Annotated in this window: 214 protein-coding genes and 1 pseudogene (1 of these 215 only partly in view); 143 read left to right on the plus strand and 72 right to left on the minus strand. The window is 65.0% G+C overall.

The features are described from left to right. Positions 1-162: 162 nt before the first annotated feature. The 3 genes from UB43_RS17565 to znuA all read right to left on the minus strand — a co-directional run bounded on the left by UB43_RS17565 (position 163) and on the right by znuA (position 4,398). Positions 163-849: an NrdJb gene (locus UB43_RS17565; protein WP_045213417.1), complete on the minus strand. Its 687-nt coding sequence runs from the start codon at positions 847-849 to the stop codon at positions 163-165. A gap of 17 nt (positions 850-866) precedes the next feature. Next, complete coding sequence (locus tag UB43_RS17570) at positions 867-3,014, minus strand: adenosylcobalamin-dependent ribonucleoside-diphosphate reductase (RefSeq protein WP_045213420.1); 2,148 nt, start codon at positions 3,012-3,014, stop codon at positions 867-869. A gap of 445 nt (positions 3,015-3,459) precedes the next feature. Continuing rightward, positions 3,460-4,398, minus strand: a complete 939-nt coding sequence (znuA, locus tag UB43_RS17575) for a zinc ABC transporter substrate-binding protein ZnuA (RefSeq protein WP_045214187.1) — start codon at positions 4,396-4,398, stop codon at positions 3,460-3,462. A gap of 70 nt (positions 4,399-4,468) precedes the next feature. On the opposite strand from znuA, the gene zur reads away from it, so the two are divergent. The 14 genes from zur to cls all read left to right on the plus strand — a co-directional run bounded on the left by zur (position 4,469) and on the right by cls (position 16,782). After that, the gene (gene zur / locus UB43_RS17580; protein ID WP_015474971.1) at positions 4,469-4,975 is read left to right on the plus strand and encodes a zinc uptake transcriptional repressor Zur; all 507 of its coding nucleotides are present in this window, start codon (positions 4,469-4,471) and stop codon (positions 4,973-4,975) included. Next, positions 4,975-5,775: a zinc ABC transporter ATP-binding protein ZnuC gene (znuC, locus tag UB43_RS17585; protein ID WP_045213423.1), complete on the plus strand. Its 801-nt coding sequence runs from the start codon at positions 4,975-4,977 to the stop codon at positions 5,773-5,775. Before zur ends, znuC begins: the two co-directional genes overlap by 1 nt. After that, on the plus strand, positions 5,768-6,556 hold the full coding sequence (gene znuB, locus UB43_RS17590) for a zinc ABC transporter permease subunit ZnuB (protein ID WP_017521234.1): 789 nt from the start codon (positions 5,768-5,770) through the stop codon (positions 6,554-6,556). The genes znuC and znuB overlap by 8 nt, the downstream gene beginning before the upstream one ends. Positions 6,557-6,593: 37 nt before the next feature. Next, positions 6,594-6,980 (plus strand): hypothetical protein, encoded by a 387-nt coding sequence (locus tag UB43_RS17595; RefSeq protein WP_045213425.1) that lies wholly within the window; start codon positions 6,594-6,596, stop codon positions 6,978-6,980. Between the two features lie 193 nt (positions 6,981-7,173). Further along, positions 7,174-8,184: a methionine ABC transporter ATP-binding protein gene (locus UB43_RS17600; protein WP_045213427.1), complete on the plus strand. Its 1,011-nt coding sequence runs from the start codon at positions 7,174-7,176 to the stop codon at positions 8,182-8,184. Further along, entirely contained in the window at positions 8,181-8,846 is a 666-nt protein-coding gene (locus UB43_RS17605) for a methionine ABC transporter permease (protein WP_024766991.1), read from the plus strand. Before UB43_RS17600 ends, UB43_RS17605 begins: the two co-directional genes overlap by 4 nt. A gap of 41 nt (positions 8,847-8,887) precedes the next feature. Then, positions 8,888-9,670 carry a MetQ/NlpA family ABC transporter substrate-binding protein gene (locus UB43_RS17610; protein ID WP_045213428.1) on the plus strand — a complete coding sequence of 261 codons (783 nt, stop codon included), beginning with the start codon at positions 8,888-8,890 and terminating at the stop codon, positions 9,668-9,670. A 422-nt stretch (positions 9,671-10,092) separates the two neighbouring features. Beyond that, positions 10,093-10,908 carry an energy transducer TonB gene (locus UB43_RS17615; protein WP_045213430.1) on the plus strand — a complete coding sequence of 272 codons (816 nt, stop codon included), beginning with the start codon at positions 10,093-10,095 and terminating at the stop codon, positions 10,906-10,908. Positions 10,909-10,957: 49 nt separating this feature from the next. Next, complete coding sequence (locus UB43_RS17620) at positions 10,958-11,674, plus strand: MotA/TolQ/ExbB proton channel family protein (RefSeq protein ID WP_045213432.1); 717 nt, start codon at positions 10,958-10,960, stop codon at positions 11,672-11,674. A gap of 1 nt (position 11,675) precedes the next feature. Continuing rightward, positions 11,676-12,077: a biopolymer transporter ExbD gene (locus tag UB43_RS17625; protein WP_024766994.1), complete on the plus strand. Its 402-nt coding sequence runs from the start codon at positions 11,676-11,678 to the stop codon at positions 12,075-12,077. 385 nt (positions 12,078-12,462) lie between these two features. Beyond that, a complete protein-coding gene (locus tag UB43_RS17630) occupies positions 12,463-13,116 on the plus strand; it encodes a gamma-glutamylcyclotransferase (RefSeq protein WP_024766995.1) in 654 nt (217 codons plus the stop codon). A gap of 118 nt (positions 13,117-13,234) precedes the next feature. Next, positions 13,235-13,816: an alpha/beta hydrolase gene (locus UB43_RS17635; RefSeq protein WP_045213435.1), complete on the plus strand. Its 582-nt coding sequence runs from the start codon at positions 13,235-13,237 to the stop codon at positions 13,814-13,816. A gap of 92 nt (positions 13,817-13,908) precedes the next feature. Beyond that, on the plus strand, positions 13,909-15,306 hold the full coding sequence (locus UB43_RS17640) for an amidase (RefSeq protein ID WP_045213438.1): 1,398 nt from the start codon (positions 13,909-13,911) through the stop codon (positions 15,304-15,306). Positions 15,307-15,348: 42 nt separating this feature from the next. After that, entirely contained in the window at positions 15,349-16,782 is a 1,434-nt protein-coding gene (cls, locus tag UB43_RS17645) for a cardiolipin synthase (protein ID WP_045213441.1), read from the plus strand. 179 nt (positions 16,783-16,961) lie between these two features. Here the strand turns inward: cls and ahpF are convergent, their stop codons facing one another. Beyond that, positions 16,962-18,527, minus strand: a complete 1,566-nt coding sequence (gene ahpF / locus UB43_RS17650) for an alkyl hydroperoxide reductase subunit F (RefSeq protein WP_045213443.1) — start codon at positions 18,525-18,527, stop codon at positions 16,962-16,964. Positions 18,528-18,724: 197 nt separating this feature from the next. Beyond that, on the minus strand, positions 18,725-19,288 hold the full coding sequence (ahpC, locus tag UB43_RS17655; protein ID WP_037016170.1) for an alkyl hydroperoxide reductase subunit C: 564 nt from the start codon (positions 19,286-19,288) through the stop codon (positions 18,725-18,727). A gap of 468 nt (positions 19,289-19,756) precedes the next feature. On the opposite strand from ahpC, the gene xdhA reads away from it, so the two are divergent. The 4 genes from xdhA (at position 19,757) to UB43_RS17675 (ending at position 26,407) form a co-directional block, all read left to right on the plus strand. Further along, positions 19,757-21,181, plus strand: a complete 1,425-nt coding sequence (xdhA, locus tag UB43_RS17660) for a xanthine dehydrogenase small subunit (protein WP_045213445.1) — start codon at positions 19,757-19,759, stop codon at positions 21,179-21,181. After that, positions 21,174-23,513 carry a xanthine dehydrogenase molybdopterin binding subunit gene (gene xdhB, locus UB43_RS17665; RefSeq protein ID WP_045213447.1) on the plus strand — a complete coding sequence of 780 codons (2,340 nt, stop codon included), beginning with the start codon at positions 21,174-21,176 and terminating at the stop codon, positions 23,511-23,513. Before xdhA ends, xdhB begins: the two co-directional genes overlap by 8 nt. Further along, positions 23,510-24,370, plus strand: a complete 861-nt coding sequence (gene xdhC / locus UB43_RS17670; RefSeq protein WP_045213449.1) for a xanthine dehydrogenase accessory protein XdhC — start codon at positions 23,510-23,512, stop codon at positions 24,368-24,370. The genes xdhB and xdhC overlap by 4 nt, the downstream gene beginning before the upstream one ends. A gap of 108 nt (positions 24,371-24,478) precedes the next feature. After that, the gene (locus UB43_RS17675; RefSeq protein ID WP_045213451.1) at positions 24,479-26,407 is read left to right on the plus strand and encodes a methyl-accepting chemotaxis protein; all 1,929 of its coding nucleotides are present in this window, start codon (positions 24,479-24,481) and stop codon (positions 26,405-26,407) included. A gap of 471 nt (positions 26,408-26,878) precedes the next feature. On the opposite strand, the gene UB43_RS17680 is transcribed toward UB43_RS17675, so the two are convergent. The 4 genes from UB43_RS17680 to UB43_RS17695 all read right to left on the minus strand — a co-directional run bounded on the left by UB43_RS17680 (position 26,879) and on the right by UB43_RS17695 (position 29,815). Next, positions 26,879-27,469: a YigZ family protein gene (locus tag UB43_RS17680; RefSeq protein WP_045214189.1), complete on the minus strand. Its 591-nt coding sequence runs from the start codon at positions 27,467-27,469 to the stop codon at positions 26,879-26,881. After that, on the minus strand, positions 27,466-28,137 hold the full coding sequence (locus UB43_RS17685) for a TetR/AcrR family transcriptional regulator (protein ID WP_045213453.1): 672 nt from the start codon (positions 28,135-28,137) through the stop codon (positions 27,466-27,468). The genes UB43_RS17680 and UB43_RS17685 overlap by 4 nt, the downstream gene beginning before the upstream one ends. A 161-nt stretch (positions 28,138-28,298) precedes the next feature. Continuing rightward, on the minus strand, positions 28,299-28,784 hold the full coding sequence (locus tag UB43_RS28845; protein WP_052969562.1) for a hypothetical protein: 486 nt from the start codon (positions 28,782-28,784) through the stop codon (positions 28,299-28,301). Between the two features lie 194 nt (positions 28,785-28,978). Next, on the minus strand, positions 28,979-29,815 hold the full coding sequence (locus tag UB43_RS17695; protein WP_045213454.1) for an outer membrane protein OmpK: 837 nt from the start codon (positions 29,813-29,815) through the stop codon (positions 28,979-28,981). Positions 29,816-30,387: 572 nt separating this feature from the next. Between UB43_RS17695 and UB43_RS17700 the strand changes: the two genes are divergently transcribed. From UB43_RS17700 to UB43_RS17800, 21 genes are all read left to right on the plus strand, one after another. Beyond that, complete coding sequence (locus UB43_RS17700) at positions 30,388-31,185, plus strand: helix-turn-helix transcriptional regulator (protein WP_138519915.1); 798 nt, start codon at positions 30,388-30,390, stop codon at positions 31,183-31,185. A gap of 354 nt (positions 31,186-31,539) precedes the next feature. Further along, a complete protein-coding gene (locus tag UB43_RS17705; RefSeq protein ID WP_045213459.1) occupies positions 31,540-32,847 on the plus strand; it encodes an MFS transporter in 1,308 nt (435 codons plus the stop codon). Positions 32,848-32,990: 143 nt separating this feature from the next. Next, positions 32,991-33,614: an ATP-binding cassette domain-containing protein gene (locus UB43_RS17710; RefSeq protein ID WP_045213462.1), complete on the plus strand. Its 624-nt coding sequence runs from the start codon at positions 32,991-32,993 to the stop codon at positions 33,612-33,614. After that, the gene (gene fetB / locus UB43_RS17715; RefSeq protein ID WP_045213464.1) at positions 33,611-34,411 is read left to right on the plus strand and encodes an iron export ABC transporter permease subunit FetB; all 801 of its coding nucleotides are present in this window, start codon (positions 33,611-33,613) and stop codon (positions 34,409-34,411) included. Before UB43_RS17710 ends, fetB begins: the two co-directional genes overlap by 4 nt. 48 nt (positions 34,412-34,459) lie before the next feature. Continuing rightward, a complete protein-coding gene (locus tag UB43_RS17720; RefSeq protein ID WP_045213466.1) occupies positions 34,460-35,143 on the plus strand; it encodes an SDR family oxidoreductase in 684 nt (227 codons plus the stop codon). A gap of 151 nt (positions 35,144-35,294) precedes the next feature. Continuing rightward, the gene (locus UB43_RS17725; protein WP_045213468.1) at positions 35,295-36,653 is read left to right on the plus strand and encodes an 8-oxoguanine deaminase; all 1,359 of its coding nucleotides are present in this window, start codon (positions 35,295-35,297) and stop codon (positions 36,651-36,653) included. Positions 36,654-37,534: 881 nt separating this feature from the next. Then, a complete protein-coding gene (locus UB43_RS30355; RefSeq protein WP_256205184.1) occupies positions 37,535-38,287 on the plus strand; it encodes a methyl-accepting chemotaxis protein in 753 nt (250 codons plus the stop codon). A gap of 170 nt (positions 38,288-38,457) precedes the next feature. Continuing rightward, positions 38,458-38,823: a response regulator gene (locus UB43_RS17735; RefSeq protein WP_045213473.1), complete on the plus strand. Its 366-nt coding sequence runs from the start codon at positions 38,458-38,460 to the stop codon at positions 38,821-38,823. A gap of 11 nt (positions 38,824-38,834) precedes the next feature. Beyond that, positions 38,835-40,739, plus strand: a complete 1,905-nt coding sequence (locus tag UB43_RS17740; protein ID WP_045213475.1) for a chemotaxis protein CheA — start codon at positions 38,835-38,837, stop codon at positions 40,737-40,739. Next, on the plus strand, positions 40,726-41,211 hold the full coding sequence (locus tag UB43_RS17745; protein ID WP_037012409.1) for a chemotaxis protein CheW: 486 nt from the start codon (positions 40,726-40,728) through the stop codon (positions 41,209-41,211). The genes UB43_RS17740 and UB43_RS17745 overlap by 14 nt, the downstream gene beginning before the upstream one ends. A gap of 21 nt (positions 41,212-41,232) precedes the next feature. Then, a complete protein-coding gene (locus tag UB43_RS17750; RefSeq protein ID WP_045213478.1) occupies positions 41,233-43,257 on the plus strand; it encodes a methyl-accepting chemotaxis protein in 2,025 nt (674 codons plus the stop codon). Between the two features lie 225 nt (positions 43,258-43,482). Next, positions 43,483-44,325: a CheR family methyltransferase gene (locus UB43_RS17755; RefSeq protein ID WP_045214192.1), complete on the plus strand. Its 843-nt coding sequence runs from the start codon at positions 43,483-43,485 to the stop codon at positions 44,323-44,325. Next, on the plus strand, positions 44,325-44,918 hold the full coding sequence (gene cheD, locus UB43_RS17760) for a chemoreceptor glutamine deamidase CheD (protein ID WP_045213480.1): 594 nt from the start codon (positions 44,325-44,327) through the stop codon (positions 44,916-44,918). The genes UB43_RS17755 and cheD overlap by 1 nt, the downstream gene beginning before the upstream one ends. Positions 44,919-44,933: 15 nt before the next feature. After that, positions 44,934-45,989, plus strand: coding sequence for a chemotaxis response regulator protein-glutamate methylesterase (locus UB43_RS17765; protein WP_045213481.1), 1,056 nt, complete (start codon positions 44,934-44,936; stop codon positions 45,987-45,989). 190 nt (positions 45,990-46,179) lie between these two features. After that, complete coding sequence (gene siaA, locus UB43_RS17770) at positions 46,180-48,168, plus strand: biofilm regulation protein phosphatase SiaA (protein ID WP_045213483.1); 1,989 nt, start codon at positions 46,180-46,182, stop codon at positions 48,166-48,168. 10 nt (positions 48,169-48,178) lie between these two features. Then, on the plus strand, positions 48,179-48,721 hold the full coding sequence (siaB, locus tag UB43_RS17775; RefSeq protein ID WP_045213485.1) for a biofilm regulation protein kinase SiaB: 543 nt from the start codon (positions 48,179-48,181) through the stop codon (positions 48,719-48,721). Positions 48,722-48,746: 25 nt separating this feature from the next. Beyond that, positions 48,747-49,127 (plus strand): biofilm regulation phosphoprotein SiaC, encoded by a 381-nt coding sequence (siaC, locus tag UB43_RS17780; protein WP_045213487.1) that lies wholly within the window; start codon positions 48,747-48,749, stop codon positions 49,125-49,127. A gap of 5 nt (positions 49,128-49,132) precedes the next feature. Then, a complete protein-coding gene (siaD, locus tag UB43_RS17785) occupies positions 49,133-49,921 on the plus strand; it encodes a biofilm regulation diguanylate cyclase SiaD (protein ID WP_045213489.1) in 789 nt (262 codons plus the stop codon). A gap of 89 nt (positions 49,922-50,010) precedes the next feature. Continuing rightward, a complete protein-coding gene (locus UB43_RS17790) occupies positions 50,011-50,817 on the plus strand; it encodes an NYN domain-containing protein (RefSeq protein WP_045213491.1) in 807 nt (268 codons plus the stop codon). Positions 50,818-50,904: 87 nt separating this feature from the next. Further along, a complete protein-coding gene (locus UB43_RS17795; RefSeq protein WP_045213493.1) occupies positions 50,905-51,219 on the plus strand; it encodes a DUF2845 domain-containing protein in 315 nt (104 codons plus the stop codon). Positions 51,220-51,333: 114 nt separating this feature from the next. Beyond that, positions 51,334-51,759 (plus strand): GNAT family N-acetyltransferase, encoded by a 426-nt coding sequence (locus UB43_RS17800; protein ID WP_045213495.1) that lies wholly within the window; start codon positions 51,334-51,336, stop codon positions 51,757-51,759. Between the two features lie 198 nt (positions 51,760-51,957). On the opposite strand, the gene UB43_RS17805 is transcribed toward UB43_RS17800, so the two are convergent. The 3 genes from UB43_RS17805 to UB43_RS17815 all read right to left on the minus strand — a co-directional run bounded on the left by UB43_RS17805 (position 51,958) and on the right by UB43_RS17815 (position 55,283). Next, on the minus strand, positions 51,958-53,454 hold the full coding sequence (locus tag UB43_RS17805) for a CoA-acylating methylmalonate-semialdehyde dehydrogenase (protein ID WP_045213498.1): 1,497 nt from the start codon (positions 53,452-53,454) through the stop codon (positions 51,958-51,960). Positions 53,455-53,627: 173 nt separating this feature from the next. Next, entirely contained in the window at positions 53,628-53,936 is a 309-nt protein-coding gene (locus tag UB43_RS17810; RefSeq protein WP_045213501.1) for a cupin domain-containing protein, read from the minus strand. Continuing rightward, the gene (locus UB43_RS17815) at positions 53,937-55,283 is read right to left on the minus strand and encodes an aspartate aminotransferase family protein (RefSeq protein ID WP_045213504.1); all 1,347 of its coding nucleotides are present in this window, start codon (positions 55,281-55,283) and stop codon (positions 53,937-53,939) included. Between the two features lie 137 nt (positions 55,284-55,420). On the opposite strand from UB43_RS17815, the gene UB43_RS17820 reads away from it, so the two are divergent. The 5 genes from UB43_RS17820 to argE all read left to right on the plus strand — a co-directional run bounded on the left by UB43_RS17820 (position 55,421) and on the right by argE (position 60,505). Next, entirely contained in the window at positions 55,421-56,341 is a 921-nt protein-coding gene (locus UB43_RS17820) for a LysR family transcriptional regulator (RefSeq protein WP_024763735.1), read from the plus strand. Between the two features lie 304 nt (positions 56,342-56,645). Continuing rightward, the gene (locus UB43_RS17825) at positions 56,646-57,974 is read left to right on the plus strand and encodes an NAD(P)/FAD-dependent oxidoreductase (protein WP_045213507.1); all 1,329 of its coding nucleotides are present in this window, start codon (positions 56,646-56,648) and stop codon (positions 57,972-57,974) included. 3 nt (positions 57,975-57,977) lie between these two features. Beyond that, a complete protein-coding gene (locus UB43_RS17830; protein WP_015474916.1) occupies positions 57,978-58,388 on the plus strand; it encodes a RidA family protein in 411 nt (136 codons plus the stop codon). Positions 58,389-58,580: 192 nt separating this feature from the next. After that, a complete protein-coding gene (locus tag UB43_RS17835) occupies positions 58,581-59,255 on the plus strand; it encodes a DUF1028 domain-containing protein (protein ID WP_045213510.1) in 675 nt (224 codons plus the stop codon). Between the two features lie 98 nt (positions 59,256-59,353). Then, entirely contained in the window at positions 59,354-60,505 is a 1,152-nt protein-coding gene (gene argE, locus UB43_RS17840) for an acetylornithine deacetylase (protein ID WP_045213511.1), read from the plus strand. A gap of 224 nt (positions 60,506-60,729) precedes the next feature. Here the strand turns inward: argE and UB43_RS17845 are convergent, their stop codons facing one another. The 3 genes from UB43_RS17845 to UB43_RS17855 form a co-directional block, all read right to left on the minus strand. Further along, positions 60,730-61,374 (minus strand): HAD family hydrolase, encoded by a 645-nt coding sequence (locus UB43_RS17845; protein ID WP_045213513.1) that lies wholly within the window; start codon positions 61,372-61,374, stop codon positions 60,730-60,732. Positions 61,375-61,460: 86 nt separating this feature from the next. After that, positions 61,461-62,600, minus strand: a complete 1,140-nt coding sequence (locus tag UB43_RS17850) for a hypothetical protein (protein WP_045213516.1) — start codon at positions 62,598-62,600, stop codon at positions 61,461-61,463. Between the two features lie 248 nt (positions 62,601-62,848). Then, entirely contained in the window at positions 62,849-63,391 is a 543-nt protein-coding gene (locus UB43_RS17855) for a gamma carbonic anhydrase family protein (RefSeq protein WP_037011704.1), read from the minus strand. Between the two features lie 76 nt (positions 63,392-63,467). On the opposite strand from UB43_RS17855, the gene prlC reads away from it, so the two are divergent. The 6 genes from prlC to UB43_RS17885 all read left to right on the plus strand — a co-directional run bounded on the left by prlC (position 63,468) and on the right by UB43_RS17885 (position 71,655). Beyond that, positions 63,468-65,513 carry an oligopeptidase A gene (gene prlC / locus UB43_RS17860; RefSeq protein WP_156160438.1) on the plus strand — a complete coding sequence of 682 codons (2,046 nt, stop codon included), beginning with the start codon at positions 63,468-63,470 and terminating at the stop codon, positions 65,511-65,513. Further along, the gene (locus tag UB43_RS17865; protein WP_024763727.1) at positions 65,513-65,782 is read left to right on the plus strand and encodes a YheV family putative zinc ribbon protein; all 270 of its coding nucleotides are present in this window, start codon (positions 65,513-65,515) and stop codon (positions 65,780-65,782) included. The genes prlC and UB43_RS17865 overlap by 1 nt, the downstream gene beginning before the upstream one ends. A gap of 257 nt (positions 65,783-66,039) precedes the next feature. Continuing rightward, entirely contained in the window at positions 66,040-67,644 is a 1,605-nt protein-coding gene (locus UB43_RS17870) for an inorganic phosphate transporter (protein ID WP_045213522.1), read from the plus strand. Between the two features lie 227 nt (positions 67,645-67,871). Then, the gene (locus tag UB43_RS17875) at positions 67,872-68,930 is read left to right on the plus strand and encodes a PA0069 family radical SAM protein (RefSeq protein ID WP_045213525.1); all 1,059 of its coding nucleotides are present in this window, start codon (positions 67,872-67,874) and stop codon (positions 68,928-68,930) included. 279 nt (positions 68,931-69,209) lie between these two features. Further along, positions 69,210-69,926 (plus strand): carbonic anhydrase, encoded by a 717-nt coding sequence (locus tag UB43_RS17880; protein ID WP_045213528.1) that lies wholly within the window; start codon positions 69,210-69,212, stop codon positions 69,924-69,926. 193 nt (positions 69,927-70,119) lie between these two features. Continuing rightward, positions 70,120-71,655, plus strand: a complete 1,536-nt coding sequence (locus tag UB43_RS17885) for a SulP family inorganic anion transporter (RefSeq protein WP_045213531.1) — start codon at positions 70,120-70,122, stop codon at positions 71,653-71,655. A gap of 3 nt (positions 71,656-71,658) precedes the next feature. Here UB43_RS17885 and UB43_RS17890 read toward each other — a convergent pair whose 3' ends face one another. Then, entirely contained in the window at positions 71,659-72,303 is a 645-nt protein-coding gene (locus UB43_RS17890) for a hypothetical protein (protein WP_045213534.1), read from the minus strand. 417 nt (positions 72,304-72,720) lie between these two features. Here UB43_RS17890 and coxB point away from each other — a divergent pair, with 417 nt between their 5' ends. The 4 genes from coxB (at position 72,721) to UB43_RS17910 (ending at position 77,023) form a co-directional block, all read left to right on the plus strand. Beyond that, complete coding sequence (gene coxB / locus UB43_RS17895) at positions 72,721-73,845, plus strand: cytochrome c oxidase subunit II (RefSeq protein WP_082085861.1); 1,125 nt, start codon at positions 72,721-72,723, stop codon at positions 73,843-73,845. 10 nt (positions 73,846-73,855) lie between these two features. After that, positions 73,856-75,451, plus strand: a complete 1,596-nt coding sequence (gene ctaD / locus UB43_RS17900; RefSeq protein WP_017517728.1) for a cytochrome c oxidase subunit I — start codon at positions 73,856-73,858, stop codon at positions 75,449-75,451. 104 nt (positions 75,452-75,555) lie between these two features. Beyond that, entirely contained in the window at positions 75,556-76,113 is a 558-nt protein-coding gene (locus tag UB43_RS17905) for a cytochrome c oxidase assembly protein (protein ID WP_045213537.1), read from the plus strand. 22 nt (positions 76,114-76,135) lie between these two features. Then, positions 76,136-77,023, plus strand: coding sequence for a cytochrome c oxidase subunit 3 (locus UB43_RS17910; RefSeq protein WP_045213540.1), 888 nt, complete (start codon positions 76,136-76,138; stop codon positions 77,021-77,023). Between the two features lie 130 nt (positions 77,024-77,153). Here the strand turns inward: UB43_RS17910 and UB43_RS17915 are convergent, their stop codons facing one another. Further along, positions 77,154-77,363: a twin transmembrane helix small protein gene (locus UB43_RS17915; RefSeq protein WP_037011706.1), complete on the minus strand. Its 210-nt coding sequence runs from the start codon at positions 77,361-77,363 to the stop codon at positions 77,154-77,156. A gap of 44 nt (positions 77,364-77,407) precedes the next feature. On the opposite strand from UB43_RS17915, the gene UB43_RS17920 reads away from it, so the two are divergent. The 16 genes from UB43_RS17920 to UB43_RS17990 all read left to right on the plus strand — a co-directional run bounded on the left by UB43_RS17920 (position 77,408) and on the right by UB43_RS17990 (position 90,954). Further along, positions 77,408-78,172 (plus strand): SURF1 family protein, encoded by a 765-nt coding sequence (locus UB43_RS17920; RefSeq protein ID WP_045213543.1) that lies wholly within the window; start codon positions 77,408-77,410, stop codon positions 78,170-78,172. Continuing rightward, complete coding sequence (locus tag UB43_RS17925) at positions 78,150-78,713, plus strand: hypothetical protein (protein WP_045213546.1); 564 nt, start codon at positions 78,150-78,152, stop codon at positions 78,711-78,713. Before UB43_RS17920 ends, UB43_RS17925 begins: the two co-directional genes overlap by 23 nt. Positions 78,714-78,756: 43 nt before the next feature. Continuing rightward, a complete protein-coding gene (locus tag UB43_RS17930) occupies positions 78,757-79,830 on the plus strand; it encodes a heme A synthase (protein ID WP_045213549.1) in 1,074 nt (357 codons plus the stop codon). Positions 79,831-79,905: 75 nt separating this feature from the next. Continuing rightward, positions 79,906-80,808, plus strand: coding sequence for a heme o synthase (gene cyoE / locus UB43_RS17935; protein ID WP_045213552.1), 903 nt, complete (start codon positions 79,906-79,908; stop codon positions 80,806-80,808). Between the two features lie 83 nt (positions 80,809-80,891). Then, complete coding sequence (locus UB43_RS17940; RefSeq protein WP_045213554.1) at positions 80,892-81,527, plus strand: SCO family protein; 636 nt, start codon at positions 80,892-80,894, stop codon at positions 81,525-81,527. A 615-nt stretch (positions 81,528-82,142) separates the two neighbouring features. Further along, a complete protein-coding gene (locus tag UB43_RS17945; RefSeq protein WP_045213556.1) occupies positions 82,143-83,261 on the plus strand; it encodes a Re/Si-specific NAD(P)(+) transhydrogenase subunit alpha in 1,119 nt (372 codons plus the stop codon). Positions 83,262-83,322: 61 nt separating this feature from the next. Next, positions 83,323-83,637: an NAD(P) transhydrogenase subunit alpha gene (locus UB43_RS17950; RefSeq protein ID WP_015474896.1), complete on the plus strand. Its 315-nt coding sequence runs from the start codon at positions 83,323-83,325 to the stop codon at positions 83,635-83,637. A gap of 1 nt (position 83,638) precedes the next feature. Then, a complete protein-coding gene (locus UB43_RS17955) occupies positions 83,639-85,075 on the plus strand; it encodes an NAD(P)(+) transhydrogenase (Re/Si-specific) subunit beta (RefSeq protein ID WP_045213558.1) in 1,437 nt (478 codons plus the stop codon). 186 nt (positions 85,076-85,261) lie between these two features. Next, positions 85,262-86,758 (plus strand): acetyl-CoA hydrolase/transferase family protein, encoded by a 1,497-nt coding sequence (locus tag UB43_RS17960; protein WP_045213561.1) that lies wholly within the window; start codon positions 85,262-85,264, stop codon positions 86,756-86,758. A 32-nt stretch (positions 86,759-86,790) separates the two neighbouring features. Beyond that, the gene (locus tag UB43_RS29945; RefSeq protein ID WP_218187700.1) at positions 86,791-87,084 is read left to right on the plus strand and encodes a hypothetical protein; all 294 of its coding nucleotides are present in this window, start codon (positions 86,791-86,793) and stop codon (positions 87,082-87,084) included. 31 nt (positions 87,085-87,115) lie between these two features. Further along, positions 87,116-87,322: a DUF1127 domain-containing protein gene (locus tag UB43_RS17965; RefSeq protein WP_015474893.1), complete on the plus strand. Its 207-nt coding sequence runs from the start codon at positions 87,116-87,118 to the stop codon at positions 87,320-87,322. A gap of 281 nt (positions 87,323-87,603) precedes the next feature. After that, positions 87,604-87,804, plus strand: a complete 201-nt coding sequence (locus tag UB43_RS17970) for a DUF1127 domain-containing protein (RefSeq protein WP_045213563.1) — start codon at positions 87,604-87,606, stop codon at positions 87,802-87,804. Positions 87,805-87,897: 93 nt separating this feature from the next. Continuing rightward, positions 87,898-88,218: a DUF2388 domain-containing protein gene (locus UB43_RS17975; RefSeq protein ID WP_045213565.1), complete on the plus strand. Its 321-nt coding sequence runs from the start codon at positions 87,898-87,900 to the stop codon at positions 88,216-88,218. 114 nt (positions 88,219-88,332) lie between these two features. Beyond that, positions 88,333-88,626 (plus strand): DUF2388 domain-containing protein, encoded by a 294-nt coding sequence (locus tag UB43_RS17980; RefSeq protein ID WP_045213567.1) that lies wholly within the window; start codon positions 88,333-88,335, stop codon positions 88,624-88,626. Positions 88,627-88,663: 37 nt separating this feature from the next. Further along, on the plus strand, positions 88,664-88,999 hold the full coding sequence (locus tag UB43_RS17985) for a DUF2388 domain-containing protein (RefSeq protein WP_045213568.1): 336 nt from the start codon (positions 88,664-88,666) through the stop codon (positions 88,997-88,999). Continuing rightward, a complete protein-coding gene (locus tag UB43_RS17990; RefSeq protein WP_045213570.1) occupies positions 88,996-90,954 on the plus strand; it encodes a DUF4105 domain-containing protein in 1,959 nt (652 codons plus the stop codon). The genes UB43_RS17985 and UB43_RS17990 overlap by 4 nt, the downstream gene beginning before the upstream one ends. A gap of 104 nt (positions 90,955-91,058) precedes the next feature. Here UB43_RS17990 and UB43_RS17995 read toward each other — a convergent pair whose 3' ends face one another. The 4 genes from UB43_RS17995 to UB43_RS18010 all read right to left on the minus strand — a co-directional run bounded on the left by UB43_RS17995 (position 91,059) and on the right by UB43_RS18010 (position 94,905). Then, positions 91,059-91,460, minus strand: a complete 402-nt coding sequence (locus UB43_RS17995) for a GFA family protein (protein ID WP_045213573.1) — start codon at positions 91,458-91,460, stop codon at positions 91,059-91,061. A gap of 21 nt (positions 91,461-91,481) precedes the next feature. Next, positions 91,482-92,462, minus strand: coding sequence for a LysR family transcriptional regulator (locus UB43_RS18000; protein ID WP_082085862.1), 981 nt, complete (start codon positions 92,460-92,462; stop codon positions 91,482-91,484). A gap of 75 nt (positions 92,463-92,537) precedes the next feature. Next, positions 92,538-93,494 carry an agmatinase gene (gene speB / locus UB43_RS18005; protein WP_045213576.1) on the minus strand — a complete coding sequence of 319 codons (957 nt, stop codon included), beginning with the start codon at positions 93,492-93,494 and terminating at the stop codon, positions 92,538-92,540. Positions 93,495-93,519: 25 nt separating this feature from the next. Continuing rightward, positions 93,520-94,905: a sodium:solute symporter gene (locus UB43_RS18010; RefSeq protein WP_045213578.1), complete on the minus strand. Its 1,386-nt coding sequence runs from the start codon at positions 94,903-94,905 to the stop codon at positions 93,520-93,522. Between the two features lie 252 nt (positions 94,906-95,157). Between UB43_RS18010 and UB43_RS18015 the strand changes: the two genes are divergently transcribed. Both UB43_RS18015 and UB43_RS18020 read left to right on the plus strand, forming a co-directional pair. Continuing rightward, complete coding sequence (locus UB43_RS18015; RefSeq protein ID WP_045213580.1) at positions 95,158-95,385, plus strand: CopG family ribbon-helix-helix protein; 228 nt, start codon at positions 95,158-95,160, stop codon at positions 95,383-95,385. Beyond that, on the plus strand, positions 95,382-95,663 hold the full coding sequence (locus tag UB43_RS18020) for a type II toxin-antitoxin system RelE/ParE family toxin (RefSeq protein WP_045213583.1): 282 nt from the start codon (positions 95,382-95,384) through the stop codon (positions 95,661-95,663). The genes UB43_RS18015 and UB43_RS18020 overlap by 4 nt, the downstream gene beginning before the upstream one ends. A gap of 241 nt (positions 95,664-95,904) precedes the next feature. Here the strand turns inward: UB43_RS18020 and UB43_RS18025 are convergent, their stop codons facing one another. Then, entirely contained in the window at positions 95,905-96,192 is a 288-nt protein-coding gene (locus UB43_RS18025; protein WP_045213585.1) for a DUF2218 domain-containing protein, read from the minus strand. A gap of 97 nt (positions 96,193-96,289) precedes the next feature. On the opposite strand from UB43_RS18025, the gene UB43_RS18030 reads away from it, so the two are divergent. Both UB43_RS18030 and UB43_RS18035 read left to right on the plus strand, forming a co-directional pair. Beyond that, on the plus strand, positions 96,290-97,207 hold the full coding sequence (locus UB43_RS18030; protein WP_045213586.1) for a LysR family transcriptional regulator: 918 nt from the start codon (positions 96,290-96,292) through the stop codon (positions 97,205-97,207). Positions 97,208-97,263: 56 nt separating this feature from the next. After that, a complete protein-coding gene (locus UB43_RS18035) occupies positions 97,264-97,719 on the plus strand; it encodes a GNAT family N-acetyltransferase (RefSeq protein ID WP_045213588.1) in 456 nt (151 codons plus the stop codon). A 1-nt stretch (position 97,720) separates the two neighbouring features. On the opposite strand, the gene UB43_RS18040 is transcribed toward UB43_RS18035, so the two are convergent. Next, positions 97,721-98,671: an alpha/beta fold hydrolase gene (locus tag UB43_RS18040; RefSeq protein ID WP_045213590.1), complete on the minus strand. Its 951-nt coding sequence runs from the start codon at positions 98,669-98,671 to the stop codon at positions 97,721-97,723. Between the two features lie 179 nt (positions 98,672-98,850). Between UB43_RS18040 and UB43_RS18045 the strand changes: the two genes are divergently transcribed. The 4 genes from UB43_RS18045 (at position 98,851) to UB43_RS18060 (ending at position 103,706) form a co-directional block, all read left to right on the plus strand. Beyond that, positions 98,851-99,135 carry a hypothetical protein gene (locus tag UB43_RS18045; protein WP_045213592.1) on the plus strand — a complete coding sequence of 95 codons (285 nt, stop codon included), beginning with the start codon at positions 98,851-98,853 and terminating at the stop codon, positions 99,133-99,135. A 135-nt stretch (positions 99,136-99,270) separates the two neighbouring features. Continuing rightward, on the plus strand, positions 99,271-101,364 hold the full coding sequence (locus tag UB43_RS18050) for a 3-hydroxyacyl-CoA dehydrogenase NAD-binding domain-containing protein (protein ID WP_045213594.1): 2,094 nt from the start codon (positions 99,271-99,273) through the stop codon (positions 101,362-101,364). Between the two features lie 10 nt (positions 101,365-101,374). After that, positions 101,375-102,565, plus strand: coding sequence for an acyl-CoA dehydrogenase family protein (locus UB43_RS18055; protein WP_045213597.1), 1,191 nt, complete (start codon positions 101,375-101,377; stop codon positions 102,563-102,565). A 10-nt stretch (positions 102,566-102,575) separates the two neighbouring features. Continuing rightward, on the plus strand, positions 102,576-103,706 hold the full coding sequence (locus UB43_RS18060; RefSeq protein WP_045213599.1) for an acyl-CoA dehydrogenase family protein: 1,131 nt from the start codon (positions 102,576-102,578) through the stop codon (positions 103,704-103,706). Positions 103,707-104,188: 482 nt separating this feature from the next. Here the strand turns inward: UB43_RS18060 and UB43_RS18065 are convergent, their stop codons facing one another. Further along, complete coding sequence (locus tag UB43_RS18065; protein ID WP_045213601.1) at positions 104,189-104,974, minus strand: IclR family transcriptional regulator; 786 nt, start codon at positions 104,972-104,974, stop codon at positions 104,189-104,191. 210 nt (positions 104,975-105,184) lie between these two features. Here UB43_RS18065 and UB43_RS18070 point away from each other — a divergent pair, with 210 nt between their 5' ends. Both UB43_RS18070 and UB43_RS18075 read left to right on the plus strand, forming a co-directional pair. Then, positions 105,185-106,816, plus strand: a complete 1,632-nt coding sequence (locus UB43_RS18070; RefSeq protein WP_045213603.1) for an AMP-binding protein — start codon at positions 105,185-105,187, stop codon at positions 106,814-106,816. Positions 106,817-106,863: 47 nt separating this feature from the next. Continuing rightward, positions 106,864-108,387, plus strand: a complete 1,524-nt coding sequence (locus UB43_RS18075) for a 3-hydroxyacyl-CoA dehydrogenase (RefSeq protein WP_045214196.1) — start codon at positions 106,864-106,866, stop codon at positions 108,385-108,387. 25 nt (positions 108,388-108,412) lie between these two features. Here the strand turns inward: UB43_RS18075 and UB43_RS18080 are convergent, their stop codons facing one another. Then, entirely contained in the window at positions 108,413-109,504 is a 1,092-nt protein-coding gene (locus UB43_RS18080) for an aminopeptidase (RefSeq protein WP_045213605.1), read from the minus strand. Between the two features lie 64 nt (positions 109,505-109,568). Between UB43_RS18080 and UB43_RS18085 the strand changes: the two genes are divergently transcribed. From UB43_RS18085 to UB43_RS18095, 3 genes are all read left to right on the plus strand, one after another. Further along, complete coding sequence (locus UB43_RS18085) at positions 109,569-109,985, plus strand: lipoprotein (protein WP_045213607.1); 417 nt, start codon at positions 109,569-109,571, stop codon at positions 109,983-109,985. 43 nt (positions 109,986-110,028) lie between these two features. Beyond that, on the plus strand, positions 110,029-110,469 hold the full coding sequence (locus UB43_RS18090; RefSeq protein WP_045213609.1) for a lipoprotein: 441 nt from the start codon (positions 110,029-110,031) through the stop codon (positions 110,467-110,469). 109 nt (positions 110,470-110,578) lie between these two features. Beyond that, positions 110,579-110,941 carry a hypothetical protein gene (locus UB43_RS18095; protein ID WP_045213612.1) on the plus strand — a complete coding sequence of 121 codons (363 nt, stop codon included), beginning with the start codon at positions 110,579-110,581 and terminating at the stop codon, positions 110,939-110,941. Between the two features lie 38 nt (positions 110,942-110,979). On the opposite strand, the gene UB43_RS18100 is transcribed toward UB43_RS18095, so the two are convergent. From UB43_RS18100 to UB43_RS18120, 5 genes are all read right to left on the minus strand, one after another. Beyond that, a complete protein-coding gene (locus UB43_RS18100; protein WP_045213615.1) occupies positions 110,980-111,216 on the minus strand; it encodes a DUF1161 domain-containing protein in 237 nt (78 codons plus the stop codon). Between the two features lie 91 nt (positions 111,217-111,307). Then, a complete protein-coding gene (locus tag UB43_RS18105; RefSeq protein ID WP_045213617.1) occupies positions 111,308-111,730 on the minus strand; it encodes an OsmC family protein in 423 nt (140 codons plus the stop codon). A 215-nt stretch (positions 111,731-111,945) separates the two neighbouring features. Next, positions 111,946-112,167: a DUF1161 domain-containing protein gene (locus tag UB43_RS18110; protein ID WP_045213619.1), complete on the minus strand. Its 222-nt coding sequence runs from the start codon at positions 112,165-112,167 to the stop codon at positions 111,946-111,948. Between the two features lie 162 nt (positions 112,168-112,329). Next, positions 112,330-112,545, minus strand: a complete 216-nt coding sequence (locus UB43_RS18115) for a dodecin (protein WP_017518905.1) — start codon at positions 112,543-112,545, stop codon at positions 112,330-112,332. 101 nt (positions 112,546-112,646) lie between these two features. Beyond that, on the minus strand, positions 112,647-113,543 hold the full coding sequence (locus UB43_RS18120; protein WP_045213621.1) for a LysR family transcriptional regulator: 897 nt from the start codon (positions 113,541-113,543) through the stop codon (positions 112,647-112,649). A 299-nt stretch (positions 113,544-113,842) separates the two neighbouring features. Between UB43_RS18120 and trpB the strand changes: the two genes are divergently transcribed. Further along, complete coding sequence (gene trpB, locus UB43_RS18125; protein WP_045213624.1) at positions 113,843-115,051, plus strand: tryptophan synthase subunit beta; 1,209 nt, start codon at positions 113,843-113,845, stop codon at positions 115,049-115,051. Beyond that, positions 115,048-115,854 (plus strand): tryptophan synthase subunit alpha, encoded by an 807-nt coding sequence (trpA, locus tag UB43_RS18130; protein WP_045213627.1) that lies wholly within the window; start codon positions 115,048-115,050, stop codon positions 115,852-115,854. Before trpB ends, trpA begins: the two co-directional genes overlap by 4 nt. A 145-nt stretch (positions 115,855-115,999) precedes the next feature. Here the strand turns inward: trpA and UB43_RS18135 are convergent, their stop codons facing one another. After that, on the minus strand, positions 116,000-117,508 hold the full coding sequence (locus UB43_RS18135; protein WP_045213629.1) for a YdgA family protein: 1,509 nt from the start codon (positions 117,506-117,508) through the stop codon (positions 116,000-116,002). Positions 117,509-117,698: 190 nt separating this feature from the next. Between UB43_RS18135 and UB43_RS18140 the strand changes: the two genes are divergently transcribed. Then, a complete protein-coding gene (locus tag UB43_RS18140; RefSeq protein ID WP_045213632.1) occupies positions 117,699-118,085 on the plus strand; it encodes a VOC family protein in 387 nt (128 codons plus the stop codon). Positions 118,086-118,204: 119 nt separating this feature from the next. Here UB43_RS18140 and UB43_RS18145 read toward each other — a convergent pair whose 3' ends face one another. Continuing rightward, complete coding sequence (locus tag UB43_RS18145) at positions 118,205-119,146, minus strand: AraC family transcriptional regulator (protein WP_045213635.1); 942 nt, start codon at positions 119,144-119,146, stop codon at positions 118,205-118,207. A gap of 311 nt (positions 119,147-119,457) precedes the next feature. Here UB43_RS18145 and UB43_RS18150 point away from each other — a divergent pair, with 311 nt between their 5' ends. Continuing rightward, positions 119,458-119,775, plus strand: coding sequence for a putative quinol monooxygenase (locus UB43_RS18150; protein WP_045213636.1), 318 nt, complete (start codon positions 119,458-119,460; stop codon positions 119,773-119,775). 14 nt (positions 119,776-119,789) lie between these two features. On the opposite strand, the gene UB43_RS18155 is transcribed toward UB43_RS18150, so the two are convergent. The 5 genes from UB43_RS18155 to UB43_RS18175 form a co-directional block, all read right to left on the minus strand. Further along, positions 119,790-122,174, minus strand: a complete 2,385-nt coding sequence (locus tag UB43_RS18155) for a TonB-dependent receptor (RefSeq protein ID WP_045213639.1) — start codon at positions 122,172-122,174, stop codon at positions 119,790-119,792. 353 nt (positions 122,175-122,527) lie between these two features. Further along, entirely contained in the window at positions 122,528-123,466 is a 939-nt protein-coding gene (locus tag UB43_RS18160) for a FecR family protein (protein WP_045213641.1), read from the minus strand. Then, on the minus strand, positions 123,463-123,984 hold the full coding sequence (locus UB43_RS18165; RefSeq protein ID WP_045213643.1) for a sigma-70 family RNA polymerase sigma factor: 522 nt from the start codon (positions 123,982-123,984) through the stop codon (positions 123,463-123,465). Before UB43_RS18165 ends, UB43_RS18160 begins: the two co-directional genes overlap by 4 nt. Before the next feature lie 103 nt (positions 123,985-124,087). After that, a complete protein-coding gene (locus UB43_RS18170) occupies positions 124,088-124,420 on the minus strand; it encodes a DOPA 4,5-dioxygenase family protein (protein WP_045213646.1) in 333 nt (110 codons plus the stop codon). Continuing rightward, entirely contained in the window at positions 124,417-125,313 is an 897-nt protein-coding gene (locus UB43_RS18175; RefSeq protein WP_045213648.1) for a LysR family transcriptional regulator, read from the minus strand. The genes UB43_RS18170 and UB43_RS18175 overlap by 4 nt, the downstream gene beginning before the upstream one ends. Positions 125,314-125,442: 129 nt before the next feature. On the opposite strand from UB43_RS18175, the gene betC reads away from it, so the two are divergent. From betC to UB43_RS18190, 3 genes are read left to right on the plus strand one after another with little or no spacing between them, the layout of a single operon-like run. After that, positions 125,443-126,957: a choline-sulfatase gene (gene betC, locus UB43_RS18180; protein ID WP_045213651.1), complete on the plus strand. Its 1,515-nt coding sequence runs from the start codon at positions 125,443-125,445 to the stop codon at positions 126,955-126,957. 33 nt (positions 126,958-126,990) lie between these two features. After that, entirely contained in the window at positions 126,991-127,926 is a 936-nt protein-coding gene (locus UB43_RS18185; protein WP_045213654.1) for a choline ABC transporter substrate-binding protein, read from the plus strand. Between the two features lie 7 nt (positions 127,927-127,933). Then, on the plus strand, positions 127,934-129,493 hold the full coding sequence (locus UB43_RS18190; RefSeq protein WP_045213656.1) for a SulP family inorganic anion transporter: 1,560 nt from the start codon (positions 127,934-127,936) through the stop codon (positions 129,491-129,493). Positions 129,494-129,615: 122 nt separating this feature from the next. Here UB43_RS18190 and aroE read toward each other — a convergent pair whose 3' ends face one another. Both aroE and hemF read right to left on the minus strand, forming a co-directional pair. Then, positions 129,616-130,437: a shikimate dehydrogenase gene (gene aroE, locus UB43_RS18195; protein WP_045213658.1), complete on the minus strand. Its 822-nt coding sequence runs from the start codon at positions 130,435-130,437 to the stop codon at positions 129,616-129,618. Positions 130,438-130,596: 159 nt separating this feature from the next. After that, a complete protein-coding gene (gene hemF / locus UB43_RS18200; protein WP_045213659.1) occupies positions 130,597-131,511 on the minus strand; it encodes an oxygen-dependent coproporphyrinogen oxidase in 915 nt (304 codons plus the stop codon). Positions 131,512-131,693: 182 nt separating this feature from the next. Here hemF and UB43_RS18205 point away from each other — a divergent pair, with 182 nt between their 5' ends. Continuing rightward, a complete protein-coding gene (locus UB43_RS18205) occupies positions 131,694-132,671 on the plus strand; it encodes an NADPH:quinone reductase (protein ID WP_045213661.1) in 978 nt (325 codons plus the stop codon). Positions 132,672-132,788: 117 nt separating this feature from the next. Here UB43_RS18205 and UB43_RS18210 read toward each other — a convergent pair whose 3' ends face one another. The 3 genes from UB43_RS18210 to UB43_RS18220 all read right to left on the minus strand — a co-directional run bounded on the left by UB43_RS18210 (position 132,789) and on the right by UB43_RS18220 (position 135,645). Continuing rightward, positions 132,789-133,346 (minus strand): L-threonylcarbamoyladenylate synthase, encoded by a 558-nt coding sequence (locus UB43_RS18210; protein ID WP_045213663.1) that lies wholly within the window; start codon positions 133,344-133,346, stop codon positions 132,789-132,791. Between the two features lie 41 nt (positions 133,347-133,387). Beyond that, entirely contained in the window at positions 133,388-134,488 is a 1,101-nt protein-coding gene (dprA, locus tag UB43_RS18215; RefSeq protein WP_045213666.1) for a DNA-processing protein DprA, read from the minus strand. A gap of 131 nt (positions 134,489-134,619) precedes the next feature. Beyond that, positions 134,620-135,645 carry a LysM peptidoglycan-binding domain-containing protein gene (locus tag UB43_RS18220; protein ID WP_045213668.1) on the minus strand — a complete coding sequence of 342 codons (1,026 nt, stop codon included), beginning with the start codon at positions 135,643-135,645 and terminating at the stop codon, positions 134,620-134,622. A gap of 138 nt (positions 135,646-135,783) precedes the next feature. Between UB43_RS18220 and def the strand changes: the two genes are divergently transcribed. The 6 genes from def (at position 135,784) to UB43_RS18250 (ending at position 141,973) form a co-directional block, all read left to right on the plus strand. Continuing rightward, a complete protein-coding gene (gene def, locus UB43_RS18225) occupies positions 135,784-136,290 on the plus strand; it encodes a peptide deformylase (RefSeq protein WP_045213670.1) in 507 nt (168 codons plus the stop codon). Between the two features lie 53 nt (positions 136,291-136,343). Next, the gene (fmt, locus tag UB43_RS18230; RefSeq protein ID WP_045213672.1) at positions 136,344-137,303 is read left to right on the plus strand and encodes a methionyl-tRNA formyltransferase; all 960 of its coding nucleotides are present in this window, start codon (positions 136,344-136,346) and stop codon (positions 137,301-137,303) included. Beyond that, positions 137,300-138,610, plus strand: a complete 1,311-nt coding sequence (gene rsmB / locus UB43_RS18235; RefSeq protein ID WP_045213675.1) for a 16S rRNA (cytosine(967)-C(5))-methyltransferase RsmB — start codon at positions 137,300-137,302, stop codon at positions 138,608-138,610. Before fmt ends, rsmB begins: the two co-directional genes overlap by 4 nt. Before the next feature lie 45 nt (positions 138,611-138,655). Continuing rightward, on the plus strand, positions 138,656-140,029 hold the full coding sequence (gene trkA / locus UB43_RS18240) for a Trk system potassium transporter TrkA (RefSeq protein WP_045213678.1): 1,374 nt from the start codon (positions 138,656-138,658) through the stop codon (positions 140,027-140,029). A gap of 127 nt (positions 140,030-140,156) precedes the next feature. After that, positions 140,157-141,608 (plus strand): TrkH family potassium uptake protein, encoded by a 1,452-nt coding sequence (locus UB43_RS18245; protein ID WP_045213679.1) that lies wholly within the window; start codon positions 140,157-140,159, stop codon positions 141,606-141,608. 47 nt (positions 141,609-141,655) lie between these two features. Next, a complete protein-coding gene (locus UB43_RS18250) occupies positions 141,656-141,973 on the plus strand; it encodes a tetratricopeptide repeat protein (RefSeq protein WP_045213681.1) in 318 nt (105 codons plus the stop codon). 234 nt (positions 141,974-142,207) lie between these two features. Here UB43_RS18250 and UB43_RS18255 read toward each other — a convergent pair whose 3' ends face one another. The 9 genes from UB43_RS18255 to UB43_RS18295 form a co-directional block, all read right to left on the minus strand. After that, on the minus strand, positions 142,208-143,587 hold the full coding sequence (locus UB43_RS18255; protein WP_045213683.1) for an aminotransferase: 1,380 nt from the start codon (positions 143,585-143,587) through the stop codon (positions 142,208-142,210). Between the two features lie 16 nt (positions 143,588-143,603). Further along, the gene (locus tag UB43_RS18260; protein WP_045213685.1) at positions 143,604-145,061 is read right to left on the minus strand and encodes an NAD-dependent succinate-semialdehyde dehydrogenase; all 1,458 of its coding nucleotides are present in this window, start codon (positions 145,059-145,061) and stop codon (positions 143,604-143,606) included. Positions 145,062-145,195: 134 nt separating this feature from the next. Further along, positions 145,196-145,843: a 7-cyano-7-deazaguanine/7-aminomethyl-7-deazaguanine transporter gene (locus UB43_RS18265; protein ID WP_045213688.1), complete on the minus strand. Its 648-nt coding sequence runs from the start codon at positions 145,841-145,843 to the stop codon at positions 145,196-145,198. Between the two features lie 319 nt (positions 145,844-146,162). Next, on the minus strand, positions 146,163-146,651 hold the full coding sequence (locus tag UB43_RS18270) for an Lrp/AsnC family transcriptional regulator (protein WP_045213691.1): 489 nt from the start codon (positions 146,649-146,651) through the stop codon (positions 146,163-146,165). Between the two features lie 25 nt (positions 146,652-146,676). Then, positions 146,677-147,693: a N(2)-acetyl-L-2,4-diaminobutanoate deacetylase DoeB gene (doeB, locus tag UB43_RS18275; RefSeq protein ID WP_045213693.1), complete on the minus strand. Its 1,017-nt coding sequence runs from the start codon at positions 147,691-147,693 to the stop codon at positions 146,677-146,679. Between the two features lie 4 nt (positions 147,694-147,697). After that, the gene (doeA, locus tag UB43_RS18280) at positions 147,698-148,888 is read right to left on the minus strand and encodes an ectoine hydrolase DoeA (protein ID WP_045213696.1); all 1,191 of its coding nucleotides are present in this window, start codon (positions 148,886-148,888) and stop codon (positions 147,698-147,700) included. A 123-nt stretch (positions 148,889-149,011) separates the two neighbouring features. Continuing rightward, complete coding sequence (locus tag UB43_RS18285; protein WP_045213698.1) at positions 149,012-150,004, minus strand: cyclodeaminase; 993 nt, start codon at positions 150,002-150,004, stop codon at positions 149,012-149,014. After that, positions 149,997-150,971 carry a hydroxyectoine utilization dehydratase EutB gene (gene eutB, locus UB43_RS18290; protein ID WP_045213700.1) on the minus strand — a complete coding sequence of 325 codons (975 nt, stop codon included), beginning with the start codon at positions 150,969-150,971 and terminating at the stop codon, positions 149,997-149,999. Before eutB ends, UB43_RS18285 begins: the two co-directional genes overlap by 8 nt. Positions 150,972-151,300: 329 nt before the next feature. Beyond that, positions 151,301-152,695, minus strand: a complete 1,395-nt coding sequence (locus tag UB43_RS18295) for a PLP-dependent aminotransferase family protein (RefSeq protein WP_045213702.1) — start codon at positions 152,693-152,695, stop codon at positions 151,301-151,303. A gap of 407 nt (positions 152,696-153,102) precedes the next feature. Here UB43_RS18295 and ehuB point away from each other — a divergent pair, with 407 nt between their 5' ends. The 4 genes from ehuB (at position 153,103) to ehuA (ending at position 156,228) form a co-directional block, all read left to right on the plus strand. After that, a complete protein-coding gene (ehuB, locus tag UB43_RS18300) occupies positions 153,103-153,957 on the plus strand; it encodes an ectoine/hydroxyectoine ABC transporter substrate-binding protein EhuB (protein WP_045213708.1) in 855 nt (284 codons plus the stop codon). 77 nt (positions 153,958-154,034) lie between these two features. Next, a complete protein-coding gene (gene ehuC / locus UB43_RS18305; protein WP_045213710.1) occupies positions 154,035-154,691 on the plus strand; it encodes an ectoine/hydroxyectoine ABC transporter permease subunit EhuC in 657 nt (218 codons plus the stop codon). After that, a complete protein-coding gene (ehuD, locus tag UB43_RS18310; RefSeq protein WP_024765019.1) occupies positions 154,691-155,347 on the plus strand; it encodes an ectoine/hydroxyectoine ABC transporter permease subunit EhuD in 657 nt (218 codons plus the stop codon). Before ehuC ends, ehuD begins: the two co-directional genes overlap by 1 nt. Before the next feature lie 56 nt (positions 155,348-155,403). Continuing rightward, positions 155,404-156,228 (plus strand): ectoine/hydroxyectoine ABC transporter ATP-binding protein EhuA, encoded by an 825-nt coding sequence (ehuA, locus tag UB43_RS18315; RefSeq protein ID WP_045213714.1) that lies wholly within the window; start codon positions 155,404-155,406, stop codon positions 156,226-156,228. 133 nt (positions 156,229-156,361) lie between these two features. Here the strand turns inward: ehuA and UB43_RS18320 are convergent, their stop codons facing one another. From UB43_RS18320 to UB43_RS18330, 3 genes are all read right to left on the minus strand, one after another. Further along, a complete protein-coding gene (locus UB43_RS18320) occupies positions 156,362-156,628 on the minus strand; it encodes a PilZ domain-containing protein (protein WP_045213716.1) in 267 nt (88 codons plus the stop codon). A gap of 58 nt (positions 156,629-156,686) precedes the next feature. Further along, positions 156,687-158,000, minus strand: a complete 1,314-nt coding sequence (locus tag UB43_RS18325; RefSeq protein ID WP_045213718.1) for an Nramp family divalent metal transporter — start codon at positions 157,998-158,000, stop codon at positions 156,687-156,689. A gap of 198 nt (positions 158,001-158,198) precedes the next feature. Continuing rightward, on the minus strand, positions 158,199-159,086 hold the full coding sequence (locus UB43_RS18330) for a lysophospholipid acyltransferase (protein ID WP_045214198.1): 888 nt from the start codon (positions 159,084-159,086) through the stop codon (positions 158,199-158,201). Positions 159,087-159,243: 157 nt separating this feature from the next. Here UB43_RS18330 and UB43_RS18335 point away from each other — a divergent pair, with 157 nt between their 5' ends. Then, entirely contained in the window at positions 159,244-161,235 is a 1,992-nt protein-coding gene (locus UB43_RS18335) for a VIT and VWA domain-containing protein (RefSeq protein ID WP_045213720.1), read from the plus strand. Further along, positions 161,232-162,590 carry an exosortase Q gene (xrtQ, locus tag UB43_RS28850; protein ID WP_052969563.1) on the plus strand — a complete coding sequence of 453 codons (1,359 nt, stop codon included), beginning with the start codon at positions 161,232-161,234 and terminating at the stop codon, positions 162,588-162,590. The genes UB43_RS18335 and xrtQ overlap by 4 nt, the downstream gene beginning before the upstream one ends. Here xrtQ and UB43_RS18350 read toward each other — a convergent pair. After that, positions 162,587-163,141 carry a DNA-3-methyladenine glycosylase I gene (locus tag UB43_RS18350; protein WP_045213722.1) on the minus strand — a complete coding sequence of 185 codons (555 nt, stop codon included), beginning with the start codon at positions 163,139-163,141 and terminating at the stop codon, positions 162,587-162,589. The genes xrtQ and UB43_RS18350 overlap by 4 nt on opposite strands. Before the next feature lie 189 nt (positions 163,142-163,330). On the opposite strand from UB43_RS18350, the gene glyQ reads away from it, so the two are divergent. The 4 genes from glyQ to UB43_RS18370 all read left to right on the plus strand — a co-directional run bounded on the left by glyQ (position 163,331) and on the right by UB43_RS18370 (position 167,733). Further along, the gene (gene glyQ / locus UB43_RS18355) at positions 163,331-164,278 is read left to right on the plus strand and encodes a glycine--tRNA ligase subunit alpha (protein WP_015474809.1); all 948 of its coding nucleotides are present in this window, start codon (positions 163,331-163,333) and stop codon (positions 164,276-164,278) included. Next, the gene (gene glyS / locus UB43_RS18360) at positions 164,278-166,332 is read left to right on the plus strand and encodes a glycine--tRNA ligase subunit beta (protein WP_045213726.1); all 2,055 of its coding nucleotides are present in this window, start codon (positions 164,278-164,280) and stop codon (positions 166,330-166,332) included. Before glyQ ends, glyS begins: the two co-directional genes overlap by 1 nt. 83 nt (positions 166,333-166,415) lie before the next feature. Further along, entirely contained in the window at positions 166,416-166,946 is a 531-nt protein-coding gene (gene gmhB, locus UB43_RS18365; RefSeq protein ID WP_045213728.1) for a D-glycero-beta-D-manno-heptose 1,7-bisphosphate 7-phosphatase, read from the plus strand. Positions 166,947-166,959: 13 nt separating this feature from the next. Beyond that, the gene (locus UB43_RS18370; protein WP_045213730.1) at positions 166,960-167,733 is read left to right on the plus strand and encodes a 1-acyl-sn-glycerol-3-phosphate acyltransferase; all 774 of its coding nucleotides are present in this window, start codon (positions 166,960-166,962) and stop codon (positions 167,731-167,733) included. Between the two features lie 305 nt (positions 167,734-168,038). Here UB43_RS18370 and UB43_RS18375 read toward each other — a convergent pair whose 3' ends face one another. Beyond that, positions 168,039-169,139, minus strand: a complete 1,101-nt coding sequence (locus UB43_RS18375; protein WP_045213732.1) for a sel1 repeat family protein — start codon at positions 169,137-169,139, stop codon at positions 168,039-168,041. Positions 169,140-169,840: 701 nt separating this feature from the next. Between UB43_RS18375 and UB43_RS29210 the strand changes: the two genes are divergently transcribed. From UB43_RS29210 to UB43_RS18385, 3 genes are read left to right on the plus strand one after another with little or no spacing between them, the layout of a single operon-like run. After that, positions 169,841-171,406 carry a recombinase family protein gene (locus UB43_RS29210; RefSeq protein WP_156160440.1) on the plus strand — a complete coding sequence of 522 codons (1,566 nt, stop codon included), beginning with the start codon at positions 169,841-169,843 and terminating at the stop codon, positions 171,404-171,406. Beyond that, positions 171,403-172,317 (plus strand): ParB/RepB/Spo0J family partition protein, encoded by a 915-nt coding sequence (locus UB43_RS18380; RefSeq protein WP_045213734.1) that lies wholly within the window; start codon positions 171,403-171,405, stop codon positions 172,315-172,317. Before UB43_RS29210 ends, UB43_RS18380 begins: the two co-directional genes overlap by 4 nt. Then, positions 172,317-173,219, plus strand: coding sequence for a plasmid partitioning protein RepB C-terminal domain-containing protein (locus UB43_RS18385; protein ID WP_045213737.1), 903 nt, complete (start codon positions 172,317-172,319; stop codon positions 173,217-173,219). Before UB43_RS18380 ends, UB43_RS18385 begins: the two co-directional genes overlap by 1 nt. Here UB43_RS18385 and UB43_RS29580 read toward each other — a convergent pair. Next, a complete protein-coding gene (locus tag UB43_RS29580) occupies positions 173,173-174,093 on the minus strand; it encodes a hypothetical protein (protein ID WP_156160441.1) in 921 nt (306 codons plus the stop codon). The genes UB43_RS18385 and UB43_RS29580 overlap by 47 nt on opposite strands. 142 nt (positions 174,094-174,235) lie before the next feature. Here UB43_RS29580 and UB43_RS29585 point away from each other — a divergent pair, with 142 nt between their 5' ends. Then, positions 174,236-175,297, plus strand: a complete 1,062-nt coding sequence (locus UB43_RS29585) for a hypothetical protein (protein WP_156160442.1) — start codon at positions 174,236-174,238, stop codon at positions 175,295-175,297. Here UB43_RS29585 and UB43_RS29830 read toward each other — a convergent pair. The 5 genes from UB43_RS29830 to UB43_RS29835 form a co-directional block, all read right to left on the minus strand. Then, complete coding sequence (locus UB43_RS29830; protein WP_177329804.1) at positions 175,249-175,599, minus strand: hypothetical protein; 351 nt, start codon at positions 175,597-175,599, stop codon at positions 175,249-175,251. The genes UB43_RS29585 and UB43_RS29830 overlap by 49 nt on opposite strands. 151 nt (positions 175,600-175,750) lie before the next feature. After that, positions 175,751-176,407, minus strand: coding sequence for a hypothetical protein (locus UB43_RS28860; protein ID WP_052969565.1), 657 nt, complete (start codon positions 176,405-176,407; stop codon positions 175,751-175,753). A gap of 331 nt (positions 176,408-176,738) precedes the next feature. Next, positions 176,739-177,140 (minus strand): hypothetical protein, encoded by a 402-nt coding sequence (locus UB43_RS18395; RefSeq protein WP_045214205.1) that lies wholly within the window; start codon positions 177,138-177,140, stop codon positions 176,739-176,741. A gap of 385 nt (positions 177,141-177,525) precedes the next feature. Further along, positions 177,526-177,693, minus strand: a complete 168-nt coding sequence (locus UB43_RS29590) for a hypothetical protein (protein WP_156160444.1) — start codon at positions 177,691-177,693, stop codon at positions 177,526-177,528. A gap of 55 nt (positions 177,694-177,748) precedes the next feature. Further along, the gene (locus tag UB43_RS29835; protein ID WP_177329805.1) at positions 177,749-177,895 is read right to left on the minus strand and encodes a hypothetical protein; all 147 of its coding nucleotides are present in this window, start codon (positions 177,893-177,895) and stop codon (positions 177,749-177,751) included. A gap of 101 nt (positions 177,896-177,996) precedes the next feature. Between UB43_RS29835 and UB43_RS18400 the strand changes: the two genes are divergently transcribed. The 3 genes from UB43_RS18400 (at position 177,997) to UB43_RS18410 (ending at position 179,822) form a co-directional block, all read left to right on the plus strand. Next, positions 177,997-178,305 (plus strand): DUF6804 family protein, encoded by a 309-nt coding sequence (locus tag UB43_RS18400; RefSeq protein ID WP_052969566.1) that lies wholly within the window; start codon positions 177,997-177,999, stop codon positions 178,303-178,305. Positions 178,306-178,416: 111 nt separating this feature from the next. Continuing rightward, the gene (locus UB43_RS18405) at positions 178,417-179,427 is read left to right on the plus strand and encodes a J domain-containing protein (RefSeq protein ID WP_045213740.1); all 1,011 of its coding nucleotides are present in this window, start codon (positions 178,417-178,419) and stop codon (positions 179,425-179,427) included. Positions 179,428-179,591: 164 nt separating this feature from the next. Beyond that, positions 179,592-179,822, plus strand: coding sequence for a hypothetical protein (locus UB43_RS18410; protein WP_045213743.1), 231 nt, complete (start codon positions 179,592-179,594; stop codon positions 179,820-179,822). 138 nt (positions 179,823-179,960) lie between these two features. On the opposite strand, the gene UB43_RS18415 is transcribed toward UB43_RS18410, so the two are convergent. From UB43_RS18415 to dnaA, 6 genes and pseudogenes are all read right to left on the minus strand, one after another. Continuing rightward, positions 179,961-181,019, minus strand: coding sequence for a DUF262 domain-containing protein (locus tag UB43_RS18415; RefSeq protein WP_256205174.1), 1,059 nt, complete (start codon positions 181,017-181,019; stop codon positions 179,961-179,963). A gap of 34 nt (positions 181,020-181,053) precedes the next feature. Continuing rightward, positions 181,054-185,937 carry a type ISP restriction/modification enzyme gene (locus UB43_RS18420; protein ID WP_045213746.1) on the minus strand — a complete coding sequence of 1,628 codons (4,884 nt, stop codon included), beginning with the start codon at positions 185,935-185,937 and terminating at the stop codon, positions 181,054-181,056. A 197-nt stretch (positions 185,938-186,134) separates the two neighbouring features. After that, positions 186,135-188,552 carry a DNA topoisomerase (ATP-hydrolyzing) subunit B gene (gene gyrB, locus UB43_RS18425; protein ID WP_045213748.1) on the minus strand — a complete coding sequence of 806 codons (2,418 nt, stop codon included), beginning with the start codon at positions 188,550-188,552 and terminating at the stop codon, positions 186,135-186,137. Positions 188,553-188,555: 3 nt separating this feature from the next. After that, positions 188,556-189,658 (minus strand): annotated as a pseudogene (recF, locus tag UB43_RS18430) (DNA replication/repair protein RecF). Between the two features lie 9 nt (positions 189,659-189,667). Further along, positions 189,668-190,774 (minus strand): DNA polymerase III subunit beta, encoded by a 1,107-nt coding sequence (gene dnaN, locus UB43_RS18435; protein ID WP_017518853.1) that lies wholly within the window; start codon positions 190,772-190,774, stop codon positions 189,668-189,670. Positions 190,775-190,803: 29 nt separating this feature from the next. Beyond that, positions 190,804-192,333 carry a chromosomal replication initiator protein DnaA gene (dnaA, locus tag UB43_RS18440; RefSeq protein ID WP_045213753.1) on the minus strand — a complete coding sequence of 510 codons (1,530 nt, stop codon included), beginning with the start codon at positions 192,331-192,333 and terminating at the stop codon, positions 190,804-190,806. 520 nt (positions 192,334-192,853) lie between these two features. Here dnaA and rpmH point away from each other — a divergent pair. From rpmH to UB43_RS18540, 21 genes are all read left to right on the plus strand, one after another. Beyond that, positions 192,854-192,988, plus strand: a complete 135-nt coding sequence (rpmH, locus tag UB43_RS18445; RefSeq protein WP_003100258.1) for a 50S ribosomal protein L34 — start codon at positions 192,854-192,856, stop codon at positions 192,986-192,988. 14 nt (positions 192,989-193,002) lie between these two features. Next, the gene (gene rnpA, locus UB43_RS18450) at positions 193,003-193,410 is read left to right on the plus strand and encodes a ribonuclease P protein component (RefSeq protein ID WP_045213756.1); all 408 of its coding nucleotides are present in this window, start codon (positions 193,003-193,005) and stop codon (positions 193,408-193,410) included. After that, positions 193,403-193,651: a membrane protein insertion efficiency factor YidD gene (gene yidD / locus UB43_RS29220; protein ID WP_015479779.1), complete on the plus strand. Its 249-nt coding sequence runs from the start codon at positions 193,403-193,405 to the stop codon at positions 193,649-193,651. The genes rnpA and yidD overlap by 8 nt, the downstream gene beginning before the upstream one ends. A 2-nt stretch (positions 193,652-193,653) precedes the next feature. Beyond that, entirely contained in the window at positions 193,654-195,402 is a 1,749-nt protein-coding gene (gene yidC / locus UB43_RS18455) for a membrane protein insertase YidC (RefSeq protein WP_045213758.1), read from the plus strand. Between the two features lie 107 nt (positions 195,403-195,509). Beyond that, positions 195,510-196,877, plus strand: coding sequence for a tRNA uridine-5-carboxymethylaminomethyl(34) synthesis GTPase MnmE (gene mnmE, locus UB43_RS18460; RefSeq protein WP_045213761.1), 1,368 nt, complete (start codon positions 195,510-195,512; stop codon positions 196,875-196,877). A 549-nt stretch (positions 196,878-197,426) separates the two neighbouring features. Continuing rightward, positions 197,427-199,319, plus strand: a complete 1,893-nt coding sequence (gene mnmG / locus UB43_RS18465) for a tRNA uridine-5-carboxymethylaminomethyl(34) synthesis enzyme MnmG (protein WP_045213763.1) — start codon at positions 197,427-197,429, stop codon at positions 199,317-199,319. Next, on the plus strand, positions 199,319-199,969 hold the full coding sequence (rsmG, locus tag UB43_RS18470) for a 16S rRNA (guanine(527)-N(7))-methyltransferase RsmG (RefSeq protein ID WP_045213766.1): 651 nt from the start codon (positions 199,319-199,321) through the stop codon (positions 199,967-199,969). The genes mnmG and rsmG overlap by 1 nt, the downstream gene beginning before the upstream one ends. 18 nt (positions 199,970-199,987) lie before the next feature. Continuing rightward, positions 199,988-200,776 carry a ParA family protein gene (locus tag UB43_RS18475; protein WP_024765005.1) on the plus strand — a complete coding sequence of 263 codons (789 nt, stop codon included), beginning with the start codon at positions 199,988-199,990 and terminating at the stop codon, positions 200,774-200,776. A gap of 17 nt (positions 200,777-200,793) precedes the next feature. Then, positions 200,794-201,666, plus strand: coding sequence for a ParB/RepB/Spo0J family partition protein (locus UB43_RS18480; RefSeq protein ID WP_024765004.1), 873 nt, complete (start codon positions 200,794-200,796; stop codon positions 201,664-201,666). Positions 201,667-201,817: 151 nt separating this feature from the next. Further along, positions 201,818-202,225 (plus strand): F0F1 ATP synthase subunit I, encoded by a 408-nt coding sequence (locus tag UB43_RS18485; RefSeq protein WP_037010316.1) that lies wholly within the window; start codon positions 201,818-201,820, stop codon positions 202,223-202,225. A gap of 16 nt (positions 202,226-202,241) precedes the next feature. Beyond that, on the plus strand, positions 202,242-203,111 hold the full coding sequence (atpB, locus tag UB43_RS18490) for a F0F1 ATP synthase subunit A (protein ID WP_017518843.1): 870 nt from the start codon (positions 202,242-202,244) through the stop codon (positions 203,109-203,111). A 109-nt stretch (positions 203,112-203,220) separates the two neighbouring features. Further along, on the plus strand, positions 203,221-203,478 hold the full coding sequence (gene atpE / locus UB43_RS18495) for a F0F1 ATP synthase subunit C (RefSeq protein ID WP_043256731.1): 258 nt from the start codon (positions 203,221-203,223) through the stop codon (positions 203,476-203,478). Positions 203,479-203,530: 52 nt separating this feature from the next. Next, entirely contained in the window at positions 203,531-204,001 is a 471-nt protein-coding gene (locus UB43_RS18500) for a F0F1 ATP synthase subunit B (protein ID WP_017518842.1), read from the plus strand. A 12-nt stretch (positions 204,002-204,013) separates the two neighbouring features. Beyond that, the gene (locus UB43_RS18505; protein ID WP_045213782.1) at positions 204,014-204,550 is read left to right on the plus strand and encodes a F0F1 ATP synthase subunit delta; all 537 of its coding nucleotides are present in this window, start codon (positions 204,014-204,016) and stop codon (positions 204,548-204,550) included. A gap of 18 nt (positions 204,551-204,568) precedes the next feature. After that, the gene (gene atpA, locus UB43_RS18510; RefSeq protein ID WP_045213785.1) at positions 204,569-206,113 is read left to right on the plus strand and encodes a F0F1 ATP synthase subunit alpha; all 1,545 of its coding nucleotides are present in this window, start codon (positions 204,569-204,571) and stop codon (positions 206,111-206,113) included. A gap of 52 nt (positions 206,114-206,165) precedes the next feature. Beyond that, the gene (atpG, locus tag UB43_RS18515) at positions 206,166-207,026 is read left to right on the plus strand and encodes a F0F1 ATP synthase subunit gamma (protein ID WP_017518839.1); all 861 of its coding nucleotides are present in this window, start codon (positions 206,166-206,168) and stop codon (positions 207,024-207,026) included. A gap of 30 nt (positions 207,027-207,056) precedes the next feature. After that, positions 207,057-208,433, plus strand: a complete 1,377-nt coding sequence (gene atpD, locus UB43_RS18520; RefSeq protein WP_045213787.1) for a F0F1 ATP synthase subunit beta — start codon at positions 207,057-207,059, stop codon at positions 208,431-208,433. A gap of 40 nt (positions 208,434-208,473) precedes the next feature. Further along, positions 208,474-208,899, plus strand: a complete 426-nt coding sequence (locus UB43_RS18525; protein WP_045213789.1) for a F0F1 ATP synthase subunit epsilon — start codon at positions 208,474-208,476, stop codon at positions 208,897-208,899. A gap of 112 nt (positions 208,900-209,011) precedes the next feature. Then, positions 209,012-210,379, plus strand: a complete 1,368-nt coding sequence (gene glmU, locus UB43_RS18530) for a bifunctional UDP-N-acetylglucosamine diphosphorylase/glucosamine-1-phosphate N-acetyltransferase GlmU (protein WP_045213791.1) — start codon at positions 209,012-209,014, stop codon at positions 210,377-210,379. Positions 210,380-210,498: 119 nt separating this feature from the next. Next, positions 210,499-211,086: a MarC family protein gene (locus UB43_RS18535; RefSeq protein ID WP_017518835.1), complete on the plus strand. Its 588-nt coding sequence runs from the start codon at positions 210,499-210,501 to the stop codon at positions 211,084-211,086. 22 nt (positions 211,087-211,108) lie between these two features. Further along, positions 211,109-211,891 (plus strand): N-acetylmuramoyl-L-alanine amidase, encoded by a 783-nt coding sequence (locus tag UB43_RS18540; protein WP_045213793.1) that lies wholly within the window; start codon positions 211,109-211,111, stop codon positions 211,889-211,891. Here the strand turns inward: UB43_RS18540 and UB43_RS18545 are convergent. Both UB43_RS18545 and algB read right to left on the minus strand, forming a co-directional pair. Then, positions 211,888-213,675 carry a KinB sensor domain-containing domain gene (locus tag UB43_RS18545; protein ID WP_045214210.1) on the minus strand — a complete coding sequence of 596 codons (1,788 nt, stop codon included), beginning with the start codon at positions 213,673-213,675 and terminating at the stop codon, positions 211,888-211,890. The two genes, UB43_RS18540 and UB43_RS18545, sit on opposite strands and share 4 nt — an antisense overlap. A 2-nt stretch (positions 213,676-213,677) precedes the next feature. Beyond that, a complete protein-coding gene (gene algB, locus UB43_RS18550) occupies positions 213,678-215,024 on the minus strand; it encodes a sigma-54-dependent response regulator transcription factor AlgB (RefSeq protein WP_045213796.1) in 1,347 nt (448 codons plus the stop codon). 229 nt (positions 215,025-215,253) lie between these two features. On the opposite strand from algB, the gene UB43_RS18555 reads away from it, so the two are divergent. The 5 genes from UB43_RS18555 (at position 215,254) to UB43_RS18575 (ending at position 218,012) form a co-directional block, all read left to right on the plus strand. After that, complete coding sequence (locus UB43_RS18555) at positions 215,254-216,108, plus strand: BON domain-containing protein (protein ID WP_045213800.1); 855 nt, start codon at positions 215,254-215,256, stop codon at positions 216,106-216,108. Between the two features lie 33 nt (positions 216,109-216,141). Then, positions 216,142-216,576 (plus strand): PA2169 family four-helix-bundle protein, encoded by a 435-nt coding sequence (locus tag UB43_RS18560; RefSeq protein WP_045213802.1) that lies wholly within the window; start codon positions 216,142-216,144, stop codon positions 216,574-216,576. Positions 216,577-216,855: 279 nt separating this feature from the next. Next, a complete protein-coding gene (locus UB43_RS18565; protein ID WP_045213804.1) occupies positions 216,856-217,173 on the plus strand; it encodes a hypothetical protein in 318 nt (105 codons plus the stop codon). A gap of 168 nt (positions 217,174-217,341) precedes the next feature. After that, complete coding sequence (locus tag UB43_RS29230) at positions 217,342-217,503, plus strand: DUF1328 domain-containing protein (protein ID WP_017518828.1); 162 nt, start codon at positions 217,342-217,344, stop codon at positions 217,501-217,503. A gap of 38 nt (positions 217,504-217,541) precedes the next feature. Next, on the plus strand, positions 217,542-218,012 hold the full coding sequence (locus UB43_RS18575) for an inhibitor of vertebrate lysozyme family protein (RefSeq protein WP_045213805.1): 471 nt from the start codon (positions 217,542-217,544) through the stop codon (positions 218,010-218,012). 237 nt (positions 218,013-218,249) lie between these two features. Here UB43_RS18575 and UB43_RS18580 read toward each other — a convergent pair whose 3' ends face one another. Continuing rightward, complete coding sequence (locus UB43_RS18580; protein WP_045213807.1) at positions 218,250-218,909, minus strand: DUF3313 domain-containing protein; 660 nt, start codon at positions 218,907-218,909, stop codon at positions 218,250-218,252. A 685-nt stretch (positions 218,910-219,594) separates the two neighbouring features. Between UB43_RS18580 and gltP the strand changes: the two genes are divergently transcribed. Beyond that, positions 219,595-220,944 (plus strand): glutamate/aspartate:proton symporter GltP, encoded by a 1,350-nt coding sequence (gltP, locus tag UB43_RS18585; protein ID WP_045213810.1) that lies wholly within the window; start codon positions 219,595-219,597, stop codon positions 220,942-220,944. Between the two features lie 108 nt (positions 220,945-221,052). Then, positions 221,053-222,282, plus strand: coding sequence for a nucleoside recognition domain-containing protein (locus tag UB43_RS18590; protein ID WP_045213812.1), 1,230 nt, complete (start codon positions 221,053-221,055; stop codon positions 222,280-222,282). Here UB43_RS18590 and UB43_RS18595 read toward each other — a convergent pair. After that, positions 222,264-222,902 carry a S1C family serine protease gene (locus UB43_RS18595; RefSeq protein WP_256205185.1) on the minus strand — a complete coding sequence of 213 codons (639 nt, stop codon included), beginning with the start codon at positions 222,900-222,902 and terminating at the stop codon, positions 222,264-222,266. The genes UB43_RS18590 and UB43_RS18595 overlap by 19 nt on opposite strands. Positions 222,903-223,347: 445 nt before the next feature. On the opposite strand from UB43_RS18595, the gene UB43_RS18600 reads away from it, so the two are divergent. Further along, a protein-coding gene (locus UB43_RS18600) for an MFS transporter (protein ID WP_045213816.1) crosses the window boundary here: on the plus strand, positions 223,348-223,687 show its 5' portion. Its footprint extends 950 nt past the window's final position; the window shows 340 of its 1,290 coding nt (coding positions 1-340); the start codon lies at positions 223,348-223,350; the stop codon falls past the right edge of the window.

A 223,687-nucleotide genomic window follows, 5' to 3' on the forward strand; every position in this document is an offset into this window, starting at 1 on the left:
GCATGGCCCGCTCCTACCGGGAGAGTCGGTGTGAAGCGGGTGGCGAGAAGATCGAATAGGGGGCTGGCATCCCTGCCGTTGTTCCTCTGCTCAAGGTCAACCCCGGCCCGGCCATCCATGGCCGGGCGTTCGCCCGTCAAAACGCCTGCGTTTTGAGCGGGCTCACCCACACTTCGAATGCCCGCAGTTCAGGCAGGTGGCACAGCCATCCAACTGCACCACGGCCATGGTGTTGCACTTGCCGCACAGTTGGGCGCCGGCGGGGAAGCCTTCGCCGGGTTCGGCCTTGTTGGTCCCCTGGGCGGCTTCGTAGGCGGCACGCTTTTCCGCGAGGTACAGGCGCTGTTCCTCGTCCATTTGCGCGCCTTCCATCAGGCCGATGGCGACCATGTGGCGTTCGATCACCGCGCCGATCTCGGCGACGATCGACGGCATATAGATGCCACCGCGCTTGAGATAGCCGCCGCGCGGGTCGAACACCGCCTTCATCTCTTCCACCAGGAAGGTGCAGTCGCCGCCCTTGCGGAACACCGCGGACATGATCCGGGTGAGCGCGACGATCCACTGGAAGTGGTCCATGTTCTTCGAGTTGATGAAGATCTCGAAGGGCCGGCGCTGCTCGTACGGAGTATCCGGGTTGAGCACCACGTCGTTGATGGTCACGTACAGCGCGTGCTCGAACAGCGGCGACTTGATCTTGTAGGTGGCGCCGACCAGCAACTCCGGCCGTTGCAGGGTTTCATCCATCTTCACCACGGCGGCGGCCGCGGCGGCTTCCACGCGGGCCTTTTCCTCGGCCACGTCCACCACCTGGAAGCCTTTGATCTTCTGGTTGATCTTGACGCTCATAGCATTCTCCAGGGGCATCAGTACTTGCCGTAATAGCCTTCTTTCAGGGCGTCGAAGAGGTTCGCGGCGGTATGTATCTCGCCGTCGTACTCCACTTCCTCGTTGCCCTTGAGCTCCACCACGCTGCCGTCTTCCAACTCGAAGCGGTACACCGTCTTCTCCAGGTCCGACTCCTTCACCAGCACGCCCTGGAAGGCCGCCGGGTTGAAGCGGAAGGTGGTGCAGCCCTTCAGGCCCTGGCGCCAGGCGTAGAGGTAGATGTCCTTGAAATCCTCGAACGGGTAGTCGGTGGGGACGTTGGCGGTCTTGGAGATCGACGAGTCGATCCACTTCTGCGCGGCGGCCTGGATGTCCACGTGTTGCTGCGGAGTAATGTCATCGGCGGTGATGAAGTAGTCCGGCAGGCGGTGCTTCTCTTCCTCGGCGCCGGGGACCGCATGCTTGTCGACCTGATCGCGGTACGCCAGCAATTCGTAGCTGAAGACCGAGATCTTCTCCTTGGTCTTGCGCCCGGGGCGGATCAGGTTGCGCGAATAGTGGTGGGCGAAGCTCGGCTCGATGCCGTTGGAGGCATTGTTGGCCAGGCTCAGGCTGATGGTGCCGGTGGGCGCGATGGAGCTGTGGTGGGTGAAGCGCGCGCCGTGCTCGGCCAGCTCCTCGATCAGTTGCGGCGCATGCTCGGCGACGCGCTGCATGTAGCGCGAGTACCGGGCGTGCAGGACGCGGCCCGCCACCTTGTCGCCGACCTTGAGGCCATCGGCTTTCATTTCCGGGCGCTTGCGCAGCATTTCGGCGGTGACTTCGTACTCCTTCACCAGCGCCGGTGCCGGGCCTTTCTCGCGGGACAGTTCCAGCGCCACTTCCCAGCCGACCAGGGCCATCTCGCGCGCCACTTCCTCGGTGAACACGCAGGCTTCCGGGCTGCCGTAGCGCAGCTTGAGCAGGGTCAGCGCCGAGCCCAGGCCGAGGAAGCCCATGCCGTGGCGACGCTTGCCGAGGATTTCCGCGCGTTGCTGTTCCAGCGGCAGGCCGTTGATCTCCACCACGTTGTCGAGCATGCGGGTGAACACCCGGACCACTTCGCGGTAGCGCTCCCAGTCGAAGCGCGCGTTGTCGCCGAAGGCGTCGACCACGAAGGTGGTCAGGTTCACCGAGCCCAGCAGGCACGAACCGTAGGGCGGCAGCGGCTGCTCGCCGCACGGGTTGGTGGCGCGGATCGCCTCGCACCACCAGTTGTTGTTCATCTCGTTGACGCGGTCGATGAGGATGAAGCCGGGTTCGGCGTAGTCGTAGGTGGACACCATGATCATGTCCCACAGGTGCCGCGCCTTGACCCGCCCGTAGACCTTGCAGGCCACGCGGCCGTCATCGCCCACCAGGTAGTCGTCTTGCAGCGGCCAGTCGCGCCAGACCACTTCCTCAGCATCGTTCAGGTCGACTTCGTTGCGCTCCTTCTGGTGGATCGGGAACACCAGCGGCCAGTCCTCGTCGTCCTCCACGGCGTTCATGAAACCGTCAGTGATCAGCAGGCTGAGGTTGAACTGGCGCAGGCGGCCGTCTTCACGCTTGGCGCGGATGAACTCGCGCACGTCCGGATGACTGACGTCGAAGGTGCCCATCTGCGCGCCGCGCCGCCCGCCGGCGGAGCTGACGGTGAAGCACATCTTGTCGTAGATATCCATGAACGACAGCGGCCCGCTGGTGTGCGCGCCGGCGCCGGAGACGTAGGCGCCGCGCGGGCGCAGGGTGCTGAACTCGTAGCCGATGCCGCAGCCGGCCTTGAGCGTCAGCCCGGCCTCGTGGACCTTCTCCAGGATGTCGTCCATGGAGTCGCGGATGATCCCCGAGACGGTGCAGTTGATGGTCGAGGTGGCCGGCTTGTGCCCCTGGGCACCGGCGTTGGAGATGATCCGCCCGGCCGGGATGGCGCCGTTGCGCAGGGCCCAGAGGAAGCGCTCGTACCAGTGCTCACGCAGTGCCTTGTTGGTCTCGACGTCGGCGAGGGCGCGGGCGACGCGCTGCCAGGTTTCGTCGACGCTGCCGTCGATGGGGTCACCGCTCTTGTGCTTGAGACGGTACTTGCTGTCCCAGATGTCCTGCGAGGCAGGCTGCAGGGCGAGAACTCCTGGGTTGGCGCCGCGTTGGCGCGCATCGGTCTTGGCCATCCGGGAAATAACCTCCTGTCGGTTGGGTGGCAGGGCGCAAAGGAGCGCGAGTAGACCCAATATGTAGACACAGAAGACTGATCGGCATCAATATCTTGTGCCTGGCTCGCACCATTACACACGATAGACGGTTGACCGGAAGGCGCTGAAAAACAAGCACGAAGGCGACGATTGGCGGGCGTAAGCCGCAAATCAGGTAGGGAGGTTTCATGCAGGAATGGTGCGACGATCAGGCGCGGCGATGGGCTTTCGTAGGAGGGGACTTCGTCCCCGATGTTGTCCGGCGCGAGGCGAACCTATCGCGGACGAAGTCCGCTCCTACGCTCAGGTCGGGTTCAGGGGCGCATAAAGCGGAACGCTTTCTGCGCCATCCGAAGCCCAGCGGCGGATAACGCCCGAGGCGTTATTCGCCCTACGATCAGGGAAGCTACGGCAGTAGCCCGGATCAGAGCTTCTCCAGGCACCCGGCAAACTCATCCGCCAGGTTGCCCAGCAGATGCTCATAACCCTGGGCATCGACCTTCACGCCAACGCCCAGGTCATCCAGCTCGGCCAGGCGCACCGGCAAGCCCTGGCTCAGGGTGTCGGCCAGGCGCGGGCGGATTGGCGGCTCGCTGAAGATGCAGGACGGCCCGGCCTTCTGCAGCTGAGCACGCATCATGGCGACATGGCGGGCGCCTGGCTGCACGTCGGCGGACACGGCAAAGACGCCGGTGTGCCGCAGGCCATAGGCCTCCTCGAAGTAGTCGAATGCCTCGTGGAAGACGAAGAACGGCTTGCCCTTGAGCGGATCGATACGTTGCTGCAGGCGGGTATTGAGCTGGTCCATGCGCTCGTCGAAGGCTTTCAGGTTGGCCTGGTAGCGGCTGGCGTTGGCCGGGTCGGCGATGGCCAGGTCCTCGGCCATGCGCGCGGCGATCACCTGTGCGTTGGCCGGTAAAAGCCACAAATGTGCGTCGATCATGCCGGGACGGTGATCGTGGTCGTGGCCCAGGTCGTCGTGGTCATCGTCATGGTCCGGATGATTCGACTCGCTGAAGTCGGCGAACTTGCGCAGGTGCATGCCGGCCTGGTCCTGCAGCGCCACGCTCGGGCCCTTGCGGCTGTCCAGCACCTTGGGCAGGAAGTTCTCCAGGTCCGGGCCGACCCAGTAGAACAGCTGTGCATCGCGCACGCGGCGGATGTCCGAGGGGCGCAGCGAATAGCTGTGCGGCGAGGCGCCCGGCGGTAGCAGCACGTCCGGCGTGCCCTCGCCATCCTGGATGGCGGCGGCGATCAGTTGCAGCGGCTTGATGCTGGTCAGCACACTGACCTCGGCACGCACGGGGAGGCTGAGCAGCAGCGCGCAGGCGGCGGTCAGCAGGGCGACGGGACGGAAGGACACGGCGGCACTCACACAGGGGAGACATGAAAGAGTAATATAATAACGTCTCTGAACCCGAGCGTCGCCGCGCATGTACAAGATCGCCCCCAAGACTCCCCTCGCCTGCCGCCCGCACGACCACGCCAACTGCGTGGCCAGCGCCCTGGCCGACGCCGACGCGCTGTGCGCGCGCCAGGGCGTGCGCCTGACCGAGCTGCGTCGGCGCGTGCTGGAGCTGGTCTGGGCGAGCCACAAGCCGCTGGGCGCCTACGACATCCTCGCCGTGCTGAGTGAGGAAGACGGCCGCAAGGCGGCGCCGCCGACGGTTTACCGCGCCCTGGATTTCCTCCTGGAAAACGGCCTGGTACACCGCATCGCCTCGCTCAACGCCTTCATCGGCTGCGCCCACCCCGAACACGCCCACGAAGGCCAGTTCCTGATCTGCCGCGCCTGCCACACCGCCATCGAGCTGGAACAACCGGCCATCAGCGAAGCCATTGTCGCCGGCGCCAAAGGCGTCGGCTTCGCCGTGGAGAGCCAGACCGTCGAGATCGTCGGCCTCTGCGGCGCCTGCGCCCCCGGCCAGCGGGAGGCGTGATGAGCGACGCCCTGATCCGCCTGCAAGGCGTCGGCGTCAGCTATGGCGGCCAGGCGGTACTGCAGAACGTCGACCTGACCATCGCTCCCGGCGAGATCGTCACCCTGATCGGCCCCAACGGCGCCGGCAAGACGACCCTGGTGCGCAGCGTGCTCGGCCTGCTCAAGCCCGACAGCGGCAGCGTCTGGCGCCAGCCGAAGCTGTCCATCGGCTATATGCCGCAGAAGCTCCACGTCGACCCGACCCTGCCGCTCACCGTCTTCCGCTTCCTGCGCCTGGTGCCCGGCGTGCAGCGCACCCACGCGCTCGACGCGCTGAAGGAAGTGGGTGCCGCCCACGTGATCGACAAGCCGCTGCAGAGCGTCTCCGGTGGCGAGCTGCAGCGCGTGCTGCTGGCCCGCGCCCTGCTGCGCAAGCCGGAACTGCTGGTGCTCGACGAACCCGTGCAGGGCGTCGACGTTGCCGGCCAGGCCGAGCTGTACCGCCTGATCGGCCGCCTGCGCGACCGCCTCGGTTGCGGCGTGCTGATGGTCTCCCACGACCTGCACCTGGTGATGAGCGCCACCGACAAGGTGGTCTGCCTGAACCGCCACGTCTGCTGCTCCGGGCACCCGGAACAGGTCAGCGGCGACCCGGCCTTCGTCGAGCTGTTCGGCCAGGATGCCCGCAGCCTGGCGGTCTATCACCACCACCACGACCATTCCCACGACCTGCACGGCGAGGTGGTGAAACCCGCCTTCCCCGCCGGCACCCGCTTCACTCCGGTCCACCAGCACGGCCCCGACTGCAACCATGGCTGATTTCCTGCTCAACGCCCTCCTCGCCGGGCTGGCCCTGGCGGTGGTCGCCGGGCCCCTGGGTTCGTTCGTCGTCTGGCGACGCATGGCCTATTTCGGCGACACCCTGTCCCACGCCGCCCTGCTCGGCGTCGCCCTCGGCTTCCTGCTGGACGTCAGCCCGACCCTGGCGGTGACCGTCGGCTGCGTGCTGCTCGCCGTGCTGCTGGTCACCCTGCAGCAGCGCCAGCCGCTGGCCGCCGACACCCTGCTGGGCATCCTCGCCCACAGCACGCTGTCGCTGGGCCTGGTGACGCTGAGCTTCATGAAGGAAGTGCGCGTCGACCTGATGGCCTACCTGTTCGGCGACCTGCTCGCCGTCAGCCAGACCGACCTGCTGTGGATCGTCGCCGGCAGCGCCCTGGTGCTGGGGCTGATCTGCTGGCTGTGGCGGCCGCTGCTGGCGATCACCGTGCACGAGGAACTGGCGCGAGTCGAAGGCCTGCCGGTCACCGCCATTCGCCTGGCGCTGATGCTGTTGATCGCCATCGTCATCGCCGTGGCCATGAAGATCGTCGGCGTGCTGCTGATCACCTCCTTGCTGATCATCCCTGCCGCCGCCGCCCAGCGGCATGCGCGCAGCCCTGAACAAATGGCCTTCGGCGCGAGTCTGATCGGCCTGGTGGCGGTGTGCGCCGGGCTCTCGCTGTCCTGGTTCAAGGACACCCCCGCCGGTCCCTCCATCGTGGTCAGCGCGGCAGCCCTGTTCCTGCTGAGTTTTGTCCTGCCGCGCCGGACGGTGTAGAATTTGGCGATTTTTTGATCAAAAGAGACCCTGACGCATGAAGTCGTTCGTCATCCGCCTGTTCGCGCTGATGGCCATGGCGCTGGCCCTCGCGGCCTGCCAGAGCACCGCGAGCAATCCGCCCAGCAGCAGTGGCTTCGAGACCGAGCTGGCCGCCGGCCGTCTGGAATCCGCGCAGCTCGCGCTGGGTTCCGAACAGGAAGACGCCACCCAGCTCGCCGAGCGCCGCAAGCGCCTGGCCGACGCGTACCTCGAGCGCAGCCGCGAAGCCCTGGCCAAGGGCGACGTCAACGGCGCCACCACCGCCCTGACCCGTGCCCGCTCGCTGATGCCCCGCGCCCCCGGCGTCGCCGCCGACGTCAGCGGCCTGCAGAAGCCCGCCGCTCCCGTGGCGCCGGCTGCCCAGCCGACCTGCACACCGTAAACCCACAGGCGCCCGTCCGCGGCGCCCGTTATTTCCTTTTGTTCCGTGCTTAGCTGAACAAAGATTAATCAGCCATAAAAAAGCAGGTTAAAATGCGCGGTTTTGGCTGACCGCCTACGCTCGTCTCCTACGCCTGTTCATCCGACGGCTCCGGCAGCGAGCGGCGCCTCCCCGTACCCACAAGGTTCGCTAAGTGATCGAATTCCACGACGTCCACAAGACCTATCGCGTCGCCGGACGCGATATCCCGGCCCTGCAGCCGACCCGCCTGTCCATCGAGGGCGGCCAGGTCTTCGGCCTGATCGGCCATTCCGGCGCCGGCAAAAGCACCCTGCTGCGCCTGATCAACCGCCTGGAAGAGCCCAGCGGCGGGCGCATCGTCATCGACGGCGAAGACATCACCGCCCTCGACGCCGACGGCCTGCGCCGCTTCCGCCAGCGCGTCGGGATGATCTTCCAGCACTTCAACCTGCTGGCCTCCAAGACCGTTGCCGACAACATCGCCATGCCGATGAGGCTCGCCGGCACCTTCAGCACCGCCGAAATCACCGCGCGGGTGGACGAACTGCTCGAGCGCGTCGGCCTCCAGGACCACGCCCGCAAGTACCCGGCGCAGCTCTCCGGTGGCCAGAAGCAGCGCGTCGGCATCGCCCGCGCCCTGGCCTGCCGGCCGACCATCCTGCTCTGCGACGAGGCCACCAGCGCCCTCGACCCACAGACCACCGGCCAGGTCCTGCAACTGCTGGCGGAGATCAACCGCGAGCTGAAGCTGACCATCGTCCTGATCACCCACGAGATGGACGTGATCCGTCGCGTCTGCGACCAGGTGGCGGTGATGGATGCCGGGCGCATCGTCGAACAGGGCGAGGTCGCCGACGTGTTCCTCCATCCGCAACACGACACCACCCGCCGCTTCGTCTTCGAGGCCGAGCGCGTCGACGAGGACGAGCAGCACGATGACTTCGCCCACGTGCCGGGCCGCATCCTGCGCCTGACCTTCCGCGGCGAGGCGACCTACGCGCCACTGCTGGGCACCGTCGCGCGCCAGACCGGGGTCGACTACAGCATCCTCGCGGGGCGCATCGACCGCATCAAGGACCAGCCCTACGGCCAGCTCACCCTGTCCCTGGTGGGCGGTGACATCGAGGCCGCGATGACGCAACTGAATGCCGCCGACGTTCACGTGGAGGTGCTGCGCGCATGAGCGACTTCTTTGTGAATATCGACTGGTCCGAGATTCTCCAGGCCAGCCTCGACACCTTCTGGATGCTCGGCGGTTCGCTGCTGTTCACCGTCATCCTCGGCCTGCCGCTGGGCGTGCTGCTGTTCCTCACCGGGCCCAAGCAGATGTTCGCCAACCGCGGCATCTATGGCGTGCTGGCGTTCATCGTCAACGTGCTGCGCTCGCTGCCGTTCATCATCCTGCTGATCGTGCTGATCCCGCTCACGGTGATCCTGGTCGGCACCTCGCTGGGCGTCGCCGGGGCCATCCCGCCGCTGGTGGTGGGTGCCACGCCGTTCTTCGCGCGCCTGGTGGAAACCGCGTTGCGCGAGGTGGACAAGGGCATCATCGAAGCCACCCAGGCCATGGGCGCCAGCACCCGCCAGATCATCTGGAACGCCCTGCTGCCCGAGGCCCGTCCGGGCATCATCGCCGCCATCACGGTCACCGCCATCACCCTGGTGTCCTATACCGCGATGGCCGGCGTGGTCGGCGCCGGCGGCCTCGGCGACCTGGCGATCCGCTACGGCTACCAACGCTTCCAGGACGACGTGATGCTGCTCACCGTGGTGATGCTGGTGGTACTCGTCCAGATCCTGCAGACCGTCGGCGACAAGCTGGTGGTCCACTACTCGCGCAAATAACCACAAGGCCCGCCGGATGCGGGCCGACCAAGGAGCCAACCATGAAGAAGCTGTTCGCCGCGTTCGCTGCCGCCGCAGTCATCGCCACCCCGCTGGCCCAGGCCGCCGAGAGCCTGACCGTCGCCGCCACCCCGGTGCCGCACGCCGAGATCCTCAACTTCGTCAAACCCATCCTGGCCAAGGAAGGGGTTGAACTGAAGGTGAAGGAATTCACCGACTACGTGCAGCCCAACACCCAGGTCGCCGAGAAGCGCCTGGACGCCAACTTCTTCCAGCACCAGCCGTACCTGGATGAGTTCAACAAGACCAAGGGCACCAGCCTGGTCGCCGTCACCGGCGTGCACATCGAGCCGCTGGGCGCTTACTCCACCAAGTTCAAGAAGCTCGAAGAGCTGCCCTCGGGCGCTACCGTGGTGATCCCCAACGACGCCACCAACGGCGGCCGCGCCCTGCTGCTGCTGGACAAGGCCGGCGTGATCAAGCTCAAGGACAACAAGTCCATCACCGCGACCCCGAAAGACATCGTCGAGAACCCGAAGAACATCAAGGTGCGTGAGCTGGAAGCGGCCACCCTGCCGCGCGTGCTGACCCAGGTCGACCTCGCCCTGATCAACACCAACTACGCCCTGGAAGCCAAGCTGAACCCCACCAAGGACGCGCTGGCCATCGAAGGCGCCGACTCGCCCTACGTCAACATCCTGGTTGCCCGCCCGGACAACAAGGACAGCGCCGCCATGCAGAAGCTGGCCGCCGCCCTGCACAGCCCCGAGGTGAAGCAGTTCATCCTCGAGAAGTACAAGGGTGCCGTCGTTCCGGCGTTCTGATCGCCGCGAAGCTGACGCTCAAGAAAGCCCGGTCGAATGACCGGGCTTTTTCGTTTCCGGCTTTTGGTTTTTGGTTTTTGGTAGGAGCGAGCTTGCTCGCGAACCCGCCCAGCTCCAGGGCGGCCTGAAAATCCCGTTCGCGAGCAAGCTCGCTCCTACAGGCGACTGTCTATTTCGGCGCTCCTGGACAAATTTTCGCCAACCTTTCCTGCATATTTTCCATGCCGCAAAGGCATCGGTTTTTTTCGATTTCGCTCAAAGGCACGAATGGCGCGGCCTGCAGCGACCCAGCAAAATCGCATAGTCCCGAAAGTTATTTCAATAACGAAAATAATCACTTCAAGAGCTAAGACGCTCCGCCAATCATGCAGGTCCGTTCCAAGCGCGACTTAGAGCCGCGCAGACCTGCAAGGAGATCGTTCATGGCTCAACCCCAGCATGCCCTCGCGCCGGATACCTTCCTGCGCCACGTGCCCGGCGGCGACCTGGTCGATCTCGGCCGCCCGCTGCGCCACGCGCTGGAGCTGGGCCGCCACGTGCCGGCGAAAGCCCGCGCGCTGAGCCGCCGCGAAGCCGTCCTGCTCGGTCTGTTCGCCCTGACACTGCATGGCGCGGTGGTCTACTGGCTGAGCCAGCAGCCCACCCCGCAGCTGCCGGAAGTGCCGCCGCAGGTGCCGCCGATGACCATCGAATTCACCGCGCCGACGCCGCCGGTGGTCGAGCCGCCGCCGCCCGAACCGATTCCAGAGCCGGTCGTGCAGGAGCCGCCGCCCCCCGTGGTGGACGAGAATGCGGTGAAACCGCCGCCGCCCAAGCCGATCCCCAAACCCAAGCCCAAACCGGTGGCCAAGCCCAAGCCTGTGCCCAAGCCGGTGGAGCAGCCCACGCCGCCCAAGGCCGAAACCCCGCCGCCGCAACCGGCACCACCCGCTCCGCCAGCGCCGGCTCCGGCCCCGCTGACGCCGCCCTCGGCCAACGCCGGTTACCTGAAGAACCCGGCGCCGGAATACCCGCCCCTGGCTCAGCGCCGTGGCTGGGAAGGCACCGTGCTGCTGCGAGTGCACGTACTTGCCAGCGGCAGCCCGAGCGAGATCCAGGTGCAGAAGAGCAGCGGCCGCGACGCCCTGGACGACGCCGCGGTGCGCGCAGTGAAACGCTGGAGCTTCGTCCCCGCCAAGCGCGGCGACGTGGCCCAGGACGGCTGGGTCAGCGTACCCATCGATTTCAAATTGCATTGATTCAACTTGCCCAGATCAGCCGCACGAGAAACGCGGAAGGAGAACACCCATGAGTCTGCCCCTGAACCCCCTGGAATCCGTCGAAGGCGCAGTCATCTGGCTGCTGGTCGGCTTCTCTGTCGTCACCTGGGCCCTGGCCCTGGTGAAAGGCGTCCAGTTCACTCGCCAGAAGTCCCAGGACAAGCGCTTCCAGAAGCAGTTCTGGAGCGCCACCAGCCTCGAATCGGCCGGTGACCAGGCCGCCGGCAAGCCCGGCGCCGGCGCCCGTGTCGCCCAGGCCGGTTTCGCCGCCATCCAGGTCCAGGACAACGGCCAGCCGGACCTGGCCCAGTCGATCAACCACCAGGACCGCCTCGAGCGCGCCCTGCGCCAGCAGATCCAGCGCGAGCGCCGCTCCCTGGAATCGGGCCTGGCCGTGCTCGCCTCGATCGGCTCCACCTCGCCCTTCATCGGCCTGTTCGGCACCGTGTGGGGCATCATGGAAGCCCTCAAGGGCATCAGCGCAGCCGGTTCGGCCAGCCTGGAAACCGTCGCCGGCCCCATCGGCAGCGCGCTGATCGCCACCGGCGTGGGGATCGCCGTCGCCGTGCCCGCGGTGCTGGTCTACAACTACTTCCTCCGCCGCCTGAAGCTCACCGCGGCCGATCTCGACGACTTCGCCCACGACTTCTACAGCCTCGCGCAGAAGAGCGCCTTCCGCGTCGTCAGCCTGCCCACCGCCGCCCGCAAATCGGCTGCCGGCGCCAGCGTGAAGGAGGCGAGCTGACATGGCCTTCTCGACCCAGGACAGCGACGAGGTTCTCTCCGAGATCAACGTCACCCCGCTGGTGGACGTGATGCTGGTGCTGCTGGTGGTGTTCATCGTCACCGCACCGCTGCTGACCAACGCCATCCCGATCAACCTGCCCAAGACCGAAGCAGTCGCCCCGCCGGAGCAGAAGGACCCGCTGGTGGTGAGCATCGACGGCGCCGGCAAGTGGTTCATCAACAAGGACGAGATCCAGCCGGACCTGCTGCAAAGCAATCTGGCGGCGGCCAAGGCCAAGGACGCCGAAGTCCGCGTGCAGCTGCAGGCCGACGAAACCGTGAACTACGGCCAGGTGGCCAAGGCCATGGCCTCCATCGAGAAGGCCGGCATCACCAAACTGGCGGTCATCACCGCGCGCTGAGGCACCTGTAAGACGCCTGAAACAGAGCGGGTGTAGAAAGGGACCTCCACAACGTACCGAGCTTCAAGGCCGCTCTCCCAATACTCAGGCAGGGGTGAGCGGCCTTTTTTTATCCGCACGTTTTTATCAGCACACTGAGCGCTTCCCACGCCGACATTTCCTGATCGCGTGGGAGCGGACTCTGTCCGCGATCGATTCCCGGCGGCTCGGAGCCAGCCGGTGGCACATCGCGGACAGAGTCCGCTCCTACGCCCGGTCGGCACACCGCGTAGCCGCCGTTCGTCGTCATCCCCGCCCCGGCAATAAACCTATGCCTTTCAGGCCCTTCCGTGGCCGCCGCTCTTCCACTAAGTTGATGACAGTTCGGAGACCTGAGGGGTACCGCATGACATCGTCTCCCGCTTCGGAAGGCCCGTTCTATCCGCCGACACTGGGGGTGCCGGAACGCTTCACGCCACAGCAGCTGCGCGCCTCGCTCGACATCACCATGAGCGAACATGGCGCCGGCCCCGTGTGGCTGTTCGCCTACGGCTCGCTGATCTGGCGCCCGGAGTTCCCGGTGGCCGAAGCGCGCCGCGCGCGGGTGCACGGCTACCACCGCGGGCTCTACCTGTGGTCCCTGACCCACCGCGGCACCCCGGAAGCGCCCGGCCTGGTCCTCGGCCTGGATCGCGGAGGCTCCTGCTCCGGCTTCGCCTTCCGCCTGCCGGAGGACCACCTCGACGCCAACCTCTACGCGCTCTGGGAGCGGGAGATGCCCTACGCCTCCTACCGCCCGGAATGGCTCAACTGCCGCCTGGACGACGGCACCCGCGTGCGCGCCCTGGGTTTCGTTCTCGAACGCCACCTGCCCAGCTACGCCGGCTCCCTGCCCGACAACATCGTCGAGCATGTCCTGGCCAGCGCCCAGGGCCACTTCGGCACCACCCGCGACTACGTCGAGCAGACTGCCCGTGCATTGCGCGAATACGCCATGCCCGACCTCAACCTGGAAGGCATCCTGGCCCGCTGCTGCCCGTTGCGTCGGGCGCAGGAATAACCGCTTATAGCCATTCGTTTAGCTTAAATACTGCATAAGCAAAGAATTTCTTATTCCTTAACGAATATTAAAACCCTCCCTAGAATGCCTTCTCATGACGATTCGAGAGGGCCGCTCCATGCGCAACGACCGCATCCGCTACCTGATCGTGCCGGGCTGGCACGGATCCGACGACGCCCATTGGCAGAGCCACTGGCAGCGCGCCCTGCCGAACGCCGCGCGGGTGCAGCAGCAGGACTGGATCACCCCGCAGCGTGCCGACTGGGTCGCCGAACTCGACCGCGAAATCCGCCGCGAGCCCGGCCGCGTGGTGCTGATCGCCCACAGCCTGGGCTGCGTCACCGTCGCCGCCTGGGCGGCCCGCGCCGATCGCCGTGCGCTGGCCCAGGTATCCGGCGCCCTGCTGGTCGCGCCGGCGGATGTGGAGCGGGAAACCTGCCACGACGCGCTGCGCAACTTTGCCCCCATCGCCGCCCAGACGCTGCCGTTCCCGACGGTGCTGGTGGGCTCGGACAACGACGCCGCCTGCAGCCCGCAGCGCGCCATGGCGCTGGGTCGTACCTGGGGCGCCGAAACCGTGATCCTGCCCTCCGCCGGGCACATCAACGTGAAATCCGGCCACGGCGCCTGGGAAGCGGGCTACCGTCATCTGTATCGCCTGCAGTACCTGATCGACCAGCAGTCGCGTCAGCGCGCCTGAGCCACGCAAGCGGGTGCGGCATGAGCGCCGCACCCATCCCCTCGGCGCGCGGATTCGGTTAGGGTGAGGCACAGCCCCCGCCGGAGACCGCCATGCCACCGCTGCACGATCTGTCCGCCGTCGAACTGCTCGCCCTGTACCGCTCGCACCAGCTTTCCCCGGTCGAGTACCTCGACCACCTGATCGCCCATATCGAACGCTGGGAACCGCAGCTCTGCGCCCTCTATGCCTTCGACCCGCAGCGCGCGATCGAGCAGGCGCGGCGCTCCGAGGCGCGCTGGATACGCTGCGCACCCTGCGGCGAGCTGGACGGCGTGCCGGTGACCATCAAGGAACTGATCGCCACCACCGGCGACCCGATTCCCCAGGGCAGCGCCGCCACCCTCCTGCAACCGGCGACCGGCAACGCTCCGCCCGCCGCGCGGATGAACGAGGCCGGCGCCATCCTGCTGGGCAAGACCACGGTGCCGGACTTCGGCATGCTGTCCTCCGGGCTTTCCAGCTTCCACAAGCTGGCCCGCAACCCCTGGGACCTGCGCATGAACCCGGGCGGCTCCAGCGCCGGTGCGGCAAGCGCCGCAGCGGCCGGCTACGGACCGCTGCACATCGGCACCGACATCGGCGGCTCGGTGCGCCTGCCGGCGGGCTGGTGCGGGCTGGTCGGCTTCAAGCCGAGCCTGGGGCGCATCCCCATCGATCCGTACTTCACAGGGCGCTGCGCCGGCCCCATGACCCGCACGCTGGACGATGCGGCGCTGATGATGAAGCACCTGGCGCGCCCCGACTGGCGCGACGCCACGGCTCTGCCGCCCGCCGAGCTCGACTGGCACATCGACTACGCCGAAGTGCGCGGCCTGCGCATTGGCCTGCAACTCGACCCCGGCTGCGGCCTGCAACCCGAGCCCGAGGTATGTGCCGCGGTGGAAGCCGCCGCAAGACAATTCGCCGATGCCGGCGCGGAAATCATCGAGGTTCGGCCGATCCTCGACCGCGACCTGCTCGGAGGCCTGGACAGGTTCTGGCGCGCACGCCTGTGGGCCGAGCTGGAGAACCTGCCGGCGGAACGTCAGGCCAAGGTGCTGCCCTACATCTTCCACTGGGCCGAGGGCGGCGCGGCGGTGAGCGGTGCCGAAGCAGTGCGCGGCTTCAACCAGACTTTCGAGATGCGCCGCCGCGCCGCCGCGCAGTTCCACGAGATCGACTTCCTGCTCTCGCCGACCAACCAGGTCGCGGCTTTCCCGGCCGAATGGGCCTCGCCGACCAACGACCCGGCGCAGCCCTTCGAGCACATCGGTTTCACCGTGCCGTGGAACATGTCCGAGCAACCGGCACTCTCAATCAACTGCGGCTTCACCGCCGAAGGCATGCCCATCGGCCTGCAGATCGTCGGCCCGCGCTTCGCCGACGTCGAGGTGCTGCGCCTGGGCAAGGCCTACGAACACTGGCGCGGCCCCATCCACCGTTGGCCGCAGCCGCCGGCAGCCAGCTAAGCTCAGCCCAATCGCCGACCACAAGGAACCGATCGCGCGCCCATGCATTACTCCGCTTACATCGCCCACTTCCTGGTGGTGGTCCAGCTGCTCGGGATCATCGCTGCGGTCCATGCCGTGCTCAGCGTGCGCACTGCGCAAGGCGCCATTGCCTGGGCGACCTCGCTGGTGTTCATGCCGCTGCTGACCCTGGTGCCCTACCTGGTCTTCGGCCGCAGCCGCTTCGACGCCTACATCGGCGCGCGCCGGCAAGCCAACGAGGAAATGCACGTGGCCGCCGCCGAGCTGGACTGGCGCCCCTGGGTGGAAGAGGCGCTCGCCGCCCGCCAGTACGACGGCTACAAGGCGCTCAAGGCGATGGTCGGGCTGGCGCGCATGCCGACGCTGGCGAACAACGAGGTGCGCCTGCTGGTGAACGGCAAGGCCTCCTTCGACGCGATGTTCGAGGCCATTTCCAGCGCGCAGAAAGTCATCCTGGTGCAGTTCTTCATCATCCGCGACGACGCCCTCGGCCAACGCCTGGCGCAGCTGCTGCTGGAGCGCGCGGCGAATGGCGTCGACGTGTTCCTGCTGTACGACGGCATCGGCAGCCATGCGCTGTCGCGCCGCTATATCGACAAGCTGCGCCAGGGCGGCGTGCAGGTGCATGCGTTCAGCACCGGCAGCGGGATGATCAATCGCTTCCAGGTGAACTTCCGCAACCACCGCAAGATCGTGGTCGTCGATGGTGTGCGCGGCTTCGTCGGCGGGCACAACGTCGGCGTCGAATACCTGGGCGAGAAGCCGCCGCTGGCGCCCTGGCGCGACACTCACATCGAACTGCGCGGGCCGGCGGTGGCGTGCCTGCAGGAATGTTTCGCCGAGGACTGGTTCTGGGCCACCCATACCCTGCCGACGCTGATCCTGCCCGATGGCTACGACGATGCCGGGATGCTCTGCCAAGTGGTCCCCAGCGGCCCGGCGGACACCCAGGAAACCTGCTCGCTGTTCTTCGTCGAATCGATCAACGCGGCGGTGGATAGGGTGTGGATCACCACGCCCTACTTCGTCCCGGACGAAGCCGTCGCCGCCGCCCTGCGCCTGGCGGTGCTGCGCGGCGTGGACGTGCGCATCCTGTTGCCGTCGCGCCCGGACCACAAGACGGTGTACGCCGCCTCCAGCCTCTACGCCCTGGATGCCGTGCGCGCCGGCGTGCGGGTGTTCCGCTACCAGCCGGGGTTCCTGCACCAGAAGGTGGTGCTGATCGACCACGACAGTGCGGCGGTGGGCAGCGCCAACCTGGACAACCGCTCGTTCCGCCTGAATTTCGAGATCATGGTGATCACCGTCGACGAAGGCTTCGCCCGCGACGTGGAAGCCATGCTGGAAGAAGACTTCGCCCAGTCGGTGGAAATGACCCTGGACGACCGCAAGCGCGTGCACCGGCTGCAGCAGTTGGGGATGCGCGTGGCGCGGCTGGTGTCGCCGATTCTCTGAAGGCTCTGGTGCGGACCATGTTCGCGAGCAAGCTCGCTCCTACAGGCTCATGGTGGGCTCGCACTTCGTAGGACCGAGGGGGACGCCTAGTCCTTGCTCGCGAATGCTTTTGCCGCACAAAGGAAAACGCCCGGTTCACTCTCGTGAACCGGGCGTTTTCTTTCTCTAGCGCGAGGTCATCAGGCTGGCGCGGAGGAGCGGATCAGGTGGTCGAAGGCGGAGAGCGACGCCTTGGCGCCTTCGCCGACCGCGATCACGATCTGCTTGTACGGTACGGTGGTCACGTCGCCGGCGGCGAAGATGCCCGGCAGCGAGGTTTCACCACGGGCATCGACGATGATCTCGCCGCGCGGGGTCAGCTCGATGGTGCCCTTGAGCCATTCGCTGTTGGGCAGCAGGCCGATCTGCACGAAGATGCCTTCCAGCTCGATGGACTTGAACTCTTCCGAGTTGCGGTCCTTGTAGACCAGGCCGGTGACCTTCTGGCCATCGCCTTTCACTTCGCTGGTCAGCGCGCTGGTGATCACGTCCACGTTCGGCAGGCTGAACAGCTTGCGTTGCAGCACGGCGTCGGCGCGCAGCTTGCTGTCGAACTCCAGCAGGGTCACGTGGGACACGATGCCGGCCAGGTCGATGGCCGCTTCGACGCCGGAGTTGCCGCCGCCGATCACCGCCACGCGCTTGCCCTTGAACAGCGGGCCGTCGCAGTGCGGGCAGAAGCACACGCCCTTGGCCTTGTACTCTTTCTCGCCCGGCACGCCCATTTCACGCCAGCGGGCGCCGGTGGCCAGGATCACGGACTTGGCCTTCAGGCTGCCGCCGCCCTCGAACTGCACTTCGTGCAGGCCGCCGGCGCTCTTGGCCGGAATCAGCGCGCTGGCGCGCTGCAGGTTCATGATGTCGACGTCGTAGTGCTTGACGTGTTCTTCCAGCTGGCGAGCCAGTTTCGGGCCTTCGGTCTCGGTCACCGAGATGAAGTTCTCGATGGCCATGGTGTCCAGCACCTGGCCGCCGAAACGCTCGGCGGCAACGCCGGTGCGGATGCCCTTGCGGGCGGCGTAGATCGCCGCCGCGGCGCCAGCCGGGCCACCGCCGACGACCAGTACGTCGAACGCTTCCTTGGCCGACAGCTTCTCGGCTTCGCGGGCGGCGGCGCCGGTGTCGATCTTGGCGAGGATTTCTTCCACGCCCATGCGGCCCTGGCTGAACACTTCGCCGTTCAGGTAGATGCTCGGCACCGACATGATCTGGCGCTGCTCGACTTCATCCTGGAACAGCGCGCCGTCGATGGCGACGTGGCGGATGTTCGGGTTGAGCACGGCCATCAGGTTCAGCGCCTGCACCACGTCCGGGCAGTTCTGGCAGGACAGCGAGAAGTAGGTTTCGAACTCGAACTTGCCCTGCACGCCCTTGACCTGCTCGATCACATCGGCCTCGAGCTTGGACGGGTGGCCGCCGACCTGCAGCAGCGCCAGCACCAGGGAAGTGAATTCGTGGCCCATGGGGATACCGGCGAAAGTCAGGCCGATGTTCGCCCCCGGGCGGTTCAGCGAGAACGACGGCTTGCGGGCGTCGCTGCCATCTTCTCGCAGGGTGATCTTGTCGGTCAGGCCGACGATATCGTGCAGCAGTTCGCTCAGTTCGCGGGATTTGTCGCTGTCATCGAGGGAAGCGACGATCTCGAACGGCTGCTGAACCTTTTCCAGGTAGGCCTTCAACTGGGTTTTAAGAGTGGCGTCCAACATGATCCAGATCCTCGGAATTTGAGCAAAGGGGTTCCCCGGCGAGCCCTTGGGCCCACCCTGCGCACGCTTTTGGCTTTAGGCAGGGAGGATGCCGGTAGGCATCCTCGGGGTACTGCAAAACGGTGGGGGAAGCGCAGTGGGCGGGCGCCCGGTGGTTGCGCGGCAGGAGCTGCCGCGCAACCGCTTCCCGGCCGTTCTTAGATCTTGCCGACCAGGTCCAGGGACGGAGCCAGGGTCTTCTCGCCTTCTTTCCACTTGGCCGGGCAGACTTCGCCCGGGTGAGCGGCGGTGTACTGGGCAGCTTTCAGCTTGCGCAGGGTTTCGCCGACGTCACGAGCGATCTCGTTGGAGTGGATTTCGACGGTCTTGATCACGCCTTCCGGGTTGATCACGAAGGTGCCGCGCAGGGCCAGGCCTTCTTCCGGGATGTGCACGCCGAAAGCGTTGGTCAGCTGGTGGGTCGGGTCGCCGATCAGCGGGAACTGAGCCTTGCCAACAGCCGGGGAGGTTTCGTGCCACACCTTGTGGGAGAAGTGGGTGTCGGTGGTCACGATGTAAACCTCGGTACCAGCGTCACGGAACGCAGCGTAGTTGTTGGCGGCGTCTTCGATCTCGGTCGGGCAGTTGAAGGTGAAGGCTGCCGGCATGAAGATCAGAACCGACCACTTGCCCTTCAGGGACTGCTCGGTGACTTCGATGAACTTGCCATTGTGGAAAGCGTTGACCTTGAACGGTTGGACTTGGGTGTTGATCAGGTTCATTAGGCAATTCCTCGTAGAGAGTTGTCGTTTAATCGAGTGGGTCGATCGTTAGAAATTCGACAGGTAGAAGATTATCGTCTGATGACAGAAAAGGCCCATTGATTTAGGGCATTAGGAATATTGAGTCTTTCTATGGAGGCAGCTATAAAAGGAAGAAGTTTCCTATCAAGCGAAACGCGGCATCCTACCTCTGAATACCCGCTTCAAGGGCTCTGCCTGGCGGCTTCGAGCCCTCCCCCCTGAGTCCGGCGGCTGGCGCCGGTCTTCACACCTTGGCGCGAAAGCCGCCCGAGGGCAACGGCAAACGCGACGTACGGTGCCCCACCCTGCCTTGCCGGCCCCTGCTTTTTTGCCCTGCCCGTCCACGCGCCTATGCTTGTTTGCGTGGGCCGCTAACGCAGGGTTCTCGCCCGTTCCGGTCAGCCTTCGCGAAGCGGCACGCCGCACGCATGACGACGAGGACTCCCGATGATCCAGTTCCTGCTCGGCGAAGAAGCAGTCCAGGCCGACGGATTCGCGCCCGAGACCAGCCTGCTCGACTACCTGCGCATTTACCGCGCCCGCACCGGCACCAAGGAGGGCTGCGCCACGGGCGATTGCGGCGCCTGCACCGTGGTGCTCGTCGAGCCCGAGGGCGATGCCCTGCGCTACCGTGCGGTGAACGCCTGCATCACGCTGCTGGGGGCGGTCCATGGACGCCAGGTGCTGACCGTTGAGCACCTGGGCGAACCCGGCGCGCTGCACCCGGTCCAGCAGGCCATGGTCGATTGCCACGGCTCGCAATGCGGCTTCTGCACACCCGGCATCGTCATGTCGCTGTTCGCCTGGCGCCATTCGTCGCCGCCACACAACCGCGAGACGGCGCTGACGGCCCTCTCGGGCAACCTGTGCCGCTGCACCGGCTACCGTCCGATCCTCGATGCCGCCGCGCAGATCGCCGGGCAGCCGTGCCTGGACAGCTTCGAGCAGAACACCGCCCTGACCGTCGCCCGCCTGCGGGAGATATCCGCAGCCGCCACGCTGGGCGAAGGCGAGGCGCAGGCCTGGTTGCCCGGTTCGCTGGACGAGTTGGACGACCTGCTTCAGCGCCACCCGCAGGCGCGGCTGATCGCCGGCGGCACCGACCTGGCGCTGGAAGCGACGCAGAACCTCAAAGCCTTCCCGGCGCTGATCCACCTCGACCGCGTCGACGAGCTGCAACGCCTGGAAGTCCATGCCAACCAGCTGCTGATCGGCGCTGCGCGTCCCTATGCCGATTGCCTCGCTGCACTGGACGAACTCCCCGGCGTGAGCGCCCTGCTGGAGCGCCTCGGCTCCCTGCAGATCCGCCAGCGCGGCACCCTGGGCGGCAACATTGCCAACGCCTCGCCCATCGGCGACATGCCGCCGGTGTTGCTGGCCCTGGATGCGAGGTTGCGCCTGCGCAAGGCGGGAGCCCTGCGCGAGGTGCCCGTCGATGGATTCTTCACCGGCTACCGCAAGACCGTCCTGCAGCCCGGCGAGTACATCGAAGCGGTGCTGATCCCGCGCCTGGGCAACCACCAGCGGTTCCGCGTCGACAAGGTGTCCAAACGCCGCGACGACGACATTTCCGCCGTGTGCATGGCGCTGCGACTGGACCTCGACGACAACGCCATCGTCACCGACGTACGCCTGGCCTGCGGCGGCATGGCGGCCACGCCGTTGCGCGGCCTGCGGACTGAAGCGGCGCTGCGCGGCAAGCCATTCGACGCGGCGGCCATCGCTGCGGCGCAGGCCGCGATCCCGGAGGATTTCCAGCCCATCGACGACCTGCGCGCCAGCGCCGCCTATCGCCTGAAGGTGGCGCAGAACCTGCTGCAGCGCGCACTACTGGAATGGTCCGACAATGCCGCGGAGGTGCACCATGCGTAGCCTGCCACCGCTGGCCAGCAATGGCGTCGCGGTCGCCATCCACAGCGCGGGTAAGCCTCGCGAACACGACAGCGCAGCACTGCACGTCAGCGGCGCCGCGCGTTACGTGGACGACCTGAAGGAGCCGCGCGACCTGCTCCACGCCGCCGTCGGCGTCACGGAAATCGCCTGCGGCGCCGTTGTCTCGCTCGACCTCGACGCGGTGCGAAGCGCACCCGGCGTAGTGGCCGTGCTGACCCTGGACGACGTGCCCGGCCACACCGACATCGGCCCGGTATTTCCCGGCGATCCGTTGCTGGCCGGCGAGCGGGTGAAGTACCACGGGCAGGCGCTGTTCGCCGTCGCGGCGCAGAGCCTGATCCAGGCACGCCGGGCGGTACGCCTGGCGAAGGTGGAGTACGCGCAGGAAGACCCGCTGATCGATCCGCTCAAGGCCAAGGCCGAAGAACGCTTCGTACGCCCGCCGCACCACATGCATCGCGGCGACGCCGACGCCGAGCTGGCAAGCGCCCCGCACGTGCTGGAAGCCCGCCAGTTCATCGGCGGCCAGGAGCATTTCTACCTCGAAGGCCAGGCCTCGCTCGCCCTGCCCGGCGACGACGGCGGCATGCTGGTGCACACCTCCAGCCAGCACCCCAGCGAAGTGCAGAAACTGGTGGCCGAGGTACTGGCGATCCCGCTGGCCAAGGTCACCGTGGAAGTGCGCCGCATGGGCGGCGGTTTCGGCGGCAAGGAAACCCAGGCCGCGCCCTTCGCCTGCTTCGCCGCGCTGCTGGCGAACAAGACGGGCCGCGCGGTGAAGCTACGCCTGCCACGCGCCGACGACATGCGCCTGACCGGCAAGCGCCACCCCTTCCACAACCGCTACCGCATCGGCTTCGACGATGAAGGCCGGCTGCTCGCCGCGCAACTGGAAGTGGTGGGCGACTGCGGCCATTCGCCGGACCTCTCCGACGCCATCGTCGACCGCGCGATGTTCCACGCCGACAACGCCTACTTCCTCCCCGACGTGGCCATTTCCGGCTACCGCAGCTTCACCAACATCGTCTCGCACACCGCCTTCCGCGGCTTCGGCGGGCCGCAGGGGATGATGATCATCGAGCGCGCCATGGACGACATCGCCCGCGCGGTGGGCAAGGACCCGCTCGCCGTGCGCAAACTCAACCTCTACGGCGGAATGGGGCGCGAGCTGACGCCCTACCACCAGAAAGTCGAGCACAACCTGCTGGGCGAGCTGATCGCGCGCCTGGAGACGAGCAGCGACTACGCCGCGCGCCGCTCGGCGATCCACGACTTCAACGCGCGGAGCCCGGTGCTGAAGAAAGGCCTCGCACTGACACCGGTGAAGTTCGGCATTTCCTTCACTGCGCAGCACCTGAACCAGGCGGGCGCGCTGGTCCACCTCTACACCGACGGCAGCATCCAGCTGAACCACGGCGGCACCGAGATGGGCCAGGGCCTGAACACCAAGGTCGCGCAGATCGTCGCCGAGGAATTCCAGGTGCCGCTGGAGCGCGTGGTGATCACCGCGACGCGCACCGACAAGGTGCCCAACACCTCGCCCACCGCTGCCTCCAGCGGCACCGACCTGAATGGCATGGCTGCCCGCGATGCGGCGCGGACGCTGAAGAAGCGGCTGGTCGATTTTCTCGCCGAACGCGACGGGGTGAAGCCGCAGGAGGTCCGTTTCGAGCACGGCGGCATAACGGTGGGAGCCCGGCACCTGGACTTCGTCGAGGTCATCCAGGCTGCCTACTTCGCGCGCATCCAGCTTTCCGCCACGGGTTTCTACCGCACGCCGAAAATCTTCTACGACCGCGAAAAGGGCCAGGGCCATCCGTTCTTCTACTTCGCCTACGGCGCGGCGGTGTCCGAAGTGGAAGTGGACACGCTGACCGGCGAATACCGCGTGCGGCGGGTCGACATCCTCCACGATGTCGGCCGCAGCGTGAACCCGGCCATCGACATCGGCCAGATCGAGGGCGGCTTCATCCAGGGCATGGGCTGGCTGACCACCGAGGAGTTGCGCTGGGATGACGCGGGCAAGCTGCTCACGGTGGGCCCTGCGACCTACAAGATCCCAGCGGTGAGCGACACGCCGGAGGACTTTCGCGTGGCGCTGTTCGAGCGCCCCAACGAGGAGGACAGCGTGTACCTGTCCAAGGCCGTGGGCGAACCGCCGTTCATGCTGGCGATCTCGGTGTGGTCGGCGCTGCGCGACGCCATCGCCAGCCTCGCGGACTATCGGCGGAGCCCCGACCTGGATACGCCGGCGACGCCGGAGCGGGTACTCTGGGCCTGTGAGGCGATGCGCCAGGAGAACCAAGCATGACCCGCAACTGGATGGATGCCATTGCAAGCCTGCGCGACAGTGCCGAGGCTTACGTGCTGATCACCGTAATCGGCGTGCAGGGCTCCACGCCTCGCGAATCCGGCAGCAAGATGCTGGTCACCGCCGGGGAAACCTTCGACACCATCGGCGGCGGTCACCTGGAGTTCGCCGCCATCGAACACGCGCGCCAGTTGCTGCTGGCCGGCCAGGACAGCCAGGCGCTGGAACACTTCCCGCTTGGCGCGCGGCTGGGCCAGTGCTGCGGCGGGCGCGCCAGCCTGCTGTTCGAATGCTTCGCTGCACGCGGACCTCAGGTCGTGCTGTTCGGTGCCGGACACGTCGGCCGCGCCCTCGCGCCATTGCTGGCAGGTTTGCCGTTGCGCCTGGAATGGGTGGACAGCCGCGCGGCGCAGTTTCCCCAGTCCGTCCCCGAAGGCGTGCGCATGCGTTTGCTGGAGGAGCCGGAAGACGCCGTGCACGAGGCGCCGCCGGGCAGCTACTTCCTGGTCATGACCCACAACCATCCGCTGGATTACGCCATCGCCGAGGCCGTGCTCAAGCGCGGCGACGCCGGCTTCCTCGGCATGATCGGCTCGCGCACCAAGGCGCGGCGCTTCCAGATGAGGCTGGAGCAGCACGGTTATCCACAGCAGGTGATCGAGCAGATGCATTGCCCCATCGGCCTCTCCGAAGTGCCCGGCAAGCGCCCGCTGGAAGTGGCCATCTCGGTCGCCGCCCAGGTCATCGCCCGCTATCACCAGGACGCTCCCGCCCGGCGGACGCGTGAAGGCGTGGAATGGGCCGCGCTATGTAGCGAAGGTGCGTGCAGCGACACGCCAGCGGGCGCAAAAACCTGACCAGTGGGACAATAGTTTTTCCCGCTGCCGCCGATACACTCAACGACCCCGTCTCTTCGCCCGCCGCCCGGCGGGCGTTTCGTTGTGCGTTCGGAGGAAAACAAGAAAATGCGCCTGCGAAGTATCCAGACCCAACTCATCCTCAGCATGGGCGCCGCCCTGCTCATCAGCCTGCTCATCGTCCTCGGCCTGTATGCCGTGCTGGTCAACCGCCTGAGCGAGCGCTACCTGCTCGAACAGGCGCTGCCGGCGAGCATCCAGGCGATTGCCAACGACTTCGAGAAGCGCCTCACCGGCCCCATCACCGCAGCGGCCGGCATCGCCGACAACACCCTGGTGCAGGACTGGCTGGCCGCCGGCGAAAGCCCGGAGAAACTGGCCGAATTCACCCGCTACCTGGGCGGCATCCGTGCCTCGCAGAAGGCCTTTTCCGCGCTGATCACCTCCAACGCCAGCGGCGCCTACTACAGCGACAAGGGCAAGGAACGCACGCTGAGCCGCAGCGAGCCGAAGGACAGCTGGTACTTCCAGTTCGTCGACAGCGGCAAGCCGCGCATGTGGAACATCGACACCGACGGCAGCACCGGCGAACTGGCGCTGTTCATCGACCAGCGCGTGGAGCAGGGCGGCAAGCTGCTCGGCATTGCCGGGCTGGGCCTGGAAATGCGCGAGCTGTCGACGCTGATCCGCGACTTCCGCTTCGGCCAGTCCGGGCGTGTGTACCTGGTGAAGAACGACGGCCAGGTGCAGATCCACCCCGACGCCTCGCTGCCCAAGGGGCGCAACCTTGGCGACCTGATCGGTGCCAGCGCCGCCAGCGCGCTGCTCGGCCAGCAAGGCTTCCACAGCGCCCGCTTCGAGCGCGACGGCGAGGACTACCTGGCCGCCAGCCTGCCGCTGCATGACCTGGGCTGGACCCTGGTGAGCGAGGTGCCGGAAGCGGAAATCTATGCCGACGCCCGCGAGGCGCTGGCCTTCTCCGGCCTCGCCGGAGCGATGGTCGCGCTGCTCTGCCTGGCGCTGGTGGTGCTGATGGCGCGCAGCCTGGCTCGGCCAATCCGCCAGGTCACCAGTGCACTACTGGAAATCGGCGGTGGCGGCGGCGACCTCACCCGCCGCCTGGACGACAGCCGTGCGGATGAACTGGGCGACCTGGCCCGCGGCTTCAACCGCTTCCTCGAAGGCCAGCGGGCGCTGATAGGCGCCGTGCTGGGCACCAGCCAGCAACTGCTGCGTACCGTTGGCGAAGTGGCGCAGGTGGTGGACAACACCGCCGACCGTGCCGGCCGCCAGCAGGAAATGACCGACATGGTCGCCACGGCGGTGAACGAGATGGGCAGCACGGTGCAGGAAATCGCCCGCAACGCCGAGCAGGCGGCCAGTGCCTCGCAACAGGCGCGTGAGGAAGCCGGCGCAGCGCGGCGCGTGGTAGGCGGCTCGCTGCAGGTCGGCCAGCGCATGTCCGGGGAGATCGGCGAAGCGGCCGGTGCAGTAGCCGAACTGGCCGGGCAGGTGGCGAGCATCGACCAGGTGCTGGCGGTGATCCGCGGCGTCTCCGAGCAGACCAACCTGCTCGCCCTCAACGCCGCCATCGAAGCGGCGCGCGCGGGCGAACTGGGCCGTGGCTTCGCCGTGGTGGCCGATGAGGTACGCACGCTGGCCAGCCGCACCCAGGGCTCCACCGACGAAATCCTCACCATCATCCAGCGCCTGAAGGGCGGCGCGGAGGCCGCGGTTCGCTCGATGCAGTCCGGCCAGCAGGCCACCGGCCAGAGCCTGGCCGCCAGCGAACAGGCCGGCGCGTCCCTGGGCGCCATCGCCGATCAGGTGGAGCGCATCAGCGACATCAACCACCAGGTCGCCACGGCCACCGAGGAGCAGTCGGCGGTGACCGAGGAGATCAACCGCAACGTGCAGGGCATTGCCGACCTCGCCCACGCCACCACCCGCGAAGTGCAGCACGGCCGCGAGCAGTGCCGCGAGTTGCGCACCCTGGCGGACGACCTGGCGCGGCAGATGGCGCAGTTCCGACTTTGAGGGCTCTGGCGCCGGCCTCGCGCCGGCGCCTTTTCCCCAGAGTTACCCACAGATTTTCCAAGCGAAGCGGCAGGCTTTTCGCTATGGCTGGCGGGTGATGACGACCGATCAGCGCACGAGGTGTCTCGCCAACGAGACACCTTGCCCACAAGTTGCCCACAGATTGTCCAGAGACTTGCCCCCAGCCCGCCGGACGCCACCCGCGAACCCGTCGAAAAGCCCGGGCCCAGGCGCTGCAAGCCCTGCATCAATCCAATGAATAATTCACCGAGCGGTCAGAAGTGGCCTCTGACGCTGTTCCGGGGAAATTTCACCCACACCTTTTCCACAGCTTGTTCATATTTTGCTCAACAGGCCGGACAGCAATTGATCAAAAAATGAGCGAAGCGCTGAAGGCTGCGGAGTACGCGGGCAGGAGAGCTCCTGCCACAGGTTATCCACAGGCGGTTCCACGGTGTTTGGGGAGAAGAATCAGGCGTCCAGCAACTGCGCCTGGACACGACCCCGACTGAGGTCGCCGAGCATCTTCTGCAGTGGCTCGACCTGGGTGGTCGGCAGGTTCACTGTCATGTGCACGCCTTCCGCGCCAAAGCTTTCGTCTTCGACGCTGGCGCCGAGCGCCAGCACCCGCGCCTTGAACAACGCGTGCTCGGCGAAGTTGCAGTCGAATGCCAGCCGGCTGCTGGGCACCAGTTCGATGCGCTCGGCGTCCTGCAGGCACTTCGCCGCGCAGCCGCCATAGGCGCGGGCCAGGCCACCGGTGCCGAGCTTGATGCCGCCGAACCAGCGGCTGACCACGACGACCACACGGTCCATGTCCTGCCCTTCGATGGCCACCAGCATGGGCCGGCCGGCGGTGCCGCCGGGCTCTCCGTCGTCACTGAAGCGGTACTGGTTGCCCAGTTTCCAGGCCCAGCAGTTGTGCCCGGCGCTGGCGTCCCGGTGCGCGGCGAGGAAGGCCTGGGCCTCGGCCTCGCTGGCGATGGGTGCGGCGACGCACTGGAAGCGGCTCTTGCGGATGTCTTCTTCGTACCGGGAGAGGCCGGCGAGGGTGAAACTCATGCCGAGGCCGGCGGCGGCGTCAGCCCGCAACCCTTGAGGATGATGCGGATCAGGTTGTCGCTGGCATCGCTGAAGTCCTGCTTGGACAGGCGTTTGCGGCCGGTGACGAAGCCGATCTGGGTGGCGAAGTCGGCGTAGTGCTGGGTGCTGCTCCAGATCAGGAAGATCAGGTTCACCGGGTCCACGGCGTCCATCCTGCCGGCATCGATCCAGGCCTGGAACACGGCGGCGCGGCCGGCGAACCAGGTGCGGTAGTCCTGGCTGAAGTGCTCGGACAGGCATTCGCCACCGCTGATGATCTCCATGGCGAATACCCGCGAGGCCTGCGGGTAGCGGCGGGAGAACTCCATCTTGGCTCGGATGTAGGTCGCCAGCGCGACGGCCGGGTCGTCATCCACGGTAAGGTGGTTGAAGGTGCTGTCCCACAGTTCGAGGATGTTGCTCAGCACCGCCACGTACAGCCCCAGCTTGTTGCTGAAGTAGTAGTGCAGGTTGGCCTTGGGCAGGCCGACGCGCTGGGCGATGGTGTTCATGCTGGTGCCCTTGAAGCCGTGGCGGGCGAACTCCTCCTCGGCGGCGGCGAGGATGGCTTCCTCGTTCTTCTGGCGAATGCGGCCGGCGGGCTTTTCGCCGTTGGGCGCGGTATGGGCGGGTACCTGGAGGGTCATGCGGGATGTCCGTGCATTGAGCGGGGGCGCTGCATGGATAACCCAGGCGGGTGGCGGGATTCAAGGGCGAGGCGTGAAAAAGGGCAGGAACCGGGCTCGCCAGGCGATCCGGCTCCCGCCCCTACCGCGGCAGCCCCCGGGAGCGGGCCGGGGGCATGGCATCACTTGGTGGTGCCGGTGGTGCCGCTGGTGCCAGAGCTGTGGTGGCCGCCGCCACCGCCGTGGTTGCCGATGGCAGCGCCAATTGCAACGACCGCGGCACCGATGCCGACGGCTTCACCGACGGTCAGTTGGCCGTACAACGGAGTGGCCAGGCCCATGCCGGAGCAGGTCGGTGGCAGCGGAACGACGGCGCCGGCGCGGTCTTTGTCCGAGCCATTGGCAGCTTGCGCCTGATCCTTCTGGTCCTTCGTGGCGCCGCCCCACAGGGGCGCGCAATCGTTGGCAGCGACCACTGCCTTCTGTTCCTCTTTCGGCTCCTCTTTCACCGCTGCCGGCTGGGAACGGGTGATGACATCCTGGTAGAAGCCTTCCGCGTGGGTCTTGTCGTGCACTTCGGTCGCGGGAATGCCGGGGTGCCCGAGGGGCGCCGCCAGCACCGGGGTAGCCAGGCTCGCGGCCATGGCCACGATCAACAGTTTCTTCATTGCTCACATCTCCTTCAGGTGAAGCTAAAGAGATGTAACGCTAAAGGCTGGAGACAGTTCGACCAACAGGCTGCGAGCCGGATGGCCTGTCGGCAACTTCCGAAAGATTTGGGGATATTGGTGCAGGCTCACGAAACTGCCGGACAACGCCTGAAAAGACCGACCCCGCCAGGCGGCGGGGTCGGAGGGGAACACTAGAAGTGGTACTTGACCAGCGCGCTGACGGTGTTCTGGTCGGTGGTGAAGTACTGCGAATCCTTGATGCCGTACTTGTCGGACCAGTAGTCGTACTCGATACCCACGTACAGGTGCTTCGCCTCGTAGCCCAGGGACTTGCCCAGGTCGTACTTCAGCTGCGGGTTGAAGTGCAGGTTGGCGTGGTAGTCCGACTGGTTGCGGTGGCTGGAGCTGGCGTCCTTGTTGTTCACGACCCAGTCCATGAAGCCGTCGAACAGGATGTCGGAGTTGCCGACCGGGAAGGTGATGGCCCACGCCGGAGTGATCTGCCAGGCACCGGACGGCACACGGTTACCGTCGGGCTTGCGGTAGTAGAAGTTCAGCTGGAAGTAATCGAAGCCCGGCAGCGCCAGGTCGAAGCCCGGACCGACCAGGTAGGACTCGACATCGCCTTCGCCGAACTCGTAGGTGGTTGCCAGCAGCACATCCTTGACCGGACCGAAGGACAGGTCGGCACCGGTGATCTTGCCGAACGACAGACGCGGGCTGAACTCGCCGTAGTAGGTGTTCTTGCCGTTGGTGCCGCTTTCCTTGCCGTTGTAGTTGATCTGGTCGACGAAGAACCAGATGTCGCCCCAGGTCCAGGCGCTCGCGCTCTCGAAGGTGAAGGTCTGCTGGATCGGCGGATCGACCTTGAAGTTCTTGCCCCACAGGTAGGACAGGCTTTCGTTGTGCCAGATCAGCGGGCCATCGTTGCTGGCCGGGGCCGGCTCCAGGTCTTCACCGCCAGCCATGGCCTGCCCGGCCGCGAGCAGCCCGCCGGCGAGCAGCAGGGATGCGAGAGTGCGAGTCATGCTTTGCTCCTAATTCAGTGCAGTCGTGTTGCATTTTTAATTGTCGGTGGAACCTGTCCATCCGGTCAGGCCTGGCGAGGAAAAGCAAGATTGGCGCCAATCCTGACCATATGTTCCACTTTTATGACGAATCCCTCGGGATCCGCTCCTTTGGCAGAGAAGACGCAGGTGCACGGGCCGGGCCATTTCCTGACTCACAGGACAACTTCGCCTGTTTCGAGGGCACCGGCCCCAACAGGAAGCACTGCATTGGCGATCGCCGACCAGAAGATTGGATACATGACAAACCTGTGTTGAAACGAATCAACACAAATTGTGTATACAACTATCTTGTGGGAAATCTACACAACAGCCGTCGGAACACACCACGCGTTTTTCCGGGCGCGGATGATGCCAGACAAGGGCGCTCACCACACCTGCCAGAACGCCTCGGGCCGCCCGGCGGTCGAGCTGTCGGGTGCCTTCCCCAGGGCTCGAACGCCGCCGTTCGGGTCGACAACGGCGCTGATCCGGCTTGAGGTGGGCGGGGCGGCCTGCCAGACTTCGATCCTCCAGCGATATTTTCCAAAGCTATACCGATGAAAGGACAAGCTCCCGAACTGCAACGCCTGATCCCGGTGCTCGACCGCCTGCCGCGGCCGGTCTATGCGCGCGCCGAGCGTCTGCGCGCGGGTTCCTGGACCAGCAAGCACCATCACGCCTGGGTGCAGCTGTCCTACGCCATCACCGGGGTGCTGGGTGTACACACGGCCGAAGGCAGCTTCTTTGCGCCACCGCAGCGGGCCATCTGGATTCCGGCGTTCCTCGACCATGAAGTGGTGACCTCGACCCAGGCGGAAATGCGCAGCCTGTACATCCGCGACGACGCCTGCCGGTGGGCGCCAGACCGTTGCCGGGTGCTGGAGGTGACACCACTGGCACGCGAGCTGATCAAGAGCTTCTGCGAGCTGCCGGTGGATTATCCACAGGGCGACAGCGCCGAATCACGACTGGTGGAAGTGCTGCTGGACCAGTTGCGCGACCTGCCGGAAGTCGCCTTCTCCCTGCCGATGCCGCAGGAGGGCCGGCTGCTGCAGTTGTGCCAGACGCTGATCGACCATCCCACCGACAGCCACACCCTGGGCGACTGGGCGCAGCGCATTGGCACCTCGGAGAAGACCCTGTCGCGGCTGTTCCAGCGCGAGACCGGGATGACCTTCCGCCTGTGGCGCCAGCGCCAGCGACTGCTTGCTTCCCTCGGTTCGCTCGAGGCGGGCGACAGCGTGACGGCGGCGGCGCTGGATTGCGGGTATGACTCCACCTCGGCGTATATCGCGTCGTTCAAGGGGTTGTTCGGGTTTACGCCGGGCGATTTGTTCCGCCAGAGGTAGGGTCTGTGCCGGCTGCTAGCAATCGCGGACGGAGTCCGCTCCCACGCGAGGTCAGGCTTTGGGTGGGAGCGGACTCCGTCCGCGATTGGCTGAATCCCCCACCGAAACCACGCCGAAGCGCCTTGCTACCGGCGCCACCTATCGGCGGATTTCCGCTCAAGCCCCTCTTCAATCGGCGCCGCTTCGCCTGTCCGCATCATCCAGAAAACGGCTAGACCTCTAGTGCCACACGGCTTTCGCGCATTGGCACGCTGCCTGCTATCGCCCTCGACACTGCGCCGCCCTCGCGGCGCGCCGGCGTGACGTAACCCGTAGTCCGCACGCCTGACGACAACAACGACAAGAGGAATACCCATGGATAGCGCAAGCGCCGTCTCCGCTTCTGCCGCACCCCGCACGACTTCCCAGCGCATCAAGTCGATCTTCAGTGGCTCGGTCGGCAACCTGGTCGAGTGGTACGACTGGTACGTCTACGCCGCCTTCTCGCTGTACTTCGCCAAGGCGTTCTTCCCCCAGGGCGACATGACCGCCCAGTTGCTGAACACCGCCGCGATCTTCGCCGTGGGCTTCCTGATGCGCCCGATCGGCGGCTGGTTGATGGGTATCTATGCCGACCGCAAGGGCCGAAAAGCCGCCCTGCTGGCCTCGGTCCTGCTGATGTGCTTCGGCTCGCTGATCATCGCCCTGACCCCCAGCTATGAAACCATCGGCGTCGGCGCGCCGATCCTGCTGGTGCTCGCGCGCCTGCTGCAGGGCCTGTCGGTCGGCGGTGAATACGGCACTTCCGCGACCTACCTGAGCGAGATGGCCAACAAGGAGCAGCGCGGCTTCTTCTCCAGCTTCCAGTACGTCACCCTGATCTCCGGCCAGCTCATCGCCCTGGCGGTGCTGATCGTGCTGCAGCAGACCCTGACCGTCGAGCAGCTGGAAAGCTGGGGCTGGCGTATTCCGTTCTTCATCGGCGCGCTGTGCGCGGTGGTGGCCATGTTCCTGCGTCGCGGCATGGAAGAGACCGAGTCCTTCAGCACCAAGAAGGACGAGCCCAAGGAAAGCCTGATCCGCACCCTGTTCCGCCATCCCAAGGAAGTGCTGACCGTGGTCGGCCTGACCATGGGCGGCACCCTGGCCTTCTACACCTACACCACGTACATGCAGAAGTACCTGGTGAACACCGTGGGCATGAGCAAGAACGACTCGACCATGATCTCGGCGGCCACGCTGTTCCTGTTCATGCTGCTGCAGCCCATCGTCGGCGCGCTGTCGGACAAGATCGGCCGTCGCCCGATCCTGATCGCCTTCGGCGTGCTGGGCACCGTGTTCACCTACCCGATCCTCAGCACCCTGCACACCATCGACACCTGGTGGGGCGCGTTCTTCCTGATCATGGCCGCGCTGGTCATCGTCAGCGGCTACACCTCGATCAACGCCGTGGTGAAGGCCGAGCTGTTCCCCACCGAGATCCGCGCCCTGGGCGTGGGCCTGCCGTACGCCCTGACCGTGTCCATCTTCGGCGGCACCGCCGAGTACGTGGCGCTGTGGTTCAAGAGCGTCGGCATGGAGAGCGGCTTCTACTGGTATGTCACCGCGTGCATCGCCTGCTCGCTGCTGGTCTACGTGACCATGAAGGACACCCAGAAGCACTCGAAGATCACCACCGACTGATTGGGCTTCCTGCCCAGGCCCCGGCGCACACTCTCCGGGGCTTTTTATCCACAAGGCCCGGCGCATGCCGGGCCTTGTCGTTTCTGCGGTGACGCGCGACGCTGCGCTATCCTCGCCAGCGTCACGGTCGCGTAGCCAATCCCATGAGCCCTTCCCCCTTTCCCGCCGGCACGTTGAGCGCGCGCGCCCTGCGCGGCGCCCACAGCGGGCCGTTCGATCTCGACCTGGAACCCGGCCACTGCACGGTGCTCAGCGGCCCTTCGGGGGTCGGCAAGAGCCTGCTGCTGCGCCTGCTCGCCGACCTCGACCCGAACCAGGGCGCGGTCAGCCTCGGCGGGGTCAACCGCGAGAGCCAGCCGGCCCATGTCTGGCGACGCTGGGTGACCTACGTGCCGGCCGAATCCGGCTGGTGGGAAGACGACGTCGCCGCGCACTTCACCGACCTCGACGGCGCCCGCCGGCTGCTCCCGCAGCTCAATCTCGACCCGGCGCGGCTGCAGGTGCAGGTCGCGCACCTGTCCACCGGCGAACGGCAGCGCCTGGCCCTGCTGCGCGCTCTGGTGCAACGCCCGCATTTCCTGCTGCTGGACGAACCCACCGCCGCGCTGGACCCGGACAATCGCGAGCAGGTCGAACGCCTGCTGCTGGCGGCCAAGGCGCAGGGCATGGGCCTGCTGGTGGTGACCCACGATGCCGACCAGGCGCAGCGCCTCGGCGAGCGGCAGCTGCACCTGGACCACCACGGACTGACGGAACTGCGCCCATGACGCCGCTGCAATTGAGCGTGCCGGAGCTGGCCCTGGCGGGGCTGCTGATCATCGCGGCGGCGGCACTGTCCTGGGCGCTGCGCCTGGGCCTGCAACGCACGCTGCTGATCTCCACCGCGCGCCTGGTGGTGCAACTGGTGCTGGTGGGATTCTTCCTGCGCCAGGTGTTTGCACTGTCTTCGCCCTGGCTGACGGCGCTGGTAATCGCCGTGATGCTGGGCGCGGCGACCTACGAGGTCGGCTCGCGGCAGCGCCGCCGACTGACCGGCCTCTGGCACCTGGGCATCGGCGGCAGCGCGGTCGGCATCGCCACCCTGGGCATCGCCCTGTTCGCCCTGGCCGGCAGCCTGCGGCCAACCCCGTGGTACGACGCGCGCCACGCCATTCCGCTGGTGGGCATCATCCTCGGCACGGCGATGAACGCCGCCAGCCTGGCGCTGAACCAGGTGTTCGCCAACGTCACCCGCGAGCGCGCCTCCATCGAGGCGCGCCTGGCCCTGGGTGCCGACCGCCACACTGCACTCAGCGGGCCGATCCGCCGCGCGCTCTACACCGGGTTGATTCCCACGCTGAACCAGATGGCCGCCGCCGGCATCATCACCCTGCCGGGCATCATGACCGGCCAGATCCTCGCCGGCATGGACCCACTGGATGCCGCGCGCTACCAGATCCTGCTGATGTTCCTGCTCGCCGGCGCCGGATTCATCGCCGCACTGGGCGCGGTGTACCTGTCGCTGTGGCGGCTGACCGACCCGCGCGAGCGCCTGCGCCTGGATCGCCTGCGTGCCGACGATTGAGCGGCGCTGGCGTATGCTGGGCACCTTTCCCCGCCACAGGAGCCTGCCATGACCACCCCGAAATCCGCCCTGATCATCGGCGCCTCGCGCGGCCTCGGCCTGGGCCTGGTGCGCGAGTTGCTGGACCGTGGCTGGGACGTCACCGCCACCGTGCGCGACGCCGCCCACCCCGGCGAGCTGGCCGCACTGCCGGTGCGCGTCGAGTCGCTGCTGCTGGACGACGTGCACTCCCAGGACCGCCTCGCCGAAGCCCTGGCCGGCACACGCTTCGATCTCATCTACATCAACGCCGGCATCTACGGCCCGCCGCACCAGTCGGCCATCGACGCCAATCTCGCCGATGTCGGCCAGCTGTTCATGGTCAACGCCATCGCCCCGCTGCGCCTGGCCGAGCGCCTGCTGCCGCGCCTGGACTCCGAGCGTGGCGTGCTGGCCTTCATGACCTCCGAACTGGGCAGCGTGGCTGGCAACGTCTCCGGCGGCATGGCGTTGTACCGCGCGAGCAAGGCGGCGCTGAATTCGCTGACCCGCAGCTTCGTCGTCGAGCTGGGCGATACCGGCATCACCGTGCTCAACCTGCATCCGGGCTGGGTGCGCACCGACATGGGCGGCGAATCCGCGCCGCTGGACGTGCAGACCAGCGTGAAAGGCCTGGCCGACCAGGTCGAAGGCCATGCCGGCCGTGGCGGCCAGTTCTACCTGGACTACCAGGGAACGACGATCGACTGGTGACGAGTCGCGCCGTGGGCGTTACCATGCGCCCACGCCTGACTCCAGAGTCAGCGAACCTGGATCAGCAGACAGGGTGAACACTGAGCTGGCTTCCCATGAACCCATGGAGCCGGCTCGAACGAACGGCTCCGTCCGTTTGGAGAATTCATCCATGTCCTCCCCGCGTATCTGGCTGCGCAACCCGCAGGCCATCTTCACCGCTAATGATCAGGACGCCCGTGGCGGCATCGTCGTCCAGGACGGCCGCATCGTCGAACTGGTCGCTGCCGGCCAGCAGCCTTCGGCCCCCGTCCAGCAGACCTTCGACGCCAGCCAGCACGTGCTGACGCCCGGCCTGATCAACACCCACCACCACTTCTACCAGACCCTCACCCGCGCCTGGGCGCCCGTGGTGAACCAACCGCTGTTCCCCTGGCTGAAGACCCTCTACCCGGTATGGGCGCGCCTGACCCCCGAGCAACTGGGCGTGGCCACCAAGGTCGCCCTGGCCGAACTGCTGCTCTCGGGCTGCACCACCGCCGCCGACCACCACTACCTGTTCCCCGACGGCCTCGAGCAGGCCATCGACGTGCAGGCCGGCGTGGTCCGGGAACTGGGCATGCGCGCCATGCTCACCCGTGGCTCCATGAGCCTGGGCGAAGCCGATGGCGGCCTGCCGCCGCAGCAGACCGTGCAGAGCGCCGAAGCCATCCTCGACGACAGCCAGCGCCTGATCCGCGAGTACCACCAGCGCGGCGAAGGCGCCCAGGTGCAGATCGCCCTGGCGCCCTGCTCGCCCTTCTCGGTCACCCCGGAAATCATGCGCGCCAGCGCCGAACTGGCCGAGCGCGAGGACGTGCACCTGCACACCCACCTCGCCGAAACCCTCGACGAGGAAGACTTCTGCCTGCAGCGCTTCGGCCAGCGCACCGTGGATTACCTGGACAGCGTCGGCTGGCTCGGCCCGCGCACCTGGCTGGCCCACGGCATTCACTTCAACGACGAGGAAATCCAGCGCCTGGGCGCCGCCGGCACGGGCGTCTGCCATTGCCCCAGCTCGAACATGCGCCTGGCCTCGGGCATCTGCCCGACGGTGGCGCTGGAAGCCGCCGGCGCGCCGGTGGGCATCGGCGTGGACGGCTCGGCCTCCAACGACGCCTCCAACATGATCCTCGAAGCCCGCCAGGCCCTGTACATCCAGCGCCTGCGCTACGGCGCCGAGCAGATCACCCCGGAACGCGCGCTGGGCTGGGCCACCAAAGGCTCGGCCAAGCTGATCGGCCGCAGTGACATCGGCGAACTGGCCGTGGGCAAGCAGGCCGACCTGGCGCTGTTCAAGCTCGACGAGCTGCGCTTCTCCGGCAGCCACGACCCGCTCTCCGCGCTGCTGCTGTGCGGCGCCGACAAGGCTGACCGGATCATGATCGGCGGCATCTGGCGCGTGGTGGACGGGGAAGTCGAAGGCCTCGACCTCAAGCGCCTGATCGCCGACCACACCCAGGCGGCGCGCAAGCTGCTCGGTACGCTGTAAACCTCAGCCGTCGTAGGAGCGGACTGCGTCCGCGATGGACAACCGACAGGCTTGGAGCCGTCGGGGATCGATCGCGGACAAAGTCCGCCCACACCCATCTGCGCTCCTGCACCCGGCACGGACTCCCGCCTTCTCTCCTGCTCGCCATAATCGTGGCTCCGGATGCCATTCCAGCGGGCACGTTTTGCCATCGAAAAATCGCTACAGCCCGCGCCACGCAAGGGCTGCGCACTACCGCCCGTCGCCATCCCGACAGCCGCGATAAGCGGTCATTCACTGAAAACCCCTCTAGATCAAGGGTCTACCCCTTGCGACGGGAATATGCCGTCAGTTTGACATCACCCATTGGCACTCTAGTTTTAAATCGCCGGGCCGAATTCCTGCTCAAGACGTTGTCAGCAGCCGTTTGGCCCGGTTACCGGCGCCCGGCAATGGAGTGCACTTCAATGCGCGATTCACAGTTGGACCCTCTGGCGGTTCAGGAAGCCGGCCAGGATTGGCCGCGGCGCCTCATCATCCAGACCCTGCCCTGGGCGGTGGTCGCCGTGCTCTGCGCGGTCGGCGTGCCGTTCTGGTGGATGCTGCCGATCGGCTGGGTCTCCAGCCTGGTGCTGAGCAGCCTGCTGTGCGGCACCGGCAAGGCCGCCGCCGAAACACAGGCAGTCACCCTGCAAAGCGACGCGTTGCCTCAGTGGCGCCCGCTGCAGGAAGCGGTGGAAGGCCACCTGGCCCAGCTCAACGGCCATACCCACCAGATCGACAGCCTCCTGCACCAGGCGATCCGCCAGCTGACCGACAGCTTCCACGCCCTCGCCGATCGCATCGACACCCAGCGCGGCCTGTCCCACTCGCTGATCGAACGCTACGACGGGCGCGGCCACATGGACGGCGACATCGACTTCCAGCGCTTCATCCACGCCACCCAGGAAACCCTCGGGCTGTTCGTCGAAGCCACCCTGGAAACCAGCCGCACCTCGCAGCAACTGGTCGAGCGCATGGACCGCGTGACCCACAAGATTGCCGAGATCCTGCAGTCCACCCAGGACATGGACGCCATCGCCAAGCAGACCAACCTGCTGGCCTTGAACGCCGCCATCGAGGCCGCCCGCGCCGGCGAAAGCGGCCGCGGATTCGCCGTGGTGGCCGACGAGGTGCGCGCGCTGTCCACCCGCTCCACGCACTTCTCCCAGGCCATCCGCGAGCACGTCGACGTGGTCTACCGCGAGATCAAGGACGCCGAAGGCGCGATCAGCCAGCTGGCCGACAAGGACATGACCTTCGCCCTGGATTCGCGCAAGAAGATCCAGCACATGCTCGACGAGCTCGACACCATGAACCAGCACACCGTGAAGGTGGTGCAGGAGCTGGACCGCATCTCCCTGGAAGTGGGCGACGGCGTCAACGCCGCGGTCACCGCCCTGCAGTTCCAGGACATGAGCAGCCAGCTGCTCGGCCAGATCGGCAAGCACAACGCCCGCCTCGGCGCACTCGCCGTCGGCCTCGGTGCGCTGGATGGCCGCGAACCCGGCGAATGGAGCGAACGCCTGCGCGGCGAAGTCGCCGAACTCGGTCGCCCCCTGAGCAATCCGGTCGCCCAGACCAGCCTCAGCGCTGGCGAGGTGGAACTGTTCTGAACTGAAGGCAAAGCAGGAGCCCCGACATGCTGCAGTCCGTCTTCGAATACCTCGCCAACCTCGCCCTCATCGGCTGAGCCCCACACACCATTTCCGCGCGCCGGGATGGCGCGAGCACTTGCGCGCCTGGCAACCAGCAAAAGCATTGCAATCCGAGGAGAACCAACGCAATGGGAAAGCAGATTCTGATCGTCGATGACTCGGCCTCGATCCGGCAGATGCTGAGCTTCACGCTCAAGTCCGCCGGCTACGAGGTGGACGAGGCCGTGGACGGCAAGGACGGCCTGGGCAAGGCCCAGCGCAAGACCTACAACCTGGTCTTCACCGACCAGAACATGCCGAACATGGACGGCCTGACGCTGATTCGCAGCCTGCGCGACATGGCCGGCTACCGCGGCACGCCGATCCTCATGCTGACCACCGAATCCAGCGACGCCATGAAGCAGCAGGGCAAGAGCGCCGGCGCCACCGGCTGGCTGGTCAAGCCGTTCGACCCGCCGAAGCTGCTGGAAGTGACCCGCAAGGTCCTGCCCTAGGGGAACCCTGAATGGCTACCGGTATGGAGCAATTCCTCCAGGTGTTCTTCGAGGAAACCGACGAACACCTGGCGACCCTCGAACTCCTGCTGATCGGGCTCGACCTCGACCAGCCGGACGCCGAGACGCTCAATGGCATTTTCCGCGCGGCGCACTCGATCAAGGGCTCCAGCGGCATGTTCGGCTTCGACGACCTGACCGCCGTGACCCACGAGCTGGAGACGCTGCTCGACCGCATCCGTTGCGGGCAGACTGCGCTGCACGTGGACATGATCGGCGCGTTCCTCGAAGCCCGCGACGTATTGCAGCGCCTGCTCGACGCACACCGCAGCCAGGTACCCGATCCGGACGTGCCGGTTGCGGCCACCGTGGAGCGCCTGCGCGCCTGGCTGGCAGCACCGGCCGCCGCAACTGCCGATGCCCCCTCCGGCCTGTTCGAAGACGCTCCTGCCGCGACAGAGACCAGCGCCAGCGATGAGGACTTCGGCTTCTTCGACGATGCGCCCGGCATGCCCGGCGCCAGCGCAACCGGCGCCGCCAGCGACGATGATTTCGGTTTCTTCGACGACGCCCCCGGCGCGCCGGACGCCAGGCCCGTCGAGCCCTACGGCCTCTTCGACAAGGCGCCGGGCGCACCGGCCACATCCGCTCCGGTCGCCGCCAGCGAAGCACCGAAAGCCGCGCCGACCGTGGCGAAGGCAACCGCCGCGCCGCGCGCCGACAGCGAATCCAGCTCCATCCGCGTCAGCGTCGAGAAGATCGACAGCCTGATCAACCTGGTGGGCGAATTGGTGATCACCCAGGCCATGCTCAGCCAGCTCAGCGAGGACCTCGATCCCGCGCACTTCGAGCGCCTGCAGCAGGCCCTGGCGCAACTGGAACACAACACCCGCGACCTGCAGGAATCGGTGATGTCGATCCGCATGCTGCCGATCAGCTTCATCTTCAGCCGCTTCCCGCGCCTGGTGCACGACACCTCCGCGCGCCTGGGCAAGCAGGTCGAGCTGATCCTCCAGGGCGAGCACACCGAGCTGGACAAGAGCGTCATCGAAAAGCTCAGCGACCCGCTCACCCACATCGTGCGCAACAGCATCGACCACGGCATCGAGACGCCCGCCGAACGCCTGGCCGCCGGCAAGCCGGCGCAGGGCTCGGTGAAACTCGCCGCCAGCCACCAGGGCGGCAGCGTGGTGGTGGAAATCTCCGATGACGGCCGCGGCCTGTCGCGCGAGCGCATCCTCGCCAAGGCCCGTGAGAAAGGCCTGCCAGTGCACGACGGGATGACCGACGCGGAAGTCTGGCAACTGATCTTCATGCCCGGTTTTTCCACCGCCGAAGCGGTTACCGAACTCTCCGGCCGCGGGGTCGGCATGGACGTGGTGCGACGCAACATCCAGGCCATGGGCGGGCGGATCGACATCGATTCGGCACCGGGCATGGGCACCCGCATGAGCATCCGCCTGCCGCTGACCCTGGCCATCCTCGACGGCCTGATCGTCGCCGTGGAGCAGGTCAACTACGTGGTGCCACTGACCTACATCGTCGAGTCGCTACAGGCCCGCGCCGACGACGTGCGCGGCCTCGCCGGCGAGGAATCGACGGTGATCCGAGTACGCGGCGAATACCTGCCGCTGTTCTCCCTCAACCAGTTGCTGCGCATCGGCGCCGAGCCCATGCCGCCGGAGCAGGGCATCGTGGTGATCCTCGAATCCGAGGGCCGCAGCTTCGCCCTGCAGGTGGACGAGCTGGTGGGCCAGCAGCAAGTGGTGATCAAGAGCCTGGAACAGAACTTCCGCCGGATCGACGGGATCGCCGGCGCCACCATCATGGGCGACGGCAGCGTCGCCCTGATCCTCGATGTCGATGCCCTGCCGCGTCTGGCAGCACAAGGAGAATCCACCCATGAGCGCAGCTGAAGCCAGCGCGGCAAGCAGCCCGGTGCAGGAGTACCTGACCTTCACCCTGGGCCGCGAGGAATACGCCATCGACATCCTGCGCGTGCAGGAAATCCGTGGCTACGACCAGGTCACGGCGATCGCCAATGCCCCCGCCTTCATCAAGGGCGTGATCAACCTGCGCGGCGCCATCGTTCCCATCGTCGACCTGCGGATCAAGTTCAACCTGGCCGACATCAGCTACGACCAGTTCACCGTGGTGATCATCCTCAACGTCGGCCGGCGCATCGTCGGCGCGGTGGTGGATTCGGTCTCCGACGTGATCGCCCTGGCCGGCGAGGAGATCAAGCCGCGCCCCGAATTCGCCGCCAGCTTCGACACCGAGTACCTGCTGGGCCTGGCCACCGCCGGTGAGCGGATGCTCATCCTGGTGGACATCGAAAAACTCATGACCAGCCGTGAAATGGCGCTGGTCGACGAAACCGCCGCCTGATCGCGACCGAGGACAAACAACATGGGTCTGTTCAACGCACACGCCGTGGCGCAGCAACGCGCCGACCGCATCACCGCCATCCTCCACAGCCTGGTCGACGGCAACCTCGACGTCGCCATCGGCGAAGCCCCCGCGCCCGGCTACGAGCGCCTGTACGACGGGCTGCGCAACGTCCAGCGCAGCCTGCGCGAGCAGCGCGCGGAACTGGCCCAGGCCGAAGCACTGGAAGCCGGCCTGGTGGAGATGACGCGCCAGCACGAGCTGGGCTGGATCGACGAGGTGATCCCGGTGGACAAGTTCGCCGGCCGCCCGGCGCGCATCGCCAAGGGCATCAACGACCTGGTCGCCGCGCACATCGCGGTGAAGATGAGGGTCGTCGCCACCGTCACCGCCTACGGCAAGGGTGACTACTCGGTGGACATGGACCGCCTGCCGGGCAAGAAGGCCATCATCACCGAGGCCATCGACGGCGTGCGCGACAGCCTCAAGGCCAACGCCGACGCCGCCGAGTACAACGCGCGGATCAAGAGCGCGCTGGATAACGTCTCGGCCAACGTGATGATCGCCAACAACGACCTCGAGATCATCTACATGAACCGCACGGTGACCGAGATGCTCGGCAACGCCGAGGCCGACATCCGCAAGCAGCTGCCGAACTTCAACGCCAGCCGCCTGATGGGCGCCAACATCGACATGTTCCACAAGAACCCGGCGCACCAGCGCGGCATGCTCGCGCACCTCACCGCGCGGCATAAGGCCGAACTGAACCTGGGTGGCCGCCGCTTCGCCCTGGACGTGGTGCCGGTGTTCAATGATGCCGGCGAACGCCTGGGCTCGGCGGTGCAGTGGACCGACCGCACCGAGGAATTCCGCGCCGAGCAGGAAGTCTCGCAACTGGTGGACGCCGCCGTCGCCGGCGACTTCAGCAAGCGCATCGAGGCCTCGAACAAAGAGGGCTTCTTCCTGAAGATCGCCACCGGCCTGAACAACCTGGTGGATACCGCCGACAAGGGCCTGCGCGACGTCACCCGCGTGCTCGGTGCCCTGGCCCAGGGCGACCTGACCCAGCGCATCGACGCCGATTACCAGGGCACCTTCGGCGAGCTCAAGGACTACGCCAACGAGACCGCGCAGAGCCTGTCGCGCATGCTCGGGCAGATTCGCGAAGCGGCCGACACCATCCACACCGCCGCCAGCGAGATCGCCAGCGGCAACGCCGAGCTCTCCACCCGCACCGAGCAGCAGGCTTCCAGCCTGGAAGAAACCGCCTCGAGCATGGAAGAGCTGACCAGCACCGTGAAGCTCAACGCCGAGAACGCGCGCCAGGCCAACTCGCTGGCGGTGAATGCGTCCGAAGTCGCCACCGAAGGCGGCAGCGTGGTGCAGAAGGTGGTGGGCACCATGTCGGCCATCAACGACTCGGCGCGCAAGATCGCCGACATCATTGGCGTGATCGACGGCATCGCCTTCCAGACCAACATCCTCGCGCTCAATGCCGCGGTGGAAGCGGCGCGCGCCGGCGAGCAGGGCCGTGGCTTCGCCGTGGTGGCCGGTGAAGTACGCACCCTGGCGCAGCGCTCCGCCGCCGCCGCCAAGGAGATCAAGACGCTGATCAACGACTCGGTGGACAAGGTCGAGAGCGGCAACACCCTGGTCGCCCAGGCCGGCCAGACCATGAGTGACATCGTGGTGGCGATCAAGCGCGTCACCGACATCATGGCGGAGATCGCCGCCGCCTCCGCCGAGCAGAGCAGCGGCATCGAGGAAGTGAACGGCGCCGTGTCGCAGATGGACGAGATGACCCAGCAGAACGCTGCCCTGGTGGAAGAGGCCGCGGCGTCGGCCGAAGCCCTGCAGGAGCAGGCCGGCATGCTCAACCAGCAGGTCGGGGTGTTCAAGCTCGAGTCCATCGCGGCCACCGTGGTGCCGCTGGCCTCTGCCCGCCCGGCCCGCGCCGAGCCGGCTGCGCACACCTCGCGCGCCGCCCGCGGCGTGGCCAAGGCAGTGCGCGCCAAGGGCAAGGAAGACGACTGGGAAGAGTTCTGATCGGGCGGGGCTGAAGGATGGCGGCAGCCGGAGCAATGGGAGGGTCGGCCGCCGCGGGCGGGCCAGGGATGGCCGGGCGATACCCACCGCACACTGTGTTCCTGTAGGAGCGGGCCATGCCCGCGACAGCCCGGCGCGAGGCGGATCGCGGGCATGGCCCGCTCCTACAACAACCTGAAGACCTCGCTGCTATCCACGCACTCCGCTGACCGTCGAGACCCGCCAATGCCCATCCACCTGCCCGCCCCCGAGCACGAATTCCACTACACCCGCCGGGACTTCCAGCAGGTGCGCGAGCGCTTGTACCAGCACGCCGGCATCAGCCTCTCGGAAAACAAGCAGCAGCTGGTCTACAGCCGTCTCTCGCGGCGCCTGCGCAGCCTGCGGCTGGGCAGCTTCGCCGAGTACTTCGCCTATCTGGAGGCCCACGAGGAAGAGTGGCAGCAGTTCGTCAATGCGCTGACCACCAACCTCACCGCCTTCTTCCGCGAGAAGCACCATTTCGACCACCTCGGCCGCTTCGCCGTCGAGCAGTTGCAGGACCACCAGCCGCTGCGCTTCTGGTCCACCGCCTCCAGCACCGGCGAGGAGCCCTATTCCATGGCCATGACCCTGGTGGACGCCCTGGGCAGCTTCAGCCCGCCCCTGGAGCTGATCGCCTCGGACATCGACACCGGTGTGCTCGGTCATGCGCGCCAGGGCATCTACCCGCTGGAGCGCATCGAGGCGCTGAGCCCGGCACAGAAAAGACGCTTCTTCCTCCGCGGCACCGGCGGCAACGCCGGCAAGGCGCGGGTGGTGCGCGAACTGCGGCAGATGATCGACTACCGGCAGATCAACCTGCTGGACCGCGACTGGGGTATTCCCGGCAACCTGGACGCGATCTTCTGCCGCAACGTGATGATCTATTTCGACAAGCCGACCCAGACCCGCCTGCTCGAACGCATGGTGCGCCTGCTGCGGCCGGGCGGGCTGTTCTTCGCCGGGCACTCGGAAAACTTCGTCCACGCCAGCCACCTGGTCCGCTCGGTAGGGCGCACGACCTACCAGGCGGTGGGGAGCCATTGATGGGCGCCGCCCTCGACCAACCCAATCGCTACTACGACCCGCGCTTCGGCATGGAAGCGGTGAAGCTGCTGCCCGGCGAGTGCTACGTCACTGCCGAGCCGCTGATGCTGGTCACCGTGCTCGGCTCCTGCGTCTCGGTCTGCCTGCGCGACCGCAGCAGCGGGCTGGGCGGCATGAACCACTTCATGCTGCCCGGCGACACCGGCGTGCAGGGCCTGATGTCCAATTCCGGGCGCTATGGTGTGCACGCCATGGACCTGCTGATCAACGGCCTGATGCGCCGCGGCGGCCAGCGGCGGCATTTCGAAGCCAAGGTATTCGGCGGCGGCTCGGTGCTGAAGAACCTCAGCGCCGACGTCGGCCAGCGCAACGTCGAGTTCGTCCTGCAGTACCTGGAGGACGAGGGCATCCCGCTGGCCGCCCAGGACCTGCTCGACGTGCACCCGCGCAAGGTCTACTTCTTTCCCGGCAGCGGCCGGGTGCTGGTGCGCAAGTTGCGTACCCTGGCCAACGACACAGTGCTGCAGCGCGAGCGGCAGTACTGCCAGCAACTGTCCCGCCGGGAGCGCGGCGGGAGCATCGACCTGTTCTGAACGGAGGGACGCCCGATGGCCGTCAAGGTCCTGATCGTCGACGACTCGGCGCTGATTCGCAGCCTGCTCAAGGACATCATCCAGAACGACCCGGAGCTGCAGCTGGTGGGTGCCGCGCCCGACGCCTTCGTCGCCCGCGACCTGATCAAGCAGCACGCGCCGGACGTCATCACCCTCGACGTGGAAATGCCGCGAATGGACGGCCTGACCTTCCTCGACAAGCTGATGAAGGGCCGGCCGACGCCGGTGCTGATGATCTCCTCGCTGACCGAGAAAGGCTCCGAAGCCACCCTGCGCGCCCTGGAGCTGGGCGCCATCGACTTCATCGCCAAGCCGCGCCTGGGCATCGCCGAGGGCATGCAGGCCTACGCCGAGGAAATCTGCGCCAAGCTCAAGGCCGCCGCCCGCGCCCGCCTGCCCCGCGCGCGACCTGCTGCTGCGGCCGACGCACCGGCCACGAGCGGCGCGCCGCTCTTGAGCACCGAAAAGATCTTCGCCATTGGCGCCTCCACCGGCGGCACCGAGGCGATCAAGGAAGTCCTGCTCGGCCTGCCGCCGGACTGCCCCGGCACCGTCGTGACCCTGCACATGCCGCCGGGCTTCACCAAGTCCTACGCCGACCGACTGGACCGGCAGACGCGCCTGTCGGTGCGCGAAGCCCGCGACGGCGACCGCATCCTCCCCGGCCACGTGCTGCTCGCCCCTGGCGACTACCACATGGAAGTGCAGCGCAGCGGCGCCAACTATGTCGTGCGCCTGCACCGCGAAGCGGCGGTGAATGGCCACAGGCCGGCGGTGGACGTGATGTTCAACTCCCTCGCCCGCTGCGCCGGGCGCAACCTCATCGCCGCATTGCTCACCGGCATGGGCAAGGATGGGGCCCGGGGCTTGCAGGCAATCCGCCAGGCCGGCGGCCACACCGTCGCCCAGGACGAGGCCACCTGTGTGGTCTACGGCATGCCCCGCGAGGCGGTGGAACTGGGCGCGGCCAAGGAAGTCCTGCCGCTGGAACGCATAGCCGGCTCGCTCCTACAGCAGGCACGCCAGAGCGGAAGTGGGAACCGCGTCTAGTTCTGTGGGAATCATCCCGCACCGTCGAGCGGCTTTTCACACAGGGTCTAGACTAAGGCCAATTGACCGGCGCCAATAATATGGCGATTCGATATCAATTTGGTTTGATTGTGCCCGTATACAAAATGCACAATTGAGCTTTCGCCAAAAGACCGGCACACGGCGGGCGACACGGGGAATCAAGATAGCCATGGCGGCAAGATGGGGGTTGCGCGGCAAATCGGTGGTGGCATTGCTCATCGCCTGTCTCCTGGCGCTGGTACCGGCGGTCATGCTGGGCTGGAAAGCCATGGAGGACATCCGCACGCATTTCGGCCTCGCCTTCGCGAGAAACTTCACGCTGCTCAACCAGCAGAAGATCATCGCGCCGGTGATCCGCGAGCTGGCGCTCTCGCGGCGCCTGGCCGAGTCCGTGGTGACGCAGGACTGGCTGCTCGCCGAGAACGACCCGGCGCGCCGTGCACTGTTCTTCCGCGAAGCCGAAGGCTTCCGCGCGGACCAGCACAACTACTCCTACTTCGTCGTGGTGGACTCCTCGCGCCACTACTACTTCAACGACTCCAGCTCGCCGCTCTCCAATTCCCCGCGCTACACCCTGAGCCGGGACGACCCCAAGGATTCCTGGTACTTCGACACCCTCGCGCGCGACGAGCTGTACAACATCAACGTCGACTACAACGAGAAGCTCAAGGTCACCAAGGTCTGGTTCAACATGGTGGTGCGCGCCGGCAACGAGAAAGTCGGCCTGGCCGGCGGCGGCCTCGACCTCACCGAGTTCCTCGACCAGTTCATCTCGCGCCGCGAGGCCGGGGTGACGCCGATGATCGTCGACCCCGAGGGCGCCATCCAGGCGCACCCGGACACCCGCCTGATCGCCTACAACTCCGGTTCCAGCGGCCAGGCCAAGCACCACGTCTATGACCTGCTGGGCAATGACCAGGAGCGCACCGCGCTGCGCCAGACCCTGCGCCAGGCCGAGACCAACCCCGGCGAAGTGGAAACCATGTGGGGCACCATCGACGGCAAGGAACAGCTGATCGCCACCGCCTACATCCCGCAGCTGCGCTGGCACGTGCTCAGCGCCATCGACCTGCACGCCGCGCAAGTGCTCGACAGCCGCTGGATCTGGCCGCTGGTGGGCACCCTCGCCGGGCTGCTGGCGATCCTGCTGATCGGCTTCGCCTACACCGTCGACCTGCTGGTGCTGCGCCCGCTGCGCGGCCTCAAGCAGTCGGCCAAGGCGATCGCCGCCGGGCAGTACGACAGCCCGCTGCCGCGCACCCGCCCGGACGAGATCGGCGAGCTGTCCAGCGCCTTCGCCAGCATGGCCGATCAGGTCCGCCGGCACACCGAGGAGCTGGAAGACAAGGTCCAGCAGCGCACCCAGGCGCTCGAAGCGGCCAACCGCGAGATGGCCGCCGCGCAGAAGAAGATCGGCGACTCCATCGACTACGCCAGCCTGATCCAGCGTGCCATCCTCCCCGATCGCCAGCTGCAGGCGTCCCTGGGCGAGCACCATTTCGTCCTGTGGAAACCGCGCGACGTGGTCGGCGGCGACTTCTACATCTACCGCGAAGGCCCGCGGGACAGCCTGATCGGCGTCGTCGACTGCGCCGGCCACGGGGTGCCCGGCGCGCTGATGACCATGCTCGCCCTGGCCGCCATCGACCACGCCATCGACAGCGTGAAGAGCCACGACCCGGCGGCCATCCTGCGCGAGACCGACCACGTGATGCGCGGCATGCTCGGCCAGGAAGAGTTCACCCACTCACTGGCCACCAACATGGACGCAGGCCTGGTGCGCGTCGACCACCAGCGCAAGCTGCTGCACTTCTCCGGAGCGAAGATTTCCCTGTTCGCCAGCGACGGCAACGACGTGCGCGAATACAAGGGCGCACGCCGCGCCATCGGCGACAAGCGCCAGGGCGACTACCAGGACGTGGAAATCCCGATGGAAACCGGCTGGACCTATTACCTGTGCACCGACGGCTTCCTCGACCAGGCCGGCGGCGAGCACGGCTTCGGCTTCGGCAACAGCCGCTTCGCCGACCTGCTGCGCAACCACGCGCGCCGACCGTTGGCCGAGCAGGCCGATGTGTTCGCCGCTACCCTCGCCCACTACCAGGGTGAGCAGCCGCAGCGCGACGACATCACCATTCTCTCTTTCCGCTTCGACTAGGGGTTAATCCATGGAATCGCTAGATCTGTTGGCCATGCGCGAGAGCTTTACCCGGCAACGCATACTGCTCTGCTTCAACGGGCCCATCTCGCGCAGCCTGATCGAGGAAATCGGCCACGCGCTGCGCAACTACCTGCAAGCCGAGCAGGCGCATCCCAGCGAAGCGATGGACGTGTTCGCCGTCTACATCGAGATGACCCAGAACATCCGCCACTACGCCACCCAGCGCGGCTACAACGAGCAGGAAGCCTCGGCCACCGTGGCGATTGCCCGCGATGACGAAGGCCACTACGTGGTCTCCGCCGGCAACCTGGTGGAGCTCGCCGACGGCCAGGGCCTGGTGCGCAGCATCGAAGCCATCGCCGGGCTCGACAAGGCCCAGCTCAAGGCGGCGTACAAGGAGCAGCTGCGCCGCCCGCGCGACGCCGAAGCCTCCACCGGCGCGGGTCTCGGCCTGCTGGACATCGCCCGCAAGTCCAGCGCGCCGCTCAAGACCTCCCTCACCGAACAACCCGACGGCCGCGCCTTCTTCAGCCTGCGCGCCGTGATCTGAACCGCGAAATTCAGGAAGACCCGACATGAGCGATCTCAACGTCACCGGAACCCAATCCACCCCACAGATCCACGGCGACTGGCAGGCCGGCATCCTCGCGATGCAGGGCGACTCCTACCCGGAAAACTCCTTTGAACTATTCGGCCAGGTCATCGAGTGGGTCGAGCGCTTCCTCACCGAGGAGCAGCGCCCGCTGGAGCTCGACCTGCGCCTGCTGTACCTCAACACGAGCTCGATCAAGGCCATGATGGACATCTTCGACCTGCTCGAAGAAGCCCACGGCCAGGGCCGTGCCACCCGCGTGGCGTGGCACTACGACCGACGCAACGAGCGCGTCGCCGAACTGGCCGAGGAATTCCGCGAGGACTGTACCTTCCCGTTCGTCATCCAAGCCTACGACGAGTAAGTGCCATGACTAGCGAGCGCGAGCTGGACCTGCTGATCGAAGAGCTGCTGGCCGACCCCCAGTACGAAGGGCACCCCCTGCGCGAGGCCCTGTACCAGAAGCACCAGCAATCCCTCGACCAGCTCGCGCGCCTGGAACGCATCGCGCGGATTTCCGACGGCTTCCAGTCCATGGCCCGGCAGCAGAACAGCACGCTGTCCGAGCGCTACCACAAGCAGCTGCGCCAGCTGGAAAAGGTCGCGCGCATCTCCGACCGCTACCAGGACATGATGCGCGACCTCAACATCGCGCTGAAGGAAGCCTCGACCCACGACACCCTCACCGGCATCGCCAACCGCCGCCTGCTGATGGAGCGCCTGCGCGAAGAAAGCGAACGTGCCCAGCGCCACGGCGAGTCCTACGTGCTGGCCATGCTCGACGTCGACCGCTTCAAGCAGGTCAACGACACCTGGGGCCACGAAGTGGGCGACCGCGTGCTGGTGGAAATCGGCCGCGCCATGGAATCCGCCCTGCGCCAGTACGACCTCTGCGGCCGCTGGGGTGGCGAGGAATTCCTGCTGATCCTGCCCGACACCCGCCTGGCCGACGCCGCCGCCATCATCGAGCGCGTGCGCAACGACATCCGCTGCCTGGCCGTGCGCGTGGGCACCAATGCCCTGTCCGTCACCGCCAGCTTCGGCGTCGCCGAGCATCATCCGGGCGAGAGCTACTCCCAGACCCTGAGCCGCGCCGACGCCGCCCTGCTGGACGCCAAGCGCAGCGGGCGCGACAAGTGCGAGTTCGCCACGGCCTGAACCCGCACCGGCGCGCTGGCGCGGCCACGCAAGTGGCATATGCCGGCCAATCCGATTAAGGTCCCTGGACCACCTGGAAAGGACGCAGCATGGCCACCAAGACCTCCACTCCGCGCCAGCAGACGCACCTCGCCGTCCTGATCGACGCCGACAACGCCCCCGCCGCCATCGTCGAGGGGTTGTTCGAGGAAATCGCCAAGTACGGCGTCGCCAGCGTCAAGCGCATCTACGGCGACTGGACCAAGCCCAACCTGGGCAAGTGGAAGCAGGTGCTGCTGGACCACTCCATCCAGCCGATGCAGCAGTTCGCCTACACCAGCGGCAAGAACGCCACCGACAGCGCGTTGATCATCGACGCCATGGACCTGCTCTACACCCGCCGCTTCGACGGCTTCTGCCTGGTCTCCAGCGACAGCGACTTCACCCGCCTGGCCGCACGCCTGCGCGAGGAAGGGCTGACCGTCTACGGCTTCGGCGAGGAGAAGACGCCCAAGCCGTTCGTCTCCGCCTGCGACAAGTTCATCTACACCGAAATCCTCCGCGCCACGCCCGAAGCCCCCGTCGAGCCGGTGCCCGTCACCGACAGGACCGCCGCCCCGAGCGCCAACGACACGCCCAAGCCTGAGGCCAAGCGCAAATCGCAGAAGGTCCCGCTGGACTTCATCGCCAAGGTGCTCGACGACATCGACGGCGATGATGACGACTGGGTCCAGCTGGGCGCCCTCGGCCAGAACATCAGCAAACTGCAGCCTGCGTTCGATCCGCGCCTGTATGGCTTCAAGAAACTCAGCGACCTGATCAAGGGCCACCCCAGGCGCTTCGAGTTGCAGGCGCGCGGCACCAGTGGCACCGGTGGAAAAGACCTGTACGTGCGCAACGTGAGTACGGCGCGCTGAGAGCGACGCGCGACACTGCTCCTGCTCAACGAACCCTCCGCGCCGGATGATTAAAGTCGGGTGTGAGCATTACTGCGGAATCGACTCATGCGCTACCTGCTGATCCCCTTGCTGGCGCTGTTCGCGGCGAGCGCGGCCCATGCTGGCACCCTGCGTTGCGGCACCAGCCTGATCAACGAAGGCGACCCGATGGATGAGGTGCTCGCCAAATGCGGGCAACCGGCCAAGCGTGTCGTCACGCCGCCCACAAAGCCGCGTCGGGGAGCGGACGGGAAGTTCATCCCCGGGCGGCCGCAACTGGAAACCTGGATGTACGGCCCCAGCAATGGCGCCTATCGCTACCTGTTCTTCCGCGACACGCAGCTCCAACTGATCAATACCACGCGCAAGGAGCTGCTCTGAGCGGCGTGTCCTGCACACACTGTTCGTGCCTGCACGCCCGCCGCTACCAAAGGCGCCTACCCATCGCGGCGGCATCTCCCTAGACTGGTCGCCTTCGCCAATCCGGAGGGCACCATGCAAACCACCTTCAACTTCACCCTCGGCATCGACCCGCAGGCGCGCGACGTCGTGGTCAAGGGCCTGCTCGCCTACAACCTCGGGCAGATGGGCCGCAGCAACACCTACGACGACTTCGAGCTCTACGCCCGCGATGCGGAAGGCGAAGTGGTCGGCGGCATGTTCGGCCAATCCGGCATGGGCTGGCTCTACATCGACTACCTCTGGCTGCAGGACGACCAGCGCGGCAGCGGCCTGGGCAGCCAGCTCATCGCCCTGGCCGAAGACGAAGCCCGCCGTCGCGGCTGCGTCGGCCTGTTCCTCTACACCTACAGCTTCCAGGCCCCCGGCTTCTACGAGAAACAGGGCTTCGAGCGCATGGGCGTGCTCGAAGACTGCCCGCCGGGGCATCAGCGCATCTACCTGAAGAAGCACCTGGGCTGATTGCCGCCCCAGTTCCCTGCAGGAGCGAACTTGTGACCCACAGGGATGTGGGAAATGCCGAAATCCGTCGGGAACGGATTCGGCCTCGCGAACCCGCCCGGCGCAGCGCGCGACGGGCCAATCGCGGACAGCGCCGCTCCTCCACCCATAAAAAAGGCCGGTCATTCGACCGGCCTTTTTCTTACCGCTTATTCACCATCAGCCATTGCTGGGGAAGGCGAACTGCGCCGCTTCGTGCGACTTGCGCTGCGGCCAGCGCTGGGTGATGGCCTTGCGCTTGGTGTAGAAGCGCACGCCGTCCGGGCCGTAGGCGTGCAGGTCGCCGAACAGCGAACGCTTCCAGCCGCCGAAGCTGTGGTAGGCCACCGGTACCGGCAGGGGTACGTTGACGCCGACCATGCCGACTTCGATCTCGTCGCAGAACAGGCGCGCCGCTTCACCGTCGCGGGTGAAGATGCAGGTGCCGTTGCCGTATTCGTGGTCGTTGATCAGCTGCATGGCTTCTTCCAGGCTGTTCACGCGCACGATGCACAGCACCGGGCCGAAGATTTCTTCCTGGTAGATGGTCATGTCCGGGGTCACCTTGTCGAACAGGGTGCCGCCGACGAAGAAGCCGTTCTCGTGACCGGCAACCTTGTAGTTGCGGCCGTCGACCAGCAGTTGGGCGCCCTGCTCGACACCGGCGTCGATGTAGCCGGTGACTTTCTGCTGGGCAGCGCCGGTGACCAGCGGGCCCATGTCCAGGCCGCAGGAAGTGCCAGCGCCGATCTTCAGGGCCTTGATCTGCGGAACGATCTTCTCGACCAGCGCGTCGCCGATCTGGTCGCCCACGCAAACGGCAACGGAGATGGCCATGCAGCGCTCGCCGCAGGAGCCGTAGGCCGCACCCATCAGGGCGCTGACGGCGTTGTCCAGGTCACAGTCGGGCATCAGCACGGCGTGGTTCTTGGCGCCGCCCAGGGCCTGGACGCGCTTGCCGCGCTTGGTGCCTTCGGAATAGATGTACTCGGCGATCGGGGTCGAGCCGACGAAGCTCAGGGCTTTGACTTCCGGGGCCTCGATCAGCGCGTCCACGGCGATCTTGTCGCCGTGCACCACGTTCAGCACGCCCTTGGGCAGGCCGGCTTCTTCGAACAGTTCGGCGATCAGCAGGGTGGAGCTCGGGTCACGCTCGGACGGCTTGAGGATGAAGGTGTTGCCGCAGGCGATGGCCAGCGGGTACATCCACAGCGGCACCATGGCCGGGAAGTTGAACGGGGTGATGCCGGCGACCACGCCGATCGGCTGGAAGTCGCTCCAGGCGTCGATGTTCGGGCCGACGTTGCGGCTGTACTCGCCCTTGAGGATTTCCGGGGCGGCGCTGGCGTACTCGACGTTCTCGATGCCGCGCTTGAGTTCACCGGCGGCGTCTTCCAGGGTCTTGCCGTGTTCTTCGCTGATCAGCTGGCTGATGCGCGCTTCGTTGGCTTCGAGCAGTTGCTTGAAGCGGAACAGCACCTGGGCGCGCTTGGCCGGCGGGGTGTTGCGCCAGGCCGGGAAGGCGGCCTTGGCGGCGTCGATGGCCTGCTGCACGGTTTCGCGGCTGGCCAGCGGAACCTTGCGGATGGCTTCGCCGGTGGACGGGTTGAAGACGTCGGCGGTGCGGCCGGTGTCGGCGATCATCTCGCCGCCGATCAGGTGCTTGACGGTGGTCATGGGAAGTCTCTTCTCGCTGAAAGTATTGGGGCGAGGCTCGCGAGGAGCCCCTCTCCCTAGCCCTCTCCCTGAAGGGAGAGGGGATTGTTCGGTATGAAGCGTGGGCGGCAAGGCACGCCGGCAGTCACTCTAAGGTGACTCGGCGCGGCATGCCTTCTCGCGTGCCCGCGCGCTCAGTGGCTGTGCGGCTGCCCGTCCTTGAGCTCGATCTCGATGAAGGCCACTTCGTGATCGCAAGGGTTGATCACGTTGTGCTCGGTACCGATCTGGCGGGTGTAGCTCGCCCCCAGGACCAGCGGCGCACGGCGCTCGCCCTCGGGGGTTTCCAGCAGCAGCTCGCCGTTGGTCACCGGGACCACGACGTATTCCATGCCATGGCGGTGCCAGCCGGTCTCGGCACCGGGGGCGAAGCGCCACTCGGTGACCAGGACCTTGTCGTTGTCGATCTGTACCGTCGGGACGGCCTTGGGACGCTCGCTCACTTACGCCACCCCGTTGAGGGCGTCGCCGACGGCGCTGAACAGGCGGTCCAGGTCCTCGGGCTTGGCGTTGAAGGTCGGGCCGAACTGCAGGGTGTCACCGCCGAAGCGCACGTAGAAGCCTTCTTTCCACAGCTTCATGCTGGCTTCGAACGGACGCACGATGGCGTCGCCGTCACGGGCGCCGATCTGGATGGCGCCGGCCAGGCCGCAGTTGCGGATGTCGACGACGTTCTTCGCGCCCTTCAGGCCGTGCAGGGCCTTCTCGAAGTGCGGAGCCAGTTCCAGGGACTGCTGGATCAGGTTTTCCTTTTCCAGCAGGTCCAGCGCGGCGAGACCGGCGGCGCAGGCGACCGGGTGCGCGGAGTAGGTGTAGCCATGGCCGAACTCGACGGCGTATTCCGGCAGGTTCTGGCCCATGAAGGTGTCGTAGATTTCGCTGCTGGCGATCACCGCGCCCATGGGGATGGCGCCGTTGGTGACCTGCTTGGCGACGTTCATGATGTCCGGCTTCACGCCGAAGAACTCGGCGCCGGTGGCCTTGCCCATGCGGCCGAAGGCGGTGATCACTTCGTCGAAGATCAGCAGGATGTTGTGCTGGTCGCAGATTTCGCGCAGGCGTTGCAGGTAGCCCTTCGGCGGAACCAGGACGCCGGCGGAACCGGACATCGGCTCGACGATGACGGCGGCGATGTTCGACGCGTCATGCAGTTCGATCAGCTTCAGCAGTTCGTTGGCCAGCTCGACGCCGCCGGTTTCGGCCATGCCCTTGGTGAAGGCCATGCCCGGCTGCAGGGTGTGCGGCAGGTGGTCGACGTCCATCAGCTGGCCGAACATCTTGCGGTTGCCGCCGATGCCGCCCAGGGCGGTGCCGGCGACGTTCACGCCGTGGTAGCCACGGGCGCGGCCGATCAGCTTGGTCTTCTGCGCCTGGCCTTTCAGGCGCCAGTAGGCGCGGGCCATCTTGATCGAGGTGTCGGCGCACTCGGAGCCCGAGCCGGTGAAGAACACGTGGTCGAGGCCGGCCGGGGTCAGCTGGGTGATCTTCTCGGCCAGCTTGAAGGACAGCGGGTGGCCGTACTGGAACGCCGGGGAGTAGTCGAGGGTGGTCAGCTGCTTGGCGACCGCGTCGGCGATTTCCTTGCGCGAGTGACCGGCGCCGCAGGTCCACAGGCCCGACAGGCTGTCGTAGATCTTGCGGCCCTGGTCGTCCACCAGCCAGCTGCCTTCGGCGGCGACGATGATGCGCGGATCCTTGTGGAAGTTGCGGTTGGCGCTGAAGGGCATCCAGTGGGCCTTCAGGTTCAGTTCGCTGGCCACCGACGGGGTGACGTTCACTTGCTGGTTCATGCAGCTTGTCCTCGAAGACAGTCTTGTTGGGCGCGCAGGCCGCGGTGGGCCTGGTGCGATGGTCTTAGATTGGGCCTGACTTAACGTGAGTTAAAGCTTATTCTTCTTACGTTCAGTTTCGGATTGGTAAAACTAAAATGGCGAAACAACGGGCACCTTCCCTGGGCCAGGTCAGCGACTTCGAGATCCGCCTGCTGCGCATCTTCAAAACCATAGTCGAGTGCGGCAGCTTCTCGGCCGCCGAGAGCACGCTGGGCATCAGCCGCTCGGCGATCAGCCTGCACATGGGCGACCTGGAAAAGCGCTTAGGGATGCGCCTGTGCCAGCGCGGCCGGGCGGGCTTCGCGCTGACCGACGAGGGCCGCGAGGTGTACCGCGCGACGCAGTCGCTGCTGGCGGCGCTGGAGGGCTTCCGCGCCGAGGTCAACGAGTTGCACCAGCACCTGCGCGGCGAGCTGAACATCGGCATCATCAACAACCTGGTGACCCTGCCGCAGATGCGCATCACCCACGCCCTGCGCGCGCTGAAGGCCAGCGGGCCGGGCGTGCGGATCAACATCGGCATGACCACGCCCAACGAGATCGAACTGGGCGTTCTCGACGGACGGTTGCATGTCGGCGTGGTACCGCTCATCAGTCCGCTGTCGGGGCTGGAGTATTCCTCTTTATACGAGGAGCGCTCGCTGCTGTTCTGCAGCCAGGAGCACCCACTGTTCGAGCGCGACGATGCGGGCATCACCGTGCAGGAAATCCACGCCTGCGACGCGGTGGCGCCGAGCTACCGCATCCCGGCCGAGGCGCAGGAGCGGCACCAGGAACTCTCCGGCAGCGCCACGGCCTCGGACCGCGAGGGCATGGCCTTCCTGATCCTTACCGGCAGCTACATCGGCTACCTGCCCGACCACTATGCCGCCGACTGGGTCGCCCAGGGCCGCCTGCGCGCGCTGCGGCCGGAGCGCTTCCACTACGACATCCCGCTCACCGTGGTGACCCGCAAGGGCCGCCGGCCGAACCTGGTGCTGGAGCGGTTCCTCGAGGCGGTGGCGCAGAGTCGTTGAACGCAGCTCCTTGTAGGAGCGCGCCATGAGCGCGATCGCGGGCATGGCCCGCTCCTACAGGTGGGCACCTGGCTAATGCAAGGCATATTCTGCCTATCCAATTTGTCGCCCCAGCCACCAAAAATCCTATACCCCCTCCCCTGTAGCCCGCGGGCCGCGGGGTTTGCGTGGGTGCAGCTTTTCCCTAGCCTGCGACTACAAAAAACATAATTTCGCTATTCACAGCCTCTGAACAGAATGCGGCCAACACCTCCTCCCTAGCCGCAACAAGAACAAACGTGATCAGAGTCTGAGGAAGCAAGCCATGACCGACCTGAATCCAGGCGCCTTCGGCAAGAAGTCGCTTGATAACCTGGAAATCGACACGCTGGTCGTTGGCGCCGGACAAGCCGGCGTCGCCATGAGCGAGCACCTGACCCAACAGGGCGTGCCGCACATCGTGCTGGAAAAGAGCCGCATCGCCGAAGCCTGGCGCACCGGCCGTTGGGATTCGCTGGTAGCGAACGGCCCAGCCTGGCACGACCGCTTCCCGAACATGGAATTCCCGGTTGGCCCGGATGACTTCCCGCACAAGGAGCAGGTGGCGGACTACTTCGTCGCCTACGCCAAGCAGTTCAATGCGCCGATCCGCACCGGCGTGGAAGTGAAGAAGGTCACCCGCAACGAAGGCCGCCCCGGCTTCACCGTGGAAACCTCCGAAGGCACGATCCAGGCCCTGCGCATCGTCTCCGCCACCGGCCCGTTCCAGCGCCCGGTGATCCCGGCCATCGCGCCGAAGGACGAAGGCCTCTACCAGATCCACTCGGCCAAGTACTACAACCCGCAGCAGTTGCCCGAGGGCGCCGTGCTGGTGATCGGTGCCGGCTCCTCCGGCGTGCAGATCGCCGACGAGCTGAACCGCGCCGGCAAGAAGACCTACCTGTCCGTGGGAGCCCATGACCGCCCGCCGCGCGCCTACCGCAACCGCGACTTCGTCTGGTGGCTGGGCGTGCTCGGCCTGTGGGACGCCGAGGAAGTGCAGCCGGGCCGCGAACACGTGACCATCGCCGTGAGCGGTGCCCGTGGCGGCGAGACCATCGACTTCCGCCGCCTGGCCAACGAGGGCATCACCCTCACCGGCCTGACCAAGGCCTTCGAAGGCGGCAAGGTGAGCTTCCAGGACGACCTGGTGGCCAACCTGAAAGCCGGCGACGACAACTACCTTGGCCTGCTGGACGCCGCCGACGCCTACATCGAGCGCAACGGCCTGGACCTGCCGCTGGAGCCTGAGGCCCGCAAGGTCTTCGCCGATGCCGAGTGCATCCGCAATCCGATCCAGGAGCTGAACCTCGCCGACGCCGGCATCACCGCGATCATCTGGGCCACCGGCTACGCCGTGGACTTCAACTGGCTGCAGGTGGACGCCTTCGACGACAAGGGCAAGCCCAAGCACCAGCGCGGCGTATCCCGCGAGCCGGGCGTGTACTTCGTCGGCCTGCCGTGGCTGTCCCGTCGCGGCTCCACCTTCATCTGGGGCGTCTGGCACGACGCCAAGCACGTGGCCGGCCACATCGCCACCCAACGCCGTTACGTCGAATATCAGGATGCCTCGCAGCGCGAAGGCTCCGTTCCGAAAGCCGCATCCTGGGAGTAAGAGATGCCTACCCATACTCGCATTCGCATGTTCAACACCAAGGACACCTACCCGAACCAGACCCTGGACAACGACCTCTGCCAGGCCGTGCGCGCCGGCAACACCGTGTACGTGCGCGGCCAGGTCGGTACCGACTTCGAGGGCAACCTGGTCGGGCTGGGCGACCCGCGTGCCCAGGCCGAACAGGCGATGAAGAACGTCAAGCAATTGCTGGAAGAAGCCGGCAGCGACCTGTCGCACATCGTCAAGACCACCACCTACCTGATCGACCCGCGCTACCGCGAGCCGGTGTACCAGGAAGTCGGCAAGTGGCTGAAGGGCGTGTTCCCGATCTCCACCGGCCTGGTGGTGTCGGCCCTCGGCCAGCCGCAGTGGTTGATGGAGATCGATGTCATCGCCGTCATTCCGGACTGAAAGCTACTGCGCTAGGCCATGCTGCGTTGGGGCCGGTCGAGAAAATGCTCATTTGCTACAGCAAACTCCGCTTTTCTCGCCCAACCCCGCCTTGCCTGGCCTTCGCTCACAACGCTTTCAAGCGTGCAGGCGATGCGGATTTTCCGCATCGCCCTTTGTCGTTTTAGCTATTGGAACAAGCAAGGAGCCACCATGACCTTCTCCATCGTCGGCCGCTGCGCCGAAACCGGACAACTGGGTATCGCCATCAGCTCCTCGAGCATCGCCGTGGGCGCCCGCTGCCCCTGGGTACGCGCCGGCGTCGGCGCGGTGGCCACGCAGAACATCACCCTGCCGGCCCTCGGCCCGCAGATCCTCGACCAGCTCGAAGCCGGCCTCGAGCCGGGTGCGGCGCTGGACAAGGCGCTCTCCAGCAACGGCTACAGCCAGTACCGCCAGGTGACGGTGATCGACCAGCACGGCAAGGTCGCGCTGTTCACCGGTAGCGAGGCGCTGGGCGTGTACAACGCCGTGGCGGGTGAGAACTGCGTGGCGGCCGGCAACCTGCTGTCCTCCACGGCGGTGATCGAAGCCATGACCCAGGCCTTCGAAAACGCCAACGGCTGCCTGGCCGAGCGCCTGCTGGCCGCGATGCAGGCGGCGATGGCCGCCGGTGGCGAAGCCGGCCCGGTGCACTCGGCGGCGCTGAAGGTCGTCGGCGACCTGGTCTGGCCGATCGTCGACCTGCGCGTGGACTGGGCCGACGAAGCGCCCATCGATGAGCTGGAGAAACTCTGGGTGGCCTACAAGCCGCAGCTGGAGGATTACCTCGTGCGCGCCCTCGACCCGACCAAGGCACCGAGCTACGGTGTGCCGGGCGACGAGTAAGTGACTCTCCTGTAGGAGCGGGCCATGCCCGCGAAGCTCTGTTTCGCCGATCGCGGGCATGGCCCGCTCCTACAAAAGCTTTCAAGCAGGACCCGACCATGCCTTCCAGCCGTGAAATCCTCGCCGACCTGATCGCCTTCGACACCGTCAGCCGCCACTCCAACCTGGCGCTGATCCACTACATCCGCGACTACCTCGCCGGCTTCGGCATTGCCTGCGAGCTGTTCCACGATGCCGAAGGCGGCAAGGCCAATCTCTACGCCACGCTGGGTCCGCAGGACCGCGGCGGCGTGTGCCTGTCCGGCCACACCGACGTGGTGCCGACCGATGGCCAGCCGTGGACGGTCCCGCCGTTCGAACTGACCGAGCGCGACGGTCGCCTCTACGGGCGCGGCACGGCGGACATGAAGGGCTACATCGCCTGCGTGCTGGCGGCGGTACCGGCGTTTCTTGCCCAGCCGCTACGCCTGCCGGTACACCTGGCCTTCTCCTACGACGAGGAAGTCGGCTGCCTGGGCGTACGCTCGCTGCTCGCCGCGCTGGAACACCGCGAGCACAAGCCGATGGTCTGCATCATCGGCGAACCCACCGAGCTCAAGCCAGTGCTCGGCCACAAGGGCAAGCTCGCCATGCGCTGCCAGGTGCACGGCGCGCCGTGCCATTCGGCCTATGCGCCGCAGGGCGTGAACGCCATCGAGTACGCGGCGAAGCTGATCGGCCGTCTCGGCGAGATCGGCACCCGCCTGGCTGCACCGGAGCGTCACGATCCGCGCTTCGATCCGCCCTATTCCACCGTGCAGACCGGCGTGATCAGCGGCGGCCGCGCGCTGAACATCGTGCCCGCCGAGTGCCAGTTCGACTTCGAAGTGCGCGCGTTGCCCAGCGACGATCCGCAACAGGTCGCCGATGACCTGCGCGCCTTCGCCGAGGCCGAGCTGCTGCCGAAGATGCGCGCGGTGAAGGCCGAGACGGATATCCGCTTCAGCGAGCTGTCGGCCTATCCCGCCCTGGTCACCGACCAGCAGGCGCAGGCCGCCGAGTTGATTGCACTGCTCAGCGGTTCGCGGGACTTCACCACCGTGGCCTACGGCACCGAGGGCGGACTGTTCCACCAGGCCGGCATCCCCACCGTGGTCTGCGGCCCGGGCAGCATGGACCAGGGCCACAAGCCGGACGAGTTCGTCAGCCTGGAGCAGTTGGCCAAATGCGATGACATGATGGCGCGGCTGGCGGAGTGGCTGCGCAGCTGACGCATCGCGCGGTCTACCCGTTTTCGTAGGAGCGGACTCCGTCCGCGATGTGCCACCGGCCTGCTCGGAGCGGCCGGGAATCGATCGCGGATGAATCCGCTCCTACAAGGGCATAACGTGGCACGAGCTGCCCAACCGGGTTCGCGAGCAAGCTCGCTCCTACAGGGAGCGATTGCTCTTCGTAGGAGCGAGCTTGCTCGCGAACCAACCCCCGTCGAAAAACCTCAGGCAAACGCCGCGCGCAGCTCGTCCATGCTCGCGAAGTAGTGCGCCGGGCTCTCCGCCAGCAGCTCTTCACGGCTGCCGAAGCCGTAGCCGACACCGGCCGCGGACAGGCCATTGCGGTGCGCGCCGATCAAATCGTGCTTGCGGTCGCCGATCATCAGGGTCTGCGCCAGGTCCAGCTTCTCGATACCCAGCAGGTGCTCGATCAGCTCCACCTTGTTGGTGCGCGTGCCGTCCAGCTCGCTGCCGTAGATCACCTTGAAGTGCCGGGCAAAGTCGAAGTGGCGGGCGATTTCCGCCGCGAACACCGTCGGCTTGCTGGTGCAGATGTACAGCGTGCGGCCCTGGCCGCCGAGCAGCTGCAGCAGCTCGCCGACACCGTCGAACACCCTGTTCTCGTAGAGCCCGGTGTCCTTGAAGCGCACGCGGTAGTGGTTCACCGCTTCCCAGGCGCGCGCCTCGTCGAAGTCGTAGGTGCTCATGAAGCACTGCAGCAACGGTGGGCCGATGAAGTGTTCGAGCTGGCGCAGGTCGGGCTCGTCGATGCCCAGTTGGGCGAGGGCGTACTGGATCGAGCGGGTGATGCCCTCGCGCGGGTCGGTGAGGGTGCCGTCGAGGTCGAAGAGGATGTTCTGGTAATGCATGGGATCAGCGTCCGGCCGCGAAAGTCGGGCGGGAAGGATACTGCGCATGACCGCCCGGGCGAAGCACGAATCGCCGAACGACAGTCTCAGGGAGCAGAGCCCTGCCCCTGGCGCAACACGCGGAAACCACCGCTGACGTTCACCGGCGGGTCACCGCCGACGCCGTAGGTCTGTACGGTGGCGTCCGACTCGGGCTCATCCTCCGGCTGCGCCAGCTGGCCGGCGAGCTTTTCCTGCACGCGGCCGCCGAGGTGATCGACGCCGGCCATCACCCCGCCGTCCGGATCACGCATCAGCGCCAGCCATTGCTCGTCGAAGGCGGCGTTGATCTCCTTGCGCAACTGGGTTTCCACCTCGGGCCGCGCGTGGTCGTTGCCGGCCATGCTGAACAGGGTGAAGGCCACGGAGATTACCGAACCGGCGACCTTGCCAGCCGCGCCGGCCACCACGCCGACAATGCTGCGGTTCTTCAGTTCGTTGACCAGCTTGGCGCTGGTGCGCTGGGCGACCGGCGACACCCCGCTGACCTTGGTACCGGCACCGGCCTTGCCCGAGGCGGTACGGATTTCCTGCATCAGCGCGGCGAAGGCAGGGAGCTTGCCGATGTCCTTCGCGCGCAGCACGTCGTAGAGCGAGGCGTCACGGCTGGATGGCGGACCCAGGCTGATCGCCGGAATGCCCATCAGGTGTTCATCGAAAGCGTTCTGCGGGATGCCGCGGCGCTGGGGAATTTCCTTCAGCGCGACGGTCAGTAGCTCGACGTAGTGCCGGGTGGCCTTCTCCATCACCGCGTCGGGATCGACCTGCCTGGCGACCGGGACGAGCACCTGCTTGCGGTACTGCTCCTGCAGGTAGACGGCCAGTTTGTCGACGGTGGGGTCGAGATCGCCGTGGGAGCCCATCTTGTACCAGGCGACCTTCATGCCGAGCCATTGCTGGGTCCAGTAGCTGGAGAACCAGGGGATGAATTTTTCGTCGGTGCGCTGGTAGACCAGGTCCATCCACTGCTGCATGGCTTCTTCGGCGTAGGCGCGGGCCTGGGAAGTGGCGGCCAGGGAGGCGGCGCCGATGTCGGCATCGACCTGCCGCCAGGTGGCTTCGGTGATGGGTGCTGCCGGTTGGGCGGAGTGATGGGCACAGCCGCCCAGCGCCAGCAGAAGCAGCGCGAGGACACCGCCACGCCGCCAGGGCGAAACGGTGGAGCAGAAAGAGCACAGACTGTTCATGGCCGCCCGCCGGCTCGGCGGCATCCCCGGCGCCGCCCGCTACTGACTTCGGCCGGGCACGCCCTGGCGTCCGGTCACCTTCGGTCAGTATAGGGCGCGAGGTCTGCCGCGGCGGGCCGTCCGGCGGTTCGGCCGGGGTTCGCGAGCAAGCTCGCTCCTACAGGAAGCCACGCGCTCTTTGTAGGAGCGAGCTTGCTCGCGAACCGCCCAACCGAATGAGCACGATCAGAACGTGGATGCAGGTGCGATCAGCCGGCAAACCCCTCGGCAATATGCTGATCCTTCAGCTTCACGTAGTTGCCGGCGGTATAGCTGAAGAACGCGCGCTCCTTGTCCGTCAGCGGGCGGGCCTTCTTCACCGGGCTGCCGACATAGAGGAAGCCGCTCTCCAGCACCTTGCCCGGCGGCACCAGGCTGCCGGCGCCGAGGATCACCTCGTCCTCGATCACCGCACCGTCCATCACGATCGAACCCATGCCGACCAGGATGCGGCTGCCGATGGTGCAGCCATGTAGCAGCACCTTGTGGCCGATGGTCACTTCGTCGCCGATGGTCAGTGGGAAGCCGTCCGGGTTGAAGGGGCCGGCGTGGGTGATGTGCAGCACGCTGCCGTCCTGCACGCTGGTGCGCGCGCCAATGCGGATGCGGTGCATGTCGCCGCGGATCACCACCAGCGGCCAGACCGAGCTGTCGGCGCCAATCTCCACGTCGCCGATGACCACGGCGCTGGCATCGACGAACACGCGCTCGCCGAGGGATGGCGTTTTGCCCTGATACGAACGAATAGTCACGATAGAGTCTCTCTGGCTGCGAATAGGCCCGATTGTATTTAAGATGGCCAGGTGTTTCTTCAGCCAAGGTGCCACCGTGAGCGCGAATCCTCTTCTGCAGAGCTACGACCTGCCGCCCTTCTCGTCCATTCGCCCCGAGCACGTGAAGCCGGCCATCGAGCAGATCCTCGCCGACAACCGCGCGGCCATCGCGCGCATCCTCGCCCAGCAGAACGGCACCCCGACCTGGGCCGGCCTGGTGCTGGCCATGGACGAACTGCATGACCGCCTGGGCAAGGCCTGGAGCCCGGTCAGCCACCTCAATGCGGTGTGCAACAGCGCCGAATTGCGCGACGCCTATGAAGGCTGCCTGCCGCTGCTGTCCGCCTACTGGACCGAGCTGGGCCAGAACGCCGAGTTGTTCAAGGCCTACGAGTCGCTGGCCAGCAGCTCCGAGTCGAAAGGCTACGACGTCGCCCAGAAGACCATCCTCGAACACGCCCTGCGCGACTTCCGCCTGTCGGGTATCGACCTGCCGGCGGACCAGCAGCAGCGCTACGCGGAAATCCAGACGCGCCTGTCCGAGCTGGGCAGCCGCTTCTCCAACCAGTTGCTGGACGCCACCCAGGCCTGGACCAAGCACGTCACCGACGAAGCCGCCCTCGCCGGCCTGACCGACTCGGCCAAGGCGCAGATGCAGGCCGCCGCCCAGGCCAAGGAACTCGACGGCTGGCTGATCAGCCTGGAATTCCCCAGCTACTACGCCGTGATGACCTACGCCGAAGACCGCGCCCTGCGCGAAGAGGTCTACGCCGCGTACTGCACCCGCGCCTCCGATCAGGGCCCGAACGCCGGGCAGAACGACAACGGCCCGGTGATGCAGGAAATCCTCGACCTGCGCCAGGAGCTGTCGCACCTGCTGGGCTTCAAGAACTTCGCCGAACTGTCCCTGGCCACCAAGATGGCCGAGACGCCCGAGCAGGTGCTGAACTTCCTCCGCGACCTGGCCGTGCGCAGCAAGCCCTTCGCCGCCCAGGACCTGGAGCAGCTCAAGGCCTACGCCGCCGAGCAGGGCTGCCCGAACCTATCGAGCTGGGACGCCAGCTACTTCGGCGAGAAACTGCGCGAGGCGCGCTACAGCGTGTCCCAGGAAGCCCTGCGCGAATACTTCCCGATCGACAAGGTGCTTGGCGGCCTGTTCGCCATCGTGCAGAAGCTCTACGGCATCCAGATTCGCGAACTGAACGACTTCGAACGCTGGCACCCGGACGTGCGCCTGTTCGAGATCGAGGAAAACGGCCAGCACGTCGGCCGCTTCTACTTCGACCTCTACGCCCGCGCCAACAAGCGCGGCGGCGCCTGGATGGACGGCGCCCGCGACCGTCGCCGCACCGCCGGCGGCGACCTGCAGGCGCCGGTAGCCTATCTGGTGTGCAACTTCACCCCGGCGGTCGGCGGCAAGCCGGCGCTGCTGACCCACGATGAAGTGACCACCCTGTTCCACGAGTTCGGCCATGGCCTGCACCACCTGCTGACCCGCGTCGAGCACGCCGGCGCCTCGGGCATCAACGGCGTGGCCTGGGACGCAGTGGAGCTGCCGAGCCAGTTCATGGAGAACTGGTGCTGGGAGCCGGAAGGCCTGGCGCTGATCTCCGGCCACTACGAGACCGGCGCGGCGCTGCCGCAGGACCTGCTGGAGAAGATGCTCGCCGCGAAGAATTTCCAGTCTGGACTGATGATGGTCCGCCAGCTGGAGTTCTCCCTGTTCGACTTCGAGCTGCACGCCACCCATGGCGACGGCCGCAGCGTGCTCGACGTGATCGAGGCCATCCGCGATGAAGTCGCGGTGATGCGCCCACCGGCGTACAACCGCTTCGCCAACAGCTTCGCGCACATCTTCGCCGGCGGTTACGCCGCCGGTTACTACAGCTACAAGTGGGCCGAGGTGCTGTCCGCCGACGCCTTCTCGCGCTTCGAGGAAGAAGGCGTGCTCAACCCGGCGACCGGCGCGGCCTTCCGCGACGCGATCCTGGCCAAGGGCGGCTCCCAGGAGCCGATGGCGTTGTTCGTGGCCTTCCGTGGCCGCGAACCGTCCATCGAGGCCCTGCTGCGCCACTCGGGCCTCTCCGAGGAGGCGGCGTGATGAGCGAGGTGAAGAAGCGCTTCATCGCCGGGGCCGTCTGCCCGGCGTGCAGCGAGCAGGACAAGATCGTCATGTGGGACGTCGACGGTGTGCCGCACCGTGAATGCGTCGCCTGCGGCTACGCCGATACGCTCAACGCCCAGGGCCAGTCGGTGCCGAAAGAGCTGTCCACCCGCGTCAACACCAGCGCGCTGGAAAAGCCCAAGGACCCGAAGGTGCAGGGCGTGCAGTTCTTCCCCAATCCGAAGCTGAAGAAGCCGCAGGAATAAGGGTTGACTGAGTCATGGAAAATGCCCCGGCTTGCCGGGGCATTTCTTTTCATGGTGCACAAAGCGCAGCGCGCCAGCACCGGCATCAAGGAACATGGCCGCTGCCCCGTCATAGCATGAGCGCCGATCCCGCTTTACCGGCCAGCCCATGATCGCCATGGCCGGCTAGTCTGTAGAGCATCGCCGCAAGGAGTCCGCCGTGACCCAGACGTCCCCATCGACCCGAAGGAAGCCCTCACGTGCTTGACCGCTTTGGCATGCTGGAGGTGATGCGCGCCTCGCGCCTGACGCAGTTCCCGATCAGCCCCGTGCTGCGCGAAACCCATGGCTTCAAGGGGCGCCTGACCTTCTTCCTGCTGCTGGCCGGCGCGCTGGTCTTCACCTTCGCCGCGCTCGGCCACGACATCCGCGCCAGCGGCACCCACCTGGAGCCTGGCTGGCCGGTGCTGGTACTGGTGGTCGCGCTGCTGATCGCCCTGGGCTTCGAGTTCATCAACGGCTTCCACGACACGGCCAACGCAGTGGCCACGGTCATCTACACCAACGCGCTGCCACCCCGCTTCGCGGTGGCCTGGTCGGGGGTGTGGAATTTTCTCGGGGTGCTCTTTTCCAGCGGTGCGGTGGCCTTCGCCATCGTCTCGCTGCTGCCGCTGGACCTGCTGCTGAAGGTCGATAGCAGCGCCGGGCTGGCGATGATCTTCGCCCTGCTGATCGCCTCGATCCTGTGGAACCTCGGCACCTGGTGGCTGGGGTTGCCGGTGTCCTCGTCGCACACGCTGATCGGTTCCATCGTCGGCATCGGCCTGGCCCACGGCGCCATGGCCGGGCACATCGGCCTATCGGGCAACGCCTGGTCGCAGCTGACGACAGTGGGTTACGCACTCTTTCTGTCGCCAGTGGTGGGCTTCTTCGCCGCGTTCGTGCTGCTACGCGTGATGAGTTCCATCATCCGCAACCGCGCGCTGTTCCATGCACCGGAAGGCCGCACGCCGCCGCCCCGGTGGATTCGCGCGATCCTCATCCTCACCTGTACCGGCGTTTCTTTCGCCCACGGCTCCAACGACGGGCAGAAGGGCATCGGCCTGATCATGCTGATCCTGATTGCCACCGTTCCCCTGGCATTCGCGGTGGATCGCGCCCATTCCCCGGAGCAATCCCGCCAACTGCTCGCCCTCCTCCAGACCAGCCAGGAGCAACTGCACCGCAGCGGCGGCTCGCCTGCGACGGACCCGCGCCAGGCGCTCCTGGGCTATCAGGAAGACGAAGTCGTGCATCCCGAACTGCTGCCATCGCTGGGCAGCGTGATCGGTGACATCGGCACACGGCTGCAGCGCCACGGGCAGCTGGACAAGGTGCCCGCCGAAGAGGTGCAGGACCTGCGCAATGACCTCTACCTGAGCCTGGAAACCATCCGCCTGCTGGACCGCAGCGGCCAGCACTTCGACCTGGAAACCTGGAGCAGCCTGCAGGCGCTGCGCCATGAGGCCGACCGCACCATCCGCTTCATCCCGGTGTGGGTGAAGGTCGCGGTGGCCCTGGCACTGGGGCTGGGCACGCTGGTCGGCTGGCGACGCATCGTCACCACGGTCGGCGAAGGCATCGGCAAGACCCCGCTGACTTATGCACAGGGTGCCTCGGCGCAGCTGGTGGCCATGCTCACCATCGGTGCGGCGGATGGCTTCGGCCTGCCGGTGTCGACCACGCAGGTGCTCTCTTCCGGCGTGGCCGGCACCATGGCGGCCAACGGCAGCGGCCTGCAATGGCCGACCATCCGCAACATGCTGCTGGCCTGGGTGCTGACGCTGCCGGCCGCCATCGGCCTGGCGGCGGGGCTGTACTGGCTGTTCGTCCGGCTGATGTAAACCCTGCAGGAACGAGGGGGACGCCTAGTTCTTGCTCGCGAACAGGATTTCCCGACGGCCTGGGAGCCAAGCGGTTCGCGAGCAAGCTCGCTCCTACCAAGAGCCCGTTGCCGTATAAAGACGGCGCGCCCGGCGAGCAGCGCCGACCGCCGAGCAGTTATTGCTGGCTGTGGAAAACTCCGTGGATTACTGTATTCATATACAGTATTTCTTCAGAGCTTTCCCACATGTCCACTTCCCTTCCACCCCGCGGCCGGGGCACCGCCAGCAATCCGCACAACCGCTTCGCGCCGACCACGTCGGTGCCTGTGGATAACGATTGGTACGACGAAGTGCCCAAGCCCCAGGTGACCGAAATTCGCACCGAGCGAGCGAAGACGGTGATCTCGCGCAACCAGTCGCCGGACCTGCCCTTCGACCGCTCGATCAATCCCTATCGCGGCTGTGAACACGGCTGCATCTACTGCTACGCACGGCCCAGCCACGCGTACTGGGACCTGTCGCCAGGGCTGGATTTCGAGACGAAGCTGATTGCCAAGACCAATGCCGCTGAAGTCCTGGAAGAAGAGTTGAGCCGCAAGGGCTACGTCTGCGCGCCGATCAACCTGGGTGCCAACACCGATCCCTACCAGCCCATCGAGCGCCAGCAGCGCCTGACCCGGCAAATCCTCGAAGTGTTGCTGCGCTTCCGCCACCCGGTGACCATCGTCACCAAGGGCTCGTTGATCCTGCGCGACCTCGACCTGCTGGCGGAGCTGGCCAGGCAGAACCTGGTCGCCGTGATGATCAGCCTCACCACGCTGGACGATGAACTCAAGCGCCTCCTCGAGCCCCGCGCCGCTGCACCCTCCGCCCGCCTGCGGGCGATCCGCGTGCTGCGCGAGCAGGGCATTCCGGTGGGCGTACTGTGTTCGCCGATGATCCCGATGATCAACGACCGCGAGCTGGAAGCTTTGCTCGAAGCGGCGCACGACGCCGGCGCCCAGAGCGCCAGCTACATGATGCTGCGGCTGCCGCGCGAGGTCGGCCCACTGTTCGAGGAGTGGCTGGCGGCGCACTACCCGCAGCGCGCCAGCCACGTGATGAGCCTGATCCGCCAGCTGCGCGGCGGGGAAATCTACGACAGCCGCTTCGGCCACCGTTTTCGCGGCGAAGGCCCGTTCGCCGACCTGCTGGCCAAACGCTTCGAGGTCGCCATGCGCCGCCTGGGATTGGGCCGGCGCGGCAGCTTCAACCTGGACTGCACGGCATTCGCCCCGCCGCGCAGCCAGATGAGCCTGTTCTGAGTTTGCAGCCGATGAAACGTCGACGAGCGGAATAGCATCGCCGCACTATCGCAATGCCATGATAGCTTGCCGATATCATCTTGGAATATCGGCGAAACATCATGCAAAAGCTCATTCCAGAGCGGTTTTTTAATTTTGGTTTAATCTTCTTCACCTAGGGTTTGAGCACAAAGTGACTTACCGGTCACGCCAGATTTTTTCCCGCGGCTGTGCCTTTTCTCCCCAGGGAGAGCGTCGGCTGACGTGGGAAAATTCTTCGTCATTCTTCGAGGCTGATACATGAACGACAAAACGCACGGTGAGGATCACGCCCACGAAACCGCTGACGAGGCGCTGCGCCATATCGTCGAGGGTTTCCGCCAGTTCCGTCACGACGTCTTCCCGCAACAGGAAGAGCTGTTCAAGAAGCTGGCCCATGCGCAGAACCCGCGCGCCATGTTCATTACCTGCGCCGATTCGCGCATCGTTCCGGAGCTGATCACCCAGAGCTCGCCGGGCGACCTGTTCGTCACCCGCAACGTCGGCAACGTCGTGCCGCCCTACGGCCAGATGAACGGTGGCGTGTCCACCGCCATCGAGTTCGCGGTCATGGCCCTCGGCGTGCAGCACATCATCGTTTGCGGTCACTCGGACTGCGGCGCGATGAAGGCGGTCCTGGCGCCGCAGACGCTGGAAGGCATGCCGACGGTAAAAGCCTGGCTGCGCCACGCCGAAGTGGCCCGCACCGTGGTCGCGCAGACCTGCGGTTGCGCCACCCAGGAGCACCTGGGTGTGCTGACCGAAGAGAACGTGGTGGCCCAGCTCGATCATCTGAAGACCCACCCGTCCGTGGCCGCGCGCCTGGCTTCCGGCCAGCTGTTCATCCACGGCTGGGTGTACGACATCGAGACCAGCGCCATCAAGGCCTACGACGCCCAGGAAGGCCGCTTCCGCGCCCTCGACGGCGAAGGCCCGACTCCCAGCGCCACCCCACGCCCGCGCTACTCCCCGCAGTAAGCTGCTGATACCAGCGAGCTCCCAAGGCGCGGCGGCCCAGCAGAACAAACGCCGCGCCCTTCTCCCCTTGATCCCTGCCTGAGGCGCGCGCTTCCACCGCGTACGCCATCCCTTTGAATTGCGCGTGTCGATGCGGTCGAGACCGGCGTCGTGGGCTTTCGCGCGCCCGAAAAATGCTCAGGAGAACAGCGCCATGTCGGCTCCCCACTCTGTTCCATACGGATTTTCCCAGCTACGCCAAGTGCTGCCACGCGATCTGCTCGCGTCGGTGGTGGTCTTTCTCGTCGCCCTGCCACTCTGCATGGGCATCGCCATCGCCTCGGGCATGCCGCCGGCCAAGGGGCTGGTGACCGGCATCATCGGCGGCCTGGTGGTCGGTTTCCTCGCCGGCTCGCCGCTGCAGGTCAGCGGCCCGGCGGCGGGTCTTGCGGTGCTGGTCTTCGAACTGGTGCGCGCCCACGGCATGGCCATGCTCGGGCCGATCCTGCTGCTGGCCGGCGCGCTGCAATTGCTGGCGGGAAGGCTGCGCCTGGGCTGCTGGTTCCGCGTGACCTCGCCGGCGGTGGTCTATGGAATGCTCGCCGGCATCGGCATCCTCATCGTGCTGTCGCAGGTCCATGTGATGCTCGACCTCAAGCCCCAGGCATCCGGGCTGGATAACCTGCTGGCCTTCCCCTCGGCGTTGCTGTCCGAAACCAGCGGTTTCGATGCGGCGCTGCTCGGGCTGGGCACCATGGCCTGCATGGCGTTGTGGGATCGCTTCAAACCGAGCCGGCTGCGCATGCTGCCCGGCGCCCTGATCGGCGTGAGCCTGGCGACGTTGGCGAGCATCGCCCTGGAACTCGACGTGCTGCGGGTGAGCGTGCCGCAGAACCTTGGCGATGCCATCGACTGGCTGCGCCCCGACGCTCTCAGCGCCCTGCTCGACCCGACTATTCTATTGGCCGCCGGGGTGGTCGCCTTCATTGCCAGCGCCGAGACGCTGCTGTCCGCCGCCGCCGTGGACCGCATGCACACCGGTCCTCGTTCGGACATGGACCGCGAGCTGAGCGCCCAGGGCGTGGGCAACATGCTCTGCGGGCTGGTCGGCGCGCTACCGATGACCGGGGTGATCGTGCGCAGCTCGGCCAACGTGCAGGCGGGCGCGCGCAGCCGCGCCTCGGCAATCTTCCACGGGTTGTGGCTGCTGGGTTTCGTCGTGCTGCTGGGCGGGTTGCTGCGACAGATCCCCATCGCCAGCCTGGCCGGCGTGCTGGTCTACACCGGGATCAAGCTGGTGGACCTGAAGGCGCTGCGTTCGCTGAGCAGATATGGGCGCATGCCGGTGCTGGTGCATGCAGCGACGGCGCTGGCGATTGTCGCCACCGACCTGCTGACCGGTGTGCTGCTGGGCTTTGCGCTGACGGTGCTGAAGCTGGTGTTCAAGGCCGCGCGACTGAAGATCAACCTGCGCTACGACGACGAGGGCAACGGTGCCGAGCTGCGTCTGGTCGGCGCTGGCACTTTCCTCAAGGTACCGGCGCTGTCCCGGGCACTGCAGTCGGTGAAGCCGGGAACGCACCTGCGCGTGCCGTTGCAGCACCTGAGCTACATCGACCACGCATGCATGGAGTTGCTGGAAGACTGGGGCCGCAGCGCCACGGCCAGCGGCTGCCGGCTGTCCATCGAAGGCGTTGGCCTGCGGCGCCGCGTGGAGGGCCGGGTGCGGGCGCTGCAGCGGACGAGCTGAGCCTCAGTCGCGGCCCAGCTCCAGCTCGACGCCGAACTGCCGCGACAGGCACGGCCACTGCTGCCAGGCCATGACCACCTGCGGGTCGTTGAGGCGGGCGCGGTAGCTGACGGCGGATTCGGCACTGAAGGTGCTGTTGTCGAGCATGCCGTTGACCGCGTGGTGCACCGCTTCATCCAGCTGGTTGGCGAAGGGCTCGCCGATCAGTTGGTGCGCCACCAGGTTGGCCACGGTGGTGTCCAGCGGGATCAGCGGCTGGTTGAAGTGGGCGATGTAGCGGTCATTCACCTCTTCCACCAGGCGGTGGGCGAGGTAAGCCTCATCCAGCAGCGCGTCGAGGCCGTCGTGGCCGTCGAGCAGTGCGGGCGGAGTGAGGAAGAACTGCTCGGCGAGCTTGAGCACCGGCTTGATGCGGTCCTCGATGCCGGCCGCGCGGGCCACCGAGTTGGCGGCGTCGAGGAAGTCGGGCACCTGTTCGATGTAGGCGTGGACGAAGCGCGTCAGCGTGCCGCTGGGGTCCTCTCCCGTCAGGGCGATGCTCTTGTGCAGGCTTTGCAGTTGGCTCTGGATCAGGCGGGCGAGATGGCCATGGCGGGATTCGAGCAGGTGGGCATTCCGGATCAGCTCACGCAGTGCAGCGGTGTTCATGACAGCTCCAAGACAACGGGTTTGGAAAGTGAAGAAAGACCTTAGCCGCACCCCGGCCGTAGCTAAGACGCGATTGTCATATTCATGAACTGTTTATGCCGAAGCAGCATATCAGACGGCCAGCATGGTACTCCAAAGCCGCGCCGTCCGTGGCTTTGAGATCGCACTTCGGTCTTTCAAACACAGTTTTTACTCTGCGTTGTTATGTCGCAACCCGTGGCTATACTCCGCTTCGACACACCGAAAACCTGATGGACCCGGCCTGCCCTGCGTGCTGCCGAGGTACGACGTCAAAGTAAGTTGTCTTGGCGGTCACTCCCTTGGCCGTTGGCTTGTTCAGGCTCGATCCCTCTGGAATGGGGATCGCAGCCAGGGCGCTATGCCGGCGGGATAAAAACAACGATAAGGGGAACCCGAATGCTGCGACATCCACGAGTCTGGATGGGCTTCCTTTTGCTCTTGGCTTTCAGTCAGGCAAACGCCGCCTGGACGGTCAACATGACCCCCGGTGCGACAGAAGTCAGCCGTAACGTTTTCGATCTGCACATGACGATCTTCTGGATCTGCGTGGTCATTGGCATCGTCGTCTTCGGCGCGATGTTCTGGTCGATGATCGTCCACCGCCGGTCCACCGGGCAGCAGCCCGCGCATTTCCACGAGAGCACCACGGTGGAAATCCTCTGGACCGTCATTCCCTTCCTGATCCTGGTGGTGATGGCCGTTCCGGCCACCAAGACGCTGATCCACATGTACGACACCTCGGAGCCCGAGCTGGACGTGCAGGTCACCGGCTACCAGTGGAAGTGGCAATACAAGTACCTGGGCCAGGATGTGGAGTTCTTCTCCAACCTCGCCACGCCGCAGGACCAGATCCACAACAAGGCCGACAAGGACGAGCACTACCTGCTCGAGGTGGACAACCCGCTGGTGCTGCCCGCCGGGGTCAAGGTGCGCTTCCTGGTCACCTCCAGCGACGTGATCCACTCCTGGTGGGTGCCGGCCTTCGCGGTCAAGCGCGACGCCATCCCCGGCTTTGTCAACGAGGCCTGGACCAAGGTCGACCAGCCCGGCATCTACCGCGGCCAGTGCGCCGAGCTGTGCGGCAAGGACCACGGCTTCATGCCCATCGTGGTGGACGTGAAGTCCAAGCCCGACTTCGACAAGTGGCTGGCCGAGCGCAAGGAAGAGGCGGTCAAGCTCAAGGAGCTGACCAGCAAGGAATGGACGAAGGAAGAACTGGTCGCCCGTGGCGACAAGGTCTACCACACCATCTGCGCCGCCTGTCACCAGCCCGAGGGCCAGGGCATGCCGCCGATGTTCCCGGCGCTCAAGGGTTCGAAGATCGTCACCGGGCCCAAGGAGCACCACCTGGAGACCGTGTTCAACGGCGTCCAGGGCACGGCCATGGCGGCCTTTGGCAAGCAGCTCTCGGAAGTCGACATCGCCGCGGTGATCACCTACGAGCGCAATGCCTGGGGCAACAACGACGGCGACATGGTGACCCCGCAGGACGTGGTCGCCTACAAGCAGAAACAACAATAAGGAGGCCGCGATGAGTACAGTGATCGATCACCCCGACCATTCTCACGCCGGCGACCACCACCACGGCCCCGCCAAGGGCCTGATGCGCTGGGTACTGACTACCAACCACAAGGACATCGGCACGCTGTACCTGTGGTTCAGCTTCTGCGCCTTCCTGCTGGGCGGCTCCTTCGCCATGGTGATCCGCGCCGAACTGTTCCAGCCGGGCCTGCAGATCGTCGAGCCGGCGTTCTTCAACCAGATGACCACCATGCACGGCCTGGTGATGGTCTTCGGCGCGGTGATGCCGGCCTTCGTCGGCCTGGCCAACTGGATGGTGCCGCTGATGATCGGCGCGCCGGACATGGCCCTGCCACGGATGAACAACTTCAGCTTCTGGCTGCTGCCGGCGGCCTTCGGCCTGCTGGTGAGCACCCTGTTCATGCCTGGCGGCGGCCCGAACTTCGGCTGGACCTTCTACGCACCGCTCTCCACCACCTTCGCGCCGCACAGCGTGACCTTCTTCATCTTCGCCATCCACCTGATGGGCATGAGTTCGATCATGGGCGCGATCAACGTGATCGCCACCATCCTCAACCTGCGCGCACCGGGCATGACGCTGATGAAGATGCCGCTGTTCGTCTGGACCTGGCTGATCACCGCGTTCCTGCTGATCGCGGTGATGCCGGTGCTGGCGGGCTGCGTGACGATGATGCTGATGGACATCCACTTCGGCACCAGCTTCTTCAGCGCGGCCGGCGGCGGCGACCCGGTGCTGTTCCAGCACGTGTTCTGGTTCTTCGGCCACCCCGAGGTGTACATCATGATCCTGCCGGCGTTCGGCGCCGTCAGCTCGATCATCCCGGCCTTCAGCCGCAAGCCGCTGTTCGGCTACACCTCGATGGTCTACGCCACCGCGTCGATCGCCTTCCTGTCCTTCGTCGTCTGGGCGCACCACATGTTCGTGGTCGGCATCCCGCTGGTAGGCGAGCTGTTCTTCATGTACGCGACCATGTTGATCGCCGTGCCCACCGGGGTGAAGGTGTTCAACTGGGCGTCGACCATGTGGCAGGGCTCGCTGACCTTCGAGACGCCGATGCTGTTCGCCGTGGCCTTCGTCATCCTGTTCACCATCGGCGGCTTCTCCGGGCTGATGCTGGCCATCGCCCCGGCGGACTTCCAGTACCAGGACACCTACTTCGTGGTGGCGCACTTCCACTACGTGCTGGTGCCCGGCGCGATCTTCGGCATCTTCGCCTCGGCCTACTACTGGCTGCCGAAATGGACCGGCCACATGTACGACGAGACCCTGGGCAAGCTGCACTTCTGGATGAGCTTCATCGGCATGAACCTGGCGTTCTTCCCGATGCACTTCGTCGGCCTGGCCGGCATGCCGCGGCGGATTCCGGACTACAACCTGCAGTTCGCCGACTTCAACATGGTCTCGTCCATCGGCGCCTTCATGTTCGGCACCACGCAGCTGCTGTTCCTGTTCATCGTCATCAAGTGCATCAAGGGCGGCAAGCCGGCACCGGCCAAGCCGTGGGATGGCGCGGAAGGCCTGGAGTGGACGATTCCCTCGCCGGCGCCGTACCACACCTTCACCACGCCCCCGGAAGTGAAATAACGATGTTCCTGTAGGAGCGAGCTTGCTCGCGAACGCTTTTTCCGGGCACCCCGGTGCCGGGTGATTCGCGAGCAAGCTCGCTCCTACAAGGGAGGGATAACCCCATGAGCGACGGCAACATCGAAACGCGCAAGCTGGTGACCCGGCTGGTCATTGCCGTGGTCGCCATGTTCGCCTTCGGCTTCGCCCTGGTGCCGCTGTACGACGTGATGTGCAAGGCACTGGGCATCAACGGCAAGACCTCCGGCAGCGCCTACCAGGGCGACGGCCAGGTGGTCGACCAGTCGCGCGAGGTGAAGATCCAGTTCGTCGCCAACAACAACATCGACATGGTCTGGGAGTTCCACCCCGAGGCCGAGCAGTTGGTGGTGCATCCGGGCGCGGTGAACCAGATGTTGTTCGTCGCCTACAACCCCACCGAAAAGCCGATGACCGCCCAGGCAATCCCGAGCATCGCGCCGTCGGTGGCGGCCACCTACTTCCACAAGACCGAATGCTTCTGCTTCACCCAGCAGGTCCTGCAGCCGGGCGAGCGCATCGAAATGCCGGTGCGCTTCATCGTCGACCGCGACCTGCCCAAGGATGTGCGTCACCTGACGCTTGCTTACACGCTGTTCGACATCACTGCCCGCAAGCCACCCGTGGCCAGTAACGAGCGCTGAAGGGCAAAGGAGAACAAGAACGATGGCAACCCACGATCCCTATTACGTCCCCGCGCAGAGCAAGTGGCCGATCATCGCCACCGTCGGCATGCTGGTGACGCTGTTCGGCGTCGGCACCTGGATGAACGACATGAGCGCCGGCAAGGAGCACTCCCACGGCCCGTGGATCTTCTTCGCCGGCGGGCTGATCCTGGCCTACATGCTGTTCGGCTGGTTCGGCAACGTCATCAAGGAGAGCCGCGGCGGCCTCTACAGCCCGCAGATGGACCGCTCGTTCCGCTGGGGCATGAGCTGGTTCATCTTCTCCGAGGTGATGTTCTTCGCCGCCTTCTTCGGCGCGCTGTTCTACGTGCGCCACTTCGTCAACCCGTGGCTGGGTGGCGAAGGCCACCACGGCATCTCGCACATGCTCTGGCCGCAGTTCGAAACCGGCTGGCCGCAGCTGAACAACCCGGACAACAAGCTCTTCCCGCCGCCCAAAGAAGTGATCGACCCGTGGAAGCTGCCGCTGATCAACACCCTGCTGCTGGTCACCTCCAGCTTCACCGTGACCTTCGCCCACCATGCCCTGAAGAAGAACCATCGCGGCCCGTTGAAGCTGTGGCTGGCGCTGACCGTGGCGCTGGGCGCGTGCTTCCTGGTACTGCAGGCCTACGAGTACCACGAGGCTTACAGCGAGCTGGGCCTGACCCTGGGCTCGGGCATCTACGGCGCGACCTTCTTCATGCTCACCGGCTTCCACGGCGCCCACGTGACCATCGGCGCGATCATGCTGAGCATCATGCTGATCCGCATCATCCGCGGGCACTTCGACGCCGACAAACACTTCGGTTTCGAAGCGGCCAGCTGGTACTGGCACTTCGTCGACGTGGTGTGGATCGGGCTGTTCATCTTCGTTTACGTGCTTTAACGCCGGGGGAATTGCCGGACCTGCAGGAGCGAGCTTGCTCGCGAACCGCCCAACACTGAGGCATCAGGACAAAGCATTCGCGAGCAAGAACTGGGCGTCCCCCTCGCTCCTACGAAGAACCAGAGCGGAATCAGAAATGCCAGGGGGCGGAGCTGCCGAGTTGGCCGCTGAAGAAGCCCCAGGCAATAAGAGCGAGCGTCAGGGCGGTGAGGGTGACACGGACGGTCAGCGCATTGACCACCCGCGAACCGTGGCCCTCGTCCTTGACCAGGAAGAACAGGCCACTGAACAGGCTGACGACGGTCGCCAGCAACAACAGAACGATCGCAGCTTTGAGCACTACCGGCCTCCTGTCCGCAGGGGACTGGGGTTGAGGGGGATGTCTTGCAGTATAGCCAGCACGCTACCGAGCACCGTCAAGGCCGCACCACGCGCGCCTTCCGGCCCGGCATCGCGCCGACCCTGGTGGTCCTCGCGCTGCTGCCGGTGCTGATCGGCCTGGGTTTCTGGCAACTCTCCCGCGCCGCCGAAAAACGCACCCTCCTCGCCGCTGCCGAAGTGCAACGCCAGCAGGATCCGATCAGCATCGCCGAGCTCGAGCGCCAGCCGCCGCGCAGCTACGTTCGTGTACGCCTGCAAGGCCAGCTCGACGCCGAGCACACTGCCCTGCTGGACAACCGCACCCGCAACGGCCAGGCCGGCGTCGAGGTGCTGCAGCCCTTCTTCGATCGCGTCGGCCACCAGTGGCTGCTGGTCAACCGCGGCTGGGTGCCCTGGCCCGATCGCCGCGTACCACCGAAGATCGACACACCCAATCATGACCTGCTGCTGGATGCCTGGACCTACGTCCCGCCGCCCGCTACGCCGAGCGCCCCAACCGCCGGCTGGCCGCGCCTGATCACCCAGGTCGACGCGCCCTTCCTCTGGGACCAGCTCGGCCGCGAGGGCCAGGCCATGGAAATTCGCCTGGAGCCGGGCGACGCCGCCTTCGACACCGACTGGCCGATCGTCGCCATGCCGCCGGAGCGCCACGTCGGCTACGCCGTGCAGTGGTTCGCCCTGGCCATCGCACTCTCCGCCCTTTACCTCTACCTCGGCATCCGTCGCGCACGGGAGACCTTCGACCATGACCGCCATGACTCTGCCTGATTCCACCTCCCGCCGCCGCGGCCGGGTACAACTGCTGCTGATCCTCGGCATGGTGCTGGGGCCGATGCTGCTTGCCACCGCCATGTACAAGCTGCAGTTCTGGGTGCCGGAAGGCCGCAGTTACAGCGGCGACCTGATTGCCACCGGCCAGACCCCGGCGGACCTCGGCGTACAAGCCGACCAGTCGAGCGAGCATTGGCAGCTTCTGGTCACCGCGCCGGAAACCTGCACCAGCGACTGCCAGCAACTGGTCTACCTGGCGCGCCAGATCAACATCGGCCTGGGCCGCGAAGCCAGCCGCGCCGAACACGCGCTGGCCTTCGCCAAGCCACTGCCGGCCGAGTTCACCGGCCTGCTCGACAAGGACTACCCGCGCCTGCAGCGCCTGGGCCTGGCGCCCAACCAGCACACCGGCGCCCAGCCGCAACTGTGGATCGTCGACCCGCACGGCAACCTGGTGCTGCGCTACGACGCCAAGGCCAACGGCAAGTCGATCCTCAAGGACCTGCAGCTGCTGCTGAAGCTGTCCAACATCGGTTAAGAGCTCGCCAGCCCCACGACAACAACAAGATCGGGAGCGACGCATGATCCAGGCAAGACGCAAACCCGCCTTCTACCTCGCCGTGCTGGCCACGGCGCTGGCCTTCGTGGTCATCCTGCTGGGCGCTTACACCCGCCTGACCCACGCCGGCCTCGGCTGCCCGGACTGGCCCGGCTGCTATGGCTTCGTCCACGTTCCGCTGAACGAGGCGCAACTGGCCCACGCCGAGATGCACTTCCCCGACTCGCCGGTGGAGGCGCAGAAGGGCTGGAACGAAATGATCCACCGCTACTTCGCCGGCAGCCTCGGCCTGCTGATCCTCGGGCTGGCGGTGCACGCGCTGGTACGTCGCGGCCGCGACGGCCAGCCGATGCGACTGCCGCTGCTGCTGCTCGCCGTGGTGATCGCGCAGGCCGCGTTCGGCATGTGGACGGTCACCCTCAAACTCTGGCCGCAGGTGGTCACCGCGCACCTGTTGGGCGGTTTCACCACCCTGTCGCTGCTGTTCCTGCTCAGCCTGCGCCTGTCCGGCGCCTTCGCCCCGCTGCAGCTGCCGTCGAAGTTGCGCGCACTGGCAGCCCTCGCCCTGCTGATGGTGATCGGGCAGATCGCCCTCGGCGGCTGGGTCAGCAGCAACTACGCCGCGGTGGCCTGCATCGACCTGCCGATGTGCCACGGCGAGTGGTGGCCGAACATGGACTTCGCCAACGGCTTCCACCTCACCCAGCACATCGGCCCGAACTACCTCGGTGGCCAGCTCGACAGCGACGCCCGCACGGCCATCCACATGACCCACCGCATGGGCGCGCTGTGCGTGACCGCGGTGATCCTGCTGCTGGCCTGGAACCTCCAGCGCCACGGCCTGATCGGCATCACCGCACTGATGCTGCTGGGGCTGTCCTTCCAGATCGGCCTGGGCATCAGCAACGTCCTGCTGCACCTGCCGCTGCCGGTGGCGGTGGCGCACAACGGCGGCGGCGCGTTTCTGCTGCTGATGCTGGTGCTGGTGAACTACCGGGTGCGCGCACCCGCGGCGAAGCACGTCGAGCTGCCCGCCAGCAGCCCGATTGCCCTGGACGCCCTGGAGCGCCCGGTGGCCTATCCCTCGCAGGGATGAGATTGCACGGTTGAGCACGACGGCCGGCCGGCGCCAAGGCGCGCCGGCCCCCATTCACCCGATGGAGAAATACCCATGGCCAGCGTCATCAGCACTTCCAGCCAAGCCAGCTGGCGCGACCTGCTCGAACTGACCAAGCCCAAGGTGGTCCTGCTCATGCTGATCACCTCGCTGATCGGCATGCTGCTCGCCACCAAGGCCGGCGTGCCCTGGCAGGTGCTGGTCTTCGGCAACCTTGGCATCGGCCTGTGCGCCGGCGGCGCGGCGGCGGTGAACCACGTGGTGGACCGGCGCATCGACTCGATCATGGCGCGCACGCACAAGCGCCCGCTGGCCGAAGGGCGCGTTTCACCGCCCATCGCGCTGGGCTTTGCCATGCTGCTGTCGGTGGCCGGGATGGCGGTGCTGCTGGTGTTCACCAATGAGCTGACGGCCTGGCTGACGCTGGCTTCGCTGCTGGGCTACGCGGCGCTCTACACCGGTTTCCTCAAGCGTGCCACGCCGCAGAACATCGTCATCGGCGGCCTCGCCGGCGCCGCCCCGCCGCTGCTGGGCTGGGTCGCGGTGACCGGGCAGGTCTCGGCCGAACCGCTGCTGCTGGTGCTGATCATCTTTGCCTGGACGCCGCCGCACTTCTGGGCGCTGTGCCTGCACCGCAAGGACGAATACGCCAAGGCCGATATCCCGATGCTGCCGGTGACCCACGGCGAGCACTACACCAAGCTGCACATCCTGCTCTACACCCTGGTGCTGTTCGCCGTGACGCTGATGCCCTTCGCCATCCACATGGCCGGGCTGGTCTACCTGTTCGCCGCACTGGCCCTGGGCGCGCGCTTCCTCGACTGGGCCTGGGCGCTCTACTGCGGCAGCCGACCCCATGCGGCAATCAAGACCTTCAAGTACTCTATTGCCTACCTGTTCCTGCTGTTCATCGCGCTGCTGGTGGACCACTACCTGCCGCTGCACCTGAACTACTGAGGCCGGTTCGCGAGCAAGTTAGGAGCGAACTTGCTCGCGAAGCCCTTGGCTTCACTCCAGACGTCCCGACCCACGAGTAGCCCATGACCCGAGTCAACAAGACCGTCTTCATCCTCGTCGCCATCGTTGCCGTGATCCTCGGCCTCACCGTCCAGAAGGTGCTCAACCAGCGCCACCAGCTCGACCCGACCGTGCTGCTCGACGCCGGCATCGTGATCCTCCCGCAAACCCGCAGCGTCCCCGACCTGACCTTCACCGACCAGGACAGCCAGCCGTTCCAGACCGCCAGCCTGAAGGAGAAGTGGTCCCTGCTGTTCTTCGGCTACACCTTCTGCCCGGACGTCTGCCCCACTACCCTGGCGCAACTGCGCGAGCTGCAGACCAAGCTGCCGCCGGAAGTGGCGAAGAACCTGCAGGTGGTGTTCGTCAGCGTCGACCCGCACCGCGATACCGCGCCGCGCATCAAGGAATACATCGGCTTCTTCAACGCCGGCTTCAAGGGCATCACCGGCTCGGAAGAGAACGTGCAGAAGCTGGCCAACGCCATGAGCATCCCCTATATCCCGGCCGACACCAGCAAGCCCAACTACACCGTCGACCACAGCGGCAACCTGGTGCTGATCGGCCCGGACGGCACCCAGCACGGCTTCATCCGCGCCCCGCTGCACAACGACAAGCTGGTCGCCCAGCTCCCCAGCGTGATCAGCGCCGCCAACTGATCCCCGCGACACCGTGTCTCACCCCCAACGGCCACCCGATACAGGTGGCCGTTGTTTTTTCTGCGCCATTCGTCTCGATACCAGACAAACGCGAACTTTCTGCTAAACCTCATCTCATGGCTCTGGCGCGGTGTAATACGCGGTCTTGAAGCTTCCGGGCGAATTTCCTGACCCCGTAGTCAATGTAAAAAATCTGCTACAGAAAGCCAGGCATCAGGAATGACTCATACTCCATATTAGAAACATTAATTAACACCTATGCCTGAGCCTGTTGCAGGATTACCGGGCCTTTCGGTGGGCATGGGGAGCCTCTGATGGGTGGTCATTCACGACGAGGATGACATTTCCGTCCGGTCACAATAGGCAATTAGGCTAAACGCCAGGGTCCACGCGGCCTCGGTGGCGACCGGAAAACCACGGGTCCAAACGTGACTTGTAGTTATCGCCTCGTACCACTCCAGAACTTCTTGATGCCCTCCAGGTTCGATTGCACAATGCCGCGGCCACCGGGTCACAGCCCGGTCCACAATAAGAATTAGACCGTTGCCAGTTCGACAACCCGGGTCGCCAACGTAGTAGCCCGGACAATCCCAGGATCACGCAGGAGATTTGCGAGTGCAGATCGGTGTACCCCTCGAGACCCAAGCCGGTGAGACGCGGGTCGCAGCAACGCCGGAAACGGTCAAGAAACTGATCGGGCAGGGCCATCAGGTCGTCATCCAGAGCGGAGCGGGCGTCAGCGCCAGCCTGCCGGATGCTGCCTTTGAGGCCGTTGGCGCGAAGATCGGCACTGCCGCCGATGCCTACGGTTCGGAGCTGGTGCTGAAGGTTGTCGCGCCCAGCGAAAGCGAGCTGGCGCAGATGAAGCCGGGTACCGTGCTGATCGGCATGCTCAACCCGTTCAACAACGAGAACATCGCCCGCATGGCCGAACGCGGCGTCACCGCCTTCGCCCTCGAGGCCGCGCCGCGTACTTCCCGTGCGCAGAGCCTGGACGTGCTCTCTTCCCAGGCCAACATCGCCGGCTACAAGGCGGTGTTGCTCGCTGCCCACCACTACCCGCGCTTCATGCCCATGCTGATGACCGCCGCCGGCACCGTGAAGGCCGCCCGCGTGCTGATCCTCGGCGCCGGTGTCGCCGGCCTGCAGGCCATCGCCACGGCCAAGCGCCTGGGCGCGGTGATCGAGGCCTCGGACGTTCGTCCGGCGGTGAAGGAGCAGATCGAGTCCCTGGGCGCCAAGTTCGTCGATGTCCCCTACGAGACCGACGAAGAGCGCGAGTGCGCCGAAGGTGTCGGCGGTTACGCCCGCCCGATGCCGGCCTCGTGGATGGAACGCCAGGCCAAGGCCGTGCACGAACGCGCCAAGCAGTCGGACATCGTCATCACCACTGCGCTGATTCCGGGCCGCAAGGCACCGACCCTGCTGCATGAAGCGACTGTCGCGGAAATGAAGCCGGGCTCGGTGGTCATCGACCTCGCCGCTTCCCAAGGCGGCAACTGCCCGCTGACCGAGGCCGACCAGGTCGTGGTCAAGCACGGCGTCACCATCGTCGGCCTGAGCAACCTGGCCGCGCTGGTGCCGGCAGACGCCTCCGCACTCTACGCGCGCAACCTGCTCGACTTCCTCAAGCTCACCCTGACCGCCGAAGGCTTCACGGTGAACCTGGAAGACGACATCGTCGCCGCGTGCCTGATGTGCCGTGACGGCCAGATCGTGCGCAAGAACGGCTGAGCCCTTCTTATATAAGAACGCGCCGGACCCCGCGTCCGGCCCTGAAGACCGGTGAGAAACTATGGAAGACATGCTGATCTCCCACGGCATCTACAACCTGATCATCTTCGTGCTGGCGATCTACGTCGGCTACCACGTGGTCTGGAACGTCACCCCTGCCCTGCACACCCCGCTGATGGCGGTGACCAACGCCATCTCGGCAATCGTGATCGTCGGCGCCATGCTGGCCGCCGCCCTGACCGTCACCCCGCTGGGCAAGGCCATGGGCACCCTGGCCGTGGCCCTGGCTGCAGTGAATGTGTTCGGTGGCTTCCTGGTCACCCGCCGCATGCTGGAAATGTTCAAGAAGAAAGCGCCGAAGGCGGAGAAGCACTGACATGAGCATGAACCTCGTCACCCTCCTCTACCTCATCGCCTCGGTCTGCTTCATCCAGGCCCTCAAAGGCCTGTCGCACCCGACCACCTCGCGCCGCGGCAACCTGTTCGGCATGATCGGCATGGCCATCGCCGCGCTGACCACCGTCGCACTGGTTTTCAAGATCAGCAGCGAAATCGCCACCACCGGCATCGTCTACGTGATCATCGGCCTGCTGGTCGGCGGCACCGCCGGTTCGATCATGGCCAAGCGCGTCGAGATGACCAAGATGCCGGAACTGGTCGCCTTCATGCACAGCATGATCGGCCTGGCCGCCGTGTTCATCGCCATCGCCGCCGTGGTCGAGCCGCAGTCCCTGGGCATCGTGCAGAACCTGGGCGATACCATCCCCACCGGTAACCGCCTGGAGCTGTTCCTGGGTGCCGCCATCGGCGCCATCACCTTCTCCGGTTCGGTGATCGCCTTCGGCAAGCTGTCGGGCAAATACAAGTTCCGCCTGTTCCAGGGCGCCCCGGTGCAGTTCGCCGGCCAGCACATGCTCAACCTGGTGCTCGGCCTGACCACCCTGGGCCTGGGCCTGCTGTTCATGTTCACCGGCAACCTGACCGCCTTCGTGGTGATGCTGGCCCTGGCCTTCATCCTCGGCGTGCTGATCATCATCCCGATCGGCGGCGCGGACATGCCCGTCGTCGTGTCGATGCTGAACTCCTACTCCGGCTGGGCTGCAGCAGGTATCGGCTTCTCGCTGAACAACTCGATGCTGATCATCGCCGGCTCCCTGGTGGGCTCCTCCGGCGCGATCCTCTCCTACATCATGTGCAAGGCGATGAACCGCTCGTTCTTCAACGTCATCCTCGGTGGCTTCGGCGCCGAAGCGGACGCTGGCGGCCCGGCCGGTGCCAAGGAAGCCCGCCCGGTGAAATCCGGTTCGGCCGACGACGCCTCGTTCCTGCTGACCAACGCCGACAGCGTGATCATCGTCCCCGGCTACGGCCTGGCGGTGGCCCGTGCCCAGCACGCGCTGATGGAACTGGCCGAGAAGCTGACCCATCGCGGCGTCAACGTGAAGTTCGCCATCCACCCGGTTGCCGGCCGTATGCCGGGCCACATGAACGTCCTGCTGGCCGAGGCCGAAGTGCCTTACGAGCAGGTGTTCGAGATGGAAGACATCAACTCCGAGTTCGGCCAGACCGACGTGGTGCTGGTCCTGGGCGCCAACGACGTGGTGAACCCGGCGGCGAAGAACGATCCGAAGTCGCCGATCGCCGGCATGCCGATCCTCGAGGCCTACAAAGCCAAGACCGTGATCGTCAACAAGCGCTCGATGGCCAGCGGCTACGCCGGCCTGGACAACGAACTGTTCTACCTGGACAAGACCATGATGGTCTTCGGCGACGCCAAGAAGGTCATCGAAGACATGGTCAAGGCCGTCGAATAAGACGACCGCTGATCCACAAGACACCGGCCTCGCGCCGGTGTCTTGCTTTCGGGCAACCCGAAAAGCGCTGGACATTGGTAGTAAGAAGGCCCCGGCCGGGCGATTTTTCGACCTTGGTATAAGAGCCAAAAATCGCCGAGTCCCTAGACTGGCGGCCTCGCACTTCCTACTGCCCGAGGTTTTCCCATGTTCCGTGATCGCGTGCGTATGTCCTCCCTGCTGGACAAGGTGATGACTGCCGACCAGGCCGCGGCCCTTATCAAGGACGGCATGACCGTCGGCATGAGCGGTTTCACCCGTGCCGGCGAAGCCAAGGCCGTCCCCAAGGCCCTCGCCGAGCGCGCCAAGCAGGAGCCGCTGCGCATCAGCCTGATGACCGGCGCCAGCCTGGGCAATGACCTCGACAAGCAACTCACCGAAGCCGGCGTGCTGGCCCGTCGCATGCCCTTCCAGGTCGACAGCACCCTGCGCAAGGCGATCAACGCCGGCGAGGTGATGTTCATCGACCAGCACCTCTCCGAGACCGTCGAGCAACTGCGCAACCACCAGCTCAAGCTGCCGGACATCGCCGTCATCGAAGCCGTCGCCATTACCGAGGAAGGCCACATCGTGCCGACCACCTCGGTGGGCAACTCGGCCAGCTTCGCGATCTTCGCCAAGCAGGTGATCGTCGAGATCAACGTCGCGCACAACGCCAACCTCGAAGGTCTGCACGACATCTATATCCCGACCTACCGTCCGACCCGCACGCCGATCCCGCTCACTCGCGTGGACGACCGCATCGGCAGCACCGCCATCCCGATCCCGGCAGAGAAGATCGTCGCCATCGTCGTCAACGACCAGCCGGACTCCCCGTCCACCGTGCTGCCGCCGGACGACGAAACCCAGGCCATCGCCAACCACCTGATCGATTTCTTCAAGCAGGAAGTGGACGCCGGCCGCCTGGCCAAGAACCTCGCGCCGCTGCAAGCGGGCGTCGGCACCATTGCCAACGCGGTGATGTGCGGCCTGATCGAATCGCCGTTCGAAGACCTGACCATGTACTCCGAAGTGCTGCAGGACTCGACCTTCGACCTGATGGACGCCGGCAAGCTGCGCTTCGCCTCGGGCAGTTCCATCACACTGTCCGCACGTCGTAACGAAGAAGTCTTCGGCAACCTGGAGCGCTACAAGGACAAGCTGGTACTGCGCCCGCAGGAGATTTCCAACCACCCTGAAGTGGTCCGTCGCCTGGGTATCATCGGCATCAACACCGCGCTGGAGTTCGACATCTACGGCAACGTGAACTCCACCCACGTCGGCGGCACCAGGATGATGAACGGCATCGGCGGCTCGGGCGACTTCGCCCGCAACGCGCACCTGGCCATCTTCGTCACCAAGTCCATCGCCAAGGGCGGCAACATCTCCAGCGTCGTCCCCATGGTCAGCCACGTCGACCACACCGAGCACGACGTGGACATCCTCGTCACCGAAGTCGGCCTGGCCGACCTGCGCGGCCTGGCGCCGCGCGAGCGCGCCCGGGTGATCATCGACAACTGTGTGCACCCGTCCTACCGCGACGCCCTGAACAGTTACTTCGATGCCGCCTGCGAGCGCGGCGGCCATACCCCGCACATCCTGCGCGAGGCCCTGGAGTGGCATATCAATCTGGAAGAACACGGCCACATGCTGGCAGCGGGCTGATTCCAGACGCTCTGCGGGCCATTCAGCAATGAATGGCCCGCAAGGGTTTACAGCCGGAAAAAAACCACGTAAAAACACTCCTGAACAGATTTTTATCCCGCTCCAACTGTTCAGCTTCCCCCGCCGCCGCCTTGGCCGGCACCCTCGAAAAACCTCAGACGCCCACCAGTTGCGCACCAGAATGGAGCGCAACGGTACAGTTCGCCCCGAAAAAGACCATTACAGTTCAAAATTACAATCGCCTGACCAGCCGCAATACAGTCCAGCTGTACCTGTCATCCCTGACCAAAAAGTCAGATCATATGCTTAATCCATTCAGCAACTGACTACTCGCCACAAGCGAGAAGGATGACCACCATGGAACGTACCCTCGGTTCCGCAGCTCTGAGCACCACCCGTAGCACCTCCAGCGCCCATCGTGGCCTCGTCGGCACCGTTCGCCTGTGGCAGCGCCGCATGGAAAGCCGCCGTCAGCTGGCCCGCCTGGACTCCCGCCTGCTGGCCGACGCCGGCATCAGCGAAGCCCAGCGTTACGCCGAACTGAACAAGCCGTTCTGGCGCTGATTCAACAGTACAACTGAGCCATACTCTCCAGGCTCACCGTAACTGTACTGGTAGTTTTGCCTGAGGCCGCTCATCTGGAGCGGCCCTTGGCATTCTGGAAGCCCGCTTTTTCGCGCTACCTCCCCTCGCTGATCACAGAACAGCCAGCTGCAACCGCGGCGGTACAGTTCTGAATTTCCCCTCGCTGTACTCCCGCAATTGCCTTTCGCTGACTCTGATGCGCCATCGCGAGCAGTGCGAGCCTGTATTGACCGTCCACCACGGTCACGAGGAGGCCCGCCATGGAACGCGCACTGTCATCCGATCTGCCCACTCCGCCCGCCGCCCTGCTGCTGCGTCGTCTACCCGCCTTGCTCGGCGAATGGCTGCACAATGCCCGAACCCGCCGCCAGCTCGCCGAGCTCACCAGCCTTCAACTGGCGGATATCGGTATCAGCCCCAGCGAACGCATGCGAGAAATCTCGAAACCATTCTGGCGCTGAATGCTGGTGACGCCGATCAGTCTTGGCTAGTCTGAGCACAGTTAGAGTGGCCGCCCCGGCCACCTTTGCTTGGTCTTTTTCCGGAGCCACTCCATGAACAACCGCCTTCGCCTGATCGCTGCCGCCGCCCTGATCGGCTGCGCCACCGGCGCCTATGCCACCAGCTTCGTCTACACCACCGACCTGTCGGTGCGCGCCACCGGCGCCACCTCCGACGGCACCTCGGACCTGAGCAACTCTTTCAAGGACGACAAGATCGTCCTCGAAGCCCGTGACGATGCGGCCACCTTTGTCGCAAGCCAGGGCCAGATCCGCGGCGCGCACCTGGAAGCCGCCCTCGCCCACATCCGCAGCAAGCTGCCGACCCTGGCCGCCAATGACCAGCAGCTGGCCCAGGCGATCCTGACCATCTGAGCGATTCATCGCTGAATCCTGCCGCGCCGGGCGCTCCGCCCGGCGCTCTGCGCTGGCTCTCCCACGCGCATTCCGTTAGCCTTGGCGGCCGTGCTTTCCCGATCGTCCGAGCCCATGCGTACCCTGTTGTTACTGCTGCCGTTGCTGACCTGTTCGTTGCCCGCCCGGGCATTCGACCAGACTACCCAGTTCCCGGTAGCGACCAGCTACGCCACCAGCCAGGTCACCAGCGCGCCCTTCGACAATAAGCTGCTACGCGGCGCCCGCGACGACGCGGCGCAGTTCGTTGCAACCGATGGAGCCCTGCGCGGTGCCCGCCTGGAGGCTGCGCTGCACTGGCTGCGCCAGCGGCATCCGGAGCTGGCGGCGAATGATCGGGAACTGGCCGAAGCAATTCTTGCCAAATAAGTCGTGAGCAGCTCCCGCTGCCCTTTCGGAGACATCCATGCGCCTCAGCTCGCTTTCCAAGAGCCCCCTGATCCTCGGCCTCCTGCTGGCCGCCTGCACCTCCACCGCCCAGGCCCAATCGGTGATCCGCGTGTTCAACATCACCACCAACGCCTTCGCCCGCAGCATCGACTTCACCTCGGACACCACCACCTCCGTGCGTGACATGAAAGTCGTCCGCGAAGCCCGTGACGATGCCGCCAGCTATGTCGGCAGCGACGGCGCGATCCGTGGTGCGCAGCTGGAAGCCGCGTTCAAGGTGCTGCGCGAGCAGGTGCCGCAGGCGCGCGAAGCCTCCGACCAGGACCTGGCCGAAGCCATCCTCGCTCTGTGAGACTCCGGGCTGGCCGCTGGCTGGCGGCCCTGGCACTGATAGTCGCCGCCAGCAGCCACGCCTCGCTCCGCCTGGAGCTGGACACCGACGGCCTGAATGCCGCCCAGCGCCAGGCCAGCCAGCACCTGCTGGACGAAGCCCTGCACACCCTGCCGGAGAGCTTCGTGCAGCGCCTGGATCGCAGCGTCCAGGTGCAGTGGCGCGACGACCTGCCCAGCAATGGCATGGGCCGCACCCTGCGCCCCGGCGCCATCGCCCTGAATACCCGCTATCTCGGCCCACTCACCGACGGCAGTGCCGCCACCGAGCAGACCGGCCGCACCCACGGCACCCTGCGCCGGGAGCTGCTGGCCACCCTGCTTCATGAGCTGACCCATCTCTACGACCGCGCGCGCCTCTGGGATACCGACGAAGGCCGGGTGATCCGCCGCTGCACGATGCGCGACAAGAGCCTCGGCCGCGTCGGCGCGCCAGACGATTGCCGTGGCCAGGCCGGCCGCCGCTTCAGCCTCTCGGACGACCCGCGCCTGCTCGACCTCGCCGGCTGGCCGCAATACGCCGGCAAGCATGGCGAGCGCGAACAGCACAACCGCTTCCTGCTGCGCAGCCCGGACCGCTACGAGCTGACCAACCCGCGCGAGTACGTCGCGGTGAACATGGAGTACTTCCTCCTCGACCGCAGCTTCGCCTGCCGCCGCCCGGCACTGTACCGCTACTACGCGGAGCGCTTCGGCGAGCGCCCGCACGACCAATGCTCGACCCAGTACGCCTACCTCAACGCCGGCCGCGATTTCGGCCGCCAGCCGCTGGGGTATCTCGACCCGGAGCGCGTCTACGAGGTCGACTACCTGATCGCCGAGGCCAACAACGAGATCGCCAGCCGCTGGGGTCACACCATGCTGCGCCTGGTGGTCTGCGCGCCGGGGCGCCCGCGCGGCCCGGCGTGCCGCCTGGATCTGGACCAGCACCTGGTGCTGTCCTACCGCGCCTTCGTCGGCGACCTGCAGCTCTCCAGCTGGGACGGCCTGACCGGCGCCTATCCATCGCGCCTGTTCGTGCTGCCGCTGTCCCAGGTGATCGAGGAGTACACCAAGGTCGAGCTGCGCAGCCTTGCATCGATCCCGCTCAGGCTCAGCCGCGACGAAGTCGCCAGCCTGGTGGAGCGCTCCGCGCAGAGCCATTGGAGCTACGACGGCAACTACTACTTCCTGTCCAACAACTGCGCGGTGGAGACGCTCAAGCTGCTGCGCAGCGGCATCCAGCGCCAGAGCCTGCAGACCATGGACAGCATCACGCCCTATGGCGTGCTCGGCCTGCTGGAGAACAAGGGCATCGCCGACGCCAGCGTGCTGGACAACCCCAAGGAAGCGCTGCGCCTGGGCTATCGCTTCGACTCCTTCCGCGACCGCTACCAGGCCATGTTCGACGTGCTGAAAAAGCGCATGGATGTCCCGCAGGACAAGGTCGAAGACTGGCTCGCCCTCCCCGCCGTCGAGCGCCGGCCCTGGTTCGACAAGGCCGACCTGCGCTCCAGCGCCGCCCTGCTGCTACTCGAACAGGCCTCGCTGCGCCGCCAGCTGCTGCTGGCCCAGGACGAGCTCAAGCGTCTCTACCTGAGCAACCCGGACGCCATGAAAAGCCAGCCGGACCTCGCCGCGGCCGGCAAGACGCTGCAGCAGATCCTCGACGACAGCGGCTTCCTCAGCCGTCCGGCCGAACTGCTCGACGGCGGCTACGGCCTGCCCCAGGCGCCGGAGACCGCAACCCTGGAGAAGCAGACGCAGCAGCGCCAGCAGCGCCTGCGCCAGCTCAGCGACAACCTCGACCGCGAAGTCCGCGCCCTGCTCACCCCGGAGCGTCGTGACGAGCTGGCCGCGCTGGAAGCGAACACCAAGCAGATCGGTGCGCACCTGCGCGAGCTGCACAAGGCATCGGGCGGACTGGAGCTGCCCTGAAGCCTGCCGAGCGTCGGTTCGCGAGCAAGCTCGCTCCTACAGCTAGCGCATTATTGCTCTTCGTAGGAGCGAGCTTGCTCGCGAACAAAACCGAACCGCGAACCCTAGAGCTTCTCCTCCCACTCCTCTTCCAGCTGCTCGTCCAGATGAATCCATGGCAGCCGGCTGTTCACCCAGATATGCCGATCCGGCACCACGCTGGCGACCTCCTCCAGCGTCGCCGTGGTGATATCCAGCGTGTCCGGAGCCTGGTCCGTGAACAGGGCCAACTGGGCGCCACAATTGCGGCAGAAGTAGCGCACGCAGGGCGGCGACGAGCGGTATTCGGCAGGCTTGCCGTGAGTCCAGCGAAAGCTCTTCAGCGGCACTGTCACCCAGGTAGTGACGATGCCGCCGGTGGTGCGCCGGCAGATCGAGCAATGGCAATGGGCGACGTCCGTCAACGCGGCATCGCACTCGTAGCGCAGCTGGCCGCAATGGCAGCCGCCGACATGTACAGCCTTCATCGTTGATCCTCCCTTTCAGTCCTACTTGGCCGCCTCGTGGCCGCGCTTCGGCACGCAGCCGTCCTCGCGCAGCAGCTGCCGGCCCGGCTCCCCACTACCCAGCTCGGCCTGGGCGCGCTCCAGGGCATCGAGGAAGGCTCCCAGCACCTCGCCCGGCTCGACTCCCTGGCGCGTCACGCTATGGAACTCCGAGACATAGGCCAGCTGCGCCGGGCGGATCGCCCGCAGGCGATCCTGTGCGACCCATTGCGCCGCGTAGTGCGTAGGCAGGTAGCCGATGAAGGTGCCGCTGAACACCAGGTTGGCGATGGCCTCCATGGTGTAGGCGTTGGTCGCGCGGCTGAACACCAGCCCGTGCGGGCGACGGCTTTCGGTCATGTAGCCGCGGCCGACGTATTCAGCCGCGCAGACCTGCTCCAGGGAGGGCTCGTCCTGCGCACGCTCGAAGAACGGGTGCCCCTGGGCGCAATAGAGGTTCTGCTCCTCGCTGAACAGCAGCTGGTAGCGCAGACCCGACAAGCGATGATGGAAGGCGCCGATGGCCAGTTGCAGACGCTCCTCCAGGACGGCGTTCTCCAGTTCGTCCGGACGCTGGGTATGCAGGTTCAGGCGCACCCGTGGATGGCCTTTGCGGAACAGCCGGAGCGCCAGCGGCAGCGGCCAGCAGTGCTGGCCGAGCACGCCATCGACGCAGCCCAGGTGCAGCACCTCGCGATCGCGGCCGCCCAGGCCTGCCACCTGCTCGCGGAAGCGCTCGATGTCGACGAACAACCCGAGCGACGCCTCGTACAGCTGCTGCCCTTCCTCGGTGAGCTGGAAGCCGCTGCTGCCGCGTCGGCACAGCGAATAGCCCAGGCGCAGTTCCAGGTCGCGCACCAGCACGCTCAGCCGTGACAGGCTGGTGTTCAGGCGCACCTGGGCGGCAGTGAAGCCGCCCGCCTCGACGATGGTGCAGAAGGTGCGCAGCAGGCGCAGGTCGATATCGGAAAGATTGCCCAGCATGGGAGTTCTCGTGGCGGCGGGCGCAGGCCTTTCGTTATAGCGCCGAGCGCGCCGCTCCGTGAACCCCCCGTGCGGTCAACGGCGTGCGGCGACCGAATCAGCAAGGACGCAGAGCAGCTCGAACATCATGGTGGCGCCCACCAGCGCGGTCGCCCCGCCCTGGTCGAACGGCGGCGACACTTCCACCACATCGGCGCCGATCAGGTTCAAGCCCTGCAGCCCGCGGATCATGTGCTGCGCCTCCAGCGTCGTCATGCCGCCGATCTCCGGCGTGCCGGTGCCGGGTGCGTAGGCCGGGTCGAGCACGTCGACATCGAAGGTCACGTAGGTCGGCCCCTGCCCCACGACCCGGCGCACTTCGGCCAGCGTGGCAGCGACGCCGAGGTCGGCGAACTCTTCCATGTGGATCACCCGGATGCCTTGCTCCTGGGCAAAAGCCTCATCGTCGGCGTCGTAGATCGAGCCTCGAATGCCGATCTGCACCGTACGCTTGGGGTCCAGCAACCCTTCCTCGATGGCGCGGCGGAACGGCGTGCCGTGGGTGTAGGGGTTATCGCCGAAGTAGCGGTCGTTGGTGTCGGAGTGCGCATCGAAATGCACCATGCCGACGGGCCGCTCGGCGGCCAGCGCGCGGAAGATCGGCAGGGTTACCAGGTGGTCGCCGCCCACCGACAGCGGGATGGTGCCGGCGGCGTGGATGCGCCGGTAGAAGCCTTCGATCTGCTTGAGCGAATCGAGCAGGTCGATGGGGTTCACCGGCGCGTCGCCGATGTCGCCGATGCGCAGCAGGTCATAGGGTGCGATATGGCTGACGTGGTGCACCTTGCGCATCAGGCTCGACTGGTTGCGCACCTCGCGCGGGCCATGGCGGGCGCCGGCGCGGTTGGTGGTGCCGCCGTCCCAGGGCACGCCGAGCAAGGCAATGTCCACCTGCGCCGGGTCCTCGAAGATCGGCAGGCGCATGAAGCTGGGGATGCCGGCGAAACGCGGGATCTGCGCGGCGTCCAGGGGTTGCGGGAAGTCATGGGGCATGGGGCGTCTCCTGTCGGATGAAGGTTCAGTCGGCCTGCGCCTGCAGGCTGGCGGCGGGTGCTCCGGCGAGGCTGACCACCACGAAGGTGACCAGGCTGGCGAGCAGGCCATAGGCGATGGGGGTATTGGCGAGCACACCGTCGACGGCCATGAAGGCGACCACCACCAGGCAGCCGACGACGATGCTGGCCATCGCACCTCGAGCGGAGGCGCGGCGCCATAACAGGGCGCCGAGTATTGGCACCAGCAAGCCACCGACGAGCAGGTTGTAAGCGATGCTCAGGGCACCGATGACGTCGTTCACCAGGCACGCCAGGGCAAGCATCACCACCCCCATCATCAGCGTGAACAGACGGCTCTCACGCAGGCCGTTGGGCGCGCCGGGGCGCAGGAAGCGCGCGTAGATGTCCTCCTGGAACACCGTGGCGGCCGCCAGCAGGCAGCCCGAGGCGGTGGACATGATGGCCGACAGCGCTGCCGCGACCACCAGCCCACGCAGGCCGGGCTGGAGCACCTGGCGGGTGACTTCGGCATAGGCGTTTTCCGGCACTGCCAGGTTGGGCAACAGCACGTGGGCGGCGGCGCCGATCAGCGCGCAGGCCAGGCCGTAGAGCATGCAGTAGACGCCGGCGCCAAGGCCGGCGTAGCGCACCACCTTCTCGCTGCGCGCGGTGAACACGCGCTGCCAGATGTCCTGGCCGATCAGCGCGCCGAAGAAGTACAGCAGGAAGTAGGTGAGGATGGTGTCCAGGCCGATGTGGCCGAGATCGAAGAAGCCCGCCGGCAGCACTTCCTGCATGCGCGACAGGCCGCCCGCCTCGTGGATCGACAGCGGCAGCAGCACCGCGAAGATGCCGAGGGTCTTGATCACGAACTGGATGATGTCGGTGAGCGTCAGCGACCACATGCCGCCGATCACCGAATAGACGATGACGATGCCGCCGCCGCAGAGGATCGCCGGGATGCGCGGAATCTCGAAGACCACCTCGGTCACCGAGCCGATGGCGATGGTCGCGGTGACCGCCACCATCAGGTCGTAGGCGACCATCACGATGCCGCCGATCAGCCGCGAGGACGCCTGGTAGCGCTGCTCGAGGATCTGCGTGACGGTGTAGACCTTCAGCCTCGCGATCTGCCGCGAGAACACCAGGCTGAGGACGATGATCCCCAGCCCCAGCATGAATACCAGCCACAGGCCGGACAGCCCGTAGAGGTAGCCCAGCTTCACCGTGCCAATGGTGGATGCGCCACCGAGCACCACCGCAGCCATGGTGCCCAGGTAGAGCCCCGGGCCGAGGCGGCGCCCGGCCACAAGGAAGTCGTTCTGATTGCGCGCCTTGCGCATTCCGTACCAGCCCAGGGCAAGCATGCCCAGGGCGTAGACCAGCATGATCAGGTAATCGAGCAGCATCGCGGGGGGCTCCTGTTGTTGTTGTGTGGGAATCAGGCCGTCGCCCCGCCAGCCTGATGCCCCTCGCCCTGCCGACAAATCCTCGAAGCCGGAAGCCAACTTTCGCCACCGCGAAAGTGTTCCCCGCGGCCCGCGCCTGGCGGGCTTTCAGCCGGTCGTGGAGAAAAAATCCGCCGCCGCCAAGTGCTTGATTCGTATACGTATGTTATCGTTGTATACTGTGTATACAGCGTAAACGGAGCTGTTCAAAAAGTGACCACCGTTGTTTCGTTCCGCGCCGACGACGCCCTCGTGGCAGCGCTGGACCAACTGGCCCGCGCCACCCATCGGGACCGGCCCTACCACCTGCGCCAGGCGCTGGCGCAGTACCTGGAACGCCAGAGCTGGCACGTGGCGGCCATCGATGAAGGGGTGGCGGACGCCGATGCCGGTCACCTGCTGGAGCACGCGGCCATCGAAGCCAAGTGGGGCCTGGCATGAGCCTGCAATGGACGCACAAGGCCGCGGCTGACCTGGACGCCATCTACGACCACTACGTCGTACTGATCGGCCCGGAGAAGGCGCTGCGGGCCATCCAGGACATCGTCGAGCAGGTCAGCCCGCTGGCAAACCTGGAACAGAGCAGCAGCGGCGTGCCGAGCGAAGTGCCCGGCGTGCGCGAATTGCCGGTCGAGCGCTGGCCGTACCAGGCCGCTTTCCGGGTAAAGGGGCGTGCTGTGCAGATTTTGCGCATCGATCGTGTGGATAACTCGGGGTAAAAGTGGCCACACGGTTACAAGATGTTTCAAAGTATTGACTTTGTCATTTGGTTAAAAAGCAATCAAATGCACAATGCTCAATATTCTGGTCGTTTTATCGACCCAGTTGTAATTCCTGGATTTTCAGTGACCGTATAGGGCAATAACGTTCACGGAGTCTCAGCGACGCCTGGCTTTTTCCAGGCAAGAAAAAACCCGGCCATGGCCGGGTTTTTTCGTTTTGCGCTTTTTGCCAGCGCTGTCAGGCGGCTTGCCAGTTCACCGGCAGCTGGCCTTCTTTCCAGGCGAAGCGGTCGAGGTGGCTGACGACCACGTTCTGCAGGCGCTCGAGGCCATCCGCATCAGCGGACTCGGCATCCATCAGCAGCGCTTCCGGGGTCGCGTGCAGGCGGCAGGTGCCGAAATCGAAGGGCAGCACACCACGGTCGTCAGTCAGTTCGACCGGCAGCTTGTGGGCGAAGTGGTTGCACAGGCGCTTGAGGTAGCGCGCGGCATCGGGGGTAGGGACGGTGGCACGGCTCGAAGGCATCTTTTCTCTTCTCCATTTTGGGAGATGACATCCTAGGCGCCGGCAATCAAGGGAAAAACCCGCTATTTTGCCTTTCACTCTTTAGCGGAGCTTCACAATGGACAATCTTCGCGGCATGGCCGTGTTCGCCACCGTGGTCGCCCGCGGCTCCATGGCCGCTGCGGCCGAAGCGCTGGGCATGACGCCTTCGGCGGTCAGCCAGCAGATCCGCAAGCTCGAAGCGCATGCCCAGGTCACGCTGCTGCATCGCACCACCCGCAAGCTGACGCTGACCGAGGCCGGAGAAGCCTTCTACCGCAGTTGCGCGCAGATGCTGGCGATCGCCGAGGAGGCCGAGCAACGCCTGGGCGAATGGCGTGAGGCACCCGTGGGAGAGTTGCGCCTCGCCGCGCCGGTGGGCTTCTCCGGCAAGCTGATCACCGAGGCGCTGCGCCCGTTGCTGGAGAACCACCGCCAGTTGCGCCTGCAACTGTTCTTCCACGACGAGCAGATCGACCTGATCGAGCAGCGCATCGACCTCGCCATCCGCGTCGGCAGCCTGTCCGATTCCAGCCTGGTGGCAAGGCACCTGGCGGAGTGGAACAACGTCATCTGCGCCGCGCCCGCCTACCTGCGGCGCATGCCGGTGATCGACCATCCGCAGCAACTGCAGGGCGTTGACTGGCTTTCGCTGAATACCGTGGCGCACCAGGCCTACCTGAACTTCAGCGGGCCGGACGGGGAAAGCTGCAAGCTTCGACTGGAGGCGCGCGTTGCTGCCAACAGCATGATCGCCCTGCGCCAGTTCACCCTCGACGGCCTCGGCGTTTCCGCACAGCCGGAGCCGGAAGTGCGCGAGGCACTGGAGGAGGGCAGGCTGGTGCGACTGCTGCCGGATTGGACGCTGCCGCCGTTCGGCATCTATGCCGTCACCCCGCGCCGTGATGCCCAGCCGGCCAAGGTGAAGGTCGCCATCGAAGCGCTACGCCGGCACCTGGGCGGCTCGACCACGCTGCGCTTCCACGCGCCGGTCTGAGGCGCGATACCATGCAGCTCCGAAGACGCCACCTCGATGATCGGAGTGAACACGACATGGCCCTGAACTGGACCTGCAAGCACCACCGCGACCTGACCAAGGAAGAGCTCTACGCCATCCTGCAACTGCGCACCGAAGTCTTCGTGGTGGAACAGAAATGCCCCTACCAGGAAGTCGATGGCCTGGACCTGGTCGGCGATACCTGCCATCTGATGGTGGAAGCCGATGGCCAGCTGGTCGGCTACCTGCGCCTGCTCGATCCGCAGCGCCACGACGGCGACGTGGTGATCGGCCGCGTGGTGATCGCCCCGCAGGGCCGCGGCACCGGCCTCGGGCACCAGCTCATGGAGCAGGCGCTGCAGGCCATCGCCCAGCGCTGGCCGGGACTGCCGGTGTACCTCTCGGCCCAGGCGCACTTGCAGGGCTACTACGGTCGTTACGCCTTCACGCCGGTGACCGAGGTCTACCTGGAAGACGACATCCCGCACATCGGGATGCGCCGCGAGGCCTGATTCAGGCCGGGTAATGCCGGACGAGGAAATCCCCCAGCAGCGCGTTGACCCGCTCCGGCTGCTGGCTCTGGATCCAGTGGCCGCAGTTCTGCAGCACATGCTGCTCGAGGTTGGACACATGCTCGGGCATGCGCTGCACGGTGTAGGCCTCGAAGCGGCCGACCGGGTCGCGGTCGCCGATCAGGAACAGCGTCGGTTGCTCGACCTTGCGCCCGGCCAGCGGCTCGGTGCGCTGCCAACTGCGCTCGAAATTGCGGTACCAGTTCAGCGCGCCGTGGAAACCACGCCCCTCGAAGGTCCGCACATACCACTGGAAGTCCTCGGCGCTGCACCAGTCCGGATGCGCCGGAGGTGGCGGCAGGCCGTCGAACAGGCGGCCGTCGGGGGACTGATCCGGCGCCAGGCGTACGTTGTCACCGAGGAAGTGGCGCAGACTCAATGCGATGTCGGCATCCAGCTCGGCCTCGGCGCGACCGGGCTGCTGGAAGTAGAGGATGTAGAAGAACTTGCCGGCGAACACCTCGCGCATGATCTCCACTGGCGGGCGCTTCGCGCGGCCGGCGAAGGGCACCGAGAGCGTCGCCAGCACTTGTACGCGCCGTGGCTCCAGCAGCGCCAGGTGCCACGCCACCGGCGCGCCCCAGTCATGCCCGACCATCGCCACGCGCTCGTGTCCCAGTGCATCCATGGCGCCCTGGATGTCCGCGCAGAGCGTCAGCACATCGTAGGCGTCCACTTCCTGTGGCGCGCTGGTCTGGCCGTAGCCACGCATCTCCGGAACGAACACGCGGTAGCCGGAAGCGGCGAGGGCGCGCATCTGGTGCTGCCAGGAATGCCAGCACTCGGGAAAACCGTGCAGCATCCACACCGGCTTGCCATCCGCCGGGCCGCAGCTGTAGAGGCTGAGCTGGATGCCGTTGACCGCCAGCATCTGGTGTTCGAACTCGTTCATGGCGCGCTCCGCAAAGGATGAGCTTCACTATGCCAAGCCCGGCGCGCCGGCCGAACCCCATTCACCAGGCGAATACAGGAATCTTTCCGCCTGGCAATGCGCCCCGCTCGGCGAAGCAACGCGACAAAGCCGCGGATAATACCCGGCGCCACCGCCGATCCTCCCCAGGAAGGACGCCCATGAGACGCCACCCCACCGCCCGGCTCTGCGCGGAACTCGACGCCATCCTGCGGGCCGAACTGCGCGCCGGCAATCAGCTCGGCGAAGGCCCGGTACGCACCGACTGGCCGCAGCCCGGCTCGATCTACGCGGCCCTGCGCGACAGCCTGAAAACGCGCGCGCCGGGGGAGTCCGGCCCGGTCCGCCACTCGATCTGCCGCGATCCGCACTACGGCTGGAACGACGAATGCTACTGCGAGTTGCACGGCGACCTGCTGGTCGCTGGAAGTACGCAGCGGCCCTGATGTTTCCGTGCTGGCGCGCTGGAGGATTCCCGGCCGACCGCTGAAAAGGGCTTGCAATCAATCCACAAAAAACAGCATCGTATTCTGCACAGCGAAACATCATTCCGTTAAAACTACGCTAAAACGGAGTTCAGCATGTCAGATGCGGTACAGCTCGAACGCCGGGGAGAGATCGCCCTGGTGACGGTCGACAACCCACCGGTGAACGCTCTCGGACAGTCCGTCCGCGCAGGCCTGCTCGCCGCCTTCCAGCAGGCCGAGGCCGATCCGCAGGTACGCGCCGTGGTGCTGGTCTGCGCCGGGCGCACCTTCATGGCCGGCGCCGATATCCGCGAATTCGGCAAACCGCCGCAAGCCCCCTCGCTGCCCGAGGTGGTCGAGATCATCGAAAGCTCGACCAAGCCCAGCGTCGCCGTGATCCACGGCACTGCCCTGGGCGGCGGGTTGGAGGTGGCGCTGTCCTGCCATTACCGCATTGCCCGCCGCGACGCCCAGGTCGGCCTGCCGGAAGTGAAGCTCGGCCTGCTCCCCGGCGCCGGCGGCACCCAGCGCCTGCCGCGCCTGGCCGGTGTGGAAAAGGCTCTGGACATGATCGTCTCCGGCACGCCGATCCGCGCCCCGGAAGCCCTCGAATTCAATGTCGTCGACGAGCTCATCGACGGCGACCTGGTCGAAGCCGGCCTCGCCTTCGCCCAACGCCTGCTGGCGGACGGCAAGGGTCCGCGCCGCACGGGCGAGCGCAACGAGCGCGTACAGCAAGCCGGCCTCGCCGATCTGATCGCCCACAAGCGCGGCGAGGTGCAGAAACGCCTGCCCGGCCAGTTCTCCCCGCAGCGCTGCATCGACGCCGTCGAAGCCGCCACCCAGTTGCCGCTGCGCGAGGGTCTCGCCCGCGAGCGCGCGCTGTTCCAGCAATGCATGGAATCTCCGCAGCGCGCCGCGCAGATCCACGCCTTCTTCGCCGAGCGCGAAGCGGCCAAGGTCGAAGGCCTCGCGCCCGAGACCCAACCGCGCGAGGTGCGCAGCGCCGCGGTGATCGGTGGCGGCACCATGGGCGTGGGCATCGTCCTGTGCTTTGCCAACGCCGGCATCCCGGTGCAGCTGCTGGAGGTGAACGACGAAGCCCTGCAACGCGGCCTCGACCGCGCCCGCAGCCTGTACGCCGCCAGTGTGGCGCGCGGAAGCCTGGGTGCCGAAGAGATGGAGCGGCGCATGGGCCTGATCAGTGGCGTACTCGATTACGCCGCGCTGGGCGACGTGGACGTGGTGGTCGAAGCGGTGTTCGAAAGCCTGGAAGTGAAGCGCCAGGTCTTCGAGCAACTGGACGCCGTTTGCAAGCCCGGCGCGATCCTCGCCAGCAACACCTCCTCGCTGGACCTCGACGAAATCGCCGCCTTCACGAAGCGTCCGCAGGACGTGGTCGGCCTGCACTTCTTCAGCCCGGCCAACGTCATGCGCCTGCTCGAAGTGGTGCGCGGCAAGGCCACCTCGGACGCCGTTCTGGCCACCGCCATGCAGTTGGGCAAGCGCCTGAAGAAGGTCTCGGTGGTGGTCGGCGTGTGCGACGGCTTCGTCGGCAATCGCATGATCTTCCAGTACGGCCGCCAGGCCGAGTTCCTGCTGGAGGAGGGCGCCACACCGGCGCAGGTGGATCGTGCGCTGCGCGCCTTCGGCATGGCCATGGGGCCGCTGGCGGTGCGTGACATGTCCGGCCTGGACATCAGCCACGCGATCCGCTCGCGCCAGCGGCCGAACCTGAAACCCGGCCAGACCCTGCCCACCGTGCTCGACCACCTGATCGCCGCCGGCATGCTCGGGCAAAAGACCGGCACCGGCTTCTACCAGTACGGCGAGAGCGGCCGCGCCCCGCAGGACAACCCGGCGCTGCCGGCCATGCTGGAACAGGCCGCGGCCGACCGTGGCATCACCCGCGGGCCGGTGAGCGACGAGGAAATCGTCGAGCGCTGCGTCTACGCGCTGATCAACGAAGCGGCGAACATCCTCGACGAAGGCATCGCCCAGCGCGCCAGCGACATCGACGTGATCTTCCTCAACGGCTACGGCTTCCCCGCCTGGCGCGGCGGCCCGCTGTTCCATGCCGACAGCGTCGGCCTTGCCCGCGTGCTCGAACGAATCCGCGAGTTCCACCAGCGCCTCGGCGCCTGGTGGAAGCCCGCGCCGCTGCTCGAACGCCTGGTGGCCGACGGCCGCCGCTTCGCCGATCTGTAGAGGACCTGCCATGGACATCCACTTCACCCCCGACGAACTGGCCTTCCGCGATGAAGTCCGCACCTTCCTCGAAGCCAAGTTGCCCAAGGACATCGCCACCAAGGTGCGCCTGGGCAAGCACCTGAACAAGGGCGACCACCAGCGCTGGCAGCGCGTGCTGACCGAGCAGGGCTGGTACGCTACGCACTGGCCCGAGGAGTACGGCGGCACCGGCTGGAACGCCGTGCAGAAGCACATCTTCGAGGAGGAATGCGCCGCCTTCGGCGCCCCGCGCACCGTGCCGTTCGGCGTCAACATGGTCGCCCCGGTGATCATCCGGTTCGGCACGCCCGAGCAACAGGCGCACTACCTGCCGCGCATCCTCGACGGCACCGACTGGTGGTGCCAGGGCTACTCCGAGCCGGGCGCCGGCTCCGACCTCGCCTCGCTGAAGACCCGCGCGGTGCGCGACGGCGATCACTACGTGGTGAATGGCCAGAAGACCTGGACCACCCTCGGCCAGCATGCCGACTGGATCTTCTGCCTGGTGCGCACCGACCCCGAGGCGCAGCAGCAGCGCGGCATCAGCTTCCTGCTGATCGACATGCAGACGCCGGGCATCACCGTGCGCCCGATCATCACCCTGGACGGCGAACACGAGGTCAACGAGGTCTTCTTCGACAACGTGCGCGTACCGGTGGAAAACCTCGTCGGCCGCGAGAACGAAGGCTGGACCTGCGCCAAGTACCTGCTCACCTACGAGCGCACCGGGCTCGCCGGCATCGGCGCGTCCAAGGCGGTGCTCGCGCACCTCAAGCGCGTGGCCAGTCGCGAACTCTGCGACGGCAAGCCGATGCTCGAAGACCCGCTGTTCCGCGCCCAGGTGGCGGAGGTGGAAATGCAGCTGATGGCCATCGAGATGAGCACCCTGCGCATCCTCGCCGCCGCCCGCGAAGGCGGCGTGCCGGGGGCGGAAAGCTCGATCCTGAAAGTGAAGGGCACCGAGATCCGCCAGGCCATCAGCCACCTGCTGCGCAAGGTGCTCGGCCCCTACGCGCTGCCCTTCATCGAAGACGAGTTCGAGCTGGGCGCCGAGCCGCTGCACGCGGACTATTCGGCGGCGCCCGCCAGCCAGTACTTCAACCTGCGCAAGCTGTCGATCTTCGGCGGCTCCAACGAAATCCAGAAGAACATCGTCTCCAAGATGATTCTCGAGCTGTGAGGGGCTGAGCATGGACTTCAAACTGAGCGAAGAGCAGCAGATGCTGCAGGACACCGCGGCGCGCCTGGTGCGCGACGCCTACCCGTTCGACAAGCGCGAGGGCTTCAGCCAGAGCGAGCGGGGCTACAGCGTCGAATTCTGGCGCCAGCTCGGCGAACTGGGGCTGACCTCGGTGTCGCTGCCGGAAAGCCACGGCGGCTTCGGCGGCGGCGTGGAAAGCATGCTGGTGCTCACCGAACTGGGGCGCGGCCTGTGCCTGGAGCCGTACCTGCAATCGGTGGTGCATGCCGGCGGCCTGATCGCCCAACTGGGCAGCGCGGCGCAGAAGGAGTATTGGTTGCCGCGCATCGCCAGCGCCGAGGCGCCATTGGCCGTCGCGCTGGAAGAGCCGCAAAGCCATTACCAACTGCACGACGTGCAGACCCGCGCGGAGCAAACCAGCGACGGCTGGAAGCTCAGCGGCCGCAAGGCGGTGGTGATCGGCGGGCAGGGCGCCACGGCGATCCTGGTCTCGGCACGGGTGTCCGGCCAGGCGCGGGACGAGGCGGGCATCGGCCTGTTCCTGGTCGACCCGCAGCAGGCTGGCGTCAGTCGCCGCGAATACCCGACGGTGGACGGCCAGCGCGCCTGCGAGCTGTTCCTCGACGGCGCCATCGGCGAGGCCATCGGCACGCCGGGTGACGCGCTAGCGGCGCTGCGCTACCAGCAGGGCCGCGCCATCGCCGCGCAGTGCGCCGAAGCCCTCGGCAGTCTGCAGGAAGCCTGCGCGCTGACCCTCGACTACCTGAAGACGCGCAAGCAGTTCGGCATCCCGATCGGCAAGTTCCAGGTGCTGCAGCACCGCATGGTGGACATGCGCAGCGAGCTGGAACAGGCCACCAGCATGGCGATCCTCGCCGCCTGCGTCGCCGACCAGCCCGACAGCGCCGAGCGCAGCCGCACCCTGGCGGCGGCCAAGTTCATCGTCACCCGCGCCGCGCGCTACGTGGCCGAGCAGGCGATCCAGCTGCACGGTGGCATCGGCATGACCTGGGAATACGTCCTCGCGCACCACGCCAAGCGGCTGGTGATGCTCAGCCACCAGCTGGGCGATGACGATCATCACCTGAAGGTGTACGCAGGACTGATGGAAGTGGCGTAACTAACACGCCAGCCCTTGTAGGAGCGAGCTTGCTCGCGAAAGGATTCACCGGCGGCTCCGATGCTGGGCGGTTCGCGAGCAAGCTCGCTCCTACAGGAAAAGCCTGCCCCGCGTCCCGGCTCCGGCTTCTGCCCTCGAAGGCTTCCAGAGAAACATCCGCGCACTCCAGACCGCCCCTTTCAGGAGGCCTCGTTGAAGCGAAGTTTCAGGGGTTGAGCGACGTGGATGTCGCGAGAGCCACGATGGGCCAGGGATGGCCTGTCGTGGGGGGACGCCTAGTTCGGGCCCCTGAAACTTCGCTTCGACGAGGGAATTTTTCGCCTAGGCGAAAAACCGGATGGAGGGGCAAGCCTTTTGGTTACTTTCCGGGGGGCGGCCATCCGTCGTTTGGAAAAGTAACTCGCCCGAGGGGGCGAAACAGGAAGTCCCAGCACAAGCCGAAGCGGCGCAGAAACACCCAACGAAAAGCATCGCGGAAAAAATCAGGCCCCGAGGCTCTCGATATCCCGCGCCAGGATTTCCAGCTCATGGGCCAGCGACCCGCGCAGTGTCTCTTCGCTGAGCTGGAACGACGGCGCCCCGCAGGTCAGCGCCATCAGGCCACCATCCGCCAGGCGCAGCGGCACGCCGGCAGCGCGCACGTTGCGGTCCCAGTCGCCGAGTGACAGGCAGAAACCGTGCTCGTAGTACTCCTCGAAGGAGGCATCCAGCGAAGCACGCATCGCCGCCCAGTCACCCTCGTGGCGCTCCTGCAGCGCCGACAACAGGTGCTCACGCTCCTGCTGAGGGGTCGCGGCGAGGTAGGCGCGGCCGGCTGCGGTGGTGGCCAGCGGCAGGCGCACGCCAGCGTCCATGCGCAGGGAAGTGGCTTCCGGCGGGCGGCAGTTTTCCACGTAGATCATCGACAGCCAGTCGCGGCAGGTCAGGCCCACCGTGGTGTTGGTGCGACGGGCGAAGGCGTCCATGTACGGCTTGGCCAGCTGGCGTACGCGCAGGTTGGAGACGTAGGCGTAACCCAGCGCCAGCACGCCGGAATCCAGCTGGTACTTCTCGTGCTGCTGCGAATAGCAGAGGTAGCCCAGCTGGGTGAGGGTGTAGGTCATGCGCGACACCGTTGCCTTGGGCAGGCCGGTGATCCGCGAGATTTCCTGGTTGCCGAGCACCACCGAGCCATGGGTGAAGGCGCGCAACACGTCCAGTCCGCGGGCGAGGGCCTCGACGTACTTGCGGTCCTTGGGGTTGCTGATGTCTTCGACTTCGTCGCTCATGGGGCCTCGGCGGGGGATTGCAGTTGCGGCGCCACGCGCGGCGCGGGCGAACGATAGCAGATAGCCCCGTCGCCACGCAGCGGTCCGCGTGTGCTCATTGCGCAGGGTTAGCCTATCGCATACCATCGATTTCGACACGATGTTTCGCTGTGCAGAACAACAATTCGAATCCAGAGCCAATACAGGCTCGAAAAAGAAACGGAGAAGTCGATGTCTGCTCAACCCTCCGGTCACGTGGCCCGCGAGATTGCCGGTCACGCCTACCAGAACCTCCACGACCTGCTGCGCGATGCCTGTCGCGCATTCCCCGAGCGCCTCGCGTTCTCCTGCGGCGACAGCCATCTCACCTTTGCCGAGCTGGACCGCCAGGCCGACGCCTTCGCCCGCTACCTGCGCCACCACGCCGGCCTGCAACCCGGCGATCGCCTGGCGCTGATGCTGCCCAACTCCCTGCAGTACCCCATCGCCACTTTCGGCGCGCTGAAGGCCGGCGTGGTGCTGGTGAACACCAACCCGCAGTACACCGCCAGCGAGCTGCGCCACCAACTGGCCGACTCCGGCGCCAGCGCCGTGCTCCTGCTCGATCGCCTGCTGCCACTGCTGCGCGGCGTGCAGGCGCAAAGCGAGGTGCGGCAGGTGCTGCTGACCTCGATCGATGACATCGAGCGTCCGCAGTTCGACAGCGACGAGGCTGACTGCACGCGCTTCCAGCAGGCCCTGCGCCTGGGCGCGGAGGCACCGCCGGTGACTGCCGAGCCGGGCCTGGATCGCCTCGCGCTGCTGCAGTACACCGGTGGCACCACGGGCGTGTCCAAGGGCGCGATGCTCAGTCACCGCAGCCTGATCGCCAACGTCGTGCAGACCCTGGAGCTGTTCCTGCGCCCCGGCCTGCTGGAGCCGGCCACCGACGTGCGCATCGCGCCGCTGCCGCTGTACCACATCATGGCGTTCTCGACGAACCTGCTGAGCTCGGTGGGCATGGGCCTGCACACCGTCTTCATCCGCGACGGCCGCAATCTCGACGAGATCATCGGCGCCATGCGCCGCTATCCCTTCACCCTGATGAGCGGGATCAACACCCTGTTCGTCGGCCTGATGAACCACCCGGACTTCTCCGCCATCGACTTCAGCCACCTGAAGTGGGTGACCTCCGGCGGTGCACCGCTGAACCGCGAAGTGGGCCGGCGCTGGGAAGCGGCGACCGGCGCGCCGGTGCGCGAAGGCTTCGGCCTCACCGAGGCGTCACCGGTGGTCTCCACCGGCACGCTGCTCAGCCCCTACCGCGAGGGCTATGTCGGCCAGGCGCTGGTGGATACCGAACTGCGCACCGTGGACGAGGAGGGCAACGATACCGGCCCCGACCAGCCCGGCGAACTGTGGCTGCGCGGCCCGCAGGTGATGCAGGGTTACTGGCAGCGCCCGGAGGAAAGCGCCCAGGTGCTGACCGCGGACGGCTGGCTGAAGACCGGCGACATCGCCGAGCTGGACGCCAACGGCATGCTGAAGATCGTCGACCGCAAGAAGGACATGATCCTGGTTTCGGGCTTCAACGTGTTCCCCAACGAAGTGGAAGACGCGGTGATGCGCCACCCCGGCGTGCGCGAGTGCGTGGCCATCGGTGTGCCGGACGAGCGCAAGGGCGAGTCGGTGAAGCTGTTCGTCAGCCTCAAGGATGAGTCACTGGCACCGGCGCAGATCATCGCCCACTGCCGCGAGCACCTCACCGGCTACAAGGTGCCGAGCGTCGTCGAGGTGCTCGACGAGCTGCCCAAGACCAGCGTCGGCAAGTTGCTGCGCCGTCAGCTGCGCGACCTGGAACTGGCCAAAAGGACCACCGCGTGAGCACAGCGTCTATGGTTGAAGCAGGTGCGCACGACGAGACCCGCAGCATGACCGAGTCCTTCCACCGTATTGGCGTGATCGGCGCCGGGGCCATGGGCCGCGGCATCGCCCAGCTGTTCGCCAGCGCAGGCAAGTCGGTACGCCTGTACGACAGCAACCCGCAGACCGTGGAGCAGGCGCTGGCCTTCAACCGCGAGCTGCTGGAGCGCGCGGTGGCCAAGGGCAAGCTCGCCGCGGACGGCCTCGACGCAACGATGCAGCGTTTGCTGCCGACCCACAGCCTGGATGAACTGGCCGACTGCGACCTGCTGATCGAGGCCATCATCGAGGACCTCGGCGCCAAGCAGGCGCTGCTCGCCGAGCTGGAAAAACGCGTGGCGCCGGATGCCGTGCTGGCGAGCAACACCTCGTCGCTCTCGGTCACCCGCATCGCCGCGCGCTGCCAGCATCCGGAGCGGGTCGCCGGCTTCCACTTCTTCAACCCGGTGACGCTGATGCGCATCGTCGAAGTGGTGCGCGGCCAGCGCACCAGCGAGTCGGTGGTGCGCCGCCTGAGCCGTCTGGCGGAGCAGGCCGGGCATTACCCGGCGGTATCGCCGGACAGCCCCGGCTTCATCGTCAACCACGCCGGCCGCGCCTTCAGCACCGAAGCACTGCGCATCCTCGGCGAAGGCATCGCCAGCCCGGCGCAGATCGACCGCATCCTGCGCGACGGCGTGGGCTTTCGCATGGGGCCGTTCGAACTGCTCGACCTGACCGGCCTGGACGTTTCCCACGCGGTGATGGAATCGCTCTACCAGCAGTTCTACCAGGACCCGCGCTATACCCCGTCGCCGCTGGCCGCACAGCGCGTCGCCGGCGGCTTGCTGGGGCGCAAGAGCGGCGAGGGCTTCTACCGCTATCGCGACGGCCAGGCCGTGCGCGAGCCCGAGGAGCAGCACGACAGCGTGCTGCTCAATCGCCCGTACTGGCTCGACAGCCAGGACCCGGAACTGCGCCACCGCGTGGCGGCGATCCTCACCCTCGGCGGCGTGGTGCTGGAAACCGGCGAGGCGCCGTCGTCCCGCGCCATCTGCCTGGTCACCCCGCTGGGCGTGGATGCCAGCACGCGCATCGACGCACTCGGCCTGCCGCCGGAACGCAGCCTGGCGCTGGAGACCTTCACCGAACTGGACCGCCGCCGCGTACTGATGCGCCAACCGGCACTCGACCCCAAGCTCGAAGCCCAGGCGCGCCAGGCGCTGGGCAGCGACGGCGTGCCGGTGGAAGTGATCAACGATTCGCCCGGCTTCATCAGCCAGCGGGTGGTTGCCGGGATCGTCAACCTTGGCGGCGAGATCGCCCAGCGCGGCATCGCCACCCCGGTGACGCTGGACCGCGCGGTGCAACTGGCGCTGGGTTATCCCCTGGGCCCGCTGGCCTTCGGCGAGCACTACGGCGCAGCGCGCATCCTCACCATCCTCCAGGGCCTGCAGGTCTGCTACGGTGAGGCGCGCTACCGGCCCAGCCCATGGCTGCGCCGCCGCGTGCAGCTGGACTTGCCGCTGCACAGCCCGGACAGACCGGAGTGACGCTCAACCTGAAGCTGCGCAGACTTCAGCGGAAGCTGAGGAACTCCCCAGCCTTCAGCTTCTCCAGCGCGACCTTGCGTTCTGCCGGCGGCAGCGCCCCGAGCTTTTCCACCCGCGCATAGAACGCCGGCCAGTTGCCGCCGACCTGGGCGAACAGCGCGGCGAAGGCCGGCACCCACTGGTCGTAGAGGCCGAAGGGCAGCAGCTTGGCATTGTTCAGCGGAGCGTTGACCCAGGCGTCGAAGGGCGCCTTGCCGCCCCAGTCCTCATCACGCATCCGCGCGTAGTCGCGGCGCAGGCGCTCGAACTCGGCCTGCTTGCCGGTACGCTTCTGGGCGTCGCTGCGCGGGCTGGCATAGAGCACCTGCAGGCGCTCGCGGGCATCGAGCACCAGCTGGGTGAAGCGCTTGCGTTGCTCGGCCAGCAGCGGCGATTCGTCCGGCAGATGGCGCGCGGCGCGCCAGCGGCGGCCGCCCTCGGCCTCGACGAAGGAGGCGTAGGACTCGTTGAATGCCGTGTCGCCGGGCAGGTAGAACTTCTGGTGCGCCAGCTCGTGGAAGATCGTCTCGGCCAGGCGCTGGTCGCCCCAGCGCAGCATGCTGCTGAGGATCGGGTCGTCGAACCAGCCGAGGGTCGAATAGGCCTCCACGCCGCCGACGTAGACATCCAGCCCCTGCTCCTTCAAACGCTTCGCCTCGGCCTGCGCGCCCTTGTCGCCGTAGTAGCCGCGGTAGGCCACGCAGCCGGCGATGGGAAAGCAGTGGGTCAGTGGCTGCAGCGACAGCTCGGGCGTGGCGAACACGTTCCACACCACGTTGGGTCGGTGGATGTCGGCGTAGAGGCGGTAGCTCTGGTTGTCCGGCAGGCCCAGCTCGGCGCTGGCGAAGGCGCGGGCCTCCTGGGACAGCTCCAGGCGCTGGCGCAACGCGGGGTCGCGGGTCGGGTCGGCGACCACTTCGGCTACCGGTTCGCGGGCGGCGAGCAGGCGCAACTGGCCGTCCGCCAACTGGCCGTAATAACCCACAGTGGAACAACCGCTCAGCGCCCAGATGGCCAGGCAGGGAACCCAGCGGCACAGGCGGCTGTCGAGTGTCGGGATAAGAAGGCGGAAGGGCATGCGCGGAACATAGCACAGGGCCTGGTCCGCTCGCTGCCGCCCCCTTGACCCAGGAGCCCCACCGATGCGCGCCCTCCTCATACCTGCCGGCCTGCTCGCCCTGAGCGGCTGTTCGATGCTGATGCCCCAGCCGGACCCGAACCGCGCCTGGGTCGATCTGGACACCAATAGCCAGAGCGACTTGGCGGCCATGGAAGTGGATAACAAGGAATGGTCCAGCACCCGTTACTTCGAGGTCGACCCGGGCTCCCACGAACTGCGCGTACGCTTCCAGTTCCAGGTCGAGCCGGTGGACATCGGCCCGGTGGACGAGGCGCTGTGGCGCGACTGCGAGATCACCGTGCAGTACAAGGACTTCAGCGCCGGCCAGCGCTACCGCCTGGAGACCGGCAGCATCGGCTTCCGCCCCTGGGCCAAGCTCTATGACGCCCAGGGCGGAGAAATCGCCCGCGGCCGCGAACGGGGCTGCGCCAAGGCCTGAGCGGGGTATGCTGTGGGATGAACCCATCCCACGGTGAGCCTCCATGCGCCCGCGTCATCTTCCCGGCCTCCTTCCCCTGGGCCTCGCCCTGCTCGCCGGCTGCGCCAGCCCGCTGCCGGTCCACGACCCGCAGATGGCCTGGATCGACCTCTACACCACGCCGGGCAAGACGCTGATGGCCGAACGCCTGGATGGCCAGTCGGTGAACGACGGCCGCTTCTACCAGGTGACGCCGGGACGCCACGAACTGGTGGTGCGCTTCCAGTACGAGGTCTCCAGCGGCGGTGGCATGGGCCAGATGACCGACCCTTCGGAACTGACCTGCCGGGTCAAGGTCACCTACGACGACTTCGCCGCCGGCCAGCGCTACCTGCTGGAGCTGCGTCCGCAATTGCGCAGCGCCCTGGCGCTGCTGACGGACGCCGATGGCAAGCTGGTAGCGAAGACGGATTTCCAGGGCGCGGTGCGCTGCGGGCCGTTCTGAGCCACAACCTGCAGAGGGGCGGGGCGCCAGCGCGTTCCTGTAGGCAGTTCCTCCCGCGCAGCATCCTGTCGTACAGTCGCGCTCCCAGTGAGCGGAGACTCGCGAACACATGCACACGCTGCTCGATTTCAAGGAAGAAGCGCTGGCCGAGTACCTGAATTCGGCCCTGCGCCGGCACGGGCTGGACTCCTACGTCTTCAATGTCGGCGTGGCCCCTGACGGCAGCCCGCTGTTCTCCATCGCCTGCCCCAATGTGAGCGAGATGAATCAGGCGCGCTACCTGATCTACTCCAGCACGTACTTCATCCGCGACATTCACCCCGAGGCCGCCGAAGAGCTACGCAAGATCCGCTGGGAGGCTCGTCGCAAGGGCGGCCAGATGCTGCTCGGGCTGCTGACGTCCAAACCGGCGCTGGTGTTCTCGGCGCTGGCGCTGAGCGCCGCCGTGGTGGGTTACCTGCTGGATCTTTAGTCGCGCGCAAGGCGTGCTTGCCCGGTCGAGCGCCGCGCTCAGCCGTCGTTCTTCTGGTAGATGATCCGCCGCTGACCGTTGTCGCAGGTGCCGACCACCATGTTCGGGTCCTTCACCTCGGCCTTGTCCACGATCTCCAGGGTATAGGAGGTCACCCCGGCGGCCTGGATCTTGGTCTCGATCTCGGCCTTGAGCTCCTCGCAGGGCTTCACTGCCGCCCAGCTCGCGCCGCTCGCCAGCAGCACCGCCACGCCCGTCGCCACGGCCCACTTCATCGTCGTCATCACATTCCCTCGTCAAAGCCCCACGGCGGGGCACCCTATCCTAACGGTGGACCTCCACCGTGCAACAGAGTGCCCCGTGGGCTCAATCGAGGCTGGCGTCGAGGGTGATGCGCGCGTTGAGCACCCGCGAGACCGGGCAGCCGGCCTTGGCCTTGTCGGCGATGGCCTGGAAGGTCTGCGCGTCGGTGCCCGGCACCTTCGCCTTCAGCGTCAGGTGCACGGCGGTGATGGTGAAACCGTCGGTGAGCTTTTCCAGGCTGACTTCGGCCTTCGTATCGATACTCTCGGCCGTCAGGCCGGCCTCGCCGAGCATCATCGACAGCGCCATGGAGAAGCAGCCGGCATGAGCTGCGCCGATCAGTTCCTCCGGGTTGGTGCCCGGCTTGTCTTCGAAACGGGTGTTGAAACCATAGGGTTGCGACTTGAGCGCGCCGCTTTCGGTGGAGATCGAGCCCTTGCCGTCCTTCAGGCCGCCCTGCCAGTGGGCCGATGCCGATTTCTTCATGTCGCGTCCTCCGCGTGGGTTGCAGTCAGGACGTTCGAGGGCGGGAAGGTTTGCGGGGTTCAGCTTTTCGTAGGAGCGAGCTTGCTCGCGAACCCACCCAGCCGAGTAGCTGCCGGCGAGCACCGTTCGCGAGCAAGCTCGCTCCTACAGGCAGCAAGTGCGATGAAAAAGGCCGGGCCCCTCGCGGAGCCCGGCCTCGATTCAGGTCCAGGCGCTTACTTGGAGTACAGGATTTCCTTGGTGCCGCCTTCGCAGGTGCCGACGACTTGCTTGCCGCCCGCGCTGCCCTTGTCGACGACCTCCAGGTTGAAAGAGGCGACGCCCTTGGCCTTGATCTTCGCTTCGATTTCCGACTTCAGCTCTTCGCACGGCTTGCCGGCGGCATAGACGTTGCCAGCCAGGGCGAAGACCCCCACAGCGATCAGGAACTTCTTCATCGGTAACGCTCCCTCGTCGTTCACAGAAAAGGCCCGAACGGGCCGGAAAACCGGGCTACCCCGGTACGCACGACCACGCGCCTCGCCACCATGGCAGCAGCACGTGACAAAAGAGCCGCGTGACAAACGGCCCTCGACAAACAGGATCGAGCTGCAGGCGATCTAGCTGTTGGCGATGCGGAAGCCGACCTTGATGGTCACCTGGTAGTGCCCCACCGCGCCGTTCTCGATGTGCCCGCGGGTGTCCACCACCTCGAACCACTCCAGGAAGTCGATGCTCTTGGCCGCCTCGGCCAGCGCGTTGTTGATCGCATCCTCGATGCTGGTGCGCGAGGAGCCGACCAGCTCGATCTTCTTGTAGGTGTGGTGATTGGACATTGCCTCTCTCCTGGGTCTGGCGGCGCACAGGCAGAATGCCAGCGCGCTCAATGGACAGTAGTAGAGGGGTGGACCGACGGCAAACGGGGGCGGTTCAGAGTTTACGCCCGGCCGTTCAGCTCCACCTGCAACCAGCTCGCCAGGCGTTCGGCGCGCGGATCGGCGCGACGTTCGGGGACCCACAGCGCCAGCCGCGCGGTGGTTTCGACGAAGCCCCAGGGCGCGGCGAGGCGGCCGGCGGCGAGGTCATCGGCTACCAGTTGCTGCGGCGCGATGGCCACGCCAAGGCCTGCCACGGCGGCTTCCAGCAGGTAGTAGAGGTGCTCGAAGCCCTGGCCGAGCTTCAGCCGCGTCGGGTCCAGCCCGTGGCGCGCGGCCCATTCCGGCCAGGCCTGCGGGCGCGATACGGTGTGCAGCAGCGACTCGCCCAATAGCGCCCCGGCGGGGGCCTCGCGCAGCTGCTCGAAGCGTGGGGAGCGCGGGCTGAGCACCGGGCCGATGCTTTCCACCGCCAGCTCCAGCACGCGCATGTCCGCCGGCCAGGGCGGCGTAGCGAAGCACAAGGTGGCGTCGAGGCCGCCACGGCGCGGGTCGAGGTCGCCGTCGCTGGCGGAAAGCTGCAGGCGCAGGTCCGGCAGGTCGCGGTTCAGGCGGTCCAGGCGGGGGATGAACCAGCGAGCGAGCAGACTGCCGGGGCAGCCGAGGACGAACGGCGCGTCACCGCCAGCCTGGCGGCGCAGCTCGGCGCAGACGCTGCGCAGGCGCTCGAAGGAATCACTGGCCACTTCGCTCAGGCGCACGCCGGCATCGGTGAGTTTTACGCCGCGCCCTTCCTTGACGAACAGGGTCACGCCCAGCTCTTCTTCGAGCAGACGAATCTGCCGGCTGATTGCCCCGTGGGTAACGCTCAGCTCATCAGCCGCCGCGCTCACACCGCGCAGGCGGGCGGCAGCTTCGAAGGCGCGCAGGGCGTTGAGCGGTGGGAGGTCTCGGCTCATGGCGTTCTATCCGTGAGTTTTCCTGACATGTCATGGCGATCTTATCGCTTTTCCCCGTCATCACGCAGCCGTATCCTGAGCAGCATTCGCAGGAGCCGCGCCGCCATGGCCGCTCCTGCAAGACCAGAGCCCCTCTCCCTGACCCTCTCCCGCAAGCGGGAGAGGGGATTGTTCGGTGCAGGTTGAAACCTCGGTATCAGCCGGCACATACGGCCCTCTCGCCCTTCAGGGAGAGGGCCGGGGAGAGGGGGAGCCCAGGCACACTGTCTCGGAAAGAGACACGATCCAGGAGTGATCCCATGTCCACACTGCGCACCGGTCCAGACGCCAAGGGCCTGTTCGGCCACTTCGGCGGCCAGTACGTCGCCGAGACCCTGATGCCGCTGATCCACGATCTGGCCCGCGAGTACGAGATGGCCAAGGAAGATCCGGAGTTCCAGAAGGAGCTCGCCTACTTCCAGAGCGACTACGTCGGCCGCCCGAGCCCGCTGTACTTCGCCGAGCGCCTGACCGAGCACTGCGGCGGCGCGAAGATCTACCTGAAGCGCGAAGAGCTGAACCACACCGGCGCGCACAAGATCAACAACTGCATCGGCCAGATCCTCCTGGCCAAGCGCATGGGCAAGAAACGCATCATCGCCGAGACCGGCGCCGGCATGCACGGTGTGGCGACCGCCACCGTGGCCGCGCGCTTCGGCATGGAATGCGTGATCTTCATGGGCACCACCGACATCGATCGCCAGCAGGCCAACGTGTTCCGCATGAAGCTGCTGGGCGCCGAGGTGATCCCGGTCACCGCCGGCACTGGCACCCTGAAGGACGCGATGAACGAAGCGCTGCGCGACTGGGTGACCAACGTGCACAACACCTTCTACCTGATCGGCACCGTGGCCGGCCCGCATCCGTATCCGGCGATGGTCCGCGACTTCCAGGCCGTCATCGGCAAGGAAACCCGCGAGCAGCTGGCCGAGAAGGAAGGGCGCCTGCCCGACTCCCTGGTCGCCTGCATCGGCGGCGGCTCCAACGCCATGGGGCTGTTCCACCCGTTCCTCGATGACGCCAGCGTCAAGATCATCGGCGTCGAGGCCGCCGGCCACGGCATCGAGACCGGCAAGCACGCGGCCAGCCTGAACGGCGGCGTACCGGGCGTACTGCACGGCAACCGTACCTTCCTGCTGCAGGACGAGGACGGCCAGATCATCGACGCGCACTCCATTTCCGCCGGCCTGGACTACCCCGGCATCGGCCCGGAACACGCATGGCTGCATGACATCGGCCGCGTCGAGTACACCTCGATCACCGATCACGAAGCTCTCGACGCGTTCCACCAGTGCTGCCGCCTGGAAGGCATCATTCCGGCGCTGGAGTCCTCCCACGCCCTGGCCGAAGTCTTCAAGCGCGCGCCGAACCTGCCCAAGGACCACATCATGGTGGTGAACCTGTCCGGTCGTGGCGACAAGGACATGCAGACCGTCATGCACCACATGCAACAGGAGCCGCAAGCATGAGCCGCCTGCAGACCCGCTTCGCCGAACTCAAACAGCAGAACCGCGCCGCCCTGGTGACCTTCATCACCGCCGGCGATCCGGGCTACTCCACCTCGCTGGACATCCTCAAGGGCCTGCCCGAAGCCGGCGCCGACGTGATCGAGCTGGGCATGCCGTTCACCGACCCGATGGCCGACGGCCCGGCGATCCAGCTGGCCAACATCCGCGCCCTGGGCAACGGCCAGAACCTGGCCAAGACCCTGAAGATGGTTCGCGAATTCCGCGCCGGCAACGACACCACCCCGCTGGTGCTGATGGGTTACTTCAACCCGATCCATTACTACGGCGTGGACAAGTTCATCGCCGACGCGAAAGAGGCCGGCGTCGACGGCCTGATCGTCGTGGACCTGCCGCCTGAGCACAACGAAGACCTCTGCCACCCGGCCCAGGCCGCGGGCATCGACTTCATCCGCCTGACCACCCCGACCACCGACGACAAGCGCCTGCCGACCGTGCTCGAAGGCAGCTCCGGCTTCGTCTATTACGTCTCGGTGGCCGGCGTGACCGGCGCTGGTGCGGCGACCCTGGACCACGTCGCGGAAGCCGTGGCGCGCCTGCGTCGCCACACCGACCTGCCGGTCTCCATCGGCTTCGGCATCCGCACCCCGGAACACGCGGCGAGCATCGCCCGCCTGGCCGATGGCGTGGTGGTGGGCTCGGCGCTGATCGACAAGATCGCCGAAGCCACCAGCTCCGCCGACGCGGTACAGAGCGTGCTCGGCCTGTGCCGTCAGCTGGCCGAAGGTGTACGCAGCGCTCGTTGAAGATTGCTCTTTTGTAGGAGCGAGCTTGCTCGCGAACAGTTATTGCCGGCAGCTCCGATGCTGGGAAGGTTCGCGAGCAAGCTCGCTCCTACAGGAAGCATGAAAAAGCCCGGCGAATGCCGGGCTTTTTCATTTCAGGCGAGGCTTATTCCACGCTCTCTTCCTGCGGCTCTTCCTCGCCGCCGGCAGCCGGACCACCCAGGCCCAGGCCTTGCGCGGAGCCCATGGCGAAGGCCATGAATTCCGGCACGCTCATGTCCTTGCCGTTGAACTTCACCTGGTCGTTGGCGTAGGCCAGCGAGCTGGACAGTGCGTTGCCGTCGAGCACCGCCCACTGCGAGTTCAGGGCCATGCCGCTGAACAGGTCGGTCATGGCGTCGGACTGCTGCTTGAGCGCCACCGGATCGACGCTGCCAGCAGCCTCGCCACCCAGCGAGCCCTGCAGCGCGACGATGTCGCCGATCACCGCCTTGTCCACCTTCAGGTCAGCCTTGAGTGCAGCCAGGATGCTGCGCGCCATCTCGTCCGGCGTAGCGGCGGCAGCGTTGGGCTTGCGCAGGTCGACCGACAGCGAAGCCTTGGCTACGCCGTGGCTGGTCTGCAGGGACAGCTCGTCCAGCGACAGCACCGGCGAGCCTTCCAGCAGGGCCAGGCCCAGACGCTTGAGCTCCTCTTCCTGCGCCGGGGTCAGCTCGGTGCTTTCCAGGCTGTCCAGGGCCATCTTGTTGTAGGACTCCTTGAAGGTCTTGAGCACGCCCTCGTCGAGGTTGCGCAGGCTCAGGTCCAGCTTCACGCCGCCGATCTCCTGGCCTTGAACCACGACCTTGCCGACGCGGTAGGAAACGCTCTGGTCCAGGCCCTTGCCGCCCTGCTTGAGGGTCTCTTCGACCACGGCGTCGCGCAGTTCGACTTCCGGCGCGCCCGGCGACTTGATGTTCAGGCTCTTGATGGTGGCGGAACTGGGGCCCAGGGCAAACCCGTTGGCGTTTTCCTTCTTGTCGCCCTGCATGCCCAGGTCACGCAGCTGTACGCGCGCCGGCTGACCGGTGTTCTCGTCGGTGAAGTCCAGGTCGACCTCGGCGAGGTTGCCCACGGCACTCACGTCCTTCTTGTCGCCGGAGACGTTGAAGGTGATCTTGGCCGGAGACAGGCGCAGCTTGTCGCTGTCCTTGGCGAACTCCAGCGCGGCGGTCTCGACGGCGCCTTCCTGCTTCTGGTCGTAATGGATGGTCAGCTCGCCGAACAGCGGGGCCTTGCCGCCAGCGGCGGTGAACAGTGGGGCGGTGAGCTCGTTCTGCTCCAGGGCGAAATGGCTCTGCGCCATGACCGGCGCCAGCTTGCCGGCCGCCAGGCGCGAAGCCGGGAAGGGGCCGTGTTCGAGGCGATCGGTGAACACCAGGATCTGCGGCTCTTCGCCTTCCTTGCCGGTGAAGGAGAGGTTGTAGCGCGCGGTGCTGGAGAGCAGGCCACGCTGGATGTCCACCAGGGTCAGGTGGGCGCCCAGGCCGGGAGCTTCCTGCTCAAACAGTTCGTTGGCTTCGGTGATGCCGCGGTTCACTTCCTGCTCGACACGGCTGCCGGTGTACCAGGCGCCGGCAACGGCGGCGCCGACGATGGCAACGGGAATGGCGATGGCCAGGGCGGTCTTTTTCATGCTGAGTCCTTTCAGGTGCGGCCGAACGGGGGACATCCTGTCGACCGTTTATGGGAGTGGGCGGCGGGATGCTAGCAGGCGCACTGCCATCACTCCAGCACCGTTGACGATCCACTTCACAGCGCCAGCATTGACCGCCGGGGCACGGCTGTCAGGATAGAGCGCTCCGACCCACCGGGAAGAACCGCCCATGGCCCTGCTGCACAGCCTCCATCACGTCGCCCTGATCTGCTCGGACTACCCGCGCTCCAGGCACTTCTACACCCAGGTGCTGGGCCTGAAAGTGGTCGCCGAGACCTACCGCACCGCCCGCGACTCCTGGAAGCTCGACCTGGAACTGGGCGACGCGCGGCTGGAGCTGTTCTCCTTCCCCGGCGCGCCGGCGCGACCGTCCTATCCGGAGGCACAGGGGCTGCGCCACCTGGCCTTCGCCGTGGAGAACCTGGAGGTCGCTGTCGCGCACCTGGAGAGTCACGGCGTGGCCTGCGAGCCGATCCGCGAGGACGAACTGACCGGCAAGCGCTTCACCTTCTTCGCCGATCCGGACGACCTGCCGCTGGAGCTTTACGAGCGCTGATTGCCTGGCCCGGCACCTTACGGGTAACCAGGCGCCTGCAGGAGCGAGCTTGCTCGCGAACCCGCCCAGTATCGGAGCTGCCGGCGAAAGCGTTCGCGAGCAAGCTCGCTCCTACCAATTCAGGCCGGCACGGCCTCGCTGCCCAGCGCCCCGCGCAGGCTCGCCAGGTCGCGCAGCGGCGGCGCGCCGAACAGGCGGCTGTATTCGCGGCTGAACTGTGACGGGCTCTCGTAGCCGACGCGGTGCCCGGCCACCGCCACTTCCAGCCCTTCCGAGAGCATCAGGCGCCGGGCTTCCTGCAGGCGCAACTGCTTCTGGTACTGCAGCGGGCTCAGCGCGGTCACTTCCTTGAAGCGGTGGTGCAGGGTGGACACGCTGAGGTTCACCTCGCGGGCCAGGTCCTCGATGCGCAGGGACTTGTCGTAATTGCGGTTGAGCCATTCGATGGCGCGGGTGACGCGGTGGGTCTGGCTGTCGGTCATCGCCAGGTCGTGCAGCAGGTGGCCCTGCGGGCCGCGCAGCAGGCGGTAGAGGATTTCGCGGACGAACAGCGGCGCCAGCATCTCGATGTCGCGCGGGGTGTCCAGCAGGCGCATCAGCCGTAGCAGGGCATCGAGCACGGTGCAATCCACACGCTGCAGGTAGATGCCCCGGCTGGCCGGGCGCGGCGCGCTGCCGGCAAGGCCGGCCTCGGCGATCAGCCGGGTCAGCTCGCCCGGGTCGATGTCCAGGCGGATGGACAGGTAGGGCTTGTCCGGCGAGGCCTCGATGACCTGGCCGGAGACCGGCAGTGTCACCGACACCACCAGCAGGTTGAGCTCGTCGTAGCGATACACCTCACTGCCCAGGCGCACTTCCTTGCAACCCTGGGCGATCACGCACAGGGCCGGGCGGTAGAGCGTCGGCATGCGGCCTTCGTTGGGGCAGTCCCCGCGGGCGACCAGCAGGGAATCGATGGCGGTTTCGAAGAGACCTTCACCCTGGCAGTGGCGCTGGATGATGTCGGCCAGCTCCTGGCGGCCGGCGGCGATGGGATCAAAGGCGGGAACGGACTGGGACATGCACAGGACCTCCAGTGGCGGCGCACGAAGCTTACGCCCACGGCGCATGCGCGCGTGTGACAGTAAGGCAGCCGCTGGAGGATCAGGCAAGCAATCGGCAGGAATGGACAAGTCATCCCGTCATCGGGTCGCGCACCGTGGCGGTGCAGGGGACGGAAATACCCGGTTTCAGACTGCGGCGAATGCCACGCAGGATCAGGCAAGAAGCCGACAGCATCCGGATAACGCCCGGGCCTGGCGGGGCCGTACTCTTCCTGTCAGTCGTCCGAGGAGCCACTTCGGACTTCTTCCTGTAACGCGGAGGACAGGACATGCACTGGCAAACCCCCATCGAACACGAATTGCAGATCCACCCCCGGGCGGGACACGAGGCGGAACTCGGCGCCCTGATCGACAACCTGGTCGACGGTGCACGCCGCGCGCCGGGGTGCCTGCGCTGCCAATTGGTCGCCCGTGAGAACGGCCAGCCGTGGCTGCTGCAAGGCAGCTGGAAAGACGAAGACGCCCTGCTGGACTACTTCGCCACGCCCTCCTTGCAGCTGCTCGGCGAAGTGCTGTTATGCCACTGCCGAAGCCTTGGCGGCGGCATAGTGGAAACCCTCGATCAGGCCACCGGAAAGGTGGCCTGAGTCTTTTCAGGCCCTCAATACTCCAGGCTCCAGCCCAGGGTGAAGGTGCGGCCGCGGCCCTGGTAGTCATAGAGATAGGCCGGCCCGTAGGTCGGCGAATAGAACAGCGCCGCGCGCTGGCCCCAGACGGTGCTGTACTGCTTGTCCAGCAGGTTCTGGATACCGGCGCTGAAGGTGCCGAAGCCGGTCTTCTGCTCGCCCATCAGGTCGAAGGTGGTGTAGCCATCGATCTCATGGTCCGCATCGTCCTTCAGGTTGAACGCGTGCTGTGCCTGCAGGCGGGCGCTGCGCTCGCCATCGCCCCAGCCGACGAACGCGGTGGACTTGGACAGCGACGCATAGCGCGCATCGCGCTTGATCCAGTCGCCGTCGGCATCCTCTTCTTCCGAACGCACCAGGTGCAGCGTGGTACCGCCCTGCCAGCCGTTGTCGAAGTAGCGGGTGACCGCGCCTTCGAAGCCGAAGTCGCGGCTCTTCTGGTCTTCCACGTCGATGGTCAGGGTCGCCGCATCGGTGGTGATGATCTTGTCCGACCAGATGTAGTAGACCGCCGCCTGCGCCTGCCACTGCATATCGCTGTAGCGCCAGCCGGTCTCGACCTGGCGGCTCTTGATGCCGGCCAGCGGGTTGTCGTCCACCGACAGCCCAGCCTTGCCGTAGTACTTGGCCGGGTCGGGCAGGTCGAAGCCTTCGCTGTAGTTGGTCCAGACCTGGTGGCCGTTCTTGAAGTCATAGATCGCGCCGAGGTTGAACAGGTTGACCTGGTAGTCGTTGCTGCCGCCGGGCACGCCTTTGAAGTCGTCCACCTCGACGTCCATCTTCTGGTGGCGGGCGCCACCGGAGATAGTCAGGTTGTCGGTGGCCTTCCAGTCCAGCTGGCCGTAGAAGGACAGGCCATCGACGATGTAGCTCGGGTAGCGCGGCGCGCTGCTGGCGGTTTCCAGGTCCAGGCCACCGCTCTCGGAGGACAGGCGCTGGTCGAAGACCTTCTGCTCGGCGTTGAAGCGCTCGTGGTCGAAGTCCACGCCATAGGTGAACTTGAACGCATCCCACTGCTTGCTGAACAGACCCTTGAGGCCGCTGACCTCGAAGTTCTGCTGCGAGCCGGCGAAGTACACGCCCTTGGAACCGGTCGGCTTGCCGGTGTTGTAGTAGGGGAAGGGGTAGAAGTTGTCGTCTTCCTTGCGGTAGTACGCCTGCAGGTAGAAGTCCTGCTCCAGCAGGTTGCTGTGGTGGTAGTTGGCGTTGAGCAGCACGCGGCGCGAGCGCGGCTCCAGGTCGGTGTCCAGGCCGCTGCGGATTTCCGCATCCTCCAGGTTCGACGGGCCCTGGTACTTCAGGTTGGGAAAGTAGATGCCGGTGCTGCCGTCGTTGCCCGAGTCGTAGTACTGCGCCAGCAGGTCGAGGCTCTGCTCGTCGGTGAACTGCGCGGTGAGGTTGCCCATGACGTCGACGGTGCGGTTGTACTGCAGGTCGGTCTGCGTGTTGTCGATGAAGATCTGGTTGCCGCCACCGTCGTAGAAGGCCTCGTTCTTCTCCGCCGAGACGCCCAGGCGGCCCACGACACGGTCGTTGCCGCCGCTGATGGACTGCGCGGCGCGGGTCGAGAGGTCATCGCTGTTGTTGAAGCCGCTGGTGGCGCCCAGTTGCGTCTCGAAGCGCGCATCACCGGCGGCGCCTTTCTTGGTGATGATGTTGATGATGCCGCCGGTGGCGCCGCCGCCGTAGATCGCGCTGGCGCCGGAGAGCACTTCTATGCGCTCGACGTTGAACGGCGAGATGCTGTCGAACTGGCGCGACAGGCCGCGCGAGCTGTTCTGGCTGACGCCGTCGATCATCACCAGCACGTTGCGCCCGCGCATGTTCTGGCCGTAGTTGGTGCGGCCCTCGGGTGCCAGGTCGAGGCCGGGAACCAGTTTGCCCACGGCTTCCTTCAGGCTGACGCCGGTATCCAGCTGTTCGCGCAGCTGGGTCTGGTCGACCACCCAGACGGTGCCGGGGATCGAGCTGATATCGGTGGGTGTGCGCGCTGCCACGCTGATCTGCATCGGCGCCAGGCTCAGGGCCGCGGAATCGTCCTTCTCGCGCTTGAGCAGCACGGTGCGCTCATCGGTGAAGCGCCAGCTCACGCCGCTGCCGGAGAGCAACTGGTTGAGCGCCTCTTCGGTGCTGTAGGTACCGTCCAGCCCTTCGCTCTGCAGGCCCTGGATGTCCTCGGAATTGAACAGCAGGTGCAGCCCGGCCTGGTCGGCGAACTGGGTCAGCGCGCTGTCCAGGCTGCGTGGGGCGATATGCAGCTCGACGGCGGCCGAGTTTGCGGCGTGGACGACGGGCGCAGCGGCGCCGAGCAGGGAAGCGAGCAGGATCGCGCGGTGCAGCGGGGAAGGACGGTAATGCATGCGGGTGAAATCCGTTCTTGTGTGGGCAGGGTCGCGTATTGAGAATTTTTCGCGTTCCTGCCTACGACGAAACGGTCATGCAAACCTTGCAGTGCTGAATGAAAAATATTTTCATTTCCTTGCGCAAAGCATCGAAACCCACGTGGACTCTCGTAGGGCGGATGAAGCGGAACGATTCATCCGCCGGTACGGTGAGGACGGCGGATAACGCCTGGGCGTTATTCGCCCTACGGCTCTGCCCGGCATAGGGCAAGGCGTCCTTTGTAGGAGCGAGCTTGCTCGCGAACGGATTTCCCGGCGGCTCTGCGGTTGGGCGGTTCGCGAGCANGCTCGCTCCTACGAAAAGCGCTACGTCAGGCTTTCGGGGCGGGACGGATCAGCACCAGCCAGGGCAGGTGGGTGACCGTCACCGGCTGCAACCGCTCCAGCGTCTTGAGCAAGGCGCCGGGGTCCTGCAGGTCGAAGACGCCACTGACCTTGTGCTGGCGCAGCGCGCTGTCGGTCAGCACGATGCGGCCGGGCACGTAGCGCTCCAGTTCATCGAGCACCTCGCCCAATGGGCGCTGGTTGAAGATCAGCTTGCCGCGCTGCCAGGCACTGGCGCTGGACAGGTCCAACGGCTGCGCCGGCTCGGGCGCGGCGCTGTCGCGGTAGCTCAGGCGCTCGCCGGCGGTCAGCCGCACCGGCGCGCTGCCGGCGCTGTTCACCTGCACCACGCCCTCGCTCACGTCCACACGCACCTGCGGCCCACGGCTGTCGACATCGAAGCGCGTACCCACGGCGCGCACTTCGCCGCCCCTGGCTTCGACGATGAAGGGCCGCGACGGGTCCTTGGCCACCTCGAACAACGCCTCGCCGCCATGCAGGCGCAGGCGCCGCTGCTGCGGGCTGAAGTCGACGGACAAGGCGCTGTCGCTGTTCAGCCACACGCGGCTGCCATCGGCCAGCTCCAGCATCCGCCGCTCGCCGGTGCGGGTCGCGTAGTCGGAATACAGGCCGGCCAGCGGCTCGGGCAGGGCGATGGTGACGGCAATTACTGCGACACAGGCCGCCGCGGCCAGCGCCAGCCAGCGGCGCGGACTTCGAGCTCGGCGGCGGTAATCCTCGGCAGTGCGGGTTTCCGGCAAGGCACCCCACAGCGCCTCGGCCTCGCGGGCGGCGCGCTCGTGCTCCGGGCTCTGCCCGCGCCACCGCAGGAACTCCATGCGCTCAGCGGCGCCGGCACTGCCCGAGTGCAGCTGCACCAGGCGCTCGATGGCTTCGTCGGAGGGGGACAGCTCCACGCGGCTCATGGCGTGCCCTCCTGGCGCTGCGCCCAGTCGCGGCAATGGCGCATGGCCTGGACGATGTACTTGCCCACCATGCTCTCGGACACGCCCAGGCGCTGGGCGATCTGCGCGTGGGTGAGGCCGTCGAGGCGGTTCATCAGCAGCGCCTCGCGGGCCTTGGACGGCAACTGGTCGAGGGCGGCGTCCAGATGTTCCAGCGCCTCATGGGCGAGCAGGCGGTGCTCCAGCCCGGACGCGGGATCGCTGAGATCGTTGGCGGCGGTTTCGTCGACATGCAGCTCGGCCAGCCGGCCCTCGCGGCGCAGGTTGTCGATGGCGATATTGCCGGCCACGCGGAACAGATAAGCGCGCGGGTCCTGCACCTCGGCTTCGGCCGGGTGGTCGGCCAGGCGCAGCCAGGTGTCCTGGGCCACGTCCGCCGCGCGCTGGTTGTCGCCCAATCGCCGCGCAAGGAAGCGCATCAGGTCCGCGTAATGCGCCTGGAAGCTCTGCAGCAGGGAGGAGGAGGCGAAGCGCCGCATGATGGCCGAAATACCCTGGTAAACCGGCCAACGTCTGTCAGGCCGATACGAAGGGTGGGCAGCATACACCGAATCGAGAATTATTATCGAATGCAAAAAAGTGTCAGCTCGTGAACTGCGAGAGGTCCAGCGGCCGCACTTCGCCCATCCATAGGCCGTGGTCGCGGTGATCACGCAGGTCATCGCCGGTGTTGGGGTGGACGAAGACCACCAGGCCGTCGCGGTTCAGCGCCAACCAGGGCACCAGGGTGGCGAAGGTGGCGTTGTCGAAGGCCAGCTGGCAGCTCCAGTCCGGGTGCGGGCCGACCGGCCGCTCATGCACGCGGCCCATCTTTGCGCCGAAGCGGCGTGCCGCCTCCTCGCACAGCGCGCGGGCGCGCTCGATGCTGCCGGCGTCAAAATAGACGTGGGCGTGGAAGTCCTGAATCTCGGTCATCGGTCCTGCTCCAGTTCCGCCTGCAGCCAGTCGACGAATCGCTGCACCAGGCGCATCCGCCGTTTGCGCTCGGGCAGCACGGCGTAATAACCGAAGCGCGATTGCTGCGATCCGGCGATGGGTCGGCACAGTAACCCCTGTTCCAGCAATTCGTCGACCAGGTGCCGCCAGCCAATAGCCACGCCCTGCCCGGCGATGGCTGCCTGCACCAGCAGGGTGTAGTTGTCGAAACGCAGCCCGGCAGGGGCCGGTGCGCCGTCGATGCCCAGCGCGCGGTACACGCCGCCCCAGTCGAACCAGCGGCTGGAGGCCTCCGGCTTGAGGTGCAGCAGCGGCAATTCGGTGAGTGCCTGGGGCGATAGCGGCAGCTCGCGGCCTTCGAGCAGGCGCGGGCTGCACACCGGGAAGACTTCCTCGCTGAACAGGCGCAACGCCTCGCCATGCTTGAAGCGCCCGTCGCCGAAGGCGATGGCCACGTCGATGTCGCTGCGCAGGGAAATCGGGCTGCGGTCGCTGCTGATCAGGCCGACGTCCAGTTCCGGATGCGCCTGGCGGAAGCGAGGCAGGCGCGGCATCAGCCAGTACGCAGCGAAGGCGAAGTCGGTGGCGACCTGCAGCACCTCGTGGGGATGCTTCGCGGTGACCGCGGCAATGCCGGCGTCGATGCTCTCCAACCCGGCCTGAACGTGCTGCTGCAGCACCTGCCCGCTTTCGGTGAGGGCGATGCCCCGGTGGATGCGGTCGAACAGGCGCACGGCGAGGAGCTTCTCCAGGCGCTTGATCTGCTGGCTGACCGCCGGCTGGGTGGTGCCCAGCTCGCCGGCAGCGGCGGTGAAGCTCAGCAGGCGAGCAGCGGACTCGAACACGCGGAGCAATTCCAGCGGCACGCTCATCGCAGCACTTCACATAAGCATGTGTTATCCGAAGCATGCCGCGCCATGCGCTTTACCCCGTATCCAGCAGCCAACAGACTCATACCGCACAGCATCCCATAACAGCGCCAGCAGGATAAGCCCAACGCCATGAAGCGCCAGCGCCCGAACATCCTCTTCATCATGGCCGACCAGATGGCCGCGCCGCTCCTGCCTTTCTACGACGCCCAGTCGCCCATCAAGCTGCCCAACCTCTCGCGCCTCGCCGGTGAAGGCGTGGTGTTCGACTCGGCCTACTGCAACAGCCCGCTCTGCGCGCCGTCGCGCTTCACCCTGGTCAGCGGCCAGCTGCCGACGAAGATCGGCGCCTGGGACAACGCCGCCGACTTCGCTGCCGACATCCCCACCTACGCGCACTACCTGCGCCGCCTGGGCTACCGCACCGCTCTCTCCGGCAAGATGCACTTCTGCGGCCCGGACCAGCTGCATGGCTACGAGGAACGCCTGACCAGCGACATCTACCCCGCCGACTACGGCTGGGCGGTGAACTGGGACGAGCCGGACGTGCGCCCGAGCTGGTACCACAACATGTCCTCGGTACTGCAGGCCGGCCCGTGCGTGCGCACCAACCAGCTCGATTTCGACGAGGAAGTGGTGTTCAAGGCGCGCCAGTACCTCTATGACCACGTTCGCGAACACGCCGAGCAACCGTTCTGCCTCACCGTGTCCATGACCCATCCGCACGACCCCTACACCATTCCGCGCGAATACTGGGACCTGTACCGCGACGAGGACATCCCGCTGCCTGCCGTGCAGATCGCCCAGGGCGAGCAGGACCCGCATTCCCAGCGGCTGCTGAAGGTGATCGACCTGTGGGGCGAGGAAATGCCCGAAGAGAAAATCCGCGCGGCGCGCCGCGCCTACTTCGGCGCGTGCAGCTACGTGGACGCGCAGATCGGCGCGCTGCTGCGCACCCTGGAGGATTGCGGCCTCGGCGAAGACACCCTGATCGTGTTCTCCGGCGACCACGGCGACATGCTCGGCGAGCGCGGCCTCTGGTACAAGATGCACTGGTTCGAGATGGCCGCCCGCGTGCCGCTGCTGGTGCACGCGCCCAGGCGTTTCGCCCCGCATCGGGTCAGCCAGTCGGTGTCCACCGTCGACCTGCTGCCGACCCTCGTCGAGCTGGCCGGCGGGCAGCTCGAGCCCGGCGTCGATCTCGATGGCCGCTCGCTGCTGCCGCACTTGCAGGGCACCGGCGGCCACGACGAGGTGATCGGCGAATACACCGCCGAAGGCACCGTCAGCCCACTGATGATGATCCGCCGTGGCGACTTCAAGTTCGTCTATTCCGAGCAGGACCCGTGCCTGCTGTTCAACGTCGCCAGCGATCCGCGCGAGCTGGAAAACCTCATGGATTCTCCGGCCCACGCCAACCTGGTACGCGACCTGCTGGGTGAGGCGCGCGCGCGCTGGGATATTCCGGCCATCACCCGGCAGGTGCTCGCCAGCCAGCGCCGCCGCCGACTGGTAGCCGACGCGCTGACCCACGGCACGCTGAAAAGCTGGGACCACCAGCCCCTGGTCGACGCCAGCCAGCAGTACATGCGCAATCACATCGACCTCGACGATCTGGAGCGCCGCGCCCGCTATCCGCAACCGTGACAACAACCACAACAAGCCGAAGGGGAAGGGAGCATGAAGAACACCGTACGAAGAGCATCGACGCTGTTGCTGGCCGGCGCACTCGCGCTGGGCGGTCCGCTGGCCCGGGCCGAAGATGAAGCCTGCAGTACGGTGAAACTGGCCGATCCGGGTTGGACCGACATCGCCGTCACCAACGGCATCGCCGCCTTCCTGCTCGAAGGCCTGGGCTACCAGGTGAAGATCGACACCCTTTCGGTGCCGATCACCTATGGCGGCCTGCGCGACGGCCAGGTGGACGCCTTCCTCGGCAACTGGATGCCGGCGCAACAGAGCTTCCATGACCAGTTCATCGCCAGCAAGCAGGTCACCCAGCTGGCGAAGAACCTGCAGGGCACCGAGTTCACCCTGGCCGTGCCGACCTACGTGTGGGACGCCGGGGTGAAGACCTTCGCCGACCTGGACCAGCATGCCGACCAGTTCAACAGGAAGATCTACGGCATCGGCTCCGGCGCGCCGGCCAACCAGTCGATCCAGAAGATGATCAGCGGCGACGAATTCGGCCTGGGCGACTGGAAGCTGGTGGAATCCAGCGAACAGGCAATGCTCGCCGAGGTGGGCCGCGCGGTGAAGCGTGATCGCTGGGTGGTGTTCCTCGGCTGGACGCCGCATCCGATGAACGTGAAGGTCGACATGAAGTACCTCACCGGCGGCGAGAAATACTTCGGCAGCACCGGCAGCGTGTTCACCGTCACCCGCAACGGCTACACCGAGCAGTGCCCGAACAGCGGCAAGCTGCTGGCCAACCTGTCCTTCGACCTGAAGATGGAGAACGCCATCATGGCCGAGGTGCTGGAGAAGAGCGTGAAGAATCCTGACGCGGTGAAGGCCTGGATCAAGGCCAATCCACAGAGCCTCGACACCTGGCTCGAGGGCGTGAAGACCCGCGACGGCGGCGATGCACTGGCCGCCGTGAAGGCGAAGCTGTAGGCCATCGATGGAGCGCCGGATCCGCCTGCTGCCCTTCCTCGCCTGGCTGCCGCAGGTCACGGGGCGCGATGTGCGCCGTGACCTGGGTGTCGGCCTGTCCGGTGCGGTGCTCGCCCTGCCGCAGTCCATGGCCTACGCGCTGATCGCCGGGCTGCCAGCGGAGTACGGGCTCTACGCGGCGATGCTGCCGGTGCTGATCGCCTGTCTGTGGGGTTCGTCGAGGCACATGGTCGGCGGGCCGACGGCGGCGATCTCGGTGGTGCTGTTCACCGCCATCGCGCCGCTGGCGCCGCCGGGCAGCGCGCCGTTCATCCAGTACGCGCTGCTGCTGACCTTCCTCGCCGGGCTGTTCCAGTGGCTGTTGGGGATGCTGCGATTCGGCGTGCTGGTGAACTTCGTTTCGCACTCGGTGCTGCTGGGCTTCACCTGCGGCGCCGCGCTGGTGATCATCATTGGCCAGTTGCCCTATCTGCTCGGAATTACCGTGAGCGGACAGGGCACGGCGCTGACCAGCGCCGCTGCGCTCTGGTGGAAGCTGCCGCAGTTCCATGGGCCGTCGCTGCTGGTGGGCCTGTTCAGCCTCGCGCTGAGCCTGCTGGTGAAGCACCTGTGGCGGCGCGGACCGGCGCTGCTGGTCGGCCTGTTCGGCGCCAGCGCGCTGGTCTGGGCGATGCCCGCGACCTTTGCCGGCGTCGCCAGGGTAGCCGCCTTCCGCAGCGCACTGCCGCCGCTCAGCCCGTTGTCTTTCGATCTGTCCGCCATCGCCCAGTTGCTCCCCGCCGCCGTCGCCTGCGGCATGCTCGGGCTGGTCACCAGCCTGTCCATCGCCCGCGCCCTCGCCGCGCGCTCGCACCAGGCGCTGGACGCCAACCAGGAAGTGCGCGCCCAGGGGCTTTCCAACCTGCTCGGGCCGTGGCTTTCAGGCACGCTGTCCGCCGGTTCCTTCACCCGCTCCGGGCTGAACCAGGATGCCGGCGCGCGCACGCCGCTGGCTGGGGTCTTCTCGGCAATGTGGGTCGCGCTGCTGGCGGTGGCGGGGGCCGGATTGATCACCCATATCCCGCTGCCGGCGATGGCCGCCGGTATCCTGCTGATCTGCTGGAACCTGGTCGATCGCCCGGCGTTGCGCGCCCTGTGGAAAGGCAGTCGCGCCGAGTCCCTGGTGATGCTGCTGACCCTCGCCGCGACCCTGCTGCTGCCGCTGCAGAACGCCATCTACGCCGGTGTGCTGGCTTCGCTGTTCTTCTACCTCAAGCGCACCTCGCAGCCTCGTGTGCAGCAGTGGGCGCGCGAAGACGAGGAAGTGCTGCGCATCGAGGGCTCGATCTTCTTCGGCGCCTGCGACTACCTGCAGAAACTGATGCAGCACAGCCGCGGCGAGCGCCTGGTGCTGGACGCCCACCACGTCAACTTCATCGATTTCGCCGGCGCGCAGATGCTCCAGCAGGAAGCCCGCCGCCTAGCCAGCGAAGGCCGCAGCCTGGTCCTGCGCAATGCGCGGCCGCGGGTGCGCGCGGAGTTGGAGAAGCAGATGGGGAAGGGCGGGGCTTTGCAGGTGGAGGAATAGCGCCGGGCTTCAACGGTAGGAGCGAGCTTGCTCGCGAACAGATTCTCCAGGCGACTTCGCTGCTGGGCGTTGGTTCGCGAGCAAGCTCGCTCCTACAAGTGATCGCACGCCCTGCCGAGCGCTCAGCCCTTGAGCTGCCGGCGCAATTCTTCCAGCACCGGCGCCGAGTCCGGCCGTACGCCGCGCCAAAGCAGGAACGCTTCCGCCGCCTGCTCGACCAGCATGCCCAACCCATCGATGCAGCGCGCGGCGCCATGCTCGGCGGCCCAGCGGTTGAAGGCGGTAACGTCCTTGCCGTACATCATGTCGTAGCAGACGGTGAGTCCCGGCTGGAGCAGCGCAGGGTCGATGGGCGGCAGCTCGCCGGCCAGGGACGCCGAGGTGCCGTTGACGATCAGGTCGAAGGGCTCGTCGCGCAGATCGAATCCCCCGCCGCGCACATTACCCAGGTCCTTGAACTCGCTGGCCAGCAGTTCGGCCTTGGACGCCGTACGGTTGGCAATCACGATGCAGGCCGGCTGCTCGGCGAGGAAGGGTTCGAGAATGCCGCGCACCGCACCACCCGCACCCAGCACCAGGATGCGCGCACCGCGCAGGACGACGCCGTGATTCACCGTCAGGTCGCGGGTCAGCCCGGCGCCGTCGGTGTTGTCGCCCAGCAATCCGCCGCCTTCGAGCTTCTTCAGGGTATTCACCGCACCGGCCCGACGCGCGCGTTCGCTCAGCTCGGTGGCCAGGCGATAGGCGTCTTCCTTGAAGGGCACGGTGACGTTGCCGCCCAGTCCCTCGGCAAAGAATTCACGGGCGTTCCCGGCGAAGTCGTCCAGCGGGGCCAGCCGCGCGTCATAGCTCAGTGCCTGGCCGGTCTGCTCGGCGAACAGGCGGTGGATCTGCGGCGACTTGCTGTGGCCGATGGGGTTGCCGAAGACGCAGTAGCGGTCCATGGGAAGTCCTGGAGCGAGAAGATTGGAAAGGGCAGGAGCTTGCCGGGTTTTCTATCGGGGTGCCAGACCAGGTTCGCGAGCAAGCTCGCTCCTACAGGCAGCTCCGAAGCCGCTCTTGTAGGAGCGAGCTTGCTCGCGAACCGCCCGAAAGACGAAGGATCAGGCCTGCGCCAACCAGTCCCGATCCGTGAGGAAGTATTCGGTCAGGCGCGCTTCCTCGCTGCCCGGCTCCGGCTTCCAGTCATAGCCCCAGCGCACCTGCGGCGGCAGGGACATGAGGATCGACTCGGTACGCCCGCCCGACTGCAGGCCGAACAGGGTGCCACGGTCGTAGACCAGGTTGAATTCGACGTAGCGGCCGCGGCGGAAGGCCTGGAATTCGCGCTGCTGCTCGGTGTACGGGGTGTTCTTGCGCTTGCGCACGATGGGCAGGTAGGCGTCGATGTAGGCATCGCCGATGGCCCGCAGGAAGGCGAAGCTGGTGTCGAAGTCCCACTGGTTCAGGTCGTCGAAGAACAGGCCGCCGACACCGCGCGGTTCGTTGCGGTGCTTGATGTGGAAGTAGCGGTCGCACCATTCCTTGTAGCGCGGGTAGACGTCCTCGCCGAAGGGTGCGCAGGCGTCGCGGGCGACCTGGTGCCAGAGCACGCAGTCTTCTTCGTGGGCGTAGTAGGGCGTCAGGTCGAAACCGCCACCGAACCACCACACGGCCTCTTCACCTTCCTTCTCGGCGATGAAGAAGCGCACGTTGGCGTGGGAGGTCGGCACGTGGGGGTTGGTCGGGTGGATCACCAGCGACACGCCCAGCGCCTGGAAGCCGCGGCCGGCCAGTTCCGGACGGTGCGCGCTGGCGGACGGCGGCAAACCGCTGCCGAATACATGGGAGAAATTCACCCCGCCTTTCTCGATCAAGGCACCGTCGCCGATCACCCGCGTACGACCGCCGCCGCCGGCCGGACGCTGCCAGGCGTCTTCGACGAAGCTTGCGCTGCCGTCCTCGGCTTCGAGTGCGGCGCAGATGCGGTCTTGCAGGTCGAGCAGGTAGGCCTTCACGGCCTCGATGCGGTCGGTCACGAGAATCACCTTGGAGCGGGAAAGCCACGCGTGGCGCGGGCCGGAGCGGGATTTAAGAGCGAAAACGGGCGCAAGCATACCATCGCCGCCGGCAAAGCTGGTCTTGACGGCCGTCAAGCGGGCGGCTTGGATGAAGGTCTTTTCCCCGGCGAGGCAGAGCCTCGCGTCATCAGGAGAGCGACATGGCCAAGCGCGTTCAATTCGCCAAGACTGGCGGCCCGGAAGTCCTCGAGATCGTCGACTACACCCCCGCCGAGCCCGGCCCGAACGAGGTGCGGGTGCGCAACCGCGCCATCGGCCTGAACTTCATCGACACCTACTACCGCAGCGGCCTGTACCCCGCGCCAAGCATGCCCTCCGGGGTTGGCACCGAAGGCGCCGGGGAGGTGGAGGCGATCGGCAGCGCGGTAACCAACGTGAAGGTCGGCGACCGCGTCGGCTACGCCACCGGCCCGCTGGGCGCCTACAGCGAGCAGCACACGCTGCCGGCGGCCAGCGTGGTGAAGCTGCCGGATGCGATCACCTTCGAGCAGGCCGCCGCGGTCATGCTCAAGGGCCTGACCGTGCAGTACCTGCTGCGCCAGACCTACAACGTGCAGCCGGGCCAGACCATCCTCTGGCACGCGGCCGCCGGCGGCGTCGGGCTGATCGCCTGCCAGTGGGCCAAGGCCATCGGCGCGCACCTGATCGGCACCGTCAGCTCGGCTGCCAAGGCGGAGCTGGCGAAATCCCACGGCGCCTGGGAAACCATCGACTACAGCCACGAGAACGTGGTCGAGCGCGTGCTCGCACTCACCGACGGCAAGAAGTGCCCGGTGGTCTATGACTCGGTGGGCAAGGACACCTGGCTGACCTCGCTGGACTGCACCGCGCCGCGCGGCCTGGTGGTGAGCTTCGGCAACGCCTCCGGCGCGGTGGACGGGGTGAACCTGGGCATCCTCTCGCAGAAGGGCTCGCTCTACGTCACCCGCCCGACGCTGTTCGGCTACGCCAGCACGCCGGAGCGCCTGCAAGCCATGGCGGACGACCTGTTCGGCATGATCACCAGCGGCAAGGTGAAGGTGGAGATCAACCAGCGCTTCAGTCTGGCCGAGGCGGCCAAGGCGCAGACGGAACTGGCGGCGCGGCGGACCACCGGTTCGACCATCCTGCTGCCCTGACCTGAACAGCGTTCGCGAGCAAGGACTAGGCGCCTCCTCGGTCCTACAGGGTGCGGCGGTATTGCTTTTTGTAGGAGCGAGCTTGCTCGCGAACCGGGTCGCGTCGTGGTGACCGGCTTACGACGGGCGAACAGTCTCGCCAGTGCGCAAATCGCGGATCAAGCTCGGATTGCGGCGCCCGCCCAGGGCGCCACCGAGTACGCCATCCAGCTCGCCACGGAAATACTGCTCGACGCGCAGGCGGCTGCGCGCGGCCGGGCGGCCGGCGGGGTTGGCGGAGGTGGAGATCAGCGGGCCGGTGAAGCGGCACAGCTCGCGCACCAGCGGGTGGTCGGTGACGCGCAGGGCCACGGTCTCGTGCTCGCCGGTTACCCATTCGGGCAGGCGGCCCTGGTGCGGCACCAGCCAGGTGTTCGGGCCGGGCCAGCTGGCGGCGAGCTTGTCCTGCCAGGCCTCGGGCAGGTCTTCGAGGAGGAAATCGAACTGGCGGATGTCACCGGCCACCACGATCATGCCTTTTTCCACCGGTCGCGCCTTGATCGCCAGCAGGCGGTACACGGCGTCGGCGCTCCACGGGTCGCAGCCCAGGCCCCAGACGGCTTCGGTCGGGTAAGCGATCACACCGCCATCGCGCACGACCTGGGCCATGCGCTGGGTACGCCAGTTGCTGTACATCGTGAATTCCTCGGATCTGCGATGCGCGGCAGTTTACGTGCTCAAGGGGCGCGATGCACCCAGACGCCGGCCTCGCAGGCGACCCGTCCGTCCAGCTCCAGTTCGGTGAGCTCCGCCAGCAATTGCGGCAGCTCCAGGCCACTGCGCTGCGCCAGTTGCTCGCTGCTTTGCGGTGCTGCGCGCAGCAGATCGACCAGCGGGTGAGGCGGCAACAATGGCGCGCCCTCTCCTGTCGGCGCGCCGTGCGTCCACCCCTGCAGGCCGTCAAGGATGTGCTCGACCGTCTCCACCAGCATCGCGCCCTGGCGGATCAGCTCGTGGCAGCCGCGCGCGCCGGGGTGATGGATGGAGCCGGGAATCGCATAGACCTCGCGGCCCTGCTCGGCGGCCAGCCGCGCCGTGATCAGCGACCCGCTCGACGGGCTGGCTTCCACCACCAGCGTGCCCAGGGAGAGGCCACTGATGATCCGGTTGCGCCGCGGGAAGTTCGACGCCTGGGGTGCGCAGTTCAGCGGCAATTCCGAGATCACCGCACCGCCCTGTTCGACGATGCGCTTCGCCAGCCCGAGGTGGCGACGCGGGTAGAGATGCTCCAGACCCGTGCCCAGTACGGCAACGGTCTTGCCACCGATCTCCAGCGCACCTTCATGGGCCGCACCATCGATACCCAGCGCCAGCCCGCTGGTGATCACGAAGCCGCCGCCGGCCAGGCTGCGGGCAAAGGCCCGCGCGGTATCCAGCCCCGGTTTGCTGGCCCGGCGGCTGCCCACCATCGCCAGTTGCGGTCGCTCCAGCAGCTGCGGATCACCCGCCAGGAACAGCAGCGGCGGCGCATCATCCAGCTCGGCGAGCAGAGCGGGGTAGTCCGGCGCGTCCCACATGACCAGATGTTGTTCTGGCGCTTCCAGCCAGCGCAGCGCCCGAGTCGCCTGTTCACGGATGGAGGCATCACGGCGCGGCTCCGCGCAGACGGCCGGCAAGCCCAGGGAGCGCCAGGCAGCCGCCGGTGCGCTCAAGGCCGCGGACGCCGAGCCAAAAGCCTCGATCAGGCGGCGAAAGCGCCGGGGGCCCAGCTCTGGCAGGCCATGCAGGCGCAGCCGCGCTTCGAGTTCGGACGGGGAAAAGCTCGGGTCGTGGGGCATGGCGCAGTCCTTGGCGTGGAGACGACGCCCGGACTATGCCGCGCCGGCTGGCGCCCCCGCTGTCGGACCCTTCCGGATCGCGCCCACAAAAAACCCCGCCGGGGCGGGGTTTTCTTCAACTCACGCGTCGATCAGGGGTTCAGGACGCGGTCGTTGACTTCCAGCGAACGGGTGGCGGTCAGCACCAGGCCGTAGCTCAGACGGTTGTAGGTGCGGAAGATCATCACCAGGCCCGAGCGCTCATCCGGGATTTTCACCATCTCTTCGGTGACGCGGTCGCGCACGGTTTCGCCCAGCTTGTAGATCGCCAGCACGTTGCCTTCGGCCAGGCCATCGCGGGCGCCCTTGTCGATGGTCACCACGTCGTACTTGCCGATCTGCGTCACGCCGCGCGGCACGTCGATGATGGTGCCCTTGATCGGGGTGCTCGGCTCGCTGGGCATGAAGGTCGAGGTGATCGCACGCTCCTCGGTGGGGAACAGGCGGTCGCCCGAGCGAACTTCCTGGGTCGAGCGAGTCAGGTTCAGGGTAGCGATATCGCGTTCCTTCGCCGTGACGTTGGCGCTGCCGACATCCATGGCATCGACGCCCAGGACCTCGTTGGTCTGCGGGTCGGTGTAGACCTTGGCCTGGCGGAAGATGCCGTAGCTGCCCTGTTCGGACAGCGAGTTGCCGCGAGCGTAGGCGCGGTCGCCGGCACCGCTGATCACGCTTTCGGCGTCACCAGCAACCACATAGGGGGCGTTGGCGAATTCGTCCGTGCTGTCGACGATGCGGTTGGACAGCAGGAAGGCGTTGATCTTGTCCAGCGGGATGGTCGGGATCGCCTCGGCGATCGGGGTGCTGCGCACCCGCGGCGACAGCTTGATGGTCCCGCGCGACTCGCCGCGGTTGAGCATCAGGCGTGGCTGGCCGTCGATATACGTAAGGCTCAGCACGTCACCCGGATAGATCAGGTGCGGATTCTGAATCTGCGGATTCACCTGCCAGATTTCCGGCCACTTCCACGGCTTGCTGAGGAACTTGCCGGAGATGTCCCAGAGGGTGTCGCCCTTCACTACGGTATAGCGATCCGGATGGCCTTCCTTGAGCTGCACGGCAGCCTGCGCCACCCCGCCTGCGGCGAGCAGCAGCAGGGCGAGTAGTGTTTTCCTCATGCGGTGAATCCCTTTATTATGTGTACACATGAAACGCCTGGAAGCCGCCCCTACCGCGCTTTCCAGCCGTTTTTCGATGCTGCTCAGCATATTAGCAGCCGATTTTGACTTTATTCCACAAGTGCATCACAAACGTATATGGCCATTCTGAACATTCTCGAATTCCCCGATCCGCGCCTGCGGACCATCGCCAAGCCCGTCACGGTCTTCGATGACGCCCTGCGCACGCTGATCGACGACATGTTCGAGACCATGTACGAGGCGCCGGGTATCGGTCTTGCGGCGACGCAGATCAACGTGCACAAGCGCGTCGTGGTGATGGACCTGTCCGAGGACAAGTCCGAACCCCGGGTCTACATCAACCCCGAGTTCGAATTCCTCACCGAGGAAATGGACCAGTACCAGGAAGGCTGCCTGTCGGTGCCGGGCTTCTATGAAAATGTAGACCGCCCGCAGAAGGTGCGGATCAAGGCCCAGGACCGCGACGGCAATCCGTTCGAGGAAGAGGCCGAGGGCCTGCTCGCGGTGTGCATCCAGCACGAGTGCGATCACCTCAACGGCAAGCTGTTCGTCGACTACCTGTCCAACCTCAAGCGCGACCGCATCCGCAAGAAGCTGGAAAAGCAGCACCGGCAACAGGCGTGACCCCATCCCCCAAAGGCTTGCCCCGGCAAGCCTTTTGTTTTTGTGAGCCCGATATGAGCAAAGCACTGCGCATCGTCTTCGCCGGCACCCCGGAGTTCGCCGCCGAACACCTCAAGGCCCTGCTCGATACTCCCCATGAGATCGTCGCCGTCTATACCCAGCCGGATCGCCCGGCCGGCCGGGGCCAGAAGCTGATGCCCAGCCCGGTCAAGCAACTTGCCCTGGAGAACCGCCTGCCGGTGCTGCAGCCGCCGACCCTGCGCGACCCCGCCGCCCAGGCCGAGCTGGCCGCACTCAAGCCGGACCTGATGGTGGTGGTGGCCTATGGGCTGATCCTGCCGCAGGTGGTGCTGGATATCCCGCGCCTGGGCTGCATCAACAGCCACGCCTCGCTGCTGCCGCGCTGGCGCGGCGCCGCGCCGATCCAGCGCGCGGTGGAAGCCGGCGACGCCGAGAGCGGTGTGACCGTGATGCAGATGGAAGCGGGCCTGGACACCGGGCCGATGCTGCTCAAGGTCAGCACGCCGATATCCGCCGAGGACACCGGCGGCAGCCTGCACGACCGCCTGGCCGAGCTCGGCCCGAAGGCCGTGGTCGAGGCCATTGCCGGTCTTGCCGCCGGCACGCTCGAGGGCGAGGTGCAGGACGACGCCCTGGCCACCTATGCCCACAAGCTGAACAAGGAAGAGGCGCGCATCGACTGGTCGCGCCCGGCCATCGAACTGGAGCGCCGCATCCGCGCCTTCACGCCCTGGCCGGTCTGCCACACCACCCTCGGCGAAGCCGCGCTGAAGGTGCTCGGCGCCAAGCCGGCAGAGGGCAAGGGCGATCCCGGCATGATTCTCGACGCCAGCCGCGACGGCCTGCTGGTCGCCTGCGGTGAAGGCGCGCTGCTGCTGACTCGCCTGCAACTGCCCGGCGGCAAGCCACTGGCATTCGCCGATCTGTTCAACAGCCGCCGCGAGCAGTTCGCCGCAGGCCAGACGCTTGGTCGGCAAGGGCAGGGCGCATGAGTACCAATCCCCGCCTGGCGGCGGCCCGTGCGCTGGCCGCCGTGCTCGCCGGCCGTGCCTCGCTGGGCAGCTCGCTGCCGACCCAGCTGGAGAACGTCGAGCCGCGCGACCGTGGCCTGGTGCAGGAGCTGGCCTTCGGCAGCGCCCGCTGGCAACCCCGCCTGTCCACCCTCGCCGCGCGCCTGCTGCAGAAGCCGTTCAAGGCCGGCGACCGTGACGTCGAAGCCCTGCTGCTGGTCGGCCTGTACCAGTTGCTCTACACCCGCATTCCCCCGCACGCAGCCATCGGCGAGACCGTCGGCTGCGCGGACAAGCTGAAGAAGCCCTGGGCCAAGGGCCTGCTCAACGCCGTGCTGCGCCGCGCCCAGCGCGAGAGCGAAACCCTGCTGGCCGAGGTCGACAAGGACCCGGCCGCACGCCTGGCGCATCCGCGCTGGCTGCAGAAGGCGCTGAAGAAGTCCTGGCCGGAACAGTTCGAAGCGATCTGCGCCGCCAACAACGCCCACCCGCCGATGACCCTGCGAGTGAACCGCCGCCATGGCAGCCGCGATGCCTACCTGGAAGAACTGAACCGCGTCGGCTTCGAAGCGACCGCCTGCGAGTTCAGCCGCGACGGCATCAATCTTGTGCAGCCGTGCGATGTGCGCGAGCTGCCGGGCTTCGCCGAAGGCCGGGTCAGCGTGCAGGACGAGGCCGCGCAACTGGCCGCCGACCTGCTGGAACTGGCGCCGAACCAGCGCGTGCTGGACGCCTGCTGCGCCCCCGGCGGCAAGACCTGCCACCTGATGGAGGCCGAGCCGGCGCTGGCTGGCGTGGTTGCCGTGGACCTGGAAGAAAGCCGCCTGGTGCGCGTTCGCGAGAACCTCGCCCGCCTGCAGCTTTCGGCCGAGCTGTTCGCCGCCGACGCCCGCGACACGGCCAAATGGTGGGACGGCAAGCCTTTCCAGCGCATCCTGCTGGACGCACCTTGTTCCGCCACCGGCGTGATCCGCCGCCACCCGGACATCAAGCTGACCCGCACCGCCGAGGACATCGAGGCGCTGGCGCAACTGCAGGGCGAGCTGCTCGATGCCCTGTGGGTCACGCTCGAAGTCGGTGGCGTGATGGTCTACGCGACCTGCTCGGTGATGCCGCAGGAGAACAGCGAGCAGATCGCCGCGTTCCTCGGTCGCACCCCCGGCGCCCGCGAGCTGGACCTGCCCGGCCCCTGGGGCCTCAAGCAGCTCCACGGCCGCCAGCTGCTGCCACAGCAGGGCGGGCATGACGGCTTCTACTATGCCAAGCTCATCAAGATTTCGGCCAAGTAACAGGCGCCGACTCCCTACGGATCGAAACGGAAAGCACGCCGCTCCATGAAGATCATCATCCTCGGTGCCGGCCAGGTCGGCGGCACTCTGGCCGAGCACCTCGCCAGCGAAGCCAACGACATCACGGTCGTCGATACCGACGGCGAACGCCTGCGCGACCTCAACGACCGCCTGGACATCCGCACCGTCCACGGCAAGGCCTCGTTCCCCACCGTGCTGCGCCAGGCCGGCGCCGACGACGCCGACATGCTGGTGGCGGTGACCAACAGCGACGAGGTGAACATGGTGGCCTGCCAGGTTGCCTACACCCTGTTCAACACCCCCACGCGCATCGCCCGCGTGCGCGAAGCGGCGTACCTGACCCGCGCCGGGCTGTTCGACAACGAGGCGATCCCGGTCGACGTGCTGATCAGCCCCGAGCAGGTGGTGACCAACTACATCAAGCGCCTGGTGGAATACCCCGGCGCCCTGCAGGTGATCGACTTCGCCGAGGGCAAGGCGCAGCTGGTCGGCATCCGCGCCTACTACGGCGGCCCGCTGGTCGGCCAGGAACTGCGCCAGCTGCGCGAGCACATGCCCAATGCCGACACCCGCGTGGCGGCGATCTACCGGCGCAACCGGCCGATCATTCCCCAGGGCGACACGGTGATCGAGGCCGACGACGAAGTGTTCTTCATCGCCGCCAAGGCCCACATCCGCGCGGTGATGGGCGAGATGCGCCGGCTCGAGGACAGCTACAAGCGGATCATCATCGCCGGCGGCGGCAACATCGGCGAGCGCCTGGCCGAGGCCATCGAGAGCCGCTACCAGGTGAAGATCATCGAGATGAACCCGGCGCGCTGCCGGCACCTCTCCGACAGCCTGGACAGCTCCATCGTGCTGCAGGGCAGCGCCTCGGATCGCGACCTGCTGCTGGAAGAGAACATCGGCGACACCGACCTGTTCCTCGCCCTGACCAACGACGACGAGGCCAACATCATGTCCTCGCTGCTGGCCAAGCGCCTGGGCGCGCGCAAGGTGATGACGCTGATCAACAACCCCGCCTACGTCGACCTGGTGCAGGGCGGCGAGATCGACATCGCCATCAGCCCGCAGCTGGCCACCATCGGCACCCTGCTGACCCACGTGCGCCGCGGCGACATCGAGAGCGTGCACTCCCTGCGCCGCGGCGCTGCCGAAGCCATCGAAGTGGTCGCCCACGGAGACGCCAAGTCGAGCAAGGTGATCGGCCGCAGGATCAACGAAGTGCAGCTGCCGCCGGGCACCACCATCGGCGCGGTGATCCGCAACGACGACGTGCTGATCGCCCACGGCGAAACGCAGATCGAGTCCGGCGACCACGTGATCCTCTTCGTGGTGGACAAGAAGCGCATCCGCGACGTCGAGCGCCTGTTCCAGGCCGGCCTGACCTTCTTCTGATCGACCCGGGGCCGCCCCATGGCGGCCCTGCCAGTTAATTCCGAGGCGCTTTCAGACAGATCCTACTGCGCCATCCAGCCTCCCTTGTCACCCTGCGCGGCCTGTTCCTGCTTGTCTGCCTCCGGTCATGCGCTACTCCTCCATCGGTCGAATCCTCGGCGTACTGCTGATGCTGTTCAGCGTTACGCACCTGCCGCCACTGCTCGTGGACCTGCACTACGCCGAGCGCTCCTGGCAGCCCTTCGCGCTGTCGTTCCTGGTCACCCTGCTGACCGGCTTCGCCCTCTGGTGGCCGTGTCGCCAGCACAAGCAGGACCTGCGCATCCGCGATGGCTACCTGGTCACGGCGCTGTTCTGGATCGTCCTGGGGTCCTTCGGTGCCTTGCCCTTCGCGTTGTCCGACGCGCCGCACATGGGCCTGGTCGACTCGCTGTTCGAGTCCTTCTCGGGCCTCTCCACCACCGGCGCCACCGTGCTCACCGGCCTCGATGCGCTGCCCCACGCCATCCTCTACTACCGCCAGCAGCTGCAGTGGCTGGGCGGCATGGGCATCGTGGTGCTGGCGGTGGCGGTGATGCCGATGCTCGGCATCGGCGGCATGCAGCTGTACCGCGCGGAGATGCCCGGGCCGCTCAAGGACCACAAGCTCTCGCCGCGTATCGCCGATACCGCCAAGACCCTCTGGCTGATCTACTGCGGCCTGACCCTGGCCTGCGCGCTGGCGTACTGGGCCGCGGGAATGAACCTGTTCGACGCCGTCGGCCACAGCTTCTCCACCATCGCCATCGGCGGCTTCTCCACCCACGACGCGAGCATCGGCTACTTCGACAGTCCGCTGGTCGAGCTGATCTGCATGACCTTCCTGGTGATTTCCGGGATCAACTTCAGCCTGCACTTCCTCGCCTGGCGCCAGCGCAAGGTCAGCCACTACCTGAAGGACCCGGAATGCCGGGCCTACCTGGGCATCCTGCTGGTGCTGTTCCTGATCACCGCGGCGACGCTGATCCTCAAGCACCACTACGACTCGCCCTTGCAGGCGATCCGCTATGCGGCGTTCATGGTGATTTCGGTGGCGACCACCACCGGCTTCGGACTCGCCGACTTCAGCACCTGGCCGACCCTGCTGCCGTATCTGCTGCTCTACAGCACCTTCATCGGCGCCTGCGCCGGCTCCACCGGCGGCGGCATGAAGGTGATGCGCATGCTGCTGGTGTACCGCCAGGGCATGCGCGAATTCCTCCGCCTGCTGCATCCCAACGGGGTGTTCCTGGTCAAGCTCGGGCGGCGCACGGTGTCCGACCGCGTGGTGGAGTCGGTGTGGGCGTTCTTCTCCATCTACCTGCTGACCTTCGTGACCCTGATGCTGGTGCTGCTGGCCCTGGGCGTGGACCAGCTCACGGCCTTCTCCACGCTCGCCTCCTGCCTGAACAACCTGGGCCCGGCGCTGGGCGAGGCGGCCGTGCATTACGGCCATCTGCCAGGCAGCGCCAAGCTGGTGCTGAGCCTGGCAATGGTGCTGGGGCGGCTGGAGGTGTTCTCGCTGCTGATCCTGCTCACGCCCGCGTTCTGGCGCACTTGAGGCAGCCGTCCTGAGGCACAATGGCGGCCTGCTGACGGAGGCTCGCCATGATCGATTCGCTGGAAAAAATGCTCGCCAGGGGCGTGGACAACTCGCTGCTGCGCTTCGGCCTGGGCAAGGGCTACCTGGATGCCGGCGACGCGGCGAAGGCCGCCGAACACCTGCGCCGCTGCGTGGAACAGGACCCCAAGTACTCCGCCGCCTGGAAGCTGCTGGGCAAGGCACTGCAGGCCGAGGGTGACCTGGACGGCGCCCGCACCGCCTGGACCGACGGACTGGCCGCCGCGCAGGCCCACGGCGACAAGCAGGCGGAGAAAGAGATGACCGTATTCCTGCGCAAGCTGGACAAGGCAAAGGGCGCGTAAGCGCCCTTTTCTGTGCCGCCCACGCACGCCGGTGGGGATATCTGCAGGAGCTCACGAACGGATCTCCCGGTGGCTACGGTGCCAAGCCTGTTCGCGAGCAAGGGCTAGGCGCCCCCCTCGGTCCTGCAAGGAGTTCAGGGAGCGTAGGAGCGGACTCCGTCCGCGATCGCCTCCCGGCTGCTTCGAACTGGCCGGTGGCACATCGCGGACGCGGTCCGCTCCCACAAAAAGCCTCTACAGCACCTCGGCAGCCACCGCATCCACCGCCGCCCTGGCGATGCCGACGATCTCGTCCGCCTCGGCGCGGGTGAGCACCAGCGGCGGGGCGAAGCCGAGGATGTCGCCGTGGGGCATGGCGCGGGCGATCATGCCGCGCTCCAGGCACGCGGCGGACACCTTCGGGCCGACCTTCAGCGCCGGGTCGAACGGCGTGCGCGCCTCGCGGTCGGCCATGAATTCCAGCGCCGCCAGCATGCCGTCGCCGCGCACTTCGCCCACCAGCGGGTGGCCCTCGAAGGTCTGGCGCAGTTGCTGGTTCAGGTAGCCGCCGACGTCCGCCGCATTGGCGGTGATGTTTTCCCGCTCGAGGATGTTCAGGTTGGCCAGCGCCGCCGCGGCGCAGATCGGGTGGCCGGAGTAGGTCCAGCCGTGGCCCATGGCGCCTTCGCGGGTCGACGCGCTGTCGATCACGTCCCAGACCTTCTCGCCGACGATCACCGCCGAGAGCGGCGCGTAGGCGCTGGTCAGGCCCTTGGCCGTGGTGATCAGGTCCGGGCGCATGCCGTAGCGCTGGCTGCCCATCTTGTCGCCGACGCGGCCGAAGGCGCAGACCACCTCGTCGGCGATCAGCAGCACGTCGTACTTCGCCAGCACCGCCTGGATCGCCTCCCAGTAGCCCTTGGGCGGGACGATGATGCCGCCGGTGCCCATCACCGGCTCGCCGATGAAGGCGGCCACCGTATCCGGGCCTTCGGCGAGGATCAGGTTTTCCAGCTCCTGGGCGCAGTGGCGGACGAAGGTCGCCTCGTCCATGCCGGCCGGTGCCTTGTAGAAGTGCGGGCAGAGGGTGTGTTTCACGCCTTCCACCGGCAGGTCGAAGTGCTGGTGGAAGCTCGCCAGCCCCGTGAGGCTGCCGGTGACGATCCCCGAGCCGTGGTAGCCGCGCTGGCGCGAGATGATCTTTTTCTTCTGCGGCCGACCCAGCACGTTGTTGTAGTAGCGCACCAGCTTGACCTGGGTTTCGTTGGCGTCGGAGCCGGAGAGGCCGTAGTAGACCTTCTTCATGCCCGTCGGCGCCCAGTCGCGGATGATCCGCGCGGACAGCTCGATGATCGCCTCGGAAGCGTACCCCACGTAGGTGTGGTAGTAGGCCAGCTGCGTGGCCTGTGCATGGATGGCGTCGGCGACTTCGCTGCGGCCGTAGCCGATGTTCACGCAGTACAGGCCGGCGAACGCATCGAGCAGCTCGCGGCCCTGGTGATCGCGGATGCGCACGCCGGAGGCGCCGGTGATGATCCGCCCCGGCAGCACGCCGCTGGCGTGATCGTGGGCGTGGGTCGAGGGGTGCATGAAGTGCGCGCGGTCGTCTTCGAACAGCTTGGCGTAGTCGGTCATGGCGGTGTTCTCCCGGTCAGATGGCGCCGTGGTGCAAGGCGAAGTACTTGGTTTCGACGAAGGGCTCGAAGCCCTCGCTGCCGCCTTCGCGGCCCAGGCCAGAGGCCTTCATGCCGCCGAAGGGAATGGGGTGGCCGGTGAACTTGGCGCCGTTGACCGCCACCATGGCGAATTCCAGGCGCCGCATCAGCGGCCAGAGGTGATCCAGGCGTTGCCCACAAAGGTAGGCGGCCAGGCCGTACTCGGTGTCGTTGGCCTGCCGGACGGCTTCGTCCAGGTCGTCGTACGCGCTCACACCGGCAATCGGCGCGAAGTTCTCCTCGCGCCAGATACGCATCTGCGGGGTGACGTCGGCCAGCACGGTTGGCTGGTGGAACCAGCCGCCCAGTGCATGGGGTTCGCCGCCGGCGAGCAGGCGCGCGCCCTGGTCGATGGCGTCCCGCACGCGCTCGGCGGTGACGTCGAAGGCGCCCTGGTGCATCAGCGGGCCGATCTGGCTGCGCGCATCGCTGGCCGGGCCGACGCGCAGCTCACGCACGGCGGGGGCGAAACGCTGCAGGAAGGGCTCGTAGAGTTCGCGGGCAACCAGGATGCGGTTGGCCGCGCAGCAGTCCTGCCCGGAGGTCTGGAACTTGGCGTCGATGGCGAACTTCACCGCCTGCTCCAGATCGGCATCGGGCAAAACGATGAAGGGAGCGTTGCCACCCAGTTCCAGGGCGACTTTCTTCACGTCGCGGGCGGCGGCCTGCAGCACCAGCTTCCCCACGCGGGTCGAGCCGGTGAAGCTCACGGCGCGCACGCGGCTGTCGCCGACCAGGGTTTCCATGGCCATCTGCGGCTCGCCCAGCACCACGTTGAACACGCCGGCGGGGAAGCCGGCTTCTTCGGCCAGCTGTGCCAGGGCGAAGGCGGAATAGGGCGTCTCGTGGGCCGGCTTGACCACCACGCTGCAGCCGGCGGCGAGGGCGGCGGCGGCCTTGCGGGTGATCATCGCCGAGGGGAAGTTCCACGGCGTCAGCAACGCGGCGACGCCCACCGGCTCGACGACCGTGCCGAGGTGCGCATTGGGGATATGGCTGGGGATGTTGCGGCCGTTCAGCCGACGCGCCTCTTCGGCGAACCAGGGGATGAAGCTGGCGGCGTAGTCGATCTCGCCTAGGGCTTCGGCCAGCGGCTTGCCCTGTTCCAGGCTGAGGATCTGCGCGAGGTCGTCGCGGTGCTGGCGGATCAGCTCGGCCCAGCGGCGCAGCAGGGCGCCGCGCTCATCCAGGCTGCGCGCGCGCCAGGCCGGGAAGGCCGCGGCGGCAGCGTCAATGGCGCCGACGATCTGTTCGCGGTCGAGCAGCGGCACGTGGCCGATGGCTTCACGGGTGGCGGGGTTGTCGACGGCAATGCTGGCGCCGCTGGCGCTGTGCAGCCAATGGCCGTTCACGTAGCAGAGCGACTTGAACAGCAGGGGATGGGCGTAGGACATGGTGGCGGCTCCTGGGCGGATGGCATGGGAACCATCCTAGGGGCCGCGGGCGCGCGGTTTTTTCCTAAGCGGGGGACGACGGCGGCAAATCTTTTTGCAGTTCTGCCGCCGCTGTTGGGCTTTTTCGGGTGGCGTCAGGCTGTTGCGGCGCGACGCAGGTTGCGGGTGATGGCGCTGAGCAGCATGCCGTAGAGCGGCACGAAGAGCATCAGCATCACCGCGAGCTTCACGCCGTAGTCGACCCAGGCGATCTCCACCCAGTGCTCGGCCATGAAGGCGTTGTCGCTGTGCCAGAAGGCGATGGAGAAGAAGGTGAAGGTGTCCAGCAGGTTGCCGAACAGGGTCGAGACCACCGGGGCGATCCACCACTGGCGCATGCGCCGCAGGCGATCGAAGACCTGGATGTCGAGGATCTGCCCGAACACGTAGGCCAGGAAGCTGGCCAGGGAAATCCGCGCGACGAAGGTGTTGAATTCGCCCAGCGAGGCGAAGCCCCTGAAGGCGCCTTCCTGGAAGACCACCGAAATGACGTAGGAGGCCAGCAGTGCCGGGACCATCACCCGCGCGATGACCAGTCGTGCCGGGCGCTTGCCGAGCAGGCGGACGGTGAGGTCGGTGGCCAGGAAGATGAACGGGAAGCTGAACGCGCCCCAGGTGGTGTGCCAGCCAAAGAGGGTCATTGGCAGCTGCACCAGGTAGTTGCTGGCGATGATGATCAGGATGTGGAACGCGACCAGGCCGGCGAGTGCGCCGCGCCGTGCCGCCGGAAGGGATGCCGACATGCTTGGGCCTTTTTCGTCGATGGGGTGAGGGAACCCATGCCCGGCACCATGCCGAGCGGCGCGCATTGTATACGATCCGGACCGCGAAGTCAGGTTTTATTGTGCAATTTTTGTTCAGTCCGCTCGGTCTGCCAATTCGTGGGAGCGGACTTTGTCCGCGATCGATTTCCCGCTACGCCGAGCAAGCCGGTTGCACATCGCGGACGCAGTCCGCTCTACGCTCGCGCCAGACGCCGGGCAAAACTGTAGGAGCGAGCTTGCTCGCGAGCGGATTCACCGGCCGCTCTGGAGGTGGGTGGGTTCGCGAGCAAGCTCGCTCCTACAGGGAACCTGCCTCCAGCGCCTCGGCGGGAATCGCCGCCTCCTGGGTCTTGATCACCTTGGTGACGATATAGGTGAAGTAGCGCTCGATCCCCACGTCCTCCAGCAACAGCTGGTCGATGAAGCGCTGGTAGTGGTCGATGTCGCGCGCCTGGATCATCGCGATGTAGTCCACCCCGCCGCCGGTGGCGTAGCAGAAACCGACCTCCGGCGACTGTTGCAGGCGTTGTTCGAAGCGCTTCATGTCCTGCGCGGTATGCCGCGCCAGGGTGATCTCCACCAGCACCTGCTGCTGCTTGAACAGCGCCGACCAGTCGATCTGCGCGCGGTAGCCCTTGATCAGCCCCGCTTCCTCCAGCTTGCGCACGCGCTCCCAGGCCGGGCTGACCGAGAGGTTGATCGCCTCGGCCAGGCTCGACTTGGTGATGCGCCCGTCCCCGGCGAGGATGCGCAGGATCTTCAGGTCGTAGCGGTCGAGCTTGATCATCGCGGCCTCCGGCGCCTGGCGGCGCTCAATCGATCACCTCGGCAACCACCGCCAGGGTGTCGCCGCTCTGCACCAGGCCGGGGAAATGCCGCGCGGCGAGGATGCCGCTGCGCTTGGCGCGGTATTCCACCGGCGCGGCGCCGGTGCGCAGCACGTCATGCACCCGCGCCAGCACTTCGCCACGCTCGACCCGCTCGCCCAGGTCGCGGCACATCTCCAGCAGGCCGCCGTGCTCGCTGGCGATGAAGCAGTCGCCGTCGGGCATGTCGAGCATCACCGACGTTGCCGGCTCGATCTCGCCTCGCAAAATGCCGGCCTCCACCAGCAGGTTGCGCACGCCACGCCGGGCGATGGCCACGGTGCGCGCGCTGCTGGTGCCGCCACCGCCCAGTTCGGTGGTGACGAACAGCTTGCCCTGTTCCTCGGCGGCGCTGTCGTACATGCCCACCGCGTCCAGCTCCAGCATGCGCATGGCGTAGGGCGCGGCGAAGGCGCGCATCAGCGCCTCGCTGGCTTCCTGCTGGGCCTTGTCCGGCAGCACGTGGCACGCGGCGAAGGGCAGGAAATCCAGGGTCCGGCCGCCGGAGTGGATGTCCAGCACCACATCCGCCAGCGGCAACAGGGTGCGCTGGAAGTAGTCGGCGATCTTCTGCGTCACCGTGCCGTCCGGGCGGCCGGGGAAGCTGCGGTTGAGGTTGCCGGCATCGATGGGCGAGGTGCGCTTGCCGGCATGGAACGCCGGCGTGTTCATGAACGGCACGATGATCACCCGGCCGCGCACGTCCTCGGTGCGCAGCTCCTGGGCCAGGCGGCTGAGCGCCACCGGGCCTTCGTACTCGTCGCCGTGGTTGCCGCCGGTCAGCAGCGCGGTGGGGCCGTCGCCGTTCTTCACCACGCAGACCGGGATCATCACCGCGCCCCAGGCCGAATCGTCCCGCGAGTAGGGCAGTTTGAGGTGGCCGTGCTGCACGCCGTCGCGCTGGAAATCGACGCTGGCGGCGATGGGGTTTTCGCGCAGCTCTTTATCGAGGGACTGTGTCATCGCCTCACTCCTTCACGAACAGCTGGCGCGGGTAGTCGCAGAAGGTTTCCACGCCGCGCTCGGTGATGAGGATGCTTTCGGTGATCTCCAGGCCCCAGTCGTCCATCCACAGGCCGGGCATGAAGTGGAAGGTCATGCCCGGTTCGAGCACGCTGTTGTCGCTCGGGCGCAGGCTCATGGTGCGCTCGCCCCAGTCCGGCGGGTAGCTGATCCCGATGGGGTAGCCGCAGCGGCTGTCCTTGTGGATGCCGAACTTCTCCAGCACGCCGAAGAAGGCGCGGGCGATGTCGCCGGTGGTGTTACCCGGTTTCGCGGCGTCGAGGCCCGCGGCGATGCCTTCGACCACGGCTTTTTCCGCATCGAGGAAATGCGGCGGCGGCTGGCCGAGGAACACCGTGCGCGACAGCGGGCAGTGGTAGCGCTTGTAGCAGCCGGCGATCTCGAAGAAGGTGCCGGCGCCGCGCTCGAAAGGTGTGTCGTCCCAGGTCAGGTGCGGCGCGCTGGCGTCGGCGCCGGTGGGCAGCAGCGGGACGATGGCCGGGTAGTCGCCGCCGTGGCCGTCGGCGCCGAGGATGCCGGTGCTGTAGATCTCGGCGACCAGCTCGTTCTTGCGCATGCCCGGCTCGATGCGCTCGACGATGTGCGCGTGCATCTTCTCGACGATGCGCGCGGCGATGCGCATGTACTCGATCTCGCGCGGCGACTTCACCGCGCGCTGCCAGTTCACCAGGGCCGTGGCATCGACGAACTTCGCGTTCGGCAGGTTCGCCTGCAGCGAGCGGAAGGCGGCGGCGCTGAAGTAGTAGTTGTCCATCTCCACGCCGACGGTGCGGCCCGCCCAGCCCCGCGCGGCGATGACCTCGCGGGACAGGTAGTCCATCGGGTGGCGCTCGGTGGACTGCACGTAGTGGTCGGGGTAGCCGACGATGTTGTCCGCCTGCATGAACACGGTACGCCGCGCGCCGTTGGCGTCCTGGCCGCGGCCGAACCAGACCGGCTCGCCGTCCAGCGCCAGCAGCACGCACTGGTGCACGTAGAAGGACCAGCCATCGTAGCCGGTCAGCCAGGCCATGTTCGACGGGTCGGTAACCAGCAGCAGTTCGATGCCGCGCTGTTGCATGCTGGCGCGGACCTTGGCGATCCGCTGGGCATATTCCTCCCGGCTGAAGGGGAGGTTGACGACGATTTCGGACATGCGGAAATCCTCTTTCGGTTTTTGTTTTTTCTTTTGTAGGAGCGAGCTTGCTCGCGAACCCGCCTAGCTTTAGCGCTGCCGGGGAACCCGTTCGCGAGCAAGCTCGCTCCTACAGGTCAGTGATTAGCTGTGGAACTTGAATCCCTTGCCCATCCGCTGCGCCCGCTGGAAGGCCAGGCCGGCGATGGCGGTGTCCTGGGCGCCGGTGCCGGTGAGGTCACAGAGGGTGATGTCCTCGGCGCGCACGCGGCCCTGGCGCAGCCCGGCGATGACCTGGCCGAGCTCGGCGAAATCCTCGTCGAGGCTGACGCTGCCGGCCGCCACCGCGTGGTGCAGCTCGCCCAGCACCCGGGTCTGGCTGAGGCGGTCGGCGACGTAGTGGTCCACGGCGGCCAGCGCTTGGGCGGCGATCTCGTTCTTGTGCTCGGCGTCCGACCCCATGGCAGTGATGTGCAGACCGGGACGCAGGTGTTTTTTCTGGAGCAGCGGTTCGCGGCTGGGCGTGGTGGTGATGGCGATGTCGGCGCCTTCCAGCGCTTCGTCGATGCTGGCGCAGGGCGTGACGGCAATGCCCAGGCTGCCGCTCAGCTCTTCCGCACATTGCCGCGCCTTGGCGATGTCCCGCGCCCAGACGCTGGCGCCTTCGATGGGCCGCACCAGGCACAGCGCCTTGAGCTGCAGCCTCGCCTGTTCCCCGGCGCCGATCAGCGCGACCTGGCGCGAGTCCTCGCGGGCCAGCCATTTGGCCGCCACCGCGCCAGCGCAGGCGGTGCGCACGGCGGTGAGGTAGCCGTTATCCAGCAGGAGCGCGTCGAGCAGGCCGGTTTTCGACGACAGCAGCATCATCATGCCGTTGAGGCTGGGAAGGCCCAGCTTGGGATTGTCGAAAAAGCCGGGGCTGACCTTGATGGCGAAGCGCGGCAGGCCCGGCAGGTAGGCGGTCTTCACGTCGACTTCGCCGTTGTGCTCGGGCACGTCCAGGCGAAGGATCGGCGGCATCGCCACCGGCGCCGTGGCCAGCAGGCGGAAGGCCTGTTCGACGGCGTCGAGGCTCTCCCGGTCTATCGCCACGCAGGCGCGCAGGTCGGCTTCGCTGAGCAGGGTGACGTCAGCCATGGGCGGTTTCCTCGAGGATCTGTTGGTGTTGTTCGATGGCGATGTTGCGCCCGCTGACCACCACCACCACCGGGCCGACCGGCGCGATCAGGCCGTCCAGCAGTGCGGCGATGCCGACGGCGGCGGCACCTTCGACCACCTGCCGCTCCTCGCGGTAGGCGTGGCGGATACCGGCGGCAATGGAGGGTTCGTCGAGCAGGTGCAACTGGTCGCAGTAGTCGCGGGCCAGCGCGAAGGTGTAGCGGTTGTCCAGGCCGATGCCGCCGCCGAGGGAGTCGGCCAGGGTCGGCAACTCTTCCACGTCCACCGGGCGACCGGCGGCGAGGCTGGCGGCCATGGCGGCGCCACGGCGCATGCTGATGCCGTGCACGCGGATGCTCGGGTCGGCCTGCTTGAGCGCCAGCGCCACGCCACCGAACAGGCCGCCGCCGGAGAGCGGTACCAGCACCTGGCGCACGTCCGGCCGTTGTTCGAGGATTTCCAGGCCGAGGGTGCCCTGGCCGGCGATGATCTGGGGGTGATCGAAGGGCGGCAGCAGCGCCGCGCCCTGCTCACGGGCAATGCGTTCGGCTTCGGCCTGGGCGTCGTCCTGGCTGTGGCCGACGATGCGTACCTCGGCGCCCAGTTCGCGGATCGCCTGCACCTTGTTCGCCGGCACCAACTGCGACAGGCAGATGGTGGCGTGCACGCCGAGCATGCGCGCGGCGTGGGCCAGCGCCCGGCCGTGGTTGCCGGTGGAGGCCGCGACCACACCCTTGGCCTTCTGCTCATCGGCGAGCTGGGCGATCGCATTGCTCGCGCCGCGCAGCTTGAAGCTGCCGGTGATCTGCTGGGATTCGAGCTTCAGGTACACCGGCGCCCCGAGCAGGCGCGACAGGCTGGGCGAATGCTCCAGCGGCGTCTGCCGCACCAGGCCCTGGATGCGCTGGCGTGCGCGGTACAGCTCGACGAGGGGAATCGGCTCCATCTCGGCCTCCGGGGAATGCAGTGGGGCCGAGTGTAGGGGCGGGAAATTGTCGCGATGAATGTACTAGGACGATGTCGTCTTCAGCAGTGATTTCCGCGGGATGGGGCGCATGGGCCGAGAGCTTTCGTAGGAGCGGACTTCGTCCGCGATCGGCATCCGGCGCGTGCGGTAATCATCGCGGACGACGTCCGCTCCTGCGCTTCGCTCGATTGTCGGGAAAAACCTGTAGGAGCGAGGGGGCGCCCAGCCCTTGCTCGCGAACCCGCCCAGCGTCAGAGCCGACGGGGAGCCCGGTTCGCGAGCAAGCTCGCTCCTACAGGGGGTGCGGATCAGAAATCGTGAATCTTCGGGTACTGCCCGAACAGCTCGCGCATGTCCTCCAGCGCGGACGCCATGCGCTCGTCGCTGCATTCGGCGCCCATGCACAGGCGCACCGCGCGCGGCCTGGGCGTGCCGCGCACCATGAACGGATCGGGTGGCGTGACGGCGATGTGCCGATGGCGCAGCTCGCGCACCAGGCTGTCCAGTTCCCAGTGCTCGGGGATGCCGATCCAGGCGCTGAGGGAATGCGGATCGCAACCGCGCAGATGCTCGCCCAGATGCTCGCGAACCAAGCCCTGGCGCTTCTCCAGCACCTGGCGCTGCAGGCCGATCAGCGCCTGGGCGTTGCCATTGCGAATCCACCGCGAGGCGACTTCCGCCAGCAACGGCGTGGCCATCCAGCTGTTCACCCGCAGGATGCTCTCGGTGCGCAGCGCCAGCCGGCGCGGCATGGCCAGGTAGCCGATGCGCAGGCCGGTGAGCACGCTCTTGGTGAAGCTGGTGCAGTAGAACGACAGGTCCGGCAGGTAGTGGCTCAGCGGCGGCGGGCGGCGCTCGCCGAGCAGGGGGCCGTAGACGTCGTCCTCGATCACGTGCACGCCATAGCGCTGGGCGATGGCGGCGATCTCGCGGCGGCGCGAGTCGGGCATCAGGCAGGAGGTCGGGTTGTTCAGGTTGGGCGTGCAGACCAGCGCGGTGATGCGCTCGTTGGCGCAGAGGTCTTCGAAGTGCTCGGGGTCGATGCCCTGCTTGTCGATCTCCACGCCCTTCAGGGTAAAACCCAGCACCTGGGAATTGCCGATCACGCCGTGGTCGGTGAGCTGTTCGCAGAGCACCACGTCGTCCGGCCCGGCCAGTGAGGCGAGCGCGAGGAAGATGCCGTGGGCGGCGCCGTTGGTGATCAAGACGTCATCGCGCTCGCGTTGCAGGCCCAGCTGCGCCAGCCACTGCACACCGGCATCGCGGTGCGCATCGAAGCCGGCGACCGGGCGGCAGGCGCGCATCCAGGGCTGGTCGGTTTCCTGCGCCAGCGCGCGGCAGGTGTCCTGCCACAGGCGGTCGTGCTCGCGGGTGTGGACGAGGCTGGCGATGGAGAAATCCACCAGCGCGCGCTCGGGGTGGTCGACCATGTAATGGGCCATGCCCTCGGTCATCCGCCGCGAGACGAAACTGCCGCGCCCCACCTCGCAGCGCACCAGGCCCTGGCGCTCCAGTTCCTTGTAGGCGTTGGTCACCGTCTGCACGCTGATCCCCAGGCCATCGGCGACATGACGCTGCGGCGGCAGGCGCTGGCCATCGCTCAGGCGGCCCTGCTCGATGTCGCCGGCAATGGCCTGCACCAATGTCTTGTACTTGGATTCGCCGACCCGCAGGTCGGCCAGGGCGCGACGCCAGGCTTCCATCTTCAGCGCTCCGTCTGGTCAGGGATGCAGAGTGACCGACCAGCACACCGGCGGCAATTGTCCTAGTGCAATGTCGATAAAGAAGTGGCTTGCGTATGCTCGGGCGCAGGACACCGCGTGGCACACCGGGCCGCATTGTCAGGCCCGCGCAGAAAAAACCGCCGGATGCGTTCGTCGCGACGGTGGCTTTTTCCCGCCGCGCAGCTGTCGATCGGGAAGAGCCGCAAGGCGCCCGGCCTTAGTCTGGCGTCGAGCTTCTCGGCAACGTCTGCGACAGCGCCGAGAGAACTTCGGAAGGCCCCACCCAGGGCCCGACCTACAAGAACAACAGTCGTACGACATTGCTACCTGCCATCCATCGCCGCGCGCCATGAGCGTTCGGCAAGAGAAGTCCAGGAGATCCGAAGATGAGTACCGCCCCTGTTTTCCTGCGCCGCCTGAGCCTCGCCTGTACCCTCGCCGCCGGCGCCCTGGCCAGCGCCGGCAGCTACGCCGAAACCACCCTGGAACGCATCCAGAGCACCGGCACCGTGCGCATCGGCTACGCCAACGAAGCGCCCTTCGCCTACACCGAGACTTCCGGCAAGGTCACCGGGGAATCCCCGGAAATCGCCACGCAGATCTTCACGAAAATGGGCGTGAAGAAGATCGAGCCGGTGCTCACCGAATGGGGCGCGCTGATCCCCGGCCTGCGCGCCGGCCGCTTCGACGTGATCGCCGCCGGCATGTACATCACCCCGCCGCGTTGCCAGCAGGTGATCTTCACCGACCCGCACTACCAGATTCCCGATACCCTGCTGGTGAAGAAGGGCAACCCGAAGAACCTGCACAGCTACGCCGACGTGAAGAACAATCCGGACGTGAAGCTGGCGATCATGTCCGGCACCGCCGAGATGGGCTACGCCCGCGCCGAGGGCGTGGCGGAAGAGCAGATCGTCCAGGTGCCGGACACCACCGCGCAGTTGCAGGCCGTGCGCGCCGGCCGCGCCGATGCCAGCGTCGGCACCGCGCTGACCATGAAGGGCCTGGCCGCCAAGGGCGGTGACGCGGTGGAAGCCATAACCGACTTCAAGGACGACCCCTCGCACATCGGCTACGGCGCCCTGGCCTTCCGCCCGGAGGACAAGGACCTGCGCGACGCGGTGAACCAGCAGCTCAAGGGCTGGCTGGGCGGCGCCGAGCACCTGGCGACGGTGAAACCGTTCGGCTTCGACCAGTCCAACGTCACCGACAAGTCCGCTGCCGAGCTCTGCAAACAGTGACCGTCGCGGGCGCGCGCCTGCCATAGGACGCGCCCGGCCGGCCATTGAGTCGAACCTGTCGTTACAGGATGCGCATCATGGGTGAATTACTTCCTCTGCTGCTGGAGGGCGCCTGGGTCACCGTCCAGGTGACTGTCTTCGGCTCCCTGCTGGCGGTGGCCGCCGCCATTCTTGCCGCGCTCGGCCGACTCGCGCCGTGGCCGGCGGTACGCTGGCTGGCGATCGGCTACATCGAGCTGTTCCGCGGCACTTCGCTGCTGGTCCAGCTGTTCTGGCTGTACTTCGTGCTGCCGCTGCCGCCGTTCAACCTGGAGATGAGCGCCTACAGCGTGGCGATCATCGGCCTGGGCCTGCACATCGGCGCCTACGGCGCGGAAGTCATGCGCGGCGCCATCGGCTCGGTGCCCAAGGGGCAGTACGAGGCGGCGCTGGCGCTGAACATGACGCCGTTCACGCGCTTCCGCCGGATCATCCTGCCGCAGGCGCTGCTCTGTGCGATTCCGCCGGGCACCAACCTGCTGATCGAGCTGCTGAAGAACACCTCGCTGGTGTCGCTGATCACCCTCTCGGACCTGACCTTCCGCGCACGCCAGCTGGACCAGGCGACCTTCGAGACCATGAAGATCTTCGCCCTCACCCTGGTGCTGTACTTCGTCATGGCTCAGCTCATCGTCTTCCTCATGCGGCGCCTGGAGCGCTGGCTGGGGCACGGCCGCATCCACGGAGGCCTGTGATGAAACTCTTCGACTGGGACTTCGCCTGGCAGATCCTGCCGCAACTGCTGCACGCCTCGCTGCGCACCATCGCCATCACCCTGGTGGGCTTCGCCCTGGCGGTGGTGTTCGGCCTGCTCTTCGCCATCGCCCGGCGCAGCCGCCACGCCTGGCTGTCCTGGCCGGCGGCCTGGCTGATCGAATTCATCCGCAGCACGCCGCTGCTGATCCAGGTGTACTTCCTGTTCTACGTGCTGCCGCTCTACGGGCTGAGCATGACCGCACTGGTGGCCGGCACCCTGGGCATCGCCCTGCATTACGCCTGCTACACCGCCGAGGTCTACCGCGCCGGCCTGGAAGCAGTGCCGCGCGGGCAGTGGGAGGCGGTTACCGCGCTGAACTTCTCGCCCTTCAAGGCCTACCGCGAAGTGATCCTGCCCCAGGCCATCCGCCCGGTGCTGCCGGCGCTGGGCAACTACCTGATCGCCATGTTCAAGGACACCCCGGTGCTCTCCGCGATCACGGTGGTGGAAATCATGCAGCAGGCGAAGAACATCGGCTCCGACAGCTTCCGCTACCTGGAACCGATCACCCTGGTCGGGGTGTTCTTCCTGCTCATCTCCATCAGCCTGGCGAGCGTCGTGCGCCAGGTGGAAAAACGCACGGCGCTGCCATGACTGACACTTCCGGAGGAAAACCGATGACTGTTCACTCCCTGCAAACTGCCGGAGCCATGTCCTCCCACGTAGCCACCCAGGATTCGCCGGCCGCGCGCGCCGAGACCGCCCAGCCCATGGTCAGCTTCCGCAACGTGTGCAAGAGCTACGGCAGCTTCAGCGTGCTCAAGGACCTCAACCTGGAAGTGGGCGCCAACGAGAAGGTCGCCATCATCGGCCCCAGCGGCTCGGGCAAGTCGACCCTGCTGCGCGCGCTGATGACCCTGGAGACCATCGACAGCGGCGTGATCGAGGTGGACGGCGAACCGCTGACCCACCTCAAGCGCAACGACGCCCTGGTGCGTGCGCCGGAAAGCCACGTGCGCAAGGTGCGCAGCAAGATCGGCATGGTGTTCCAGAGCTTCAACCTGTTCCCGCACATGAGCGCGCTGCGCAATGTGATGGAAGCGCCGGTACAGGTACTGGGCATGCGCCGTGACGAAGCGCGCGAGCGGGCGGCGGAACTGCTGGAGATGGTCGGCCTGGGCAACAAGCTCGAGCACTATCCCTCGCAGCTTTCCGGCGGCCAGCAGCAGCGCGTGGCCATCGCCCGCGCGCTGGCGATGCGGCCCAAGGTGATGCTGTTCGACGAAGTGACTTCGGCGCTGGACCCGGAGCTGTGCGGCGAAGTGCTCAACGTGGTGCGCAAGCTGGGCGCCGAGCACAACCTGACGATGCTCATGGTCACCCACCAGATGGGCTTCGCCCGCGAGTTCGCCGACCGTGTGTGCTTCTTCCACCAGGGCAGCATCCTCGAGCAAGGCAGCCCGCAGCAGTTCTTCGGCAACCCGAAGCACGAGCGGACAAGGGCGTTCCTGAGTGCGGTGAACGAGGCGAATTGACGGATTCGCAGGCTTTGCCTCACCGGTAGGACCGAGGGGGGCGCCCAGCCCTTGCTCGCGAACCCGGACTCCGCAGCAGGGGTTGTTCGCGAGCAAGCTCGCTCCTACGAAGCGCCGGTTCCGGAAAGGTAGTTCAGGCGTTGCCGACGAAGCGGAAGCCCGCGCCCTCGGCGTCGGTGCGCATCACTTCCATCTCCAGGATCGGTGCATCGAAGGGCATGTCCTGTACCTGACCGGTGACTCGGGTGCCGGCGGGCAGCGCGGCGAGCACTTCATGACGGACGTAGACGCCGCCGTCGGACAGATCACGGGTATGGCCGAACACTTCTCCGAAGCTGGCATGGCTGATCTTGATCCGGCACTTCATCGGGGTACGCGGGTACTGCCTTTGGTTCGACATGAATTGGCATCCGTCCTGAATGTCAGCGCATTAATGGGCCTCAAACCCATGGGTCAGGTCAAGCCAGCAGTTGCACGAGCAGCCAGAGATTGGCGGCGCTGATGACGCAGAACAAGCCCCAGGCCAGCACACGGGTCAGCCGGGAGTTGGCGAACTCGCCCATCAGCGCGCGATCGCTGGTGAAGCGGATCAGCGGCCAGAGCGCAAACGGCAGTTGCAGGCTGAGCACCACCTGGCTGAATACCAGCAGCTTGCCCACCGCCTTGTCGCCCAGCATCACGACGCCGATCAGCGCCGGGATCAGCGCCAGCGCGCGGGTGATCAGGCGGCGCTGCCAGCAGGGAATCTTCATCTGCAGGAAGCCTTCCATGATCACCTGCCCGGCGATGGTGCCGGTGAAGGTGGAGCTCTGCCCCGAGGCGAGCAGGGCGACGCCGAAGAGGATCGCGGCCAACCCCGTACCCACCAGCGGTTCGAGCAGGCGATAGGCGTCCTGGATTTCGGTGACGCCGGTGTGGCCCGTCTCGTGGAAGGCGGCAGCAGCGAGGATCAGGATGGCGGCGTTGACCAGCAGCGCGAGGCTCAGCGAGACGACGGTGTCGATGCGCGTCAGGCGGATCGCCGCGGCCTTGCCGTTGCTGCCGCTGACCTGGCGCGTCTGCACGATGGAGGAGTGCAGGTAGAGGTTGTGCGGCATCACCGTGGCGCCAAGGATGCCGATGGCGAGGTACAGCGGCTCGCGTTGGCTGATGGCGTCCCAGCTGGGCAGGAAGCCGGCGGCGACGTCCGGCCAGTGTGGCTTGATGAGGATCAGCTCGACCAGGTAGCAACCGCTGATGGTGATGATAAGCCCGAGCATGATCGCTTCCAGGTGGCGGAAGCGCTGGCCCTTGAGCCCGAGCACGATGAGCGTGTCGAAGGCGGTGAGGATGACGCCGGTGACCAGGTCGACGCCCAGCAACAGGTGGAAGGCGAGGGCGCAGCCGAGCACTTCGGCGAGGTCCGTGGCGACGATCGACAACTCCGCCAGCAACCATTGCAGGCGCGCCGAACCCAGGCTGTAGCGGCTGCGCGAGAGCTGCGCCAGGTCCTGGCCGGTGACGATGCCCAGGCGCATGGCCAGGCACTGCAGGACCATCCCCGCGAGGCTCGACAGCAACACCACGAACAGCAGCTGGTAGCCGAAGCCCGAACCGGCCTCGATGGCGGTGGCCCAGTTGCCCGGGTCCATGTAGCCGATGGAGACCAGCAGGCCGGGGCCGGCGAACTGCAGGATGCGCTTCCACAATGGCGCGCCGGCGGCAACCTGGATGCTGCCTTTGACTTCCGAGGGGCAGAACGGCGCGGTGGCGGTGGTCGGCAGGCCGAGCATGGGGGATTCCTGGCTGATCAGCGGGCGCGTTGCCCTCTCCCTGAAGAGAGGAGGTATCTCACTGCGGATCTTTCACGTCGGGCGGCCGACCGGCGTGGGTTCGCGAGCAAGCTCGCTCCTACAGGTCCACGGCGGCACGCTCTTCGTAGGAGCGAGCTTGCTCGCGAACCGCCCAGCCACAATCCCGGCAATCCCGGCTCAGTACCACTTCGCCTCGCCTTCGGGCCGCTTCTTGAAACGCTTCATGGTCCACATGTACTGGCTCGGATACGCGCGCACGTACTTGGCCAGCTCGCGGCTGAGGGCTGCAACGGACACTTCCATGTCCTTGTCGTACATGTCCGCCGGCGCGGCTTCGAGGATCACCTTGTAGCCGCTGCCATCGGGCAGGCGCACGGCATGGAAGAACACACCCCGCGCCTTGCCGCGCGACAGCAGCGACGGCACGAACTTGCTGGTCAGCGCGGTGGTGCCCAGGTAAGGCACGAACAGGCCCGAGCCGAGGTCCGGTTCCGGGTCGCAGGGAATGCCGACGCAGCCGCCATTCTTCACTTCCTTGATCACGCTCTTGATGCCTTCGGGCGTCGACGGCGCGACGCGGTTGCCCAGCTGCACGCGCTGCTTCTTCAGCAGATCGTCCACGGCCTTGAGCTTGGGCGGGCGGTAGAAAATGATCGGCTTGGCGTAGGAGCAGTAGAAGTGGTTGAGCACTTCCCAGTTGCCCAGGTGGCTGGTGATGCCGACCAGGCCGTCGCCGGAGGCCAGCGCTTCTTCCAGCACCTCCATGCCTTCGACTTCGCGGATGTACTGCAGCGACTTCTGCGGCGACCACATCCAGGCGCAGGCGCTCTCGGTGAGCGTGCGGCCGATGTCCATCAGGCTCCGGCCGACGAGTTTCTCCAGCTCGGCCTCGGACAGCTCGGGGAAGCAGTGCGACAGGTTGATCCGCACGATCTCGCGGGAGCGGTTGGGCAGCTTCCACATCAGCCAGCCAATGCCCGCGCCCAATGCGCCCACCGCGCGCCACGGCAGCATGGCGAACAACCGCAGGAAGCCCACCACCAGTGCGCCCTTGAATTTCTCCACGGAAAACTCCTTCAAGCAGATGGCGGCCATTGTAGCCGCTCGCGCCGGCATTTCGGGCGCCATCGAGGCTCCACACAATCTCCACCCAGCGAGCACATTGCGCCCACGGCGCGCGCGCAACCTGCGGCCATCCGATCCACAGGCCCGGAGGCCCGCGATGCGTACCCGACCCTTACTTGCACGGCTGTGCTGCCTGCTGATGGCCATGAGCGCCAGCCTGGCGGCGCTGGCCGACGACGACAGCGCCTTGAATGAAAACAATGCCAGCCCCTACTTCTTCGTCGAGAGCGCCGACGCATCCGTCGATGCACTGCCGCTCAAGGCGACCCGCGTGGATGCCCGCGTGCTGGGCAACATCGCCGAGGTGACGGTCACCCAGGAATACCGCAACCAGGGCACGACGCCGCTGGAAGCGCGCTACGTCTTCCCCGCCTCGACCCGCGCTGCCGTCCACGGCATGACCGTGCGCCTGGGCGAGCGGCTGATCCAGGCGCAGATCCGCGAGAAGCAGAAGGCCAAGGCCGAGTACCAGCAGGCCAAGAGCGCGGGCAAGACGGCCGCATTGCTGGAGCAGGAACGCGAGAATGTGTTCCAGATGCAGGTCGCCAACATCCTGCCCGGCGACGTGGTGCAGGTGGAGCTGCGCTACAGCGAGCTGCTGGTGCCCACGGACGGGCGCTACCAGTTCGTGTTCCCCACCGTGGTCGGCCCGCGCTACAACGGCAAGGGCGCTTCCGGCACTGGCAACCAGCCGTGGATTTCAACGCCCTACCTGCAACAGGGCCAGGCCTCCGCCACGCAATTCGCCCTGCAGGTGGAACTGCTCGCGCCGGTACAGATCGGCGAGATCGCTTCGCCCTCGCACCGCATCGATATCCAGCGCGACGGCCAGCGCGCCACACTCCACCTGGCCGCCGGCGAAACCGCCGGCAACAACCGCGACTTCATCCTCGACTACCGCCTGGGCGGCGACCAGGTGCAAAGCGGCCTGTTGCTGGCGCGCGGCGCGCAGGAGAACTTCTTCCTCGCCATGGTCGCGCCGCCGCGCGCGCCGGATGCCAGGCTCATCGTGCCGCGGGACTACGTGTTCATCGTCGACGTGTCCGGCTCCATGAAGGGCTTCCCGCTGGACACCACCAAGACCCTGCTGCGCGACCTGATCGGCCGCCTGCGGCCGAGCGACACCTTCAACCTGCTGCTGTTCTCCGGCGACAACCGCAAGCTTGCCGACACCTCCCTGGCGGCCACGCCGGCCAACCTCCGCCGCGCCACCGACATGCTCGATGGCGAGCAGGGCGCCGGCGGCACCGAACTGATGCCGGCCCTGCGCGAAGCGCTGGCGATGCCCACCGACCCGGAGCGTTCGCGCAGCTTCGTGGTGATCACCGACGGCTTCGTCAGCGTCGAAAGCAGCGCCTACCAACTGGTCCGCGAGAACCTGGGCAAGGCCAACCTGTTCGCCTTCGGCATCGGCAGCTCGGTGAACCGCAGCCTGATCGAAGGCCTGGCACGGGCGGGGCAGGGCGAGCCCTTCATCGTCACCGATGCGCACAGCGCCGCTGAGGCGGCGGAGCGCTTGCGTCGCATGATCGACAGTCCGCTGCTGCAGGGTATTCACGCGAGCTTCGAAGGGCTGGAGGTCTACGACGTCGAACCCCAGCAACTGCCCGACCTCTTCGCCAATCGCCCGCTGGTGCTGTTCGGCAAATGGAAGGGCGAGCCCCGCGGTGAATTGCGTATCGACGCCCACGCGGCGGACGGCCCGTTCCAGGCGCGCCTGCCGATCAGCGCAACCGGTCTCGGTGAAAACGGCGACGCCCTCGCTCACCTCTGGGCGCGCAAACGGCTGGCCAGCCTGATGGACCAGGAAGCCCTCGATGGCGGCTTCGAGTTCAGCTCGCAGATTCTCGACCTCGGCCTGAAGTACCAGCTACTCACGCCCTATACCTCGTTCATCGCCGTCGACCAGCAAGTGCGCAATGCCGATCCGCAGGCAAGCCAGTCCGTCGATCAACCGCTGCCGCTGCCCCAGGGCGTGAACAACAGCGCCATCGGCAGCACGGTGCCGGGTACACCCGAACCCGGTGTGTGGGCCATGCTGCTGCTCGCCAGCCTTGGCGCATGGTGGTGGCGGAGGAAGGCGGCATGACGCGCCACCTGCCCGGCTGGAGCTGGTTGGCACTCGCCGCGCTCGCCGCCTGGCCCAGTTGGCTGTGGGCGGTACGCCGGCTGGGCGATGGCTCGGACGATCCGCTGGGGATCATCGCCCTGGCGGCGCTGGGGCTGTTGCTCTGGCGCGACCGCTCCGGCCTGCGGGCGCAGCCACGTCTGGCGTGGCTGGCGCTCGCGGCGGGCTTGCTGCTGGTGGCAGCGCTCAACCAGTCACTGCTGCCGCCGCTGTTGCGCGGGCTGGTCTCGGTGCTGGCACTGCTGCTGGTGCTGCTCGGCCTGCGCGCTCCGGGACAGCCCTGGCTGGCCTGGCTCGGTCTGGGTTTCCTGTCGTTGCCGCTGCTGTCGTCGCTGCAATTCTTCGTCGGTTATCCGCTGCGGGTGATCACCGCCGAGGTCAGCGCCTGGCTGCTGCGCCTCGGCCCCTGGACAGTAGAGCGGCAGGGCAGTGCGCTGTTGGTCGATGGCCAGTGGGTCATGGTCGATGCGCCCTGCTCGGGTATCCAGATGGCCTGGGTCGGCTACTTCACCGCCTGCGCGCTGGCGGCCTGGCTGCGCCTGCCGGATCAACTGCTGCTGCGGCGGCTGCCACTGGTGGGCATGCTGGTGCTGGGCGGCAATATCCTGCGCAACACGCTGCTGGTGTGGGGCGAAAGCGGGGCAAGTGGGTTTCCCGGCTGGGCTCACGAAGGCGTCGGCTTGCTGGCGTTCGCGGCGGTGTGCGGCATGATCCTGCGGGTGATCGGGCGGCAGGCATTCATTGCGCCGACGCAGGACGGGGCGGCGCCGACGCAGGACGGGGCGGCGCCGCCCGCTTCATCGACAAGCTTCCAGGGAGCGGCGCTGGGCGCGTTGCTGCTGGCGATGATCTGGCCGCTGTTGGCGCCGGGTTCCGCCTCCGCAAACGTGAGCGCGCCTCACGAATGGCCGGTGCAGTTCGAAGGTCGCCTGTTGCGGCCGCTCGCTCTTTCCCCGGTGGAGCAACGCTTTGTCGCAGACTTCCCCGGCCAACTCGGCCGCTTCACCGATGGCCAGCGCAGCATCGTGCTGCGCCAGGTGCTGCGGCCGACGCGCAAGCTGCACCCGGCGGAAGACTGCTTCCGCGCCATCGGCTACCGCATCGAGCAGACGCAACTGCGCAAGCGCGTGGGAGCGGAAGGTTTGCAACGCTGCTTCGTCGTCACGCGCGACGGCGTGAAGTTGCAGGTCTGCGACTACATCCAGGACGCTGCCGGCCAGTCCTTCTCCGACACCTCGGCCTGGTACTGGTCGGCGCTCTCCGGGCGTTCCACGGGACCGTGGCTGGCCGTCACCCTGGCCAGCCCGCTGCCTTAGGCGCGGGTCAGCTGGGTGTAGCGGTCGCAGTCGGTGGTGTGGTCCATCACCATGCCGGTGGCCTGCATGAAGGCGTAGCAGATGGTCGGGCCAACGAAATTGAAACCAACCTTGCGCAGCGCCTTGCTCATGGCCTCGGCCTCGGGCGTCACCGCCGGCACCTGGCCGCGTTCGCTGAAGCGATTGACCTTCGGCTTGCCGCCGACGAAGGACCAGAGGAACGTCACCGGGTCTTCCAGCTCCAGCCAGGCCCGGGCGTTCTGCCGCGCCGCCTTGAGCTTGGCGAAGTTGCGGATGATGCCCGGGTCCTGCATGCGCTCCTCGATCTCCTCGTCGCTCATGCGCGCCAGGCGCTCGGGATCGAAGCCGAACAGCACCTCGCGGTAGCGCTCACGCTTCTTCAGCACGGTGATCCACGAAAGTCCCGCCTGTGCGCCTTCGAGGATGAGCATCTCGAACAACGCCCGCGGATCGCGCTGGGGCACGCCCCATTCGGCATCGTGGTAGGCGATGTACAGCGGATCGTCGTTACACCAGAAGCAACGAGGCATGGCGGTCGTCCTGACAGGGAAAGCCCGACTATAGACAATTCACTGTATGAAAATACAGTCATCCGGCAAATTTTCCGGTCGATTCGTGAACTCCCGCCGGGCAGCCGGAAATCGCTGAGAAGCCCAAGCTGCAAGCGTCTTGCGGTATACTGCCGGGTTTTAGTCGCATATCCAGCACAGGTGAAATTCGTGAGCCAGACTACGCCCGCCGTGCCCACCTTCCAGGACCTGATCCTCGCCCTGCAAAAATACTGGGCCGATCAGGGCTGTGTGGTGCTGCAGCCCTACGACATGGAAGTAGGCGCCGGCACCTTCCACACCGCCACCTTCCTCCGCGCCGTGGGCCCGGAAACCTGGAACGCGGCGTACGTGCAACCCAGCCGCCGCCCCACCGACGGTCGCTACGGCGAAAACCCCAACCGCCTGCAGCACTACTACCAGTTCCAGGTGGTCCTCAAGCCCAACCCGGAAAACTTCCAGGAACTGTACCTGGGCTCGCTGCAGGCCATCGGCATCGACCCGCTGGTGCACGACATCCGTTTCGTCGAGGACAACTGGGAATCGCCAACCCTTGGCGCCTGGGGCCTGGGCTGGGAAATCTGGCTGAACGGCATGGAAGTCACCCAGTTCACCTACTTCCAGCAAGTGGGCGGTATCGAGTGCTACCCGGTCACCGGTGAGATCACCTACGGCCTGGAACGCCTGGCCATGTACATCCAGGGCGTCGACTCGGTGTATGACCTGGTATGGGCCGACGGCCCGTTCGGCAAGGTCACCTACGGCGACGTGTTCCACCAGAACGAAGTGGAGCAGTCGACCTACAACTTCGAGCACGCCAACGTCGAGAAACTCTTCGAGCTGTTCGACTTCTACGAAAGCGAAGCCAACCGCCTGATCGAGCTGCAGCTGCCGCTGCCGACCTACGAGATGGTCCTCAAGGCCTCGCACACCTTCAACCTGCTGGACGCCCGCCGCGCCATCTCGGTGACCGAGCGTCAGCGCTACATCCTGCGCGTGCGCACCCTGGCCCGCGCCGTGGCGCAGAGCTACCTGCAGGCCCGCGCCCGCCTCGGCTTCCCGATGGCCACACCCGAATTGCGTGACGAAGTACTGGCCAAGCTGAAGGAGGCCGAATAATGAGCGCGAAGGATTTCCTCGTCGAACTGGGCACCGAAGAGCTGCCACCCAAGGCGCTGAAGAGCCTCGGTGAAGCCTTCCTGGCCGGCATCGAGAAGGGCCTGAAGGCCGCCGGCCTGACCTACGCCGCCGCGCGCTGCTACGCCGCGCCGCGCCGTCTGGCCGTGCAGATCGACCAACTCGCCGTGCAGCAGCCCGACCGTACCGTGAACCTCGACGGCCCGCCGGTGCAGGCTGCCTTCGACGCCAGCGGCAACCCGACCCAGGCGGCCCTGGGCTTCGCCAAGAAGTGCGGCGTGGACCTGGAGCTGATCGACAAGAGCGGCCCGAAGCTGAAGTTCAGCCAGACCATCGCCGGCCAGCCCGCCGTTGGCCTGCTGCCGGGCATCGTTGAAACCTCGCTGAACGAGCTGCCGATTCCCAAGCGCATGCGTTGGGCTGCACGTCGCGAAGAATTCGTGCGTCCGACCCAGTGGCTGGTGATGCTGTTCGGCGATGACGTCGTCGACTGCGAGATCCTCACCAAGAAGGCCGGTCGCGAATCCCGCGGCCACCGCTTCCACAACCCGGCCAACGTGCGCATCTCGGCACCGGCCAACTACCTGGAAGACCTGCGCAGCGCCCACGTACTGGCCGACTTCGCCGAGCGCCGCGAAATCATCTCCAGGCGCGTCGCCGAACTGGCCGCCGAGCAGAAGGGCAGCGCCATCGTCCCGGCCGACCTGCTGGACGAAGTGACCGCGCTGGTCGAGTGGCCGGTGCCGCTGGTGTGCTCCTTCGAGGAGCGCTTCCTCGCCGTGCCGCAGGAAGCCCTGATCACCACCATGCAGGACAACCAGAAGTACTTCTGCCTGCTGGATGCCAACGGCAAGTTGCTGCCGCGCTTCATCACCGTGGCCAACGTCGAGAGCAAGGCGCCGGAGAACATTGTTTCCGGCAACGAGAAGGTCGTGCGCCCGCGCCTGACCGACGCCGAGTTCTTCTTCAAGCAGGACCAGAAGCAGCCGCTGGAAGCCTTCAACGCCCGCCTGAAGAACGTGGTGTTCCAGGCCCAGCTCGGCACCGTGTACGAGAAGGCCGAGCGCGTATCCAAGCTGGCCGCCTACATCGCCCAGCGCATCGGTGGTGACGCGACCAACGCCGCCCGCGCCGGCATCCTCTCCAAGTGCGACCTGGCCACCGAGATGGTCGGCGAGTTCCCCGAGATGCAGGGCATCGCTGGCTACTACTACGCCACCGCCGGTGGCGAGGCCAAGGACGTCGCCCTGGCGCTGAACGAGCAGTACATGCCGCGCGGCGCCGGGGCGGAACTGCCGGGCACCCTGACCGGTGCCGCGGTCGCCGTGGCCGACAAGCTCGACACCCTGGTCGGCATCTTCGGCATCGGCATGCTGCCTACCGGCAGCAAGGACCCGTACGCCCTGCGTCGTGCCGCCCTGGGCGTGCTGCGCATCCTCATCGAGAAGCAGCTGGACCTGGACCTGGTCGACGCCATCGGCGTGGCGGTGGCCCAGTACGGCGACAAGGTGAAGGCCGAGGGTCTGTCCGAACAGGTGCAGGACTTCGTCTTCGACCGCCTGCGTGCTCGCTACGAGGACGAGGGCGTGGACGTTGCGGTGTACCAGGCCGTGCGTGCACTCAAGCCGACCGCTCCGCTGGACTTCGACCAGCGCGTGCAGGCCGTGCAGGCCTTCCGTCAGTTGCCGGAAGCCGCTGCCCTGGCCGCCGCCAACAAGCGCGTGTCGAACATCCTGGCCAAGGCCGAAGGCGAGGTACCTGCCACCGTCAACGCCAGCCTGTTTGCCGAGACCGCCGAGAAGGCCCTTGGCAGCGCCGTGGCAAGCGCCGAGGCGGAAGTAGCCCCGCTGGCCGCGGCTCGCGATTATCGCGCCGCCCTGGCCCAGTTGGCGGCCCTGCGCGCGCCGGTGGATGCCTTCTTCGAGGAAGTGCTGGTCAACGCGGAGGACAGCGCCGTGAAGGCCAACCGCTATGCGCTGCTGGCGAAGTTGCGCGGGTTGTTCCTCGGCGTCGCCGACATCTCGCTGCTGGGCTGATGCCTGCCTGAAAGCCGGGAGTTCGCAACGGTTCGCCGTGACGGACTCTCGGCTTTTTCATTTCCGACTTATCGAAAGCCTCCATGAAGCTACTGATCCTCGACCGCGACGGTGTCATCAACCAGGACTCCGACGCCTACATCAAATCCCTCGACGAGTGGATTCCGATCCCCAGCGCGATCACCGCCATCGCCCGCCTGAGCAAGGCCGGCTGGACGGTCGCCGTAGCCACCAACCAGTCGGGCATCGCCCGCGGCTATTACGACCTGGCCACCCTGGAAAGCATGCATCGGCGCCTGCGCGAACTGGTGGAAGAGCAGGGCGGTGAACTCGGCCTGGTCGTCTACTGCCCCCATGGTCCCGACGAGGGCTGCGACTGCCGCAAGCCGAAACCCGGTATGCTGCTGCAGATCGCCCAGCACTATGGTGCAGGTCTGCGAGGTATCTGGTTCGTAGGTGACAGCCGGGGTGACCTGGACGCCGCGCTGGCCGTCGATTGTCAGCCAGTGTTGGTAAAGACCGGCAAAGGCGAGCGAACCCTGACCAAGCCGTTGCCCGAAGGCACGCTGGTATTCGACGACCTGGCGGCAGTAGCCGACCAACTTCTTTCCTGAGGACCCATCCCCCATGTCGATAGTGCAGGCCATCAGAACCGTTCTCTTCTACCTGCTGCTGTCGTTCAGCGCTTTCGTCTGGGGCACCCTCAGCCTGCTCATCGCGCCCTTCCTGCCGTACCGCGCGCGCTACCGCTTCATTGCCCAGGCCTGGTGCAAGTTCGCCGTCTGGCTCGCCAGCTGGGTGGTCGGCGTGCGCTACGAACTCAAGGGCGTGGAGAACATCCCCGACCAGCCCTGCGTGATCCTCGCCAAGCACCAGAGCACCTGGGAGACCTTCTTCCTGACCGGCTACTTCGAGCCACTGGCGCTGGTCCTCAAACGCGAGCTGCTGTTCGTGCCCTTCTTCGGCTGGGCCATGGCGCTGCTCAAGCCTATCGCCATCAACCGAGAGCAGCCCAAGGTGGCCCTCAAGCAGATCGCCAAGCAGGGCGATGAGTGCCTCAAGAAGGGTGCCTGGGTACTGATCTTCCCGGAGGGCACCCGCGTTCCCACCGGCGAGATCGGCAAGTTCTCCCGCGGCGGCGCCTCCCTGGCGGTCAATGCCAACCTGCCGGTACTGCCGATCGCCCACAACGCCGGGCACTGCTGGCCGAAGAACGGCTGGGCGAAATACCCCGGCACCATCCAGGTGGTGATCGGCCCGGTAATGTACGCCGAAGGGGAGGGTGCACGTGCCATCACCGAGCTCAATCAGCGCGCAGAGAACTGGGTTATCCAGACCCTGCGCGAGATGGGTGAGCTGCCGGCCGACGCTGCGCCTCAATCAGTGGCCGAGGCGTCCTGACACACCACTTTCCCGCAGACAAAAGAAAGGGCCCCGAAGGGCCCTTTCTTTTTGCCTCGACGTCTGTAGGTGGGAAAAGATAATCAACTTTGACGCTTCTGAAAATCAGCGTTAGACAACAGTTCGGTCAAAGTTAATTTTAGCTTCGGCTAAAGTTATTTAATGAAAATCCACTTTCGCCAAAGGTTACTTTCCACCTCATAAATTGACAAGCTGTCAAGAACTGTAAATATCCTACTCCGACCGGCCAAATAATCAAGTTTTAACTCAGAGTTCATTGCAGAGAGCACCGGGCTGTTAACTCATCATTTAGTCTCGGGGAGCGAGTCATTCAGCTTGGCATAGAGTTCCTTCGCCAAAAGCTTTGCTCGAGTATCAGACGCTGCGTCCAATGCTGGGATATGCACGCCCTCATCACCATCGACGTATAGCGGCCCACCGATATCGTCGTCGTACAGCTCTCCGTCATAGGCCCCACCATCGTGGTAAGCCCGCATGGTGCCCCGGCGAATATCATCGTCCAGCTCTGCAGATAAATAGATCCAGACCCATCCCTGAAAGTGGTTGTTCGGCTCAAGCTCCTCAACGAGCGCCCTCATCGCCTCTGTATCCCCTTGCGCTGCAGCCACGTGGTACCAACGCCGCGCATCCTCTTCACGACCATGGCCATAGGCAAGCTCTGCCAGGCGCAGAGGGTCATCAACTGAATCGAGGTTCCAGGCTTGCTCGAGCCATCGGGGATCTTCGCCCAGCTCGGCCAGCTCCAACACTGCACCATCATGTCCCAGCGCCGCCGCGCGCATCAGATGAGAAAGACGCAGTGTCCTTTTTTGCTGGAGCCCTTTTGCCGTAATCGCCCACTCGAGCGGAACACCATCCAATGCCTCACCGGCCTGCATGCGCTTCAACCAATATTCGCCTCCCATTCCTGGTTGATGGTCGTCTTTGGTGAGCTCTCCTCCATATAGGAGGGCCAGCGCAAAATGGGCAGCGGGGTTTCCCTTCCCCGCCAGCCTGCCCAACCCATCGATTAGCACCTGGAGCTCAGCATCTGTCTCGACATCCAGAAGCTCGAACGGATCCTCCTGCAAGATGGAAACGACGCTCCACAAGCTGTGGCACGTCACTTCCCCCTCCTTTATATAGGCAGCTAGAATTTCGGCCGCCCGAACCGCTGCTTCCCCATACCCTAACTCCACCAAACGACTCTGCAGCAGAGCTGGATTGATCGGCCGTCCGGAACCATTCGTAGCCACCGCCAGCAGGTGATCAGAGGTCAAGGCGGCGCTTGAATGGAAGCCAAAGGCAGCGGCCAGCAGCTCATAGACGTGGCTATGTGCAACCGGCACGCCGATTGTGGACTGCAGGTGTTGTTTGACGTCGAATGCGAGCGATTTGAGAGACATGAAACCATCCTTTGTGCACAGCCGATAGGAGCGAGCAGCACACGTTTAAGCCCCGCACGGCCGCGCGGTAGGTGGTTTCAAGCTAAAGAGGAATGCCTGTTTTAACTCGTGTGCAAGTTTGGCGGGCGCCTCAAACATCCTATTCCCTCTTGTGTCAGCGAGTCGAGTGAATTCAATACAAAAAGTCCCCTTTCTGAAGCCCATTGCGCCGCGCGGCGTCAAGTGCGGGCTGCAACGATCAGAGCTAGTCGTGTCGCGTGGAGGAAGACAACGCATCAATTGCTGCAACAGCATCAACTAGTCGTTGCCTGAGTAGCGGTAATTCGACGGAGATTGATGCATGCGGTCTCTTCGCCATGCTCAAGAACGCGTCTAGTGCAGCATCAGAGTGCATAACTATTGCAACCAGATGCTCGCCTCGAGGCCCTGAAGAGCCCGCTAACCAGTTCTTAGCCGTTCGCTCCGCCGCATTCGTCCATCGCATCAGAGTCTTGGTGGCCTGATGGCTCGCACCAAGCTCTGTACGCAACGCTTGAGCAATCTGGTAGGCGTACTGATCGGAATTCAGAAAAATATTGCCCGTTTTCGTGAACATTTTTCCTCCAATTATCTTCTACTTTTTAAAAGCTACTTTCGCAGTTGGAGATATCGAGCTCAAAGTCACTCTTGACTCAGATTGACTAGGGTTAGGAGTTATGCCAATGCAAAAGTCTATATATCTCACTGGCGAGCAGTGCAGGGCCAAAGAAAATGCTGCAGCAGCTTATGTTCGCATGTCCACAGAGCACCAACAGTACTCGACGGAGAACCAACTAGATACAATCCGCCTCTATGCAGCAGCAAACGATCTGGAGATTGTTCGGGTGTATACCGACGCTGGAAAAAGCGGACTTCGTCTCGAGGGAAGGGACGCTCTTATGCAGCTTTTCAGCGATGTCGAAAGCGGTCTGGCCACCTACACTACGATCTTGGTGTATGACGTCAGCCGGTGGGGACGATTTCAAGATCCTGACGTTAGCGCAAGCTACGAAGTACGTTGCAGGCAGGCGGGCGTCTCTGTCCAGTACTGTGCGGAACAATTTACGAACGATGGTTCTCCGGTGTCGAACATCATTAAGAGCGTCAAGCGCATGATGGCCGGAGAATACAGTCGTGAACTATCAGTAAAGGTATTTTCTGGTCAGTCTCGATTGATTGAGCATGGCTACCGGCAAGGAGGCTCTGCCGGATTTGGTTTGCGCCGACAACTTATCGACGCCACGGGAAATCCAAAAGGAATTCTTAGAAACGGTGAGCATAAAAGCTTACAGACAGACCGAGTTATTCTAATCCCAGGGCCAAATGAGGAGATTGAGACGGTTCGTGAAATCTATAAATTATTCGTCGATGAAGGACGTAGTGAACGAGAAATTGCAAATTGGCTGAACGACCACCATGTACTAACCGACTGGGGGAAGTCCTGGACTCGCGGCACTGTCCATCAAGTACTAATAAATGAAAAGTATATTGGCAATAACGTCTGGAATCGCAGATCCTTTAAGCTAAAGCAGAAGCACGTCCGAAATCCTCCGGAGCAATGGGTACGAGCCGACGCCGTATTTCTACCCATCGTTGAGGCAATTCTATTCAGAGCGGCTCAAGAGCTAATCCTAGCTCGTTCATATCGAATGCCCGACACCGAAATGCTTAGTAAGCTTCGTCACATTTACGAACAGCATGGTCGCTTGTCGGGATTACTAATCGACGAAGCTGACGACTGCCCATCCAGCAGCGCTTATCAGCATCGCTTTGGTAGCCTCCTTCGCTCATATGCGCTTATTGGCTACACACCCGATCGCGATTATGAATTCATCGAGGCAAATCGCCGTTTACGTCGACTGCACCCGGTAATATTACAACAAGCAATTGATGAAATAGGCGCAACAGGAGCCCACGTCTCAGTCGACCCCACAACTGACTTGTTGACCATAAATCAAGAATTCGTCGTATCTCTCGTCCTTTGCCGCTGCATGATAACAATGGGAGGGTCTAAGCGCTGGAAAATTCGCTTCGATCTCGGCCTTGATCCAGACATTACCATTGCCGTAAGAATGCAAGAGAGAGAAAAGTCGGTCTTAGATTATTTCATTCTTCCTACACTCGATCTAAACTCGGAGAGACTCCGACTTGCGGAAAGCAACGCGGCAGAGTTAAACATCTACAGATTTGACAACCTGCAGATACTAGTAGAACTCTCTCGCCGCTCGCCCACCAGGAGAGCGGCATGAATGCCAGTTTCGATAATCAAAAAGTAACTCATCACATTGCCGAAGAGGCTGATATTCGCCTCCTTCCGCTAGAAAGAATCCGCATACTTAATCCACGGGTGCGTAATCGCCAAGTCTTCGCAAAGTTAGTAGAGAACATAGCGGCACTGGGCTTAAAACGCCCAATCACTGTGACGCGAGTTGCAGGACAGGCTGAAGAGTCCTACGAGATAGTTTGTGGTCAAGGTCGCTTCGAGGCTTTCCAAGCGCTTGGCGAGACGCTCATCCCATGTCTCGTTGTGAGCGCTAGAGAAGCAGATCGCTTTCTCATAAGTCTCGTGGAAAATCTGGCACGTCGCAAACACTCGAACAGAGATCTTTTAAATTCTATTCAAGTACTTTCAGACCGTGGCTATTCGGCCCAAGCGATAGCAGAGAAGACCTGTCTAGATTCAGGCTACATAGGGGGAATCCTGATGCTACTGCGCGAAGGTGAGGAGCGCCTAATAGCCGCAGTCGAAAAGGGTTGGCTTCCCATAAAGTTCGCTATGGAAATTGCTCGTACGGATGACAGCGAAATTCAGTTAGCCATGATGGAGGCTTACGAAACTGGAGTATTGAGAGGCGAGCAACTAATGCGCGTAAGGCGCTTGATCGATCGGCGTAAAGCGTTGGGCAAACGCTATGGTCAAACCTCCGGAAGCGACAGACTCAACACGCCACAAAAGCTTCTTAACGCTTATCAGGCGGAAGTGCGAAGGCAAAAAGTCATGATCAAGAAAGCGGATATTAATGAGCAACGATTGCTGATTATCGTAACCACACTTCGTAGGCTTTTGACGGACGATTATTTTTGCACACTTCTGCGCACCGAGGAAATTCAGGACATGCCGAAAGCGCTGGCCGATCGTATCGCAGGGCAAAATATCTAATGGGCAACATCAAACAAGCCTTCGAACAACGCGTGGTGGCCATTCCCGTCGATTGCATTTTACCTACCCGCATGCTTCCAAAAGCCAAGGAGACCAGCAAGAAATACCTAACCATTCTCTGTTCTATACGCGAACTCGGCATCATAGAGCCGCTGGCTGTCCATCCTCAGCCAGTACAACAAAACGGCTCTACCTTATACATTTTGCTAGACGGACATATGCGCTTAGCCGCTCTTAAAGCACTTGGCGCAACAGAAGCACTATGTCTCATTGCAACCGACGATGAGGGTTTTACTTATAACCGCCAAGTAAGCCGTCTGACACCTATTCAAGAGCACAAGATGATTTTGGCGGCACTGAAGAAGGGGGTCGATCCCAAAAGAATCGCTCAGGTATTAGGCATTCATGTCGAACGTATCCACGCTCGAAAAAATCTCCTCAAAGGCATCGCCCCAGAAGTTGCCGAGATGCTTAAAGTTCGGATGGTGGCACACAGCGTCTTCAATGTGTTGCGACAAATGAAGCCCATCCGGCAAATACAAGCAGCAGAAATGATGATTAGCGCGAACTGCTATTCGCTCAGTTATGCACGCATGGTCTTGGCGGCGACACGGCCAGAGTTTCTCATTGAGCAAAAGAAGCCTATCGCCGAAATCACCCCGGTTGACATTGCTCGGATGGAGCGGGAGATGGAGAACCTGCAGCACGACTACCGCCTCGTCGAAGACTCCTTAGGTGAAACCATGCTCAGCTTGGTGGTTGCTAAAGGCTACCTCATGCGTTTGCTGCGCAACGAACCGATTGCGATTTACCTTCATCAGCACCATGCCGACTTACTCGAGGAGCTTGTGTCCATTATGGAAGCGGTGAGCTCGGACGCGAGACATCTCGAGCGGGAGTAACCTTTTTCTGCGTATTCCGCTCAAGTTCCGACAACTCAGATAGCACGCTGTCGCTCGTCCACATCGGGAACACCCAATTGCGATACTTCGGCGCGTAGCGTCCGCCAAAGCGTCTGGCAAGTAGCTTCAAATGCTGTACCACCGAGAGGTTGTAAGCCACGCTCCGCAGCGCAAAAGCGCCAAACGGCAACAACCAGGCATCGATCCACATACCGTCCACAATAAAACGACGCGGCAGCAAAATACCGTTGTCGGACGAAATTGCTACGCTATCGCAGATGGGATCTGCCGGCATCTCCGCAACCCCATTCTCAACGGGAATTAACCACCGTTTGCACTGCAGTGAATGCAGAATGAATGTGCGCAAGCTGACTGAAGGAACATGCGTCGCCCGCTGCACACATTCACGCAAGTCGATTTCCACTACGCGGGTTGCCTTCGTCTGTAGGCACGCCAGCTTTTCTACATCAACGAAAGATGTCACTGCGATCTCTATAAGCAACTCACCGTCGGGAAGTCGCGCAACCAAATCAGGGCGAATACCGTCGAGCCATACTTCCTCCTCAACAGCGTCAAAATCCCACCAGCTACTGGTGTCTTCCGAACAAGGAGTCTGCCCCGGCATCGGTGGCAGCTGGAGTCCCATTGATTCACAAATGACCTGCTTGGCATAGCGATGTAACACGCTCTCGTGGGCAATGGTGCAACTGGCCTTTCGAGATCGGTGGGAGAAGTGGTGCTCCCGAAACGCCCCCTTACGAGCAACCACAGACTCGCCACACGACAAACAAACGCAAGCACAGGCAAGACCTCGTTCCACTTCGTGAATATCGACAAGTTGATTCAGCGTGTTCAAGGCAACAGACATGGACATAGCGGCTTCCTCCCTCAAGAGTCCACTATCAACGTCGTACTTTGGGGCCGCTTAAACAGCTAAAAACCGAGTGAAACCGCTTTCCCCTCGGGCACACGAATGCTACAACCGGCACGCGAACCGGCTTCCAAGGAGGGTTGTCATGCACGGCGCGCTCAATCGATTGAAACAAGAGCTCATTGACCGCCCCTTCACTGGCCGCACCTATGAGCTACTGCAGTTCATGGTGGATCAGAGCCAGGCGCGGATCGATGACACCAGCCCGCAACCCGTAACCTTCGAAGCGCTCACATTACAAAGCGCATGTGCCAGCCCAGCAGAACGGGAAATGGCACCTAAAGATTGGATGCCAAAACGACCGGTACTGGAGGCGACGCTGGTGCGAGTGCAGCGTGCGTTACCGTTACCCCATTTACAGTTTGGCTATGCCAAAGGTGGTGGGCGCGGCAACCCCAGCCTCTTCTGGCTTGAGCTGACACAAGAGTCACCTGATCAAAATGACGCGGTTTCCGTCCACTGTCAGGCCCTCTCCATCGACTACAAACGTTCTGGTTTAGGCGCAGTAAAACCCTCATTACTGATTCGCTGGCTCATGCGGGATGGACAGATTCGAAATCGCAGCTCTCGAGGACTCACACTGCTGATCGGCGTACTCATCGGTACGCTGCTGTGGGGACTGGGTCTTGTTTCGGTGCTGCTGGCTCTAGGACTGACTCATCAACCACTTACCTCCAGCAGCCTGGTGATCTTGCTGGTGTCCTTGGCGGGATTTTGGGTGGGGTGGAAACAGCTCTACGAGCCCTGGTATCGCCTGCTGGATGAGCGGGTCGTCAAAGCACCGAACTGGGTGCCTGCCGTTCTTGAGGATCCCTGCGAACTGGAGATTTTCCGGCACGACAAGCAACGCTGGATTCGCCTGGTGCGCTATACCGCTGACTGTCCTCTATGCGGCGGAGAGGTCGAGCTGATGCCGGGCAAACCTGATCAACGCCTTCCGTTGGTCGGCCGCTGTATTGAAAGCCCACACATTCACGTCTTCAGTTTTGATCGCACCTCGTTGCAGGGCTCGTACTTGGGCCCCATCCTTCCCCCGTCACACAAGCGTGTCAGTGCCCATGCTGGCAGCCCTCCTCCTGACGAACGGACAGACGCCCCCTACCCAAATGAACGCCACCAATCCTCGGACGGAACCTCGATGCGCTGATCCAACAGCGCATCAGCGGCTCTAACCAAAGGATCGAGCCAGTCCGCTTTAGCCCGCGCCCAGCTCACAAAGGTCTGTTGCTCTGCCGTTAATCCGCCATGGGGCCCGGCCTGCGCCTCAAAAGCATCCAAGTATTCGCGCAGCTGAATAGCTCGGCGCCACGCCCGCGCGTCACGCTCGACCTCGCGCAGCTTTCGCCGCTCAAACTCCTGCTGCGCCTGGAGGGCCAGCGCAGCCTCACGCTGGGCACGCCGCTCGGCAGCCAGACGCTCCTGTGCTTCGCGCTCGACCAGCGACTTCACTGCCCACCGCCCCATCATCACAATCAACGCATTGAGCCGCTCCTCAATAGGCGCGCGAGCGGTATCAGCAATGCGGCCTGCAAAGCCATGCGCCGCCTGCAGGGTCAGCTTACCGTTGGGTACGAATTGCCACTGCGGCAGATAGACCGGCTCACCTCGTGCTAACTGGGGCGCGCTGACGGCGCGTAGGTTCGTAGGGACGGCGCACACTGCCTTCGAATAGCTGTAGATCCAGGTGCACTCCCAATAGCTCGATCTGTGTGCGCTGATCGTGCACCTGGACTCGATACCCCCGTCGCTCCAGGGCCTTGATCAAGGCATCCATCAGCCGTCCGGCGCGGGCCTGCATTGACTCAGACACGCGGATATCCAAGGATCGCGCACTCGGTTTAGGAAAGCCTTGGCGATCCCGGAAGGGCGCTTTCAGCGCCGCCCGCCATTGGCGCACCAAAAAATGCGGGCGGCCCAATCGCCCGGCTACCTGGATGTGGTGCTCGGGATCACGCTCGTGCATCAGGATCGCCTGCAGCCGGGGCTCCCAGGTCAGATCCGGCTCAGCCGGGCGCTCAGGCAAGTAGCGGTGAAGGTGACGCGGCGAGCCCTCATAGGACTTGAGCACCGGCGGGCTAGGCACACGCTTACCGGCCTTCAGTTTGGCCCAGTACCCTCGACCTGGAGTCGGCACCTGTAGGCGCGCGCACAGCTTCTTCAGGCCCACGTCCGACAGACCATAACGCGGTGCCACACTCTGCATTGGTTCCGCCCAGACCTCGGCCAGCAATTGGTCACGGTTGAGGGTCACGTACATGCAGGAGCTCCCACGGGCCCGGCCGGCCCCGTAACAGATAGCGATTTAACCCAATACGGGTTATGCGAAGGACGGTTCGAATCCCCCCAGCGCCGAGCGGGACAGTACGGCACGATAAGGTTAGAGGCTCAACCGTTGCTACATCATTCTGCGGGTGCCAAATATAGAGCGGCAGGCGCTCTAGGACGGTACTTATGGGACTTTATAGAAAATTATAGAGCGATTATAGAAACACTCCTCTAACGACAATGGCGCGGCAGTGACCCAGGGACAAACGTCGCCCCCATCGCAGAGGGACTTCTGACAAGTGATGGCGCCGCCACATTGCATGTCAAAGAAACACTGCAGAGGAAACGCCAAAACGCGTCGACAGTGCTCGGATCTGTCTCCGCGTAAATCGCCGTCGACCACTGAGTAAATCGGCAATACCTTCAGCACTGGCTATCTCGGGCAAGTCGTCGAGGCCAAGCGCACGTTCCGTCATCAGATACTGCAGCACTTGCCCTGGACTACTGGAAGGCATTGGAAAGTGCTTCTTGTCATAGGCCGCAATGTTGTCACCTAAACGACTCAAGAGGCCCTCTAGCGGGTGCAGCTCGTTATCTCCAACGATGTCCAACAGCTGATTCAGCGCCCTCACCAAGACTCTGTACTCCTCGTCATTCAGCGGCATTCTCAGCAGGGGCTCGACATGAGGCCAATGCTTACAGGCGCGCTTCAACAGAGACGACATCACCCTGGTCTCCCGCATAATACTGCGTCGCGAGCCCAACTCCGCCCGCATCCAAGCCTGTCTAGCACCACCATCAGCTCATTGATCCAATAAGCCAGAATTCACTCGACCGAAATCCTGCTCCTCATACTCGACGTCATCGTCAAACATCGTTGCTGTCCGCCGGAGACTGCGAAGCGTCGTTAGTGCATAGAAAAAGCAGCATGCACACAGTTGCAGTCGGTACTGCTCCCCCACGTGCGCTGAGCCTTCCCCCAGTTCGCCAGCGACTCTCCATGCCGACCACCATCCGTGTGGTCAGGAAGCACCCGCCGACAAACATCACAAACACCTTCGGTAATAGCACTAACTTTCTCCATGCTGTCTCTCCAATTACCCAATGCCTTCAACACAGGCCCCACTCACGCAGACGAACATCGAGGTTGGGGTCGACGCGATGCGCCTGCAGTGGCGGTTCATCCGCAAGTTTGCTGACCAGGCTGCGATCCGCATCGTGGCCAAATAGGCGACGCAGGGTATCGGCGATGCCGTTGGTTTCGGCTTTACGGGCCATTTTTACGCTCCTTGTCAGACCGGGGAAGGAGGATTCCCCGGCCTACCATGCCTGGTTATTTGCCGGGCTTCGGTGCTTGCCGGCTGCTGTGGTACGCAGGGTTGTTCGGGTTCAGCTGGTTCGACCGATTGTCCTGAGCCGCCTGGTGGCTCGGATGGTTCGGATTGGATTGAGTGGCGTGATGCTTGTTGTGATGGCTCATGGGGCAACTCCTGTGAGGTTGGAGTCCCCAACCTACAATTGCGCCGGGCGCAGAAAAGACTTTCCTCTGCTTTCGCTCATTCGCCCCTCAGGAGTCCCTCCATGCCTTTCCCAGTGATTCTGCTGTGCAGTTTCATGCTGATGGCCGGCGCGTTCCCCCTACCGTACGCCTACTACAGTGTCCTGCGCCTGCTGGCCTGCGCGGTTTTCATATTCGCCACCTACTTGGCGGCGCAACGTCAGCATCGCTGGTTACCCTGGGCCTACGGCCTGTGCGCCTTGGTCTTCAATCCGCTCGCCAAACTGCATCTCCCCAAAGAGCTGTGGATGCTGCTGGATATCGCGGCAGGACTATTGCTGCTCGGTAGCGCGGGCGTTATTCGGCGCCGCGCGTCACCTCCCACCGAGTGATCTTGCCAGCACGAACGTGCCAACCGACAATTGCATTTCGCCACCAAGGGTGGCCGGCGAGTTCGCCCAGGATGCACCGGGCGCCGATTGCGGCGCTTCAAGGCAAGGGACATGCAGAAACCGCGTACGCACTACGACAACCTGATGGTGGCGCGCACGGCCTCGGCCGAAGTCATCCGCGCCGCGTATAAGAGCCTGACACAGAAGTATCACCCGGATAAGAATCCGGGTGATCCGCAGGCCGCGCGGATCATGGCCATGATCAATCAGGCGTACGAGGTGCTTTCCGACCCACAGCGCCGGCGCTCGCACGATGAGTGGATCGCGCAGCAAGAGCAGGCCTTTCAACGGGCACAGTTCGAACAGTTCCAGCGCCAGGCCGGCCGCGCCCACACGCAGCCACCACCGCCTCCGCCGCCGAAAACGCCCCCGCCACCCCCACCGCAGCAGCGTCAAAGCGCGCCTCCGCTCGCCTGGGGCGCACTGCTCGGCAATCTGTTCCGCACTGCCCGCTGGATCGGCGCGCTAGGCTTCGCCCTGGTGCTCGGGCTGTCCTACCTGGACTCGTACGGTCAACGCCACAGTGCCTACGTACCGCCGTCTGCCCCTGCGCGCACAACGGCATCGGCGACGCCCAGCAGTCCGTTGTTGCCGGCCGCAACCCCCGCCGCCAGCCGTACGGCACCGGCCGCGCCCCCTGTACCGCGCTGTCAGCCCATGCCACAGGATCCCAAGGGTCGTGCCTGGCCGCGCACGGCGGGCTACGTGCGCGGGTTTGGCATCCCCTACAACGCCGGTTACTCGCAAATCAGCATCGACAACTCCCAGGGCAACAGCGCGCTGTATATCAAACTGGGCCCCGCCACCCCACGCAGCGGCACCCTGGAGCGGCATGCCTTCGTGCCCGCCGGGCAGAAGTTCACCCTGCGCCAGATCAGCCCGGGGACGTACTACGTGAAGTACAAGGACATCGCCAGCGGCTGTAACTTCCGCTCCAGTCTGCTGCAGGTCGAGCAGTTCAGCACCGCCACCGGCTATCAATACAGCGACATCAGCCTGACCCTGTACAAGGTGCTGCACGGCAACATGCGCGTCGAAAGCCTCAGCGAGGCCGACTTCTAGCGCACTGCAGAGCAGTGGACTGCGCGTAATAGGACGTTATGGTTAATCAGGCCCCTCGCCTGGCTAGGTGCTGGCAGCCACTCAGCCAGTGGCGGTGATCGACATCTCCCTCTGCGCTATACCAGAACCCTGGGTACTGGTTTGACGCAAGAGCCGAGGGCGCCATGAAAAGAGCCATCGAGCAGGAAACGTTGCAGGCATTGGTCGAGACCGGGGCGGCGCGGGAATTTCGCGTGCTGCGCGACGGGGCGGGCTGGCGCCTGGAGCTGCGCCTCGGCGTGCGATGGCTGCCGGTGCGCTCGCGGCGTGAACCGGTGAGGCTGTGGCGTTCGCTGGCGGCGGTGGGGCGCTTTTGCGAGGGCGTGGGGATCAAGGCGCTGACGGTGGAGCTTTGAACTCCACCGTCTAGCGCGGACGCGCCCGCCAAAGTTCCTCAATGTCGAGGTTCTCCAACGCCTCACGCATGCGTCGAAAGGCATTGTCGGAAAAGCGCGGAATTCGGGTCGAGCCAAATTCGAAGACGTGCCGGCAATTCACATCGTCATCAACCCCGAGGTGAGCTCGTAATAGGTGAGACGCCCCTGGCGTTCCTTCTCCCTCCAGTAGGAGTTAGCCGAAACACTCTTACCGGTGGTCACGATAAGGTCGAATGGACTCCAGTAACGCACATACAATTGCTGTACTGGTTGCCCTCGGCGAGCCGCCTCGAGGAACACGAAATTACGTACCAGGTCGGACGCTAGCAGTGGTTCGCCTCGGGCGTTGAGCGTTTCGAAGATAACTTGAGGATCGTCTTCGGCTTCCAGCGTCAGAGTCATGATCTGCACGTGATCGGCCAATGCCATGTACAGCGCCTGAGCTCGCTCAGGCTCTAGCTGCTTATGGGCTTGCAGCGATGGCACATCGTTATGGCGGCGGATATCCGCGATCAGTGTGTCCCCGAACGTAGGGTCAGCAGCGGGATCTACAACATCGGAGAGATCTACACCCCTCATGTAGGCAAGGCAGGCGTGATAGAGGTACAGGTAAGTCTGCACCATCAAGGGCCGCTCAAACCTTGTGCGGCCATCACGTGCCGGATACACGACACATATGTCTTGGATGGCCATACCAGAATTGCTCAGGCGGCGCATCTCATCCTGACCTGCCTGAGTGGGCCAGACCTTGTAATGGTCTTCTTCGCGCTGGTAAGGGCCAGGGTTCCGTAGCAGTGCGTCAAGCATTTGCGGTATGGGGCTGTCTATTAGCTCACGCGCTGCCTGGCGAAATGCAAGCAACAGCAACTGCAACGTAGTGGAGCGCTGCTGGCCATCGATTACTTCAAAGGCAGGTACTCTTCCGAAACTGTTCGGCACGGGCGTCATCACAATGGAGCCCAGAAAGTGCTTCTGTATGGGCTTCAATGCCGCAGTGGTTCCTGTTGATGCCAGTGTCTGTTGCTCCAGCACAGCGTCCGCTCGGTCTTGAATGTCAGCCCACAGTGGGCCGACCTGCTTTTCCAGCGTCCACACATAGCCCCGTTGAAAGATCGGAATCTGATACTGGTGCGGGGTGCTGAATAGACTCGTGACCGTAGCCTTGCTGGGTTGCATTCCGAATTCCCTTTCTGATAACTCGTGTCAGTGTTTAGCCAATGTCGAGTACAGGTAGCGCATTGACGATCTTCTGGGTCTCTAAACTTACCGTTACCACGCGTTGGAACAGCTCAAGCGGGTATTTGGGGTTGCCCATAGTTTCGGTGGCCCAGTCGTTGGCGTCGTTGACAATACCGCTGGCTTTATCTGTACGCACGGCCTGGCGCTCCATCACCCAGTCCAGCGCGGCCTTACCGTTGACGACGTAATCCCAGGCAGCCTCGGGGATGCCCTTGAGGGTGATGCGGTGGTTGTAGATGACGGTGGTTTTGTCGCCCTTCTTGGCGAACTTCATCTTCTCCACGCGGTAGTCGGCGTCGCTGAGCGTGCCCTTTGCCTCGATGGTCAGGGGGTAGGGCTCGACGGTTTCGTAGTTCAGGTGGAGATCAGCCAAGCCACGGCCCGCTTTGCTGAAGGCCCAGAAGTCTGCGACCTTCTTAACAGCCGGGATGCGCGGCAGCTCTTTGTTCAGATTGTCGGCAAAGCGCTCGCGGTAGTCGGGCGAATGGAGGATTCCGTAAACGTAATAGAACAGGTCTTCCTTACTTATCAGCTCGCCGGGGTACGCACTCTGAAAATGAGCCAGGCCAGCGGCTGTGATGGCATCCCGGCGGCGCAATCCACCGTCAACTGGCGCGGCAAATAGGTCGTCTTTGGATGCCTGGGCGGCTTCGTCGTAGAGATATAGGGGAAAGCATTGAGTCCCACCATCTGTTTGGAACTCAACGGGCCGGTCAATTACTAGCGCCAGTTGACCTTCAAACGCTGGCCGCTGCTTGATAAGAATTGCGATGTTTCGTGCTTCTGCTGTGGGAAACAGCCTTGGGAGTTGATAGACGTACTCGTTGAAGTCCCTGTTGAAGTAGAGCCACTGCTTTGTGAAAGGGCGATATAGGCTTGGCACAATACAGTCAGCTCTGAAAGGAAACGTGCGCCCCTTTGCAAGACTTTGCTTCAGTGCTCGAGTCCAGCTGATTCGCTGCGGATTGGTGTCGATAACAGTTTCCAACACCGCCTCACGGCCCTTTTTGTCCAACTCTGGGTTCAAAGCAGTAAAGCGCTCTAATTCATCGTTGTAGAAGGCGATCATGCTGCTCATGTTTGCCTTAAGCTTGTTATGGCTTGCATTGTAGGCCCACGCATCACGAGCAGTCGTAACTCCCTGTGAGAAGTTTTCGAACAACTTTTCCGAATCCCCCTTCTTGTCACCCATCACAATGAATTGGCCGAAGCTATCATCGCGCTGTTTGAGCCAATCCCCGTGCTCATCTGGGGTAATCTGCTGCCACTGGTCGATACCAGCCACGCTGGCAAAACCCGCAATCTTCTCCAGTTTCTCCTCTCGACTGAGATAGTCGCCAACGTCATGGAAGTAAATCTGGCCATGAGCCTGAGCACTGGGATTCTTGACCAATAACGAGATGGCAATGGGAGAGCGACTGCCACTGCCAAATATCTTGCCACCTTCTTTGCGCGACGTTTCACCACTGGTGCGCTGATTGCCGCGCAAATGGAACACATAGAGGCTGGAAAACTCATCGACCAAGCACTTGCGCAAGCCATCTGCGGTATTGGCCTCCACAAAACCCGCGTTGGTGACAAAACCGATAACCCCAGCATCGCCAATACGATCACTGGCCCAGCGAATGGCGCGGATGTAACTGTCGTATAGATTGCGTAGATTGGTTGATTCAGACCTAGCGGCATAAGTCGCCTCTATTCGGCTATCCAACGCCGGATACGGCACGTTGCCATTGTTGGCGTTGGCATCGTTTTGACCCACCGAATACGGGGGATTCCCCACAATCACCCGAATATCCAAATCCTTCTGACGCTTGCGCCGGGCACTGTTGTCCTCTAGCAGCGCATCTACCAAGTCGTCCTTCTCATACATCTGGAAGGTGTCGGTCAGGCAGATACCTTCAAACGGGGTGTACTCGTCGATCACTTCGCCGTGGTAGGCCGCTTCGATATTGATCGCGGCAATGTAGTAGGCCAGCAGCACCAGCTCATTAGCATGGATTTCATGCCTGTACTTGTGCGGCAACTCTTCCGGCTTGATCAGGCCAGACTGAATCAGGCGCGTGATAAAGGTGCCAGTGCCGGTGAACGGGTCGATGATATGAACGCCCTTGCTGCCCAGTGTCTGGCCGAACTCCTGTTGCAACAGGTGATTGACGCTATGAAGGATGAAGTCCACAACCTCAACGGGGGTGTACACAATCCCTAAGCGCTCGGTCATCTTGGGGAAGGCGTTGCGGAAGAACTTGTCGTAAAGCTCGACAATGATCTTCTGCTTACCCTGAGCATTGTTGATGCCGGCAGCGCGTTGCCGCACGCTAGCGTAGAACTTCTCTAAGGTGTCCGCTTCCTTGCCCAGGTGATGCTCGTGCAGCGCGTCCAGCACGCCTTGCATAGCCTTAGACATCGGGTTGTGACTGGCGAAGCTGTACTCATCGAACAGCGCATCAAACACTGGCTTGGTTACTAGATGCTGGGCGAGCATTTCGACGATCTCGCCATCGCTGATGCTGTCGTTAAGGTCGTCGCGCAGTTCGACTGCAAAAGCGTTGAAGGCTTCACGCTCGGCGATGTTGGTCGGGTTTTCGAGAATGCCGTGGATGCGGTCGATATGGGTGCGAGCGATCTTGGCAATGTCGTTCGCCCAGTCTTCCCAGTGGTGGCGGTTGCCACACTTCTCGACGATCTTGGCGTAGATGGCCTTCTCGATTTCACCCACTTCATATGTCAGCTCGGCCTGCTGCGTCATCTGGCCTTCGACATCGTAATTCGGACGCTTCTCGCCAATACCGTACTGGCCTTTACCGGCCTTGCCGTTGCTCGTACCGTTGGCTTTCCTCGTCTTCTTCTCGGCCTTGTCGGTGATGGCGATGACTTCCATCTTGCGCGGGTCTGATCCGATGAGATCGAGCTTATTGACCATGGCGTCAAAGCTGTCGTCATGCGAACGAAGTGCCTGGAGTACCTGCCAAACCACCTTGTATGTCTGGTTGTCGTTAAGCGCGTCGTGAGGCTCCATGCCCGCAGGAATAACTACTGGCAGCACGACATAGCCGCGCTTCTTGCCCGGTGCATTGCGCATTACCCGACCCACCGATTGCACGACGTCCACCTGGGAGTTGCGCGGGGTGAGGAAGAGGACGGCATCCAGCGCCGGCACGTCTACACCCTCAGAAAGGCAGCGCACATTACTGAGAATTCGGCAGGTGTTGGCTGGGGGCTCTTCCTTAAGCCAGTTAAGCTTGGCTTCTTTCTGGCTGGCATTCATGCCGCCATCGACGTGTTCGGCTTCGCAGATAATGCGCGAGGCCTCTTCGATTTCTACGGACTCCTGATAAGCCTCCACCACCGACTTGAACATGCTGGCAATGTTGATGGAGCTGACTTTGTGCTTGGTTCCCTTGTAGTTCGGCGAGATCACCTGGCAGAAGGCGACGGCACGCTTCATGGGCTGATCATCGCCCACCAGTTGCTCGGCCAGCCCCTGCTTGGCTAGCGCCTTCCAGCAGCCGACGATCTTGGCAGCGTCGTCCACCTTAAGTTGGTTGTTTTCGTCCTTCAGCAAGTCTTGGAGGCGGCGACTGATGGCGCTCTCTTCGACGGTGAGTACCAACACCTTGTAATCGGTAAGCAGGCCCCGCTGGACGGCCTCGGAGAAATTGATGACGAAAAGTTCTTTGCCGTACAGCGCCACATCATCCATCGAACAGAGGGTGACTTCGCCGGACTCGGCCTTAACCTTGGCGCTGTCACCGTAGATACGCGGTGTGGCGGTCATGTACAGGCGCTTGATAGCACGAATGTAATCGGAGTCATGAACGCGCACGAAGGCACTTTCGTCGTCGTCGTCAAAGGTGGCGCCGGTGGTGCGGTGGGCTTCGTCACAGATGATCAGATCAAAAGCTGGCAGGCCATGTTCGTGCTGGGCGCGGCTGATCACATCGATGGAATGGTAAGTGGAGAACACCACACTCATGTGCTCGGCATCGTGGCGCTTGAGCATTTCCGCTGCAAGGCGATCTGCCTTGGTCGTGGCCGGGTAACGCAGTTCGTGTGCAAAGACCTGGGGGGTGTCCTCATCGGCCTTGCGCTTCTTACCTACGTCGCTGTCGGAGCATACGGCAAAGTTGTGGAGCGGGGTTTCACTTTCCTGCGTCCATTCGGTGAGGGTCTGCGAAAGCAGCGACAAGCTGGGCACCAGGAACAACACACGCTTGCCCTTGCCAGCCTGCTGCTCGGCAATCTTCAGGCTGGTGAAGGTCTTGCCGGTGCCGCAGGCCATGATTAGCTTGCCGCGCTCGGCGTCTTTGAGGCCAGCTGCAACAGCATTCAGCGCGGTTTTCTGGTGATCTCGCAGCTGCTTACGGGCCTTGAAAGCAACGGCCTGATTGGGCTGGTATTTAGCCCAGTCGATCTGGCTTTCTTCCAGGGCTTGCAGGTCGATCTTGTTGATCGAAAGCTGCTGGCCCTGCAAAGCGTCTTCGGCGTGTTCGCTCCAGTTGTTGGTGGTGGCAACGATGATGCGATGCGAGAACGGCGCCTTGCCCGAGGCGGTGAAGAAGCTATCGATGTCCTTTTTCTGTACGCGGTAGTCCTCTGCGTAGAGCTTGCACTGGATGGCGTGGAACTCGCCTGTGCCTTGGGTGCGAGCCACCAAGTCGATTCCGGTATCGCGACCGTCTAACACGTGCTCCTTGGCCCAATCGGCGTACATCCATACCTTATCGTACAGGTCGCGGTAGGTGGCTTCGTTACGCAGGTAAGCGCAGATCAGCTCTTCAAAGTAAGTGCCTTTTTCACGCTCCGAAACTGAAGCGGCGCGATATATATCGAGCAAGGAGGAGAGGGCGGACATAAAGAACTCCTTTTGATTACTGCTAGCGCATATCTCGGGCGCTAAATTCTTCCAGTCTATCAATAGGCGTCTTTCTGAGCAGCCAAAAGAAAACCCCAGGAGATACGAGATCTACTGGGGTTTGTCTGTAGCCATTAACTTTGGTCGAACCACTTAACTTTGACCGAATGGGCAAATAACTTTGCCCACCTACAACGTCAGACGTCGAGGTTGGACACCGCCAGGGCGTTGCTTTCGATGAAGTCGCGGCGCGGCTCCACGGCATCGCCCATCAGAGTGTTGAACAGCTGGTCGGCAGCGATGGCGTCCTCGATGGTTACCTTCAGCATGCGGCGCACGTTGGGGTCCATGGTGGTTTCCCACAGCTGATCCGGGTTCATCTCGCCCAGACCTTTGTATCGCTGGATGCTGTGGCGCTTGGTGCCTTCGGTCATCAGCCAGTCCAGGGCTTCCTTGAAGCTGCTGACGTTCTTCTTGCGCTCGCCCTTCTGCACATAGGCGCCGTCTTCCAGCAGGCTGTTCAGCTTGCTGCCCAGTTCGGTTACCGCGCGGTAATCATTGCTGGCGAAGAAGTCGCGGTTGAAGGTGACGTAGTTCGACAGGCCGTGGGCAACCATCTCGACCTCCGGCAGCCACAGGTGGCGCTCGCGGTCTTCGCGCAGGCTGACCTTGTAGGTCAGGCCGGACTTCTCGACAGCCTTCAGGCGCGCCTGGAACTGTTCGATCCAGGACTGCATGGTGGCCTCGTCGCCCAGCTTGTCGGCTTCGATGCGCGGCAGGTAGATGAAGTGCTCGGTCAGGTCCTGCGGGTACAGACGGGACAGTCGGGAGAGGGTACGCATGACGCCGCGGTACTCGTTGACCAGCTTCTCCAGCGCTTCGCCGGACAGGCCCGGAGCGCTTTCGTTGACGTGCACGCTGGCTTCCTCGAGGGCCGACTGGGTCATGTATTCCTCCATGGCCACGTCGTCCTTGATGTACTGCTCCTGCTTGCCGCGCTTCACCTTGTACAGCGGCGGCTGGGCGATATAGATGTAGCCGCGCTCGACCAGCTCCGGCAGCTGACGGAAGAAGAAGGTCAGCAGCAGGGTACGGATGTGCGAACCGTCGACGTCAGCATCGGTCATGATGATGATGTTGTGGTAACGCAGCTTGTCGATGTTGTACTCCTCGCGACCGATACCGCAGCCCAGCGCGGTGATCAGCGTGCCGACCTCCTGGGAGGACAGCATCTTGTCGAAGCGAGCTTTTTCGACGTTGAGGATCTTGCCCTTGAGCGGCAGGATCGCCTGGGTCTTGCGGTTACGGCCCTGCTTCGCAGAACCGCCCGCGGAGTCACCTTCCACGATGTACAGTTCGGAGAGGGCGGGGTCCTTCTCCTGGCAGTCGGCGAGCTTGCCCGGCAGGCCGGCGATGTCCAGCGCGCCCTTGCGGCGGGTCATCTCACGGGCCTTGCGCGCGGCCTCACGGGCACGAGCGGCGTCGATCATCTTGCCGACAACGGCCTTGGCTTCGTTCGGGTTCTCCAGCAGGAAGTCGGCGAAGTACTTGCCCATCTCCTGCTCTACGGCGGTCTTCACCTCCGAGGAAACCAGCTTGTCCTTGGTCTGCGAGCTGAACTTCGGATCCGGCACCTTGACCGAAATGATCGCGGTCAGACCTTCACGGGCGTCGTCGCCGGTGGTGGCGATCTTGAACTTCTTCGCCAGGCCTTCCTGTTCGATGTAGTTGTTCAGGTGACGGGTGAGGGCAGAGCGGAAGCCCGCCAGGTGGGTACCACCGTCACGCTGGGGAATGTTGTTGGTGAAGCAGAGGATGTTCTCGTTGAAGCTGTCGTTCCACTGCAGGGCGACTTCCACGCCGACGCCGTCTTCCTCACGCTGGCAGTTGAAGTGGAAGACCTGGTTCACCGCAGTCTTGTTGGTGTTCAGGTACTCGACGAAAGCGCGCAGGCCACCCTCGTACTTGAACAGCTCTTCCTTGCCGGCACGCTCGTCACGCAAGACGATGCCGACGCCGGAGTTCAGGAAGGACAGCTCGCGGATCCGCTTGGCCAGGATGTCCCAGCTGAAGTGGATGTTATGGAAGGTATCCGGGGACGGCTTGAAGTGCACCTCGGTACCCGAACCCTCGGTATCGCCGACCGGGCGCAGCGGGAACTGCGGGACGCCGTGGTGGTAGACCTGTTCCCAGACTTTGCCCTCTCGGCGAATGGTCAGCCGCAGTTCGTGGGAGAGGGCGTTCACCACCGACACACCCACGCCGTGCAGGCCGCCGGAGACCTTGTAGCTGTTGTCGTCGAACTTACCGCCGGCGTGAAGGACGGTCATGATGACCTCGGCCGCGGAGACCCCTTCTTCCTTGTGGATATCCACCGGAATGCCGCGACCGTTGTCGCGCACGGTGATGGATTCATCGGTGTGAATGGTGATGCTGATCTCGCTGCAATAGCCCGCCAGCGCTTCGTCGATCGAGTTGTCCACGACCTCGAAGACCATGTGGTGCAGGCCAGTGCCGTCGTCGGTATCACCGATGTACATGCCCGGACGCTTACGTACGGCGTCCAGCCCCTTCAGTACCTTGATACTGGAAGAGTCGTAGGTGTTCTCGCTCATTCTTCACTCCCGATGGTAGTGTCCTGAGAGACGCGCCCATGTTCCACGTGGAACATCGACACCGGCGTTTCCGTTTGCCAGCCGTCTTTCAATAAGTGCGGGTCGACGCAGGTGATGAATACCTGGCAACCCAGATCTTCGAGAAGCCGGCACAAAGACAACCGATGCTTCTCATCCAATTCGGAGGGGAGGTCATCCACCAGGTAGACGCATTGCCCGCGTTTCGCCTGGTTGATCAAATGCCCCTGGGCGATCCGCAACGCGCAGACCACCAATTTCTGTTGGCCACGGGATAGAATCTCCGCGGCATTGTGTCCTCCCAGACGAATTCGCAGGTCCGCCCGTTGGGGCCCCGCCTGGGTGTGGCCCATCTGCTGATCACGCAGCAGGCTGGACGACAGCACCTCGCTCAATTCGCGTTCCTTGTCCCAGCCCCGGTAATAGCTGAGCGTCAGGTCATCGAGCTGGATGAGCTCGGCCAGAGTGCGCTCGAACTGGGGTTTCAACGCCTGGATATAGGACCGGCGATACGCATCGATTTCGTCGCTCGCCGAGCATAATTCCCGGTCCCACGCAGCTTGCGAAGCACCGTCCAGTCTACCATGCCGGAGCCACGAGTTCCGCTGCCGCAGGGCCTTCTGCAGTCTTTGCCAGGCGACCATGAAGCGCTGTTCCACGTGGAACACTCCCCAGTCGAGGAACTGCCGGCGAATCTTCGGCGCACCTTCCAGCAGACGAAAGCTGTCAGGGTTGATCAACTGCAGCGGCAAGGTCTCGGCAAGCTGGGCAGCACTGCGTGCATTTTGCCCATCGATACGAATCTGGAACTCGCCCTGGCGATCCCGCGAAACACCCAGGCTGCTATCGAAGCCATTACCCAGACGCACCTGTCCAAAGACGGTGCAAGCCGGTTCTTCGTACTGGATGACAGGTTGAAGGCGCATGCTGCGGAACGAACGAGCGAGGCCGAGCAGATGGATGGCTTCCAGCACGCTGGTCTTGCCGCTGCCGTTTTCGCCGTAGAGGATGTTGATGCGGGGGGAGGGGGAGAAGGTCACCGGGTGCAGGTTACGCACCGCGGTGACCGAAAGGCGGGTAAGGGACATCGATACGCGTCAGAGGCGCATCGGCATGACGACGTAGGCAGAATCGTCGTTGTCCGCTTCCTGCAGCAGCGCACTGCTGTTGGAGTCAGAGAGGATCATGCGTACCTGCTCGGTACCCATCACGCCCAGGACGTCCAGCAGATAGCTGACGTTGAAGCCGATTTCCAGGCTGCCGCCGTTGTAGTCGACCTGCACTTCTTCTTCCGCCTCTTCCTGTTCCGGGTTGTTCGCCTGGATTTTCAGGAGGCCGTTGGAGAGTTGCAGACGGATACCGCGGTACTTTTCGTTGGACAGGATCGCGGTGCGGCTGAAGGCTTCGCGCAGCACCTGGCGATCACCCAGCACCAGCTTGTCACCGCCCTTGGGCAGCACGCGCTCGTAATCCGGGAACTTGCCGTCCACCAGCTTGGAGGTGAAGGTGAACTCGCCAGTGGTCGCACGGATGTGGTGCTGCCCAAGGACGATGGACACTTCGCCGTCCTGCTCGGTGAGCAGGCGAGCCAGTTCAAGGATGCCTTTGCGCGGCACGATCACCTGGTGGCGATCCTGTGCTTCCGGCACACCGTTGCTCAGCGAGCACATGGCCAGGCGGTGGCCGTCGGTGGCCACGGCACGCAGGGTACCGCCGCCCACTTCCAGCAGCATGCCGTTCAGGTAGTAACGAACATCCTGCTGCGCCATGGCAAAGCTGGTGCGATCGATCAGGCGACGCAGCTTGCTCTGGACCAGGCTGAAGGTCAGCGAGCCCGGGCCTTCTTCCACCGTGGGGAAATCATTGGCGGGCAGTGTGGAGAGGGTGAAGCGGCTACGGCCGGCTTTCACCAGGAGCTTCTGCTCGTCGACGCGGATATCGATAACGGCATCGCTGGGCAGGCTCTTGCAGATGTCCATCAGCTTGCGCGCCGGCACGGTGATTTCGCCCGGCTCAGCGGCGTCTTCCAGCGTGACACGGCCAACCAGTTCGACTTCGAGGTCGGTACCGGTAAGCGACAGTTGCTGACCTTCGACGACCAGCAGGACGTTGGAAAGAACCGGCAGCGTCTGGCGGCGCTCGACGACGCCAGCGACCAGCTGCAGGGGTTTCAACAGAGCTTCGCGTTGAATAGTGAAATGCATGGTCTAGTCCCTTGCCTCGTGAGGCTGCGTCAGGTGGTCAGAGTACGCAGCAGGTTCTTGTAGTCCTCGCGGATATCCGCGTCGGATTCCTTGAGTTGAGCGATCTTACGACAGGCGTGCAGCACCGTGGTGTGATCCCGACCGCCGAAGGCCACGCCGATCTCCGGCAGGCTGTGGTTGGTCAGTTCCTTGGACAGTGCCATGGCAACCTGGCGCGGACGCGCCACCGAGCGCGAACGGCGCTTGGACAGCAGGTCGGCGATCTTGATCTTGTAATACTCGGCGACGGTGCGCTGGATGTTGTCGATGCTGACCAGCTTGTCCTGCAGGGCCAGCAGGTCCTTCAGCGACTCGCGGATCAGCTCGATGGTGATCGGCCGGCCCATGAAGTGGGAATGGGCAATCACGCGCTTGAGCGCACCTTCCAGCTCGCGCACGTTGGAACGGATGCGCTGGGCGATGAAGAACGCGGCATCGTGCGGCAGTTCGACCTTGGCCTGCTCGGCCTTCTTCATCAGGATCGCCACACGGGTTTCCAGCTCGGGAGGCTCCACGGCCACCGTCAGGCCCCAGCCGAAGCGAGACTTCAGACGCTCTTCCAGGCCTTCGATTTCCTTCGGGTAGCGGTCGCTGGTCAGGATGACCTGCTGGCCGCCTTCGAGCAGGGCGTTGAAGGTGTGGAAGAACTCTTCCTGGGAACGCTCCTTGCGGGCGAAGAACTGGATGTCGTCGATCAGCAGCGCATCCACCGAACGGTAGAAGCGCTTGAACTCGTTGATGGCGTTCAGCTGCAACGCTTTCACCATGTCCGCGACGAAACGCTCCGAATGCAGGTACACGACCTTCGCATTGGGGTTCTTCTTCAGCAGGTGGTTACCCACAGCATGCATCAGGTGGGTCTTGCCCAGGCCGACGCCACCATAAAGGAAGAGCGGGTTGTAGCCGTGCTTGAGGTTGTCCGCCACCTGCCAGGCAGCCGCGCGGGCCAACTGGTTGGATTTACCTTCGACGAAGTTCTCGAAGGTGAAGGTGCGGTTGAGATAGCTGGTGTGCTTGAGCGCACCTTCTACCTGCACGTTGCGTTCGGTACGCACAGCCGCGGCCGGCATGGCGGCAGCCATCGGATCGATCCCCGGGCTGGACTCGTCGAGATCGACGATGGTCTGCACCGGCGCGGCCTGGACTGGCTGCGGCTCGGGTAGGGAGAGCGCCACCGGCGCAGGGGCAACCACTGGCGCAGGCGCAGCGGCAACGGGAGCCGGCTGAACATTTACCTGCGGCGTCGGAACCAGGGCAGGGCGCGGAGTACGGCTACGGCGGCTGCCAATCAGCAGCGAAATAGCCGGAATCTGGCCATTGCCACGCTCGCTCAACAATTCGAGCAGGCGCCCCATGTACTTCTCGTTGACCCAGTCGAGTACGAAGCGGTTGGGTGCGTAGACGCGCAGCTCCTCACCCTCGGCCTCGACCTGCAGAGGTCGGATCCAGGTGTTGAATTGCTGGGACGGCAGCTCGTCGCGTAGAAGCTCCACGCACTGCTGCCAAAGTTCCACGGACACGGATATCCCCCAAAAGAAGTCGCAAAGCGAAACAGGTCGCCATTGTATCCCCGCCGGACCAACTTATCCACAGTTAAGCGCGCCGGGATGCAAGCAAAATCAAGGTGTTAATGATTTTACCGGCGGTCGGGTAATAACGCCTTGAACCTTGTGGATAACAGCTTGATGGGGCAGGGGAAGACCCTGGTGATCGTTCTGTGGAAAAAATCCCTGTGGAAAAATCCGCTTTCCATACCCAGCTTTCCAACCGCCCCTGCACAGGCGGCCCACGACTTCCCGACAGGGTTATCATTTCCCTCAGGCCGCTTATTCAAGGGGCCCTGGCGACTTATGCACAGGCAAAGGCCTGCATAAACATAATCATCGCTTCAATCTTTAAAAAAGAGATTTCCTTCCTTTCTATAGATTTTGTATCCGGGTCTGGTTGGAAATTGACCTGACCGTGCGATTTCACTAGAATCGCCGGTCTCTTTAAACGGGGTCACTGCGACCTCATGTCGTCAAACCCAGGTACCGAATCATGAAACGTACTTTCCAACCCAGCACCCTCAAGCGCGCTCGCGTGCACGGCTTCCGCGCTCGCATGGCCACCAAGAACGGTCGTCAGGTTCTGTCGCGTCGTCGCGCCAAGGGCCGTAAGCGTCTGACCGTCTGATTTGTCTGACACAGGTGGTGAGTCGAGATTTCAGCCGGGATAAACGTCTTCTGACAGCCCGGCAATTCACAGCAGTCTTCGACTCCCCCACCTCCAAGGTTCCCGGCAAGCACATCCTGCTGCTGGCGCGCGAAAACGGTCTCGATCACCCCCGCCTGGGCCTGGTGATCGGCAAGAAGAACGTCAAGCTCGCCGTCGAGCGCAACCGCCTCAAACGCCTTCTCCGTGAATCCTTCCGCCATCACCAGCAGAAGCTGGCCGGCCTGGATATCGTGGTGATCGCTCGCAAAGGCCTAGGCGATCTGGAGAATGAAGAGCTGCACCAGCAGTTCGGCAAGCTCTGGAAGCGCCTGTTGCGCAACCGGCCCAGCCCGGAACCTTCGACAGATTCTCCGGGAGTGGCCGACAGTTCCCATGCGTAGACTGGCGCTGTTACTGATCCAGTTTTACCGCTACGCCATCAGTCCCATGATGGGCAGGCACTGTCGTTTCTACCCCAGCTGTTCCTGCTACGCGCAAGAAGCCATTGAAACCCATGGTTTCCTGCGTGGTGGCTGGCTGGCCGCTCGTCGCCTAGGCCGCTGCCACCCCTGGCATCCCGGTGGCTACGATCCGGTACCGCCAGATCCTTCCAAGCCCGCCCCTTCCTCGACGGCCGAGTAACCATGGACATCAAACGTTCAATCCTATTCGTCGCCCTGGCAATCGTGTCCTACGCGCTGGTTCTCCAGTGGAACAAGGACTACGGCCAGCCCGAACTGCCGGCGCAGACCGCGACCTTCAATCAGACTGAAGGCCTGCCGGACACTTCCGTGCCTGCCGGCAATGCGGCCAACGCCGACGTACCCACCACGCAGAACGCCCAGGCCAGCCTGCCCAATGAGCAGAAGCCAGCGGCAGCCAGCGAACAGCTGATCCGCGTGAAGACCGATGTCCTGGACGTGACCATCGACCCGCGCGGCGGCGACGTGATCAAGCTCGGCCTGACCCAGTACCCGCTGCGCCAGGACCGCCCGGACGTACCGTTCCCGCTGTTCGAACGTGACAACCAGCGCACCTACCTGGCCCAGAGCGGCCTGACCGGCGCCAACGGTCCGGATGCCGCTGCCAGCGGTCGCCCGCTCTATGCCTCGGCCAAACCCGTTTACGAACTGGCCGACGGCCAGGACCAGATGGTCGTCGACCTGACTTATGCACAGGATGGCGTGAGCTACATCAAGCGCTTCACCTTCCATCGCGGTCTGAAAAACGACTGCACCGAGAAGGAAAAGGCGCAGAAGAAGCTCGAATGCATCAACCCCAATGCCTATCAGGTCGGCGTGAGCTACCTGATCGACAACCAGAGCGACAAACCGTGGAACGCCTCGCTGTTCGCCCAGCTCAAGCGTGACGCCAGCGTCGACCCGTCCTCCACCACCGCTACCGGCGTATCGACCTACCTCGGCGCCGCAGTCTGGACCCCTGAAAAGCCCTACGTGAAAGTGTCCATGAAGGACATGGACAAGGAGCAGTTCAAGGAAACCGTCCAGGGTGGCTGGGTAGCCTGGCTGCAGCACTACTTCGTCACCGCCTGGGTTCCCGCCAAGGGCGATACCCACAGCGTGATGACCCGCAAGGACGCCCAGGGCAACTACATCGTCGGCTACACCGGCCCCAACCTGACCGTTGCGCCGGGTGCCAAGGGCGAAACCAGCATGACCCTGTATGCCGGCCCGAAACTGCAGGCGTACCTGAAGGAACTGTCCCCGGGTCTGGAACTGACCGTCGACTACGGCCCGCTGTGGTTCATCGCCCAGCCGATCTTCTGGCTGCTGCAACATATCCACAACCTGGTAGGTAACTGGGGCTGGTCGATCATCTTCCTGACCATCGTCATCAAACTGGCCTTCTTCCCGCTGTCCGCCGCCAGCTACCGCTCCATGGCCCGCATGCGCGCCGTGTCGCCGAAACTGGCCGCCCTGAAGGAACAGCATGGCGACGATCGCCAGAAGATGTCCCAGGCGATGATGGAGCTGTACAAGAAGGAGAAGATCAATCCGCTGGGCGGCTGCCTGCCGATCCTGGTGCAGATGCCAGTCTTCCTCTCGCTGTACTGGGTACTGCTGGAGAGCGTCGAGATGCGCCAGGCCCCGTGGCTGGGCTGGATCGTCGACCTGTCGGTGAAGGATCCGTTCTTCATCCTGCCGATCATCATGGGCGCCACCATGCTGGTTCAGCAGATGCTCAACCCGACTCCGCCGGACCCCATGCAGGCCAAGGTAATGAAGCTGATGCCGATCATCTTCACCTTCTTCTTCCTTTGGTTCCCGGCCGGTCTGGTCCTGTACTGGGTTGTGAACAACTGCCTGTCCATTGCACAGCAGTGGTACATTACCCGTCGGATCGAAGCGGCGACGAAGAAGGCTTCCGCCTGATAGCGCAGCCCGACACCGATCGACAAGACGCCCCCTCGTGGGGCGTTTTGCTATGTGGATAACTTTGCTTTCCCGCGCGCCACGAACACAACCGCGAGACCGCCGACATGAATGCAGCCCGTGAAACCATCGCCGCCGTCGCCACCGCCCAGGGCCGTGGTGGGGTGGGTATTGTCCGCGTCTCCGGTCCTCGTGCACGCGCCATGGCCATCACCCTGAGCGGCCGAGAGCCCCAACCGCGCTACGCCCACTACGGACCCTTCCACGCCGATGACGGCGACGTCATCGACGAAGGCCTGCTGCTGTACTTCCCCGGCCCGAATTCCTTCACCGGCGAAGACGTGCTCGAGCTACAAGGCCATGGCGGCCCCGTCGTGATGGACATGCTGCTGCAGCGCTGCCTCGAACTGGGCGCACGCCAGGCCCGCCCCGGCGAGTTCAGCGAGCGCGCGTTCCTCAACGACAAGCTCGACCTGGCCCAGGCCGAAGCCATTGCTGACCTCATCGAGGCCAGCTCGGCACAGGCCGCACGCAACGCCGTGCGCTCGCTGCAGGGCGAGTTCTCCCGCCGTGTACACAGCCTCACCGACCAGTTGATCGGTTTGCGCATGTACGTCGAGGCCGCGATCGACTTCCCGGAAGAGGAAATCGACTTCCTCGCCGACGGCCATGTTCTCTCGCAACTGGATGCAGTGCGCGCCGAACTCGCTTCTGTGTTGCGGGAGGCAGGCCAGGGCGCGCTGCTGCGTGACGGCATGACGGTGGTGATAGCCGGACGTCCCAACGCCGGCAAATCGAGCCTGCTGAACGCCCTGGCGGGGCGTGAAGCGGCCATCGTCACCGATATCGCCGGCACCACCCGCGACGTCCTGCGTGAACATATCCACATCGACGGCATGCCGCTTCACATCATCGACACCGCAGGCCTGCGCAGCACCGATGACCATGTGGAAAAGATCGGCGTGGAACGCGCGCTCAAGGCCATCAGCGAAGCGGACCGCGTGCTGCTGGTGGTCGACTCCACCGCGCCGGAAGCCAGCGATCCGTTCGCGCTGTGGCCAGAGTTCCTCGACAGCCGCCCGGATCCGGCGCACGTGACCCTGATCCGCAATAAGGCGGATTTATCCACAGAGAGCATCGGGCTGGAAGAGAGCGCTGACGGCCACGCCACGATCACTCTGTCAGCCCGTTCCGGTAATGGCCTGGACCTGCTGCGCGAGCACCTGAAGGCCTGCATGGGCTTCGAGCAGACCGCCGAGAGCAGCTTCAGCGCCCGCCGACGCCATCTGGACGCCTTGCGCCTGGCTGGCGACAGCCTTGAGCACGGCCGCGCACAGCTCACCCTGAGCGGCGCAGGCGAGCTGCTGGCCGAGGACCTGCGTCAGGCCCAGCAAGCCCTGGGCGAGATTACCGGTGCCTTTACGCCGGACGACCTGCTGGGACGCATTTTCTCCAGCTTCTGCATCGGCAAGTAATCCACAACGCTGCTTTTGCCTACCGGTGACGGGTTCGTCTCTTCACCGCGACTGCGGCTGCCCGGCATTCTTCTTCGCAGCTATCTATCCACAACCACAAACTCACCAAGGCTCCCTATTTACGGGGCTTACAGGGCATAAATAGTGGATTCCACAGGCATTCGTGAACCCTGTGGAAAAGTCGCGTACAGATACGTTGACAAACCCTGCCTCAGCCAGTGGATAACTACACCTGTTGATAACAACGCACTTAATCCACAAGCTAGCCACGGGAGATCCCCTGCAACCCTACAGCATCGCCACAGGGTTGTTAGGCGCTGAAACCTAGGCTGTATCTGGCCTACAAGTGCTTATCCACAGAAAACGGCTTCACCATACATAAACACAAGCTCTAAAAAGATTTAAAAAGATTCCTCTCTTTTATTTTCTATTAGAGGCGGACAGTACCCATTGGCTATTTTTTGTTCAGGTGCCTTCAATCGAACGGCCTTAAGCCCTATACTGTCCGGCTCTCTTCTTTCTCCTTGATCAACAGGCACGAGGTGCGTGGTGGATTTCCCTTCCCGTTTTGACGTGATCGTGATCGGCGGCGGCCATGCCGGCACAGAGGCCGCACTAGCGGCCGCACGCATGGGCGTGAAGACGCTGCTGCTCACCCACAATGTGGAAACCCTTGGTCAGATGAGCTGCAACCCCGCCATCGGTGGGATCGGCAAAAGCCATCTGGTCAAGGAAATCGATGCGCTGGGCGGTGCCATGGCACTGGCCACAGATAAAGGCGGCATTCAGTTCCGCGTGTTGAACAGCCGTAAAGGCCCGGCCGTCCGCGCGACCCGAGCCCAGGCTGACCGCGTTCTCTACAAGGCCGCCGTCCGCGAGATCCTGGAGAACCAGCCGAACCTGTGGATATTCCAGCAGGCGTGTGATGACCTGATCGTCGAGCAGGATCAGGTGCGTGGCGTAGTGACCCAGATGGGTCTGCGATTCCATGCCGATAACGTCGTCCTCACCGCCGGTACTTTCCTCGGTGGACTTATCCACATCGGCCTGGAGAACTACTCCGGTGGCCGTGCCGGTGATCCGCCCTCGATCGCCCTGGCGCGCCGCCTGCGTGAACTGCCGCTGCGTGTCGGCCGTCTGAAGACGGGTACTCCGCCGCGCATCGACGGCCGCAGTGTCGACTTCAGCGTGATGACCGAGCAGCCCGGCGATACACCCATTCCGGTGATGTCATTCCTGGGCTCCAAGGACATGCACCCGCGCCAGGTCAGTTGCTGGATTACCCACACCAACGCGCGGACCCACGAGATCATCGCGTCCAACCTCGATCGCTCGCCCATGTACTCCGGCGTGATCGAAGGCGTCGGCCCGCGTTACTGCCCGTCGATCGAGGACAAGATCCATCGCTTCGCCGACAAGGACAGCCATCAGGTCTTCCTCGAGCCGGAAGGCCTGACCACCCATGAGCTCTACCCGAACGGCATCTCCACTTCGCTGCCCTTCGATGTGCAGCTGGATATCGTCCGTTCCATCCGCGGTATGGAGAACGCGCACATCGTTCGCCCGGGTTACGCCATCGAGTACGACTACTTCGACCCGCGCGACCTGAAGTACAGCCTGGAGACCAAAGTCATCGGCGGTCTATTCTTCGCCGGCCAGATCAACGGCACCACCGGCTACGAAGAAGCCGGCGCCCAGGGGCTGCTCGCCGGAGCCAACGCCGCGCTGCGTTCGCAGGGCCGCGACAGCTGGTGCCCGCGTCGTGACGAGGCGTACATCGGCGTACTGGTCGACGACCTGATCACCCTCGGCACTCAGGAGCCGTACCGCATGTTCACGTCGCGCGCCGAATACCGGCTGATCCTGCGCGAGGACAACGCGGACCTGCGCCTGACCGAGAAAGGCCGCGAGCTGGGTCTGATCGACGACGAGCGCTGGGCGGTATTCGAAGCCAAGCGCGAAGGTATCGAGCGTGAAGAGCAGCGTCTGAAGAGCACCTGGGTTCGCCCCAACACTGCGCAGGGCGATGCCATCGCCAAGCGCTTCGGTACGCCGCTGGCGCACGAATACAACCTGCTCAACCTGCTGGCCCGCCCGGAAATCGATTACCTCAGCCTGGCCGAAGTGACCGGCGCTGGCGCGGAAGACCCGCAGGTCGCCGAACAGGTGGAGATCCGCACCAAGTACGCCGGCTACATCGATCGCCAGCAGGAAGAGATCGCTCGCCTGCGGGCCAGCGAAGACACCCGCCTGCCTGTGGATATCGACTACCAGTCCATTTCCGGGCTGTCCAAGGAGATCCAGCTCAAGCTGGGTAGTGCCCGACCGGAAACCCTCGGTCAGGCCGGCCGCATTCCGGGCGTGACCCCGGCGGCGATCTCTCTGTTGCTGATCCATCTGAAGAAGCGCTCGTCCGGTCGTCAGCTGGAGCAGAGCGCCTGATGTCCCTGGTCACTGCCCGCCACGCCGAAGAACTCGCGCGTGGCATCCAGACGCTCGGCCTGGATATCGACGCCGCCACCCAGCAACGCCTGCTGGACTACCTGGCCCTGCTGGCCAAGTGGAACAAGGCCTACAACCTCACCGCCGTGCGCGATGTGGATGAAATGGTCTCGCGCCACCTGCTCGACAGCCTGAGCATCGTCGCGCAATTCGAAGCCGCCGGCGGTGAGCGCTGGCTGGATGTCGGCAGCGGTGGAGGCATGCCCGGCATCCCGCTGGCCATCCTGTTCCCTGCAAAGTCCCTGACCCTGCTGGACAGCAATGGCAAGAAGACCCGCTTCCTGACCCAGGTGAAGCTGGAGCTCAAGCTCGACAACCTGCAGGTTATCCACAGCCGGGTAGAAGCCTTCCAGCCAGAACAGCCGTTCAACGGGATTGTCTCCCGGGCTTTCAGCAGCCTCGAAGACTTCACGAACTGGACGCGTCACCTGGGTGACACTCGAACCAACTGGCTGGCCATGAAAGGCGTGCACCCCAGCGACGAGCTCGCGGCACTCCCGGAGGATTTCCGGGTCGAAGCCGAACACGCTCTGGCGGTGCCGGGTTGCCAAGGCCAGCGCCATCTGCTGATACTGCGCCGCACTGCATGACGGGGAGTGGGGAAAACCATGGCTAAGGTATTCGCGATCGCCAACCAGAAGGGTGGCGTCGGCAAGACCACGACCTGTATCAACCTCGCGGCATCGCTGGTCGCTACCAAGCGACGCGTGCTGCTGATCGACCTCGATCCACAGGGCAACGCCACCACCGGCAGCGGTGTGGATAAGTTGTCCCTGGACCATTCCATCTACGACGTGCTCACCGGCGAATGCGACCTGGCCCAGGCCATGCAGTTCTCCGAGCACGGCGGCTACCAGCTTCTGCCCGCCAACCGCGACCTCACCGCGGCGGAAGTGGTGCTGCTGGAGATGGACATGAAGGAACACCGCCTGCGCCACGCGCTGGCGCCGATCCGCGAGAACTACGACTTCATCCTCATCGACTGCCCGCCGTCGCTGTCGATGCTGACGGTCAACGCCCTGTCCGCCTCGGACGGCGTGATCATCCCCATGCAGTGCGAGTACTACGCACTGGAAGGGCTGACCGACCTGATGAACAGCATCCAGCGCATCGCCGAGCGCCTGAACCCGGCGCTGAAGATCGAAGGCCTGCTGCGCACCATGTACGACCCGCGCATCAGCCTGACCAACGACGTCAGCGCGCAGTTGCAGGAACACTTCGGCGACAAGCTCTACACCACCGTGATCCCGCGCAACGTGCGACTCGCTGAAGCCCCCAGCTTCGGCATGCCGGCGCTGGTCTACGACAAGCAATCGCGCGGTGCCCTCGCCTACCTGGCGCTGGCCGGCGAGCTGGTGCGCCGTCAGCGCGCCGCCCGCACCACCGCACCCGCCTAAGAGATTAAGGAACCCGCATGGCCGCCAAGAAACGAGGTCTCGGACGCGGGCTGGACGCCCTGCTCAGTGGCTCCAGCGCCGCTACGCTGCAGGAAGAAGCCGTTCAGGTGGACAGCAAGGAGCTGCAACACCTGCCGCTGGACCTGATCCAGCGCGGCAAGTACCAGCCCCGCCGCGACATGGACCCGCAGGCCCTCGAGGAGCTCGCCCAGTCGATCAAGGCCCAGGGCGTGATGCAGCCCATCGTGGTGCGCCCCATCGGCAATGGTCGCTACGAGATCATCGCCGGCGAGCGCCGCTGGCGCGCCACCCAGCAGGCCGGCCTGGACAAGATCCCGGCGATGGTCCGCGAAGTGCCCGACGAAGCGGCCATCGCCATGGCGCTGATCGAGAACATCCAGCGCGAAGACCTCAATCCCATCGAGGAAGCGGCCGCACTGCAGCGCCTGCAGCAGGAATTCCAGCTGACCCAGCAACAGGTCGCCGACGCCGTGGGCAAATCCCGCGTGACCGTGGCCAACCTGCTGCGCCTGATCGCCCTGCCGGAAGAGATCAAAACCCTGCTCTCCCATGGCGACCTGGAAATGGGCCATGCCCGCGCCTTGCTCGGACTGCCGGAGAATCGGCAGGTTGAGGGTGCGCGACATGTTGTCGCACGCGGTTTCACCGTGCGTCAGACCGAAGCACTAGTGCGCCAGTGGCTCAATACCTCCGAGGAACCTGTCAAAACGGTCAGGACCGACCCGGACATCAGTCGCCTCGAACAGCGCCTGGCCGAGCGCCTGGGCGCTCCCGTGCAGATTCGCCATGGCCAGAAGGGCAAGGGCCAGTTGGTGATCCGCTACAACTCCCTCGACGAGCTGCAGGGTGTGCTCGCCCACATACGCTGATACGAAAGGCTATGTAGGGGGTCGTCGGAAATCACTACCTGACGGTTGAACGGGTATGCGGCGCCCCCTATACTCTGCGCGCAATTTTGTCGGCACAAAGTATGCCAAGTTGTTGATTTGTGAAGCCGACGCCAGAGGACTGTGAGCTCAGATGGAACCCCGCAAGCCCAATCGTTTGCCCTTCCATCGTCAACCGGCGTTTCGCCTGTTGCTCGTCCAGCTGGTGGTGCTGCTTATCGGTGCAGCAACCCTGTGGTTTGCCCGGGGATCGGTCGCAGGTTATTCCGGATTGCTCGGAGGCCTGATTGCGTGGTTGCCGAATCTGTACTTTGCTCGCAAGGCGTTCCGTTATAGCGGCGCGCGTTCTGCCCAGCTGATAGTCCGGTCCTTTTATGCCGGTGAGGCGGGAAAACTGATTCTGACGGCAGTGCTCTTCGCACTGACGTTCGCAGGTGTGAAGCCGCTGGCGCCCCTGGCGCTGTTCGGCCTCTACCTGCTGACCCTCGCGGTCAGCTGGTTTGCACCCCTGCTGATGCGAAACACATTTACAAGACCTTAGAGCGATTGAGGCAAACATGGCAGCAGAAAGCGCTTCGGGTTACATCCAGCACCACTTGCAGAACCTGACCCTGGGTCGTCTGCCGGATGGTTCCTGGGGGTTCGCCCACACCGCCGAACAAGCCAAGGAAATGGGCTTCTGGGCATTCCACGTTGATACCCTGGGCTGGTCCGTATTCCTCGGCCTGGTGTTCATCCTTATCTTCCGCATGGCAGCCAAGAAGGCCACCAGCGGTCAACCTGGCGGCCTGCAGAACTTCGTCGAAGTTCTCGTGGAGTTCGTCGACGGCAGCGTGAAGGACACCTTCCACGGCCGTAACCCGCTCATCGCACCGCTGGCGCTGACCGTGTTCGTCTGGATCTTCCTGATGAACCTGATCGACCTGGTGCCCGTGGACTTCCTGCCGCTCGCGGCCCAGGCGGTCACCGGCAACGAGCACCTGTTCTTCCGCGCCGTGGCCACCACCGACCCGAATGCCACCTTCGGCATGTCGATCGCGGTGTTCGCGCTGATCATCTTCTACAGCATCAAGGTCAAGGGCATCGGCGGCTTCCTCGGCGAACTGACCCTGCACCCGTTCCACAGCAGCAACATGGTGGTTCAGATCATCCTGATCCCCGTGAACTTCCTGCTGGAGTTCGTGACCCTGATCGCCAAGCCGGTATCCCTGGCACTGCGTCTGTTCGGCAACATGTACGCCGGCGAGCTGATCTTCATCCTGATCGCCGTGATGTTCGGTTCCGGCATCCTCTGGCTGGGCGGCATGGGTGTCGTGTTGAACTGGGCGTGGGCCGTGTTCCACATCCTGATCATCACCCTGCAGGCCTTCATCTTCATGATGCTGACCATCGTCTACCTGTCGATGGCCCACGAAGACAGCCACTGATCCAAAGATTCTGTACGCCCCTTCCCCGATGGGAGGGGGTGAAAGAAGAGCTTCACCACCTTAACTTGCTTCACCTTTAACCAACACGACAAAAAAGTCGGGAGGAAAAATGGAAACTGTAGTTGGACTCACTGCTATCGCCGTTGCTCTGCTGATCGGTCTGGGCGCTCTGGGTACCGCCATCGGCTTCGGCCTGCTGGGCGGCAAGTTCCTGGAAGGCGCTGCTCGCCAGCCGGAAATGGTTCCGATGCTGCAGGTCAAAATGTTCATCGTCGCCGGCCTGCTCGACGCCGTGACCATGATCGGCGTTGGTATCGCTCTGTTCTTCACCTTCGCTAACCCGTTCATTGCTCAGGTTGCCCACTAATTTCCGGACAGCGGAAATCTGTGACTGAACAACGAACGAGCGAGGTATTGGCGTGAACATTAATGCAACTCTGATCGGCCAGGCCATCGCGTTCGCCATCTTCGTCCTGTTCTGCATGAAGTTCGTATGGCCTCCGGTCATCGCGGCTCTGCACGAGCGTCAGAAGAAGATCGCCGACGGCCTGGACGCTGCCAACCGCGCGGCTCGTGACCTGGAACTGGCTCACGAGAAAGCGGGTCAGCAACTGCGCGAAGCCAAGGCTCAGGCAGCCGAAATCATCGAGCAGGCGAAGAAGAGCGCTAACCAGATCGTTGACGAAGCCCGTGATCAGGCCCGTGCCGAAGGTGATCGCATGATCGCTCAGGCCAAAGCCCAGATCGAACAGGAACTCAACAGCGTCAAAGACGCCCTGCGTGCCCAAGTGGGTGCCCTGGCTGTCTCCGGCGCCGAGAAGATCCTGGGTGCTTCGATCGATGCCAACGCGCAAAAGCAGCTGGTTGATCAACTGGCCGCCGAGATCTAAGCAGAGGGCGATATGGCAGAACTGACCACATTGGCTCGTCCATACGCGAAGGCGGCTTTCGAGTACGCCCAGGCTCATCAGCAACTGGCCGACTGGTCCGCTGCTCTGGGTGTGCTGGCTGCAGTGTCGCGGGACGACACCGTGCGCCAGCTGCTCAAGGAGCCCCAGCTGACCGCGGCAGCCAAGGCTGACGCGCTGATCGACGTGTGTGGCGACAAGCTCAATGCTCCGGCCCAGAACTTCGTCCGGACTGTGGCTGAAAACAAGCGGCTCGACCTGCTGCCGACCATCTTCGTGATGTTCGAGCAGCTCAAGGCCGAGCAGGAAAAATTGGTCGAGGTCGAGGTCACCAGTGCCTTCGCCCTGGACCAGCAACAGCAGGACAAACTCGCCAAGGCTCTCAGCGCCCGGCTCAGTCGCGAAGTGCGACTTCATGCGTCGGAAGACGCGAGCCTGATCGGCGGCGTGGTGATCCGCGCCGGTGACTTGGTAATCGATGGCTCGGTGCGCGGCAAAATCGCGAAACTGGCCGAAGCGTTGAAATCTTGAGTTTGAAGGGGCAGCGGCATGCAGCAACTCAATCCTTCCGAAATTAGTGAAATCATCAAGGGCCGCATCGAGAAACTCGATGTAGCCTCGCAAGCGCGCAACGAAGGCACCATCGTCAGTGTTTCCGACGGCATCGTGCGCATCTTCGGTCTGGCCGACGTCATGTACGGCGAAATGATCGAGTTCCCGGGCGGCGTCTACGGTATGGCGCTGAACCTGGAGCAAGACTCTGTCGGTGCTGTGGTACTGGGTGAATACCAGGACCTCAAAGAAGGCATGAATGCCAAGTGCACCGGCCGCATCCTGGAAGTACCGGTTGGTCCGGAACTGCTGGGTCGCGTTGTCGACGCCCTGGGTAACCCGATCGATGGCAAAGGCCCGATCGATGCCAAGCTGACCGACGCAGTCGAGAAAGTGGCACCGGGCGTGATCTGGCGTAAGTCGGTAGACCAGCCGGTTCAGACCGGTTACAAGTCGGTCGACGCCATGATCCCGGTTGGCCGTGGCCAGCGCGAGCTGATCATCGGTGACCGTCAGATCGGTAAAACCGCTCTGGCCATCGACGCCATCATCAACCAGAAGAACAGCGGCATCCGCTGCGTCTACGTAGCCATTGGTCAGAAGCAATCGACCATCGCCAACGTCGTACGCAAGCTGGAAGAAAACGGCGCCCTGGCCAACACCATCGTGGTCGTTGCCAGTGCTTCGGAATCCGCCGCTCTGCAATACCTGGCTCCGTACTCCGGTTGCACCATGGGCGAATTCTTCCGCGATCGCGGTGAAGATGCCCTGATCGTGTACGACGACCTGTCCAAGCAGGCCGTGGCCTACCGCCAGATCTCCCTGCTGCTGCGCCGTCCGCCGGGCCGCGAAGCTTATCCGGGCGACGTGTTCTATCTCCACAGCCGTCTGCTGGAGCGCGCTTCCCGCGTTTCCGAAGAGTACGTAGAGAAGTTCACCAACGGCGAAGTGAAAGGCAAGACCGGTTCCCTGACCGCCCTGCCGATCATCGAAACCCAGGCTGGCGACGTATCTGCGTTCGTTCCGACCAACGTGATCTCCATCACCGACGGTCAGATCTTCCTGGAATCCGCCATGTTCAACTCGGGTATCCGTCCGGCCGTCAACGCCGGTATCTCGGTATCCCGTGTAGGTGGCGCGGCCCAGACCAAGATCATCAAGAAGCTGTCCGGCGGTATCCGTACCGCGCTGGCCCAGTACCGTGAACTGGCGGCCTTCGCCCAGTTCGCTTCGGACCTGGACGACGCGACTCGCAAGCAGCTGGAACATGGTCAGCGCGTTACCGAGCTGATGAAGCAGAAGCAATACGCGCCGATGTCCATCGCCGAGATGTCGCTGTCCCTGTATGCCGCCGAGCGTGGCTTCCTGCAGGACGTCGAGATCGCCAAGGTGGGCGCCTTCGAACAAGCGCTGATCGCCTACTTCCAACGTGAGAACGCCGCTCTGCTGGCGAAGATCAACGAGAAGGGTGACTTCAACGACGAAATCGACGCAGGCATCAAAGCCGGCATCGAGAAGTTCAAGGCCACCCAAACCTGGTAAGCCGCAGCGGGGGTCGCTAGCGGCCCCCGCCTGCTAAACCGATAGGTGTGAAATGGCAGGCGCAAAAGAGATTCGCAGCAAGATTGCGAGCATCAAAAGCACGCAAAAAATCACCAATGCCATGGAAAAGGTGGCGGTGAGCAAGATGCGCAAGGCACAAATGCGCATGGCGGCCGGCCGTCCCTACGCGGAGCGCATTCGCCAGGTGATCGGCCATCTGGCCAACGCCAACCCGGAATACCGTCACCCGTTCATGGTCGAGCGTGAAGTAAAGCGCGTCGGCTACATCGTGGTGAGCTCCGACCGTGGTCTGGCTGGCGGCCTGAACATCAACCTGTTCAAGGCTCTGGTCAAGGACATGAGCGGGCAGCGCGATCGTGGCGCGGAGATCGACCTCTGCGTGATCGGCTCCAAGGGTGCATCCTTCTTCAAGAGCTATGGCGGCAACGTGGTTGCGGCTATCAGCCACCTGGGCGAAGAGCCGTCGATCAATGATCTGATCGGCAGCGTCAAGGTCATGCTGGATGCCTACCTGGAAGGTCGTATCGATCGCCTGTACGTGGTTTCCAACAAGTTCGTCAACACCATGACCCAGAAGCCGACCGTGGAACAGCTGATTCCGCTGGTGGCCGAGGACAATGCCGAGCTGAAGCACCACTGGGACTACCTCTACGAACCCGACGCCAAGGCCCTCCTCGATGGCCTGCTGGTGCGCTACGTGGAATCCCAGGTGTACCAGGCCGTGGTTGAGAACAACGCCTGTGAGCAGGCGGCCCGGATGATTGCAATGAAGAACGCTACCGACAACGCCGGTGATCTGATCAGTGGTCTGCAACTGATCTACAACAAGGCACGTCAGGCGGCGATCACCCAGGAAATCTCGGAAATCGTCGGCGGCGCTGCCGCGGTGTAAGAACAGGTTCAAAATTCAGAGGAACCAGACATGAGTAGCGGACGTATCGTTCAAATCATCGGCGCCGTGATCGACGTGGAATTCCCGCGCGATGCCGTGCCGAGCATCTACGAGGCCCTGAAAGTTCAGGGCGTCGAAACCACCCTGGAAGTTCAGCAGCAGCTGGGCGACGGCGTGGTTCGTTCCATTGCGATGGGTTCCACCGAAGGCCTCAAGCGTGGCCTGAACGTGGAAAGCACCGGTGCAGCCATCTCCGTCCCGGTCGGCACCAAGACCCTGGGCCGTATCATGGACGTGCTGGGCAACCCGATCGACGAAGCCGGTCCCATCGGCGAAGAAGAGCGCTGGGGTATTCACCGCGACGCTCCGTCCTACGCTGACCAGGCTGGCGGCAACGACCTGCTGGAAACCGGCATCAAGGTTATCGACCTGGTCTGCCCGTTCGCCAAGGGCGGTAAAGTCGGTCTGTTCGGTGGTGCCGGTGTCGGCAAGACCGTAAACATGATGGAACTGATCCGTAACATCGCCATGGAGCACAGCGGTTACTCTGTGTTCGCGGGTGTGGGTGAGCGTACTCGTGAGGGTAACGACTTCTACCACGAGATGAAGGATTCCGGCGTACTGGACAAGGTAGCCCTGGTATACGGCCAGATGAACGAGCCGCCGGGCAACCGTCTGCGCGTTGCACTGACCGGCCTGACCATGGCCGAGAAGTTCCGTGACGAAGGCCGTGACGTACTGCTGTTCATCGACAACATCTACCGTTACACCCTCGCCGGTACCGAAGTATCCGCACTGCTGGGCCGTATGCCTTCCGCAGTAGGTTACCAGCCGACCCTGGCCGAAGAGATGGGCGTTCTGCAAGAGCGCATCACCTCCACCAAGAAAGGCTCGATCACCTCGATCCAGGCCGTCTACGTTCCCGCGGACGACCTGACCGACCCGAGCCCGGCGACCACCTTCGCCCACCTGGACGCCACCGTCGTACTGTCCCGTGACATCGCCTCGCTGGGTATCTACCCGGCCGTTGATCCGCTGGACTCGACTTCCCGTCAGCTGGACCCGCTGGTCATCGGCCAGGATCACTACGACACCGCTCGTGGCGTGCAGTACGTTCTGCAGCGCTACAAGGAGCTGAAGGACATCATCGCGATCCTGGGCATGGACGAACTGTCCGAGTCCGACAAGCTGCTGGTGGCCCGTGCTCGTAAGATCCAGCGCTTCCTGTCCCAGCCGTTCTTCGTGGCTGAAGTATTCACCGGCTCGCCGGGCAAATACGTCTCCCTGAAGGACACCATCGCTGGCTTCAAAGGCATCCTCAACGGCGACTACGATCACCTGCCCGAGCAGGCGTTCTACATGGTCGGCGGCATCGAAGAAGCCATCGAGAAAGCGAAGAAGCTGTAATCCGTGCGCCCGGCAACGGGCGCTTACGTGAGGCAAGGGTATGGCTATTACTGTCCACTGCGACATCGTCAGCGCCGAAGCGGAGATCTTCTCCGGTCTGGTCGAGCTGGTCGTAGCGCACGGCTCCCTGGGCGATCTGGGTATCGCTCCGGGCCACGCGCCGCTGATCACCGAGCTCAAGCCGGGTCCGATCCGCCTGGTGAAGCAGGGTGGCGAACAGGAGGTGTACTACATCTCCGGTGGCTTCCTCGAAGTACAGCCGAGCATGGTCAAGGTTCTCGCCGACACCGTGATTCGCGCAGGTGACCTCGACGAAGCGGCTGCCCAGACCGCACTGAAGGAAGCTGAGAAGGCTCTGCAAGGTAAAGGTGCAGAGTTCGACTACAGCTCCGCCGCAGCCCGCCTGGCCGAAGCCGCAGCGCAACTGCGCACGGTCCAGCAGGTTCGCAAGAAGTACGGCGGCTAAGCCGCGAAGTCCCCAGGGACTTCAGCGTCAAATAGGAAAAGGGTAGCCTTGGCTACCCTTTTTCTTTTTCTACACCCGGGGTTTCCCCGCTCACCAGGACGGTCCCTCACTCATGTCCCTCGAAATCGTCATTCTTGCCGCTGGCCAGGGTACCCGCATGCGCTCGGCCTTGCCCAAGGTCCTGCATCCGGTCGCTGGAAAACCGATGCTTGCCCACGTGATCGACACCGCCCGCGGCCTCGGCCCGTCGCGTATCCATGTGGTGATTGGCCATGGCGCCGACCTGGTGCGCGAGCGCCTGCAGGCGGATGACCTGAATTTCGTGATCCAGGAACGGCAGCTGGGCACCGGCCACGCCGTGGCGCAAGCCGCCCCGTTCCTGAGCGCGGACAATGCGCTGATCCTCTACGGCGATGTGCCGCTGATCGAACAGCCGACCCTCGAGCGCCTGATGGCCCAGGCCACGCCGGAGCAGCTGGCACTGCTGACCGTCGAGCTGGACGATCCGACTGGCTACGGCCGCATCATCCGTGGCGCCGATGGTGAGGTTCAGGCGATCGTCGAGCAGAAGGACGCCACCCCCGAGCAACGCACCATCCGCGAAGGCAACACCGGCATCCTCGCTGCGCCCCGTGAGCGCCTGCTGGGCTGGCTGTCGCGGCTGTCCAACTCCAACGCCCAGGGCGAGTACTACCTCACCGACGTCATTGCCATGGCAGTTGGCGACGGTCTGCGTGTGGCCACCGCCCAGCCCCAGGTGGCGATGGAGACCCAGGGGGCCAATGACCGCCTGCAGCTTTCCGAGCTGGAGCGCTTCTTCCAGCAGCGCGTGGCGCGCCGCCTGATGGCTCAGGGCGTGACCCTGATCGATCCGGCTCGCTTCGACGTACGGGGTGAAGTCAGTGTCGGCCGCGACGTGAGCATCGACGTCAACGTCATTCTCGAAGGCCAGGTGGAGATCGAGGACGACGTGCAGATCGGCCCCAACTGCTATATCAAGGACAGCACGCTGCGCCGCGGCGCCATCATCAAGGCCAACTCGCACCTCGAAGGCGCCCACGTCGGCCCCGACAGCGACGTCGGCCCGTTCGCTCGCCTGCGTCCGGGCAGCGTACTGGAGCGCAAGGTGCATGTGGGTAACTTCGTCGAGCTGAAGAACGCCCACCTGCAGGACGGCGTGAAGGTCGGTCACCTGACCTACCTGGGCGACAGCGAAGTCGGTGCGCGCACCAACATCGGCGCCGGCACCATCACCTGCAACTACGATGGCGCGAACAAGTGGCGCACCACCATTGGTGAGGATGTCTTCATCGGCTCCAACAATTCGCTGGTGGCGCCTGTGGATATCGGTGCCGGTGCCACGACTGGCGCGGGTTCCACCATCACCGCCGAGGTTCCGGCCGGCACCCTCGGCGTCGGTCGCGCCAAACAGCGGGTGATCGAAGGCTGGAAGCGCCCGGAAAAGATCAAGAAATCCTGATTCACAAGCCATAGCCCTGTGGGTAAGTTGTTATCCACAGGGTGGTTCGCTCGTTCCGTTATTCACAGGCCATCCCGAGAACCGCGGGGTGGCCCGTTCTTGCTGGAGTTTTCCCGGTCATGCTTGGCGTCGCCATCCTGATCTTTCTGATCACCGACCCGTTCGGCAACATCGCGGTGTTTCTCGCCGCCCTCAAGTCGGTCCCCGCCGAGCGCCGACTGAAAGTGGCACTGCGCGAGCTGCTGTTCGCTCTGGGCCTGCTGCTGCTGTTCCTCACCCTGGGCGAACACATCCTCACCGGGCTGGGTCTGTCCAAGGAAGCCACTGGCATCGCCGGCGGCATCATCCTCTTCGTGGTCGCCATGCGCCTGATCTTCCCTACGCCCCAGGGTGTACTGGGCGACATGCCGGACAACGAGCCGCTGTTCGTGCCGCTGGCCACCCCGGCGGTGGCGGGGCCGTCCGCGCTGGCGATGCTGATCACCCTGCGCAGCACCTACACTGGTCCCTTGTGGGAGCTGTATCTGGCGGTGATCCTTGCCTGGGCGGCGACCGCCTTCATCCTGATGCAGGCGGCCTTCCTCCAGCGCTTCCTCGGCCCACGCGGGTTGATGGCGGTGGAGCGCCTGGCCGGCATGCTGCTGATCATGCTCAGCGTGAACATGCTCCTGCAGAACGTGCGCAGCTTCCTGCACATCGCTGCCTGATGCTCCCCTCCTGAGAACCGCCATGATCCTGCGTGTCCTGACCTTCGCCTTGCTCACCACACTGCTCGCCGGCTGCGCCGACCAGGGCCTGCAGATCGATCGCGAGCATGTGTCGAGGAACCAGGACAGCCGTATCCAGTACGTCATTGTCCACTACACCTCGGCTGACCTGCCGCGCTCGCTGGCGCTGCTGACCCACGGCGAGGTGAGCGCGCACTACCTGATCGGCGACAACCCGGCGACCATCTACCAGCTGGTGGACGAGAACCGCCGTGCCTGGCACGCCGGCGCCAGCGAATGGCAGGGGCGTACCTGGCTCAATTCCACCTCCATCGGCATCGAATTGGTGAACCCCGGCTACCGCGATACCCCGAGCGGGAAGATCTGGTATTCCTACCCGGATGCGCAGATCGATGCGCTGATCGCCTTACTGCGAGATATCACCAGGCGCCAGGGCATCACGCCGGAACACATCCTCGGCCACAGCGATATCGCTCCGCAGCGCAAGGTCGACCCGGGTCCACTGTTTCCCTGGAAGAGGCTCGCCGAAGCCGGCCTGATCCCCTGGCCGAAACCGGGCGAGCTGGCACGCCACCTGACCGAGCTGAACGGCCAGTTGCCGGCTCCTGGCTGGTTCCAGCAGCAGCTGGCGCGCCACGGTTATGCGGTGCCGCTCGATGGGGTGATGGATGAGGAAACCCGCAACGTGATCGCGGCGTTCCAGATGCGCTTCCGCCCGGAGCGCTTCGACGGCGAGCCGGACCTGGAAACCGCCGCGCTGCTGCTGGCGGTACCGACCTCTTAAACCGGCAGCAGCAGGTAGAAACGCGAGCCCTTGCCCTGTTGCGAGCGCAGGGCGATGCGTCCGCCGTGCAGTTGCACGATTTCCCGGCATAGCGCCAGGCCAAGTCCTACACCGCCTTTCTTGCGGCCGACCTGTACGAAGGGTTCGAAGATACGCCCTTGCTGGCTGAGCGGGATGCCGTCGCCGCTGTCTTCCACGGCAATCGCCACGCGCTCTTCCTGGCAGCGCGCCTGCAGGCGAATGGTGCCGCCATCGGGGGTATGGCGCAGCGCGTTGCCGATCAAGTTGTCCAGCACTCGCTCGATCTGCGTACGGTCGATATTGATGGCCGGCAGATCCTCGGCGACCTCCAGGTCCAGCTCGATACGCTTGTCTTCGGCCGGTCCGATAAAGCGCTGGTGAGCCTGGCGCAGCAGGTCGCCGACATCGCAAAGCTGCAGTTCGAGCTTCTGGGTGCCGCTCTGGTAGCGGGAGAAATTCAGCAGGTCGTTGATCAGCCGCACCAGGCGGTGCATCTCTTCGTCGACGGTGCGCACCAGGTCGCGCTCGCGGGATTCCTCGGGAAACTTCAGGCGTTCGGCGAGCAGGCCGAAGGCCATGTGCATGCCGGTCATGGGGGTGCGCAGTTCGTGGGAAGCACGCAGTACGAAGTCGTTGCGCACGCGCTCGAAGGCTCGCTGTTCAGTGACGTCGCGCACCACCATTACCGCGCCGATGTTGCGCCCGTCGTCGTGACTGACCGGCGATATGCCCCAGGTCAGCAACCGGCTCTCGCCGCTCACCTCCACCACCAGGTCCTGCGGGGTTTCCTCCAGCAGGTTGCCGGTCAGGACGCGTTGCACGGCCTGGGCCAGCTCCGGGTTGTCGAGCATCGTGCCCAGTTCCTGGCCCTGCGGATCGCTGTGGGAGAACAGCTGGCGCGTGGCAACCGGATTGGCGTGTTCGATGCGGCCGTGGCGGTCGAGGATCACCAGGCCGTCGTCGATGCTGTCGAGCACCGCCAGCAGGCGCTTGCGGCCCGAACCCAGCGCCTCGGTGTTGCTCGCGCGGTAAAGCCGCAGGGCTTCAGCCATCAGGCCGAAGCGACGGCTCAGCGAGGACATTTCGGAGACGCCGGAAACCGGCAGGGTGACGTCGAATTCACCCTGGCCGATCTTGTCCGCGGCCTTGGCCAGCGTCTCGATCGGCGCACCGAAGCGGCGGGCAATGCTGTGGGCAGTGATGAAACCGACCACCAGGATGGCGATGCCGATGAGTCCGAGCAGGCCGCTGATCAGCAGGGTGCGGTCGCGAGCCGAGCGCTCGTCGGCGCTGATGTTCGCCATGGCACCCTGATGCAGCGCCAGCAGGCGGTTGCGCAGGACGTCGAGGGTGCGGCTGAGGTCGCTGTCCTCCAGCAGTTCCGGGCGCCCCGGGCCGGGCGTATCGGTCGCCTCGACGAACAGGCGGTGAGCATCGGCGATTTCTGTCATGGCCTGGCGCTCGCTGCCGGTCCGGGCCAGGGCCCGCCCCTGCTCGAGCGCCTGGGCGAAGTGCGTGCGGGCCTGTTCCAGGCGTTCCGGGCTGGGCCGCGCGCTGAGTACCTGCACCAGTTCGTCGCCCAGCGACTGGCGCAGGCGTTGACTGACCTCGATGGCGTCGAAGTTGCGCTGGATCAGCTGGGCCTGCTCGCGGCCGGTCAGTACCACGCTGAACAGCCCGAGCAGCAGCCCCAGCAGCGCTACCGTGATCAGCGCCGAGATGCTCAGGAAGAGTCTCGTGCGCAGCGTCATCGGGATCGGCAGGTTCACAGGCTGTACTGCTTGCGCTTGCGATAGAGGGTGGAAGCGTCAATCCCCAGGGTCTTGGCGGCCTGGTCGAGGGTAGCGCTGGAGGCCATCACGGCAGCGATGTGGGCTTTCTCCAGTTCTTCCAGGCTCATGGCCTCGCCGATGCGCGGCGCCGAGTTGGTGGTTTGTTCGCCGATAGAAAGCTGTTCGACACCGATAAGATCAAGATTGCAGATGATACTTGCACGTTCGATAACATTTCGCAGCTCTCGCACGTTCCCCGGCCAGTTGTAGCGGCGCAGCAACGCGCGGGCCTCGTCGGTGAAGCCGCGAGCCGGGCGGCCGTAGTCCTTCACGAAGCGGGCAAGGAAGCGCTCGGCCAGGCCGATAATGTCCTCGGCGCGTTCGCGCAGTGGCGGCAGATTCAGCACGATGACGTTCAGACGGTAGAGCAGGTCTTCGCGGAAAGTGCCTTGGGCGACCATGCCGGCGAGATCACGGTTGGTGGCCGCGAGGATGCGTACATCAGCGTTGCGGGTAACCGGATCGCCGATCCGCTCGTACTCCTTGTCCTGGATGAAGCGCAGCAGTTTCGGCTGCAGGATGAGGGGAAAATCGCCAATTTCGTCGAGGAACAGCGTGCCGCCATCCGCCTGGCTGATGCGTCCGAGGGTGTTCTCGGTAGCGCCGGTGAATGCACCGCGGCTGTGGCCGAACAGTTCGCTCTCCATCAGTTCGGCGGAAAGGGAAGGGCAGTTGATGGTCACGCAGGACTTCTTCGCCCGCTTGCTCCAGCCGTGTATGGCCCGAGCCAGCTCACCTTTGCCGGAGCCGGATTCGCCGAGGATGAGGATGTTGGCGTCGGTGGCGGCCACCTGGCGGGCCGTCTCCAGCACGGCAGCCATGGCCGGGCTGTGGGATTCGAGCACATCGCCCTGCTTGCGCATCTCGCCTTCCAGCGCCTCGATGCGCGCGGTGAGCTGGCGCACTTCCAACTGCTTGGCGGCGGCCAGGCGCAGCTGGTCGGGGCTGCAGGGCTTCACCAGGTAATCGGCGGCGCCGGCCTGCATGGCATCCACCGCCGTGTCCACAGCCGAATGCGCGGTGACTATCACCACGCGCATCCATGGCGCCTGCACGCGCATCTGCGCCAGCACATCCAGGCCGTTGTCGTCGCCCAGGCGCAGGTCGAGGAAGCACAGGTCGAACACCTGGCGCTGCAACAGGTTATCGGCCTGCTGTGCGCTGTTGGCGGTGGCCACGCTGTAGCCCTCGTCCTCCAGGCAGTAGCGGAACGAGCGCAGGATGGCGGACTCGTCATCGACCAGCAGGATCCGGCCTTGCTGTTCAGGCGTTGCGTCCATTCAGCGATTTCCTCGTTGTGTGATTCATTGTTGTAAGGGGTGTGATTTTTCTTAGTCCAGGGATTTTCGTGCAAGTTGCAAGAATCTTTCGGGTGCTTCGGGCAGGGTGCACAGCCCGGGTTATGCACAGACCATTCAACACATTGAATTACAAGAATTTTATCCACAAATCGCACTGGCACGGCGCTTGCGAATCCAATGCTGCACCATCGTTTGACGGAGACCCGCCATGCCTAACCCGAAGATCCTTGCCCTTGTCCTGGGTTCCGCGCTGCTGGCCCTGCAGCCGCTGGCCAGCCATGCCGCCGAGGCCGGGCTGACTGCGCAACTGGCCGAAGCGCGCCAGGAAGGTTCGATCTGGACGGCCATCAACCTCAACCGCGAACTCAAGCCCTACGCGATCAAGGTGGACGTGGAAAACGGCCGTGCGCAACTGACCGGCGCCGTGGCCAGTGAAGATCAGAAGGCGCTGGCCGGGCAGATTGCCGGTAGCGTCGAAGGCATCACGTCGGTGGATAACCAACTGGGCGTCGATGCTTCGCTGGCTGACGCACAGAAGGCCGACACCACCAAGGATCCAGGCGTGGTGCAGAAGTGGGACGACGCCACGCTGGCGGCGAAGGTGAAATCCAGGCTGCTGCTGGAGAAACGCGGCGAAGGTCTGGATATCAAGGTCACCAGCAAGTCCGGCGCGGTCACCCTCGAAGGCACGGTGATCAGCGAGGAGGCGAGCCAGCAGGCCGCCCACCTGGCGGCGCAGACCGAAGGTGTCAGCGCTGTGGATAACCGTCTGAAGGTCGACCCGGATGCGGCTTCCACGCAGGCATTCGAGAAGTCCGTCGGCGATGCCCAGGCCGCCGTGAGCGATGCCTGGATCACCAGCCAGATCAAGGCCGGCATCCTCTCCGCCCATGCCCTGCAGGGGCTGTCCATCGGCGTTTCCACCCGCGACGGCGTGGTGACCCTGAGTGGCCAGGTGCCCAATGCCGACGAGCGCCAGCAATTGATCGATTCCGCCCGCAAGACCCGTGGTGTGCGTGAGGTGGACGCCACTGCGCTGAAGGTGGCCGGCCAGGCCGCCTGACTCTTCCACCCTTCCTTTGCAGGAGTACCTGTCATGACTCGCACGACCAGTCAGCTCAATGAACTCATCGAGATTACCCGTGACGGCCAGCGCTTCTACCAGCACGCCATCCAGGAAGTGAAGGATGCCCGGCTGCAGCGGCTGTTCCAGTCCATGGCGCAGGCCAAGACCGACGTGATCAATGCCCTGGCCGGCAAGGTCGCCGCCAACCACGAGGACCCCGCCACCGGTGGCACGCTGCTGGGCAAACTGCGCCAGGTCTACGCCGACACCCGTGCGACCCTGGCCAGCGATGAAGGCGCCACCTATGTCGCCCAGCTGGAGGAAACCGAGGACCGCATCCTTCATGCCTTCGAGGACGCCCTGGAGAAAGGCACGCCGGAAACCCAGGCGCTGCTGCGCGCCGAACTGCCCAAGGTGCGGGCCTGCCACGACCAGATGAGCGAGCTGAAGCACTCGCTGAAGTGATGCCGTTCACACGAGCGCAGGGAGGCGCTCCCGCGTCGGGATTGCAAATCGCACGAGCCATCCCGACCCATCGTGCAGGATGCGGTGGAAAGGTACCTTGGTTCAATGTTTAAGTTATTGATTTAAAAGTAAAAAAACTGATTCATCAGACTGGCATGCGGCGTGCAATTCCTACTGCAAGACAGTCAACAGAACCACCCGCGACGACGAGAACCACAAAGGCCGAGGAAACCGCCTCAAGGTTCGACAGACAGATCGGCGACGGGCAGGAGAGACGGGATGAACAGCGAAACCAACAGCCAAGTGCAAGTCGTGCGTATCGATGTGTGGACCCGGATCTTCTTCGCCGGCGCCCTCCTGCTGTTGCTGATCAACCAGGTGCAGCTGCAGATGCAGGTTTCCCAGGCCCAGGCCGCCAGCGCACCGGTCGCCTATGTTCCGGCCGCCTCCAGCACCCCCGATCTGTACCGCGAAGCGTCGCGTTATCCACAGGTCGCCCCCGCTCGCAACCCGGCTCGGGTGCTGCAAGCGCCGCAGGCGCAAACCCAGGCTCAGGTCCAGCCGATGGCCAGGCCCCAGGGCGGCTGGGTGTTCTGACCCTTCCGATCCGATTTCTGAATCGCAGGCAGGCCGCTGGCTTGCCCGACAGGTCCGCAGTGCCCGGAAGCGCCCGGGCGGACACCCCTTCCGGAGACAGCCTTGCGATCACTCCGGAGCAGGTACCCGAAGCGGTGCCGTACCGACAACGAGAAGAGGAGAGACCCCATGCTTAGCTGGGCACTGACATTCCTGATCATCGCCATCATCGCCGCCGTCCTGGGCTTCGGTGGTATCGCCGGCGCCGCGACCAGCATCGCCAAGATCCTGTTCGTGATCTTCCTGGTGCTGTTCATCGTGTCCTTCTTCATGGGCCGTCGCCGGGGCTGACGCCCCGGACCGGTGGACGTTGAACAAGGAGCGTAGCGATGGGCTTTACCCGCAATCTGCTGCTGTCGGCTGTTCTGCTCGGCGCCGGGGCCCAGGCCCTGGCCGCCGAGGCGGACAAGGATGCGCAGTACCGCCTGAACGAGCTGGTGGCCAGCGACCCGCAGTACCGCGACAGCTGGCAATCGGTGGTCAAGGACGAGAGTCGCCTGCCTGACTGGGTGATGAACCTCAGCGGCACCGCGACACCGATGCAGGCGGTGGACGAGCAGGGCGACAAGTACCTGGTCGGCGAGCTGTGCCAAGCGCACAACTGTGCCGCCCACCGGCTGTATGTGGCCTTTACCTGGGACAAGGACAGGGCCTACGCGCTTTACGTGAAGGTTCCCGAAAACCTTCCGGCGGACAAGTCTCCGAGCAAGCACGCCAGTTTCCGCTGGCTGGGTGAGCCGGACGATTCGGTGAAACGGATCCTCGACGACCAGCTCAAGAGTGATCCGAACTGGTACTGACCGTACCAGCAGGCAGTTTCTGAGAGACGCGTACCCAGAAGGCGTACGCAAGGCCAGGGGGCCGGGATGTTCGGGATGCGCCAGGTCCTGAATGACCCAGGGGTACAGGGGGTACCTCCGCATCAGCGGGCCGGGCCAGGCAAAGCCTCCGGAACCGTCGCGGGATTCTCGCGCCGGCTCCGGAGCGCTTCATTTCATGCAGCGCCCTTCAGGCACAAGCGGGCGTACGGCAGCGCGTCACGGCTTGAAGTTGGCCGCGTCTCGTGCCCAGCCATCGAGTACCGGTTTCAGGTCCGTCAGATTCAGGTGAGTGCTGGTGTTCTCCAGCGTCTTGCCCGCGCCCTTGCGCACCACCTTGGCGACCGGTTTGCTGGTCGCGCCATCCAGCGCCTCGAATTCCACGTAGACCTCGGTGTCCTGGTCGCGGGTGCCAATCGCCGTGGTCGTCGCCGCCACCACCAGGGCGATCGGAATCACTTCATAGGCTTTCAGGCCTTCGGTGGAGATGTTCACCCCGGTGATCGCGGTGCGCAGCACCAGGGTGTCGCGATCAGCCTGCTGGACGATGCGGTAACGGCTGCCCAGTTGCAGTTCGACCTGCTTCTTCAGGTAGTCGGGGATTTCGTTGAGAGTCTTCTGATCGATGTTCTCGTTGGGCTTGGGCGGCGGGTAGTAGACCGGCCGCTCGACCAGTACCGAGCTGTAGTTCGCAAGCTTCAGGTCCGGGTCGACCCAGCGCAGCACCGGCTGGCCACTGGGGGAGGTGGCGGGCTTGAGTTGCGAGTAGTCGCCGAGGAAGCCCGAGTATTGAGAGGCGTCCGGTTTCTGGCTGGAGCAGCCGGCCAGCGCCAGGGCGCCAGCGAAAAGCAGGGTGGGTACTACGTAGCGTCGCGTCATAGAGCGTCCTTATCCAGAGTGTCACCGCGTTGTGCTTTCACCACACTTTCAACAACCCGTTGCTTACCCGGCTGTCGCGGTCATGGCGGCAGGGTATCCGCACGCTCGCTCGAAGCCGGTCGAACTTCACTGATGTCAGTCAATTCGGAGTGCTGTGGAAACGTCTTACAATCACTCGCCGATTCCCGTCGGTCGATTTACCCGACCTTCCGGGAGCCAGCCACCGCAACAATGAAGAGCGGAATCCGGCGACTTATCCACAGGAGCGCCCGCATTCCCGCCAGCCTTGCAGTCGAAGGGCCCTTTGCTCGCCCTCGGCCATCCCTGACGGTCCCCGGACGGCGACCGTACATCCGGTAACAAGAAGCCGCGACCCGAGCGTCCCGACCTTCCTGACCGATCAATCCGGGCCATTGATGGCCGGTTTTCACCAAGCCTAGACGGCTTTGAAGAGCGCTGCGTGACAGGCGTTGAGGAACCTGTGTCATGCAGAAAATCAAGGGTCTAAAGACCTGGAACCAAGGTTTCAGATGCCTTTTCCTATGCCGATTGTGCATGGGGTAGGCGTTTCCGGCATTAGACGGGGAAAGGGTGGGTCGGAATCATGCGCCCCTTTTTTCGCAGGCCGTCGGCATCCCGATGGTCCGGCGACCCCGACTTCCACAAGAATCAAGGGTGACTCACTATGGGCAAAGCCAAGCTCAGCCTCGCCTGGCAGATCCTCATCGGCCTGGTACTCGGAATTGCACTGGGCGCCGCGCTCAACCATTTCAGCGCGGAAAAGGCCTGGTGGATCAGCAACATCCTCCAGCCGGCGGGCGACATCTTCATCCGCCTGATCAAGATGATCGTGGTCCCGATCGTCATCTCCTCGCTCATCGTCGGTATCGCCGGCATGGGTGACGCGAAGAAACTCGGCCGCATCGGCCTGAAGACCATCATCTATTTCGAGATCATCACCACGGTCGCCATCGTGGTCGGCCTGTTGCTGGCGAACATCTTCCAGCCCGGCGCCGGTATCGACATGAGCACCCTGGGCACTGTGGATATCTCCCAGTACGCGCAGACCGCCAAGGAAGTCGAACACCACCACGCGTTCATCGAGACCATCCTCAACCTGATCCCGTCGAACATCTTCGCGGCCATGGCCCGCGGCGAGATGCTGCCGATCATCTTCTTCTCGGTGATGTTCGGCCTGGGGCTTTCCTCACTGCCGGCGCCGACCCGCGAGCCGCTGGTGAAGATGTTCCAGGGCGTGGCCGAAGCCATGTTCCGCGTCACCCACATGATCATGCGCTACGCCCCCATCGGCGTGTTCGCGCTGATCGCCGTGACGGTGGCCAACTTCGGCTTCGCCTCGCTGCTGCCGCTGGCCAAGCTGGTGGTGCTGGTGTACTTCGCCATCGCCTTCTTCGCCTTCATGGTGCTGGGCCTGGCGGCACGCCTGTTCGGCTTCTCGATCATCAAGCTGATGCGCATCTTCAAGGACGAACTGGTCCTGGCCTATTCCACCGCCAGCTCCGAGACCGTGCTGCCGCGCATCATCGAGAAGATGGAAGCCTACGGCGCGCCCAAGGCGGTCAGCAGCTTCGTGGTGCCCACCGGGTACTCGTTCAACCTCGATGGCTCGACCCTGTACCAGAGCATTGCAGCGATCTTCATCGCCCAGCTCTACGGCATCGACCTGTCCATCGGCCAGCAACTGATGCTGGTGCTGACCCTGATGGTCACCTCCAAGGGCATCGCCGGCGTGCCCGGCGTTTCCTTCGTGGTGCTGCTGGCGACCCTGGGCAGCGTGGGCATTCCGCTGGAAGGTCTGGCCTTCATCGCCGGCGTCGACCGCATCATGGACATGGCGCGCACCGCGCTGAACGTGATCGGCAACGCCCTGGCCGTGCTGGTGATCTCCAAGTGGGAAGGCGTGTACGACGCGCAGAAAGGCGCCCGTTACTGGCAGGCCATGCAGAACGGTCGCGTTGAAGCCTTCCTCGAAGGCGAGAGCGCGGACGGCAAGGCAAGCCCCGCCGCTCACTGACCCGCAAGGGTTATCCACAAGGCCCCGGCAGCGTCCGGGGCCTTGTCGTTTCTGGCGTCGGTGGGGTCCGTGCCGCTATCATCCGGGCCATTCCAAGGGGGACGATCCATGCTCAACGGCCTGTGGCTGAGCTTTTTCATTGTGGCGGCGGTCACCGCGCTTTCCCGCTGGCTGCTGGGCGGCGAAGCCACCGTCTTCGCCGCCATGGTGGAAAGCCTGTTCGCCATGGCCAAGCTGTCGGTGGAAGTCATGGTGCTGCTGTTCGGCACCCTGACCCTGTGGCTGGGCTTCCTGCGCATTGCCGAAAAGGCCGGGCTGGTGGAAAAGCTCGCCGTCGTCCTCGGCCCGCTGTTCCGCCGCCTGATGCCGGAAGTGCCCGCCGGCCACCCGGCCATCGGCCTGATCACCCTGAACTTCGCCGCCAACGGCCTGGGCCTGGACAACGCCGCCACGCCTATCGGCCTGAAGGCCATGAAGGCGCTGCAGGAACTCAACCCCAGCAGCACCACCGCGAGCAACGCGCAGATCCTCTTCCTGGTGCTCAATGCGTCGTCGCTGACCCTGCTGCCGGTGACCATCTTCATGTACCGCGCCCAGCAGGGCGCGGTGGACCCGACCCTGGTGTTCCTGCCGATCCTCCTGGCGACCAGCGCGTCCACGCTGGTGGGCCTGCTCAGCGTGTCGGTGATGCAGCGCCTGCGCCTGTGGGACCCGGTCGTGCTGGCCTACCTGATTCCCGGTGCGCTGGCGCTGGGCGCCTTCATGGCACTGCTGGCGGGACTGTCCGCCACCGCGCTGGCGCAGCTGTCCTCGTTGCTGGGCAACCTGACGCTGTTCGGCATCATCATGCTGTTCCTCATCGTCGGCTGGCTGAAGAAGGTGCCGGTGTACGAAACCTTCGTCGAAGGCGCGAAGGAAGGCTTCGACGTCGCCAAGAGCCTGCTGCCGTACCTGGTCGCGATGCTCTGCGCGGTGGGCGTGCTGCGTGCCTCCGGTGCACTGGAGATGGCGCTGGACGGCATCCGCTGGGCGGTCGAAGGCGTGGGCTGGGATACCCGCTTCGTCGATGCACTGCCCACTGCGCTGGTCAAGCCGTTCTCCGGCAGCGCCGCGCGGGCGATGTTGCTGGAGACCATGCAATCCCATGGCGTGGACAGCTTCCCGGCCCTGGTAGCCGCCACCGTGCAGGGCAGCACCGAGACCACCTTCTACGTGCTCGCCGTGTACTTCGGCGCTGTCGGCATCCAGCGCGCCCGCCACGCCGTGGGCTGCGCGCTGCTGGCGGACCTGGCCGGCGTGCTGGCTTCCATCGGCGTCTGCTACTGGTTCTTCGCCTGAAGAGCGTGAGCGGCCTTGCGCGCCGACTGGGCCTGGAACAGCAGCCACTCACGCTGGATCACGCTGTAGGGCACGAACACGCTCAGGCGTGACATGCCGGCCAGTTCCGGGCGGTTCGCCGGCGGCTGGAAGCCCGCCTGGAAGCCGATATTGATCCCCAGCACGCTGCCGTCGCTGCCAATCAGCGGCCCGCCGGACATGCCCTTGGCGATGGCCGCGTCGTGCACGCCATAGCGTTCGCCACTGGCCGAGCCGTCGTCGACGAAGGGCACCGGCCAGACCTTGCCCATGCTGCTCATCGGGATCAGCAACGAACTGCTGCCCAGCGCCGTGACCGCCTCGCCTGCGCGGAACTGGCGCCATTGCGGCACGGCACCGTCGGCCTTGTGCGCGATGAACAGCAGGTCGCAGCCGGTGCTGCAGCGATAGACCTGGTGGCGCAGGAAGGGGGTATGGGCGGCGGTCACGGCGTAGTCGGCGTTCCATTGCACCGCAGAGGCAACGATGAAGCCCGGAATCGGCGGGCCGGAGAAGACGGTGAAGTAGCGATCCGTCAGTCGGCCATCGGTTTCCGGCGAGACCCAGCCATTGCAGCCGGCCAGTGAAAACAGCAAGAACATTCCCCAGATATTTTTCATATGAAAGCTCTCCCTTTTTTGTGGGAAAAGCTAACTACTAATCAGGGAAATTTCTTATATAAAAATAAGATTCTTACTTACGATATTTCGTCTGAAATTATCTTGAATAATGAAAGTTTCCTACAGCTAATTCCGTAGGATGTTAATTGCCGATTGAGTCAAATGTTTTGTCTGTAAATTTATATATATTTATATAAGTGGGACGTTGATCGCTAAACTCAGGCGCCCGACGAACGGTATCGAAGCTTTCGCCAAGCTTTCAACTCCAGTAAATATGGGCCTTTCAGGCATTTTCCGATTGTCGACTCGACGCTTTTACACATAGGGTTACAAAACAATCGCCCATCCAGAGCCTGCCTGCCGCGGATGGGGAGCATCGACTTCCTTCCGGGAAGTCCCCCGTGTAACAGCCCTGAGTGATGTTCTTATGGCCTCGAACAACTCCAAAGCCAAAGCCGTCTTCCGTGTGGTGAGTGGCAACTTCCTCGAGATGTACGACTTCATGGTGTATGGCTTCTACGCCACCGCCATTGCCAAGACCTTTTTCCCCGGCGATGACCCCTTCGCCTCCCTGATGCTGTCGCTGGCGACCTTCGGCGCCGGCTTCCTGATGCGCCCGCTCGGCGCCATCTTCCTCGGCGCCTACATCGACCGCCACGGCCGCCGCCAGGGCCTGATCATCACCCTCGGCCTGATGGCCATGGGCACCCTGCTGATCGCCTTCGTCCCGGGCTACGCCACGCTCGGCGTGGCGGCGCCGCTGCTGG

It is taken from the genome of Pseudomonas sp. 21, from assembly GCF_000955805.1.
Lineage (GTDB): Bacteria > Pseudomonadota > Gammaproteobacteria > Pseudomonadales > Pseudomonadaceae > Pseudomonas.

What these genes read in the sequence shown, in the direction of transcription:
- UB43_RS17565 (WP_045213417.1), bottom strand. Translation starts at nt 849, where the DNA reads ATGAGCGTCAAGATCAACCAGAAGATCAAAGGCTTCCAGGTGGTGGAC.
- UB43_RS17570 (WP_045213420.1), bottom strand. Translation starts at nt 3,014, where the DNA reads ATGGCCAAGACCGATGCGCGCCAACGCGGCGCCAACCCAGGAGTTCTC.
- zur (WP_015474971.1), top strand. Translation starts at nt 4,469, where the DNA reads ATGTACAAGATCGCCCCCAAGACTCCCCTCGCCTGCCGCCCGCACGAC.
- znuC (WP_045213423.1), top strand. Translation starts at nt 4,975, where the DNA reads ATGAGCGACGCCCTGATCCGCCTGCAAGGCGTCGGCGTCAGCTATGGC.
- znuB (WP_017521234.1), top strand. Translation starts at nt 5,768, where the DNA reads ATGGCTGATTTCCTGCTCAACGCCCTCCTCGCCGGGCTGGCCCTGGCG.
- UB43_RS17595 (WP_045213425.1), top strand. Translation starts at nt 6,594, where the DNA reads ATGAAGTCGTTCGTCATCCGCCTGTTCGCGCTGATGGCCATGGCGCTG.
- UB43_RS17605 (WP_024766991.1), top strand. Translation starts at nt 8,181, where the DNA reads ATGAGCGACTTCTTTGTGAATATCGACTGGTCCGAGATTCTCCAGGCC.
- UB43_RS17610 (WP_045213428.1), top strand. Translation starts at nt 8,888, where the DNA reads ATGAAGAAGCTGTTCGCCGCGTTCGCTGCCGCCGCAGTCATCGCCACC.
- UB43_RS17615 (WP_045213430.1), top strand. Translation starts at nt 10,093, where the DNA reads ATGGCTCAACCCCAGCATGCCCTCGCGCCGGATACCTTCCTGCGCCAC.
- UB43_RS17620 (WP_045213432.1), top strand. Translation starts at nt 10,958, where the DNA reads ATGAGTCTGCCCCTGAACCCCCTGGAATCCGTCGAAGGCGCAGTCATC.
- UB43_RS17625 (WP_024766994.1), top strand. Translation starts at nt 11,676, where the DNA reads ATGGCCTTCTCGACCCAGGACAGCGACGAGGTTCTCTCCGAGATCAAC.
- UB43_RS17630 (WP_024766995.1), top strand. Translation starts at nt 12,463, where the DNA reads ATGACATCGTCTCCCGCTTCGGAAGGCCCGTTCTATCCGCCGACACTG.
- UB43_RS17635 (WP_045213435.1), top strand. Translation starts at nt 13,235, where the DNA reads ATGCGCAACGACCGCATCCGCTACCTGATCGTGCCGGGCTGGCACGGA.
- UB43_RS17640 (WP_045213438.1), top strand. Translation starts at nt 13,909, where the DNA reads ATGCCACCGCTGCACGATCTGTCCGCCGTCGAACTGCTCGCCCTGTAC.
- cls (WP_045213441.1), top strand. Translation starts at nt 15,349, where the DNA reads ATGCATTACTCCGCTTACATCGCCCACTTCCTGGTGGTGGTCCAGCTG.
- ahpF (WP_045213443.1), bottom strand. Translation starts at nt 18,527, where the DNA reads ATGTTGGACGCCACTCTTAAAACCCAGTTGAAGGCCTACCTGGAAAAG.
- ahpC (WP_037016170.1), bottom strand. Translation starts at nt 19,288, where the DNA reads ATGAACCTGATCAACACCCAAGTCCAACCGTTCAAGGTCAACGCTTTC.
- xdhA (WP_045213445.1), top strand. Translation starts at nt 19,757, where the DNA reads ATGATCCAGTTCCTGCTCGGCGAAGAAGCAGTCCAGGCCGACGGATTC.
- xdhB (WP_045213447.1), top strand. Translation starts at nt 21,174, where the DNA reads ATGCGTAGCCTGCCACCGCTGGCCAGCAATGGCGTCGCGGTCGCCATC.
- xdhC (WP_045213449.1), top strand. Translation starts at nt 23,510, where the DNA reads ATGACCCGCAACTGGATGGATGCCATTGCAAGCCTGCGCGACAGTGCC.
- UB43_RS17675 (WP_045213451.1), top strand. Translation starts at nt 24,479, where the DNA reads ATGCGCCTGCGAAGTATCCAGACCCAACTCATCCTCAGCATGGGCGCC.
- UB43_RS17680 (WP_045214189.1), bottom strand. Translation starts at nt 27,469, where the DNA reads ATGAGTTTCACCCTCGCCGGCCTCTCCCGGTACGAAGAAGACATCCGC.
- UB43_RS17685 (WP_045213453.1), bottom strand. Translation starts at nt 28,137, where the DNA reads ATGACCCTCCAGGTACCCGCCCATACCGCGCCCAACGGCGAAAAGCCC.
- UB43_RS28845 (WP_052969562.1), bottom strand. Translation starts at nt 28,784, where the DNA reads ATGAAGAAACTGTTGATCGTGGCCATGGCCGCGAGCCTGGCTACCCCG.
- UB43_RS17695 (WP_045213454.1), bottom strand. Translation starts at nt 29,815, where the DNA reads ATGACTCGCACTCTCGCATCCCTGCTGCTCGCCGGCGGGCTGCTCGCG.
- UB43_RS17705 (WP_045213459.1), top strand. Translation starts at nt 31,540, where the DNA reads ATGGATAGCGCAAGCGCCGTCTCCGCTTCTGCCGCACCCCGCACGACT.
- UB43_RS17710 (WP_045213462.1), top strand. Translation starts at nt 32,991, where the DNA reads ATGAGCCCTTCCCCCTTTCCCGCCGGCACGTTGAGCGCGCGCGCCCTG.
- fetB (WP_045213464.1), top strand. Translation starts at nt 33,611, where the DNA reads ATGACGCCGCTGCAATTGAGCGTGCCGGAGCTGGCCCTGGCGGGGCTG.
- UB43_RS17720 (WP_045213466.1), top strand. Translation starts at nt 34,460, where the DNA reads ATGACCACCCCGAAATCCGCCCTGATCATCGGCGCCTCGCGCGGCCTC.
- UB43_RS17725 (WP_045213468.1), top strand. Translation starts at nt 35,295, where the DNA reads ATGTCCTCCCCGCGTATCTGGCTGCGCAACCCGCAGGCCATCTTCACC.
- UB43_RS30355 (WP_256205184.1), top strand. Translation starts at nt 37,535, where the DNA reads ATGGACGGCGACATCGACTTCCAGCGCTTCATCCACGCCACCCAGGAA.
- UB43_RS17735 (WP_045213473.1), top strand. Translation starts at nt 38,458, where the DNA reads ATGGGAAAGCAGATTCTGATCGTCGATGACTCGGCCTCGATCCGGCAG.
- UB43_RS17740 (WP_045213475.1), top strand. Translation starts at nt 38,835, where the DNA reads ATGGCTACCGGTATGGAGCAATTCCTCCAGGTGTTCTTCGAGGAAACC.
- UB43_RS17745 (WP_037012409.1), top strand. Translation starts at nt 40,726, where the DNA reads ATGAGCGCAGCTGAAGCCAGCGCGGCAAGCAGCCCGGTGCAGGAGTAC.
- UB43_RS17750 (WP_045213478.1), top strand. Translation starts at nt 41,233, where the DNA reads ATGGGTCTGTTCAACGCACACGCCGTGGCGCAGCAACGCGCCGACCGC.
- UB43_RS17755 (WP_045214192.1), top strand. Translation starts at nt 43,483, where the DNA reads ATGCCCATCCACCTGCCCGCCCCCGAGCACGAATTCCACTACACCCGC.
- cheD (WP_045213480.1), top strand. Translation starts at nt 44,325, where the DNA reads ATGGGCGCCGCCCTCGACCAACCCAATCGCTACTACGACCCGCGCTTC.
- UB43_RS17765 (WP_045213481.1), top strand. Translation starts at nt 44,934, where the DNA reads ATGGCCGTCAAGGTCCTGATCGTCGACGACTCGGCGCTGATTCGCAGC.
- siaA (WP_045213483.1), top strand. Translation starts at nt 46,180, where the DNA reads ATGGCGGCAAGATGGGGGTTGCGCGGCAAATCGGTGGTGGCATTGCTC.
- siaB (WP_045213485.1), top strand. Translation starts at nt 48,179, where the DNA reads ATGGAATCGCTAGATCTGTTGGCCATGCGCGAGAGCTTTACCCGGCAA.
- siaC (WP_045213487.1), top strand. Translation starts at nt 48,747, where the DNA reads ATGAGCGATCTCAACGTCACCGGAACCCAATCCACCCCACAGATCCAC.
- siaD (WP_045213489.1), top strand. Translation starts at nt 49,133, where the DNA reads ATGACTAGCGAGCGCGAGCTGGACCTGCTGATCGAAGAGCTGCTGGCC.
- UB43_RS17790 (WP_045213491.1), top strand. Translation starts at nt 50,011, where the DNA reads ATGGCCACCAAGACCTCCACTCCGCGCCAGCAGACGCACCTCGCCGTC.
- UB43_RS17795 (WP_045213493.1), top strand. Translation starts at nt 50,905, where the DNA reads ATGCGCTACCTGCTGATCCCCTTGCTGGCGCTGTTCGCGGCGAGCGCG.
- UB43_RS17800 (WP_045213495.1), top strand. Translation starts at nt 51,334, where the DNA reads ATGCAAACCACCTTCAACTTCACCCTCGGCATCGACCCGCAGGCGCGC.
- UB43_RS17805 (WP_045213498.1), bottom strand. Translation starts at nt 53,454, where the DNA reads ATGACCACCGTCAAGCACCTGATCGGCGGCGAGATGATCGCCGACACC.
- UB43_RS17815 (WP_045213504.1), bottom strand. Translation starts at nt 55,283, where the DNA reads ATGAACCAGCAAGTGAACGTCACCCCGTCGGTGGCCAGCGAACTGAAC.
- UB43_RS17820 (WP_024763735.1), top strand. Translation starts at nt 55,421, where the DNA reads ATGGCGAAACAACGGGCACCTTCCCTGGGCCAGGTCAGCGACTTCGAG.
- UB43_RS17825 (WP_045213507.1), top strand. Translation starts at nt 56,646, where the DNA reads ATGACCGACCTGAATCCAGGCGCCTTCGGCAAGAAGTCGCTTGATAAC.
- UB43_RS17830 (WP_015474916.1), top strand. Translation starts at nt 57,978, where the DNA reads ATGCCTACCCATACTCGCATTCGCATGTTCAACACCAAGGACACCTAC.
- UB43_RS17835 (WP_045213510.1), top strand. Translation starts at nt 58,581, where the DNA reads ATGACCTTCTCCATCGTCGGCCGCTGCGCCGAAACCGGACAACTGGGT.
- argE (WP_045213511.1), top strand. Translation starts at nt 59,354, where the DNA reads ATGCCTTCCAGCCGTGAAATCCTCGCCGACCTGATCGCCTTCGACACC.
- UB43_RS17845 (WP_045213513.1), bottom strand. Translation starts at nt 61,374, where the DNA reads ATGCATTACCAGAACATCCTCTTCGACCTCGACGGCACCCTCACCGAC.
- UB43_RS17850 (WP_045213516.1), bottom strand. Translation starts at nt 62,600, where the DNA reads ATGAACAGTCTGTGCTCTTTCTGCTCCACCGTTTCGCCCTGGCGGCGT.
- UB43_RS17865 (WP_024763727.1), top strand. Translation starts at nt 65,513, where the DNA reads ATGAGCGAGGTGAAGAAGCGCTTCATCGCCGGGGCCGTCTGCCCGGCG.
- UB43_RS17870 (WP_045213522.1), top strand. Translation starts at nt 66,040, where the DNA reads ATGCTGGAGGTGATGCGCGCCTCGCGCCTGACGCAGTTCCCGATCAGC.
- UB43_RS17875 (WP_045213525.1), top strand. Translation starts at nt 67,872, where the DNA reads ATGTCCACTTCCCTTCCACCCCGCGGCCGGGGCACCGCCAGCAATCCG.
- UB43_RS17880 (WP_045213528.1), top strand. Translation starts at nt 69,210, where the DNA reads ATGAACGACAAAACGCACGGTGAGGATCACGCCCACGAAACCGCTGAC.
- UB43_RS17885 (WP_045213531.1), top strand. Translation starts at nt 70,120, where the DNA reads ATGTCGGCTCCCCACTCTGTTCCATACGGATTTTCCCAGCTACGCCAA.
- UB43_RS17890 (WP_045213534.1), bottom strand. Translation starts at nt 72,303, where the DNA reads ATGAACACCGCTGCACTGCGTGAGCTGATCCGGAATGCCCACCTGCTC.
- coxB (WP_082085861.1), top strand. Translation starts at nt 72,721, where the DNA reads ATGCTGCGACATCCACGAGTCTGGATGGGCTTCCTTTTGCTCTTGGCT.
- ctaD (WP_017517728.1), top strand. Translation starts at nt 73,856, where the DNA reads ATGAGTACAGTGATCGATCACCCCGACCATTCTCACGCCGGCGACCAC.
- UB43_RS17905 (WP_045213537.1), top strand. Translation starts at nt 75,556, where the DNA reads ATGAGCGACGGCAACATCGAAACGCGCAAGCTGGTGACCCGGCTGGTC.
- UB43_RS17910 (WP_045213540.1), top strand. Translation starts at nt 76,136, where the DNA reads ATGGCAACCCACGATCCCTATTACGTCCCCGCGCAGAGCAAGTGGCCG.
- UB43_RS17925 (WP_045213546.1), top strand. Translation starts at nt 78,150, where the DNA reads ATGACCGCCATGACTCTGCCTGATTCCACCTCCCGCCGCCGCGGCCGG.
- UB43_RS17930 (WP_045213549.1), top strand. Translation starts at nt 78,757, where the DNA reads ATGATCCAGGCAAGACGCAAACCCGCCTTCTACCTCGCCGTGCTGGCC.
- cyoE (WP_045213552.1), top strand. Translation starts at nt 79,906, where the DNA reads ATGGCCAGCGTCATCAGCACTTCCAGCCAAGCCAGCTGGCGCGACCTG.
- UB43_RS17940 (WP_045213554.1), top strand. Translation starts at nt 80,892, where the DNA reads ATGACCCGAGTCAACAAGACCGTCTTCATCCTCGTCGCCATCGTTGCC.
- UB43_RS17950 (WP_015474896.1), top strand. Translation starts at nt 83,323, where the DNA reads ATGGAAGACATGCTGATCTCCCACGGCATCTACAACCTGATCATCTTC.
- UB43_RS17955 (WP_045213558.1), top strand. Translation starts at nt 83,639, where the DNA reads ATGAGCATGAACCTCGTCACCCTCCTCTACCTCATCGCCTCGGTCTGC.
- UB43_RS17960 (WP_045213561.1), top strand. Translation starts at nt 85,262, where the DNA reads ATGTTCCGTGATCGCGTGCGTATGTCCTCCCTGCTGGACAAGGTGATG.
- UB43_RS29945 (WP_218187700.1), top strand. Translation starts at nt 86,791, where the DNA reads ATGGCCCGCAAGGGTTTACAGCCGGAAAAAAACCACGTAAAAACACTC.
- UB43_RS17965 (WP_015474893.1), top strand. Translation starts at nt 87,116, where the DNA reads ATGGAACGTACCCTCGGTTCCGCAGCTCTGAGCACCACCCGTAGCACC.
- UB43_RS17970 (WP_045213563.1), top strand. Translation starts at nt 87,604, where the DNA reads ATGGAACGCGCACTGTCATCCGATCTGCCCACTCCGCCCGCCGCCCTG.
- UB43_RS17975 (WP_045213565.1), top strand. Translation starts at nt 87,898, where the DNA reads ATGAACAACCGCCTTCGCCTGATCGCTGCCGCCGCCCTGATCGGCTGC.
- UB43_RS17980 (WP_045213567.1), top strand. Translation starts at nt 88,333, where the DNA reads ATGCGTACCCTGTTGTTACTGCTGCCGTTGCTGACCTGTTCGTTGCCC.
- UB43_RS17985 (WP_045213568.1), top strand. Translation starts at nt 88,664, where the DNA reads ATGCGCCTCAGCTCGCTTTCCAAGAGCCCCCTGATCCTCGGCCTCCTG.
- UB43_RS17995 (WP_045213573.1), bottom strand. Translation starts at nt 91,460, where the DNA reads ATGAAGGCTGTACATGTCGGCGGCTGCCATTGCGGCCAGCTGCGCTAC.
- UB43_RS18000 (WP_082085862.1), bottom strand. Translation starts at nt 92,462, where the DNA reads ATGCTGGGCAATCTTTCCGATATCGACCTGCGCCTGCTGCGCACCTTC.
- speB (WP_045213576.1), bottom strand. Translation starts at nt 93,494, where the DNA reads ATGCCCCATGACTTCCCGCAACCCCTGGACGCCGCGCAGATCCCGCGT.
- UB43_RS18010 (WP_045213578.1), bottom strand. Translation starts at nt 94,905, where the DNA reads ATGCTGCTCGATTACCTGATCATGCTGGTCTACGCCCTGGGCATGCTT.
- UB43_RS18020 (WP_045213583.1), top strand. Translation starts at nt 95,382, where the DNA reads ATGAGCCTGCAATGGACGCACAAGGCCGCGGCTGACCTGGACGCCATC.
- UB43_RS18025 (WP_045213585.1), bottom strand. Translation starts at nt 96,192, where the DNA reads ATGCCTTCGAGCCGTGCCACCGTCCCTACCCCCGATGCCGCGCGCTAC.
- UB43_RS18030 (WP_045213586.1), top strand. Translation starts at nt 96,290, where the DNA reads ATGGACAATCTTCGCGGCATGGCCGTGTTCGCCACCGTGGTCGCCCGC.
- UB43_RS18035 (WP_045213588.1), top strand. Translation starts at nt 97,264, where the DNA reads ATGGCCCTGAACTGGACCTGCAAGCACCACCGCGACCTGACCAAGGAA.
- UB43_RS18040 (WP_045213590.1), bottom strand. Translation starts at nt 98,671, where the DNA reads ATGAACGAGTTCGAACACCAGATGCTGGCGGTCAACGGCATCCAGCTC.
- UB43_RS18045 (WP_045213592.1), top strand. Translation starts at nt 98,851, where the DNA reads ATGAGACGCCACCCCACCGCCCGGCTCTGCGCGGAACTCGACGCCATC.
- UB43_RS18050 (WP_045213594.1), top strand. Translation starts at nt 99,271, where the DNA reads ATGTCAGATGCGGTACAGCTCGAACGCCGGGGAGAGATCGCCCTGGTG.
- UB43_RS18055 (WP_045213597.1), top strand. Translation starts at nt 101,375, where the DNA reads ATGGACATCCACTTCACCCCCGACGAACTGGCCTTCCGCGATGAAGTC.
- UB43_RS18060 (WP_045213599.1), top strand. Translation starts at nt 102,576, where the DNA reads ATGGACTTCAAACTGAGCGAAGAGCAGCAGATGCTGCAGGACACCGCG.
- UB43_RS18065 (WP_045213601.1), bottom strand. Translation starts at nt 104,974, where the DNA reads ATGAGCGACGAAGTCGAAGACATCAGCAACCCCAAGGACCGCAAGTAC.
- UB43_RS18070 (WP_045213603.1), top strand. Translation starts at nt 105,185, where the DNA reads ATGTCTGCTCAACCCTCCGGTCACGTGGCCCGCGAGATTGCCGGTCAC.
- UB43_RS18075 (WP_045214196.1), top strand. Translation starts at nt 106,864, where the DNA reads ATGACCGAGTCCTTCCACCGTATTGGCGTGATCGGCGCCGGGGCCATG.
- UB43_RS18080 (WP_045213605.1), bottom strand. Translation starts at nt 109,504, where the DNA reads ATGCCCTTCCGCCTTCTTATCCCGACACTCGACAGCCGCCTGTGCCGC.
- UB43_RS18085 (WP_045213607.1), top strand. Translation starts at nt 109,569, where the DNA reads ATGCGCGCCCTCCTCATACCTGCCGGCCTGCTCGCCCTGAGCGGCTGT.
- UB43_RS18090 (WP_045213609.1), top strand. Translation starts at nt 110,029, where the DNA reads ATGCGCCCGCGTCATCTTCCCGGCCTCCTTCCCCTGGGCCTCGCCCTG.
- UB43_RS18095 (WP_045213612.1), top strand. Translation starts at nt 110,579, where the DNA reads ATGCACACGCTGCTCGATTTCAAGGAAGAAGCGCTGGCCGAGTACCTG.
- UB43_RS18100 (WP_045213615.1), bottom strand. Translation starts at nt 111,216, where the DNA reads ATGAAGTGGGCCGTGGCGACGGGCGTGGCGGTGCTGCTGGCGAGCGGC.
- UB43_RS18105 (WP_045213617.1), bottom strand. Translation starts at nt 111,730, where the DNA reads ATGAAGAAATCGGCATCGGCCCACTGGCAGGGCGGCCTGAAGGACGGC.
- UB43_RS18110 (WP_045213619.1), bottom strand. Translation starts at nt 112,167, where the DNA reads ATGAAGAAGTTCCTGATCGCTGTGGGGGTCTTCGCCCTGGCTGGCAAC.
- UB43_RS18115 (WP_017518905.1), bottom strand. Translation starts at nt 112,545, where the DNA reads ATGTCCAATCACCACACCTACAAGAAGATCGAGCTGGTCGGCTCCTCG.
- UB43_RS18120 (WP_045213621.1), bottom strand. Translation starts at nt 113,543, where the DNA reads ATGAGCCGAGACCTCCCACCGCTCAACGCCCTGCGCGCCTTCGAAGCT.
- trpB (WP_045213624.1), top strand. Translation starts at nt 113,843, where the DNA reads ATGTCCACACTGCGCACCGGTCCAGACGCCAAGGGCCTGTTCGGCCAC.
- trpA (WP_045213627.1), top strand. Translation starts at nt 115,048, where the DNA reads ATGAGCCGCCTGCAGACCCGCTTCGCCGAACTCAAACAGCAGAACCGC.
- UB43_RS18135 (WP_045213629.1), bottom strand. Translation starts at nt 117,508, where the DNA reads ATGAAAAAGACCGCCCTGGCCATCGCCATTCCCGTTGCCATCGTCGGC.
- UB43_RS18140 (WP_045213632.1), top strand. Translation starts at nt 117,699, where the DNA reads ATGGCCCTGCTGCACAGCCTCCATCACGTCGCCCTGATCTGCTCGGAC.
- UB43_RS18145 (WP_045213635.1), bottom strand. Translation starts at nt 119,146, where the DNA reads ATGTCCCAGTCCGTTCCCGCCTTTGATCCCATCGCCGCCGGCCGCCAG.
- UB43_RS18150 (WP_045213636.1), top strand. Translation starts at nt 119,458, where the DNA reads ATGCACTGGCAAACCCCCATCGAACACGAATTGCAGATCCACCCCCGG.
- UB43_RS18155 (WP_045213639.1), bottom strand. Translation starts at nt 122,174, where the DNA reads ATGCATTACCGTCCTTCCCCGCTGCACCGCGCGATCCTGCTCGCTTCC.
- UB43_RS18160 (WP_045213641.1), bottom strand. Translation starts at nt 123,466, where the DNA reads ATGAGCCGCGTGGAGCTGTCCCCCTCCGACGAAGCCATCGAGCGCCTG.
- UB43_RS18165 (WP_045213643.1), bottom strand. Translation starts at nt 123,984, where the DNA reads ATGCGGCGCTTCGCCTCCTCCTCCCTGCTGCAGAGCTTCCAGGCGCAT.
- UB43_RS18170 (WP_045213646.1), bottom strand. Translation starts at nt 124,420, where the DNA reads ATGACCGAGATTCAGGACTTCCACGCCCACGTCTATTTTGACGCCGGC.
- UB43_RS18175 (WP_045213648.1), bottom strand. Translation starts at nt 125,313, where the DNA reads ATGAGCGTGCCGCTGGAATTGCTCCGCGTGTTCGAGTCCGCTGCTCGC.
- betC (WP_045213651.1), top strand. Translation starts at nt 125,443, where the DNA reads ATGAAGCGCCAGCGCCCGAACATCCTCTTCATCATGGCCGACCAGATG.
- UB43_RS18185 (WP_045213654.1), top strand. Translation starts at nt 126,991, where the DNA reads ATGAAGAACACCGTACGAAGAGCATCGACGCTGTTGCTGGCCGGCGCA.
- UB43_RS18190 (WP_045213656.1), top strand. Translation starts at nt 127,934, where the DNA reads ATGGAGCGCCGGATCCGCCTGCTGCCCTTCCTCGCCTGGCTGCCGCAG.
- aroE (WP_045213658.1), bottom strand. Translation starts at nt 130,437, where the DNA reads ATGGACCGCTACTGCGTCTTCGGCAACCCCATCGGCCACAGCAAGTCG.
- UB43_RS18205 (WP_045213661.1), top strand. Translation starts at nt 131,694, where the DNA reads ATGGCCAAGCGCGTTCAATTCGCCAAGACTGGCGGCCCGGAAGTCCTC.
- UB43_RS18210 (WP_045213663.1), bottom strand. Translation starts at nt 133,346, where the DNA reads ATGTACAGCAACTGGCGTACCCAGCGCATGGCCCAGGTCGTGCGCGAT.
- dprA (WP_045213666.1), bottom strand. Translation starts at nt 134,488, where the DNA reads ATGCCCCACGACCCGAGCTTTTCCCCGTCCGAACTCGAAGCGCGGCTG.
- UB43_RS18220 (WP_045213668.1), bottom strand. Translation starts at nt 135,645, where the DNA reads ATGAGGAAAACACTACTCGCCCTGCTGCTGCTCGCCGCAGGCGGGGTG.
- def (WP_045213670.1), top strand. Translation starts at nt 135,784, where the DNA reads ATGGCCATTCTGAACATTCTCGAATTCCCCGATCCGCGCCTGCGGACC.
- fmt (WP_045213672.1), top strand. Translation starts at nt 136,344, where the DNA reads ATGAGCAAAGCACTGCGCATCGTCTTCGCCGGCACCCCGGAGTTCGCC.
- rsmB (WP_045213675.1), top strand. Translation starts at nt 137,300, where the DNA reads ATGAGTACCAATCCCCGCCTGGCGGCGGCCCGTGCGCTGGCCGCCGTG.
- trkA (WP_045213678.1), top strand. Translation starts at nt 138,656, where the DNA reads ATGAAGATCATCATCCTCGGTGCCGGCCAGGTCGGCGGCACTCTGGCC.
- UB43_RS18245 (WP_045213679.1), top strand. Translation starts at nt 140,157, where the DNA reads ATGCGCTACTCCTCCATCGGTCGAATCCTCGGCGTACTGCTGATGCTG.
- UB43_RS18250 (WP_045213681.1), top strand. Translation starts at nt 141,656, where the DNA reads ATGATCGATTCGCTGGAAAAAATGCTCGCCAGGGGCGTGGACAACTCG.
- UB43_RS18255 (WP_045213683.1), bottom strand. Translation starts at nt 143,587, where the DNA reads ATGACCGACTACGCCAAGCTGTTCGAAGACGACCGCGCGCACTTCATG.
- UB43_RS18260 (WP_045213685.1), bottom strand. Translation starts at nt 145,061, where the DNA reads ATGTCCTACGCCCATCCCCTGCTGTTCAAGTCGCTCTGCTACGTGAAC.
- UB43_RS18265 (WP_045213688.1), bottom strand. Translation starts at nt 145,843, where the DNA reads ATGTCGGCATCCCTTCCGGCGGCACGGCGCGGCGCACTCGCCGGCCTG.
- UB43_RS18270 (WP_045213691.1), bottom strand. Translation starts at nt 146,651, where the DNA reads ATGATCAAGCTCGACCGCTACGACCTGAAGATCCTGCGCATCCTCGCC.
- doeB (WP_045213693.1), bottom strand. Translation starts at nt 147,693, where the DNA reads ATGACACAGTCCCTCGATAAAGAGCTGCGCGAAAACCCCATCGCCGCC.
- doeA (WP_045213696.1), bottom strand. Translation starts at nt 148,888, where the DNA reads ATGTCCGAAATCGTCGTCAACCTCCCCTTCAGCCGGGAGGAATATGCC.
- UB43_RS18285 (WP_045213698.1), bottom strand. Translation starts at nt 150,004, where the DNA reads ATGGCTGACGTCACCCTGCTCAGCGAAGCCGACCTGCGCGCCTGCGTG.
- eutB (WP_045213700.1), bottom strand. Translation starts at nt 150,971, where the DNA reads ATGGAGCCGATTCCCCTCGTCGAGCTGTACCGCGCACGCCAGCGCATC.
- UB43_RS18295 (WP_045213702.1), bottom strand. Translation starts at nt 152,695, where the DNA reads ATGGAAGCCTGGCGTCGCGCCCTGGCCGACCTGCGGGTCGGCGAATCC.
- ehuB (WP_045213708.1), top strand. Translation starts at nt 153,103, where the DNA reads ATGAGTACCGCCCCTGTTTTCCTGCGCCGCCTGAGCCTCGCCTGTACC.
- ehuC (WP_045213710.1), top strand. Translation starts at nt 154,035, where the DNA reads ATGGGTGAATTACTTCCTCTGCTGCTGGAGGGCGCCTGGGTCACCGTC.
- ehuD (WP_024765019.1), top strand. Translation starts at nt 154,691, where the DNA reads ATGAAACTCTTCGACTGGGACTTCGCCTGGCAGATCCTGCCGCAACTG.
- ehuA (WP_045213714.1), top strand. Translation starts at nt 155,404, where the DNA reads ATGTCCTCCCACGTAGCCACCCAGGATTCGCCGGCCGCGCGCGCCGAG.
- UB43_RS18320 (WP_045213716.1), bottom strand. Translation starts at nt 156,628, where the DNA reads ATGTCGAACCAAAGGCAGTACCCGCGTACCCCGATGAAGTGCCGGATC.
- UB43_RS18325 (WP_045213718.1), bottom strand. Translation starts at nt 158,000, where the DNA reads ATGCTCGGCCTGCCGACCACCGCCACCGCGCCGTTCTGCCCCTCGGAA.
- UB43_RS18335 (WP_045213720.1), top strand. Translation starts at nt 159,244, where the DNA reads ATGCGTACCCGACCCTTACTTGCACGGCTGTGCTGCCTGCTGATGGCC.
- xrtQ (WP_052969563.1), top strand. Translation starts at nt 161,232, where the DNA reads ATGACGCGCCACCTGCCCGGCTGGAGCTGGTTGGCACTCGCCGCGCTC.
- UB43_RS18350 (WP_045213722.1), bottom strand. Translation starts at nt 163,141, where the DNA reads ATGCCTCGTTGCTTCTGGTGTAACGACGATCCGCTGTACATCGCCTAC.
- glyS (WP_045213726.1), top strand. Translation starts at nt 164,278, where the DNA reads ATGAGCGCGAAGGATTTCCTCGTCGAACTGGGCACCGAAGAGCTGCCA.
- gmhB (WP_045213728.1), top strand. Translation starts at nt 166,416, where the DNA reads ATGAAGCTACTGATCCTCGACCGCGACGGTGTCATCAACCAGGACTCC.
- UB43_RS18370 (WP_045213730.1), top strand. Translation starts at nt 166,960, where the DNA reads ATGTCGATAGTGCAGGCCATCAGAACCGTTCTCTTCTACCTGCTGCTG.
- UB43_RS18375 (WP_045213732.1), bottom strand. Translation starts at nt 169,139, where the DNA reads ATGTCTCTCAAATCGCTCGCATTCGACGTCAAACAACACCTGCAGTCC.
- UB43_RS29210 (WP_156160440.1), top strand. Translation starts at nt 169,841, where the DNA reads ATGCAAAAGTCTATATATCTCACTGGCGAGCAGTGCAGGGCCAAAGAA.
- UB43_RS18380 (WP_045213734.1), top strand. Translation starts at nt 171,403, where the DNA reads ATGAATGCCAGTTTCGATAATCAAAAAGTAACTCATCACATTGCCGAA.
- UB43_RS18385 (WP_045213737.1), top strand. Translation starts at nt 172,317, where the DNA reads ATGGGCAACATCAAACAAGCCTTCGAACAACGCGTGGTGGCCATTCCC.
- UB43_RS29580 (WP_156160441.1), bottom strand. Translation starts at nt 174,093, where the DNA reads ATGTCCATGTCTGTTGCCTTGAACACGCTGAATCAACTTGTCGATATT.
- UB43_RS29585 (WP_156160442.1), top strand. Translation starts at nt 174,236, where the DNA reads ATGCACGGCGCGCTCAATCGATTGAAACAAGAGCTCATTGACCGCCCC.
- UB43_RS28860 (WP_052969565.1), bottom strand. Translation starts at nt 176,407, where the DNA reads ATGTACGTGACCCTCAACCGTGACCAATTGCTGGCCGAGGTCTGGGCG.
- UB43_RS18395 (WP_045214205.1), bottom strand. Translation starts at nt 177,140, where the DNA reads ATGTCGTCTCTGTTGAAGCGCGCCTGTAAGCATTGGCCTCATGTCGAG.
- UB43_RS29590 (WP_156160444.1), bottom strand. Translation starts at nt 177,693, where the DNA reads ATGGCCCGTAAAGCCGAAACCAACGGCATCGCCGATACCCTGCGTCGC.
- UB43_RS29835 (WP_177329805.1), bottom strand. Translation starts at nt 177,895, where the DNA reads ATGAGCCATCACAACAAGCATCACGCCACTCAATCCAATCCGAACCAT.
- UB43_RS18400 (WP_052969566.1), top strand. Translation starts at nt 177,997, where the DNA reads ATGCCTTTCCCAGTGATTCTGCTGTGCAGTTTCATGCTGATGGCCGGC.
- UB43_RS18405 (WP_045213740.1), top strand. Translation starts at nt 178,417, where the DNA reads ATGCAGAAACCGCGTACGCACTACGACAACCTGATGGTGGCGCGCACG.
- UB43_RS18410 (WP_045213743.1), top strand. Translation starts at nt 179,592, where the DNA reads ATGAAAAGAGCCATCGAGCAGGAAACGTTGCAGGCATTGGTCGAGACC.
- UB43_RS18415 (WP_256205174.1), bottom strand. Translation starts at nt 181,019, where the DNA reads ATGCAACCCAGCAAGGCTACGGTCACGAGTCTATTCAGCACCCCGCAC.
- UB43_RS18420 (WP_045213746.1), bottom strand. Translation starts at nt 185,937, where the DNA reads ATGTCCGCCCTCTCCTCCTTGCTCGATATATATCGCGCCGCTTCAGTT.
- gyrB (WP_045213748.1), bottom strand. Translation starts at nt 188,552, where the DNA reads ATGAGCGAGAACACCTACGACTCTTCCAGTATCAAGGTACTGAAGGGG.
- dnaN (WP_017518853.1), bottom strand. Translation starts at nt 190,774, where the DNA reads ATGCATTTCACTATTCAACGCGAAGCTCTGTTGAAACCCCTGCAGCTG.
- rpmH (WP_003100258.1), top strand. Translation starts at nt 192,854, where the DNA reads ATGAAACGTACTTTCCAACCCAGCACCCTCAAGCGCGCTCGCGTGCAC.
- yidD (WP_015479779.1), top strand. Translation starts at nt 193,403, where the DNA reads ATGCGTAGACTGGCGCTGTTACTGATCCAGTTTTACCGCTACGCCATC.
- yidC (WP_045213758.1), top strand. Translation starts at nt 193,654, where the DNA reads ATGGACATCAAACGTTCAATCCTATTCGTCGCCCTGGCAATCGTGTCC.
- mnmE (WP_045213761.1), top strand. Translation starts at nt 195,510, where the DNA reads ATGAATGCAGCCCGTGAAACCATCGCCGCCGTCGCCACCGCCCAGGGC.
- rsmG (WP_045213766.1), top strand. Translation starts at nt 199,319, where the DNA reads ATGTCCCTGGTCACTGCCCGCCACGCCGAAGAACTCGCGCGTGGCATC.
- UB43_RS18475 (WP_024765005.1), top strand. Translation starts at nt 199,988, where the DNA reads ATGGCTAAGGTATTCGCGATCGCCAACCAGAAGGGTGGCGTCGGCAAG.
- UB43_RS18480 (WP_024765004.1), top strand. Translation starts at nt 200,794, where the DNA reads ATGGCCGCCAAGAAACGAGGTCTCGGACGCGGGCTGGACGCCCTGCTC.
- UB43_RS18485 (WP_037010316.1), top strand. Translation starts at nt 201,818, where the DNA reads ATGGAACCCCGCAAGCCCAATCGTTTGCCCTTCCATCGTCAACCGGCG.
- atpB (WP_017518843.1), top strand. Translation starts at nt 202,242, where the DNA reads ATGGCAGCAGAAAGCGCTTCGGGTTACATCCAGCACCACTTGCAGAAC.
- atpE (WP_043256731.1), top strand. Translation starts at nt 203,221, where the DNA reads ATGGAAACTGTAGTTGGACTCACTGCTATCGCCGTTGCTCTGCTGATC.
- UB43_RS18505 (WP_045213782.1), top strand. Translation starts at nt 204,014, where the DNA reads ATGGCAGAACTGACCACATTGGCTCGTCCATACGCGAAGGCGGCTTTC.
- atpA (WP_045213785.1), top strand. Translation starts at nt 204,569, where the DNA reads ATGCAGCAACTCAATCCTTCCGAAATTAGTGAAATCATCAAGGGCCGC.
- atpG (WP_017518839.1), top strand. Translation starts at nt 206,166, where the DNA reads ATGGCAGGCGCAAAAGAGATTCGCAGCAAGATTGCGAGCATCAAAAGC.
- atpD (WP_045213787.1), top strand. Translation starts at nt 207,057, where the DNA reads ATGAGTAGCGGACGTATCGTTCAAATCATCGGCGCCGTGATCGACGTG.
- UB43_RS18525 (WP_045213789.1), top strand. Translation starts at nt 208,474, where the DNA reads ATGGCTATTACTGTCCACTGCGACATCGTCAGCGCCGAAGCGGAGATC.
- glmU (WP_045213791.1), top strand. Translation starts at nt 209,012, where the DNA reads ATGTCCCTCGAAATCGTCATTCTTGCCGCTGGCCAGGGTACCCGCATG.
- UB43_RS18535 (WP_017518835.1), top strand. Translation starts at nt 210,499, where the DNA reads ATGCTTGGCGTCGCCATCCTGATCTTTCTGATCACCGACCCGTTCGGC.
- UB43_RS18540 (WP_045213793.1), top strand. Translation starts at nt 211,109, where the DNA reads ATGATCCTGCGTGTCCTGACCTTCGCCTTGCTCACCACACTGCTCGCC.
- algB (WP_045213796.1), bottom strand. Translation starts at nt 215,024, where the DNA reads ATGGACGCAACGCCTGAACAGCAAGGCCGGATCCTGCTGGTCGATGAC.
- UB43_RS18555 (WP_045213800.1), top strand. Translation starts at nt 215,254, where the DNA reads ATGCCTAACCCGAAGATCCTTGCCCTTGTCCTGGGTTCCGCGCTGCTG.
- UB43_RS18560 (WP_045213802.1), top strand. Translation starts at nt 216,142, where the DNA reads ATGACTCGCACGACCAGTCAGCTCAATGAACTCATCGAGATTACCCGT.
- UB43_RS18565 (WP_045213804.1), top strand. Translation starts at nt 216,856, where the DNA reads ATGAACAGCGAAACCAACAGCCAAGTGCAAGTCGTGCGTATCGATGTG.
- UB43_RS29230 (WP_017518828.1), top strand. Translation starts at nt 217,342, where the DNA reads ATGCTTAGCTGGGCACTGACATTCCTGATCATCGCCATCATCGCCGCC.
- UB43_RS18575 (WP_045213805.1), top strand. Translation starts at nt 217,542, where the DNA reads ATGGGCTTTACCCGCAATCTGCTGCTGTCGGCTGTTCTGCTCGGCGCC.
- UB43_RS18580 (WP_045213807.1), bottom strand. Translation starts at nt 218,909, where the DNA reads ATGACGCGACGCTACGTAGTACCCACCCTGCTTTTCGCTGGCGCCCTG.
- gltP (WP_045213810.1), top strand. Translation starts at nt 219,595, where the DNA reads ATGGGCAAAGCCAAGCTCAGCCTCGCCTGGCAGATCCTCATCGGCCTG.
- UB43_RS18590 (WP_045213812.1), top strand. Translation starts at nt 221,053, where the DNA reads ATGCTCAACGGCCTGTGGCTGAGCTTTTTCATTGTGGCGGCGGTCACC.
- UB43_RS18595 (WP_256205185.1), bottom strand. Translation starts at nt 222,902, where the DNA reads ATGTTCTTGCTGTTTTCACTGGCCGGCTGCAATGGCTGGGTCTCGCCG.